General features: G+C 73.8%; 211 protein-coding genes, 8 tRNA genes and 1 riboswitch (1 of these 220 running past the window's edge). Of the genes, 161 read left to right on the plus strand and 58 right to left on the minus strand.

Annotated elements, in window-relative coordinates:
* Positions 1–47: 47 nt before the first annotated feature.
* Positions 48–1,067, minus strand: a complete 1,020-nt coding sequence (locus ACFW6A_RS13890) for a LacI family DNA-binding transcriptional regulator (protein WP_351856429.1) — start codon at positions 1,065–1,067, stop codon at positions 48–50.
* Positions 1,068–1,211: 144 nt separating this feature from the next.
* On the opposite strand from ACFW6A_RS13890, the gene ACFW6A_RS13895 reads away from it, so the two are divergent.
* The 13 genes from ACFW6A_RS13895 (at position 1,212) to ACFW6A_RS13955 (ending at position 15,117) form a co-directional block, all read left to right on the plus strand.
* Positions 1,212–2,483, plus strand: coding sequence for an MFS transporter (locus tag ACFW6A_RS13895; protein WP_386640681.1), 1,272 nt, complete (start codon positions 1,212–1,214; stop codon positions 2,481–2,483).
* A gap of 69 nt (positions 2,484–2,552) precedes the next feature.
* Positions 2,553–3,914, plus strand: a complete 1,362-nt coding sequence (pafA, locus tag ACFW6A_RS13900; protein ID WP_031013984.1) for a Pup--protein ligase — start codon at positions 2,553–2,555, stop codon at positions 3,912–3,914.
* 118 nt (positions 3,915–4,032) lie between these two features.
* Positions 4,033–4,971: an FKBP-type peptidyl-prolyl cis-trans isomerase gene (locus ACFW6A_RS13905; protein WP_351856420.1), complete on the plus strand. Its 939-nt coding sequence runs from the start codon at positions 4,033–4,035 to the stop codon at positions 4,969–4,971.
* A gap of 96 nt (positions 4,972–5,067) precedes the next feature.
* Positions 5,068–5,448, plus strand: coding sequence for an FKBP-type peptidyl-prolyl cis-trans isomerase (locus ACFW6A_RS13910; protein ID WP_351856418.1), 381 nt, complete (start codon positions 5,068–5,070; stop codon positions 5,446–5,448).
* Between the two features lie 128 nt (positions 5,449–5,576).
* Entirely contained in the window at positions 5,577–6,533 is a 957-nt protein-coding gene (locus tag ACFW6A_RS13915; protein WP_351856416.1) for a WYL domain-containing protein, read from the plus strand.
* Between the two features lie 16 nt (positions 6,534–6,549).
* Positions 6,550–7,503 carry a WYL domain-containing protein gene (locus tag ACFW6A_RS13920; protein WP_351856414.1) on the plus strand — a complete coding sequence of 318 codons (954 nt, stop codon included), beginning with the start codon at positions 6,550–6,552 and terminating at the stop codon, positions 7,501–7,503.
* A 157-nt stretch (positions 7,504–7,660) separates the two neighbouring features.
* Positions 7,661–7,906, plus strand: a complete 246-nt coding sequence (locus tag ACFW6A_RS13925; protein WP_374190401.1) for a hypothetical protein — start codon at positions 7,661–7,663, stop codon at positions 7,904–7,906.
* Positions 7,907–7,941: 35 nt separating this feature from the next.
* Positions 7,942–8,139 carry a hypothetical protein gene (locus tag ACFW6A_RS13930; RefSeq protein ID WP_351856412.1) on the plus strand — a complete coding sequence of 66 codons (198 nt, stop codon included), beginning with the start codon at positions 7,942–7,944 and terminating at the stop codon, positions 8,137–8,139.
* 187 nt (positions 8,140–8,326) lie between these two features.
* The gene (gene tatA, locus ACFW6A_RS13935; RefSeq protein WP_351856410.1) at positions 8,327–8,617 is read left to right on the plus strand and encodes a Sec-independent protein translocase subunit TatA; all 291 of its coding nucleotides are present in this window, start codon (positions 8,327–8,329) and stop codon (positions 8,615–8,617) included.
* Positions 8,618–8,747: 130 nt separating this feature from the next.
* The gene (gene tatC, locus ACFW6A_RS13940; protein WP_351856427.1) at positions 8,748–9,659 is read left to right on the plus strand and encodes a twin-arginine translocase subunit TatC; all 912 of its coding nucleotides are present in this window, start codon (positions 8,748–8,750) and stop codon (positions 9,657–9,659) included.
* A gap of 83 nt (positions 9,660–9,742) precedes the next feature.
* Complete coding sequence (locus ACFW6A_RS13945; protein WP_386482564.1) at positions 9,743–10,663, plus strand: diacylglycerol kinase; 921 nt, start codon at positions 9,743–9,745, stop codon at positions 10,661–10,663.
* 44 nt (positions 10,664–10,707) lie between these two features.
* Positions 10,708–13,536, plus strand: coding sequence for a DEAD/DEAH box helicase (locus ACFW6A_RS13950; protein WP_351856406.1), 2,829 nt, complete (start codon positions 10,708–10,710; stop codon positions 13,534–13,536).
* Positions 13,537–13,728: 192 nt separating this feature from the next.
* A complete protein-coding gene (locus ACFW6A_RS13955; RefSeq protein ID WP_351856404.1) occupies positions 13,729–15,117 on the plus strand; it encodes a cytochrome P450 in 1,389 nt (462 codons plus the stop codon).
* A 22-nt stretch (positions 15,118–15,139) separates the two neighbouring features.
* Here the strand turns inward: ACFW6A_RS13955 and ACFW6A_RS13960 are convergent, their stop codons facing one another.
* Both ACFW6A_RS13960 and ACFW6A_RS13965 read right to left on the minus strand, forming a co-directional pair.
* A complete protein-coding gene (locus ACFW6A_RS13960) occupies positions 15,140–16,075 on the minus strand; it encodes an ADP-ribosylglycohydrolase family protein (protein ID WP_386482569.1) in 936 nt (311 codons plus the stop codon).
* Positions 16,076–16,142: 67 nt separating this feature from the next.
* Positions 16,143–17,042, minus strand: a complete 900-nt coding sequence (locus ACFW6A_RS13965) for a hypothetical protein (RefSeq protein ID WP_386640823.1) — start codon at positions 17,040–17,042, stop codon at positions 16,143–16,145.
* A 216-nt stretch (positions 17,043–17,258) separates the two neighbouring features.
* Here ACFW6A_RS13965 and ACFW6A_RS13970 point away from each other — a divergent pair, with 216 nt between their 5' ends.
* The gene (locus ACFW6A_RS13970) at positions 17,259–17,954 is read left to right on the plus strand and encodes a MerR family transcriptional regulator (RefSeq protein ID WP_386487417.1); all 696 of its coding nucleotides are present in this window, start codon (positions 17,259–17,261) and stop codon (positions 17,952–17,954) included.
* 140 nt (positions 17,955–18,094) lie between these two features.
* On the opposite strand, the gene ACFW6A_RS13975 is transcribed toward ACFW6A_RS13970, so the two are convergent.
* Both ACFW6A_RS13975 and ACFW6A_RS13980 read right to left on the minus strand, forming a co-directional pair.
* A complete protein-coding gene (locus tag ACFW6A_RS13975; RefSeq protein WP_386640685.1) occupies positions 18,095–18,943 on the minus strand; it encodes a siderophore-interacting protein in 849 nt (282 codons plus the stop codon).
* A 142-nt stretch (positions 18,944–19,085) separates the two neighbouring features.
* Entirely contained in the window at positions 19,086–20,033 is a 948-nt protein-coding gene (locus ACFW6A_RS13980) for a 5'-3' exonuclease H3TH domain-containing protein (protein WP_386640688.1), read from the minus strand.
* Between the two features lie 294 nt (positions 20,034–20,327).
* Between ACFW6A_RS13980 and ACFW6A_RS13985 the strand changes: the two genes are divergently transcribed.
* From ACFW6A_RS13985 to ACFW6A_RS14000, 4 genes are all read left to right on the plus strand, one after another.
* A complete protein-coding gene (locus tag ACFW6A_RS13985) occupies positions 20,328–21,377 on the plus strand; it encodes a glycine betaine/L-proline ABC transporter ATP-binding protein (RefSeq protein ID WP_386640691.1) in 1,050 nt (349 codons plus the stop codon).
* Complete coding sequence (locus ACFW6A_RS13990; RefSeq protein ID WP_351855898.1) at positions 21,370–23,178, plus strand: ABC transporter permease/substrate binding protein; 1,809 nt, start codon at positions 21,370–21,372, stop codon at positions 23,176–23,178. Before ACFW6A_RS13985 ends, ACFW6A_RS13990 begins: the two co-directional genes overlap by 8 nt.
* Before the next feature lie 188 nt (positions 23,179–23,366).
* Positions 23,367–23,918, plus strand: coding sequence for a cupin domain-containing protein (locus tag ACFW6A_RS13995; protein WP_351855900.1), 552 nt, complete (start codon positions 23,367–23,369; stop codon positions 23,916–23,918).
* 30 nt (positions 23,919–23,948) lie between these two features.
* A complete protein-coding gene (locus ACFW6A_RS14000; protein WP_386481086.1) occupies positions 23,949–24,692 on the plus strand; it encodes a helical backbone metal receptor in 744 nt (247 codons plus the stop codon).
* Here the strand turns inward: ACFW6A_RS14000 and ACFW6A_RS14005 are convergent.
* Positions 24,619–25,779 carry a TDT family transporter gene (locus ACFW6A_RS14005; protein ID WP_351855903.1) on the minus strand — a complete coding sequence of 387 codons (1,161 nt, stop codon included), beginning with the start codon at positions 25,777–25,779 and terminating at the stop codon, positions 24,619–24,621. The genes ACFW6A_RS14000 and ACFW6A_RS14005 overlap by 74 nt on opposite strands.
* A 331-nt stretch (positions 25,780–26,110) precedes the next feature.
* Between ACFW6A_RS14005 and ACFW6A_RS14010 the strand changes: the two genes are divergently transcribed.
* On the plus strand, positions 26,111–27,028 hold the full coding sequence (locus ACFW6A_RS14010; protein ID WP_351855905.1) for a LysR family transcriptional regulator: 918 nt from the start codon (positions 26,111–26,113) through the stop codon (positions 27,026–27,028).
* Positions 27,029–27,061: 33 nt separating this feature from the next.
* Here ACFW6A_RS14010 and ACFW6A_RS14015 read toward each other — a convergent pair whose 3' ends face one another.
* Entirely contained in the window at positions 27,062–28,693 is a 1,632-nt protein-coding gene (locus tag ACFW6A_RS14015; protein ID WP_351855907.1) for an amidohydrolase, read from the minus strand.
* Positions 28,694–29,324: 631 nt separating this feature from the next.
* Positions 29,325–30,104, minus strand: a complete 780-nt coding sequence (locus tag ACFW6A_RS14020; protein ID WP_351855910.1) for a TetR family transcriptional regulator — start codon at positions 30,102–30,104, stop codon at positions 29,325–29,327.
* Positions 30,105–30,171: 67 nt separating this feature from the next.
* On the opposite strand from ACFW6A_RS14020, the gene ACFW6A_RS14025 reads away from it, so the two are divergent.
* Positions 30,172–31,617, plus strand: coding sequence for a purine-cytosine permease family protein (locus ACFW6A_RS14025; RefSeq protein ID WP_386640694.1), 1,446 nt, complete (start codon positions 30,172–30,174; stop codon positions 31,615–31,617).
* 61 nt (positions 31,618–31,678) lie between these two features.
* Here the strand turns inward: ACFW6A_RS14025 and ACFW6A_RS14030 are convergent, their stop codons facing one another.
* Together ACFW6A_RS14030 and ACFW6A_RS14035 are read right to left on the minus strand one after the other, a co-directional pair.
* Positions 31,679–32,377, minus strand: a complete 699-nt coding sequence (locus ACFW6A_RS14030; RefSeq protein ID WP_351855917.1) for a gamma-glutamyl-gamma-aminobutyrate hydrolase family protein — start codon at positions 32,375–32,377, stop codon at positions 31,679–31,681.
* A 77-nt stretch (positions 32,378–32,454) separates the two neighbouring features.
* Positions 32,455–33,189: an FCD domain-containing protein gene (locus ACFW6A_RS14035; RefSeq protein ID WP_351855933.1), complete on the minus strand. Its 735-nt coding sequence runs from the start codon at positions 33,187–33,189 to the stop codon at positions 32,455–32,457.
* 93 nt (positions 33,190–33,282) lie between these two features.
* Between ACFW6A_RS14035 and ACFW6A_RS14040 the strand changes: the two genes are divergently transcribed.
* From ACFW6A_RS14040 to ACFW6A_RS14050, 3 genes are read left to right on the plus strand one after another with little or no spacing between them, the layout of a single operon-like run.
* Positions 33,283–34,647 (plus strand): glutamine synthetase family protein, encoded by a 1,365-nt coding sequence (locus ACFW6A_RS14040; protein WP_386640697.1) that lies wholly within the window; start codon positions 33,283–33,285, stop codon positions 34,645–34,647.
* Positions 34,614–36,026, plus strand: coding sequence for an aldehyde dehydrogenase family protein (locus tag ACFW6A_RS14045; protein ID WP_386481105.1), 1,413 nt, complete (start codon positions 34,614–34,616; stop codon positions 36,024–36,026). The genes ACFW6A_RS14040 and ACFW6A_RS14045 overlap by 34 nt, the downstream gene beginning before the upstream one ends.
* Before the next feature lie 2 nt (positions 36,027–36,028).
* Entirely contained in the window at positions 36,029–36,814 is a 786-nt protein-coding gene (locus ACFW6A_RS14050) for a 3-oxoacyl-ACP reductase (RefSeq protein ID WP_386481098.1), read from the plus strand.
* 3 nt (positions 36,815–36,817) lie between these two features.
* Here ACFW6A_RS14050 and ACFW6A_RS14055 read toward each other — a convergent pair whose 3' ends face one another.
* A complete protein-coding gene (locus ACFW6A_RS14055) occupies positions 36,818–38,020 on the minus strand; it encodes an amino acid deaminase/aldolase (protein WP_386640700.1) in 1,203 nt (400 codons plus the stop codon).
* A gap of 778 nt (positions 38,021–38,798) precedes the next feature.
* On the opposite strand from ACFW6A_RS14055, the gene ACFW6A_RS14060 reads away from it, so the two are divergent.
* From ACFW6A_RS14060 to ACFW6A_RS14070, 3 genes are all read left to right on the plus strand, one after another.
* Entirely contained in the window at positions 38,799–39,752 is a 954-nt protein-coding gene (locus tag ACFW6A_RS14060; protein ID WP_386640703.1) for a hypothetical protein, read from the plus strand.
* The gene (gene mycP / locus ACFW6A_RS14065; RefSeq protein WP_386483011.1) at positions 39,749–40,921 is read left to right on the plus strand and encodes a type VII secretion-associated serine protease mycosin; all 1,173 of its coding nucleotides are present in this window, start codon (positions 39,749–39,751) and stop codon (positions 40,919–40,921) included. Before ACFW6A_RS14060 ends, mycP begins: the two co-directional genes overlap by 4 nt.
* Positions 40,922–41,015: 94 nt before the next feature.
* Positions 41,016–41,750 (plus strand): SseB family protein, encoded by a 735-nt coding sequence (locus tag ACFW6A_RS14070; RefSeq protein WP_351856649.1) that lies wholly within the window; start codon positions 41,016–41,018, stop codon positions 41,748–41,750.
* 30 nt (positions 41,751–41,780) lie between these two features.
* Here ACFW6A_RS14070 and ACFW6A_RS14075 read toward each other — a convergent pair whose 3' ends face one another.
* Positions 41,781–42,170: a DUF1844 domain-containing protein gene (locus tag ACFW6A_RS14075; RefSeq protein WP_351856647.1), complete on the minus strand. Its 390-nt coding sequence runs from the start codon at positions 42,168–42,170 to the stop codon at positions 41,781–41,783.
* A gap of 303 nt (positions 42,171–42,473) precedes the next feature.
* Here ACFW6A_RS14075 and infC point away from each other — a divergent pair, with 303 nt between their 5' ends.
* From infC to ACFW6A_RS14130, 11 genes are all read left to right on the plus strand, one after another.
* On the plus strand, positions 42,474–43,175 hold the full coding sequence (infC, locus tag ACFW6A_RS14080; RefSeq protein WP_351856645.1) for a translation initiation factor IF-3: 702 nt from the start codon (positions 42,474–42,476) through the stop codon (positions 43,173–43,175).
* A 125-nt stretch (positions 43,176–43,300) separates the two neighbouring features.
* Positions 43,301–43,495: a 50S ribosomal protein L35 gene (gene rpmI / locus ACFW6A_RS14085; protein WP_015032399.1), complete on the plus strand. Its 195-nt coding sequence runs from the start codon at positions 43,301–43,303 to the stop codon at positions 43,493–43,495.
* 106 nt (positions 43,496–43,601) lie between these two features.
* Positions 43,602–43,988 (plus strand): 50S ribosomal protein L20, encoded by a 387-nt coding sequence (gene rplT / locus ACFW6A_RS14090; protein ID WP_030493496.1) that lies wholly within the window; start codon positions 43,602–43,604, stop codon positions 43,986–43,988.
* Between the two features lie 150 nt (positions 43,989–44,138).
* On the plus strand, positions 44,139–44,978 hold the full coding sequence (locus tag ACFW6A_RS14095; protein WP_351856643.1) for an RNA methyltransferase: 840 nt from the start codon (positions 44,139–44,141) through the stop codon (positions 44,976–44,978).
* A 135-nt stretch (positions 44,979–45,113) separates the two neighbouring features.
* Positions 45,114–46,247 (plus strand): ATP-binding protein, encoded by a 1,134-nt coding sequence (locus ACFW6A_RS14100; protein WP_351856641.1) that lies wholly within the window; start codon positions 45,114–45,116, stop codon positions 46,245–46,247.
* Between the two features lie 166 nt (positions 46,248–46,413).
* On the plus strand, positions 46,414–47,541 hold the full coding sequence (gene pheS / locus ACFW6A_RS14105; protein WP_351856639.1) for a phenylalanine--tRNA ligase subunit alpha: 1,128 nt from the start codon (positions 46,414–46,416) through the stop codon (positions 47,539–47,541).
* Positions 47,541–50,069 (plus strand): phenylalanine--tRNA ligase subunit beta, encoded by a 2,529-nt coding sequence (gene pheT, locus ACFW6A_RS14110; RefSeq protein ID WP_351856637.1) that lies wholly within the window; start codon positions 47,541–47,543, stop codon positions 50,067–50,069. Before pheS ends, pheT begins: the two co-directional genes overlap by 1 nt.
* A 270-nt stretch (positions 50,070–50,339) precedes the next feature.
* Positions 50,340–51,359: a hypothetical protein gene (locus tag ACFW6A_RS14115; RefSeq protein ID WP_351856634.1), complete on the plus strand. Its 1,020-nt coding sequence runs from the start codon at positions 50,340–50,342 to the stop codon at positions 51,357–51,359.
* Between the two features lie 247 nt (positions 51,360–51,606).
* On the plus strand, positions 51,607–52,692 hold the full coding sequence (locus ACFW6A_RS14120) for a PP2C family protein-serine/threonine phosphatase (protein WP_386640706.1): 1,086 nt from the start codon (positions 51,607–51,609) through the stop codon (positions 52,690–52,692).
* A gap of 284 nt (positions 52,693–52,976) precedes the next feature.
* Positions 52,977–54,317 carry a transcriptional regulator gene (locus ACFW6A_RS14125; RefSeq protein WP_386640709.1) on the plus strand — a complete coding sequence of 447 codons (1,341 nt, stop codon included), beginning with the start codon at positions 52,977–52,979 and terminating at the stop codon, positions 54,315–54,317.
* Positions 54,318–54,379: 62 nt separating this feature from the next.
* Positions 54,380–54,910, plus strand: coding sequence for an NUDIX domain-containing protein (locus ACFW6A_RS14130; RefSeq protein WP_386640712.1), 531 nt, complete (start codon positions 54,380–54,382; stop codon positions 54,908–54,910).
* Positions 54,911–55,021: 111 nt separating this feature from the next.
* Here ACFW6A_RS14130 and ACFW6A_RS14135 read toward each other — a convergent pair whose 3' ends face one another.
* Positions 55,022–55,882 (minus strand): 3-hydroxybutyryl-CoA dehydrogenase, encoded by an 861-nt coding sequence (locus ACFW6A_RS14135; RefSeq protein WP_351848407.1) that lies wholly within the window; start codon positions 55,880–55,882, stop codon positions 55,022–55,024.
* A gap of 198 nt (positions 55,883–56,080) precedes the next feature.
* Here ACFW6A_RS14135 and ACFW6A_RS14140 point away from each other — a divergent pair, with 198 nt between their 5' ends.
* Positions 56,081–57,322 carry a family 10 glycosylhydrolase gene (locus ACFW6A_RS14140; protein ID WP_351848405.1) on the plus strand — a complete coding sequence of 414 codons (1,242 nt, stop codon included), beginning with the start codon at positions 56,081–56,083 and terminating at the stop codon, positions 57,320–57,322.
* Here the strand turns inward: ACFW6A_RS14140 and ACFW6A_RS14145 are convergent.
* Complete coding sequence (locus ACFW6A_RS14145) at positions 57,319–57,516, minus strand: DUF1918 domain-containing protein (RefSeq protein WP_351848403.1); 198 nt, start codon at positions 57,514–57,516, stop codon at positions 57,319–57,321. The two genes, ACFW6A_RS14140 and ACFW6A_RS14145, sit on opposite strands and share 4 nt — an antisense overlap.
* 97 nt (positions 57,517–57,613) lie before the next feature.
* Positions 57,614–58,585, minus strand: a complete 972-nt coding sequence (locus ACFW6A_RS14150) for a DMT family transporter (protein ID WP_386640717.1) — start codon at positions 58,583–58,585, stop codon at positions 57,614–57,616.
* On the opposite strand from ACFW6A_RS14150, the gene ACFW6A_RS14155 reads away from it, so the two are divergent.
* The 4 genes from ACFW6A_RS14155 to ACFW6A_RS14170 all read left to right on the plus strand — a co-directional run bounded on the left by ACFW6A_RS14155 (position 58,584) and on the right by ACFW6A_RS14170 (position 62,440).
* Positions 58,584–60,017 carry a PLP-dependent aminotransferase family protein gene (locus tag ACFW6A_RS14155; protein ID WP_351848397.1) on the plus strand — a complete coding sequence of 478 codons (1,434 nt, stop codon included), beginning with the start codon at positions 58,584–58,586 and terminating at the stop codon, positions 60,015–60,017. The two genes, ACFW6A_RS14150 and ACFW6A_RS14155, sit on opposite strands and share 2 nt — an antisense overlap.
* Positions 60,018–60,120: 103 nt before the next feature.
* On the plus strand, positions 60,121–60,585 hold the full coding sequence (locus ACFW6A_RS14160; RefSeq protein WP_351848394.1) for a GNAT family N-acetyltransferase: 465 nt from the start codon (positions 60,121–60,123) through the stop codon (positions 60,583–60,585).
* Positions 60,586–60,653: 68 nt separating this feature from the next.
* The gene (locus ACFW6A_RS14165; protein ID WP_351848391.1) at positions 60,654–61,232 is read left to right on the plus strand and encodes a histidine phosphatase family protein; all 579 of its coding nucleotides are present in this window, start codon (positions 60,654–60,656) and stop codon (positions 61,230–61,232) included.
* A gap of 47 nt (positions 61,233–61,279) precedes the next feature.
* Positions 61,280–62,440, plus strand: coding sequence for a methyltransferase (locus tag ACFW6A_RS14170; RefSeq protein WP_351848389.1), 1,161 nt, complete (start codon positions 61,280–61,282; stop codon positions 62,438–62,440).
* A gap of 10 nt (positions 62,441–62,450) precedes the next feature.
* On the opposite strand, the gene ACFW6A_RS14175 is transcribed toward ACFW6A_RS14170, so the two are convergent.
* The 4 genes from ACFW6A_RS14175 to ACFW6A_RS14190 all read right to left on the minus strand — a co-directional run bounded on the left by ACFW6A_RS14175 (position 62,451) and on the right by ACFW6A_RS14190 (position 65,964).
* Positions 62,451–63,332, minus strand: a complete 882-nt coding sequence (locus ACFW6A_RS14175) for a sigma factor-like helix-turn-helix DNA-binding protein (RefSeq protein ID WP_386640722.1) — start codon at positions 63,330–63,332, stop codon at positions 62,451–62,453.
* A gap of 128 nt (positions 63,333–63,460) precedes the next feature.
* Complete coding sequence (locus ACFW6A_RS14180; protein ID WP_386640726.1) at positions 63,461–64,774, minus strand: M48 family metallopeptidase; 1,314 nt, start codon at positions 64,772–64,774, stop codon at positions 63,461–63,463.
* Positions 64,775–64,932: 158 nt separating this feature from the next.
* Positions 64,933–65,412, minus strand: a complete 480-nt coding sequence (locus ACFW6A_RS14185; RefSeq protein WP_386481411.1) for a MarR family transcriptional regulator — start codon at positions 65,410–65,412, stop codon at positions 64,933–64,935.
* A 57-nt stretch (positions 65,413–65,469) separates the two neighbouring features.
* Entirely contained in the window at positions 65,470–65,964 is a 495-nt protein-coding gene (locus tag ACFW6A_RS14190) for a MarR family winged helix-turn-helix transcriptional regulator (RefSeq protein WP_386640729.1), read from the minus strand.
* 175 nt (positions 65,965–66,139) lie between these two features.
* Here ACFW6A_RS14190 and argC point away from each other — a divergent pair, with 175 nt between their 5' ends.
* From argC to ACFW6A_RS14215, 5 genes are read left to right on the plus strand one after another with little or no spacing between them, the layout of a single operon-like run.
* Positions 66,140–67,168: an N-acetyl-gamma-glutamyl-phosphate reductase gene (gene argC / locus ACFW6A_RS14195; RefSeq protein WP_386640732.1), complete on the plus strand. Its 1,029-nt coding sequence runs from the start codon at positions 66,140–66,142 to the stop codon at positions 67,166–67,168.
* Positions 67,165–68,331, plus strand: a complete 1,167-nt coding sequence (gene argJ / locus ACFW6A_RS14200; RefSeq protein ID WP_386640735.1) for a bifunctional glutamate N-acetyltransferase/amino-acid acetyltransferase ArgJ — start codon at positions 67,165–67,167, stop codon at positions 68,329–68,331. The genes argC and argJ overlap by 4 nt, the downstream gene beginning before the upstream one ends.
* Positions 68,328–69,233, plus strand: coding sequence for an acetylglutamate kinase (gene argB / locus ACFW6A_RS14205; protein WP_351848367.1), 906 nt, complete (start codon positions 68,328–68,330; stop codon positions 69,231–69,233). The genes argJ and argB overlap by 4 nt, the downstream gene beginning before the upstream one ends.
* The gene (locus ACFW6A_RS14210; RefSeq protein WP_351848364.1) at positions 69,230–70,435 is read left to right on the plus strand and encodes an acetylornithine transaminase; all 1,206 of its coding nucleotides are present in this window, start codon (positions 69,230–69,232) and stop codon (positions 70,433–70,435) included. The genes argB and ACFW6A_RS14210 overlap by 4 nt, the downstream gene beginning before the upstream one ends.
* Before the next feature lie 7 nt (positions 70,436–70,442).
* Positions 70,443–70,979 carry an arginine repressor gene (locus tag ACFW6A_RS14215; RefSeq protein WP_030756161.1) on the plus strand — a complete coding sequence of 179 codons (537 nt, stop codon included), beginning with the start codon at positions 70,443–70,445 and terminating at the stop codon, positions 70,977–70,979.
* Positions 70,980–70,986: 7 nt separating this feature from the next.
* Here ACFW6A_RS14215 and ACFW6A_RS14220 read toward each other — a convergent pair whose 3' ends face one another.
* From ACFW6A_RS14220 to ACFW6A_RS14230, 3 genes are read right to left on the minus strand one after another with little or no spacing between them, the layout of a single operon-like run.
* The gene (locus tag ACFW6A_RS14220; protein WP_351848357.1) at positions 70,987–71,688 is read right to left on the minus strand and encodes a L,D-transpeptidase family protein; all 702 of its coding nucleotides are present in this window, start codon (positions 71,686–71,688) and stop codon (positions 70,987–70,989) included.
* Between the two features lie 38 nt (positions 71,689–71,726).
* Complete coding sequence (locus ACFW6A_RS14225) at positions 71,727–72,332, minus strand: pyridoxamine 5'-phosphate oxidase family protein (protein WP_386640740.1); 606 nt, start codon at positions 72,330–72,332, stop codon at positions 71,727–71,729.
* Between the two features lie 50 nt (positions 72,333–72,382).
* Positions 72,383–73,531 (minus strand): hypothetical protein, encoded by a 1,149-nt coding sequence (locus ACFW6A_RS14230; RefSeq protein WP_386481389.1) that lies wholly within the window; start codon positions 73,529–73,531, stop codon positions 72,383–72,385.
* A gap of 427 nt (positions 73,532–73,958) precedes the next feature.
* Between ACFW6A_RS14230 and argH the strand changes: the two genes are divergently transcribed.
* Positions 73,959–75,389, plus strand: a complete 1,431-nt coding sequence (argH, locus tag ACFW6A_RS14235; protein ID WP_351848349.1) for an argininosuccinate lyase — start codon at positions 73,959–73,961, stop codon at positions 75,387–75,389.
* A 12-nt stretch (positions 75,390–75,401) separates the two neighbouring features.
* Here the strand turns inward: argH and ACFW6A_RS14240 are convergent, their stop codons facing one another.
* A complete protein-coding gene (locus ACFW6A_RS14240; protein WP_351848347.1) occupies positions 75,402–75,911 on the minus strand; it encodes an HAD domain-containing protein in 510 nt (169 codons plus the stop codon).
* An 84-nt stretch (positions 75,912–75,995) separates the two neighbouring features.
* Here ACFW6A_RS14240 and ACFW6A_RS14245 point away from each other — a divergent pair, with 84 nt between their 5' ends.
* Both ACFW6A_RS14245 and ACFW6A_RS14250 read left to right on the plus strand, forming a co-directional pair.
* Positions 75,996–76,547, plus strand: a complete 552-nt coding sequence (locus tag ACFW6A_RS14245; RefSeq protein WP_200428290.1) for a TetR/AcrR family transcriptional regulator — start codon at positions 75,996–75,998, stop codon at positions 76,545–76,547.
* A gap of 44 nt (positions 76,548–76,591) precedes the next feature.
* A complete protein-coding gene (locus ACFW6A_RS14250) occupies positions 76,592–78,103 on the plus strand; it encodes an MFS transporter (protein ID WP_351848417.1) in 1,512 nt (503 codons plus the stop codon).
* Positions 78,104–78,172: 69 nt separating this feature from the next.
* On the opposite strand, the gene ACFW6A_RS14255 is transcribed toward ACFW6A_RS14250, so the two are convergent.
* Complete coding sequence (locus ACFW6A_RS14255) at positions 78,173–78,796, minus strand: lysophospholipid acyltransferase family protein (RefSeq protein WP_386481382.1); 624 nt, start codon at positions 78,794–78,796, stop codon at positions 78,173–78,175.
* A gap of 274 nt (positions 78,797–79,070) precedes the next feature.
* Between ACFW6A_RS14255 and ACFW6A_RS14260 the strand changes: the two genes are divergently transcribed.
* The 3 genes from ACFW6A_RS14260 (at position 79,071) to ACFW6A_RS14270 (ending at position 81,394) form a co-directional block, all read left to right on the plus strand.
* A complete protein-coding gene (locus ACFW6A_RS14260) occupies positions 79,071–80,252 on the plus strand; it encodes a glycerophosphodiester phosphodiesterase (RefSeq protein ID WP_351848342.1) in 1,182 nt (393 codons plus the stop codon).
* A gap of 97 nt (positions 80,253–80,349) precedes the next feature.
* On the plus strand, positions 80,350–80,889 hold the full coding sequence (locus ACFW6A_RS14265; protein WP_351848339.1) for a sigma-70 family RNA polymerase sigma factor: 540 nt from the start codon (positions 80,350–80,352) through the stop codon (positions 80,887–80,889).
* A gap of 25 nt (positions 80,890–80,914) precedes the next feature.
* A complete protein-coding gene (locus tag ACFW6A_RS14270; protein WP_351848337.1) occupies positions 80,915–81,394 on the plus strand; it encodes a GNAT family N-acetyltransferase in 480 nt (159 codons plus the stop codon).
* 10 nt (positions 81,395–81,404) lie between these two features.
* On the opposite strand, the gene ACFW6A_RS14275 is transcribed toward ACFW6A_RS14270, so the two are convergent.
* Positions 81,405–81,833 carry a hypothetical protein gene (locus ACFW6A_RS14275; RefSeq protein ID WP_351848334.1) on the minus strand — a complete coding sequence of 143 codons (429 nt, stop codon included), beginning with the start codon at positions 81,831–81,833 and terminating at the stop codon, positions 81,405–81,407.
* A 2-nt stretch (positions 81,834–81,835) separates the two neighbouring features.
* The gene (locus tag ACFW6A_RS14280; protein WP_351848332.1) at positions 81,836–82,198 is read right to left on the minus strand and encodes a hypothetical protein; all 363 of its coding nucleotides are present in this window, start codon (positions 82,196–82,198) and stop codon (positions 81,836–81,838) included.
* 566 nt (positions 82,199–82,764) lie between these two features.
* Between ACFW6A_RS14280 and ACFW6A_RS14285 the strand changes: the two genes are divergently transcribed.
* The 8 genes from ACFW6A_RS14285 (at position 82,765) to ACFW6A_RS14320 (ending at position 93,769) form a co-directional block, all read left to right on the plus strand.
* Complete coding sequence (locus ACFW6A_RS14285) at positions 82,765–83,835, plus strand: ATP-binding cassette domain-containing protein (protein ID WP_351848329.1); 1,071 nt, start codon at positions 82,765–82,767, stop codon at positions 83,833–83,835.
* Positions 83,832–84,500, plus strand: a complete 669-nt coding sequence (locus ACFW6A_RS14290; protein WP_351848327.1) for a methionine ABC transporter permease — start codon at positions 83,832–83,834, stop codon at positions 84,498–84,500. Before ACFW6A_RS14285 ends, ACFW6A_RS14290 begins: the two co-directional genes overlap by 4 nt.
* A 77-nt stretch (positions 84,501–84,577) precedes the next feature.
* Positions 84,578–85,432 carry a MetQ/NlpA family ABC transporter substrate-binding protein gene (locus ACFW6A_RS14295; RefSeq protein ID WP_351848324.1) on the plus strand — a complete coding sequence of 285 codons (855 nt, stop codon included), beginning with the start codon at positions 84,578–84,580 and terminating at the stop codon, positions 85,430–85,432.
* 126 nt (positions 85,433–85,558) lie between these two features.
* Positions 85,559–86,206: a GNAT family N-acetyltransferase gene (locus tag ACFW6A_RS14300; RefSeq protein ID WP_386483996.1), complete on the plus strand. Its 648-nt coding sequence runs from the start codon at positions 85,559–85,561 to the stop codon at positions 86,204–86,206.
* 72 nt (positions 86,207–86,278) lie between these two features.
* On the plus strand, positions 86,279–87,517 hold the full coding sequence (cbiE, locus tag ACFW6A_RS14305) for a precorrin-6y C5,15-methyltransferase (decarboxylating) subunit CbiE (RefSeq protein ID WP_386640746.1): 1,239 nt from the start codon (positions 86,279–86,281) through the stop codon (positions 87,515–87,517).
* Positions 87,518–87,831: 314 nt separating this feature from the next.
* A complete protein-coding gene (gene cobT, locus ACFW6A_RS14310; RefSeq protein ID WP_386640749.1) occupies positions 87,832–91,413 on the plus strand; it encodes a nicotinate-nucleotide--dimethylbenzimidazole phosphoribosyltransferase in 3,582 nt (1,193 codons plus the stop codon).
* 212 nt (positions 91,414–91,625) lie between these two features.
* A complete protein-coding gene (cobA, locus tag ACFW6A_RS14315) occupies positions 91,626–92,858 on the plus strand; it encodes a uroporphyrinogen-III C-methyltransferase (RefSeq protein ID WP_386640752.1) in 1,233 nt (410 codons plus the stop codon).
* Positions 92,859–92,950: 92 nt separating this feature from the next.
* Positions 92,951–93,769, plus strand: coding sequence for an RNA methyltransferase (locus tag ACFW6A_RS14320; protein WP_351848311.1), 819 nt, complete (start codon positions 92,951–92,953; stop codon positions 93,767–93,769).
* Positions 93,770–93,840: 71 nt separating this feature from the next.
* On the opposite strand, the gene ACFW6A_RS14325 is transcribed toward ACFW6A_RS14320, so the two are convergent.
* Positions 93,841–95,010: a serine/threonine-protein kinase gene (locus tag ACFW6A_RS14325; protein WP_351848309.1), complete on the minus strand. Its 1,170-nt coding sequence runs from the start codon at positions 95,008–95,010 to the stop codon at positions 93,841–93,843.
* A gap of 505 nt (positions 95,011–95,515) precedes the next feature.
* Between ACFW6A_RS14325 and ACFW6A_RS14330 the strand changes: the two genes are divergently transcribed.
* The 3 genes from ACFW6A_RS14330 to ACFW6A_RS14340 all read left to right on the plus strand — a co-directional run bounded on the left by ACFW6A_RS14330 (position 95,516) and on the right by ACFW6A_RS14340 (position 97,139).
* Positions 95,516–95,683 carry a hypothetical protein gene (locus ACFW6A_RS14330; RefSeq protein WP_189949504.1) on the plus strand — a complete coding sequence of 56 codons (168 nt, stop codon included), beginning with the start codon at positions 95,516–95,518 and terminating at the stop codon, positions 95,681–95,683.
* Between the two features lie 175 nt (positions 95,684–95,858).
* A complete protein-coding gene (locus tag ACFW6A_RS14335) occupies positions 95,859–96,818 on the plus strand; it encodes an aminoglycoside phosphotransferase family protein (RefSeq protein ID WP_351848306.1) in 960 nt (319 codons plus the stop codon).
* A gap of 45 nt (positions 96,819–96,863) precedes the next feature.
* Entirely contained in the window at positions 96,864–97,139 is a 276-nt protein-coding gene (locus tag ACFW6A_RS14340) for a zf-TFIIB domain-containing protein (protein ID WP_351848303.1), read from the plus strand.
* A gap of 131 nt (positions 97,140–97,270) precedes the next feature.
* On the opposite strand, the gene ACFW6A_RS14345 is transcribed toward ACFW6A_RS14340, so the two are convergent.
* The 6 genes from ACFW6A_RS14345 to ACFW6A_RS14370 all read right to left on the minus strand — a co-directional run bounded on the left by ACFW6A_RS14345 (position 97,271) and on the right by ACFW6A_RS14370 (position 97,839).
* Positions 97,271–97,342, minus strand: a tRNA-Val gene (locus ACFW6A_RS14345).
* A gap of 27 nt (positions 97,343–97,369) precedes the next feature.
* Positions 97,370–97,444, minus strand: a tRNA-Val gene (locus tag ACFW6A_RS14350).
* A 27-nt stretch (positions 97,445–97,471) separates the two neighbouring features.
* A tRNA-Val gene (locus tag ACFW6A_RS14355) sits at positions 97,472–97,546 on the minus strand.
* A 34-nt stretch (positions 97,547–97,580) separates the two neighbouring features.
* A tRNA-Val gene (locus ACFW6A_RS14360) sits at positions 97,581–97,652 on the minus strand.
* 1 nt (position 97,653) lies between these two features.
* Positions 97,654–97,727 (minus strand) — tRNA-Cys (locus tag ACFW6A_RS14365).
* Between the two features lie 39 nt (positions 97,728–97,766).
* Positions 97,767–97,839: transfer RNA gene (locus ACFW6A_RS14370), tRNA-Gly, on the minus strand.
* A 233-nt stretch (positions 97,840–98,072) separates the two neighbouring features.
* On the opposite strand from ACFW6A_RS14370, the gene ACFW6A_RS14375 reads away from it, so the two are divergent.
* Genes ACFW6A_RS14375 through ACFW6A_RS14385 form a run of 3 tightly spaced genes read left to right on the plus strand, consistent with a single transcriptional unit; the run spans position 98,073 to position 100,865 of the window.
* Positions 98,073–99,155: a chorismate-binding protein gene (locus tag ACFW6A_RS14375; RefSeq protein ID WP_386485336.1), complete on the plus strand. Its 1,083-nt coding sequence runs from the start codon at positions 98,073–98,075 to the stop codon at positions 99,153–99,155.
* Entirely contained in the window at positions 99,152–99,982 is an 831-nt protein-coding gene (locus tag ACFW6A_RS14380; protein ID WP_351848297.1) for an aminodeoxychorismate lyase, read from the plus strand. Before ACFW6A_RS14375 ends, ACFW6A_RS14380 begins: the two co-directional genes overlap by 4 nt.
* A 43-nt stretch (positions 99,983–100,025) precedes the next feature.
* Positions 100,026–100,865, plus strand: coding sequence for a GNAT family N-acetyltransferase (locus ACFW6A_RS14385; RefSeq protein ID WP_351848295.1), 840 nt, complete (start codon positions 100,026–100,028; stop codon positions 100,863–100,865).
* Positions 100,866–100,900: 35 nt separating this feature from the next.
* On the opposite strand, the gene ACFW6A_RS14390 is transcribed toward ACFW6A_RS14385, so the two are convergent.
* Entirely contained in the window at positions 100,901–101,413 is a 513-nt protein-coding gene (locus ACFW6A_RS14390; RefSeq protein WP_351848292.1) for a DsbA family protein, read from the minus strand.
* Positions 101,414–101,604: 191 nt separating this feature from the next.
* On the opposite strand from ACFW6A_RS14390, the gene ACFW6A_RS14395 reads away from it, so the two are divergent.
* Together ACFW6A_RS14395 and ACFW6A_RS14400 are read left to right on the plus strand one after the other, a co-directional pair.
* Positions 101,605–102,030 (plus strand): hypothetical protein, encoded by a 426-nt coding sequence (locus tag ACFW6A_RS14395; RefSeq protein ID WP_351848289.1) that lies wholly within the window; start codon positions 101,605–101,607, stop codon positions 102,028–102,030.
* Between the two features lie 132 nt (positions 102,031–102,162).
* Positions 102,163–102,345, plus strand: a complete 183-nt coding sequence (locus tag ACFW6A_RS14400; protein WP_043228112.1) for a hypothetical protein — start codon at positions 102,163–102,165, stop codon at positions 102,343–102,345.
* A gap of 34 nt (positions 102,346–102,379) precedes the next feature.
* On the opposite strand, the gene ACFW6A_RS14405 is transcribed toward ACFW6A_RS14400, so the two are convergent.
* Both ACFW6A_RS14405 and ACFW6A_RS14410 read right to left on the minus strand, forming a co-directional pair.
* A complete protein-coding gene (locus ACFW6A_RS14405) occupies positions 102,380–102,937 on the minus strand; it encodes a CGNR zinc finger domain-containing protein (protein ID WP_351848286.1) in 558 nt (185 codons plus the stop codon).
* A 192-nt stretch (positions 102,938–103,129) separates the two neighbouring features.
* Positions 103,130–103,543 (minus strand): SsgA family sporulation/cell division regulator, encoded by a 414-nt coding sequence (locus ACFW6A_RS14410; RefSeq protein ID WP_030493555.1) that lies wholly within the window; start codon positions 103,541–103,543, stop codon positions 103,130–103,132.
* Positions 103,544–103,732: 189 nt separating this feature from the next.
* Between ACFW6A_RS14410 and ACFW6A_RS14415 the strand changes: the two genes are divergently transcribed.
* Together ACFW6A_RS14415 and ACFW6A_RS14420 are read left to right on the plus strand one after the other, a co-directional pair.
* Entirely contained in the window at positions 103,733–104,155 is a 423-nt protein-coding gene (locus ACFW6A_RS14415) for a TIGR02611 family protein (RefSeq protein WP_351848284.1), read from the plus strand.
* Between the two features lie 54 nt (positions 104,156–104,209).
* Positions 104,210–104,284 (plus strand) — tRNA-Val (locus ACFW6A_RS14420).
* A 62-nt stretch (positions 104,285–104,346) separates the two neighbouring features.
* Here ACFW6A_RS14420 and ACFW6A_RS14425 read toward each other — a convergent pair.
* Positions 104,347–106,791, minus strand: a complete 2,445-nt coding sequence (locus ACFW6A_RS14425) for an SCO7613 C-terminal domain-containing membrane protein (RefSeq protein ID WP_386640758.1) — start codon at positions 106,789–106,791, stop codon at positions 104,347–104,349.
* A gap of 80 nt (positions 106,792–106,871) precedes the next feature.
* On the opposite strand from ACFW6A_RS14425, the gene ACFW6A_RS14430 reads away from it, so the two are divergent.
* Positions 106,872–107,318 carry an SRPBCC family protein gene (locus tag ACFW6A_RS14430; RefSeq protein WP_351848279.1) on the plus strand — a complete coding sequence of 149 codons (447 nt, stop codon included), beginning with the start codon at positions 106,872–106,874 and terminating at the stop codon, positions 107,316–107,318.
* Positions 107,319–107,363: 45 nt separating this feature from the next.
* A tRNA-Val gene (locus ACFW6A_RS14435) sits at positions 107,364–107,435 on the plus strand.
* A gap of 57 nt (positions 107,436–107,492) precedes the next feature.
* Here the strand turns inward: ACFW6A_RS14435 and ACFW6A_RS14440 are convergent.
* A complete protein-coding gene (locus ACFW6A_RS14440; protein WP_351848276.1) occupies positions 107,493–108,221 on the minus strand; it encodes a 3'-5' exonuclease in 729 nt (242 codons plus the stop codon).
* A gap of 121 nt (positions 108,222–108,342) precedes the next feature.
* Between ACFW6A_RS14440 and ACFW6A_RS14445 the strand changes: the two genes are divergently transcribed.
* From ACFW6A_RS14445 to thrS, 3 genes are all read left to right on the plus strand, one after another.
* A complete protein-coding gene (locus ACFW6A_RS14445; RefSeq protein WP_351848274.1) occupies positions 108,343–108,909 on the plus strand; it encodes a DUF4365 domain-containing protein in 567 nt (188 codons plus the stop codon).
* Positions 108,909–110,210 carry a hypothetical protein gene (locus tag ACFW6A_RS14450; protein WP_386640761.1) on the plus strand — a complete coding sequence of 434 codons (1,302 nt, stop codon included), beginning with the start codon at positions 108,909–108,911 and terminating at the stop codon, positions 110,208–110,210. Before ACFW6A_RS14445 ends, ACFW6A_RS14450 begins: the two co-directional genes overlap by 1 nt.
* Before the next feature lie 111 nt (positions 110,211–110,321).
* Positions 110,322–112,307, plus strand: coding sequence for a threonine--tRNA ligase (gene thrS / locus ACFW6A_RS14455; protein ID WP_351848267.1), 1,986 nt, complete (start codon positions 110,322–110,324; stop codon positions 112,305–112,307).
* A gap of 69 nt (positions 112,308–112,376) precedes the next feature.
* Here thrS and ACFW6A_RS14460 read toward each other — a convergent pair whose 3' ends face one another.
* Complete coding sequence (locus ACFW6A_RS14460) at positions 112,377–113,069, minus strand: potassium channel family protein (RefSeq protein WP_351848264.1); 693 nt, start codon at positions 113,067–113,069, stop codon at positions 112,377–112,379.
* Between the two features lie 65 nt (positions 113,070–113,134).
* Between ACFW6A_RS14460 and ACFW6A_RS14465 the strand changes: the two genes are divergently transcribed.
* On the plus strand, positions 113,135–113,698 hold the full coding sequence (locus ACFW6A_RS14465; RefSeq protein ID WP_386485396.1) for an HIT family protein: 564 nt from the start codon (positions 113,135–113,137) through the stop codon (positions 113,696–113,698).
* A gap of 52 nt (positions 113,699–113,750) precedes the next feature.
* On the opposite strand, the gene ACFW6A_RS14470 is transcribed toward ACFW6A_RS14465, so the two are convergent.
* Positions 113,751–115,409 (minus strand): hypothetical protein, encoded by a 1,659-nt coding sequence (locus ACFW6A_RS14470; protein ID WP_351848258.1) that lies wholly within the window; start codon positions 115,407–115,409, stop codon positions 113,751–113,753.
* 176 nt (positions 115,410–115,585) lie between these two features.
* Positions 115,586–117,793 (minus strand): elongation factor G-like protein EF-G2, encoded by a 2,208-nt coding sequence (locus ACFW6A_RS14475; RefSeq protein WP_351848256.1) that lies wholly within the window; start codon positions 117,791–117,793, stop codon positions 115,586–115,588.
* 264 nt (positions 117,794–118,057) lie between these two features.
* On the opposite strand from ACFW6A_RS14475, the gene pgsA reads away from it, so the two are divergent.
* The 16 genes from pgsA to ACFW6A_RS14555 all read left to right on the plus strand — a co-directional run bounded on the left by pgsA (position 118,058) and on the right by ACFW6A_RS14555 (position 133,898).
* A complete protein-coding gene (gene pgsA, locus ACFW6A_RS14480) occupies positions 118,058–118,723 on the plus strand; it encodes a phosphatidylinositol phosphate synthase (RefSeq protein WP_351848254.1) in 666 nt (221 codons plus the stop codon).
* Entirely contained in the window at positions 118,720–119,625 is a 906-nt protein-coding gene (locus ACFW6A_RS14485; protein WP_386640766.1) for a phosphatidylinositol mannoside acyltransferase, read from the plus strand. Before pgsA ends, ACFW6A_RS14485 begins: the two co-directional genes overlap by 4 nt.
* Positions 119,622–120,776 (plus strand): glycosyltransferase family 4 protein, encoded by a 1,155-nt coding sequence (locus ACFW6A_RS14490; protein WP_351848252.1) that lies wholly within the window; start codon positions 119,622–119,624, stop codon positions 120,774–120,776. Before ACFW6A_RS14485 ends, ACFW6A_RS14490 begins: the two co-directional genes overlap by 4 nt.
* Positions 120,777–120,950: 174 nt before the next feature.
* Positions 120,951–121,586 carry an MBL fold metallo-hydrolase gene (locus ACFW6A_RS14495; RefSeq protein WP_351848249.1) on the plus strand — a complete coding sequence of 212 codons (636 nt, stop codon included), beginning with the start codon at positions 120,951–120,953 and terminating at the stop codon, positions 121,584–121,586.
* A gap of 11 nt (positions 121,587–121,597) precedes the next feature.
* Positions 121,598–122,140, plus strand: a complete 543-nt coding sequence (locus ACFW6A_RS14500) for a hypothetical protein (protein ID WP_043228051.1) — start codon at positions 121,598–121,600, stop codon at positions 122,138–122,140.
* A 135-nt stretch (positions 122,141–122,275) separates the two neighbouring features.
* Positions 122,276–123,184, plus strand: coding sequence for a pyridoxal 5'-phosphate synthase lyase subunit PdxS (gene pdxS / locus ACFW6A_RS14505; RefSeq protein WP_351848245.1), 909 nt, complete (start codon positions 122,276–122,278; stop codon positions 123,182–123,184).
* 6 nt (positions 123,185–123,190) lie between these two features.
* Entirely contained in the window at positions 123,191–123,781 is a 591-nt protein-coding gene (pdxT, locus tag ACFW6A_RS14510) for a pyridoxal 5'-phosphate synthase glutaminase subunit PdxT (RefSeq protein WP_386640769.1), read from the plus strand.
* 63 nt (positions 123,782–123,844) lie between these two features.
* Complete coding sequence (locus tag ACFW6A_RS14515; RefSeq protein WP_351848239.1) at positions 123,845–124,597, plus strand: YebC/PmpR family DNA-binding transcriptional regulator; 753 nt, start codon at positions 123,845–123,847, stop codon at positions 124,595–124,597.
* A 110-nt stretch (positions 124,598–124,707) separates the two neighbouring features.
* Positions 124,708–125,238 carry a crossover junction endodeoxyribonuclease RuvC gene (ruvC, locus tag ACFW6A_RS14520; protein WP_351853707.1) on the plus strand — a complete coding sequence of 177 codons (531 nt, stop codon included), beginning with the start codon at positions 124,708–124,710 and terminating at the stop codon, positions 125,236–125,238.
* Positions 125,235–125,867 carry a Holliday junction branch migration protein RuvA gene (ruvA, locus tag ACFW6A_RS14525; protein WP_351853704.1) on the plus strand — a complete coding sequence of 211 codons (633 nt, stop codon included), beginning with the start codon at positions 125,235–125,237 and terminating at the stop codon, positions 125,865–125,867. Before ruvC ends, ruvA begins: the two co-directional genes overlap by 4 nt.
* 38 nt (positions 125,868–125,905) lie before the next feature.
* On the plus strand, positions 125,906–126,985 hold the full coding sequence (ruvB, locus tag ACFW6A_RS14530) for a Holliday junction branch migration DNA helicase RuvB (protein WP_351853702.1): 1,080 nt from the start codon (positions 125,906–125,908) through the stop codon (positions 126,983–126,985).
* A 202-nt stretch (positions 126,986–127,187) separates the two neighbouring features.
* The gene (yajC, locus tag ACFW6A_RS14535) at positions 127,188–127,628 is read left to right on the plus strand and encodes a preprotein translocase subunit YajC (RefSeq protein ID WP_351853712.1); all 441 of its coding nucleotides are present in this window, start codon (positions 127,188–127,190) and stop codon (positions 127,626–127,628) included.
* Positions 127,629–127,776: 148 nt separating this feature from the next.
* On the plus strand, positions 127,777–129,570 hold the full coding sequence (gene secD, locus ACFW6A_RS14540) for a protein translocase subunit SecD (RefSeq protein WP_351853699.1): 1,794 nt from the start codon (positions 127,777–127,779) through the stop codon (positions 129,568–129,570).
* A gap of 1 nt (position 129,571) precedes the next feature.
* Complete coding sequence (gene secF / locus ACFW6A_RS14545; RefSeq protein WP_351853696.1) at positions 129,572–130,636, plus strand: protein translocase subunit SecF; 1,065 nt, start codon at positions 129,572–129,574, stop codon at positions 130,634–130,636.
* Positions 130,633–131,184 carry an adenine phosphoribosyltransferase gene (locus ACFW6A_RS14550; RefSeq protein WP_351853693.1) on the plus strand — a complete coding sequence of 184 codons (552 nt, stop codon included), beginning with the start codon at positions 130,633–130,635 and terminating at the stop codon, positions 131,182–131,184. Before secF ends, ACFW6A_RS14550 begins: the two co-directional genes overlap by 4 nt.
* A gap of 263 nt (positions 131,185–131,447) precedes the next feature.
* Positions 131,448–133,898 (plus strand): bifunctional (p)ppGpp synthetase/guanosine-3',5'-bis(diphosphate) 3'-pyrophosphohydrolase, encoded by a 2,451-nt coding sequence (locus ACFW6A_RS14555; RefSeq protein ID WP_351853691.1) that lies wholly within the window; start codon positions 131,448–131,450, stop codon positions 133,896–133,898.
* 69 nt (positions 133,899–133,967) lie between these two features.
* Here the strand turns inward: ACFW6A_RS14555 and ACFW6A_RS14560 are convergent, their stop codons facing one another.
* Together ACFW6A_RS14560 and ACFW6A_RS14565 are read right to left on the minus strand one after the other, a co-directional pair.
* On the minus strand, positions 133,968–135,197 hold the full coding sequence (locus tag ACFW6A_RS14560; RefSeq protein WP_351853689.1) for a DUF349 domain-containing protein: 1,230 nt from the start codon (positions 135,195–135,197) through the stop codon (positions 133,968–133,970).
* Positions 135,198–135,424: 227 nt separating this feature from the next.
* Positions 135,425–136,180, minus strand: coding sequence for a peptidylprolyl isomerase (locus ACFW6A_RS14565; protein ID WP_386640773.1), 756 nt, complete (start codon positions 136,178–136,180; stop codon positions 135,425–135,427).
* A gap of 154 nt (positions 136,181–136,334) precedes the next feature.
* Between ACFW6A_RS14565 and ACFW6A_RS14570 the strand changes: the two genes are divergently transcribed.
* The 5 genes from ACFW6A_RS14570 to rpsD all read left to right on the plus strand — a co-directional run bounded on the left by ACFW6A_RS14570 (position 136,335) and on the right by rpsD (position 141,427).
* Positions 136,335–137,042 carry an MBL fold metallo-hydrolase gene (locus ACFW6A_RS14570; protein WP_351853683.1) on the plus strand — a complete coding sequence of 236 codons (708 nt, stop codon included), beginning with the start codon at positions 136,335–136,337 and terminating at the stop codon, positions 137,040–137,042.
* Between the two features lie 11 nt (positions 137,043–137,053).
* A complete protein-coding gene (gene hisS / locus ACFW6A_RS14575; protein ID WP_351853680.1) occupies positions 137,054–138,316 on the plus strand; it encodes a histidine--tRNA ligase in 1,263 nt (420 codons plus the stop codon).
* A gap of 137 nt (positions 138,317–138,453) precedes the next feature.
* Positions 138,454–139,059: a vitamin K epoxide reductase family protein gene (locus ACFW6A_RS14580; protein WP_351853677.1), complete on the plus strand. Its 606-nt coding sequence runs from the start codon at positions 138,454–138,456 to the stop codon at positions 139,057–139,059.
* Positions 139,060–139,105: 46 nt separating this feature from the next.
* Entirely contained in the window at positions 139,106–140,458 is a 1,353-nt protein-coding gene (locus tag ACFW6A_RS14585; protein ID WP_351853675.1) for a replication-associated recombination protein A, read from the plus strand.
* A 354-nt stretch (positions 140,459–140,812) separates the two neighbouring features.
* A complete protein-coding gene (gene rpsD / locus ACFW6A_RS14590; protein WP_030745475.1) occupies positions 140,813–141,427 on the plus strand; it encodes a 30S ribosomal protein S4 in 615 nt (204 codons plus the stop codon).
* 32 nt (positions 141,428–141,459) lie between these two features.
* On the opposite strand, the gene ACFW6A_RS14595 is transcribed toward rpsD, so the two are convergent.
* Positions 141,460–143,619, minus strand: a complete 2,160-nt coding sequence (locus ACFW6A_RS14595; RefSeq protein ID WP_351853671.1) for a regulator — start codon at positions 143,617–143,619, stop codon at positions 141,460–141,462.
* 168 nt (positions 143,620–143,787) lie between these two features.
* On the opposite strand from ACFW6A_RS14595, the gene ACFW6A_RS14600 reads away from it, so the two are divergent.
* From ACFW6A_RS14600 to nusB, 15 genes are all read left to right on the plus strand, one after another.
* The gene (locus ACFW6A_RS14600) at positions 143,788–144,231 is read left to right on the plus strand and encodes a DUF948 domain-containing protein (protein ID WP_351853669.1); all 444 of its coding nucleotides are present in this window, start codon (positions 143,788–143,790) and stop codon (positions 144,229–144,231) included.
* Between the two features lie 5 nt (positions 144,232–144,236).
* Positions 144,237–144,596: a DUF6167 family protein gene (locus ACFW6A_RS14605; RefSeq protein ID WP_386484027.1), complete on the plus strand. Its 360-nt coding sequence runs from the start codon at positions 144,237–144,239 to the stop codon at positions 144,594–144,596.
* Positions 144,596–147,265 (plus strand): alanine--tRNA ligase, encoded by a 2,670-nt coding sequence (gene alaS / locus ACFW6A_RS14610; protein ID WP_351853663.1) that lies wholly within the window; start codon positions 144,596–144,598, stop codon positions 147,263–147,265. The genes ACFW6A_RS14605 and alaS overlap by 1 nt, the downstream gene beginning before the upstream one ends.
* A gap of 2 nt (positions 147,266–147,267) precedes the next feature.
* Complete coding sequence (gene ruvX, locus ACFW6A_RS14615; protein ID WP_351853709.1) at positions 147,268–147,732, plus strand: Holliday junction resolvase RuvX; 465 nt, start codon at positions 147,268–147,270, stop codon at positions 147,730–147,732.
* A gap of 101 nt (positions 147,733–147,833) precedes the next feature.
* A complete protein-coding gene (gene mltG / locus ACFW6A_RS14620; protein ID WP_386640779.1) occupies positions 147,834–149,597 on the plus strand; it encodes an endolytic transglycosylase MltG in 1,764 nt (587 codons plus the stop codon).
* Positions 149,581–150,423, plus strand: coding sequence for a shikimate dehydrogenase (locus tag ACFW6A_RS14625; RefSeq protein ID WP_351853658.1), 843 nt, complete (start codon positions 149,581–149,583; stop codon positions 150,421–150,423). Before mltG ends, ACFW6A_RS14625 begins: the two co-directional genes overlap by 17 nt.
* A 126-nt stretch (positions 150,424–150,549) precedes the next feature.
* Positions 150,550–151,005 carry a serine/threonine protein kinase gene (locus ACFW6A_RS14630; RefSeq protein ID WP_351853656.1) on the plus strand — a complete coding sequence of 152 codons (456 nt, stop codon included), beginning with the start codon at positions 150,550–150,552 and terminating at the stop codon, positions 151,003–151,005.
* A gap of 195 nt (positions 151,006–151,200) precedes the next feature.
* Positions 151,201–152,385 (plus strand): chorismate synthase, encoded by a 1,185-nt coding sequence (gene aroC / locus ACFW6A_RS14635; protein ID WP_351853653.1) that lies wholly within the window; start codon positions 151,201–151,203, stop codon positions 152,383–152,385.
* Positions 152,382–152,900: a shikimate kinase gene (locus tag ACFW6A_RS14640; protein WP_386640783.1), complete on the plus strand. Its 519-nt coding sequence runs from the start codon at positions 152,382–152,384 to the stop codon at positions 152,898–152,900. Before aroC ends, ACFW6A_RS14640 begins: the two co-directional genes overlap by 4 nt.
* Entirely contained in the window at positions 152,897–153,994 is a 1,098-nt protein-coding gene (gene aroB, locus ACFW6A_RS14645) for a 3-dehydroquinate synthase (RefSeq protein ID WP_351853648.1), read from the plus strand. The genes ACFW6A_RS14640 and aroB overlap by 4 nt, the downstream gene beginning before the upstream one ends.
* The gene (aroQ, locus tag ACFW6A_RS14650; RefSeq protein WP_351853645.1) at positions 153,991–154,449 is read left to right on the plus strand and encodes a type II 3-dehydroquinate dehydratase; all 459 of its coding nucleotides are present in this window, start codon (positions 153,991–153,993) and stop codon (positions 154,447–154,449) included. The genes aroB and aroQ overlap by 4 nt, the downstream gene beginning before the upstream one ends.
* 246 nt (positions 154,450–154,695) lie before the next feature.
* Positions 154,696–155,637 (plus strand): AAA family ATPase, encoded by a 942-nt coding sequence (locus ACFW6A_RS14655; RefSeq protein ID WP_386640786.1) that lies wholly within the window; start codon positions 154,696–154,698, stop codon positions 155,635–155,637.
* Positions 155,638–155,705: 68 nt separating this feature from the next.
* Positions 155,706–156,818, plus strand: a complete 1,113-nt coding sequence (locus ACFW6A_RS14660) for a M24 family metallopeptidase (RefSeq protein ID WP_351844239.1) — start codon at positions 155,706–155,708, stop codon at positions 156,816–156,818.
* A gap of 49 nt (positions 156,819–156,867) precedes the next feature.
* Positions 156,868–157,434, plus strand: coding sequence for an elongation factor P (gene efp, locus ACFW6A_RS14665; protein ID WP_189949395.1), 567 nt, complete (start codon positions 156,868–156,870; stop codon positions 157,432–157,434).
* 2 nt (positions 157,435–157,436) lie between these two features.
* On the plus strand, positions 157,437–157,874 hold the full coding sequence (gene nusB, locus ACFW6A_RS14670; protein WP_351844242.1) for a transcription antitermination factor NusB: 438 nt from the start codon (positions 157,437–157,439) through the stop codon (positions 157,872–157,874).
* 184 nt (positions 157,875–158,058) lie between these two features.
* Here the strand turns inward: nusB and bldD are convergent, their stop codons facing one another.
* Positions 158,059–158,559, minus strand: coding sequence for a transcriptional regulator BldD (bldD, locus tag ACFW6A_RS14675; protein WP_015032294.1), 501 nt, complete (start codon positions 158,557–158,559; stop codon positions 158,059–158,061).
* A 257-nt stretch (positions 158,560–158,816) separates the two neighbouring features.
* Between bldD and pyrR the strand changes: the two genes are divergently transcribed.
* From pyrR to ACFW6A_RS14745, 14 genes are all read left to right on the plus strand, one after another.
* A complete protein-coding gene (pyrR, locus tag ACFW6A_RS14680) occupies positions 158,817–159,380 on the plus strand; it encodes a bifunctional pyr operon transcriptional regulator/uracil phosphoribosyltransferase PyrR (RefSeq protein WP_043228090.1) in 564 nt (187 codons plus the stop codon).
* 84 nt (positions 159,381–159,464) lie between these two features.
* Positions 159,465–160,451 (plus strand): aspartate carbamoyltransferase catalytic subunit, encoded by a 987-nt coding sequence (locus ACFW6A_RS14685; protein WP_386483627.1) that lies wholly within the window; start codon positions 159,465–159,467, stop codon positions 160,449–160,451.
* A 2-nt stretch (positions 160,452–160,453) separates the two neighbouring features.
* A complete protein-coding gene (locus ACFW6A_RS14690; RefSeq protein ID WP_386640789.1) occupies positions 160,454–161,740 on the plus strand; it encodes a dihydroorotase in 1,287 nt (428 codons plus the stop codon).
* Entirely contained in the window at positions 161,737–162,309 is a 573-nt protein-coding gene (locus ACFW6A_RS14695; protein ID WP_351844248.1) for a hypothetical protein, read from the plus strand. Before ACFW6A_RS14690 ends, ACFW6A_RS14695 begins: the two co-directional genes overlap by 4 nt.
* Positions 162,306–163,445, plus strand: a complete 1,140-nt coding sequence (gene carA / locus ACFW6A_RS14700) for a glutamine-hydrolyzing carbamoyl-phosphate synthase small subunit (protein WP_351844250.1) — start codon at positions 162,306–162,308, stop codon at positions 163,443–163,445. The genes ACFW6A_RS14695 and carA overlap by 4 nt, the downstream gene beginning before the upstream one ends.
* Complete coding sequence (gene carB, locus ACFW6A_RS14705) at positions 163,438–166,746, plus strand: carbamoyl-phosphate synthase large subunit (RefSeq protein WP_351844252.1); 3,309 nt, start codon at positions 163,438–163,440, stop codon at positions 166,744–166,746. Before carA ends, carB begins: the two co-directional genes overlap by 8 nt.
* 55 nt (positions 166,747–166,801) lie before the next feature.
* Positions 166,802–167,911 (plus strand): quinone-dependent dihydroorotate dehydrogenase, encoded by a 1,110-nt coding sequence (locus ACFW6A_RS14710; protein ID WP_351844254.1) that lies wholly within the window; start codon positions 166,802–166,804, stop codon positions 167,909–167,911.
* Complete coding sequence (gene pyrF / locus ACFW6A_RS14715; protein WP_351844256.1) at positions 167,908–168,744, plus strand: orotidine-5'-phosphate decarboxylase; 837 nt, start codon at positions 167,908–167,910, stop codon at positions 168,742–168,744. Before ACFW6A_RS14710 ends, pyrF begins: the two co-directional genes overlap by 4 nt.
* Positions 168,745–169,052: 308 nt before the next feature.
* Entirely contained in the window at positions 169,053–169,376 is a 324-nt protein-coding gene (locus ACFW6A_RS14720) for an integration host factor (protein WP_030493613.1), read from the plus strand.
* A 73-nt stretch (positions 169,377–169,449) separates the two neighbouring features.
* The gene (gene gmk, locus ACFW6A_RS14725) at positions 169,450–170,013 is read left to right on the plus strand and encodes a guanylate kinase (protein WP_351844258.1); all 564 of its coding nucleotides are present in this window, start codon (positions 169,450–169,452) and stop codon (positions 170,011–170,013) included.
* Positions 170,014–170,041: 28 nt separating this feature from the next.
* Positions 170,042–170,314, plus strand: coding sequence for a DNA-directed RNA polymerase subunit omega (gene rpoZ, locus ACFW6A_RS14730; protein WP_030493615.1), 273 nt, complete (start codon positions 170,042–170,044; stop codon positions 170,312–170,314).
* Between the two features lie 107 nt (positions 170,315–170,421).
* A complete protein-coding gene (gene coaBC, locus ACFW6A_RS14735) occupies positions 170,422–171,636 on the plus strand; it encodes a bifunctional phosphopantothenoylcysteine decarboxylase/phosphopantothenate--cysteine ligase CoaBC (protein ID WP_351844261.1) in 1,215 nt (404 codons plus the stop codon).
* A gap of 251 nt (positions 171,637–171,887) precedes the next feature.
* Positions 171,888–173,096: a methionine adenosyltransferase gene (gene metK / locus ACFW6A_RS14740; RefSeq protein ID WP_189976715.1), complete on the plus strand. Its 1,209-nt coding sequence runs from the start codon at positions 171,888–171,890 to the stop codon at positions 173,094–173,096.
* A gap of 105 nt (positions 173,097–173,201) precedes the next feature.
* Positions 173,202–175,358: a primosomal protein N' gene (locus ACFW6A_RS14745; protein ID WP_386479855.1), complete on the plus strand. Its 2,157-nt coding sequence runs from the start codon at positions 173,202–173,204 to the stop codon at positions 175,356–175,358.
* Between the two features lie 185 nt (positions 175,359–175,543).
* Here ACFW6A_RS14745 and ACFW6A_RS14750 read toward each other — a convergent pair whose 3' ends face one another.
* Positions 175,544–176,062 (minus strand): hypothetical protein, encoded by a 519-nt coding sequence (locus ACFW6A_RS14750; RefSeq protein ID WP_351844266.1) that lies wholly within the window; start codon positions 176,060–176,062, stop codon positions 175,544–175,546.
* A 226-nt stretch (positions 176,063–176,288) separates the two neighbouring features.
* Between ACFW6A_RS14750 and fmt the strand changes: the two genes are divergently transcribed.
* From fmt to ACFW6A_RS14805, 11 genes are all read left to right on the plus strand, one after another.
* Positions 176,289–177,221, plus strand: coding sequence for a methionyl-tRNA formyltransferase (fmt, locus tag ACFW6A_RS14755; RefSeq protein ID WP_351844267.1), 933 nt, complete (start codon positions 176,289–176,291; stop codon positions 177,219–177,221).
* On the plus strand, positions 177,218–177,556 hold the full coding sequence (locus tag ACFW6A_RS14760; protein ID WP_351844269.1) for a hypothetical protein: 339 nt from the start codon (positions 177,218–177,220) through the stop codon (positions 177,554–177,556). Before fmt ends, ACFW6A_RS14760 begins: the two co-directional genes overlap by 4 nt.
* 58 nt (positions 177,557–177,614) lie before the next feature.
* Positions 177,615–179,027, plus strand: a complete 1,413-nt coding sequence (locus tag ACFW6A_RS14765) for a transcription antitermination factor NusB (RefSeq protein WP_351844271.1) — start codon at positions 177,615–177,617, stop codon at positions 179,025–179,027.
* Positions 179,028–179,123: 96 nt separating this feature from the next.
* Positions 179,124–179,807 (plus strand): ribulose-phosphate 3-epimerase, encoded by a 684-nt coding sequence (gene rpe, locus ACFW6A_RS14770; protein WP_386640794.1) that lies wholly within the window; start codon positions 179,124–179,126, stop codon positions 179,805–179,807.
* A 154-nt stretch (positions 179,808–179,961) separates the two neighbouring features.
* Positions 179,962–180,987: a sugar-binding domain-containing protein gene (locus tag ACFW6A_RS14775; RefSeq protein WP_351844420.1), complete on the plus strand. Its 1,026-nt coding sequence runs from the start codon at positions 179,962–179,964 to the stop codon at positions 180,985–180,987.
* A gap of 99 nt (positions 180,988–181,086) precedes the next feature.
* Positions 181,087–181,542: a ribonuclease domain-containing protein gene (locus ACFW6A_RS14780; RefSeq protein WP_351844275.1), complete on the plus strand. Its 456-nt coding sequence runs from the start codon at positions 181,087–181,089 to the stop codon at positions 181,540–181,542.
* Positions 181,529–181,852 carry a barstar family protein gene (locus ACFW6A_RS14785; RefSeq protein WP_386640797.1) on the plus strand — a complete coding sequence of 108 codons (324 nt, stop codon included), beginning with the start codon at positions 181,529–181,531 and terminating at the stop codon, positions 181,850–181,852. The genes ACFW6A_RS14780 and ACFW6A_RS14785 overlap by 14 nt, the downstream gene beginning before the upstream one ends.
* A 174-nt stretch (positions 181,853–182,026) precedes the next feature.
* On the plus strand, positions 182,027–182,725 hold the full coding sequence (locus tag ACFW6A_RS14790; RefSeq protein ID WP_386640800.1) for a DUF998 domain-containing protein: 699 nt from the start codon (positions 182,027–182,029) through the stop codon (positions 182,723–182,725).
* Positions 182,726–182,763: 38 nt separating this feature from the next.
* Positions 182,764–184,047: a sensor histidine kinase gene (locus tag ACFW6A_RS14795; RefSeq protein ID WP_386640803.1), complete on the plus strand. Its 1,284-nt coding sequence runs from the start codon at positions 182,764–182,766 to the stop codon at positions 184,045–184,047.
* 5 nt (positions 184,048–184,052) lie between these two features.
* Entirely contained in the window at positions 184,053–184,748 is a 696-nt protein-coding gene (locus tag ACFW6A_RS14800) for a response regulator transcription factor (protein WP_351844283.1), read from the plus strand.
* A gap of 177 nt (positions 184,749–184,925) precedes the next feature.
* The gene (locus ACFW6A_RS14805) at positions 184,926–186,368 is read left to right on the plus strand and encodes a GuaB1 family IMP dehydrogenase-related protein (protein ID WP_351844285.1); all 1,443 of its coding nucleotides are present in this window, start codon (positions 184,926–184,928) and stop codon (positions 186,366–186,368) included.
* Positions 186,369–186,428: 60 nt separating this feature from the next.
* Here ACFW6A_RS14805 and ACFW6A_RS14810 read toward each other — a convergent pair whose 3' ends face one another.
* On the minus strand, positions 186,429–187,433 hold the full coding sequence (locus ACFW6A_RS14810; protein ID WP_386640806.1) for a GDSL-type esterase/lipase family protein: 1,005 nt from the start codon (positions 187,431–187,433) through the stop codon (positions 186,429–186,431).
* A gap of 357 nt (positions 187,434–187,790) precedes the next feature.
* Between ACFW6A_RS14810 and ACFW6A_RS14815 the strand changes: the two genes are divergently transcribed.
* From ACFW6A_RS14815 to ACFW6A_RS14830, 4 genes are all read left to right on the plus strand, one after another.
* On the plus strand, positions 187,791–189,254 hold the full coding sequence (locus ACFW6A_RS14815) for an amino acid permease (RefSeq protein WP_351844289.1): 1,464 nt from the start codon (positions 187,791–187,793) through the stop codon (positions 189,252–189,254).
* A gap of 10 nt (positions 189,255–189,264) precedes the next feature.
* Positions 189,265–189,720 (plus strand): Lrp/AsnC family transcriptional regulator, encoded by a 456-nt coding sequence (locus ACFW6A_RS14820; RefSeq protein WP_043223665.1) that lies wholly within the window; start codon positions 189,265–189,267, stop codon positions 189,718–189,720.
* A gap of 337 nt (positions 189,721–190,057) precedes the next feature.
* Positions 190,058–190,864 (plus strand): carbon-nitrogen hydrolase family protein, encoded by an 807-nt coding sequence (locus ACFW6A_RS14825; protein ID WP_351844291.1) that lies wholly within the window; start codon positions 190,058–190,060, stop codon positions 190,862–190,864.
* A 60-nt stretch (positions 190,865–190,924) separates the two neighbouring features.
* Complete coding sequence (locus ACFW6A_RS14830; protein ID WP_351844293.1) at positions 190,925–192,625, plus strand: NAD(P)/FAD-dependent oxidoreductase; 1,701 nt, start codon at positions 190,925–190,927, stop codon at positions 192,623–192,625.
* A 13-nt stretch (positions 192,626–192,638) separates the two neighbouring features.
* Here ACFW6A_RS14830 and ACFW6A_RS14835 read toward each other — a convergent pair whose 3' ends face one another.
* The 3 genes from ACFW6A_RS14835 to ACFW6A_RS14845 all read right to left on the minus strand — a co-directional run bounded on the left by ACFW6A_RS14835 (position 192,639) and on the right by ACFW6A_RS14845 (position 196,162).
* Entirely contained in the window at positions 192,639–193,346 is a 708-nt protein-coding gene (locus ACFW6A_RS14835; protein ID WP_351844295.1) for a DUF5995 family protein, read from the minus strand.
* A gap of 73 nt (positions 193,347–193,419) precedes the next feature.
* Positions 193,420–194,826, minus strand: coding sequence for a solute carrier family 23 protein (locus tag ACFW6A_RS14840; RefSeq protein ID WP_351844297.1), 1,407 nt, complete (start codon positions 194,824–194,826; stop codon positions 193,420–193,422).
* A gap of 115 nt (positions 194,827–194,941) precedes the next feature.
* Entirely contained in the window at positions 194,942–196,162 is a 1,221-nt protein-coding gene (locus ACFW6A_RS14845; protein ID WP_351844299.1) for an MFS transporter, read from the minus strand.
* A 128-nt stretch (positions 196,163–196,290) separates the two neighbouring features.
* Between ACFW6A_RS14845 and ACFW6A_RS14850 the strand changes: the two genes are divergently transcribed.
* The gene (locus ACFW6A_RS14850) at positions 196,291–197,415 is read left to right on the plus strand and encodes an ROK family transcriptional regulator (protein WP_386479884.1); all 1,125 of its coding nucleotides are present in this window, start codon (positions 196,291–196,293) and stop codon (positions 197,413–197,415) included.
* A gap of 226 nt (positions 197,416–197,641) precedes the next feature.
* On the opposite strand, the gene ACFW6A_RS14855 is transcribed toward ACFW6A_RS14850, so the two are convergent.
* Positions 197,642–200,011, minus strand: a complete 2,370-nt coding sequence (locus tag ACFW6A_RS14855; RefSeq protein ID WP_351844303.1) for a chitinase C-terminal domain-containing protein — start codon at positions 200,009–200,011, stop codon at positions 197,642–197,644.
* Positions 200,012–200,255: 244 nt separating this feature from the next.
* A riboswitch (FMN riboswitch) is annotated at positions 200,256–200,386 on the plus strand.
* Between the two features lie 174 nt (positions 200,387–200,560).
* Between ACFW6A_RS14855 and ribD the strand changes: the two genes are divergently transcribed.
* The 10 genes from ribD to ACFW6A_RS14905 all read left to right on the plus strand — a co-directional run bounded on the left by ribD (position 200,561) and on the right by ACFW6A_RS14905 (position 209,022).
* Positions 200,561–201,643 carry a bifunctional diaminohydroxyphosphoribosylaminopyrimidine deaminase/5-amino-6-(5-phosphoribosylamino)uracil reductase RibD gene (gene ribD / locus ACFW6A_RS14860; protein WP_351844305.1) on the plus strand — a complete coding sequence of 361 codons (1,083 nt, stop codon included), beginning with the start codon at positions 200,561–200,563 and terminating at the stop codon, positions 201,641–201,643.
* A gap of 2 nt (positions 201,644–201,645) precedes the next feature.
* Positions 201,646–202,254 (plus strand): riboflavin synthase, encoded by a 609-nt coding sequence (locus ACFW6A_RS14865; protein WP_351844307.1) that lies wholly within the window; start codon positions 201,646–201,648, stop codon positions 202,252–202,254.
* Between the two features lie 56 nt (positions 202,255–202,310).
* Entirely contained in the window at positions 202,311–202,886 is a 576-nt protein-coding gene (locus tag ACFW6A_RS14870; RefSeq protein ID WP_351844422.1) for a nicotinamide mononucleotide transporter family protein, read from the plus strand.
* Complete coding sequence (locus ACFW6A_RS14875) at positions 202,883–204,163, plus strand: bifunctional 3,4-dihydroxy-2-butanone-4-phosphate synthase/GTP cyclohydrolase II (RefSeq protein ID WP_351844309.1); 1,281 nt, start codon at positions 202,883–202,885, stop codon at positions 204,161–204,163. Before ACFW6A_RS14870 ends, ACFW6A_RS14875 begins: the two co-directional genes overlap by 4 nt.
* A gap of 31 nt (positions 204,164–204,194) precedes the next feature.
* Positions 204,195–204,680, plus strand: a complete 486-nt coding sequence (gene ribH / locus ACFW6A_RS14880; protein WP_351844311.1) for a 6,7-dimethyl-8-ribityllumazine synthase — start codon at positions 204,195–204,197, stop codon at positions 204,678–204,680.
* A 35-nt stretch (positions 204,681–204,715) separates the two neighbouring features.
* Positions 204,716–204,997, plus strand: coding sequence for a phosphoribosyl-ATP diphosphatase (locus ACFW6A_RS14885; RefSeq protein WP_309049467.1), 282 nt, complete (start codon positions 204,716–204,718; stop codon positions 204,995–204,997).
* A 49-nt stretch (positions 204,998–205,046) separates the two neighbouring features.
* The gene (gene hisG / locus ACFW6A_RS14890) at positions 205,047–205,895 is read left to right on the plus strand and encodes an ATP phosphoribosyltransferase (protein WP_351844314.1); all 849 of its coding nucleotides are present in this window, start codon (positions 205,047–205,049) and stop codon (positions 205,893–205,895) included.
* A gap of 43 nt (positions 205,896–205,938) precedes the next feature.
* On the plus strand, positions 205,939–206,391 hold the full coding sequence (locus ACFW6A_RS14895) for a PH domain-containing protein (protein WP_351844316.1): 453 nt from the start codon (positions 205,939–205,941) through the stop codon (positions 206,389–206,391).
* A gap of 244 nt (positions 206,392–206,635) precedes the next feature.
* Complete coding sequence (locus ACFW6A_RS14900; protein ID WP_386482817.1) at positions 206,636–207,973, plus strand: hemolysin family protein; 1,338 nt, start codon at positions 206,636–206,638, stop codon at positions 207,971–207,973.
* Positions 207,970–209,022, plus strand: a complete 1,053-nt coding sequence (locus ACFW6A_RS14905; RefSeq protein WP_386482820.1) for a hemolysin family protein — start codon at positions 207,970–207,972, stop codon at positions 209,020–209,022. Before ACFW6A_RS14900 ends, ACFW6A_RS14905 begins: the two co-directional genes overlap by 4 nt.
* Before the next feature lie 77 nt (positions 209,023–209,099).
* Here the strand turns inward: ACFW6A_RS14905 and ACFW6A_RS14910 are convergent, their stop codons facing one another.
* Both ACFW6A_RS14910 and ACFW6A_RS14915 read right to left on the minus strand, forming a co-directional pair.
* On the minus strand, positions 209,100–211,019 hold the full coding sequence (locus tag ACFW6A_RS14910; RefSeq protein WP_386482823.1) for an AAA family ATPase: 1,920 nt from the start codon (positions 211,017–211,019) through the stop codon (positions 209,100–209,102).
* Positions 211,020–211,348: 329 nt separating this feature from the next.
* Positions 211,349–211,978: a uridine kinase gene (locus ACFW6A_RS14915; protein ID WP_386640811.1), complete on the minus strand. Its 630-nt coding sequence runs from the start codon at positions 211,976–211,978 to the stop codon at positions 211,349–211,351.
* A 182-nt stretch (positions 211,979–212,160) separates the two neighbouring features.
* Here ACFW6A_RS14915 and ACFW6A_RS14920 point away from each other — a divergent pair, with 182 nt between their 5' ends.
* Both ACFW6A_RS14920 and ACFW6A_RS14925 read left to right on the plus strand, forming a co-directional pair.
* Complete coding sequence (locus tag ACFW6A_RS14920) at positions 212,161–213,537, plus strand: peptidase C39 family protein (RefSeq protein ID WP_386640814.1); 1,377 nt, start codon at positions 212,161–212,163, stop codon at positions 213,535–213,537.
* Positions 213,538–213,612: 75 nt separating this feature from the next.
* Positions 213,613–213,768: an SCO1431 family membrane protein gene (locus ACFW6A_RS14925; protein WP_351844328.1), complete on the plus strand. Its 156-nt coding sequence runs from the start codon at positions 213,613–213,615 to the stop codon at positions 213,766–213,768.
* A 27-nt stretch (positions 213,769–213,795) separates the two neighbouring features.
* Here ACFW6A_RS14925 and ACFW6A_RS14930 read toward each other — a convergent pair whose 3' ends face one another.
* Positions 213,796–213,960 carry a hypothetical protein gene (locus ACFW6A_RS14930; RefSeq protein WP_351844330.1) on the minus strand — a complete coding sequence of 55 codons (165 nt, stop codon included), beginning with the start codon at positions 213,958–213,960 and terminating at the stop codon, positions 213,796–213,798.
* A gap of 675 nt (positions 213,961–214,635) precedes the next feature.
* On the opposite strand from ACFW6A_RS14930, the gene ACFW6A_RS14935 reads away from it, so the two are divergent.
* Both ACFW6A_RS14935 and ACFW6A_RS14940 read left to right on the plus strand, forming a co-directional pair.
* Positions 214,636–215,697, plus strand: a complete 1,062-nt coding sequence (locus tag ACFW6A_RS14935) for a hypothetical protein (protein ID WP_386640826.1) — start codon at positions 214,636–214,638, stop codon at positions 215,695–215,697.
* A 38-nt stretch (positions 215,698–215,735) separates the two neighbouring features.
* A complete protein-coding gene (locus ACFW6A_RS14940; RefSeq protein WP_386482551.1) occupies positions 215,736–216,839 on the plus strand; it encodes a phosphotransferase family protein in 1,104 nt (367 codons plus the stop codon).
* A 6-nt stretch (positions 216,840–216,845) separates the two neighbouring features.
* Here the strand turns inward: ACFW6A_RS14940 and ACFW6A_RS14945 are convergent, their stop codons facing one another.
* Positions 216,846–217,214: a hypothetical protein gene (locus ACFW6A_RS14945; RefSeq protein WP_351844335.1), complete on the minus strand. Its 369-nt coding sequence runs from the start codon at positions 217,212–217,214 to the stop codon at positions 216,846–216,848.
* Between the two features lie 224 nt (positions 217,215–217,438).
* On the opposite strand from ACFW6A_RS14945, the gene ACFW6A_RS14950 reads away from it, so the two are divergent.
* From ACFW6A_RS14950 to fxsA, 4 genes are all read left to right on the plus strand, one after another.
* Positions 217,439–217,879, plus strand: a complete 441-nt coding sequence (locus tag ACFW6A_RS14950; protein WP_351844337.1) for an Lrp/AsnC family transcriptional regulator — start codon at positions 217,439–217,441, stop codon at positions 217,877–217,879.
* Positions 217,880–217,888: 9 nt separating this feature from the next.
* The gene (locus ACFW6A_RS14955; RefSeq protein ID WP_386482544.1) at positions 217,889–219,517 is read left to right on the plus strand and encodes an amidohydrolase; all 1,629 of its coding nucleotides are present in this window, start codon (positions 217,889–217,891) and stop codon (positions 219,515–219,517) included.
* 495 nt (positions 219,518–220,012) lie between these two features.
* Positions 220,013–220,792, plus strand: a complete 780-nt coding sequence (locus ACFW6A_RS14960; protein ID WP_386640829.1) for a polyprenol monophosphomannose synthase — start codon at positions 220,013–220,015, stop codon at positions 220,790–220,792.
* Positions 220,793–220,880: 88 nt separating this feature from the next.
* Positions 220,881–221,477, plus strand: coding sequence for an FxsA family membrane protein (gene fxsA / locus ACFW6A_RS14965; RefSeq protein WP_386482541.1), 597 nt, complete (start codon positions 220,881–220,883; stop codon positions 221,475–221,477).
* A gap of 150 nt (positions 221,478–221,627) precedes the next feature.
* Here the strand turns inward: fxsA and ACFW6A_RS14970 are convergent, their stop codons facing one another.
* The 3 genes from ACFW6A_RS14970 to ACFW6A_RS14980 all read right to left on the minus strand — a co-directional run.
* Positions 221,628–222,002, minus strand: a complete 375-nt coding sequence (locus ACFW6A_RS14970; RefSeq protein ID WP_015032218.1) for an RNA polymerase-binding protein RbpA — start codon at positions 222,000–222,002, stop codon at positions 221,628–221,630.
* A gap of 255 nt (positions 222,003–222,257) precedes the next feature.
* The gene (locus tag ACFW6A_RS14975; protein WP_386640818.1) at positions 222,258–223,640 is read right to left on the minus strand and encodes an MFS transporter; all 1,383 of its coding nucleotides are present in this window, start codon (positions 223,638–223,640) and stop codon (positions 222,258–222,260) included.
* A gap of 50 nt (positions 223,641–223,690) precedes the next feature.
* A protein-coding gene (locus tag ACFW6A_RS14980) for a glycerophosphodiester phosphodiesterase (RefSeq protein WP_351844347.1) crosses the window boundary here: on the minus strand, positions 223,691–224,237 show its 3' portion. 218 nt of this gene lie beyond the right edge of the window; the window shows 547 of its 765 coding nt (coding positions 219–765); its start codon lies off the right edge, out of view; the stop codon is at positions 223,691–223,693.

The following is a 224,237-nucleotide window of genomic DNA, read 5'->3' on the forward strand; positions in this document are numbered from 1 at the left end:
GAGGGGCCCGGTCCTGGTGGACCGGGCCCCTCCGCGCGTTCCGGGGCTCAGAGGGCCGGTGCCGGGCCCGTGGAGCCCCGCGCGACCAGCTCGGCGGGCAGGACGTCGGAGCGGGCCGGTTCGCCCGCCAGGACGGCGAGCAGCGCCTCCATGCCCCGTCGGCCGAACTCCTCGGCGGGCAGCCGGACCGTGGTGAGCTCCGGCTCGACCGCCGTCGCGAGCGCCATGTCGTCGAAGCCGGTGACCGACAGGTCCTCCGGCACCCGCAGGCCGAGCCGCCGGGCCGCCTTGCAGACCCCGGCCGCGAGGATGTCGTCGTCGCAGACCACCGCCGTGGGGCGGGGCCCGGGCGCGGCGAGGGCCGCCCCGGCGGCCTCCCGCGCGGCCGCGACGGTCAGCGGCGACCGCACGGTGCGGACCTCCGCCCCGCGCAGCGCCTCGCCGAGCGCGGCGGCCCGGACGTCGAAGGTCCAGGAGGGGGCCGCGGACGCCAGGTGCAGGAAGCGGCGGTGGCCGAGGGCGAGCAGATGGGCGGTGACGAGCCGCATGCCCTGGGCGACGTCGAGGTTGACGTGGGCGGCCGCGCCGGGTTCCGCCGGGTCGCTGTCGAGCATGACGAGCGGCAGGTCGCCGCCCCGGAAGGCGTCCAGGGCGGCGGTGGCCATCGAGGAGGCCAGCACCCCGTCCAGGGCCGCCTGGGCGGAGGCGAAGGGGTCGCGGGCCGGTCCCACGCCGTCGGGGGAGGGGTAGAGCACGACGCCGAAGCCGTGGTCGGCGGCGACCGCCGCCGCGCCGGTGTACACGTGGGCGAAGAACTCGTTGGTGAGCGCGGGGACGACGAGCAGGGCGGTGCGGGTGCGGCCGAGGCGCAGGTTCCGTGCCGCGAGGTTGGGCCGGTAGCCGAGCTCGCGGGCGGCCTCCCGGACGGTGCCTGCGGTGCGCTCCGAGACCCGGCCGCGCCACTTCCCGCCGAGGACGAGCGAGACGGTGGCCTGCGAGACGCCCGCTGCCCGGGCCACGTCCCTGCTGGTCGGACGGGTGGCACCCAGGGGTTCGGGGGTCTGCACGGGGCCTCCGTGTCGGGCGCTGTGGGTGGGGAACCGGTCGGTCGGGTGGGGCGCGGAGTGGACCCGCGTCACGGCGCCATGGTACGTATGACGACGGAAGTTATACGTAAAACCTCGGCGGGAGCCGACGGAGGGGAGACCCGCATGGCCACCGAGGCCACGGCACACGGCGGCTACCGCGACATCCTGCGGGCACCGCACGCGCTCCGCCTGCTCACCGGCACCCTGGTCGGCCGGCTGCCCAACGGCACCGGCCCCGTCGCCATGACCCTCTTCGTCCGCGACCAGGGCGGGAGCTACACCCTGGCGGGCGGCCTCGTCGCCGCGTACGGCCTCGCCAACGCCGTCGGCCAGCCGCTCCTCGGCCGGGCCGTCGACCTCAAGGGCCAGCCGCGCGTCCAGCTGCCCGCCGCCGTCCTCTCCGCCCTCGGCATGGCCCTCTTCGCCCTCGCCGGCATCGGCACCCTCCCGCTGGCCTACGCCGCCGTCGTGGTCGCCGGGCTCTTCACCCCGCCCCTGGAGGGCGGGCTGCGGGCCCTGTGGCCGAGCGTCCTGGGCCGGGAGGACCGGATCCACCGGGCGTACGCCCTCGACGCGGTCGCCCAGGAGGTCATGTTCACCGTCGGCCCGCTCCTGGTGACCCTCCTCGTCGCCCTGTGGTCGCCCGCCGCCGCCCTCCTGGTCATCAACCTCATCGGCGTCCTCGGAGCCCTCTCCGTGGTCCTCTCCGAGCCCTCCAGGGCCTGGCGCTCCGCGCCCCGCGAGGCCCACTGGCTCGGCGCGCTGCGCTCGCCCGGGCTGCTCGCCCTGCTCGGCTCGTTCTTCTTCGTCGGCCTCGCCCTCGGCTCGATCACGGTGGCCGCCGTCGCCTACGCCGACGACCGCGGCGCCCCGTCCGTCTACGGCTGGCTGATGGCCGCCCTCGGGCTCGGCGCGCTCCTCGGCGGCGTCCTCTACGGCGCCCGGCAGTGGGCCGGCGCGCCCGAGCGGCGGCTGCGCGTGCTGGTGGCCCTCCTCGCGCTCTGCTACCTGCCGCTGACGCTCACCCCCGGCCCGGTCGCCATGGCCGGCCTCTCCGCCCTCGCCGGCGTCTTCCTCGCGCCCGTGCTGGCCTGCGCGTTCATCGTGGTGGACCGGCACGCTCCGGCCGGCACCGTCACCGAGGCCTTCTCCTGGCTGGTCACCACCTTCGGCGTCGGCGCCGCCCTGGGTTCGGCCGCCGCCGGACCCGCCGTCGAACTCGCCGGGACGGTCGCCGGATTCGCCGTGGCCGGCGTCGGCGGCGCGGTCGCCCTCCTGGTGCTGCTCGCCACGGGGCGGGTCCTGAGCGACCCCGACGCGCCCGGGCGCCGGACGCGACACGCCGTGAGCGGGGGCGCTGTCACCGCCCCGCACACCGAAAAGAACGCCCTCTGATCGGAAAATGATCGAAACGGGAACGTCCAACCCGGTTTCAGCACAGGCCGTCAGGCGTAATGTTCAGACATGGACCGCCGCATTTTCGGGCTGGAGAACGAGTACGGCGTCACGTGCACGTTCAGGGGACAGCGCCGACTGTCTCCTGACGAAGTGGCGCGGTACCTCTTCCGCCGAGTCGTGTCATGGGGCCGCAGCAGCAATGTCTTCCTGCGGAACGGCGCCCGCCTGTACCTCGACGTGGGTTCGCATCCGGAATACGCCACACCGGAATGCGACGACGTGATCGAACTCGTCACCCACGACAAGGCAGGCGAGCGCATTCTCGAAGGTCTTCTCGTGGACGCCGAACGCCGCCTGCACGAGGAGGGAATCGCGGGCGACGTCTACCTCTTCAAGAACAACACCGACTCCGCCGGAAACTCCTACGGCTGCCACGAGAACTATCTCGTCGCCCGCCACGGCGAGTTCTCCCGTCTCGCGGACATCCTCATCCCGTTCCTGGTCACCCGTCAGCTGATCTGCGGCGCGGGCAAGGTCCTCCAGACCCCGCGCGGCGCCGTCTACTGCGTCTCCCAGCGCGCCGAGCACATCTGGGAGGGCGTCAGCTCCGCCACCACCCGCTCCCGGCCCATCATCAACACCCGGGACGAGCCGCACGCCGACGCCGAGCGCTACCGCAGGCTCCACGTCATCGTCGGCGACTCCAACATGTCGGAGACGACCATGCTGCTCAAGGTCGGCGCCACCGACCTCGTGCTGCGCATGATCGAGGCCGGCACGGTGATGCGCGACCTGACCCTGGAGAACCCGATCCGGGCCATCCGCGAGGTCAGCCACGACATCACCGGCCAGCGCAAGGTGCGGCTGGCCAGCGGCCGCGAGGCCTCCGCCCTGGAGGTGCAGCGCGAGTACTTCGAGAAGGCGTCCGACTTCGTCGACCGGCGCGGCATCCGCTCCGGCACGGTCGCCCAGGTGCTCGAACTGTGGGGCCGCACGCTCGACGCGATCGAGCAGGAGGAGCTGGACCGCATCCAGACGGAGATCGACTGGGTGATGAAGTACAAGCTCATCGAGCGGTACCGCGCCAAGCACAACATGACCATGTCGAACCCGCGGGTCGCGCAGATAGACCTCGCCTACCACGACATCCACCGCCGCCGCGGGCTGTACTACCTGCTCCAGAAGAACGGGCAGGCGGCACGGATCTGCAACGACGTGAAGATCTTCGAGGGCAAGTCCGTGCCCCCGCAGACCACCCGGGCCCGGCTCCGCGGCGACTTCATCCGCCGCGCCCAGGAGCAGCGCCGGGACTTCACCGTCGACTGGGTGCACCTGAAGCTCAACGACCAGGCGCAGCGCACGGTCCTGTGCAAGGACCCGTTCCGCTCGGTCGACGACCGGGTGGAGAAGCTGATCGCCGGTATGTAGGACGATCACAGGAGCAGGTCGGGGCCCCGCGCGCGGCGCGCGCGGGGCCCTGGACGTCACGGGCGGGTCCCCTAGAGTGTCCGGACCACTACTGTGCCGTCTGAGATCTGAGGAACACGTGCGCCGAATTGCCGGCCTTCTCGTCGTCCCGCTGCTGCTGCTCACGACAGCGGCCTGCGGCAGCGACACCAAGGGCTCCGATAACGCCTCGATGACCAACGGGCTTCCCGCCATCACCGCGGGCGCGAAGTTCGGCGAGAAGCCGACCCTCGCGAAGGGCGAGGGCGACCCGCCGAAGGAGCTCAAGGTCAACGTCATCAGCGAGGGCGACGGCCCGGCGACCAAGGACGGCGACGCCCTCCAGGTCAACTACCTCGGTCAGACCTGGGACTCCACGACCCCCTTCGACAACAGCTTCGACCGGGGCGAGCCGTTCACCCTCACCCTCGGCGCCGGCCAGGTCATCAAGGGCTGGGACCAGGGTCTGAAGGGCCAGAAGGTCGGCAGCCGCGTCGAGATCGGCATCCCGCCGGAGCTCGGCTACGGCGAGCAGGGCTCCCCGCCCAGCATCAAGGGCGGCGCCACCCTGGTCTTCGTCGTCGACATCCTGAAGGCGACCACCGTCCCGAAGTCCGCCGAGGGCACCGTCGTCGCCCAGGAGAACAAGGACCTGCCCAAGGTCGGCACCAACACCGACGGCAAGGCCCCCTCGCTGACCGTGCCGAAGACCGACGCGCCGAAGGCGCTGGTCTCCAACTACGTCATCGAGGGCAAGGGCGAGGCCGTCAAGGGCACCGACACCCTGACCGTCCAGTACCAGGGCGTGCTCTGGAAGGACGGAAAGAAGTTCGACAGCTCCTACGACCGGGGAGCCCCGGCCACCTTCCAGCTCGCCGGCGTCATCCCGGGCTGGACCAAGGGCCTGGAGGGCAAGAAGGTCGGCAGCCGCGTGCTGCTCGTCGTCCCGCCGGCCGACGGCTACGGCGACAAGGCCCAGGGCCCCATCCCGGCCAACTCGACCCTCGTCTTCACCGTGGACATCCTGGCCAAGCAGTAACCGGTCCCCGCGCGCCCCGGCCCGCCGCGCGATAGGTTGGCCGGGTCGCGCGGGCCATCGTCCGCGCGGTTCCACCCGTATGAGGAGCACACTGCAGTGAGCATCGAGAAGCCCGAGGTCGACTTCCCGGGCGGCGAGCCGCCGGCCGACCTGGAGATCAAGGACATCTGGGAGGGCGACGGCGAGGTCGCCGCCGCCGGGGACACGGTCAACGTCCACTACGTCGGTGTCTCCTTCGACTCCGGCGAGGAGTTCGACGCCTCCTGGAACCGCGGCACCCCGCTGGAGTTCCCGCTCGGCGCCGGCATGGTCATCGCCGGCTGGGACCGCGGCGTCCAGGGCATGAAGGTCGGCGGCCGCCGCCAGCTGGTCATCCCCGCGCATCTCGCCTACGGCGACCGCGGCGCCGGCGGCAAGATCGGCCCCGGCGAGACGCTGATCTTCGTCTGCGACCTGGTCTCCGTGAAGAAGGGCTGACCCGCCCCTCGCACCGCACCGAGGGCCCCCGCCTCCCCGGCGGGGGCCCTCGGCTTTTGTCCGGAGACCCCGGGGCGGTACGGTCGGACGTCCGAGAACGGAACCGGGGAAGAGGGTGCAAGGCGTCCATGGCGATTGCCAAGGCCGAGCGGCTCATGAATCTCGCGCTGTGCCTGCTCGGGACGCGCCGCGCCCTCAGCAAGCGGGAACTGCGCGGCTCCATCGAGGCGTACCTGGAGGCCAGCGGTGACGAGGCCTTCAACCGCATGTTCGAGCGGGACAAGGACGACCTCCGCGAGCTCGGCCTGGTCATCGAGACCGTCGAGAACCTCGACGGCGAGACCGGCTACCTCGCCCGCCGCGACTCCAACCGCCTCCCGCCCATCACCCTGGACGCCGAGGAGGCCGCCGCGCTCGGCCTCGCCGCCCGGGTCTGGCAGCAGGCCCGCCTCGCCGGAGCCGCCAGCGGCGCCCTCCAGAAGCTCCGCGCCGCCGGCATGCCCGAGGCCGAGGACACGTACGAGATCCAGCCCAGCGCCCTCGAACCCCGCATCCCGGTCCACGAGACCGCCTTCGAGCCGCTGATGCTGGCCTGCCGCGACCGGCGCCCCGTCTCCTTCGAGTACCGCAAGGCCAACGCCGCCCGCCCCGAGCCCCGCCAGGTCGAGCCCTGGACGCTGGAGTGCTGGCGCGGCCACTGGTACCTGGCCGGCTGGGACCGCGACCGCGGCGCCGAGCGCGTCTTCCGCCTCTCCCGCATCACCGGCAAGGTCCGCTCCCGGGCCGGCGCCTTCACCGCGCCCGTGCCCGACGCCGTCACCGTCCGCGAGACCGTGGAGAGCTGGGCCGGCGAGACCGCCACCCGTACCGCCCGGATCCGGCTGCGGGCCGGCTGCGGCTACCCGCTGCGGGCCCGCGCCACCGAGACGAGCGAGGGCGCCGACGGCTGGGACGAGCTGGAGATCCCGTACGGGCACGGCCTCGACGCCTGGCTCGTCGAGTTCGGCCCCGACGTCGTCGTACTGGAACCGGCCGACCTGCGGGCCGACGTGGTGGAGCGGCTGCGCGCCGTCGCCAAGGGCTGAGGGGGAGACGAACCGCATGGCTGCCAACGCGATCGACCAGACGAGGCGGATGCTCTCCCTCGTCACCTACCTCCGCGAGCGCCCCGGCGCCCACGTCGCCGACGTGGCCCGCGCCTTCGGCATCACCGAGGACGAGCTGATCTCCGACCTGGACGTGCTGCCCATGTGCGGCACCAGCTTCCGGGGCGGCGACCTCCTCGACATCGACACCGACGGCGACCGGATCTGGTGGCACAACCCGGACGACGTCGCCGAGCCGCTCCGGCTCGCCGCCGACGAGGCCACCGCGCTGCTCGTCGCCGCCCGCGCCGTCGCCACCCTGCCGGGGCTCCGCGAGGGTGACCGGGACGCGCTGGTCCGCGCCACCGCCAAGCTGGAGGCCGCCGCCGGCGAGGCCGCCGGTGCCAGCGCCCGCCTCTCGGTCACCTTCGAGTCCGAGGGCGGCGTCTTCGCCGAGGTCGACCGGGCCATCTCCGAGCGCAAGCGGCTCTGGCTGCGCTACTACTCGCCGGCTCGGGACGAGCTCACCGAGCGCGAGGTCGACCCCATCCGCCTCTTCGCCGTCGGCCACACCTACATGGAGGCGTGGTGCCGCCTCTCGGAGGACCGCCGCACCTTCCGGCTGGACCGGGTGGCGGAGATCCGGATCCTGGAGGAGGCCGCCGCGCCGCCGGAGCTGGAGCTGCGCGACCTCTCCGAGGGGCTGGTCCAGCCCTCGGCCGACGACCCCGAGGTGGTGGTCGAGGTCGGTCCCGGCGGCCGCTGGGTCGCCGAGTACTACCCGCACGACCGGGCCGACGAGCTGCCCGACGGCGGGCTGCGGATCACCCTGCGCACCCCGGACCCGGCCTCGCTGAAGCGGCTGGCGCTCCGGCTCGGCAGCGACGGCCGGATCGTCTCCCCGGACGGTCTCGCCGACAGCGCCCGGGCGGCCGCGACCGCCGCGCTCGCCGCGTACGAGGGCGTGTGAGCGGTTCCCGTACGCGGCCGGTGCCACGTTCCGCGGCGGTCACCGGCCACCGGTCGTCGGGGCGGAGGGGGCGGGCGCGGCGGGGAGCGCCGCCGTGGTGGAACGAGTCGTCGAGGCAGAGTCGTCGAGGCAGAGAGAGTTGAGGGAAATGTCCGTCATGTCCGAACTGTCGGCATCGGTGGCCCCGGTCCTCTTCAAGGCCGCCTGCCCCGACTGCCGCTGCCGCTTCGAGCTCGCCGCCGGCGCCCTGCGGCTGGCCATCGGGGCCAGCCGCCGCACCACCTTCTACTCCTTCACCTGCCCCGAGTGCGGCAGCGCCGTCCGCAAGCCCGCCGGCGAACGCATCGTCGAACTCCTCACCGGCGGCGGCGTCCGCACCCTCCGCCTCCACACCACCGCCTGACCGGCCCGCCACGCCCCAAGGGCTAGGCTCGGCACATGTTCTGGCCCATGCTCGCGATCGCCCTCGGCTTCCTCGGCCTCGCCGTCCTCGGCGGCCTCGCCGTCAAGGTCTTCCTGGAGGTCCGGCGCCTCGGCCGCCAAGTGGAAGTCACCACACAGCGGATCCAGCGCGCCGCCGAGGAGCTGGAGACCGCCGCGACCGGACTGGCCCGAACCGGCCGCTCCCTGCCCTGAGTCACGCGTCCCGCGCCGCGTCGAAGCGGCCTGATCAGAGGCCCCCGGACGCAATCGCGAGTACGCACGGGCATTGCCCGACGTTTACTCCTGCGGGTTACGATCGCAGACAGCGCGGTGGCCGGACGCATGTCCGACCGGCCGGGCACGCACCCATGCCGCCTCGGTGAGAAGAGAGACCACAGCCATGTTCCGTCAGATCGGTCCCCTTGAGATCAGCCTCATCCTGCTGGTCGTCGTGCTCCTCTTCGGCGCCAAGAAGCTCCCGGAGATGGCCCGCTCCCTCGGCAAGTCGGCCCGCATCCTGAAGAGCGAGGCCAAGGCCATGAAGGCGGAGGGCCAGGAGACCGCCGCCGCTCCCGCGGAGGCGCCGGCCGATCAGGCCGCCCCCGCCGCCCAGCGCACCATCAAGGCCGCCCCCGGCGACGTCACCGGCGGCCGCCCCGTGACCGAGGCGTCGGACTCCACCCAGCGCTGACCCGGCCCGCGCCGGCCGCTGAACCGTTCGCCCCCGCACGTACGCCGCCCAGCGGCCTGCCCGCACGAGATGAGGACGTGGGTTGCCCAAGTCTGCCCGCATGAAGAAGGAGAAGGATCCCGAGGGGCGGATGCCTCTCGCAGATCACCTCCGTGAGCTGCGCAATCGCCTCGCGAAGGCGATGCTGGCGGTCGTCGTCGCCTCCGTGGTGGCCGCGTTCTTCAGCCAGCAGCTGATGGACCTTCTGTCGTCCCCCGTACCGAAGTGCCCCCCGGGCACGTCCGTGTCCGACAACACGGGCGGACGCTGCGTCATCATCGCCTACCAGACCATGCTCTCCCCGTTCACCTCCACGGTGAAGGTGGTCATGCTGGCCGGTCTCATCGCCTCCAGCCCGGTCTGGCTCTACCAGCTCTGGGCCTTCGTCGCGCCCGGCCTCCACAAGAGCGAGAAGAAGTACACCTACTGGTTCGCCGCCATCGCCGTCCCGCTCTTCGCGGCCGGCGCCTACACGGCGTTCCTCATCATGCCCGTCAGCGTGCGCGTCCTCATCAGCATCACGCCCGACGTCGCCTCGAACTTCCTCTCCCTCGACGACCTCCTGGACTTCACCACCAGGATGGTGCTCGTCTTCGGCCTCGCCTTCGAGCTCCCGCTGCTGCTGATCATGCTCAACCTCACCGGCGTGGTCACCGGCAAGCGGATGGCCGGCTGGTGGCGCGCCATGGTGATGTGCACCTTCGTCTTCGGCGCCGTCGCCACCCCCTCCACCGACCCGGTCGGCATGATCGCCCTCGCCGGACCGATCATCGTCCTGTACTTCCTCGCGGTCGGCTTCTCGATCCTCAACGACAAGCGGAGGGCCCGCTCCAACCCCGACGCCCAGCTCTCCGACGACGAGGCCTCGGTGCTCGACCACACCCCCGAGCCCGTCGGCGCCCTCGACCCCGTCCCCGCCGCCCGCGCCCTGCCCGAGCAGGCCGGCGGCGACACCGACGGAGCCCGCGCCCACCGCGCGGGCGGCTACGACGACATCACCTGACCCCGGCGACCGCCGCACCGGCGGTCACGGCGGCGGGCCGATCTTGTAGGGTCCCCCCAGACTCCGTCCGGGGGGACCCCGCCATGTCCAGCGACATCACGCTCTTCGTCAATCCCACCGCCGGCCGCGGCCGCGGCGCCCACGCCGCCCGGCCCGCCGCGGACGCCCTGCGCGCCGCCGGCCACTCCGTCCGCACCGTCCTCGGCCTCGACGCCGCCGACGCCCTGCGCCGCGCCCGCGAGGCCGTCGCCGACGGCACCGGCGCCCTCGTCGCCGTCGGCGGCGACGGCATGGTCTCCCTCGCCCTCCAGGCCGTCGCCGGCACCACCACCCCGCTCGGCGTCGTCGCCGTCGGCACCGGCAACGACTTCGCCCGCTCCCTCGGCCTGCCGGTCCGGGCCCCGGCCGCCGCAGCCCGCCTCACCGCCGCCCTGCTGCGCGACGGCGCCGCCCGCACCGCCGACCTCGGGCGCGTCGCCACCCCGGCCGGACCCCGCTGGTACGGCACCGTCCTCGCCTCCGGCTTCGACTCCCGCGTCAACGACCGCGGCAACCGGATGCGGCTCCCCGCCGGCCGCTTCAAGTACGACCTCGCGATCCTCGCCGAACTCGCCGCCTTCCGCGCCGTCCCCTACCGGCTCGTCCTCGACGGGCTGACCGTCGAGACCGACGCCACCCTCGTCGCCGTCGGCAACGGCACCTCCTACGGCGGCGGCATGCGGATCTGCGCCGGCGCCCGCACCGACGACGGCCTCCTCGACGTCACCGTCGTCGGCGCCGTCGGCCGCGCCACCCTCCTCAAGGTCTTCCCCCGCGTCTACCGGGGCACCCACCTCGACCACCCCGCCGTCACCACGTACCGCGTCCGCTCGGTCACCCTCGACGCCCCCGCCACCACCGGCTACGCGGACGGCGAGCCGCTCGGACCGCTGCCGCTGACCGCCGAGTGCGTTCCCGGGGCCCTCCGGGTCCTGGCCCCCGCCCCGGAGCCGTCCCCTTCGTAAAGATCGCGTCACTGTCGGAGGGGGCGGGTAGGCTCGAAGACAAGATGACAGAGGACCTCACTCCCGCCGAGGCGTACGCGGCCGCACGCGCGCGCAACGCAGATCAGGCCACCGCGCTGGCCCCCTTCCGAGAGATGTACGAGTTCGGTCTGGACCCCTTCCAGATCGAGGCGTGCCAGGCTCTCGAAGCGGGCAAGGGCGTGCTCGTCGCCGCCCCCACGGGCTCCGGCAAGACCATCGTCGGCGAGTTCGCCGTCCACCTCGCCCTCACCCAGGGCCGCAAGTGCTTCTACACGACGCCCATCAAGGCGCTGTCGAACCAGAAGTACGCCGACCTCGTCAAGCGATACGGCCCCGACAAGGTCGGCCTGCTCACCGGCGACAACAGCGTCAACGGCGACGCCCCGATCGTCGTCATGACCACCGAAGTCCTCCGCAACATGCTCTACGCGGGATCGCAGGCCCTCTCCGGCCTCGGCTACGTGGTCATGGACGAGGTCCACTACCTCTCCGACCGCTTCCGCGGCGCCGTCTGGGAGGAAGTGATCATCCACCTCCCCGAGTCGGTCACCCTGGTCTCCCTCTCCGCCACCGTGTCCAACGCCGAGGAGTTCGGCGACTGGCTCGACACGGTCCGCGGCGACACCGAGGTCATCGTCTCCGAGAGCCGGCCCGTGCCCCTCTGGCAGCACGTCCTCGCCGGCCGCCGGATGTACGACCTCTTCGAGGAGGAGACCGACCACGGCGGCCGCGGCGCCTCCCGCCGCGAGGTCAACCCCGACCTCCTCCGCCTCGCCCGCACCGAGAACCAGCGGACGTACAACCCCCGCGACCGGCGCCGCGGCAAGATGGTCCGCGAGGCCGACCGCGAGCGCGAGCGCCGCCAGCGCTCCCGCATCTGGACCCCCGGCCGCCCCGAGGTCATCGAGCGGCTCGACAACGAGGGCCTCCTCCCCGCCATCACCTTCATCTTCAGCCGCGCCGGCTGCGAGGCCGCCGTCCAGCAGTGCCTCTACGCCGGCCTCCGGCTCAACGACGACGAGGGCCGCCGGCGCGTCCGCGAGATCGTCGAGGCCCGCACCGCCGCCATCCCCGACGAGGACCTCCACGTCCTCGGCTACTACGAGTGGCTGGAGGCGCTGGAGCGCGGCATCGCCGCCCACCACGCCGGCATGCTCCCCACCTTCAAGGAGGTCGTGGAGGAGCTCTTCGTCCGCGGCCTCGTCAAGGCCGTCTTCGCCACCGAGACGCTCGCCCTCGGCATCAACATGCCGGCCCGGTCGGTCGTCCTGGAGAAGCTCGTCAAGTGGAACGGCGAGCAGCACGCCGACATCACCCCCGGCGAGTACACCCAGCTCACCGGACGCGCCGGCCGCCGCGGCATCGACGTCGAGGGCCACGCCGTCGTCCTCTGGCAGCGCGGCCTGGACCCGGACCACCTCGCCGGCCTCGCCGGCACCCGCACCTACCCGCTGCGCTCCAGCTTCCGCCCCTCGTACAACATGGCGGTCAACCTGGTCGAGCAGTTCGGCCGGCACCGCTCCCGCGAACTCCTGGAGACCTCCTTCGCGCAGTTCCAGGCGGACCGCTCCGTCGTGGGCATCTCCCGCCAGGTCCAGCGGAACGAGGAGGGGCTGGCGGGCTACCGCGAGGGCATGACCTGCCACCTCGGGGACTTCGAGGAGTACGCGCTGCTCCGCCGCGACCTCAAGGACCGCGAGACGGAGCTGGCCAAGCAGGGCGCCGCCCAGCGGCGCGCCCAGGCCGCGGCCTCCCTGGAGAAGCTGAAGCCCGGCGACGTCATCCACGTGCCCACCGGCAAGTTCGCCGGACTCGCGCTCGTCCTCGACCCCGGCATCCCGGCCGGCCGCACCAACGGCCACCGCGGCTTCGAGCACCACGACGGGCCCCGGCCCCTCGTCCTCACCGCCGAGCGTCAGGTCAAGCGGCTCGCCTCCATCGACTTCCCCGTCCCGGTGGAGGCCCTGGAGCGCATGCGCATCCCCAAGACCTTCAACCCCCGCTCCCCGCAGTCCCGCCGCGACCTCGCCTCCGCGCTGCGCTCCAAGGCCGGGCACATCAACCCCGAGCGGCAGCGCAGGCAGCGCTCCGGCGCCGCCGACGACCGCGAGATCGCCCGCCTGCGCACGGCCATCCGCGCCCATCCCTGCCACGGCTGCGACGAGCGCGAGGACCACGCCCGCTGGGCCGAGCGCTACCACCGCCTCCAGCGCGACACCAAGCAGCTGGAGCGGCGCATCGAGGGCCGGACGAACACCATCGCCCGCACCTTCGACCGGATCGTCGCGCTCCTCACCGAACTCGACTACCTCCGCGGCGACGACGTCACCGACAACGGCAAGCGGCTCGCCCGGCTCTACGGCGAGCTCGACCTCCTCGCCAGCGAATGCCTCCGCGAGGGCGTCTGGGAGGGGCTCGCCCCCGCCGAACTCGCCGCCTGCGTCTCCGCCCTCGTCTACGAGGCCCGACAGGCCGACGACGCCGTGGCCCCGAAGGTGCCCGGCGGCGCGGCCAAGGCGGCGCTCGCCGAGATGGTCCACATCTGGGGCAGGCTCGACGCCCTGGAGGAGGAGTTCAAGATCAACCAGGCGGAGGGCGTCGGCCAGCGCGAGCCGGACCTCGGCTTCGCCTGGGCCGCCTACCAGTGGGCCTCGGACAAGAGCCTCGACGAGGTGCTGCGCGAGGCCGAGATGCCCGCCGGTGACTTCGTCCGCTGGTGCAAGCAGGTCATCGACGTCCTCGGACAGATCGCCGCCGCGGCGCCGAAGGAGAACAGCACCGTCGCGAAGAACGCGCGCAAGGCCGTGGACGCGCTCCTGCGGGGCGTGGTGGCGTACAGCTCGGTGGGCTGACGTACCGTCAAGTCGATCCGGGAAGGCCCGTGGTGGGGGACACCACGGGCCTTTTCCCTCGAACGTGTCAGACGGTGCGTCGCCCCCGCCGGGTTGTCCACAGGTGGTCGTCCACAGGGGTGGCGCGGTGCCGGAGCCTTCCGCTTGCATGGACTCGCACACAGGGAAAGCGAGTTGGGGGAGGGGACGTCCGTGACCACGCACGCCGGCGCCGAGGCGGGGAGCGCCATCACCATCACCGAGGGGCCGCGCGGAGTGCCGCTCCTCGGCAACCTCCCGGCCTTCGGGAAGGACCCCCTCGCCTTCTTCGAGCGGCTGCGGGAGCGGGGCGACGTCGTCCGCTGGCGCTTCGGCCCCAGCCCCGCCCTCTTCATCGCCCACCCGGAGAACATCGGGGAACTGCTCACCGAGGTCGAGAACACCTTCGACCAGCCCGACCTGGGCATCGCCATCCGCACCCTGCTCGGCAACGGCGTGGTCGTCGCCAAGGGCCGCGACTGGCGCCGCAAGCGCTCCCTGGTCCAGCCGTCCGTCCGCCCCAAGCAGGTCCGCTCCTACGCGGCCACCATGGCCGAGTGCGCCGTCGCCCTGGCCGACAGCTGGTGCGACGGCCGGCGGATCGACATCAAGAAGGAGATGGCGGCCCTCACCCAGCTCATCGCCGTCCGCACCATCTTCGGCGCGGACACGGCGGCCGACGCCGAGGCGATCGGCCGGGCGATGGACGTCGCCCAACAGGAGATCGGCGCGGAGCTCAGCGGCATCGGCGCCCTCCTGCCCGACTGGGTCCCGACGCCTGGACGGGCCCGCATCAAACGGGCCACCGCCGTCATCGACGCCGAGGTGGCCCGCGTCGTCTCCCGCCACCGCGACGGCGGCGAGGACCGCCCCGACCTCCTCAGCCGGCTCCTCACCGCCCGGGACGAGACCGGCGCCCACCTCTCCGACCGCGAGATCCGGGACGAGACGGTCACCCTCTACATCGGCGGCCACGAGACCACCAGCTCCACCCTCGTCTGGGCCTGGTACCTCCTCTCCCGCAACGAGAAGGTCCGCCGGACGCTGACCGAGGAACTCGACCGGGTCCTCGCCGACCACGAGCCCGGCTACGACGACTACGCCTCGCTCACTTACACCCAGGCCGTCGTCAAGGAGACCCTCCGCCTCTACCCGACGATCTGGCTCCTCACCGGCATCGCCAAGGAGGGCGCCACTCTCGGCGGGACGCCCATACCGCCCGGCACCCGCGTCTGGTCCAGCCAGTGGGCCACCCACCGCGACCCGCGCTGGTACGGCGACGCCGACGCCTTCCGCCCCGAGCGCTGGCTCGCCGACGACGAGGCCGGGCCGGCGGAGAAGATCCCCGAATACGCCTGGTACCCCTTCGGCGGCGGCCCCCGCGTCTGCCTCGGCACCCGCTTCGCCCTCGTCGAAGCGGTCCTCGTCCTCGCCGTCCTCGCCCGCCGCTACGACCTGGACGTGGAGCCCGAGGAGATACGCCCCGTCCCGAGCCTCACCCTCCAGCCGGACCGCGAGGTACGGGCGCGGGTGCGGGCGCGCGGGAGCGAGAGCCGGTCATGACGGTGTGACCGCGCCGCCGGAGTCAAGAGGCGGGCACGGAGGTCAGGGCGCGTGCCGGCGCCCGGAGGTCGTCCGCGCGCAAAACCCGGTCGCCGAAGCCGGGGAGGGGGACGTGCAGCGCAGACGTCCAGCGGTCGGGGATGGCCCCCGCGCCGTGGACGGCACCGGCCGGCATGCCGGTGACAGCAGCCACCGTGTCGGTGTCCCCGCCGAGATCGACGGCGGCCGCCAGGGCCTCCTCGAAGGAGGCGGTGGTGCGCAGCGCCCACACCGCGGAGCCGAGGCAGGGCCACACCGCGCCGTTGAACTCCGTGGCGTCCTCAGGTCGCCAGCCCGGGTCCAGCACGGTGGCCCAGCGTTCCCGATGATCAGGGGCCACCTCCGCGAGGGCGTCCGGCAGGGCGGCCAGTGGGTCCTCGCCGAGCAGGGCGACGCGGACCAGCTCGTGCAGGAGCGCCGTGCCCTCCCACGCAGCCCGGTCCCCGTGGGTGAGGGCGGCGAGCCGGCGGCCGGCGTCCATCGTGGCCGCCCGGCCCGCGGTGGCGAAGTGGACGGCGGACGTGGAGGCCCGCATCAGCGAACCGTTGCCGGCGCCTCGTCCCTCCACCTGGAAGTCCAGGGCGGCCGCCATGTCCCACGGGTCGCCGCCCCGCAGCACCCGCTCCGTCAGTAGCCCGATGTCCTTGGGCTCGGCCGCCGCCCAGCGACGGAAGCGGTCGAACACGTCGGGGAGGTCGAGACCGCCCCGTTCGAGCAGCGACTCCCCGACGAGCACCGCCATCTGTGTGTCGTCGGTGGCCTCGCCCGGATCCCAGCCGCCGCCCCCGCACAACTCCCCGCCACCCTCGGGGAATCGGGCGCGGAACGCACCGGGAAGGCCGAACTCGAAGGGTGCGCCCAGGGAGTCGCCGACGGCCGAGCCGAGGACGGCGCCCGTGGCGCGGTCGGGGGAGGTCATGGCGTCAGGGTAGGGGCCGGGGTGGGGCGGGGTGGGGTGGCCAGAGGCAGGCTGCGGTGGTCGCGGGTCAGGGGTGGGTGGGGGAGGGGGCGGAGGGGGAAGGGGAGGGGGAGGGCCCCTTGAGGGAGAGGAAGGTGGCGAGTGCGGTGGTGGTGAGGAGGAGGGCTGCCGTGGTGAGGGTGGCGGTGTCGGGGTGGAGGAGGGGTTGGCCCCGGAGGGCCTGCCAGGTGAGGAGGGCGAAGGCGGCGGCGTAGGCGGACGCGGCGGTGAGGGTCAGGCGGAGGCGGACCCGGGGGTCGGCGAGGCGGGGGAAGCGGGGGGCCAGGGCGGTCAGGGCGAGGAGGAGCAGGGGGAGGAGCTGGAGGGCGTGCATGCCGAAGAAGTGGGCGACGCGCAGGTCGCCGCCGGTGGACGCCCAGCCGGTGACGGGGAGGGAGGGGCCGCCGTCGGGGACGCCGACGCTGTGGGCGCCGACGACGGGCGGGTCGGTGGCGGCCAGTTGGTCGGGGGTGGGCTGGACCATCAGGAAGCCGACGGCGGCGCCCGCGAGGGCGATGAGGGAGGAGAGGCGGACCGCCCAGGCGGTGGCGCGGTCCAGGAAGCGGGCGCGCAGCAGGAGGACGGCGATGGCGAGGGCGCCCAGCCAGAGGACGACCACCGTGAGGCCCATGGCCTGGAAGACGGCGGCGTCGAAAGGAGTCTCCTGGTTGAAGTGGCTCTGCCTGCCGCGGATCACCTGGAGGGTGATCAGCGCCATCTCCAGGGCGCTGGCGGCCGTGACGACGGTGCCGGCCCACCAGCCGAGCCGCCGGCCGCGCGGGAGGAGGCTCAGCATCCAGGCGAGTGAGAGCGCGTAGACGACGAACGAGACCGCGAACTTGAAGGGCTTCGCCCAGATGGGGGCGCCGACGAGGGTCCGGTCGTCCCAGAGGATCCCGCCGGCGCTGATCACCGCGAAGACGGCCATCGCCGCGGCGAACCAGAGGAGGGGCCGGTGCAGACGGCCGCTCGGGGGCGGGGAGGTGGAGTCGGAGGTGGGGCCGGGCGTGGGTGTGCGCGTGGGCATACGGATCCCCCCGTGATTGATATGGATAGTGGCGCTTGCCGCTATCTGATAGTGCCACTATCTATGATGGGGAGGTGTCCGGCAAGGCCGGGAGTGCCAGGGAAAGGTGAACGCGCGGTGCGCATCGGTGAGTTGAGCCGCAGGACCGGGGTCTCGGTGCCCACGATCAAGTTCTACGTGCGGGAGGGACTGCTCCCGGCCGGCCGGCTGACGAGTCCGAACCAGGCCGCGTACGACGAGACGCACGTGCGGCGGCTGCGCCTGATCCGCGCCCTGATGGACGTCGGCGGGCTGTCCGTGGCGGCCGTGGGCGAGGTGATCGCCGCCGTCGACGACCCCGAGAGGCCGGTGCACGCGCTGCTCGGAGAGGCGGCCGAACGCATGGTGCCCCGCTACGGCGGCGAGCCCGCCGGGGGTGACGACGAGGACGGCGAGGAGGGCGGGGGGCTGGTCGAGGCACGCGAGCGGGTCGGCGCGCTGATCCGCGAGCGGGAGTGGCGCTGCTTCCCGGGCAGCCCGGCGGCCGAGGCGCTGGCCGTCGCGCTCGCCGCGCTCGGATCCGTCGGCCACGAGCGGTTCGCCGAGGTCCTCGACGACTACGCGGACGCGGCGGAGCGGGTCGCCCGGGCCGACCTGGAGTACGTGGCGCACCACGTGGCCCGTGAGGAGCTCGTCGAGAGCGTCGCCGTCGGCACGGTGCTCGGTGACGCGCTCTTCTCCGCGCTCCGCCGTCTCGCCCAGATCGACGCCTCGGCCCGCCTCTTCGGCGGCAAGGGGGAGGAAGGGGAGAGGGGGGAGCAGGGGGAGGGGTAGTCGAGGGGCGGACGGGGGGGGGGGGGGGGGGGGGGGGGCGCCCCCCCCCCCCCCCCCACCCCTCCTTGTGCATCTCTGTCGGTCGGTGGTGACTGACAGTCAATTGCCTGTCCCTCGGCTGCCCGTCGGCTGCCCGTCGGTCAGGCGGCCTGCGGGGGCTCCTGCTCCTGCTCGACCTGCTCGTTCCACTCGCGCTTGATCGCGCGCCACGCCTCGTCCGTCTTGCCCAGGCGCCAGTAGCCCGAGATGGACAGGCGCTCCCGCGCCACCTGGCGCTCCACGCGCAGGTGGCGGCGGAGCTCCTTCACGAAGCCCGCCTCGCCGTGGACGAAGGCGTGCACGTCGCCCGCCGGGAAGTCCAGTGCGCGCACGGCCTCGACCAGGGCCTCGCCGGCCGGGCGGCCGGCGCGGTGCAGCCAGGTCACCTCGATGCCCGCCTCGGTCGCGAACTTCTGCTCGTCGGCCGCGTCCTCGACCTCGACGAAGGCGTGCACGAGCGCGCCCGCGGGCAGCCGCTCCAGGGCCACCCCGATCGCCGGCAGCGCGCTCTCGTCGCCGGCGAGGAGGTGCCAGTCCGCCGCCGGGTCCGGGGCGTAGCCGCCGCCGGGGCCGAGGAACCGCACCGTCTCGCCGACCCGGGCGCGGGCCGCCCAGGGGCCGGCCAGGCCCTCGTCGCCGTGGACCACGAAGTCCAGGGTCAGCTCGCGGTGGACCGGGTCCCAGGCGCGCACCGTGTACGTGCGGGTGGTCGGCCACTGCTCGCGCGGGTACTCGGCCCGGATGCGCTCCATGTCGAAGGGCTCGGGGTAGGTCACGCCCTCGGGGGCGAAGAGCAGCTTCACGTAGTGGTCGGTGAACTCGCCGACGGCGAAGCCGTCCAGCCCGGGGCCGCCGAGGACGACCCGCACCATGTGCGGGGTGATCCGCTCGGTGCGCACGACGAGCGCTTCGGTGGCCCTGGGGGCCTTGCGGGCCGGCTGCTCTGCCACGGCGGACTCTCCTGACTGCCTGGGGGTGATGCGATGAGGCACACCAGCGCCTCGGCCTGCCCGGGGCCCGGGCACGGCTGTGGCTTAGGTATGCCTAAGTTAGCATCCCCGGGCGGGGCGCGTCAGTCGGTGCCCGGGGCGGTCACGCCCCGGCGCGGCCGCCCGCGAGCACCGGCAGCAGACGGCCCACCGCCCCGCCGAGGCCCCAGCGGGCCGCCAGCGCGTCCAGCGCCGCCGGGTCGCGGGGGGCGGCCGGGAGCGCCGGGTCGAAGTCGGGGAGCGGTACGTCCCGCGCGACCCGGACCACCGTCGGCGCCACGTCCAGGTAGTCCGCGGCCTCCACGATCCCGCGCCGCTTGGCCGGGGTCAGCCGGGAGGTGGCGTCCCCGGCGGCCGCCCGGACGCCGGCCAGGTCGCCGTACTCGGTGATCAGCTGCGCGGCGGTCTTCTCGCCGATGCCCTTCACGCCGGGCAGGCCGTCGCTGGCGTCGCCGCGGAGGGCGGCGAAGTCGGCGTACTGGCCGGGGCGCACTCCGTACTTCGTACGGATCAGCTCGTCGTCCACGAGGTCGCAGTCGCCGACGCCCTTGCGCGGGTAGAGCACCCGGACCGCCCGCTCGTCGTCGACCAGCTGGAAGAGGTCCCGGTCGCCGGTGACGATGTCCACCGGGCCCTTCGCCCGCTCCGTCAGCGTGCCGATCACGTCGTCCGCCTCGTACCCCGCCGCCCCGATCCGGGCGATGCCGAGCGCCGCGAGGACGTCCTCGATCACCGGCACCTGCGGGGAGAGCGTGTCCGGGATCTCCTCCTCGTCCGGTCCGGTCTCCGTCTCGGCGGCCACCCGGTGCGCCTTGTAGGAGGGGATCAGGTCCACCCGCCACTGCGGCCGCCAGTCGGCGTCCCAGCAGGCCACGAGGTCGTCCGGCCGGTGGTCGTGGACCAGCCTGCCGATGAAGTCGAGCAGTCCGCGCACGGCGTTCACCGGTGTGCCGTCCGGGGCCCGGACCGAGTCCGGCACGCCGAAGTACGCGCGGAAGTAGAGGCTGGCGGTGTCCAGGAGCATCAGGCGTCGCGTCACCCCCCCGATCATGCCGCACCCCACCGACAGCGCCGGGCCCGGCGTCCCCGGCACCTCCCGGAAGCCCGTCGGCGGCGCGGCCGCCGGCGCCCCCGGGAACCCGCCGTCATGCCCTGCCCGTGACCCCCGTCACCTTCGCGTTTGCCCTCGGGGGGCCGGGGCAGGCGCGTGCCCGGAGCGGACCCGGTAAGGGGCCACGAGCAGTGGGCCCCGTACGCGACGGGTGACGCGGGCAGACTCCGCCCCGCTCCAACGGCCCGGCTGCGGGGGTGGCGGGCCGTTTTCCCTGCTACCCGTGAGGTGAATGTGTCCAGGCTCCAGGCCGACCACCTGTTCAAGGTGTTCGCCAGACGCCCCGCCGACGAGACCGCGGCCGTCCGCGCCCTCGTGAACGGCGCCGAACGCGACGACCTGCGCGACGACGGCGTCACCGCCGCCGTCGTCGACGCCTCGTTCGTGGTCGAACCGGGCCAGATCTTCGTGGTCATGGGCCTCTCGGGTTCCGGCAAGTCCACCCTGCTGCGCATGCTCAACGGCCTGCTCGAACCGACCGCGGGCCGCGTGCTCTACGACGGCGACGACCTCACCGCGCTCTCCCCCCGCGCGCTGCGCGAGGTCCGTTCCCGCCGGATCAGCATGGTCTTCCAGCACTTCGCGCTCTTCCCGCACCGCACCGTCCTGGAGAACGCCGGCTACGGCCTGGAGGTCCAGGGCGTCCCGCGCGCCGAGAGCGAGAAGCGCGCCGCCGAGGCGCTGGAGCTGTGCGGCCTGGCCGGCTGGGAGAAGTCCTGGCCGGACGAGCTCTCCGGCGGCATGCAGCAGCGCGTGGGCCTCGCCCGGGCGCTCGCCACCGACGCCGACCTGCTGCTCATGGACGAGTCCTTCAGCGCCCTCGACCCGCTGATCCGCCGCGACATGCAGGACCAGCTCCTGGTGCTCCAGAAGAAGCTGAAGAAGACCATCGTCTTCATCACCCACGACCTCAACGAGGCCATGCGCATCGGCGACCGCGTCGCCGTCATGCGCGGCGGCCGGATCGTGCAGCTCGGCTCGGCCGAGGACATCCTGGTGCGGCCCGCCGACGACTACGTGGCCTCCTTCATCCAGGACGTCGACCGCTCCCGCGTGCTCACCGCCTCCGCCGTGATGACCGCGTCCGACGGCCCCGCCGACCCGGACGCCCCGGTCGCGGGCCCCGACACGCTCCTCGCCGACCTGTGCGCCCTCGCGGCCGCGGGCCCGCACCCGGTGACCGTCCGGGACGCCGGCGGCTCCACCCTCGGAGTCGTACAGAAGGAGAAGCTGCTCGCCGTGATGGGCGGGCTCGCGGCCGAGGAGGTGACCGTCCGTGCCTGAGATTCCCCTCGGTTCCTGGGTCGACGGCTCCGTCGACTGGCTCCAGGAGCGGTTCTCCTGGCTGTTCGACGCCATCAGCACCGGCATCACCGGCCTCTACGACGGCATCGACGCCGTCCTGTCGGCGCCGCAGCCGCTGCTCTTCGCCGGCATCCTCGCCGTGATCGCCTGGTGGCTGCGCGGTCTCGCCGCCGGTGCGCTCTCCTTCGCCGGGCTCGCGCTCGTCGACTCCGTCCGGCTGTGGGACGAGGCGATGGCGACGCTCTCGCTGGTCCTCGTCGCCACCCTCGTCACCCTGGTGATCGCCGTCCCGCTCGGCATCTGGGCGGCCCGGTCGAAGACGGTCAGCGCCGTGCTGCGGCCGGTCCTCGACTTCATGCAGACCATGCCGGCCATGGTCTACCTCATCCCCGGCATCATCTTCTTCGGCGTCGGCGTCGTCCCCGGCATCATCGCCACCATCGTCTTCGCGCTGCCGCCCGGCGTGCGCATGACCGAGCTGGGCATCCGCCAGGTCGACGCCGAACTCGTCGAGGCGGCCGAGGCGTTCGGCACCACGCCGCGCGACACCCTGCTGCGCGTGCAGCTGCCGCTCGCCGTGCCGACGATCATGGCCGGCGTCAACCAGGTCATCATGCTCGGCCTCTCCATGGTCGTCATCGCCGGCATGGTCGGCGGCGGCGGACTCGGCGGCGCCGTGTACAAGGCCATCGGCAACGTCGACATCGGCCTCGGCTTCGAGGCGGGCGTCTCCATCGTCGTCCTCGCCATGTACCTCGACCGGATGACCGGCGCGCTCGGCCGCCAGGTCTCCCCGCTCGGCCGCCGCGCCCTCGCGAAGGCCCGCGCCGCCACCGCCCGCCGCCGCACCGCGCAGCTGTGGGCGCACCGCCCGCAGCCCGTCACCGCGCTCGTCGGCATCGTCGTCCTCGCGCTCGTCGCGGGCGGCTCCGGCTTCCTCGGCGGCTCCGGCGCCACCTCGACCGCCGCCGCCGGCACGGGCGCCGGACACGGCAGGAAGATCAGCATCGGCTACATCCCCTGGGACGAGGGCATCGCCTCCACCTACCTGTGGAAGGAGCTCCTGGAGCGCCGCGGGTACGAGGTGGAGACCAAGCAGCTGGAGGCCGGCGCGCTCTACACCGGCCTGGCCGGCGGGCAGCTCGACTTCCAGACCGACGCCTGGCTGCCCGTCACCCACGCCTCGTACCTGGAGAAGTACGGCAACAAGCTGGAGGACCTCGGCTCCTGGTACGGCCCGACCTCCCTGGAGCTGTCCGTCCCCTCCTACGTGAAGGACGTGAAGTCCCTCGCCGACCTCAAGGGCAAGGGCGACCGCTTCAAGGGCCGGATCGTCGGCATCGAGCCCAGCGCCGGGATGATGGGCATCCTCAAGGACAAGGTCCTGAAGGAGTACGGCCTGGAGGGCGAGTACGAGGTCGTCGACGGCTCCACGCCCGGCATGCTCGCCGAACTGAAGCGCGCGTACGACCGCCGGGAGCCGGTCGTCGTCACCCTCTGGTCGCCGCACTGGGCCTACTCCGCCCACGCCCTGACGAAGCTCGCCGACCCGAAGGGCGTGTGGGGCGAGGGCGACGGCGTCCACACCCTGGCCCGCAAGGGCTTCGGCGAGGACAACCCCGAGGTCAGCGCCTGGCTGAAGGACTTCGAGCTCACCGAGAAGCAGCTCACCGGTCTGGAGGCGGAGATCCAGGAGACCGGCAAGGGCAAGGAGCAGCAGGCCGTCCGGACCTGGCTCGACGCCCAGCCCGGCCTCGCGGAGCGGCTCGCCCCGCAGTGACGCGGACCGCTCACCCGTAGGCAGGGGGCGGTCGCCGGACGTGACCGGCGGCCGCCCCTCTTCCGTGTGTTCCCGGGCTCCTTCCGATCACCTTTCCGCCACGACGCGAAACCCCGGCCCAAAGCTGCGTAAGGTGCAGGTAACCGGCCGGTACGCGACGAGGCAGCCAGCAGAGGGAGGGAGCCGCCATGGACGAGAAGGAAGCACCCCGCGTGGGCGCGGCCGTCAAGAGGCGCCGCCGGGCCCTCCAGCTCACCCTGGCCGTCGTCGCCTCCCGCAGCGGCCTCTCGGTGCCCTTCCTCAGCCAGATCGAGAACGAGCGCGCCCGTCCCAGCCGCCGCTCCCTCGAACTGGTCGCCGAGGCCCTCCAGACCTCCGCCGCCGAACTCCTCGCCGCCGCCGAGGCCGCCCGCACCGTCGACGTCGTCCGCGCCGACGAGGGCACCGCCGCGCTGCCCGACGGGATGCGGCGGCTGGTGCGCGCCCGGCACCAGCTGCACGCCCTGGAGTTCACCGGCGAGCAGGACGCGGGCCGCGAGTTCCAGCACCGCAACGACGAGCTGCTGTACGTCGCCGACGGCGCCGTCGAGGTCGAGACCGAGGGCCGCGCCCACCGGCTCGGCCGGGGCGACACCCTGTACCTCTCCGGCGGCGTCCGGCACCGCTGGCGCGCCACCGAGCCGGGCACCCGGCTCCTGGTCGTCGCCGTCGCCGAGCACGTCGAGGTCGAGGAGGAGTAGGCCGGTGCGCGCGAGCGGAGGAACCGGGCCGTGATCCGGGTGGAGGGCCGGGCCCCGCGCGTGGTCTCCCTGGTGCCCTCCCTCACCGAGGCCGTCGCCGTCACCGCGCCGGGGCTGCTCGTCGGCGTCACCGACTGGTGCGTCCGTCCCGCCGGCCTCGACGCCGCCCGGATCGGCGGCACCAAGAACCCCGACGTGCCCGCCGTCCTCGCGCTGCGCCCCGACCTCGTCCTCGCCAACGAGGAGGAGAACCGCGCCCCCGACCTGGACGCCCTGCGCGCCGGCGGCGCCGAGGTCCTGGTCACCGAGATCCGCACCCTCGACCAGGGCCTCGAGGCCCTCGGCGAGGTCCTCGCCGCCTGCGGGGCGCCCCGCAGGCCGCGCTGGCTGGCGGAGGCGGAAGAGGCCTGGGACGCCGTAGAACCCGTCGGGGACGGCGTCACCGCCGTCGTGCCGATCTGGCGGCGGCCCTGGATGGTGCTCGGCCGGGACACCTTCGCCGGCGACCTGCTCGCCCGCCTCGGCGTCCGCAACCTGTACGCGGACCACGAGGAGCGCTATCCGAAGGTGCCGCTCGCCGAGCTGACCGCGGCCGGCCCGCGCCTGGTGGTCCTCCCGGACGAGCCGTACCGCTTCACGGCGGACGACGGCCCCGAGGCGTTCCCCGGGGCCGCGGCCGCGCTCGTCGACGGGCGGATGCTCACCTGGTACGGGCCGTCGCTGACGCGGGCGCCGCGGGTGCTGGGGCGGGCCCTGCGAGCAGCGCTCCGCTGACCAGACCGCGCACGGTGTGGACCCCGGCCAGCAGCCAGGCCGTGGCCAGGAGGACGTACAGGGCGACGGCCAGCCAGCGGAAGGCGTCGAGTCCGGTGTGCCGGGCGAGCCCCTCGGCGCCGGTGACGCAGGTGCCGACCGGGAAGGTGAAGGCCCACCAGGTCATCGCGAAGCCCATGCCCGCGCGCCGGGCCCGCACCACCATCGCCCCGGCCAGCGCCAGCCACAGCAGCGCGAAGCCCGTGACGGGCACGCCGTACAGGACGGCGAAGGCGGCGAAGCCGTGCGCGTACGGATCGGGCAGCACGCCGGCGGCGGAGTCGGCGAAGACGCCGGCGGCGGTGGTCGACTGGCCGAGCGGGCCCAGGACGAGGAAGAGCGTCGGGGTCAGCGCGAGCGGCAGCGGCCCGGTGACGACCAGCCGGCCGAAGACCAGCGGCAGCATCACCAGGGTGGCCAGCAGGCTGATCCCGAACATCGCGTAGCAGGCGAGGAGGAGGGTCTGCCGGGCCTGTCCCTCCGGCAGGTGGGGGACGAGCAGGGGGCCGAGCGCGGCGGAGACCATGGGCGCGACGACGGGCAGCAGCCAGACCGGGGAGGCGTGCTCGATGCGGTGCCGGACCACCATCAGGTAGGGCACGGCGACGGCCGCCACGAGGCCCACGGCGGTGCCCGCGGCGAACAGGACGGTGTCGAGGGCGACGGCGGCCGGAAGGCCGATCCAGTCCCGGCCGAGCGTCAGCGTGCCGCCGCCGACGGCGAGCAGCGCCATCGACAGACAGCCGTAGAAGGGCGCCATCGCAGGGTCGAGCAGATGGGCCCGGGCCTGGTCGCGGTGGCGGCTCCAGTGCGCGGCCCGGGCCGCGAGCAGGGTCAGCAGCATCGCGAGCGACAGCGCCCAGACGGCGGTGCAGAGGGTGCGGAGACCGGGCACGGCGACGGGCAGCGCGGCGCCCGCCGTGCCGACCACGGAGGTGCCCATCACGGAGGCGTACCAGTTCGGTCCGAGGTGACGGACCGAACGGGAGACGCGGACGCGGGGCGCGGTGGCGCCGAGGAGGGGGCCGGAGGGTGCGAGGCTTGCCATGGCTCCACCGTCGCCCCTGGTCACGGCCCCCACCAGGGATCATGGGGCTATGACGTCATAAGCTGGCCTTATGAGCAGGGAGCGGGACGACAGCGCGGGGGCGGCCGAGCGGGGCAGGGGGGCCGGGGGGACCGGTGAGGTCGGTGGGGCCGGCCGGACCGGGGGGACCGGTGGGGTTGGCAGGACCGGTGGGGCCGGTGGGGCCGGGGGGAGGCGGACGGCCGCGGGGGCGATCGCGGCGGCCGGCGGCGGTGTCACGCGTACGGGAACGGGCTCTGGCGCGGGTGCGGCCTCCGGTACGGGTACGGGTGCGGGTACGGCCTCCGGTTCCGTGACCGCGCACCTTTCGCACCGGGTGCCCGACCTCGGGGCCCTCGAACTGCTCCTCGCCGTCGCCCGGCACGGCAGCCTCGGCGCCGCCGCTCGCGAGGTGGGCATCACCCAGCCCGCGGCCAGCAGCCGGATCCGCTCCATGGAGCGGCAGCTCGGCGTGGCGCTCGTCGACCGCTCGCCGCGCGGCTCCCGGCTCACCGACGCGGGCGCGCTGGTCACCGACTGGGCGCGGCGGATCGTGGAGTCCGCGGAGGCGTTCGACGCGGGGGTGCAGGCGCTGCGCGGCCGGCGGGACTCGCGGCTGCGGGTCGTCGCGTCCATGACGATCGCGGAGTACCTGCTGCCGGGCTGGCTGATCGCGCTGCGCGCGGAGCGGCCGGACACCGCCGTGTCCCTCCAGGCGGGGAATTCGGCGGTGGTCGCGGAACGGCTCCTCGCGGGGGAGGCGGACCTGGGGTTCGTCGAGGGGCTGGCCGTGCCGGACGGGCTCGACGGCACGGTCGTCGCCCACGACCGGCTGGCCGTGGTCGTGGCGCCCGCGCACCCGTGGGCCCGCCGCCGGAAGCCGATCGACCCGGCCGAGCTGGCCGGGACCCCGCTGGTGCTGCGGGAGCACGGCTCGGGCACCCGGCAGGTCCTCGACGCCGCCCTCGCCGGGCACGGCGGGCTCGCCCGGCCGCTGCTCGAACTGGCCTCCACCACCGCGGTGAAGGCGGCGGCGGTCAGCGGCGCGGGCCCGGCGGTGCTCAGCGAACTGGCGATCGCCGAGGAGCTGTCCTCCCGCCGCCTCGTCGCCGTCCCGGTCGCCGGCGCGCACCTCAGCCGCGACCTCCGCGCCGTCTGGCCCACCGGCCACCGCCCCACCGGCCCGGCCCGCGACCTCCTCTCGCTGACCCGTGCCCGTCCGGGCGGCTGAGGGGCCGCCGGGTCCGCGCGCGGCGGAGGGGCCCTACAGCTCCGGCGCCCGGTGGGTGACGCGTCCGTCCACGGCCGTCAGGAGCACAGGGACGTCCGGGAGGTCCGCGGCGGGGGTGGCGAGGGGGTCGGCGGCCAGGACCGTCAGGTCGGCGCGGTGACCGAGGGCGAGGCGGCCGGAGACGCGCTCCTCGCCCGCCGCGTAGGCCGCGCCCGTCGTGAGGCCGCGCAGTGCCTCCAGCGCGGTCAGCGCCTGCTCGGGGCCGTGCGGCGGCTGGGTCAGGTCGCGGGCCGGGCGGCGGTGCACGGCGCCGGCCAGCACGCCCAGCGGCGGGAAGGGGGCGATCGGCCAGTCCGAGCCGAGCACCACGGTGGCCCCGGAGTCCACCAGGTCCCGGCAGCGCCAGGCGCGCCCGGCGCGCTCCTCGCCGAGCCGGCGGGACCAGTTGTCGGTGTGGTCGGCGCGGGTGAAGTCGCAGCAGTGGGTGGGCTGCATGGAGGCGATCACGCCCAGCTCGGCGAAGCGGCGCAGGGTGTCGTCCGGCACGGTCTCGATGTGCTCGACCCGGTGGCGCACCGCCGGGTCGCCGCCGGTCGCCCGCGCCTTCTCGACCGAGTCGAGGACGTGCCGGACCGCCGCGTCGCCGATGGCGTGGGTCGCCGTCGCCACCCCGGCCCGGTGCAGCGCCCCGATGATCTCCGTGTACGCCCCGGGCTCCGGCCAGAACGCGTGGGTGGACTCGCCGTGGCAGTCGGGCCGCTCCAGCCACGCCGTGCCGTTGTCGATCGTGCCGTCCATGAAGAGCTTCACTCCGGCGACCTGCCACAGGGCGCCGCCCCGGCCCTGGAGCGCGATCAGCTCGCGGACGCCGTCCGCGTCCGTGCCGGGCTGGCACCAGGGGGCCACGCGCAGCCGCAGCGGCAGCCGGCCGGCGGCGTCCAGCTCGGCGAAGAGGTCGAGGCTGTCGCCGTTGGCGTCCATGACGTGTCCGCCGGTCAGCCCGGACGCCGCCATGGCGTCGAGGGCCGACGCCAGCCGCTCCAGGCGTTCCGCGCGGGTGGGCTGCGGGGCGACCCGCTCGACCAGCTCGCAGGCGGCGTCCTCCTGGAGCAGCCCGGTGGGGCGTCCGTCGGCGTCGCAGACGATCTCGGCGGAGGCCTGGTCGAAGGTGCGGGGGCCGTCGATCCCGGCGAGTTCGAGGGCGCGGCGGGAGGCGAGCGCGGAGTGCGCGTCGAAGAGCAGCAGGAAGGCGGGCACCCCGTCGAGGACGGCGTCGAAGGGCGCGACGCCGACGGGCTCGTCGCCGAAGACGTTCGGGTCGAGGCCCCACGCGAAGAGCCACTCGCCCCGCCCGAGCCCGCGCACCTCGCGCGCCAGGGCCTCGCGTACGTCCCCGAGGTCTTCGCAGCGGGAGAGGTCGAGGCCGCCGGTCAGCTCGGCCCCGGTCACGGGGTGGACGTGCCCGTCGACGAGGCCGGGCGTGACGACGGCGCCCTTGAGGTCGACGACGGTCGTCGCGGCCCCGGCGAGCGCCCGCACCTCGCGGTCGTCGCCGAGCGCGGTGATCCGCCCCTCCCCGTCCACGGCGAGCGCGCTCGCCGCGAGGAAGCCCCCGGTGGCGGGATCGAGCAGACGTGCGGAGTGGAGGACGAGTCGGCTGGACACGGTGGAACTCCTTGCGGTGGTGGGACGAGAAGGGGGGTGCGGTACGTACCCGGAGCCTGCGACCGGGTACCGGGGGACCGGGTGATCGGGGGACCGGTGCTCCGGTGCTCCGGTGACCGGTTTGGTGGCCGGTGGCCCGGCGGTCGGTGCCCCGGTGGCCGGGTGCTCCGGCGACCGGTTTGGTGCTTCGGCGCCCGACGCTTTGGTGCCCGGCGCCCGGAGCTTTGGTGCCCGGCGCCCGGCGCCCGGAGCTTTGGTGCCCGGTGCCCGGTGCCCGGTGCCCGGTGCCCGGTGCCCGGTGCCCGAGCGGTCCGGCGGCCGGCGGCCGCTGCTTCCGTGCTCCGGCGGCCCCGTGCTCCGGTGGCCCGGGACCGCGCCGTTCGACTGAGAGGGGGGCCGCTCGGCCCGGTGAGCCGCCGGCCCGTCGCCGGACGGCCGCTGTCGGGGCCCGCCGCAATGCTTCCAGGGCCCCGGAGCGCCGGCGGTCACCGGTACCGCTGGCCACCGGCGCCGCCGACGGCCGGCACCCCTCGGCGGTCAGGCGCCGCCGGCCGACCGGCCCTGACGACCGACGACCGGCGCTGGCGACCGTCAGCCATCGGTGGCGACCGTCGGCAGACGGCGGCGGCCGTCAGCCGTCGGCGACCGCCGCCGTGGCCGCCGGCGCCGCCCCGGTCGAGGCCTCCGCCTCCGCCGCAGCCTGTGCCTCCGCCGCCGCGCGCGGCACCGCCGCCTCCGCCGCCTCCGTGGGGGAGAAGTCGAGCGGCAGGGTGCCGGTGGCGCCGGGGGCGTCCAGGGCGCCGTGCGGGAGGTCGAGGGCGCGTTCCGCGGTGCTGAGGGCCAGCCGGGTCACCGCCGGGGGGCGGTCGGTGCGGTCCGAGTTGGCGTGGGCGCCGAGGCCGTCGAGGACCACGAGGATCTGGATGGCCGCCGACCGCGCGTCCTCCGCGCGGAACTCGCCCCGGGCGACGCCGTCGAGGATCAGGGCCTCCAGCCGGTCGTCGGAGGCCAGCTCCATCCGCGTGACCACGTCCCGCAGAGCGGGCCGGTAGCGGCTCAGGTGCCGGGCGTTGATCCAGAGGCGGCTGATGTCGTCGTAGGCGTCGCCTGACGACAGCGCGAAGTACCGGGCCAGGTACTGCGCCGGGGTGCCGTCGGGGCGCTCCCGGGGCAGCAGCGCGTCCAGCTCGCCGAGGGCGGCGGCCGAGAACGCCTCGGCCACCAGGTCCTCGGCCGAGGGGAAGTAGTGGCTGATCAGACCGGGCCTGACCGTCAGCTCCTCGGCGACCCGCCGCAGGGTGACGCACTCCAGTCCCTCGGTGAGGGCGATCCGCGCGGCGGTCGCGACGATCTCCGCCCGCCGGGCCTCGGGTGATTTCCGGATTCGCTTGCGCTGGACGCTTGACGACATACCGGCGATGCTATTGAGTGTGCGACCAATAAGCAACCAGGTGGGCAATCACGCACCGGAGGGCCGCATGGCTTCCACGATCCCCGACCCGCGCCCCGGGACAGAGCGCGAGGGGACACCCCTGCCGGCCGGTGACCGGCCCGTCCGCATCGAGGCCCACGGCATCGACCACATCCCGGACGCCGAGCGCCACGGGCACCCCCGTGAACTCTTCTCCGTCTGGGCGGCGGCGAACGTCAACTACCTCAGCCTCGTCATCGGCGGCGCGCTGGTCCTCATGGGGCTCACCCTGGGGCAGGCGATCGGCGTCATCGTGGTCGGCAACCTCTTCTGGGCGCTCACCGGCGTGCTCGCCACCTCGGGCCCGGCGGCGGGCGCGCCCAGCGAGGTCGTCACCCGCGCCCTCTACGGCGTCCTCGGCAACCGCGTGAACAACGCGGTCGGCGGCTGGCTGGTCTCCGTCTGCTACTTCGCCCTCAACCTGGCCGCCGCCGCGACCGCCGCCTTCGCCCTCGTGGAGAAGGCCGGCATCCCGGCGAACACGGCGGTCAAGGCCCTGGTCGTGGTGGTCATCGCCGCCCTCACGCTGACCATCTCCGTCTACGGCCACGCCCTGATCGTCAAGCTCTACCTGCCGATCACGCTCGCCCTGAGCGCGGCCTTCGCCGTCGTCGCCGTCGCCGTCCTCCGCCACGCCGACCTCGCGTACGCCCCCGCCGAGCCGCTCTCCGGCGTCACGCTGTGGGCCGTGCTGATCGCGGGCACCACGATGATCGCCTCGGGCCCGCTCTCGTACACGACGAGCGCCGACTTCTCCCGCTACCTGCCCCGCGACAGCTCCCCGCGCGCGATCGCCCTGTGGACCGCGCTCGGCGCGTTCGTGCCGAGCGTCGTGGTCTGCTCGCTCGGCGCCCTCGCCGCCACCGCCGTCGACATGACGGACCCGCAGACGGCGCTCCAGGCCATCCTGCCGGGCTGGTTCGTGCCGGTGTTCCTGCTGGCCCTGGTCCTCGGCACCATCGCCATCAACGCCCTCACCGCCTACAGTGCGGGCCTCGCCCTCCAGGCCGTCGGCCTGCGCATCCGCCGCACCGTCAGCGTCCTCTTCGACGGGGCCGTGGCCGTCGCCCTCACCCTGTACGCGCTGCTGGTCTCCAACTTCCTGGACACCGTCAGCAACGCCCTCCAGGTGATCACGGTCCTCACCGGCCCGATGATGTGCGTCTACGCCACCGACATCGTGCTGCGCCGAAACCGCTACGACGCCGCCGCCCTCGCCGACGAGACCCCCGGCAGCCCGTTCTGGTACACCGGCGGCGTCAACCCGGCGGGCGCGGCGGCCCTGTTCGGCGGTCTCGCCGCCGGCGCCCTGTGCGTCGACAGCGTCTACACGGGACCGGTCGCCGCCGCCGTCGGCATGGACCTCTCGCTGCCCGTCGGCATGGCCGTCGCCACCGCCCTCTACGTGGTCCTCGGCCGCCGCGCGGTCGCCGCCACCACCTCCGCCGCCTGACCGCGGCCCCCGAACCGCGGGGCGGCCGGACCGCCCACCCCGGCCGCCCCGCGCACCCCGCTCACCGCCGTACGGCCGCCGCCTCCGCCGCGGCCCGGACCAGCCCCCGGACGACCCGGAAGTCCTCGTCCATCTCGGGGTGCCACTGCACCCCGAGGGCCCAGGCGGGCTCCGCCAGTTCCACCGCCTCCACGGTGCCGTCCTCCGCGTACGCCGAGGCCGCCAGCCCCGCGCCGAGGCGGTCCACGGCCTGGTGGTGGTAGGTCGGCACCTCGGCCCGCTCGGGGACGAGGGAGGCGTAGAGCGTCCCCGGCACCGGCTTCACCGGGTGCCGGCCCATCACCCCCTCCGCCTCCACGTGCCCGTCCAGGTGCTGGACCAGCGTCCCGCCCAGCGCCACGTTGAGCAGCTGCATCCCCCGGCACACGCCGAGCAGCGGGGTGCCGGAGGCGAGGGCCGCCTCGATCAGCGCCAGCTCCCAGGCGTCCCGCTCCCGCGCCGGCGGACCGGTCCGCGGGTCGGGCTCGGCGCCGTAGCGCGCGGGTTCCACGTCCGCCCCGCCCGCCACCACCAGCCCGTCGAGCCGGGCCACCACGGCCGCCGCCGCGTCCGGCCCGTCCGGCGGCAGCATCGCGACCAGACCGCCGCCCTCCCGCACGTACCGCGGGTACCGTGCGGGCAGCAGCGCCGCCGGCATGTCCCACACCCTCCAGCGCGCCCGGTCGAGATAGGTCGTCACGCCGATGAGCGGCTTGGTCACGTGCTGCCTCCTGGAACTCGCGGGACGTGCGCCGACTCTAGGGCCTCGCACACGTCAATGGACCGGTGACATACCTTTCACGCCAGGAAGCCGCGCAGCAGCGCCGCCGTCCCCGCGCAGTGCTCCCGCGCCACCTCGCGGGCCGCGTCCGCGTCCCCGTCCAGGACCGCCTCCACCAGCGCGGTGTGCTGGTGCTGGGAGTGCTCCAGGTTGCGTACGAGCAGCGGGATGCGGTCCAGCAGGTCGTTGACGGTGGCGCGGACCGCCGCGTACTGGGCGGTCAGGCTGGGCGAGCCGGAGAGCTCGGCCAGCGTGAGGTGGAGCAGCGTGTCCCGGCGCCGGTAGCCGGCCGGCGGCGCGTCACGGGTGGCCGCCAGCGCCGCCCGTAGCCGCTCCGCGCCCGCCGCGTCCAGGCCGTGCGCCGCGCACAGCCCGGCCGCGCCCACCTCCAGCACCTCCCGGAAGCGCAGCGCGTCCTCCATGTCGACGGCGGCGATCCGGCGGCGCAGCTCCGCCCCGTCGGGGTCCTGGGGGCGGGGCAGCACGAAGGTCCCGCCGTACCGGCCGCGCCGGCTCTCCACCAGGCCCTGCTCCTGGAGGACCTTCAGGACCTCGCGGAGCGTCACCCGGCTGATCCCCATCCGCTCGGCCAGCTCCCGCTCGGCGGGCAGCCGCTCGCCGTCCGGGACCAGGCCCAGGCGGACCACCTGCAGGATCTGCTCCAGGGCCTCCTCGAAGCCGTTGCCGGCCCGGACCGGGCGCAGCACCGGCGTCAACCGGTCGGCGGGACCGGCCGGTTCACTCGTACGGATCACTTCTCGTCACCCCTGCCCCTGACGCTTCCCAAGCAATGGTCTTCCCCCATACCTTATGACTCCCGGCAGCCGAACGAGGAGAGTCGTCCCGTGGCAGACCGCACACCCCCGCTGACCGTCGAGGAACTGCGCTCCCTCGTGGCGGACGGCGCGATCGACACCGTCGTCCTGGCCTTCCCGGACATGCAGGGCCGGCTCCAGGGGAAGCGCTTCGCCGCCCCCTTCTTCCTGGGCGAGGTCCTCGCCCACGGCACCGAGGGCTGCAACTACCTCCTCGCCGTCGACACCGAGATGAACACCGTCGACGGCTACGCCATGTCCTCCTGGGACCGGGGCTACGGCGACTTCGCCATGCGCCCCGACCTCGCCACCCTGCGCCGCGTCCCCTGGAACGAGGCCACCGCCCTGGTCACCGCCGACCTGACCTGGGCCGACGGCTCGCCCGTCGTCGCCGCCCCGCGCCAGATCCTCCGCCGCCAGCTCGACCGCCTCGCCGACCGCGGCCTCACCGCCCACGTCGGCACCGAGCTGGAGTTCATCGTCTTCAAGGACACCTACGAGCAGGCCTGGGACGCCGGCTACCGGGACCTCACCCCGGCCAACCGGTACAACATCGACTACTCGATCCTCGGCGGCGGCCGCGTCGAGCCCCTGCTGCGCCGCATCCGCAACGAGATGGCCACCGCCGGCCTCACCGTCGAGTCCGCCAAGGGCGAGTGCAACCCCGGCCAGCACGAGATCGCCTTCCGCTACGACGAGGCCCTCGTCACCTGCGACCAGCACGCCGTCTACAAGACCGGCGCCAAGGAGATCGCCGCCCAGGAGGGCGTCTCGCTCACCTTCATGGCCAAGTACAACGAGCGCGAGGGCAACTCCTGCCACATCCACCTCTCCCTCCAGGACGCGGCGGGCACCAACGTCATGGCGGGCGACGACCCGCACGGCATGTCCGCGACCATGCGGCACTTCCTCGCCGGACAGCTCACCGCGCTCCGCGACCTCTCCCTCCTCCACGCCCCCAACATCAACTCCTACAAGCGGTTCCAGCCCGGCTCCTTCGCCCCCACCGCCGTCGCCTGGGGCCACGACAACCGCACCTGCGCCTTCCGGGTCGTCGGCCACGGCCCCTCCACCCGCTTCGAGAACCGCGTGCCCGGCGGGGACGTCAACCCCTATCTCGCCGTCGCCGCCATGATCGCCGCCGGACTGCACGGCATCGAGCACGGCCTCGAACTCCCCCCGCCCTGCACCGGCAACGCCTACGCCGCCGACCACGCCCACGTCCCCACCACCCTGCGCGAGGCCGCCGAACTGTGGGAGACCAGCGAGATCGCCAAGGAGGCCTTCGGCGCCGAGGTCGTCTCCCACTACCGCACCATGGCCCGCGTCGAACTCGCCGCCTTCGACGCGGCGGTCACGGACTGGGAACTGCGCCGCTCCTTCGAACGCCTCTGAGAGGACCGAGCCCCTTGCCCACCGAACTCCGGGTACTGAACCCGGCGACCGAGGAACTCGTCGCCACCGTCCCCGCCGCCACCCCCGCCGACGTCGACGCCGCCGTCGTCCGGGCCGCCGCCGCGCAGCAGGCGTGGGCCGCCGCCGCCCCCGCCGACCGCGCCCGGCTGCTCCGCCGCTTCGCCGCCGTCGTCGACGACCACGCCGAGGAACTCGCCCTCCTGGAGGTCCGCGAGGCCGGGCACACGATCGGCAACGCCCGCTGGGAGGCGGGCAACGTCCGCGACCTCCTCGACTACGCGGCCGGAGGGGTCGAGCGCCTGAACGGCCGCCAGATCCCCGTCCCCGGCGGCCTCGACCTCACGATCCTCGAGCCCCTCGGCGTCGTCGGCGTCATCGCGCCCTGGAACTTCCCGATGCCGATCGCGGCCTGGGCCTTCGCCCCCGCCCTCGCCGCCGGCAACGCCGTGATCCTCAAACCGGCCGAGACCACCCCCCTCACCGCGCTCCGCCTCGCCGAACTCGCCCTGGAGGCCGGGCTCCCCGCCCACCTCCTCCAGGTCCTCCCCGGCGAGGGCCCCGTCGCCGGCAACGCCCTCGTCGAGCACCCCGGCATCGCCAAGATCGTCTTCACCGGCTCCACCCGCACCGGAAAGACGATCATGGCCAGGGCCGCCGGCCAGGTGAAGCGCCTCACCCTCGAACTCGGCGGCAAGAGCCCCAACATCGTCTTCGCCGACGCGGACGTCGAGGCCGCGGCCGCCGCCGCCCCCATGGCCTTCCTCGACAACAGCGGCCAGGACTGCTGCGCCCGCACCCGGATCCTCGTGCAGCGCGGCGCGTACGACCGCTTCCTGGAGCTGCTCGCCCCGGCGATCGAGGAGACCGTCGTCGGCGACCCGCTCGACCCGCGCACCCGGATGGGCCCGCTGATCTCCCGCGCCCAGCTCGACCGGGTCCGCTCCCTCGTCCCCGAGTCCGCCGAGGCCATCCGCGGCAAGGCGCCCGAGGGGCCCGGCTTCTGGTTCCCGCCGACCGTCCTCACCGGCGTCCCCGAGGACGCGCCCTGCGCCGTCGAGGAGATCTTCGGACCCGTCGCCGTCGTCCTCCCCTTCGAGGACGAGGCCGACGCGATCCGGCTCGCCAACGCCACCCCGTACGGACTCTCCGGCTCCATCTGGACCCGCGACGTCGGCCGCGCCCTGCGCGCCTCCCGCGCCGTCCGGGCCGGCAACCTCTCCGTCAACTCCCACTCCAGCGTCCGCTACTGGACCCCCTTCGGCGGCTTCCGCCAGTCCGGCCTCGGCCGCGAACTCGGCCCCGACGCCCTGACCGCCTTCACCGAGACCAAGAACGTCTTCATCAGCACGGAAGGCTGACCATGACCACCGAAGAGATCATCTGCCGCCGACTCGTCGGCCGTACCGCCGTCGTCACCGGCGCCGGCAGCGGCATCGGCCTCGCCACCGCCCGCCGCCTCGCCTCCGAAGGCGCCCACGTCGTCTGCGGCGACATCGACGAGCGGGCGGGCAAGGCGGCCGCCGAGGCCGTCGGCGGCACCTTCGTCCAGGTCGACGTCACCGACCCGGAGGAGGTCGAGAACCTGTTCAGGGTCGCCTTCGAGACCTACGGCTCCGTCGACGTCGCCTTCAACAACGCCGGCATCTCCCCGCCCGACGACGACTCCATCCTGGAGACCGGCCTGGAGGCGTGGAAGCGCGTCCAGGACGTCAACCTCACCTCCGTCTACCTCTGCTGCAAGGCCGCCCTCCCCTACATGCGCCGCCAGGGGAAGGGCTCCATCATCAACACCGCCTCGTTCGTCGCGGTCATGGGCGCGGCGACCAGCCAGATCTCGTACACCGCTTCCAAGGGCGGCGTCCTCGCCATGTCCCGCGAGCTCGGCGTGCAGTTCGCCCGCGAGGGCATCCGGGTCAACGCGCTCTGCCCCGGCCCGGTCAACACCCCGCTCCTCCAGGAGCTGTTCGCCAAGGACCCGGAGCGGGCCGCCCGCCGGCTCGTGCACATCCCGGTCGGCCGGTTCGCCGAGGCGGAGGAGATCGCGGCGGCCGTCGCCTTCCTCGCCAGCGACGACTCCTCGTTCGTCAACGCCGCCGACTTCCTCGTCGACGGCGGCATCTCGGGGGCGTACGTGACCCCGCTGTAGCGGTCAGAGGAAGGTTTGGCCCTCGCCCCGGTAGGTGGGCACCGTGTCCACCACGCGGTCGCCCGCCACCAGGTGCAGCGCCTCGAACCGCTCGCACAGCTCGCCGGCCTTCGCGTGCCGGAACCACACCTTGTCGCCGATCCGCAGGTCGTCGGCCGGCGAGCCCAGCAGCGGGGTCTGCACCTCGCCGGGCCCCTCCTGCGGGTCGTACCGCAGCCCCTCCGGGAGGTACGGGACGGGCAGCCGGTCCCGCCCGGCCGCGCCGGACGCCGGATAGCCGCCGCCGAGCACGGTGACGACCCCGACGCCGGGCCGCCGGACCACGGGCAGCGCGAAGAGCGCCGCCGGCCGCCCGCTGAAGGACGAGTAGCCGTCGAAGAGCCGCGGCACGTAGAGCCCCGAACCGGCGGCGATCTCGGTGACGGCCGCCTCGGCCGCGGTGTGCTGCACGCTGCCGGTGCCGCCGCCGTTCACGAACTCCAGGTCCGGCGCCACCGCCCGTACGGCCCCGACCACCGCCGCCCGCCGCTCGGCCAGCTCCCGGCGGGCCACCGCCTGCATCGCCCGGACCGCCCGGGACCGCAGCGGCCGGCCGGCCACCGCGTCCCCGACCCCCGCCACGTGCCCCTCGTACGCCATCAGCCCGGCCAGCCGGAACCCCGGCCGCCGGACCACCGAGCGGGCCAGCTCGGCCAGCTGCGCGGGCGTCCGCAGCGGAGACCGCCGGGCCCCGATCCGCACCCGGCCGCCCAGCAGCCGCAGCGCGGTGTCCATCTCCAGGCAGACCCGCACCTCCTCGGTGCCGCCGGCGCGGGCCGCGTCGATCAGGTCGAGCTGCGCCACGTCGTCGACCATCACGGTGACGGCGGCGGCGAGCTTCGGGTCCCGCGCCAGCTCCGCGAAGCCCGCCCGGTCGGCGGACGGATAGGCGAGCAGCACGTCCTCGTACCCGGCCCGCGCCAGCCACAGGGACTCGGCGAGCGTGAACGACATGATCCCGGCGAAGCCGTCCCGCGCCAGCACCCGGTCGAGCAGCGCCCGGCACCGCACCGACTTGCTCGCCACCCGGATCGGCTTCCCGCCCGCCCGCCGCACCAGATCGTCCGCGTTGGCGTCGAAGGCCTCCAGGTCGACGACCGCCAGCGGTGCGTCGAGAGCGGCGGTGGCCCGGTCGTACCGGGCCCGGTCGGCGGCACGGGGAGTCATGGCCCGAGCTTGCCAGACCGTCAGGGGAGCCGGTACCCCTCGGTTCCCGCGCGGCGGGGAACAGCCCGTAGAGTGGCGGGCATTGTCGACAGGAGCAGGGGGCGGGATGACCAGCGAAGAGAACCCCCGCACGCCCCGCGACACCGAGACCCTCACCCCTCCCGCGAAGCCCCCCCGAAGCGCCCTCGCCTCCCTCACCACCGACCTCACCCCACCCCGCCCGCCCGCCGGCACGCCCCCCCACCCGCAGCCTGGTACGGCCCAGGCCCCGCGCCCGGAGGCCGGTACGCCTCCGCGTCCCGCCGCCGCCCCGGCCCCGCGCCGGGAGCCTGGTACGGCCCAGGCGCCGGGCCCCGCCTCCGGCACGCCCCCGCGCCCGCAGCCCGGTACGGCCCGGGCCCCGGGCCCCGCGACCGGCGCGCCCTCGCGCCCGGAGACCGGTACGCCTCCGCGTCCCGCCGCCGCCCCGGCCCCGCGCCGGGAACCCGGCACGGCCCAGGCCCCGGGCCCCGCCGCCGGCACGCCCCCGCGCCCGCAGCCCGGTACGGCTCCGGCTCCCCGCTCCGCCGCCGGTACGCCTCCGGGGGCGCCGCGGCCGGCCGGCGCCCCGCCGCGGCCGGCGGCCGTGCCGCCCGCGCCGCGCCCCGCGGGCGATCGGGGCGGGGCGTCCCCGGCGCGCCCCGCGCAGCCGCCTGCGGTCGTTCCTGCCGCACGGCCGGCGGGCACGCCTTCCGGACGGCCCGCGGACGTTCCGCGTCGCCCGGTCGGTGCGGCACCGATGCCCCCTGCGGCGGCCGCCGGTCCGGGGCCGCTGCCGCCGGCCCGGCCGGTGCGGCAGCCGGTCGTCCCCGCCGCCGGGCCGTCCGGCGCCGCGCCGGTCGAGACGACCGCGCGGCTGCGGCCCGTACGGGTGCCGGCGTACGCGCCGCCGGAGACGCCCGTCGAGACGACCACCCGGCTGCGGCCGATACGGGAGCGGCGGCGGGGGAGGACCCTGGCCGTCGGCGCCTGCCTCGTGCTGGGGCTCGGACTGATCGGCGGGGCGCTCGCCGGCGTGTGGCTCGCCGCGTCCGGCGACGGGAAGCCCGCCGAACCGCCTGGCTACGCCGTCGCCAAGGAGCTCTGGCACAACGCGCCCGTCGACACCCTCTTCCCCCGCACCCTCACCGCCCCCCAGGCGGGCCCCGGCCCCTCCGCCCGCACCTGGACCCGCGTGGTCGTCGCCCCGGACGCCCCCTGCGCCCCCGCCTCCGTCGCCCCGAAGCTGCTCGCCGCCCTGCGCCCGCTCGGCTGCGAGCGCGTGCTGCGCGCCACGTACACCGACGCCACCGCCAGCAGCGTCCTCACCGTCGGCCTCGTCTTCACCCGCGCCGACGTCACCGCCCAGCGCGCCCTCGGCGGCCGCGGGCTCGCCACCCGCCTTGGCCAGGACGTCCCGCCCGCGCTCCCCGGTCCCGGCACCGTCGCCGCCGGGTTCGGCCCGGCGCAGCGGGCCGGCTGGTGGGCGGCCGCCCCCACCGACCTGCCCGTCGTCGTCACCGCCGTCTCCGGCTTCGCCGACGGCCGCGCCGTCGACCGGGCCGTCCCCGCCGACCAGGCCGTGAAGAGGGACCGCACCGACGCCGTCGCCCAGTCCGGCCTCGGCCACGAGGCCCTCGGCATCGCCGACCGCCTGGAGAAGCAGCTCCGCACCACCGCCCTGAACGCGGCGAAGGAAGAGGAACAGCGGTGACCCGCCCCCGTACCCGCGCACGCGCCGCCGCCGTCCTGCTCGCCGCCGCCTTCTCCGTCCTCCCGGCCGCCGCGCCCGCCCACGCCGACGCCATCCGCGACCGCCAGTGGGGCCTCGACGCCCTCCGTACGGAAGAGGCGTGGCGCACCACCAAGGGCGAGGGCGTCACCGTCGCCGTCCTCGACACCGGGGTCGACGCCGACCACCCCGACCTCGCCGGCTCCGTCCTGCCCGGCCACGACCTCATCGGCTTCGGCGCCGCCGAGGGCGACGAGACCTGGGCCCGCCACGGCACCGCGATGGCCGGGATCATCGCCGGGCACGGCCACGGCTGGGCCGACGACAGCGGAGTCCTCGGCATCGCCCCCGGCGCCCGCATCCTGCCCGTGCGGGTCATCCTCGAAGGCAAGGACAAGGCCCGCGAGAGGGCCCGCAAGACCCGGGGCACCGCCCTCGCCGAAGGCATCCGCTGGGCCGCCGACCATGGTGCCGACGTCATCAACCTCTCCCTCGGCGACGACTCGAAGTCCGCCCACCCCGACCCCGGAGAGGACGCCGCCGTCCAGTACGCCCTCGGCAAGGGCGTCTCCGTCGTCGCCTCCGCCGGCAACGGCGGCGAGAAGGGCGACCACATCTCCTACCCGGCCGCCTATCCCGGCGTCATCGCCGTCACCGCCGTCGACCGCTACGGCACCCGCGCCTCCTTCTCCACCCGCCGCTGGTACGCCACGGTCAGCGCCCCCGGCGTCGACATCGTCATCGCCGACCCCGACCGCAAGTACTACGAGGGCTGGGGCACCAGCGCCGCCGCCGCGTTCGTCTCCGGAGCCGTCGCCCTCGTCCGCTCCGCCCACCCCGACCTGACCCCCGCCCAGGTCAAGAAGCTCCTCGTCGACACCGCCCGCGACCGGCCGGAGGGCGGCCGCAGCGACGCCAAGGGCTACGGCACGGTCGACCCGGCCGCCGCCATCGAGGCCGGGGCGGCGCTGAAGGCCGGCGACCCGAAGGACGCCACCGCCGGATACCGCGGCCAGTACTTCGGCCCCGGCCCCCTCCCGGCCGCCGAGGAGAGCACCGCCCCCGGGCTCCTCGCCCCCCTCGCCGGCGGCCTCGGCGCCCTCCTCCTGCTGACGGCCGTCGTCCTCCACCGGGCCGGCCGCACCCGCTGAGGGCCCGCCGGCCGCCCCCGCTGAGGGCCCGCCGGCCGCCCCCGCCGGCGGCCCGGCGGCCGGAGCCCCGCACCCGGCCCGTTAGGCTCGGGGCGTGGAGCTCAAGAACATCCCGGACCCCGGTTTCTCCGACGACGACGGCACCGCCGACCCGGCGCTCGCCGCGGCCCTCGCGGCCTGGGCGGAGGACAGGACCGCGCACGGTCCCGTCCTGGAGGCCCTGCGCGGCGCCCGGCTCCTCGTCCCCGTCGTCGCCGTCCTCGGCGAGGTGGAGACCGACCCGGAGACGGGGCTGAAGCGGGAGAAGACCAGCGACATGGCGGTCCCGACGCTGACCGCCGGCGACCGGCGCGGCCTGCCCGCCTTCACCTCGACCGCCTCGCTCGCCCTGTGGGACCCGGCCGCCCGGCCGGTCGCCGTCCCCCTCCGGCAGGCGCTCGCCGCGCTCGTCCACGAGAAGGCCGACACCCTGGTCCTCGACATGGCGGGCCCCGTGCCCTACCAGGTGAGCGGCTCCGCGCTGCTGGCCCTCGCCGAGGGCCGCACCAGCACCGACCCGCTGGACGACCCGGCGGTACGGGACGCGGTCCGCGCCGCGGTCGCCGCAGAGCCCGCCGTCCTCCGCGCCCACCTGGGCCCCGGCACCGCCGACGGCACCCTCGCCCTGGTCCTCGCCGGGGACGCCGACCCGGCGGAGGCCGCCCGGCGCGTGGCCCGCGCCCTGGCCGCCGACGAAACGCTGAGGGCCCGCCTGGTGCGGGGCCTCGACCTGGCGCTCCTGCCGGCCGCGGCCACCCCTCCGGGCGAGCCCTTCTACGTGCGGAACTGACCGGCGCCGAGAGCCGGCCGGTCCCGGGTCTCAGCCGAACACCCGCCCGGTGTACTTCTCGCCCGGCCCCTGGCCCGGCTCGTCCGCGACGAGGGACGCCTCGCGGAAGGCGAGCTGGAGGGACTTCAGGCCGTCCCGCAGCGGGGCCGCGTGGAAGGAGGAGATCTCCGTGGTGCTCGCGTCGAGGAGGCCCGCGAGCGCGTGGATGAGCTTGCGCGCCTCGTCGAGGTCCTTGTGCTCGTCGCCCTCCTCGGTGAGGCCGAGCTTGACCGCGGCGGCGCTCATCAGGTTGACGGCCACCGTCACGATCACCTCGACCGCCGGGACCTCGGCGATGTCGCGGGTCATGGCGTCGAAGTCGGGGTTGTCGCCGGAGGCGTCGGGGGCGGTCGTGGACTCGTTCTGGGGGGTCTCGCTCATGCCCCACACGATAAGCGGGCGCACGGTTCGCGCCGACCGCCGGGTCCTGCTAACCTTGTGTAACGACCGGCCGGACACCTGTGTGCCCGGCCCACAAGTGGAGGCTCCGATCTCCCACCTGACCGCCCTCGCGGGCGGCGGGTCACCGGTCAGGTGGCGCCCATCGTTCCGTACGGACGATGGAGCCGCCCGATGTGCGCCCCGCGGTTGACCGCGACGGTGCTCCGGTTTCTTTGGAGCCCCGTTTGTGTCCCGTCCGGGGCATTTTTTGTGTGCTCGCTCGGTTGGTCACATCGATTTGGATTGACGTGTCCGTCCGCCAAGGCGGTCGCGTGGTGCTACCGAGGAGGATCCATCAGCGCCGAGCCCCGCATCAACGAGCGGATTCGCGTTCCCGAGGTGCGTCTTGTCGGCCCCAGCGGCGAGCAGGTGGGCATCGTCCCCCTTGCCAAGGCCCTGGAGCTCGCGCAGGAGTACGACCTCGATCTTGTCGAGGTCGCGGCGAACGCCCGTCCGCCCGTGTGCAAGCTCATGGACTACGGGAAGTTCAAGTACGAGTCGGCCATGAAGGCCCGTGAGGCGCGCAAGAACCAGGCGCACACGGTCATCAAGGAGATGAAGCTCCGGCCGAAGATCGACCCGCACGACTACGACACCAAGAAGGGCCACGTCGTCCGCTTCCTCAAGCAGGGCGACAAGGTCAAGATCACGATCATGTTCCGTGGTCGTGAGCAGTCCCGGCCCGAGCTTGGTTACCGCCTCCTGCAGCGCCTCGCCGAGGACGTCCAGGAGCTGGGCTTCATCGAGTCCAACCCGAAGCAGGACGGCCGGAACATGATCATGGTTCTGGGTCCGCACAAGAAGAAGACCGAGGCCATGGCCGAGGCGCGCGAGGCCCAGGCCGCGCGCAAGGCGGAGCGCCAGGGCAACGCGCCCGAGGCCGCCGCCGAGGCCGGTGCCGAGGAGGCTTCGGCCGACACGTCGGCCGAGAACGCCGAGGCGTGATCCGACGGGGCCGCCCCCGTGGCGGCCCCGGGGTTCCGCCCGGTACCACCAAACGAAGAATTGACGCTCCCGGTTCTCCGGTGCCCGCACCGGGGGAGCGCCACTGACGAGGAGATAACGGCGCTATGCCGAAGAACAAGACGCACTCCGGTGCCAAGAAGCGCTTCAAGGTCACCGGCTCCGGCAAGATCCTGCGCGAGCGCGCCGGCAAGCGCCACCTGCTCGAGCACAAGTCGTCCAAGCTGACGCGTCGCCTCACCGGCAACGCCGAGATGGCCCCGGGTGACGCCGCCAAGATCAAGAAGATGCTGGGCATCTGACCTTGATCTCCCGCCCTCGGCCGCCGAGGGCATCCGGCCAAGACCGGGACCCATCCGTTTTCCGGGTCGTGTGAACACACCACGGCCCCGCTACAAGGAGTAAGAAGTGGCACGCGTCAAGCGGGCAGTCAACGCCCACAAGAAGCGCCGGGCGATCCTCGAGCAGGCCTCCGGCTACCGCGGTCAGCGTTCGCGCCTGTACCGCAAGGCCAAGGAGCAGGTCACCCACTCGCTGGTCTACAACTACAACGACCGGAAGAAGCGCAAGGGCGACTTCCGTCAGCTGTGGATCCAGCGCATCAACGCCGCTGCCCGTCAGAACGGCATGACGTACAACCGCCTCATCCAGGGTCTGAAGGCCGCCAACATCGAGGTGGACCGCAAGATCCTCGCCGAGCTGGCCGTCAACGACATCAACGCGTTCGCCGCGCTGGTCGAGGTCGCGCAGAAGGCCCTCCCGGCCGACGTCAACGCCCCGAAGGCCGCCGCCTGATCTTCCAGGCCGCAGTGCTTCCGACCGGACCCGCAGGCCCCGCGCCTGCGGGTCCGGCGCGTTGACCGCCCCTCCGCCGCCGCCCGCGGACCCGCAGCCGTGAGCCCGCCGCACCGCCGCGCCCCCGACGAGACAGAGAGCCCCAGGCACATGTCCACCCCCGAGCTGATCTCCCCGCGTTCCCCGCGCGTCGTCGCCGCCCGGCGGCTCGCCAAGCGCAACTTCCGGGGCAAGGACCGCCTCTTCCTCGCCGAGGGCCCCCAGGCCGTCCGCGAGGCCGTCGCGCACCGGGGCCCCGACGGCGCCCCCACCCTCGTCGAGCTCTTCACCACCGTCGAGGCCGCCGAGCGGTACGCGCCCATCGTCGAGGCCGCCCGCGCCGCCGGCGCCCGCGTCCACCACGCCTCCGACGGCGTCCTCGCCGAGGTCTCCCAGACCGTCACCCCGCAGGGCCTCGTCGGCGTCTGCCGCTTCCTCGACTCGCCCTTCGAGGAGATCCTCGCCGCGAAGCCCAGGCTGGTCGCCGTCCTCGCGCACGTCCGCGACCCCGGGAACGCCGGCACCGTGCTGCGCTGCGCCGACGCCGCCGGAGCCGACGCGGTGATCCTCACCGACGCCTCCGTCGACCTCTACAACCCCAAGTCGGTCCGCGCCTCCGTCGGCTCCCTCTTCCACCTCCCCGTCGCCGTCGGCATCCCCGTCGAGCAGGCCGTCGCCGGCCTGCGGGGCGCGGGCGTCCGCATCCTCGCCGCCGACGGCGCCGGCCAGGACGACCTCGACGACGAGCTCGACGCCGGGACCATGGGCGGCCCCACCGCCTGGATCTTCGGCAACGAGGCCTGGGGACTCCCCGAGGAGACCCGCGCCCTCGCCGACGCCGTCGTCCGCGTCCCCATCCACGGCAAGGCCGAGAGCCTCAACCTCGCCACCGCCGCCGCGGTCTGCCTGTACGGCTCCGCCCGCGCCCAGCGCCCCCGCCGGACCCCCTGACGCGCCCCACCGCGGCCACCCACCCGCGCGATCCGGCCACTCGGTGTGCCCTTCCGGCTCCCACCGGTCACCCTCGCCCAGTAGAGTGACGCACTCGGGGGCCCACTGCGCTACACGGAGGGGTGGGAGACGGGAATGACGGCCGGCACGGACAGTCCCGCACGGACCGCGCGACGACACGGCGACGGGACGCGCGCGCCCGAGCCGTGGTCCGGGATCGACCCCGACGACCTGCCCGACGGGCTCGTCATCGCCGACGAGCGGGGCCGCGTCGTCTGCTTCAACGCCGCCGCCAGCCGCATCACCGCCGTCCCCGGGACCGAGGCCCTCGGCCGCCCGCTCGACCAGGCCCTGCCCCTGGAGGACCTCAAGGGGCACCGCTGGTGGAGCCTCACCGACCCGTACGGCGGCCTCGCCACCCGGCGCGGCCAGCCCGAGCGCAACCTGCTGCTGCCCGGCGGCCGCGAGGTCCTCGTCTCCGCCCGGTACGTGCGCGAGCACCCCACCGGCCCCGTCCGCAGGGTCGTCGTCTCGCTGCGCGGCACCGAGGCCCGCCGCCGCTCCGAACGCAGCCACGCCGAACTCATCGCCACCGTCGCCCACGAACTCCGCTCCCCGCTCACCTCCGTCAAGGGCTTCACCGCCACCCTCCTCAGCAAGTGGGAGCGGTTCACCGACGAGCAGAAGCGACTGATGCTGGAGACCGTCGACGCCGACGCCGGCCGCATCAAACGGCTCATCGCCGAACTCCTCGACATCTCCCGGATCGACTCCGGCCGCCTGGAGGTGCGCCGCCAGCCCGTCGACATCACCGCCGCCGTCGGCCGGCACATCCAGGTGCACACCACCGGCGGCCAGCCGCCCGACCGCTTCTTCGTCCGGACCCGGCCCGGACTGCCCGCGCTCTGGGCCGACCCCGACAAGATCGACCAGATCCTCGGCAACCTCCTGGAAAACGCGGTGCGCCACGGCGCCGGAACCGTCACCATCGAGGTGGCGCCCCGCACCGCGGGCGACGACGGCACCGGCGAGGAGGGGACGGAGGTCACCGTGAGCGACGAGGGCCCGGGCATCCCCGAGGAGTCCATGAACCGCGTCTTCACCCGCTTCTGGCGGGGCAGCAAGCGCGGCGGCACCGGACTCGGCCTCTACATCGTCAAGGGCCTCGTCGAGGCCCACGGCGGCACCATCACCGTCGGACGCGGCCCGCGCGGCGGCGCCGAATTCCGATTTATCCTGCCCGTCGGCGCCCCGGCCCATCTCGTCTGACGTCTCACCCACCGAGACCCGACGGGATCGAGAGCCACCGGGGCCCCCACGGGCTCATCAGCGTGTCCCCACCCCGTTAGACTCGACCTTTGGCACGTTTGCGCCCTTGTCGTCTGTCGTCGAACCGGGGTCGCCCCAGCCAAGCCCAACGGAAGCACGGGAAGAAATGTCGGCACCCAATAAGTCGTACGACCCGGTCGAGGTCGAAGCCTTGAAACCGGAAGAGATCGAGCGCATGCGGGACGAGGCGCTCGCCGCCTTCGCCGCCGCCGGCGACCTCGACGCGCTCGCGCACGCCAAGACCGCGCACACCGGCGGCACCTCGCCGCTCGCCCTCGCCAACCGCGAGATCGGCGCGCTGCCCCCGCAGGCCAAGGCCGCGGCCGGCAAGCTCGTCGGCCAGGCCCGCGGCGTCGTCTCCAAGGCGCTCGCCGCCCGCCAGGCCGAGCTGGAGGACGAGCGCGACGCGCGCGTCCTCGTCGAGGAGGCCGTCGACGTCACCCTGCCGTACGACCGCGTCCCGGCCGGCGCCCGCCACCCGCTGACCACGCTGATGGAGCGCGTCGCCGACGTCTTCGTCTCCATGGGCTACGAGGTCGCCGAGGGCCCCGAGGTCGAGGCCGAGTGGTTCAACTTCGACGCCCTGAACTTCGTGCCGGACCACCCGGCGCGGCAGATGCAGGACACCTTCTTCGTCCAGGGCCCGGAAGGCACCACGGGCGACGAGTCCGGCGTCGTCCTGCGCACCCACACCTCGCCGGTCCAGGCCCGCACCCTCATCGACCGGGAGCCCCCGGTCTACGTGGTGTGCCCCGGCCGCGTCTACCGCACCGACGAGCTCGATGCCACGCACACCCCGGTCTTCCACCAGATCGAGCTGCTCGCCGTCGACGAGGGCCTCACCATGGCCGACCTCAAGGGCACCCTCGACCACATGGTCCAGGCGCTCTTCGGCGCGGACATGAAGACCCGGCTCCGCCCGAACTTCTTCCCGTTCACCGAGCCGTCCGCCGAGATGGACATGCTCTGCTACGTCTGCCGCGGCGAGTCCGTCGGCAACCCGGACCGCCCCTGCCGCACCTGCGGCAGCGAGGGCTGGATCGAGCTCGGCGGCTGCGGCATGGTCAACCCGAAGGTGCTCGTCGCCTGCGGCGTGGACCCGGAGAAGTACAGCGGCTTCGCCTTCGGCTTCGGCATCGAGCGGATGCTGATGTTCCGGCACAACGTGGAAGACATGCGAGACATGGTCGAGGGTGACGTCCGGTTCACCCGGCCGTTCGGGATGGAGATCTGATGCGGGTCCCGCTTTCTTGGCTGCGGGAGTACGTCGACCTGCCGGCGACGGAGACCGGCCGCGACGTCCAGGCCAAGCTCATCACCGCCGGCCTCGAGGTCGAGACCGTCGAGCGGCTCGGCGCCGGCCTCACCGGCCCGCTGGTGGTCGGCAAGGTCCTCACCATCGAGGAGCTGACGGAGTTCAAGAAGCCCATCCGCTTCTGCACCGTCGACGTCGGCCGGGCCAACGGCACCGGCGAGCCCCAGGAGATCATCTGCGGCGCCCGGAACTTCGCCGTCGGCGACAAGGTCGTCGTGGCCCTGCCCGGCGCCGTCCTCCCCGGTGACTTCCGGATCGCCGAGCGCAAGACCTACGGCAAGGTCTCGCGCGGCATGATCTGCTCCAGCGAGGAGCTGGGCATGGGCGAGGACCCGAACCACGGGATCATCATCCTGCCGCCGGAGCACGAGGTCGGCATCGACGCCATCGCCCTCCTGGAGCTGTACGACGAGGTCCTCGACATCGCCGTCACCCCGGACCGCGGCTACTGCCTCTCGATGCGCGGAGTGGCCCGCGAGGCCGCCATCGCGTACGGGCTGCCGCTGCGCGACCCGGCGCTCCTCGACGTGCCCGCGCCGAACTCGTACGGCTACCCCGTCCAGGTCGCCGACCCGGTCGGCTGCGACCGCTTCACGGCCCGCACGGTCGTCGGCCTCGCCCCCGAGGCCCGGTCGCCGATCTGGCTCCAGCGCCGCCTCCAGAAGGCGGGCATGCGCCCGATCTCGCTCGCCGTCGACATCACCAACTACGTGATGCTGGAGCTGGGTCAGCCGCTGCACGCCTACGACCGCACCCGGATCGACGGCCCCATCGGCGTCCGCCGCGCCGAGGCCGGCGAGAAGATCACCACCCTCGACGGCACGGTCCGCGTCCTCGACCCCGCCGACCTGGTCATCACCGACAACCGCGGCCCCATCGGCATCGCGGGCGTCATGGGCGGCGCCGACACCGAGATCGCCGACCCGGTCACCGACGCCGAGACCGGCGCCGTCACCGGCTCCAGCGAGGTCGTCATCGAGGCCGCGCACTTCGACGCGATCTCGATCGCCCGCACGGCCCGCCGCCACAAGCTGTCCTCCGAGGCGTCCAAGCGCTTCGAGCGCGGCGTCGACCCGCAGGCCGCGGCGGCCGCCGCGCAGCGCTGCGTCGACCTGCTCGTGCTGCTCGCGGGCGGCACCGCCGAGGCCGGCGTCACCGAGATCGCCGCCCCGTCCGCGCCCCGCACGATCACCATGCCGGCGAACCACCCCGACAAGGTCGCGGGCGTGGCGTACGGCCGCGAGACCGTCGTCCGCCGCCTCCAGGAGGTCGGCTGCGACGTCTACGGCCAGGACGAGCTCGTCGTCACCGTGCCCTCGTGGCGCCCCGACCTGAACGAGCCCAACGACCTCGCCGAGGAGGTCATCCGGCTGGAGGGCTACGAGAACCTGCCCTCGACGCTGCCGAAGCCCCCGGCCGGCCGCGGCCTCACCGAGCGCCAGCGCGTTCACCGCCGGGTCGGCCGCGCGCTGGCCGGCGCCGGCTACGTCGAGGCGCTGAACTACCCCTTCATGGGGCAGCAGGTCCTCGACCAGCTCGGCCTCGACGCGGACGACGCCCGCCGGGAGGTCGTCACCCTCGTCAACCCGCTCTCCGACGAGGAGCCCGCGCTCCGCACCACGCTGCTCCCCGGCCTGCTCGCCGCGCTGCGCCGCAACGACAGCCGCGGCAGCCACGACCTGGCCCTCTTCGAGACCGGCCTGGTCTTCCGCCCGGAGGGCGAGCCGAAGGTCGCGGTCCGCCTCCCGGTGGACCGCCGTCCCACCGACGAGGAGATCGCCGGCGTCAACGCCGCGCTGCCCGCGCAGCCGCGCCGCGCCGCCGTCGTCCTCGCCGGCGCCCGCGAGCAGTCCGGCTGGTGGGGCAAGGGCCGCCCGGCCGACTGGGCCGACGCGATCGAGGCCGCCCGCACCATCGCCGCCGAGGCCGGTGCGGAGCTGCTGATCGAGGCCGACCAGCACGCCCCGTGGCACCCGGGCCGCTGCGCCGCGTTCCACGTCGTGGTCGACGGGGTCAAGACCCTCGCCGGCCACGGCGGCGAGCTCCACCCGCGCGTCGTCAAGGCGCTGGGCCTGCCGGCCCGCTCCTGCGCGATGGAGCTGGACCTGGACGTCCTGGAGAAGGCGAGCGAGGGACCGGTCAAGGCCCCGCGCATCTCCGCCTTCCCGGTCGCCACCCAGGACGTCGCCCTGGTCGTCGACCAGGCCGTCCCGTCCGCCGAGGTCGAGCGGTACCTGGCCGAGGGCGCGGGCGAACTCCTGGAGTCCATCCGCCTGTTCGACGTCTACACCGGCGACCAGGTCGGCGAGGGCAAGAAGTCCCTGGCGTACGCGCTGAAGTTCCGCGCCGAGGACCGCACCCTCACCGTGGACGAGGCCACCGCCGCCCGCGACGCCGCGGTCGCCCTGGCCACCGAGCACACGGGCGCCGCCCTCCGCGGCGCCTGACGCCACGGCAGCACCCCCAGAGGGCCGCCCCGGGACACCACTCCCGCGGCGGCCCTCCGCCGTTCCCGTCCTGGCGCAGGTGACGTTGTTCGGCCTCACCCGCTCGTTTCTGTTTCGGGTGGCGTCCTATCACCCGGCGCCTGCGCCACGGGAGTACGGGCCGTGCGGACGGAGCGGCCCGCGGGAACGTGATTCCGTCCCGACCCGGATATGACAGCATCGACGGTCCCCACGTGGGTGACGTGGGGGAACAGGGGAGGATGAGGCGAAGTGACACACGTTGCGATCCAGCCGTCCTATGGGAACGCTGTGGCCCGACGGCACTGGAAGGACACCTTGGCCCAAGAGGTTTCCTTCGGGGCCTCTCCGCATGCGGACGCGCTGACGGAGGACCAGCTGGAGTGGCTGCTCAAGGTACACCCGTCAGGGCGAGCCCGGTTCTGGGGCGCGACGTCGGCCCAGGACCGCAACATGTCCCTTCTCGGGACCGGTGACGTGGTGCTCTTCACCGGACAGAACCACGTCCGTGGCGTCGGTGAGGTCGGAGCCACGTTCAGGAACGCGGACTTCGCCGACACGATGTGGTCGAAGGATCCCACGAAGGGCAGCTGGCTCAATGTGTACAGCCTGCTCGCGTTCCAGCCGACCCTCATCCCCTACAAGGAGATCTGGGACCTTCCCAGCTTCAACGCCGGTGACTCCTTCATGGGACTTCGGGTGCTGAGGGGGGAGCGGGCGGATGAGGTCTTGGACGGTCTGGGAATCCGGACCTCCACGGAGAGCCGACGCAAGATCGAACGGGACATCGAGGTGGCGCGGCTCATCTCCGAGGGAGCCAAGGTCGTCGAGGTGGAGGGCGTGCACACGGAGAGGACCGCGTACCGTCGGTCCGAGAGGGAGATAGTGGTCCATCGGGCCGAGGCGCTTCTGGTCACGGAGTACAGGGAGACTCTGTCCGGCCTGGACGTGCGGAGGCTTCGCACACCGTCCGGCATCACTGATCTCCATGTGGCCGGTAAGGACGGCTGTGAGGTCATCGAGGCCAAGAGCGACAGCGGCCACGGTCACGTCCGCTTGGCCCTGGGACAGCTCCTCGATTACGCCCCCCACAGCCCTGAACGCGTCGAGCGGCTCACCGGACTGTTTCCCGATCGCCCGGCAGATGCCGATGTCGCCTTGCTCCACCGCTACGGCATCGATGTCCTCTACCGCGTGGAGCTCCACCATTTCGAGCGGCTCGAGGCACCAGGAGACGCCAGGAACCACATGAGGCAGGCGTGGTCGCGCTGATCGGGACCGGGACCGGACCGACTCAGGGGGGGTTGTAGGCCGTACGGGAGCGCGACCGTCGGGACCCTGTGCCCGTGGCGTGCCCCTGGCGTGGGGCGGCGTGGTGGGGGTGCTCACTCCTTCGGGTGAGATCGCCGGGGGGTGTTCCCCCGTGGTCCGTACGGTCGGCAGAATCGACGCGGCCACAGGGGCGGGCCTGTGTGCCGCAGGGCCTTCGGGCGCTGTCGGGGCTCGGGAAGGGCCGTACATGATCCGTACCAGCCGTAGCGGCCGCGGCCGTACGAGGACCGCCCTCGGGACCCGGCTCCGCGGGTCCGCCCCGCTCGCCCTGCCGGTCGGCTGGGGCGCGGTGGCGGTGGCGTGGAAGTTCGGCTGTCCGCTGGCCCGTCAGCCGGGGCTGCCGATGCGGATCGCGACCAGCATCGTCTTCCTGACCGTCGGCACCGGTCTCGTCCTCGGGGCGCGGCGGCGGCTGCGGCGCGAGCTGGTCCGGGTGCGGGCCGTGGCCGAGGCGGCCCAGCGGGTGCTGCTGCGCCCGCCGCCCGCCCGGCTCGACGGACTCGCTCTGGCAGCGGGGCAGTTGTCGGCCACCCGCGGCGCCTCGGTCGGCGGCGACCTGTACGAGGCGGTGGCGACGCCGTACGGCGTGCGGATCGTCATCGGGGACGTGCGGGGCCACGGCCTCGCCGCGCTGGGCGCCGTCGTCGCGGTGCTGGGGAGCTTCCGGGAGGCCGCGCACGACGAGGCGGAACTCGGCGGGGTGCTGCGGAGGCTGGAGCGGGCGCTCCAGCGGCACCTGCGGGAGCGGGCGCGCGACGAGCACCCGGCGCGCGGCGGGGACGCGCCCGAGCATCCGGTGGCCGAGGAGTTCGTGACGCTGCTGCTCCTGGAGGTCCGCGCCGACGGGCGGCTCGCCGTCCTCGACTGCGGCCATCCCGCCCCGTACCGGCTGGGGGCGCGGACGGAGCGGCTGCCCGTCGGCGAGCCGCTGCCGCCGCTCGGCGTGCTGCCGCTGCCGGCCGTGCTCGCCCCGGACACCGGAGCCCGGCTGCTGCCCGGCGAGACGCTGGTCCTGCACACGGACGGGGCGGAGGAGGCGCGCGACCGCCGCGGCCGGTTCTTCGGCCTGGAGGCGGCGCTCGCCCGCGGTGCCGGCGGGGCGCCCGAAGCGGTCGTCCGGCAGGTGCACGAGGCGCTGCTGCGGCACACCGGCGGCCGGCTCGACGACGACGTCGCGCTCCTCGTCGTCCGCAACGACCGCGTCCGCGTGCCGGCGCAGCCCGCCGAACCCGGGCTGCGCCGTCCCCGGCCCGCTCCCTCCACCCACTGCTGAGCGGAGGGTCCGGGGGTACGGGCGCCGCCCGCCCCGCCACGGAGTGTCGGGCAGATCGGCGGGGCGGGCGGCGCGGACCGGGCGGCCGCACTGTACGAGGGGGAGCCGGCGGCCCGGTCGTTCCTCGCCGGCCGGCGAGGAGGAGCCCAGTCAAGCGGTACGGCTCCGCCGGCGGCAGCGCGCGCGGACCGGAAGAACGGGTACTTCATTCACACCCCGTGCGAAATCGCACCGGGCGAATTCGGCCACCGCTACGCTGAGTTCACCGAGCGACCGGAGGGGCCATGCAGCCCAACACCCTGCTCGACGCCCTCCTGGACGAGGCGGGCGTCTCGCACGCCGGGCTCGCCGACCGTGTGAACCGGGCCGGACGGGCCAGGGGACTTGCCCTGCGTTACGAACACACCGCCGTGGCGCGGTGGCTGAAGGGCCAGCGGCCGCGCGGCCAGGTGCCCGACCTGATCTGCGAGGTGCTCGCGGCCCGGCTGCGCAGGCCCGTCACCCTCGACGACATCGGGCTCGGGGTGCCCGGCGGCGGGCCGCCCGCGCCCGGCGGCCCGCTCTCCGGATTCGTCGACCGGGCCACCGCGCTGTGGCGTTCGGACGAGCAGCAGCGCCCGTACCTGGTGAGCGCGCCCGCGGTGACCGGCACGCCCGCGGTGATCCCGGTGTGGGAGTGGGAGAACCCGCCGGAGGACACCGACGTCTCCCGGTCCGGTCTGACCCGGGTGGAGCCCGCCGACATCGCCCTGCTCAGCGCGGCCCGCACGCACTACGAGCAGATGTACCGCAAGGCCGGCGGCATCGCGACCCGCGCCCGGATCGTCGGCTTCCTCACCACCGAGGCCGCGCCCCGGCTGCGCGGCTCCTACAGCGACGCCCTGGGCCGCTCCCTGCACCGGGCCACCGGCGGTCTGGTGGCGGTGGCCGGTATCTGCGCCTACGACGCCGACGCGCACGGGCTCGCGCAGCGCTACTTCCAGCAGGCGCTGCGGCTGGCGAAGGCCAGCGGGGACCGGGCGTTCGGCGCCTACGTGATCGCGCTGATGGTCAACCAGTCGCTGCTGCTGGGGGAGTTCCGGCAGGCCGTGGCCTTCGCGGAGGCGGCGCTGCGGGCGGCGGACGGGACCATCACCCCGGCGCTGGCGGCGGACCTGACGGCGATGCAGGCGAAGGCGTACGCCCGGCTCGGCGACGGGGCGGCGGCGCTCGACTGCATCCTGCGGGCCGAGCGAGCGGCGGAGCGGATCGCGCCGGCGGCGGAGCCGGCCGAGACCGGCTACGTCCAGCCCGGGCTCGTCAACGTACAGGTCGCGGAGGCCCTCCTCAGTCTGGGTGATCTCGCGGGGGCGTACGAGCACGCGGCGCGGGCGGCCGGGGCGCCCTCGCACGACCGGGGCCGGGTGCACCGGCTGGCGCTGCTCTGCCAGGTCGAACTGCGGCAGGGCAAGGCGGACTCGGCGGCGCGCACGGCGGTGGAGATGACCGAGCGGGCGCGCGGGATGGAGTCGCGGCGGCTGCGGGACCGGCTGCTCCAGGCCCGGGAGCACCTGCTGGCCAGTGACGCGGGGGACGCGCGGGAGGCGGCGGCGCTGATCGACGGGGCGCTGCGCGTTCCGCTCTGACCGTTCAACTGCTGCGATATTGCCACCGAACACGCACCTACCAGTCGGAAGGTGGCAAGAACGTGCAGTGGACGAAAGTAAGTGAGCGTTCCGTCTATGAGAACCGTTGGTTCCGGGTGAACCTCGCGGACGTCGAACTTCCGGACGGCCGCCACCTCGACCACTATCTGATCAGGCTCCGCCCCGTCGCCGTCGCGACCGTCGTCAACGACGCCGACGAGGTCCTGATGCTCTGGCGCCACCGCTTCATCACGGACAGCTGGGGCTGGGAGCTGGCCGCCGGCGTCGTCGAGGACGGCGAGGCCCCCGAGGCCGCCGCCGCCCGCGAGATGGAGGAGGAGACCGGCTGGCGGCCGGGGCCGCTGCGCCACCTCCTCACCGTCGAGCCCTCGAACGGGCTCAGCGACGCCCGGCACTACCTCTACTGGGCCGACCGGGCCACCTGGACCGGTCCGCCGGTCGACGGCTTCGAGTCCTCGCGGCGGGCGTGGGTGCCGCTGAAGGAGGTCCCGGAGCTGATCGCCCGGGGCGAGGTCCCGGCGGCCAACATGGCGGCCGGCCTGCTGATGCTCCACCACCTGCGGCTCGGCTGACCGCCGCCGGAAAGACGGAACGGCCCGTACCTGTGCGGGGGTACGAGCCGTTCCTGCCGCGGAGAGCGACATTCGGGGGACGCCCGGGGGCGTCGGGGGGACGCCGGGGCGTCAGGAGTACACGTAGAAGCCGGAGCCCGTCTTGCGGCCGAGGCGGCCCGCGTCGACCATCCGCTGGAGCAGCGGGGGAGCGGCGTACAGGGGCTCCTTGAACTCGGAGTACATCGAGTCGGCGATGGAGACGATCGTGTCGAGGCCGATGAGGTCCGCGAGCTTCAGCGGGCCCATCGGGTGGGCGCAGCCGTACTCCATGCCGTTGTCGATGTCCTCGCGGCTCGCGATGCCGGACTCGAACATCCGGATCGCGGAGAGCAGGTACGGCACGAGCAGGGCGTTCACCACGAAGCCCGAGCGGTCCTGGGCGCGGATCGCGTGCTTGCCGAGCACCTTCTCGGCGAAGGCCTGCGCCCGGCTGATCGTGCCCTCGGAGGTGGTGAGGGCCGGGATCAGCTCGACGAGCTTCTGCACCGGGGCCGGGTTGAAGAAGTGGATGCCGATGACGTGGTCGGGGCGGGAGGTCGCCACGGCCAGCTTCACCAGCGGGATGGAGGAGGTGTTCGAGGCCAGGATGGCGTCGGGCCGGGTCAGGACCTGGTCGAGCACCTGGAAGATCTCGGTCTTGACCTGCTCGTTCTCGACGACCGCCTCGATGACGAGGTCGCGGTCGGCGAACTCGCCCAGGTCGGTCGTGAAGGTCAGGTTCGCGAGCGCCGCGTCCCGCTCCTCCTCGCTGATCTTGCCGCGTTCGGCGGCCTTGGTCAGCGAGTTCAGCAGCCGGGTGCGGCCGATCTCCAGCGCCTCGCCGGTGGTCTCGGCGACCTTCACCTGCAGACCGCTCCGGGCACACACCTCTGCGATGCCCGCGCCCATCTGGCCGCAGCCCACCACTCCGACGCGCTCAATGTCGGCCATGGAGTCCGTCACCTCGTGCCTTTCGCTCTTCTCTGGCGGCGGGCCCCCGTGTGATTCCGGTTCGCACGCCTCGACCCCATGACGTTACTCCGATTCGCGCGATGATCGATCGGCCGGAGCGGGCATGCTGTCCCCGGGGGTTGTGACGTATCCGACAGCTGAGGGGTACAAGTGCGGCCTATCGGGAGAAGAGGGTTTGTGACGACCGCAACGGGAGCGGCATTCGCCGTCGCGGGGGCGGGTGCTCCGGGCGCCGCCGCGGAGCGCCGCCCGCACCCGGAGCGGGCCGCGCCGAAGGGCGGCTTCCGGGGCATGTGGGTGGCGACCGTCGCCAACCGCGACTGGCCGTCCCGCGCGGGCCTGTCCGCCGCCGAGCAGCGGGCCGAGCTCCTGGCCCACCTGGACCGGGCGGTGGCGCGGCGGCTCAACGCGGTCGTCCTCCAGGTGCGTCCCACCGCCGACGCCCTGTGGCCCTCGCCGTACGAGCCCTGGGCGCAGTGCCTCACCGGCACGCAGGGCCGCGACCCGGGCTGGGACCCGCTGGGCACGGCGGTGGAGGAGGCCCACGCGCGGGGCCTGGAGCTGCACGCGTGGTTCAACCCCTACCGGGTGGCGAACCACACGGACCCCGGCCGGCTCGCCGCGTCCCACCCCGCCCGGCTGCACCCCGACTGGACCGTGCCGTACGGCGGGAAGCTGTACTACGACCCCGGACTGCCCGAGGTCCGGCGCTTCGTCCAGGACGCCATGCTGGACGCGGTGCGCCGCTACGACCTCGACGCGGTGCACTGGGACGACTACTTCTACCCCTACCCGGTGGCGGGGCAGGCCTTCGCGGACGACGCCTCCTACGCCGCGCACGGCGCGGACTTCCCCGACCGCGCGGACTGGCGGCGGCACAACACCGACCTGCTGGTCTCCGAGATGTCCGCGCGCCTCGCGGAGGTCAGGCCGGGGACGGCCTTCGGCGTCAGCCCCTTCGGGGTGTGGCGGAACAAGGCCGACGACCCCGCCGGCTCGGACACCCGCGCCGGCGTCGCCACCTACGACGACCTGTACGCCGACACCCGCAAGTGGATCGGGGAGGGCTGGATCGACCACGTGGTGCCGCAGCTGTACTGGCACGTCGGCCACCCCGCCACCGACTACGCCACCCTCCTCGACTGGTGGGACGGGGCGGTGCGCGGGACGGGCGTCGGGCTCTACATCGGCGAGGCGCTGTACAAGGCGGGCGACCCGGGCCAGCCCGAGGCGTGGCAGGACCCGAAGGAGCTGTCACGGCACCTCGCGCTGGCCGCCGAGCGGCCGGGCGTCGGCGGGCACTGCTACTTCGCGGCGAAGGAGGTCGCGGAGGACCGCAACGGCGCGCTCGCCGCCGTCGTGGCCGACCACTACCCGTCCCGGGCCCGCGCGCCGCGGGCCCGGCGCGGCGCTCCCTAGCCCCGCTGTCCGCGGTGGCGGACGACGGTGTCGGGGCCGGGCGACATCAGCGCCTCGTGACCGTCGTCGTCGAACCTCACCTTGTACGGGGGAGTGCCGTTCTCCCCCAGCACCTGAAGGACCTGGGCCGTGCGGTCGTGCTGACCCACGGTCCGGCCGTGCACCAAGAGCTTGTCGCCCACACTCGCCTGCATCGGGACCTCCTCGCGCGCGTAGGGCCTCTGCCTGCCATTGTGACCCCGGTCACGGGCGCCCGTCGCGCCGGCCGGCCCCCGCCGGCGGCCCCGCGCGTCAGCTCTTCACGCGCTGGGTCACCGCGATGCAGACCAGCACGCCGACCGCCGCCACCGGCGCGGCCAGCGGCAGGGACTCGCCGAGCAGGAAGACCGACCAGAAGAGCGTGAGGAGCGGCTGGGCGAGCTGGAGCTGGCTGGCGCGCGGGATGCCGATCGCGGCCATGCCGCGGTACCAGACGTACAGGCCGAAGAAGGTGGAGCCGGCGGCCACCCAGACCAGGCCGACGACGCCGTGGGCGGTGAGGTGCACGGGTTCGAGGGCGAGCGCCACCGCGGAGGCCGGGGCCATGAGCGGCAGGCAGAACACCAGCGCCCAGCCGATCACCTGCCAGCCCGGCATCAGCCGGGCGAGCCGGCCCCCCTCGGTGTAGCCCGCCGCGCACACCAGGAGCGCGCCGAAGAGGTAGAGGTCGCCCGAGGAGAGCGTGCCGCCGCTCTGCTGGACGGTGAAGGCGAGGACGACGGCGGCGCCGGCGACGGCCGCGCCCCAGAAGGCGCGCGACGGGCGGCGGCCGGTCCGCACGGCGGCGAAGGCGGCCGTGGTGAGCGGCAGCAGGCCCACCACGACGGCGGCGTGCGAGGTCGTGGAGGTCCGGAGGGCGAGCGTGGTCAGCAGCGGGAAGCCCACCACCACCCCGCCCGCGACCACGGCGAGCCCGGCCAGGTGGCGCCGCTCGGGCAGCGGCACGCGGCCCCCGAGCAGGAAGGCCCCGGCGATCAGGGCGGCGAGCGTGGAGCGGACGGCCACCAGCGACCAGGGGCCGAAGCTCTCCAGGCCCCACACCGTCGACGGGAAGGTCAGCGAGAAGGAGACCACGCCGAGCAGGGCCAGCAGGGTGCCCCGGGCGCCGGGGGAGGCGGTGGCGGCCGTCCCGGGGCCCCGTACGGGCTCCGGCGCGGAAGCGCTTCCGGCCGTCGTGCCGACCGCTATCGTCATCGGGGCAGTAGCGCTATTCTGTGCTCTCATGCATGAGCGTAGCAGTGTGGCCGAGCTGGCGAAATCCCTGAAAGCGGAACTCGACCGCTACTCACCCGGTGGAAAGCTGCCGTCGAGCCGGACCCTCGTCGAGCGCTACCGCGTCTCCCCGGTGACCGTCACCCGCGCCCTCGCCCAGCTCGCCGCCGAGGGCCTCGTCGTCACCCGCCCCGGCGCCGGCGCCTTCCGCGCCGAGGCCCCCGCCCCCGCCGCCGCGGGCGACACCTCCTGGCAGGAACTCGCCCTCAGCGCCGACGCCGCCACCGAGCTCGTCCCCCGCGCCGTCGACGCCTCCGGCGTCCTCGTCACCCTCGCCGCGCCCCCGCCGGGCGTCGTCGAGTTCAACGGCGGCTACCTCCACCCCTCCCTCCAGCCCGAGCGGGCCCTGTCCGCCGCCCTCGCCCGGGCCGGCCGCCGCCCCGGCGCCTGGGGCCGGCCGCCGACCGACGGCCTCACCGAACTCCGCGAGTGGTTCGCCCGCGAGATCGGCGGCGGCGTCACCGGCGCCGAGGTCCTCATCACCGCCGGCGGGCAGTCCGCCCTCACCACCGCCCTGCGCGCGCTGGGCACGCCCGGCACCCCGGTGCTCGTCGAGTCGCCGACCTACCCCGGCATGCTGGCCGTCGCCCGCGCCGCCGGACTGCGCCCGGTGCCCGTCCCCGCCGACGCCGACGGCATCCGCCCCGACCTCCTCGAAGCCGCCTTCCGCGCCACCGGCGCCCGCGTCCTCGTCTGCCAGCCGCTCTTCCAGAACCCCACCGGCGCCCTCCTCCCGCCGGACCGCCGCCGCGAGGTCGTCCGCATCGCCCGGGCCGCCGGCGCCTTCGTCGTCGAGGACGACTTCGCCCGCCGGCTCGTCCACGAGGACGCCGGACCGCTGCCGGCGCCGCTCGCCGCCGACGACCCCGACGGCGTTGTCGTCCACGTCTGCTCGCTCACCAAGATCACCTCGGCGAGCCTCCGCGTCGGCGCCCTCGCCGCCCGCGGGCCCGTCCTCGAACGCCTCCGGGCCATCCAGGTCGTCGACAGCTTCTTCGTCCCCCGCCCCCTCCAGGAGGCCGCCCTCGAACTCGTCGGCGCCCCGGCCTGGTCCCGGCACCTGCGGACCGTCTCCCAGGAGCTGAAGGCCCGCCGCGACACCCTCACCGCCGCCGTCGCCCTCCGGCTCCCCGAACTCGCCCTGCCCCACGTCCCCTCCGGCGGCTACCACCTCTGGCTCCGCCTCCCCGACGCCCTCCCCGAGTCCGCCCTCCTCGCCGCCGCCCTCCGCGCCGGAGTCACCGCCGCCCCCGGCCGGCCGTACTTCTGCGCCGAACCGCCCGCCGGCCACATCCGGCTGAGTTTCGCGGGTGTGGCCGGGCCCACGGAGATCGCCGAGGGGGTCCGCAGGCTCCGCACGGCCATGGACGAACTCCTTCCGTGACGCCGCGGGGCCCGGCGGGGGTGGTGGCCGCGCGGGCGGCCGCCACCCCCGCCGGGCGGAAAATCCCTCGGACACATGCCGGGGCCCCTGGCATCCTGCGCCCATGTCCGAGACCCCCGCGCCTGCGCCCGCCCCCGCCCCCGCCGTCCCCCACGAGACGTACGAGATCTCGTCCGACCCGGCCCGCCTCGACGCCGCCCGCGTCCACCACTGGCTCTCCACCGACTCCTACTGGGCGGGCGGCCGACCTCGGGAGAAGCAGGACCGGGCCATCGAGGGCTCGCTCAACTTCGGCGCCTACCACCGCGAGACCGGCGAGATGGCCGGCTACGCGCGCGTGGTCACCGACTACGCCACCTTCGCCTGGCTCTGCGACGTCTACGTCGACCGGCCGGCCCGCGGCAACGGTCTCGGCACCGCCCTCGCCGCCGCCGTCCGCGACCACCTGGAGCCGTACGGGCTCCGCCGGATCATGCTCGCCACCGCCGACGCCCACGGCGTCTACGAGAAGGTCGGATTCACGCCACTGCAGAATCCGGACAAGTGGATGGCTCTCGGGCAGCAGTGAACGGGGGCCTCCCGGTCCCCCCTCCGCACCCCTTGACCCGGAACCCCACCGGCCTCACGATCGCGGCCATGGGTCTTCGGGTCACGCTGGTCGCGGCGGCGCGCAGTTCCTCCCTGCTCGCCGAACGCTTCGACGACGACCGGCCGCTCGACGAGGCCGGATGGTACGAGGTGCAGCAGGCCGCGCCCGCGCTCCTCCCGCTCGGGGCGGCCGAACTCCGCTACTGCTCCCCGACGCGGCGCAGCCGCGCCACCGGCACCGCCCTCGGCTACGCCCCGCTCGCGCAGCCCGCCCTGCGCGACTGCGACATGGGCCGCTGGCGCGGACTCACCCTCGCCGAGGTCGCCGCCCTCGAACCGGCCGCCGTCGACGCCTGGCTCGCCGACGCCCGCTCCGCCCCGCACGGCGGCGAACCCCTCCTCGCCTTCATCTCCCGCATCGGCGGCTGGCTCGACACCCGCCCCGCCGACGACGTCAGCGTGGTCGCCGTCGCCGAGCCCTCCGTCGTCCGCGCCGCCCTCGTCTACGCCCTCCGGGCCGCCCCCGCCACCTACTGGAGCGTCGACGTCCGCCCCCTGTCGACCGTCACCCTGACCGGCCGCCCCGGAGCCTGGCACCTCCACCTGGACGCCCCGGCGCTGCGCTGACGGGCAGGGGCGGGCCGACGGGCGGAGCGGCTAGCCTGGGGGGCACGATGAACCGTTTGACCACGCCATGGGGCGACGTCACGCTCACCCGCCACCCCGAGGACCCGCGCGATCCGCTGCGCGCCTGGGACGCGGCCGACGAGTACCTCCTGAACCACCTGGCCGAGACCGGGACCGACCTCTCCGGCACCGTCGCCGTCCTCGGCGACCGCTGGGGCGCCCTCGTCACCGCGCTGACGGCCGCCGGCGCCGGGGACCCCGTCCAGATCTCCGACTCGTACCTCGGCCGCGAGGCCACCCGGACCAACCTCGCCCGGGCCGGCGCCGCCCCCGGAGCCGTCCGGCTCCTCACCACCCAGGACCCGCCGCCCGAGCGGATCGACGTCCTCCTCGTCCGCGTCCCCAAGAGCCTCGCGCTCCTGGAGGACCAGCTGCACCGGCTCGCCCCCGCCGTCCACGAGGGCACGGTGATCGTCGGCACCGGCATGGTCAAGGAGATCCACACCTCCACCCTGACCCTGTTCGAGCGGATCCTGGGCCCGACCCGCACCTCGCTCGCGGTGAAGAAGGCCCGGCTGATCCACACCGTCCCCGACCCGGCCGCCGCGCCCGGGCCGAACCCGTGGCCGTACCGCTACGCCCTGCCCGCCGACACCCCCGCGCCCGGCCTCGCCGGCCGCACGGTCGCCAACCAGGCGGGCGTCTTCTGCGCCGACCGCCTCGACATCGGCACCCGCTTCCTCCTCGGCCACCTGCCGCACGGCCTCGGCCACGCCCGCGTCGCCGACCTCGGCTGCGGCAACGGCGTCGTCGGCCTCGCCGTCGCCCTCGCCGAGCCCGACGCCGAACTGCTCTTCACGGACGAGTCGTACCAGGCGGTCGCCTCCGCCGAGGAGAACTTCCACACCCACGCGGGGGAGGACCGGAAGGCGGAGTTCACGGTCGCCGACGGGCTCGCGGGCGTTCCCGACGGCACCCTCGACCTCGTCCTCAACAACCCGCCCTTCCACAGCCACCAGGCCACCACCGACCGCACCGCCCGCCGGATGTTCTCCGACGCGCGCCGGGCGCTGGCGCCCGGCGGCGAACTGTGGGTCGTGGGCAACCGCCACCTCGGCTACCACGTCACCCTCCGCCGTGTCTTCGGCAACAGCGAACTGGTCGCGAGCGACCCGAAGTTCGTGGTGCTGCGCGCGGTCCGGCGCTGACGCCCGCGCCTCAGACCTCGGGAAAGACCAGGTCCAGGGCCCGGAGGCGCTCCTCGCCGGTCGTGACGTCGACGCCGGCGATCCGGTCCCGGCGGAAGGCGAACGCCAGCGCCGCGACGGGCCGTCCGGCCTCGGACGCCACCACGCCGACCGCTCCGTCCACCAGCACGGGCCGGACCAGCGCGCCCGGCCGCACCAGGGCCGCCGCCGCGGCCGCCACGGCGGCGGCCCCGTGCACCGGCCCCCGCTCCCCGTACGCGACCGCCTCCGGATCGAGGAGTACGGCGAGGGCGGCGGCGTCACGCGCGCGTGCGGCGGCCAGGAAGGCGTCCACCAGCGTCCGCCGCCGGGGGACCGCGTCACGGGGCGCGCCGCCGCCCCGCAGCCGCTCCCGCGTCCACCGGGCGCGCCGGGCGGCCTCGGCGGCGGAGCCGCCCATGACCCGGGCGGTCTCCCCGGGCGGCAGCCCGAAGACGTCGTGGAGGAGGTACGCGAGCCGCGTGCGGGGCTCCAGCCGGTCGAGCACGGCGAGGAACCCCAGCAGCACGCTCCCGTCCAGCCCCTCCGCGACGGTCCCCGCCCCCTCCGTGACCGTCCCCGCTCCTTCCGCGACCGTTCCCGTCGCCCCTCCGGCCTCCCCGCGCGCGTGTCCGGCGTCCGCCCCCGCCTTCCCGCCGCCGTCCAGGCACGCGCGGGCGACCAGGGCCGTCAGCCAGAGCCGTACCACCGCCGGCGAGTCCGAGCCGAGTCCGGCCCGGACCCGGTCGAGGACGTCCCGCGCCTCCCGCTCCGCCCCGGCGCCCAGCAGCCGCAGGGCCACCCCCCCCCGCAGCCGCTCCTCGTCGGCGTCGAACCGCGCGCCCAGCGCGGTCACCACAGCGTCGTCCCCCATGGGGCCTCACTTCCCGTCGGGTGCCTCCACCGGATTGACGGGCCGGCCCCGACCGTTGTGACGCCGCCCCGACGGGGCACCCGGCCGCTCGACCGTCCGGCAGCCGGGCAGCCCGCCAGCCCGGCCGCTCAGCCGTTGAGCAGGCGCCGGGCGAGCGTCCGGCGCGCGGCGGCGAACTCCGCGTCGACGCGCGCGGCCCGTTCGGGGTCCAGCACGATCCGGGGCTCGTGCGGGGTGCCGGCGGTCAGCAGCCGGCGCCGCAGGTGCGTGGGAGGGTGGGTGCTGTCGACGCTGTGCCCGCGCAGCTCGGCGACCCGGCGCAGCCGCTCGTACTCGGTCGCCGGGACGGCGGCGGCCTGGGCGGCGAGCCGCCGCCACAGCCCCTCGGCGGGGTCCCCGGAGCGGTCGCCGCCCCGCCGGGTGCGGGCCGCGACGGCCTCCCGGCGCAGCACGCCGTCCAGGGTGCCGGCGCAGAGCAGGCGGTCCATCAGCGTGGCCGCCGCCTCGGAACCGCCGGCCCGGGCGGCGGCCTCGTCGGCCAGGTACTCGGCACGCTGCGAGCCCCGCAGGGTGAGGTGGTCCAGCAGGCCCGCGACCCCGTCGACGGCCGCCCGGGGCAGCGCCGTGGCGAGGTTCATCAGGTCGTCGAGGAGGGACGCGGACTCCTGCGGGGCCAGCGTGTAGGACCAGGTGTCGAGCGACTGGAAGGCGGTGGAGACGACGAGGCCGTGCCGGGTGTCGCCGTGGGCGTAGTGCCCGAACTCGTGGCCGAGGAGGGCGATCCGCTCCTGCGGGGCGAGCACCTCCCAGAGGCCGAGGCCCACGGTGAGGACGCGCCGCTGCCGCACCCCGTAGGTGCGGACGGAGGCGTTGACGTCGGTGTCGACGACGACGGCCTCGACGCCCGTGGTGCCGACCGTCGCCGCGACCTCGTCGAGGAGGCCGAAGAGCTCCGGCGCGTCGGGGCGCCGCAGGACGGGCCGGTCGGCGGTGGCCTTCCGGAGGCTGCCGAAGCGGGGGCGGAGCACCACGGCGAGGAGGATCGGGACCGCCCCGAGCAGGGGGACGAGGCCCCTGCCGGCGACGACCATCGCGAGGCCGGCCGCCAGGAGGGCGACGGTGAGCCCGTGCACGGCCAGGGCGAGGCAGCCGGCGAGCCGGGCGGAGCGGCCGCGCCCGGAGCGGGCGGAGTGCCCGTCGGCCCCGCCGGTCGCGGTGAGGTCGGCGAAGAGCTGTTCTCCGTACCGGCGGGCGAGCCGCCGCCGGACCCGCTCGATCCGGCCGCGCGGCTCCTCCTCCGCGTCGGCGCCGGGATCGGTGTTCCAGCCGCAGCCGGCGCACCAGGCGACGTGGAGGCCGCCGCCGACGAGGGCGGCTCCGCAGTCGCGGCAGGCGGGGCGGTCGGCGTCGGCCGGCCGCCCCGCGTCGATGGTCTCGGTCAAGGTGGTACCCCCCCCACCGGGGGCGCCGCCGACGGTGTACGCCCCCCTTGTTCCTCACGGTGTCGCCGCCCGGTGTTCCGTCGTCTGCGCAGGCGGCGGACGCACTTTAGGGCATGTGGGGGCAGGGGGTACCCGCCGGTTCCGGTGAGCCGGGGGCCTCAGCTCCCGGGGGCCGCTCCGGTCAGTGCCGCGAGCTCCCGGTCGGCGCGTTCCGCGACGAGGGCGAGGACGCGGCCGGCGGCGGCCAGGTCGTCGGCGGGGATGCCGCCCCAGACGCGGGCGGAGAGCGGGGCGATCTCGGCGGTGGCGGTGGCGAGGAGGGCGCGGCCCGCGTCGGTGGGGAGCAGCCGGGGGCCGTCCGCGAGGAGCAGGTCCTTCGCGCGTAGCGCGTCGAGGGCGGCGCGTGCCTCGGCCGGGGAGGTCTTGAGGGCGGCGCGGATCCGGGCGACGAGCTCGTCCCCGGTCAGCGGTTCCCCGGCCGTCGCCGCCGTGCGCAGGGCCAGCTGCTGCACGAAGGTGACGCCGTGCCGGGCCAGGACGTGCTCCAGGACGCCGCGGGCCGCGTAGTGGGCGAGGCCGAGCATGCGGGCGTCGGCGGGCGCGGCGGTGGCGGCCGTGGCGGTGTCGGTGGTGGTCATGGTGTTGCCCCCTGAGTGCTCGTGTCGGTGGTCTCGGGACCGGAAGGGTCGGAGGGATCAGGAAGGGTCGGAGGGATCAGAAGGATCAGAAGGGTGGGAAGGAACGAGCGGTACGTCGAGCAGGGTCGTCAGCTCCTCGGTGAAGGCGCGCGTGCGCGCCGCGTCCAGCCCGCCCAGCGGCTCCAGCAGCTGCTGGAGCAGGTCCTGCACCACGTCGACGGCCCGCCGGGTGACGGCCAGCCCCTCCTCCGTGAGGGCGAGCCGCACGGCGCGCGGGTCGCGCGGGTCGCGGGCGCGCTCGATCAGGCCGGCCGCCTCCAGCGAGCGGGCCAGCTTCGAGACGTACAGCGCCTCCATGCCGGTGTGGTCGGCGAGCTGCCGCTGACTGGGCCGCTCGCCGGTGCGCCGCATCCCGTGCAGCGAGGCGACCAGCGAGTACTGCGCGTGGGTGAGGCCCAGCGGGGCCACCGCGCGGTCGACCGCGACCCGCCACTTGTTGGCGAGCCGCCACACCAGAAAGCCGGGCGTGGGACCCGGAGAACCCTTGCTCATGACAGATACCGTACATGGCTACTATGTATATGGCTACTAAATTTCGCGAGGACCGGGCGAGGGTGCCGGCTGCGCCCGCCGCCCCCTCCCGCACCCCGAGGACAGGGTCCCGCACGCCTCGTTGCATAAAACTACGGCGCCACGTATAGTCATGCCATCCATGAGGAGGGTTTCGATGACGGTACGAGCAGCAGTCGCGGGCGCGAGCGGATACGCGGGCGGGGAACTCCTGCGCCTGCTCCTCGCCCACCCCCAGGTCGAGATCGGCACCCTGACCGGCCACTCCAACGCCGGACAGCGGCTCGGCGGCCTCCAGCCGCACCTGCTGCCGCTCGCCGACCGCGTCCTCGCGCCCACCACCGCCGAGGAGCTCGCCGGCCACGACGTCGTCTTCCTCGCCCTGCCGCACGGCCAGTCCGCCGTCGTCGCCGAACAGCTCGGCGACGACGTCCTCGTCGTCGACATGGGCGCCGACTTCCGGCTGAAGGACCCGGCCGACTGGGAGACGTACTACGGCTCCCCGCACGCCGGCACCTGGCCCTACGGCCTTCCCGAACTGCCGGGCGCCCGCGCCGCGCTCGAGGGGTCCAAGCGCATCGCGGTGCCCGGTTGCTACCCCACCGCCGTCTCGCTCGCCCTCTTCCCGGCGTACGCCGGCGGGCTCGCCGAGCCGGAGGCCGTGATCGTCGCCGCCTCCGGCACCTCCGGCGCCGGCAAGGCCCTCAAGCCGCACCTCCTCGGCAGCGAGGTGATGGGCAACATGACCCCGTACGGCGTCGGCGGCGGCCACCGGCACACCCCCGAGATGATCCAGAACCTCTCCGGCCCGGCCGGCGAGCGCGTCACCGTCTCCTTCACGCCGACCCTGGCCCCGATGCCCCGCGGCATCCTCGCCACCTGCACCGCCGCCGCGAAGCCGGGCACGACCGCCGAGGCCGTCCGCGTCGCCTACGAGAAGGCGTACGCGGACGAGCCGTTCGTCCACCTCCTCCCCGAGGGGCAGTGGCCCGCCACGGCGTCCGTCCACGGTTCCAACGCCGTTCACGTCCAGGTCGCGTACGACGCGAACGCGCACCGGATCATCGCGATCAGCGCCATCGACAACCTCACCAAGGGCACCGCCGGCGGCGCGGTGCAGAGCATGAACATCGCCCTCGGTCTTCCCGAGGACACCGGACTCTCCACGATTGGAGTCGCTCCATGAGCGTCACCGCAGCGCAGGGATTCACGGCGGCGGGCATCGCCGCCGGGATCAAGTCGAACGGCAACCCGGACCTGGCCCTCGTGGTCAACACCGGGCCGCGCCGCGCCGCCGCGGGAGTCTTCACGTCCAACCGCGTCAAGGCCGCCCCCGTCGTCTGGTCCCAGCAGGTTCTCGCCGACGGCGAGCTGACCGCGGTCGTCCTCAACTCCGGCGGCGCCAACGCCTGCACCGGGCCGCAGGGCTTCCAGGACACCCACGCCACCGCCGAGAAGGTCGCCGAGGTCCTCAGCGGGCAGGGCGCCGAGGTCGGCGCCGGCGAGGTCGCCGTCGCCTCCACCGGCCTCATCGGCGTCCTCCTCCCGATGGACAAGCTCCTCCTGGGCGTAGAGAAGGCCGCCGCCGAACTCTCCGCGCACGGCGGCGAGAAGGCCGCCATCGCCATCAAGACCACCGACACCGTCCACAAGACGGCCGTGGCCACGCGCGACGGCTGGACGGTCGGCGGCATGGCCAAGGGCGCGGGCATGCTCGCCCCCGGCCTCGCCACCATGCTCGTCGTCCTCACCACCGACGCCGACGTCGACGCCGAGGGCCTCGACGCCGCCCTGCGCACCGCGACCCGGCTCACCTTCGACCGGGTCGACTCCGACGGCTGCATGTCCACCAACGACACCGTCCTCCTGCTGGCCTCCGGCGCCTCCGGCACCACCCCCGCCCAGGACGACTTCGCCGAGGCCGTCCGGGAGGTCTGCGCCGACCTCGCCCGCCAGCTCATCGGCGACGCCGAGGGCGCCAGCAAGGACATCCGCATCGAGGTGATCAACGCGGCCACCGAGGACGACGCCGTCGAGGTCGGCCGCTCCATCGCCCGCAACAACCTCCTCAAGTGCGCCATCCACGGCGAGGACCCCAACTGGGGCCGCGTCCTCTCCGCCATCGGCACCACCTCCGCCGCCTTCGAGCCCGACGAGCTGAACGTCGCCATCAACGGCGTCTGGGTCTGCAAGAACGGCTCCGTCGGCGAGGACCGGGACCTGGTCGACATGCGCTACCGGGAGGTCGTCGTCACCGCCGACCTCGCCGCCGGCTCCGAGTCCGCCGTGATCTGGGCCAACGACCTGACCGCCGACTACGTCCACGAGAACAGCGCGTACTCGTCATGACCAACGCCACGCGGAAGCACACCGCCCTCCCGAAGGCCCAGACCTTGATCGAGGCCCTGCCCTGGCTCACCCGCCACCACGGCAAGACCGTCGTCATCAAGTTCGGCGGCAACGCCATGATCGACGAGGAGCTGAAGGCCGCCTTCGCCCAGGACGTCGTCTTCCTGCGCCACGCCGGCCTCAAGCCGGTCGTCGTGCACGGCGGCGGCCCCCAGATCAGCGCCGCCCTCGACCGGCACGGCATCGTCAGCGAGTTCAAGGCCGGCCTGCGGGTCACCACCGAGGACGCCATGGACGTCGTGCGGATGGTGCTCGCCGGCCAGGTCCAGCGCGAGCTCGTCGGCCTGCTCAACCAGCACGGCCCGCTCGCCGTCGGCCTCACCGGCGAGGACGCCCACACCATCACCGCCGTCAAGCACCGGCCGGAGATCGACGGCGAACGCGTCGACATCGGCCGGGTCGGCGAGATCACCGCCATCGACACCGGCGCCATCCAGGCGCTCCTGGAGGACGGCCGCATCCCGGTCGTCTCCTCCATCGCCCGCTCCCAGGACGACGGACATGTCTACAACGTCAATGCTGATACGGCGGCTGCGGCACTCGCTGCGGCGCTGGGCGCCGAGACCCTGATGGTCCTCACCGACGTCGAGGGCCTCTACGAGGACTGGCCGAACAGCGACGAGGTCATCAGCCGGCTCACCGCGAGCCAGCTGGAGAAGCTGCTGCCCGAGCTGTCCAGCGGCATGGTGCCCAAGATGGAGGGCTGCCTGCACGCCGTGCGCAACGGCGTCACTACCGCCCGCGTGATCGACGGGCGCGTCCAGCACTCGATCCTGCTGGAGATCTTCACCGACGAGGGCATCGGCACGATGGTCGTGCCGGACGGACAGGGGGCGTCATGAGCAACACCGAACTGACCGAGCGGTGGCAGGGCTCGCTCATGGACAACTACGGCACCCCGCGCCTGCCCCTCGTCCGCGGCGAGGGCGCCAAGGTCTGGGACGCCGACGGCACGGAGTACCTGGACTTCGTCGGCGGCATCGCCGTCAACGCCCTCGGCCACGCCCACCCGGCCGTCGTCGAGGCCGTCACCCACCAGATCCAGAGCCTCGGTCACGTCTCCAACCTCTTCGTCGCCGAACCGCCCGTCGCCCTCGCCGAGCGCCTCCTGGCGCTCTTCGACCGCCCCGGCAAGGTCTTCTTCTGCAACTCCGGCGCCGAGGCCAACGAGGCCGCGTTCAAGATCGGCCGGCTCACCGGACGCACCCACATGGTCGCCACCGAAGGCGGCTTCCACGGCCGCACCATGGGCTCGCTCGCCCTCACCGGCCAGCCCGGCAAGCAGACCCCGTTCCTGCCGCTGCCCGGCGACGTCACCCACGTCCCCTACGGTGACGCCGAGGCGCTGCGCGCCGCCGTCACCGAGGAGACGGCCCTCGTGATCATCGAGCCGATCCAGGGCGAGAACGGCGTCGTCGTCCCGCCGGCCGGCTATCTGAAGGCGGCCCGCGAGATCACCCGCGCCACCGGCACCCTCCTCGTCCTCGACGAGGTCCAGACCGGCATCGGCCGCTGCGGCCACTGGTTCGAGCACCAGGCCCACGAGGGCGTCGACCCCGACGTCGTCACCCTCGCCAAGGGCCTCGGCGGCGGCCTGCCGCTTGGCGCCACCGTCGCCTTCGGCGAAGCGGCCGAGCTCTTCGCCCCCGGCCACCACGGCACCACCTTCGGCGGCAACCCGGTCGCCTGCGCCGCCGGCCTCGCCGTCCTGGACACCCTCGCCGCCGACGCGGCCCTCGACCACGTCAAGGCCGTCGGCGAGCGGCTGCGCTCCGGAATCGAGGGCCTCGGCCACCCGCTGGTCTCCCATGTCCGTGGCGCGGGCCTCCTGCTGGGTATCGTGCTCACCGAGCCCCTCGCGCCCCAGGTGCAGCAGGCGGCTCAGGACGCCGGCCTCCTGGTGAACGCGCCCGCCCCCGACGTCGTACGGATCATGCCCCCGCTGGTCCTCACCGACGCCGAGGCGGACGCCTTCCTCCGGGCCCTGCCGGCCGTCCTGGAGAAGGCGCACGAGGCGAACGGGCAAGGACGAACCGGAGAATGAGGCGACGATGACCGACGCGCAGGGGAACGAGCACGGAGGGCCGTCGGTCCCGCAGACCCGCACCGCACGCCACCGCAGGATCGTCGACATCCTCAACCGGCAGCCGGTGCGGTCGCAGAGCCAGCTCGCCAAGCTCCTCGCGGACGACGGGCTGAGCGTCACCCAGGCGACGCTCTCCCGCGACCTCGACGAGCTCGGCGCGGTGAAGATCCGCAACACCGGCGGCGAGCTGATCTACGCGGTCCCCAGCGAGGGCGGCTTCCGCACCCCGCAGGCACCCCTCGGCGAGTCCGCCAAGGAGGAGCGCATGCGCCGCCTCTCCGGCGAACTCCTCATCTCCGCCGAGGCGTCGGCCAACCTGGTGGTGCTGCGGACCCCGCCGGGCGCCGCCCAGTTCCTCGCGTCCGCCATCGACCAGGCCGAACTCCACGCCATCCTCGGCACCATCGCGGGCGACGACACCCTCCTGCTCATCTCCCGCGACCCCACCGGCGGCCAGGCCCTCGCCGACCACCTGCTGCGCCTGGCGCAGAAGGGGAACTGAAGCCCGGTCAGTAGCGCAGGATCGCCGTCGGCCCCCGCCGGGTGCCGACGGCGATGTGCGGACGGCGGGCGGGATCGGCCCAGGCGAGGATCGCCCGCATCGCGTCGGCGGCCACCGACACGCAACCGGCCGTCGCGCCCTTCCCGTTCACGTGCAGGAAGATCCCGGCGCCGCGCATCCGCACCGGGCGGGCGTAGTTGAAGCCGATGACGAGCGCGTGGGCGTACTGCGTCCCGTAGGCGACGAGGTGCTCGGCCTCCCCCGGGCGGCAGTCCGCCGGGAGCTTCTCCACCCACCGGTTGTAGGAGCGCGAGTCGTTGTCCTGGCACCACCAGGAGTCCTCGGTGGCCCGTACGTAGCGGTAGCGGGTGCCGGCGGGCGCGGCCCGGATCCCGAAGGCGTACGGCAGGTCGTACAGGCCGGTCGGCGTGGTGTGCGTGCCCTGCCGCCGGGTGGCCCCCTCGGCCAGCCCCTTCGCGCCGAACCGGGCCGGAGCGGAGCCCGCGCGCACCCACCGCCCGCCCCGCCGGTCCCACCAGGTGACGGTCCCGGTGGTGGCGGAGGCGTCGGCGGCCACGGCGGTGATCAGCTGGGAGCCGCCGCCGGTGTCCGCCATCCGGGCGGGCAGCGGCGCCACCGGAGCGGCGGGGACGGCCGGGGCGGAGGCCAGCGAGAGCAGTGCCGCGCCGAGCGCGAGGAGGGTACGCATGGCCGCGACGCTAGGCCGCCCGCGCACCCCCTGCCACGCTACTGGCCCGAGTGGGGGAGCGGCGGGAGCGGCAGCGGCAGGGCGGGCAGCCCGTCGAGGCTGGTGGCGATGTGGTCCTTGCCCTCGCAGTAGGCGTTGAACTCCTCGTCCGTCTTGCGGTTGAAGTAGTCCGCGTGCAGCGACCGCTCCTCCCGGTACTCCATCACCGGGACCGCGAAGCCGCAGGAGTCGCTGACCCGCTCGGCGTTGACCAGGATGATCGCCCGGGCGCTGATCTGGTCCTTGACGGCCTCCTCGGGGAAGCGGGCGAAGAGGTCGGGCCAGCGCGGGTCGTCGCGCAGCACGGCCTCGCCGATGCCGTGCACCCGCACCACGGTCGGCGGGCCGGAGAAGGAGGTCCACATGAGGGTGATCCGCCCGTTGCCGGGCTCGCGGAGATGGGCGATGGTCTCGGCGCTGCTGCCCCCGAAGTCGACGTAGGCGAGGGTCAGTTCGTCGATGACGACGAGGGTGCCCTTCCGGCCCTTGGGGGAGAGGTTGACGTGCCCGTCGCCGGACAGGGGCGCGGTGGCGGTGAAGTAGACGGGCTGGGCCTCGATGAAGGCACGCAGCCGCCCGTCGATACGCTCGTACGTTTTTCCCATGGGGTCATTCTCCGCCGCCCGGGGCCCGCCCCGCCCCGCCGTCTCACGGCTCAGACCGACCAGGGGCGCAGGGCGCGCCGCGCCTCCCGCACGACGGCGGGCTCGGGGTCGTCGAGCAGCGCCTTCATCCGCGCCGGCTCCACGGCGTCGAGCAGCCGCAGCCCGGCGACCGCCGACGCCCGCACCGGCCCTTCCGGATGCCCCGTCAACTCCCGCAGCAGCGGCGCGTCCGCGCTCCGGGTGCCGCACTCCCCGAGCCCCAGCGGCGCCCGCGCCGGCGGGTCCGGAGCCGCGCACGCCGCGCGGTACAGGGCCACCGGGTCGCCCCCGCCCTGCCGCACCACCCAGCGGGCGCACGCGCGCGTGCGCCCCGACCGGTCGTGGAGGTACGGCTCCGCCTCCGCGTGCCGCCCGGCCCCGCGCAGCGCGGTCACCCCGGCCGCCCGTACCCGCCCGAAGCGGGAGCCCAGGAGGACGGGTGCGGTCGCGTCCGGCTCACCGGCGGCCACCGCCGCCGAGGCGGCCCGCTCCTGCACCAGGGGGTCGTGGTCCCCGGCCGCCACCAGGGCCAGCCCGAGCCCGTCGTAGAGCTTCCGGTCGAGGGCGACGCCGAGCGCGGCCCGCCGGGTGGCGGCGTCGCGGCAGCCGAGCAGCAGCGCGGTCACGCGTGCGGGCGGCCCGTCCCGCAGCAGTCCGTCCAGCAGCTCCACCGCGTCGCCGCCCCGCAGCCGCCCGCCGAGCCGCAGGATCACCGGCGCGGTGACGGCGAGGGTCTCGTGCGAGGCGGCGGGCAGTGCCTCCCGCAGCAGCGCCAGGGCACGCGCGCGTACGGGGCGCACCCAGTCCGCGGCGCGGACCGCGACCAGGGGCAGCACCTCCGGCCGGCCCGCGGCGTACGGCAGCGCCGCCTGCCGGATCCGCCCGTCGGGGTCGCACAGCGCGAGCGCGAGCCGCGCCTCGGCGGGCTCCTCCCGCATCCGGTCGGCGGCCCGGTCCCACGCGCCCCGCCACCCGGGCCCGTGGACCCCGGTGAGCCATCCGTGCGAGGGCGCGGGGGCGCCGTGCCGGACCGCCTGCCGCACGTCCTCGTCCAGATCGGCCCAAGCCTTCGGCCGCGTCACGTCGAGCACCCGGCGCAGGGGAAGCCCCCGCCCCAGCCGCCGTACCGCCGCCTGCCGCGATTCCGTCCCGTGTGCCATGCGGGGAGGCTAGACGCCGTCCGCCTGCCGTCGCTCCCGGTTTTCCCGGTCCCCCGCGGGTCCGCCGACCGCCGGGGGAGCGACGGCGGCCGGGCCGCCCGTGTCCAGGGCCGCCGCCCGGACCCGGTGGCCGGTGGGGCGGTACGGGGTCCCGTGGAAGGCGCCGGAGTGGTGCGCCCTCCAGTGCTCCGCCCGCCCGGCGCCCCCCGCCGTGGCCGTGTCCTTGCCGTGCGGAAGGCGTTCTCCCCGGCGGAGGCGGTGCGTGGGGCCCGGCGGCCGTTCGCCCGTCAGGCGGCGGGCCCTCTCCCCGGCCCTGCCGCCCCGGCCCGGGGTTTCCCGGCGGGGACCCTTGATTGACGAATCATGCGGAGTTCTGCATACTCATGCATCAAGGGTTTCGAATGATCGAGGCGAGGAGCAACCAGAAGTGAGCAGCAACAACGGTGACGTCCGGCTCTGGGGCGGGCGCTTCGCCGACGGTCCGGCCGAGGCCCTCGCGAAGCTCTCCGCCTCCGTGCACTTCGACTGGCGTCTCGCGCCCTACGACATCGCCGGCTCCCGCGCCCACGCGCGCGTGCTCCACAAGGCCGGGCTGCTCACCGAGGACGAGCTGACCCGCATGCTGGCCGGGCTCGACCGGCTGGAGGCGGACGTCGCCGACGGCTCCTTCGTCGGCACCATCGCCGACGAGGACGTCCACACCGCCCTGGAGCGGGGCCTCCTGGAGCGGCTCGGCGCCGAGCTGGGCGGCAAGCTGCGGGCCGGCCGGTCCCGCAACGACCAGGTCGCCACCCTCTTCCGGATGTACCTCCGCGACCACGCCCGGATCATCGGCGGACTGATCGCCGACCTCCAGGACGCGCTCGTCGGCCTCGCCGAGGCCCACCCGGACGTCGCCATGCCCGGCCGGACCCACCTCCAGCACGCCCAGCCGGTGCTCTTCGCCCACCACGTGCTCGCCCACGCCCAGGCGCTCTCCCGGGACGCCGAGCGGCTGCGCCAGTGGGACACCCGCACGGCGGTCTCCCCGTACGGCTCCGGCGCCCTCGCCGGCTCCTCCCTCGGGCTCGACCCGGAGGCGGTCGCCAAGGACCTCGGCTTCGAGCGCGGCTCGGCCGGCAACTCGATCGACGGCACGGCCTCCCGCGACTTCGTCGCCGAGTTCGCCTTCATCACCGCGATGATCGGCGTCAACCTCTCGCGGATCGCCGAGGAGATCATCATCTGGAACACGAAGGAGTTCTCCTTCGTGACCCTCCACGACGCCTTCTCCACCGGCTCGTCGATCATGCCGCAGAAGAAGAACCCGGACATCGCGGAGCTGGCCCGGGGCAAGTCCGGCCGCCTCATCGGCAACCTGTCCGGCCTGATGGCCACCCTCAAGGCCCTGCCGCTCGCCTACAATCGCGACCTCCAGGAGGACAAGGAGCCGGTCTTCGACTCCTGCGACCAGCTGGAGGTCCTGCTCCCCGCCTTCACCGGCATGATGGCCACGCTCACCGTCAACCGCGAGCGCATGGAGGAACTGGCCCCGGCCGGCTTCTCCCTCGCCACCGACATCGCCGAGTGGCTGGTCAAGCAGGGCGTGCCGTTCCGCGTGGCCCACGAGGTCGCCGGCGAGTGCGTCAAGGTCGCCGAGTCCGAGGGCAAGGAGCTGGACGAGCTGACGGACGAGCAGTTCGCCAAGATCTCCGAGCACCTCACCCCCGAGGTCCGCACGGTCCTCAACGTCCCCGGCGCCCTCGCCTCCCGCGACGGCCGCGGCGGCACCGCCCCCTCCGCCGTCGCCGTCCAGCTCGTCGAGGTCAAGGCGGACCTGGTGATCCAGCACGCCTGGGCGGACGCCAAGAAGAAGTAGCCCCCCAGCGGGTCACAGCGCCGCCGCCCAGTCCGCGAGCCTGTCGAAATCCGGCCGGAGCAGTCCCAGCCGGGGGTCGACGTGCAGCAGCAGGGCGGCGGTGCGGTGTCTCCGCTCCACGTACGCGTGGTCGTGCGGCGTGATGTCGTCGTCCACCCACGCGAACGGCCGCCCCCGCGCGTACTCCAGGACGTACCGGGTCTTCCAGAACGTCCCGTGCGGGGCGGCCCCGTGCATGATCGGCCAGTCGATGAACGGCAGCTCGGGCAGGCCCAGGTGGGGCCCGATCCATTCGTTGGCCTCGCCCTTCCACGTCGTCGCCCACACCAGCTCGTACGCCTCCGCCAGCGCGAGCAGCTCCGCCCCGTGCCCCGGGTTCAGCCACACCCGCAGCGGCTTGGTCTCGGTCCAGCCGGACGGCCGCATCCGATGGGTCGTGTACCCCTCCGGCCGGCGCTCGCGCTGCGCCGCGTAGGGATTGAGCGGTCCGTCCACATCGACCAGCAGCAGCGGTTTCGTCATGCGCACAGCATTCCGCCAGACCCCCGGCGAGGCATCGGAATTTCGCTTGAGACAATAATGTCTCACTTGGTGTATGGTCGTCTCATGTCAGTCGACCGCACCCAGGTGCTCCGCACCGCCGCCGCCCTGCTCTCCCGCAAGGCGACCGCCACCATGGACGAGGTCGCCCGGGCCGCCGGCATCGGGCGGGCCACCCTGCACCGGCACTTCGCCGGGCGGGACGCCCTCGTGCGGGCGCTGGAGCAGATGTGCATCGAGGAGGCGGAGGCCGCGCTCGACGCGGCCCGGATCGAGGAGGGGCCGGCCGACGAGGCCGTCCGGCGGCTCGTCGCCGCCTCCGAACCCGCCGCCCCGCTGCTCGCCTTCCTCGTCACCGAGAACCAGCTGTTCGAGGGCGACGGACAGAACGAGGGCTGGGCCCGCCTCGACGCCCGCCTCGTTGCGCTCTTCCGGCGCGGCCAGGAGGAGGGCACCTTCCGGATCGACCTGAGCCCCGCCTGGCTGTGCGAGGCCTTCTACGGGCTGATCGGCTCGGGAGCCTGGGCCGTCGCCGACGGGCGGGTCGCCGCCAACGACTTTTCGTACATGATCGCCGAGCTGCTGCTCGGCGGAGCGCGCAGGAGCGTGGAGAAGTGACCACCGAAACCGTCCGCCACGGCACGGGCAGCGGAGAGAGCCATATCGAGGGCGGGCGCCGTCCCGGCCGGTGGCTCGCCCTCTCCGCGCTCGTCCTGGCCGTGCTGCTCGTGGCCGTGGACGCCACCGTGCTCGGCCTGGCGACCCCCTTCCTCTCCGAGGACCTCAAGCCCTCCGGCACCCAGCTGCTCTGGATCGGCGACGTCTACTCCTTCGTCATCGCCGGCCTGCTGGTCTCCATGGGCAGCCTCGGCGACCGCATCGGCCGCAAGAGGCTGCTCCTCGTCGGCGCCGCCGCCTTCGGCGCCGTCTCGGTCCTGAACGCCTACGCGACCAGCCCCGAGATGATGATCGCCGCCCGCGCCCTGCTCGGCGTCGCCGGCGCGACCCTGATGCCGTCCACCCTGGCCCTCATCCGGAACCTCTTCCACGACCCGCGCGAGCGCAGCCTCGCCATCGGCATCTGGGGCGCCATGGCCTCGGCCGGCGCCGCCGTCGGCCCGGTCGTCGGCGGCTTCCTCCTGGAGCACTTCTGGTGGGGCTCGGTCTTCCTCATCAACCTGCCCGTCATGGCCGTCCTGGTCGTCATCGGCGCCAAGCTGATCCCCGAGTCGAAGAACCCGGACCCGGGCCCCTGGGACCTGCCCAGCGTCGCCCTCTCCCTCGTCGGCATGATCGGCGTCGTCTACGCGGTCAAGGAGCTGGCCTCGCACGGCCCCACCCTCGACGTGGCCGTCGCCGCGCTCGCCGGCGCCGGCGGCCTCACCTGGTTCGTCCGCCGCCAGCTCACCCTGCCGGCCCCGCTCCTGGACATGCGCCTCTTCCGCAACCGCGGCTTCTCCGGCGCCGTCCTCGCCGACCTGCTGACCATCCTCGGCCTCGCCGGCCTGGTGTTCTTCCTGTCCCAGTTCTTCCAGCTGGTCCAGGGCCGCTCCCCGCTGGAGGCCGGCCTCGCCGAACTCCCGGCCGCCATCGGCTCCGTGACGGCCGGTCTGCTCGCCGGCCGGGTCGCCCGCCGGTACTCGGTGCGCTCGGTCGTCGCCGGCGGCCTCGCCGCCATCGGCCTCGCCCTCGCGGTCCTCACCGCCATCGGGCAGACCACCGGCTACCCGCTCCTCGGCGCCAGCCTCCTCGTCGTCGGCGTCGGCGCGGGCCTCGCCTTCACGGTCACCGCCGACGTGATCCTCTCCAGCGTCCCCAAGGACCAGGCCGGATCCGCGTCCGCCGTCTCCGAGACCGCGTACGAGCTCGGCGCCGCCCTCGGCATCGCCGTCCTCGGCTCCATCGTGACCGGCGTCTACCGCGGCTTCACCACCCCGGCCGGCATCCCGTCGGACGTCGCCGCGGCCGCCCACGACTCGCTCGGCGGCGCCGTCGAGGCGTCCTCGGCCCTCGACCCGGCCCGGGCGGGTCAGCTGGTCTCGGCCGCCCAGGAGGCGTTCGTCGACGGCCTGCGGATCGCCGCCGGCGCGGGCGCGGCCGTCCTCCTGGCCACCGCCGTGGCCGCCTGGTTCCTCCTCGGGGACCAGAAGCTCGCGGACGGCGTCGAGCACTGACGCACCCGCCGTACGCGCGAGGGCGCCCCCGGAAAGCTCCGGGGGCGCCCTCGCGCGTACGGCCGACCGCTACGCGGCCTCCTTCGCCTTCGTGGCGTACATGTCCACGTACTCCTGGCCCGACAGCCGCATGACCTCAGCCATCACCGAGTCCGTCACCGCCCGCAGGACGTACCGGTCGCGGTCCATGCCCTCGTAGCGGGAGAACTCCAGCGGCTCGCCGAAGCGGACCGTCACCTGCACCGGACGGGGGAAGCCCGCACCCGTCGGCTGCGCCTTGTCCGTGCCGATCACCGCGAACGGCACCACCGGCGCGCCGGTCATCAGCGTCAGCCGGGCCACGCCCGTACGGCCCCGGTAGAGCCGGCCGTCGGGGGACCGGGTGCCCTCCGGATAGATCGAGAAGATCTTCCCCTCCTCGAGGACCCGGCGGCCCGTCATCAGCGCCGCCACGCCGCCGCGGCCGCCGTCCCGGTCCACCGGGATCATGCCGACGCTGGTGAAGAACCACGCCATCAGCCGGCCCTTGAAGCCCTTGCCCGTCACGTACTCGTCCTTGCCGATGAAGAAGACCTGGCGCTCCAGGCAGATCGGCATGATCATCGAGTCGATGAAGGTGAGGTGGTTGCCCGCGAGGATCACCGGCCCGGTCCCGGGGACGTTCTCGGCGCCCTCGACACGGGGGCGGAACATCAGACGCAGGATCGGACCGAGGGTGGCCTTGACGATCGCGTGACGGGACAACGGTTCCTCCGGTGTCGGGCGGGCGGCTCCGGGGAGCCGACGGTGCAGCACGGGACGATACTCGCGGGTCACCGCCGTGCGCACATCGGGTTCACCGAACGGATACACGGTGTTGACGCGTGTTTCCGCCATGTTCGGCCCAGGTCCGCCGCCCGTAGGGGAGCACTGCCTACCGTCGGGTCCACCCACCGCCAGGTGCGGGACATCACACAGGAGGACCTCCATGACCCAGGGCGCACCCCGGACCCCCGGCCGCCGCACGGTACTCGGCGCGGCGGGCGCCGCAGCGTTCGGCGTCTCCGCCGCCCTCGCCGCCGGCGCGGGCACCGCCCAGGCCGCCGGAACCGGCCGCCCCCACGGGCCGGGCGACGGCCACGGGCGCGGCTACCGCTCGCTCCCCGTCCCGACCGTCATCGCCCACCGCGGCGCCAGCGGCTACCGGCCCGAGCACACCCTCGGCTCCTACCGGCACGCCCTGGACCTCGGCGCCCACGTCATCGAGCAGGACCTCGTCCCCACCAAGGACGGGCACCTGGTCTGCCGCCACGAGAACGACATCACCGGCACCACCGACGTCGCCGACCACCCCGAGTTCGCCTCCCGCAGGACCACCAAGTCGGTCGACGGCGTCTCGTACACCGGCTGGTTCACCGAGGACTTCACCCTCGCCGAGCTGAAGACCCTGCGCGCCAAGGAGCGGATCCCCGGCACCCGCCAGGAGAACACCCTCTACGACGGACGCTGGACCGTCCCCACCTTCGAGGAGGTGCTGCGCTGGGCCGACGAGGAGGGCCGCCGCCGGGGCCGCGAGATCTGGCTCCACGTCGAGACCAAGCACCCCTCGTACTTCCGCTCGATCGGCCTCGGCCTGGAGGAGCGCCTGGCGCGGCTGCTCCGCCGTCACGGCCGCCACCGCGCGGACTCCCCGGTCTTCCTCCAGTCCTTCGAGCCCAGCAGCATCCAGCGCCTGGCGAAACTGGTCGACTCCCCGCTCGTGGTCCTGCTCTCCGGAGCCTCCACCCGCCCCTGGGACTTCACCGAGGCCGGCGACCCGCGCACCGTCGCCGACCTCGTCACCCCCGCCGGACTGCGCTGGATCGCCTCGTACGCCCAGGGCATCGGCCCCACCCTCGACCTGGTCGTCCCCAAGGACGCCACGGGCCGGCTCGGCGCCCCCACCACCCTGGTGCGGGACGCGCACGCGCAGGGCCTGATCCTGCACCCGTACACCCACCGCAACGAGAACGCCTTCCTGCCGGCCGACTTCCGCCGCGGCACCGACCCGGCCGCCTACGGCGACGCCTTCGGCGCGCTGGAGCGGTACTTCGCGACGGGCATCGACGGCGTCTTCTCCGACAACCCGGACACCGCCCTGCTGGCCGCCGAGGACTTCCGCGCCCGCTGACCCGGGCCGCCCGCCGCCCGGTCGGAGCCGTACGCCGACCGGGTGGTTCCCCGCCCGCGCCGCAACCGCGCCCCCGCGCCGCCGCATCGTGGCGGTCATGACCTCCCCGGAAACCCTCCTCGCCACCCTCACCCCGCTGCTCGCCGCCGAGTCGCGGGCCGAGGCCGCGGCCGCCGGCGTCGAGCCCGGCGACCTCGAACAGGCCGTCTGGCTGCGGCTCCTGGAACGCCTCAGCGCCGACGACGCCCCCGAGCGCCCCGCCGACTGGCTGCGCCGCGCCGTCCGTGCCGAGGCCCGCAGGGCCCGCCGCACCAGCGGCCGGGAGCGGCCGTACCACGACGGGGAGACCCGGCCCGAGGCGTACGGCTCCGGTCCCGAGGGCTCCGCCCTCACCGCCGAACGCCGCCGCACCCTGCGCGCCGCCGTCACCCGGACGCCCGGCCGCTGCCCCCGCCTCCTCGGCGCGATGCTCGACCCCGCCGACCCCACCTACCGCGAAATCGCAGGAACGTTGGGTATCTCACAAGGCAGTCTGGGGCCGATGCGTTCCCGTTGCCTGGGATGCCTGCGCAGAATGCTCGCGGCAGAGGTTCCCGCCCCCGGCCGACGGGGAAGGGTGCGGGGTACCGATCGGTGACCAGATGAGCGGGAGGCATGCACACATGGGCCTGAGTGTGACCATCTCGGCGGCGGCCGCGCACGACGCGGAGCAGATCCTGAAGCTTCAGTACCTCTGCTACCAGACCGAGGCCGAGCTGTACGGCGACTGGTCCATCGAGCCGCTCACCCAGCCGCTCGACGCCGTCCGCGCCGAGCTGGCCGAGGGCCACTGCCTGGTGGCCCGGCTCGGCGACGAGGTCGTCGCCTCCGTGCGCGCCCGCACCGACGAGGACGGCACCGTGCACATCGCCAAGCTCATCGTCCACCCCCGCATGCGCCGCCACGGCATCGGCGGCCGGCTCCTCGACGCCATCGAGCGGCACTTCGCCGAGGCGGACACCGTGCCCAAGCGCTTCCAGCTCTTCACCGGCCACCGCAGCGAGGGCAACCTCCGCCTCTACCGCGCCAGGGGCTACGCCCAGGTCGGCTCCCGCGAGGTCGGCCCCCGGCTCACCCTCGTCACCCTGGAGAAGGCGGCCTGACGGCCCTCCCTCAGGCGGTGCGCGACCGGCGCAGCCACCAGATGCCGCTCAGCGGCAGCAGCACCGGGATGAAGACGTAGCCGTAGCCGAACTCCGACCACACCGTGGAGTCGGGGAAGGCGGACGGCTCGACCAGCGTCCACGTCCCCACGACCAGCACGCCCGCGAGCTCGGCGGCGCAGCACACCAGCGCCGCCCTGCGGGCCGTCTCGCCGCCCCGCACCAGCGTGTACGTGATGAACACGTAGACGACCGCCGCCACCGCGGAGAGGGTGTACGCCAGCGGGGCCTCGTCGAACTTGGCGCTGATCTCGTACACCGAGCGCGAGGCCGCGCCCACCGACATCACGCCGTACAGCCACACGAGCAGCATGCCCGGGCCCGTGACCAGCCGGGTCCGGGTCCGCGCCGGCTCCGCCGTCTCCTTCGTGTCCGCCATGCTCAGCCCACCGTCCAGATGTCGAAGAGACGCACTTCCAGCACGGCGAGCACGACCGCGCCCGCCGCCACCGTCGCCGAACCCCAGCGGGTGCGCTCGGCCAGCGACATGAAGCCGGCGATCGGCACCGCGCACAGCGCGCCGAGCAGGTAGGCGACGAAGATGGTCGTCCCCTCCTCGGCCTTCTCGCCGCGGACCAGCTGCACGATGCCGACGACCAGCTGGGCCAGGACCAGGAAGGTCACCACGGCCATGCCGATGAAGTGCCAGTCCTTGGTCGGCTGGTCCCGGAAGGCGGCGAAGCCGCACCAGGCGGCGAGGGCGAGCGCGGCCACCGAGACCGCGACCGTGAGGGCGTCAAGCATGCGCCCGAGGGTATTACGGCCCGAATGACCCGATGCCCTCGGCCCCGCCCCGGGGCCCGCCGCCGGTCCCGCGCGGTCCGCCGGGGCGGCCGTGGCCTTGGCCACATTCGCCGCCGCCCGCCCTTCCTTCCGTACCGCCCCGGAGCCCCCTTCACCGCAGGCCGCACGGGACGCGGGCGCTCCCGGCACCGTCCGCATGGCGTCTCAGCGCCGTCCGGAATGCGGACACCCCGCTTCCGTTCGCGACTGCGCATGCTTTACTTGCAGCCATGACCACGACGAGCAGCCGCATCCTTGCGACCGAGGCGAACACGACGCCCGGTGCTCGTTGTATGTGTCGAATGTGCGCCTTCTGAGGGCCCCCGCCTGAGCCTCGCGCCCCGAAGCGAGACCCCGACGGCCAGCCGCTCCGACCGCCCCACCGGCGCCGGACCGTGCCTGCCCCGCGCACCCCGCCCCTCCGGCCGACCGCCGAAGCGGCTTCCGTGCGCCTGACTGTCCGATTGACGAATGCCCCGTGCACGGCGGACCCACGCGTCGCGCACTCGACAGTGACGGAAACCCCTGTGATCACCACTTCGGGCCTGACCAAGGTCTACGAGTCACGCGGCCGCCAGGTCACCGCCCTGGACGGCGTCGACCTCCACGTCCGCGAGGGCGAGGTCTTCGGCGTGATCGGCCAGAGCGGCGCCGGCAAGTCCTCCCTGATCCGCTGCGTCAACCTCCTGGAGCGCCCCACCTCCGGCACCGTGACCGTCGACGGCGTCGACCTCACCGCCCTCGCCGGCAAGGGACGCCGGGCCGGCAAGGACCTCCGCCGCGCCCGCAGCAGCATCGGCATGGTCTTCCAGCACTTCAACCTGCTGTCCTCCCGCACCGTCAAGGACAACATCGAGCTCCCGCTGGAGATCCTCGGCGTGTCCGGCGCCGAGCGCTCCCGCCGCGCCCTCGAACTCCTCGACCTCGTCGGCCTCGCCGACAAGGCCAAGAACTACCCCGGCCAGCTCTCCGGCGGCCAGAAGCAGCGCGTCGGCATCGCCCGCGCCCTCGCCGGCGAGCCCAAGGTCCTCCTCTCCGACGAGGCCACCAGCGCCCTCGACCCGGAGACCACCCGCTCGATCCTCCAGCTCCTGCGCGACCTCAACCGGCAGCTCGGCCTCACCGTCCTGCTCATCACGCACGAGATGGACGTCGTCAAGACCGTCTGCGACTCCGCCGCCCTCATGCAGAAGGGCCGGATCGTCGAGTCCGGCACGGTGAGCGAACTCCTCGCCACCCCCGGCTCCCAGCTGGCCGCCGAGCTGTTCCCGGTCAGCGGCCACGCCACCGCCGCCGACCGCACCGTCGTCGACGTCACCTTCCACGGCGAGGCCGCCACCCAGCCGGTCGTCTCACAGCTCGCCCGCACGTACAACATCGACATCTCCATCCTCGGAGCCGCGATGGACACCGTCGGCGGGAAGCAGATCGGCCGCATGCGGATCGAGCTGCCCGGACGGTACGAGGAGAACGTCGTCCCGATCGGCTTCCTGCGCGAGCGGGGCCTCCAGGTCGAACCCGTCGAAGACCCGCGGGACGGGGCCGCCGCCGCGGTCCCCGCCCAGCAGCACGTGCTCGTGAAGGAGAGTGCCAAGTGACCTGGGAAGAGATGCGCCCCCTGCTCGAACAGGGCACGGTCGACACCCTCTACATGGTCCTGTGGGCCACCGTCGTCACCATCGCCGCCGGCCTCCCGCTCGGCATCCTCCTCGTCCTCACCGACAAGGGCGGACTGCTCCAGAACCGGCCCCTCAACAAGGTCGTCGGTGCGATCGTGAACATCGGCCGTTCGCTGCCGTTCATCATCCTGCTGATCGCCCTGATCCCCTTCACGACCTTCGTCGTCGGCACCTTCATCGGCCCGACCGCGATGATCGTGCCGCTCGCCATCGGCGCCATCCCCTTCTTCGCGCGCCTCGTCGAGACCGCGATCCGCGAGGTCGACCACGGCCTCGTCGAAGCCGTCCAGTCCATGGGCGGCGGCATCCCCACCATCGTCCGCAAGGTGCTGCTCCCGCAGGCCCTGCCCTCGCTGGTCGCCGCCGTCACCACCACCGTCATCGTGCTCATCGGCTACTCCGCGATGGCCGGCGCGGTCGGCGGCGAAGGCCTCGGCTCCAAGGCCGTCACCTACGGATACCAGCGCTTCGACACCACCTTCATGCTCGTCACCGTCGTCGTCCTGGTCGTCATCGTCACGATCGTCCAGCTCATCGGCGACGGGGCCGTGCGGCTCCTCGCCCGCCGCGGCCGCACCGCCTGACGGCCCCCAGACCCCACCCCACGAGCCCGGACTTGTTGTCCAGGCGTCCACCGCTCCACCGGAAAGAGGCACTCTTCGTGCGTAAGAACATCAAGCTCGCCGCCGGCTTCGCGTCCGTCACCGCCCTCGCCCTCGGCCTCACCGCCTGCGGCACCTCCTCGGACCCGGCCTCCGCCAAGGACGGGGCCGGCTCCGCCGACAAGCCGCTCGTCGTCGCCGCGTCCCCGACGCCGCACGCCGACATCCTGAAGTTCGTCCAGGACAACCTGGCCGCCAAGGAGGGCCTCAAGCTGGAGGTCAAGGAGTTCACGGACTACGTCCTGCCGAACACCGCCACCCAGAACGGCCAGGTCGACGCCAACTTCTTCCAGCACAAGCCGTACCTGGACGACTTCAACGCGAAGAACAAGACCACCATCGTCCCCGTGGTCAACGTCCACCTGGAGCCGCTCGGCCTCTACTCCAAGTCCGTGAAGTCCCTCAAGGACATCAAGGCCGGACAGACGGTCGCCGTCCCCAACGACACCACCAACGAGGGCCGGGCGCTCCACCTCCTCGCCGACAACGGCCTCATCACCCTCAAGGACGGTGTCGGCACCGACGCCAAGCTCTCCGACATCACCGACAAGAAGGGCCTGGAGTTCAAGGAGCTGGAGGCCGCCACCGTGCCCCGCGCCCTGAACGACGTCGACGCCGCCGTCATCAACGGCAACTACGCGATCGAGGCCGACCTTTCGCCGGCGAAGGACGCCCTGGTCCTGGAGAAGGGCGAGGGCAACCCCTACGCCAACCTCCTCGCCGTCAAGAAGGGCAACGAGAAGGACCCCCGGGTGGAGAAGCTCGCCAAGCTCCTCAACTCGCCCGAGGTGAAGAAGTACATCGAGGACACCTACAAGGGCTCCGTCATCCCCGCCTTCGGCGCCGTCAACTGACGCCTCCGGCACCCTCCTCGACCGCAAGGCCCCGCCCGCCCCGTCCGGCGCGCGGGGCCTTGTGCCGCCCCGCGCATGCGCGTCGGCCGCGCCATGTTGCATGCTGTGCCCTCACGGTCTTCACGTATGGAGCTGCGCATGACTACCACCTTCCCGGACGTCTCCATCAACACGGAGCGACTGGTGCTGCGCCCGTACGAAGAGGCCGACGTCCCCGCCTTCGTCGAGATGATGAACGACGAACTCGTCACCGCCTGGACCTCGGTGCCGCACCCCTACACCCGCGCCCACGCCGAGGACTGGGTCCGCAGAATCGCTCCCGCGGAGCGCACCGAGGGCCGCGGCATCGTCTTCGCCGTCACCGAGTTCCTGACCCAGCGTCTGGTCGGCACCGTCCACCTCCACTCCACCGACTGGCGCGTCCGTGCCACCGAGGTCGCCTACGTCACCGCCCCCTGGGCCCGCGGCGAGGGCTACGCCACCGAGTCCGTCCTCGCCACCGCCCAGTGGCTCTTCCGCGACCGCGGCTTCGAACGGCTCCAGCTGCGCACCGCCGCCGACAACACCGCCTCCCAGCAGGTCGCCCAGAAGATCGGCTGCATCAGCGAGGGCGTCCTGCGGGGCGCCTGGATAGCGCGCAGCCTCACCGAGGGCGGCGAGTGGACCGACATCCGCACCGACCTCATCCTCTGGGGCCTGCTCCCCGAGGACCTCGACGGCGTCGCCGACCAGATGGCCGAGGCCGGATACTCCTCCTACACCGACTGGAGCTGAGCCCTCCGGGGGCGACCCGGGGTACGCTCGACACGCCCCCGACCTGCGACGACAGCACAGGAGACAGACGCGATGGCCGACCGGGTCACGGTGATCGGCTGGGACGGCTCACCCCTCACCGCGGCGGCCCGGTCCGCGCTCTCGGCCGCCACCCTGGTGGCCGGCGCCGCCCACCACCTGGCGCTCCCCGAAGTGCCCCCCGGCGCCGAGCGCGTCCGCCTCGGCAGCGTCGGCCTCGCCGCCCGCCGGATCGCCGGCCACCGCGGCACCGCCGTCGTCCTCGCCGACGGCGACCCCGGCTTCTTCGGCGTCGTCCGGACCCTGCGCGCCCCCGAGCACGGCCTGGAGGTCGAGGTCGTCCCCGCCGTCTCCTCGGTCGCCGCCGCCTTCGCCCGGGCCGGCATGCCCTGGGACGACGCCCACGTCGTCGTCGCCCACGAGAAGACCCTGCGTCGCGCCGTCAACGTCTGCCGCGCCCACCCCAAGGTCGCCGTCCTCACCTCACCGGGCGCGGGCCCCGCCGAACTCGCCCTCCTCCTCGACGGAGTCCACCGCACCTTCGTCGTCTGCGAGCAGCTCGGCACCTCCCGCGAACAGGTCTCCGTCCTCACCTCCGACAAGGCCGCCGACCACACCTGGCGCGACCCCAACGTCGTCCTCGTCATCGGCGGCGCCGGCGGCACCGGAGCCTCCGCCGCCCCCTGGCTGATGGGCCATCACCCGGCCGCCGGAGCCGTACGGGGCTGGGCCGGGCGGTCCGGAGAGCCCGGGTCCGGGGAGTCCGGGTCCGGGGAGCGCCCCGGCATCGGCCACGATCCCACCCTGCGCGCCGTCCAGCTCGCCCGCCTCGGCCCCCGCCCCGGCGACCTCGTCTGGGACGTCGGCAGCGCCGACGGGACCTTCGCCGTCGAGGCCGCCCGCTTCGGCGCCGCCGTCATCGCCGTCGACGCGGACCCCGCCGCCCGCGCCCGCACCGAGGCCGCCGCCCGCCGCCACGGCGTCCTCCTCCAGACCGTCACCGGCCGCGCCCCGCACGTCCTGGAGAGCCTGCCCGAGCCCGACGTCGTACGGATCGGGGCCGGCGGCGTCCCCGTCGTCACCGCCTGCGCCGACCGCCGGCCCGAACGGATCGCCACCCACGCCACCACCCGCGACGAGGCCGAGGCGATCGGCACCGCCCTCACCGCCGGCGGCTACGCCGTCGAGACCCTCCTCCTGCAGACCGTCGGCCTCGATCCCGCCGACTGGACCGAGCGCGAGCGCTCCGTCGTCTTCCTGCTCACGGGCCGCCGGACCAGCGGCGCCCCCTGACCCCGGCCGGGCGCCGGGGCAGGTAGGCTGGCCGATTGTTGTACCGCGCGGGGATGTTCGGCAGGTTGTTCGTCAATGTCCCGAATCGATGACCGTCTTGACCCGTTCTCGGTGGTCACCGGCGTGCGGGACACCGGGGGGACCGCGCGACGTGGCGCAGTCCACAGCGCACCGTGGCGGATCCGCCTGCCACGATGGCCGCGGGCCGCGACAATGCATGGGTGTCGGCGCGCCTCCGTGCCGCGCGGCGCACGCGCTCGTTCTCGTTGACGGGCGCAGCTCTGAACGAACACAACGATGGGCGAGGGGTACGCATGACGGACACCGGCCAGGTCCCGGGCGAGGGACTGCCGGAGAACGCAGGCATGGTCGAGCAGCCGGGCATCCCCGCTCCGGGCGCGTACACCTACCTGGACCCCTCCGGCCCCGTCCCCGGGCAGCTCCCCGAGGACGACGACATGCTGCTGATGCCGGGCGCCCAGGGCGCCTGGAGCGAGCAGGCCCCGGGCGCCGTGCCCGCCCCGCCGGTCGCCGTCCCCGCCCCGCCCGCGGTCCCGCCGCAGGGCGGCCCCGAGGGCGCCGTGCCGCAGGCGGCCCCGGTGGGCGACCCGCTCACCGACCCGCTGCCGGACCCGCTCACCGGGCCCCTGCCCGACGGCCTCGTCCTCGCCGACCGGCTTACCGCCCCGGCCACCCCGGCGCACGGCGTCCCGCTGCCCGGCGCCACCCCGCCGCAGGGCGTGCCGCTCGCCCCGCAGCCGCCGCTCGGCACCCCGGCGCACGGCGTCCACCTCGCCCCGGCCGTCCCGCAGGAGCCCGTCGCCACCGCCCACGGCTACGAGCCCGGCATCCTCGACACCGGCGCCCACGAGGCCGCGGGCCGCGACTCCGGCTCCGTCGACCTCGGCGGGGTCCGCGCGGCGCCGGCCGCGCCGCAGGCCGCCCCCTCGCGCCGCCCGCTCCACATGGGCCCGCCCGTGCCCGAGACGGGCGGGGTCGTGCGCTCGCTCGCCGACCGGGGCCCGGCCGCGCCGGCGCCCGTCGCCCCGCAGGCCCCGGCGCCCGCCCCCGAGCACCTGGTGGCCACGGGCCCCGCGCCCGTGCCCGTACGCAACCCGGGGCCGCCCACCACCGGGCCCGAGTACTTCGACATCGCGCAGGACCAGCAGACGGCCCCGCAGGGCGCCGAGCCGTGGGCCGCGCAGCCGCAGGAGCCCCTGGCGCCCGCCGAGGCCCCCGCAGAAACGGTCGTCCCGCAGAGCGGGCAGTTCGTGCAGGTCGAGGGCTCCGTCCCGACCGCCGCGCAGCCCGCCCCGACCCCGCCGGCCGGCACCGAGATCGTCGAGCCCGAGACCGCGCCCGAGGCCCTCGTCCCCGCCCCGCGCGAGGGCGAGCCCGCCGTGACGGCCGCCCGGGACGCCGGGCAGCCGCCCGCCGAGCCGGTCGCCCCCGAGGCGGAGGCCACCACCTCCGCCGAGGAACCCGCGGCGGAGCAGCCCGCCGAGACCCCGGAGCTCCCGGAGACGGAGACGCCGGAGACGGAGACGCCGCAGGCCGGGGCTCCGCAGGCGGAGGCCTCCGTCGCCGAGGCCCCGGCCGCCGAGACCCCCGTCGCGGAGGCCCCGGAGCAGCCCGCCGAGGAGCCCGCCGCCCAGGAGCCCGCCGCCGAGACGCCGACCGTCGAGGCCCCGGAGACCCCCGCGCCCGCCGACGTACCGGCGCAGCCCGCGCCTGAGGACACCCCGGCCGAGGAAGCCCCTGCCGCCGAGCAGCCCGCGGAGCCCGAGGCCGCCGCCGTCGAGCCCCCGGCCGAGCCCGCCGCCGCCGAGGCGCCCGCCGTGGCGGAGGCCCCCGTCGAGCCCGCCGCCGAAGCCGGACCGGAACCGGAAGCGGAAGCGGCCGTGGAGCCCGCCGCCGAAGCCCTCGCGGAGACCGTCGTGGAGGCCGGCGCCGCGCCCGAGCCCGTCGCGCCCGAGACCGCCCCGGCCGAGGCCGAGCCCGTCGCCGCTCCGGCCCCCGCCGAGGCGTTCGCCGACGCCGCCGAGGTGCCCGCCGAGGCCCCCGTCGTGGCCGTGGCCGAGGAGATCCCCGTCGTGGCCGTGGCCGAGGAGGTCCCCGTCGTCGCGGAGGACGCCGCCGAGGCCGAGGAGGAGGCCGAGCCCCGCCCGGCGGCCCCCGGCTACGCCGACGCCGAGCGCGAGGCGGTGCTGCGGGTGATGCGCGAGCGCCGCGACATCCGCAACGGCTTCCGCTCCGACCCGATCCCGCACGAGGTGCTGCTCCGCGTCCTGGAGGCCGCCCACACGGCCCCCAGCGTCGGCCACTCGCAGCCCTGGGACTTCGTCGTCATCCGCTCCGCCGAGACCCGCCAGAGCATGCACGAGCTGGCCCAGCGACAGCGCGAGGCGTACGCCAAGTCGCTGCCGAAGGCCCGGGCGAAGCAGTTCAAGGAACTGAAGATCGAGGCCATCCTCGACACCCCGGTCAACATCGTGGTGACCGCCGACCCCACCCGGGGCGGCCGGCACACCCTCGGCCGCTACACGCAGCCGCAGATGGCCCCCTACTCCTCGGCCCTCGCCGTCGAGAACCTCTGGCTCGCCGCCCGCGCCGAGGGCCTCGGCGTCGGCTGGGTCAGCTTCTTCGACGAGCGCGAGATGGTCCGCGCCCTCGGCCTGCCCGAGCACCTGGAGGTCGTCGCGTACCTCTGCGTCGGCTACGTCGACGAGTTCCCCGACGAGCCCGAGCTGATGCAGGCCGGCTGGGCCAAGCGCCGCCCGCTCTCCTGGGTCGTCCACGAGGAGACGTACGGCCGCCGCGCCCTGCCCGGCGAGGAGCCGCACGACCTGCTCCAGGAGACCGTCGCCTCCATCCGCCCGCTCGACGCCAAGGCGCTCGGCGAGGCGTGGGAACGGCAGAAGCGGATGACCAAGCCGGCCGGCGCGCTCGGCATGCTGGAGATCATCTCCGCGCAGCTCTGCGGCCTCTCCCGGGCCTGCCCGCCGCCGATCCCGGAGCCCGCCGCCGTCGCGATCTTCGCCGGCGACCACGGCGTGCACGCCCAGGGCGTCACCCCCTGGCCGCAGGAGGTCACCGGCCAGATGGTGGCCAACTTCCTCGGCGGCGGAGCGGTCTGCAACGCCTTCGCCAACCAGGTCGGCGCCGAGGTCTGCGTCATCGACGTGGGCGTCGCCACCGAGCTGCCCGCCACCCCCGGCCTGCTGCCCCGCAAGGTCCGCGCCGGCACGGGCGACTTCACCACCGGTCTCGCGATGACCCGCGAGGAGACCGTGGCGGCGGTCGAGGTCGGCATCGAGACCGCCCGCGACCTGGTCGCGGCCGGGAACAAGGCGCTCCTCACCGGTGAGATGGGCATCGCGAACACCACCGCGTCCGCCGCGCTCATCTCCGTCTTCACCGGCGTCGACCCGGCCGAGGTCACCGGCCGCGGCACCGGCATCAACGACGAGACCCACGCCCGCAAGGTCGACGTGGTCCGCCGCGCCCTCGACCTGCACAAGCCGGACCCGCAGGACCCGATCGGCGTTCTGTCGCAGATCGGCGGCCTGGAGCACGCGGCCCTCGTCGGCTTCATCCTGGGCGCCGCCTCGCTGCGCACCCCGGTGATCCTCGACGGCGTCTCCACCGGCGCGGCCGCCCTGGTCGCCCGCGCCATCGCCCCCGAGTCGCTGGCCGCCTGCGTCGCGGGCCACCGCAGCGCCGAGCCCGGCCACGTCGCCGCGCTCAACAAGCTGGGCCTGCGCCCGCTGGTCGACCTGGACCTGGCCCTCGGCGAGGGCACCGGCGCCCTGCTGGCCCTCCCGCTGGTGCAGAGCGCGGCCCGCGCGATGCACGAGGTCGCGACCTTCGACTCCGCGGGCGTCACGGAGAAGTAGTCCGTACGGCCCCGGTGCCGCCGCTCCCCGAGGGCGGCGGCACCGGGGCCGCGCCATGCCCGCGCGCCCTCCCCGGCCCCCAGGGACGAGGGTCACAGGGTGCCCACGCCGGGTCACCGATATCGTGGTGCCCGGGCCGAACCCCCGCCCACCAGCCGCTTCACCGCCGCAGCGGCCCCCAGAGCCAGCCCCGCCCGAGGAGCCGCCCGCACATGGCCCAGCACGCCGAGCACCCCGCCTACCCCGTCGGCCTCCGCCTCGCCGGCCGGCGCGTCGTCGTCCTCGGCGGCGGCACGGTCGCCCAGCGCCGCCTGCCCGCCCTCATCGCCGCCGGCGCCGACATCACCCTGATCTCCCCCTCCGCCACCCCCTCCGTGGAGGCCATGGCCGAGACCGGGGAACTCACCTGGGTCCGCCGCCGCTACGAGGACGGCGACCTGGCCGACGCCTGGTACGCCCTCGTCGCCACCACCGACCCGGCCGCCAACGCCGCCGCCTCCGCCGAGGCCGAGCGCGCCCGCGTCTGGTGCGTCCGCTCCGACGACGCCGAGGCCGCCACCGCCTGGACCCCGGCCACCGGCCGCGGCGACGGCGTCACCGTCGCCGTCCTCACCGGCCACGACCCGCGCCGCTCGGCCGCCGTCCGGGACGCGATCCTGGAGGGCCTGCGCGACGGCTCCCTCGCCGCCCCCGCGCAGCGCGCCCGCACCCCCTTCGTCGCCCTCGTCGGCGGCGGCCCCGGCGACCCCGACCTCATCACGGTCCGCGGCCGCCGGCTGCTCGCCGAGGCCGACGTCGTCATCGCCGACCGGCTCGGCCCCCGCGACCTCCTGGACGAGCTGCCGCCGCACGTCGAGGTGATCGACGCGGCGAAGATCCCGTACGGCCGCTTCATGGCCCAGGAGGCCATCAACAACGCGCTGATCGAGCACGCCAAGGCCGGGAAGTCCGTCGTCCGCCTCAAGGGCGGCGACCCCTTCGTCTTCGGCCGGGGCATGGAGGAGGCGCAGGCGCTCGCCGCCGAGGGCATCGCCTGCACCGTCGTGCCCGGCATCTCCAGCTCCATATCGGTCCCCGGCGCCGCCGGCATCCCGGTCACCCACCGGGGCGTCGCCCACGAGTTCACCGTGGTCAGCGGCCACGTCGGCCCCGACGACCCGCGCTCGCTCGTCGACTGGGCCTCGCTCGCCAAGCTCACCGGCACCCTGGTGATCCTCATGGGCGTCGACAAGATAGGGAAGATCGCCGAGGCGCTCGTCGCCCACGGCAAGGCCCCCGACACCCCCCTCGCCCTGGTCCAGGAGGGCACCACCGCGGCCCAGCGCCGGGTGGACGCCACCCTCGCCACCGTCGCCGACGTGGTGAAGGCCGAGGAGGTCCGCCCGCCGGCCGTCATCGTCATCGGCCCGGTCGTCGGGGAGGGCCCCGACAAGCTCACCCGCTGACGCCCCGCACCCCCCCCGCGCGCCGGGACGGGAGGCCATCGCCGACCGTCCCGCGCATTGGCACCACACCCCGGACAAGGCAGTATCACCCCGTGGCCGAACTCATCACGATCACCGACCCCGACGACCCCCGCCTCCACGACTACACCGGCCTGACCGACGTCGAGCTGCGCCGCCGGCGCGAACCCGCCGAGGGCCTGTTCATCGCGGAGGGCGAGAAGGTCATCCGCCGCGCCCGCCAGGCCGGTTACGAGATGCGGTCGATGCTGCTCTCCGCCAAGTGGGTCGACGTCATGCGCGACGTCATCGACGAGGTCCCCGCCCCGGTGTACGCGATCCAGCCCGACCTCGCCGAACGCGTCACCGGCTACCACGTGCACCGCGGCGCCCTCGCCTCGATGCAGCGCAAGCCGCTCCCCGAGGCGGCCGAACTCCTCGCCGGAGCCCGCCGGGTGGCGGTCATGGAGTCGGTCAACGACCACACCAACATCGGCGCCATCTTCCGCAGCGCCGCCGCCCTCGGCATGGACGCCGTCCTGCTCTCCCCGGACTGCGCCGACCCGCTCTACCGCCGCTCGGTGAAGGTCTCCATGGGCGCCGTCTTCTCCGTCCCGTACGCCCGCCTGGACACCTGGCCGCGGGGTCTCGAAGCGGTCCGGGAGGCGGGCTTCAAGCTCCTCGCCCTCACCCCGGCCGAGAAGGCCACCTCCATGGACGAGGCCGCCCCGCACCGGCTGGACCGGGTCGCCCTGATGCTCGGCGCGGAGGGCGACGGCCTCTCCACCCAGGCGCTGCGCGCGGCCGACGAGTGGGTGCGCATCCCGATGGCCCACGGCGTCGACTCGCTCAACGTGGGCGCGGCCGCGGCCGTCGCCTTCTACGCCGTCACGGCCGGCCGCCCCGAGGCGTAGGCCCCCCTCCCGGCCACCGGAAACGCCCCCGGCGCCTTCGCGTGCCGGGGGCGTTCCGCGTGGGCGCGGGGTCAGCCCTGGAGGGCCTGGGCGGCGGCGATGCCCAGCGCCACCAGCAGGGTCACCACCACGAAGACGACGAGCCGCTGGCGCAGCAGCCGGGGGTTGGCCGGGCGGCGCCCGGTGGACGTCGAGCGGGCCCCCGGACGGGTTCCGGGCCGCGACTGGGGGTTGCGGGAGCCGCCGGTACGGGCGGGCGCCGAGGGGCGCGAGGACGGCCCGGCGCCGCGCCCCCTGGCCGCCGCGCGCTCCGGCTCGCGGCCCGGCGCGTCCCGCTCCGTGTACCGCTCGGTCGGCCGCAGCGTGCCGCGCTCCTCCATCCGCTCGCGGGGGGCCGGCGGCCGGGCGGACGGCAGCCCCTGCGCCTCGCGGGCCGCGATCTCCTTGAGCCGCATCGACAGCTGGAGGGTGCTGGGCCGGTCCTCCGGGTCCTTCGCCAGGCAGGCCCGGATCAGCGGCGCCAGCGCGTCCGGCACGCCCTGGAGCTGCGCCTCCTCGTGCACCACGCGGTAGAGCATGACCTCGGAACTGCCGTGTCCGAAGGGGGAGTCGCCCATCGAGGCGTACGCGAGGGTGGCGCCGAGCGAGAAGACGTCCGTCGCCGGGGTGACGGCGGCGCCCCGCACCTGCTCGGGCGCGAGGAAGCCGGGGGAGCCGACCGCGGTGCCGACGTGGGTGAGGGTGCTGGCGCCGGTGGCCCAGGCGATCCCGAAGTCGATGATGCGGGGGCCCTTGGGGGAGAGCAGGATGTTCGACGGCTTCAGGTCCCGGTGCACGACCCCGGCCTCGTGGACGGCGACCAGTCCCTCGGAGAGCGCGGCACCGATCGACGCCACGTCGGCGGCGCGCAGCGGACCCTCCTCGGCGACGCGGTCGTGCAGCGAGGGGCCGGGCACGTACTGGGTGGCGAACCAGGGCCGTTCGGCGTCCAGGTCGGCGGCGACCAGCCGGGCGGTGCAGCCGCCCCGGATCCGCCGGGCCGCCGACACCTCGCGGGCGAACCGCGACCGGAACTCCTGGTCCTCGGCCAGGTCGGGCCGGATCACCTTCAGCGCCACCCGCTGGCCGCGGCGGTCGGAGCCGAGGTACACGACCCCCATCCCTCCGGCGCCCAGCCTGCGGTGGAGCCGGAACGCCCCGACGATCCGCGGGTCCTCGCGCCGGAGCCGCATCATCGCCATGTCCGTCCCCTCGTCCGTTCGACGTGGCACAGCTTACGTAGTGCCGCCCCCACGTGCTCATAGGCCGCGCCCTCCCCCCGGCATCGATTGTCAGTGCTGAGAGGGACGGCGAGCCGTGCCGCACCGACTCTCCCCGCCAACACCCCTTGTCGTCCAGAGGACTTGACAGGGGAGCCGGGCACCTCCCGCCGTCCCGCGCCCGCCGCCGGGCCCCTCCCGCGCGCCCCGGCCCGTCCCGCCCCCCGCCGCGGGTGACCCATGTCACGCCGGGGCGCGTCCCCTCCGGGAAGACCCCCAGGCGCGCGCCCCCGTCTCCACCCAGGGGAGTACGCCGGGAGGAGCGGCGTCATCCTCCCGTAGGCCCGCAAGCCGGTACGCGGGCATGACGCCCCGGGCGCACCCGCTCCCTAGTGTGGAGTCATGCGGTGGGCGCGGCTCTCGTCCCCCGAGGAACACGCGCCCACCGCACCGGATCGGGAACACCGAGAAGCGACAGGAGAGGACCATGGCCCACACGGCACACCGGCCGACCCCCCGCCCCGCGGGACGCCGTCACCCCCTGGTGGCCACCGCCATGGTCCTCCCCCTCGCGGCCCTGCTCGTCGTCGTCTTCGGCGGCTGGGAAGCGGTGGTCACACAGGCGTCGTCCGTGGGCGTGATGCTGGGGCGCTGAGCGGCGCCCCGGACCCGGGAGAGCGGCCCGGGTCGGGGACATCGGCCGACAGCCCCGTGGGGACGGGGGTGCGGCGGACGACAGCGCAGGGGCCGGTCGGCCGGGGAGCCGACCGGCCCCTCCGCGCGCCCGCACCCGGTGTCGCCCTCCGCCCCGCGCCGCGTACGCTCGCCGGATGGACCTCGCGCAGACCACCGGTGACGTGTTGGGGGCGCTCGCCCTGACGGCCCGCCGGGCCGTGCACGGCGAGGGGGCCTGCGGGTGCGGGCCGGAGACCGTCCGGGTCCTCGCGGACCAGGAGGACGGGGCCGTCGTGCGGCACGGCGGGCTCGTCGCCAAGGCGCACGCGCCCGGGACCGACGACGGCCCGCACGCGGCCCGTCTCGCCCTCGCCGGCCGGCCGGAACTCGACGGGATCCTCCTCCCCCCGGTCCCCGGACAGCGCCCCGGCCGGGTCGCCGGACGGCCGGTGACGCTCTGGCCGTACGGGCCGCCGGTCGACCCGGGCGACCCGGACGCCGCCCCCTGGGAGGAGGCGGCCCGGCTGCTCGCCCGGCTCCACCGCACCCCGCCCCCGGCGGGCCCCCCGCTGCCCGTGACGCGCGCCCCCGCGAAGGCGGCCCTCGCCGTGGAGCGGATGCTCCGTACCGCGCCGGACCACCCGGCAGCGGCCACCGTCCTCGCGGCCTGGCGCACCGTCGGCGGGGCCCGCTCCGGCGAGGGGGCCGGCGGCACGCGCGCGTACCTGTGCCACGGCGACTTCCATCTCGGCCAGCTCGTCCGGGACTTCCGCGGCGCGTGGCGGCTCATCGACGTCGACGACGCCGGACTCGGCGACCCCGCCTGGGACCTGGCCCGCCCCGCCGCCTGGTTCGCCGCCGGGCTGCTCCCGGCGGACGTGTGGGCGCGCTTCCTCGGCGCGTACCAGGAGGAGGGCGGCCCGGCCGCCGGCGCCGACCCCTGGGTCCGTCTGGACCTGCCCGCCCGGGCCCTGACCGTACAGACCGCGGCCCTCGCGCTCGCCAAGTCCACCGCGGAGGGGCGCGAGGTGGACGAGGTCGAGGCAGTGATGATCGACACCTGCGCCCGGATCGCGCTTTCCCGAACCGGCTCCGCCTCCGCCGCGTCCTCTTAAGCTGAACCCAGTATTCGAACGGCAAGCAGGGGAGTTGAGCCGAGCATGCAGTGTCCCAAGTGCCACGCGGCGATGCACACGTACAACCGCAACGGCGTCCAGATCGAGCAGTGCAGCGGCTGCCGCGGGATCTTCCTGGACTACGGCGAGCTGGAGGCCCTGACCCGCCTGGAGTCCCAGTGGCAGGCCCCGCCCGCCCCGCCGGCCGCCTACCCGGCCCAGCCCGCTCCCGCCGCGCCCGCCTGGGGCGCCCCGCACGGCGGCCACCACGGCGGTCACTACCGGCAGCGCGGCTTCGGCCGGATGCTCTTCTCCTCCTGAGCCCTTCCGGCCGGGCCCGCCGTGCGCGGACCCGGCCGGGGTGCGCGGGCCCGGCCGGAGTGCGCGCCGGTCCGTCCGGCACGACGACGAAGCCCCCGTCCGCAGGTGCGGGCGGGGGCTTCCTCTTCCTGTGCGCGATACTGGGATTGAACCAGTGACCTCTTCCGTGTCAGGGAAGCGCTCTCCCGCTGAGCTAATCGCGCGGGTCGCACCCGAGGGCGCGGGGGATGTGGTGCGCGATACTGGGATTGAACCAGTGACCTCTTCCGTGTCAGGGAAGCGCTCTCCCGCTGAGCTAATCGCGCGGGTCGCACCCGAAGGTGCGGGGGATGTGGTGCGCGATACTGGGATTGAACCAGTGACCTCTTCCGTGTCAGGGAAGCGCTCTCCCGCTGAGCTAATCGCGCGGGGGATCCGGGGATCCGGGACCCGAAGGTCCAGTGGACGATACTGGGATTGAACCAGTGACCTCTTCCGTGTCAGGGAAGCGCTCTCCCGCTGAGCTAATCGTCCTTGGAGGTGGAGACGGGATTTGAACCCGTGTAGACGGCTTTGCAGGCCGTTGCCTCGCCTCTCGGCCACTCCACCAGGAGTGAATACGGGGGTTCGGGAAGATCCCCCACATCGAGCGGACGACGAGATTCGAACTCGCGACCCTCACCTTGGCAAGGTGATGCTCTACCAACTGAGCCACGTCCGCTTGTCGGTTCCGGCCCGCTTGCGCGTCCCGGCGACGTGTTGAACTCTAGCGGATTCCGGGGCCAGTACAAAAACGCGTTTCCGCAGCGTGCTGACCTGCGCGCCCTTCGCCGCGCCCGGCGCGGGCTCCCGGAGGGTTCGAACGGTGTTCACCCGCCGTGTCCCCGGGGTCGCGGGGAGCCCCCGTCGCCCGCGCGCCCCGTGGCCCGGGACGACCCGACCTAGACTCGTTGCGTGTACGACCTTGCTCCCCTGGCCCGCTTCGGCGGCCTCGTCGCGACCGACCTCCGGGACGTCACCCATGATCCCGGGGCACTGGACTCCACCGGCTTCTGGGCCGTCTGCGCCGACTTCGAGGGCCGGCTCACCTGCGCCCGTTTCGGAGACGTCCGCAAGGCGCCGGTGCCCCCCGCCGTCCCCGGCGCGTGGGCCGGCCCACGCCCCGGCGACTGGACGTCGTCGCTCGACCGCGCCGCGTACACCGCCGGCGTGCGGAAGATACGCGAGCACATCGCGCGCGGCGAGGTCTACCAGGCGAACCTCTGCCGGGTGATGAGCGCGCCGCTGCCCGATCCGGCCGCGGCCGACGTGGACGCCCTCACCGCGCTGCTCGCGGCCGGCAACCCCGCCCCGTACGCAGGCACGATCCGGCTGCCCGCGCACGGCGTGGAGATCGCCACCGCCTCGCCCGAGCTGTACCTCCGGCGCGAGGGCGACCGGGTCTCCTCCGGCCCCATCAAGGGGACCGGCCGGACCGCCGCCGACCTGCTGCCCAAGGACCACGCCGAGAACGTGATGATCGTGGACCTGGTCCGCAACGACCTCGGCCGCGTCTGCGAGACCGGCTCCGTCGCCGTGCCCGCCCTGTGCGAGCTGGAGGAGCACCCCGGCCTCGTCCACCTCGTCTCCACCGTCAGCGGGGTGCTGCGCGAGGACGAGGGCTGGCCCGGGCTGCTCGCCGCCACCTTCCCGCCCGGCTCCGTCACCGGCGCCCCCAAGTCCAGCGCCCTGCGGATCATCGAGGCCCTGGAGACCGTGCCGCGGGGCCCCTACTGCGGGGGCGTCGGCTGGGTGGACGCCGACAGCGGCCACGGCGAGCTGGCCGTCGGCATCCGCACCTTCTGGATCGACCGCGCGCAGGGCGTCCTGCGCTTCGGCACCGGCGCCGGGATCACCTGGGGCTCCGACCCCGAGCGGGAGTGGGAGGAGACCGAGCTGAAGGCCGCCCGCCTGGTCGCGATAGCGTCGGGCGCCTACGAGTCGGGCGCCCCGGACAGCGACGTCGCGGGGGCGAGCGGAAAGGCCATCTCTCGATGAAGATCTGGGTCAACGGCGGGCTGCACGACGAGGAGACCGCCAGGGTCTCCGTCCTGGACCACGGACTGACCGTCGGCGACGGTGTCTTCGAGACCGTCAAGGCCGAGCGCGGTGAAACGTTTGCCCTCACCCTCCACCTGGAGCGGCTGACCCGGTCCGCCCGCGGCCTCGGCCTGCCCGACCCCGACCTCGACGAGGTCCGCAGGGCCTGCGCCGCCGTCCTGGAGGCCAACCCGCTGGAGCTCGGCCGGCTCCGCATCACGTACACCGGCGGCCTCTCCCCGCTCGGCTCGGAGCGCGGCGACGCCGGCCCCGGCCTGGTCGTCGCCGTCGGCGGGACCTCCCGCCGCCCCGACACCACCGCCGTGGTCACCGTCCCCTGGACCCGCAACGAGCGCGGCGCCCTGACGGGCCTGAAGACCACCTCGTACGCGGAGAACGTCGTCGCCCTCGCCCGGGCGAAGGAGGCCGGCGCCACCGAGGCCCTCTTCGGCAACACCGCCGGCCGGCTCTGCGAGGGCACCGGCTCCAACGTCTTCGTCGTGCTCGACGGCCGGATCCACACCCCGCCCGTCTCCTCCGGCTGCCTTGCCGGCATCACCCGCGCGCTGGCCGCCGAGTGGACCGGCGCCGTCGAGACCGACCTGCCGATCGACGTCCTGGAGACCGCGGAGGAGGTCTTCCTCACCTCCACCCTGCGGGACGTCCAGGCCGTCCACCGCGTCGACGGGCGCGAACTTCCCGGCGCCCCCGGCCCGGTCACCGCCAAGGCCATGCGGATCTTCGAGGAGCGGGCCGCCGCCGACCGGGACCCCGTGCTCGGCTGAATCCGGATGACGGGGGACCCCCCGGATGGGTAGAACACCCCTGATGACCACCACCCTGCGGCCGACCGAGCCGCTTCAGCACTCCGCCGACGGCGGCCGTTCGCGCACCTACGACATCTGCGTGAACAGCCGCCGGGTCGGCTCCGTCCGCGTCGCCACCGATCCGAACTTCGGAGCCGCGGCGGGACTGGTCGAACGGCTCCGGGTCGACGAGCCGGACCGCGGCCGGGGCCGGGGCACGGTGGCCGCCCTCGCCGCCGAGGAGGTGCTGCGCGGCTGGGGCTGCGCGGACGTGTCGATATCGGTGCCCGCCGGAGCGGCCGCCGCACTCGCCCTGGCCCGCGCCCTCGGCTACGCCGAGCGCAGCCGGAACATGCTCAAGGAACTCACCGGCCCGGCGCCCGTGCCGCCGCCCGGCGTCGAGGTGCGGCCCATGACCGAGGAGGAGTTCACGGTCTGGGAGGCCGCGGCCAGGGAGGCCTTCGCGCGGAGCTGGACCGACCGGGGCGTCCCCGAGGACCAGGCCCGCGCCAAGGCGGAGGCCAGCCACCGCGAGCTGCTGCCCCGGGGGCTCGCCAGCCCCGGCACGGCGATCCACGTCGCCGTCGCCGGCGGACGGGTCGTCGGCCACGTCTGGACCGGCGTGCGGGAGCTGGAGCCGGGCGTGAGCGCCGGGTACGTGTACGACGTCGAGGTCGTCGCGGAGCAGCGCGGCAAGGGCTACGGCCGGGCGCTGATGCTGCTCGCCGAGCGCGTGGTGCGGGAGGCCGGGGAGACCCTGCTCGGACTGCACGTCTTCGCGGGCAACACCCCGGCGATCCGGCTGTACGAGTCGCTCGGCTACCGGACCACCCACGTCAACAGCTCCAAGCCGCTGCTCTGAGGGCCCGGTGCCGGGCTTCCCGGACGGGACGGAGGTCAGCCGGCCAGCAGGCGGTCGGCGATCTCCTCGATCCGGGCGCGCAGGCCCTCCTGGCTCTTGCCGCCGTCGAGGCGCTCCCCGCCGATGAGGTAGGTCGGGGTGCCGGTGACCTTGAGGGCCTGGCCCTCGGCCTGGTCGGCGTCGACCGTGAGCAGGTGACGGCCGTCGATCAGCGCGGTGTCGAACTCCTCGGCGTCCAGGCCGAGTCCGGCCGCGACCTCCAGGAGCACCGGCTCGCCCCGCTCGGCGAGGTCGGCGGTCCGGGCCAGCAGGGCCTCGGCGTAGGCCCAGCCCCGTCCCTGGTCGAACGCCTCCTCGGCGGCCTGGGCGGCGGCGTAGGCGTGCTTGTTCTTGGCGAGCGGGAAGTGGCGCAGCCGTACGTCGAGCCGGTCGCCGTACCGCGCGCGCAGCGCGTGGAGGTCGTCGAGGGCCTGGAAGCAGTCCGGGCACTGGAGGTCGAACCACGCCTCCAGGACGACCGGGGAGGGTGCGGTGGTGGAATCACTCATGACCGGCAGTCTTCCAGTCCCGCCGCCCGGGACCCCCATCGGCACCGTACGGGGCCCGACCGGGACCTGAGGAGGAGATCCCGTCCGGGACGACCCGGAGATCTCCCTGAGACGGCGCCGTGGGCGTGGCCCCCGGCGCCGGTGCCGGTGCAGGATGGAAGGGACGCGCCACCCGGGAACTGGAGGATCGCATGCTCGCCGAGACCATCTGCTCCGCGTTGTCCGCGGCGGGGCTGGGCATCGCCGCGATCACGGCGTACCGGAAGAAGTACCTCTCCGCGGCCCGGGTCGCCGGCTGGTCGCTGGTGCCGCTGGGCCTGGTGATGACCGGGGCCGTCGAATGGGCCTTCGACACCGTCTTCAGCCCGGTGGCCTGGGCCGGCTTCGGCGTGCTCGGGGCCGCCTGGCTGCTGTTGCTGACGACCCGGGGCGTCGAGCGGCGCAGGGGCGGCCGGAAGGCGGCCGGCGGGGGAGCGGAGCCCGCGGCGGTCGCGCCCGGTGCCCCGGCCCCGGCCCGGGACGCCCTGGCCCGGCCCGCGGCGGGCAGACCGGCGCGCGGTGGGGACGCCGAGGACTTCAGCGACATCGAGGCGATTCTGAAGAAGCACGGAATCTGACCGCTTCTGGCCGTTGCCTGCCGGGCCTCGACCGGGCTCTGATCCGGAGATCCACGGGAAGGGATGAACCGCCCCGCGCGGGGGCGGTTTCCGGTCTTTCCGGGGCGCGCGGTGCGCGATCATCCCCCCGAGATGCTGGAAACCTCGCGGGAACCCGCCCCCGCCTCCGCCGAGTCCGCCCCCGCCGCCGACCCCCCGCTCGACGAGCCGAGGGGCTGTCTCTTCGCGCTGTCGCAGCCACCGCTGATGATCTTCCTGGCGGTGATCGGGGCGCTCCTCCTGATGGCGGCCCTGCACGACCTCTACGTGCTGTGAGGCGCGCTCCGGCCGGTGGTGCCCGGCGGCGGGATCAGCCGCCGGCCTCCTTGCGGCGGGCCCGGTAGGCGGCCACGTGGAGCCGGTTGCCGCAGGTGCGGCTGTCGCAGTAGCGGCGGGAGCGGTTGCGGGAGAGGTCGACGAAGGCGCGGCCGCAGTCCGGCGCCTCGCACCGGCGCAGCCGCTCGCGCTCGCCCGAGACGACGATGAAGGCGAGTGCCATCCCGCAGTCGGCGGCCAGGTGGTCGGCGACCGAGGCGCCCGGCGCGAAGTAGTGCACGTGCCAGTCGTAGCCGTCGTGGTCGGTGAGCTGCGGGGTGGTGCCCGCGGCGGCCACCAGCTGGTTGATCAGCGGGGCCGCGATCCGCGCGTCGGGGGCGGAGAAGACGGCGGCGAAGCGGTCGCGCACCTCGCGGACGGCCCGCAGGTCCCCGGCGTCCAGTTCGCCCACGTCGCTGATCCGGTGCTCGCGCACGAAGACGCCCAGCGCGTCGAGGTCCGCGAGCGTGTCCTCACGGTCGCCCTGCGCGGCGGTGTTCATCAGATCGACGACGGTGTCGAGGGCGATCCGGGTGTCGTGGGGGATGAGCACGCTTCGCTCCCTGGCCGGCCGCGGGCGGGCGCCCGCGGATGGGAGACGACTCTAGCGCGCCCCGGAAAAGCGCGACGGCGCCCTTCACCACGCCGGCTGCGTGGTGAGGAGCGCCTGAGGTCGAGCGGTCGTGGCTGCCCGCGCGGCGCCGTCGCCCCGAGTCGGACGGCGCCGTGCGGTCTGTGGCCTGGCTCAGCTGTCGGCCAGGATGTGGGACAGCTCGGTATCGAGGTCGAAGTGCCGGTGCTCGGTGCCCGGTGGCACCGCGGCGTCGGTCCGCTTGAGGAACGACTCCAGGGCCCGCGCCGGGGCCTCGAGCAGGGCCTCGCCCTCGGGCGAGCTCAACGCGATGCAGACGACTCCCTGGCCGTGACTACGGGAAGGCCAGACCCGGACGTCGCCCGTGCCGGTGGGCCGGTGCAGCCCCTCGGCGAGAAGGTCGCGGGCGAAGACCCACTCGACCGTCTCCTCGGCTCCGGTGTGGAAGGTGGCGTGCACGGCGTACGGATCCGCCGTGTCATACCGCAGGCCCGCGGGTACAGGCAGTGAGGACTCGCTCGACACAACGAGGCGCAGGTGCAGCTCGCAGCTCACCACGGTGTTCATAAGCGCCAGGGCCTTTCGCTCAGTGTGCGCTCGGGGATTCGCACGTCGGCGAAATCGACATGCCACCTCCGGTGCCGTTGTAAACCCCTCTGTCGGTTTTGTGATCGTTCAGGTAGCTCGGACGGCGGTATGTAACTTTGGGTAATACCGCCATACCGGTGGGGCTGGTGAGTCGGGTAAATTGGCCCCATGAATGCGGAGAGTGACGAGCGCACCCCTGAGCCCCAGCCCGCCGAGCAGGCCGAACTGGGATCCCGCGCCCCGGAGTTCATCAAGGCCCGCCGGGGCCTGCACCTGAGCTGGCAGGTCGGCGTCTTCATCGTCGGACTCGCCGTGATCGTGGCGGGCATCCTGATGCTCGTCTTTCCCGGGCCCGGCTGGCTCGTCATCTTCGCCGGCATGGCGATCTGGGCGACCGAGTTCGTCTGGGCGCAGATCGTGCTCCGCTGGACCAAGCGCAAGGTCACCGAGGCCGCCCAGCGCGCCCTCGACCCCAAGGTCCGGCGTCGCAACATCACCCTCACCGTCATCGGCCTGGTGATCATCGCCGCCCTGCTCGGCTGGTACCTCTGGAAGTTCGGCATCGTCATGCCCTGGAAGATCGACGAATGACCCGGGGATGGTTCGGAAGCCCCGCTGACATGCGGTAATGTTTGCGGTGCGCCGGGGCGATTAGCTCAGCGGGAGAGCACTTCGTTCACACCGAAGGGGTCACTGGTTCGATCCCAGTATCGCCCACCACCCGGCCCGAGGGCCCGGAGACGACCACTGTCTCCGGGCCCTCGGCACGTTCCGGCCCCGGCTCACCGCATCCGGGCCAGCCGCTCGCGCAGCATCCGCGCCTCGCACAGCCGCCGCTCGTACGTCGCCCCCACGGCGAGCAGCAGCAGGCCCGCCGCCGCCGGCGGCAGCCAGCGCGGCAGCGCGCCGACCAGCTGCACCACGTACGGCGCCAGCTCGTGCGCCCCCACCAGGACCAGTGCCGTCCCGCCGAGCACCAGCGGCGCCTGGAGCCGGAACCGTGCCCCGAGCAGCGTCACCGCCAGTGCCCCCGCCCCCAGCAGCAGGGGTCGCACCCAGTCCGGGTCCGACCACACCGCCGCCAGGCCCGGCACCAGCGTCACCGCGAGCCCCGGGCCGTACGCGGCCCAGGACGAGGCCTCCGGATCCCGGCGCCGCCGCAGGAGGCCCACCACCAGCGCCGGCACCGTCACCGGCAGCGTGTACGCCTCCGGGACCGACACGCCCCAGACCGCCAGCCGCACCCAGGCCGCGGCCAGGAACAGCGCTCCCGCCGTCCACGAGGCCGGCCGGCGCCGCTCCGGCCGCAGCGCCGTCGCCGCCGCGACCACCCCGCCCAGCGCCAGCGCCAGGGCGAGCACCGCAGGCCGCGGCACCGTGAGCGCCACCCCCAGGGCGCCGACCGCCACTCCGGTCGGCTCCGCCGCGACCGACCGGACCCGGACCGCCAGGGCCGCCGTGCCCGCCGGCACGAGCAGCAGCACCAGCCCCGCCGCGGCCGCGGACAGCCCGGCCGCCGCGGCCCCGGCCCCCGCCAGGCCCGCCGCCGCGAGCACCGCCGCACCCGCCGCCGTCTCGCGGACCGCCCCGGCGCCGAGCACGGCCGCCGCCGTGAACAGCGCCAGCAGCACGCCCAGCACCACGAAGGTCGCCGCCCGCACGTCCAGCGCCAGGAGCAGCGCCGAACCCGCCGAGGCCAGTCCCGCCGCCAGACCGGTCCACCCCAGCAGCGCACCCGGCGCCGGCGGAGCCGCCGGCACGGCGGCCCCCGCCGTCCAGGACGCGCCCCAGGCGCCCTCCGGGCGCTCCGGCACCGACCCGGGCGCGGGCTCCGGCTCGGGCTCCGGCAGGCCACGGGCCGCCGCGCCGGGCCGCACCGCGAGCCCGAGCGCCGCGGCCGTCGCCACCAGCCGGACGGCGAGCCCCGCCGCGTACGACAGCTCCAGGGCGACCGGCAGCGCCGTCAGCAGCGCCCACCCGAGCGCCACCGCGCCCCACCGGCCCCAGACCCCTCCCGCCGTCGCCGCGGCGACGGCGCCGAGCAGCAGCACCAGGACCGCCGTCGCCGGATGGTCCGCGAGCACCGGCGCGGCGTGCCTCCCCGACCAGAGCCCCGCGCTCCGGTCCGCAGGCCCCAGCACGCCCGCCAGGACCGGCGGCAGCGCCCACAGCACGCCGACCGCCGCGACCCCGCCCCCGGCGAGCCCGAACCCGGCCCGCACGGCCCCCGGGATCCACCCCGCGCGGACCGGACGCCACAGTGACGCCAGGGCCAGCCCGCAGACCGCGTACACCGGCACCGTCCACTCCGGGGGCAGCGCGGCCCGCGGCGGTCCGCCCACGGCCGCCACCGCCGCCAGACCGGCCACCACCGCGAGCGCCGAGGCCGCCGGCCGGACCGCCCGGGCCGCGTACAGGCACAGCGCGGCGCAGCCGAGCAGCAGCGGCGCACCCGTCCACGGACTCGTCAGCGAGAGCCAGGTGCCGACGGGCAGCGCCCAGGCCGCCAGGACGCCCGCCGACGCCCCCGCCGCGATCCGCGCCTCCGCCCGCACCGGGCGGCCGAGCAGCAGCACGTCCGCCGCCGCCGTCAGCACCGCCGCCCACGCCACGGCCGCCGGACCGCCGCCCGCCGCCAGCACGCCCAGCGGCAGCGGGAGCTGCGCCGCGGCCACCGCCGCGGGGAACGGCAGCCGCAGCCGCCGCAGCAGCCCGCCGTACCCGGCCCACAGGCCCGCCAGGACCGCCGAGGCGACCGCCGCGTAGCCGAGCCCGTCCGTCCCCGGCAGCGCCACCCGGTGCAGGGCGTACGCGTCGAGGACCGTCAGGACCAGACCCAGCGCCCCCACCGCCTCCGCCGTCGACGCCAGCCCCCGGCGCAGCAGCACCGCCGGCGCCGCCAGCGCGGCCGAGGTCACCGCGAGCAGCACCGCCGAGCGCCCCGCGATGCCCATCGAGCCCCAGCTCACCAGCGTGAACGCGAGCGCGGCGATGGCCAGCAGGGTCCCGCCCAGGGTCAGCAGCACGTTCTGCGCGCCGCGCGGCGAGGTCTCCGCCGGGGTCACGGCCCCCGGGAACGGCGGGGCGGCGGGCCGGGCGGGCGGCGCGTACAGCACGCCCAGCAGCCAGGCCCGCCGGGCCAGCAGCTCGGCACGGCGCGCGTCGAGCCGGGCCAGTTCGGCGTCGACGCGCCGCAGCTCCTCGACGGGGGGCGGGTTCGTGTCCATGCCCGGAGTGTCGCGCCGCGCCCCCGCACGGGGAATGCGCGCTGCTACTCAGATCCGGCCCGAGTACCCACACTGGACCCATGGACTGGTGCCGGTACCGCTTCCGCAGCGTCTGGCGGCTCGCCGCCCCGCCCGACCGGGTCTACGCCGTCCTCGCCCGCGCCGAGGACTACCCCCTCTGGTGGCCCCAGGTCCGCGCCGTCGTCCCCCGCGACGACACCAGCGGCACCGCCCGCTTCCGCTCCCTGCTCCCGTACGACATCGAGGTCACCGTCCGCGCCCTGCGCCACGACCCGGCGGCCGGCGTCCTGGAGGTCCGGCTCGACGGCGACCTGGAGGGCCGGGTCCGCTGGACCCTCACCGCCGACGGCGCCGGCACCCGCGCCCTGTACGAGCAGGAGGTGGAGGTCAGGGCCCGGCCGCTGCGCCTCCTCGCCGTCCCCGGCCGCCCCTTCTTCCGCGCCAACCACGCGCTGATGATGCGCGGCGGGAGACGGGGACTCGCCGCCCACCTGCGCTCCGAATGAATTTGGAGCCCGGCCCGGAAGCCCTGTATGGTTCAACCCGTTCCCGGGCGATTAGCTCAGCGGGAGAGCACTTCGTTCACACCGAAGGGGTCACTGGTTCGATCCCAGTATCGCCCACCGGGAGAGGCCGGTCCGTCATCGCGACGGACCGGCCTCGGCCTTTTCCGGCCCTCCTCACGCCGCCTTGCGCAGCTCCGCGCGGAGCGGCCACGCCGGATCCACCAGCTCCGGCGTCCCCTGCCGGGTGAACCACGCCTGGAGGCCCCGCGCCTGCGCCGCGTGCCACACCGCCTGGAGGGTGTGCAGCTCCGCCGGCGACAGCCGCTCCAGTCGGGACGCGAACCGCCGCCCCACCGCGCGCACCACCTCCAGCGCCGCCGTGGCGTCCGCCGCCGCGTCGTGCGCCCCCGCCAGCTCCACCTCGTAGTGCGCGCACAGGTCGGTCAGCGTCCTGCGGCCCTTGCGGTACCGGTCCAGGTGCTTGTCCAGGACTCGCGGGTCGAGCACGCACAGCGAGGTGTGCTCCAGGTACCGGCCCAGCGTCGACGCCCGATGGCGCCTCAGCTCCCGGTCCAGGATGGTGAGGTCGAACGGCGCGTTCATCACCACCAGCGGCCGGCCGGCCGCGTTCTGCTCCGCCAGGGCGCGCCCCAGCTCCTCCATGACGGGCGACGGCCACCGGCCGTTCCGCTGGAGGTGATCGTCCGTCAGCCCGTGCACCGCCGTGGCCCCTTCCGGCACCGGTATGCCCGGGTTGACCAGCCAGCGGCTCACCCGGGGCCGCGCCCCGGCCGCGTCCTGGACGACGAGCGCGGCGGACACGATCCGGTCCTGCTCGACGTCCACTCCGGTGGTCTCCGTGTCGAAAGCGGCCAGGGGCCCTTCGTACCAGTTCGTCGTCATACCCGAACTCCTCGCACCCGCGCGGCAGATGGCCAACCCCCTGCCCCGAAGCGGTGATACCCGGACTGTTTGCGCCGTACGCGGACCGGTCACAACACAGGGGACGGGGAAGGACGTTCACATGGCGCTCGCCCAGCCCGAGTCGGGAGGGCTGCCGCCCCAGCGGGCGGCCCCGGCACGCGGCTCACTCGCCACCACCGCCTGCATGGAGACCCTCCAGGTGGGATACCTGCACGCCGTCGCCGCCGCGGCGGGCTGCTCGCTCGGGCAGCCCTTCCCGGACAACGGCGTCGACTGGCACGTGAGCCACGGCTCGCCCGGACACACCGTCGACGACGAGGTCACCATCAAGGTGCAGCTCAAGTGCACCTACCAGCTGTCGGCCCGACCCACGGGGAGCACCTTCCCCTTCACCCTCGACAACGACCACCTGGTGAAACTGGCCCGGACCCCCGTGGCGGTGCACAAGATCCTGGTCGTGATGATCGTTCCGAGAGACCCGGAGGACTGGCTGAGGGCGAGCCACGACCGGCTCGACCTGCGGCACTGCTGCTACTGGATGAACCTGGCCGGGCACCCGGTCACCGGACGCCGCCGGACCACCGTGCGCGTCCCCACGGCACGGATCTTCGACGACCGGGCGCTCTGCGAGATCATGACCCGGGTCGGCCGGGGAGGGAGACCCTGATGCACCGACCGATCGACGAACCCGGACCCGGGGCGGGGGACGGGGCCGGGCGCGGTCCCGTCCCGCCGCCCCACCGCCCCCACCCGGTGCCCCCCGCCGACACCGGCGGCTGGGCGGCGCCGGGCGACGGCGTGCCCGACCCCGGCCGGGTCGACCCGCGCGTCCTCGGCGCCCTCCTCGCCCGGCACGGCTGGCAGCGCCGGGGCGGGGCCGCCGGCCGCTACGGCCGCTGGACACCGCCCGGGAGCGGACCGGGGAGCGGCGGCACCAGCCTCCTCGTCCCCGACACCCTCGCCTTCCCCGACTGCGAGGACCTGATCGGCGAGGCCCTCACCGCCCTCGCCCGCAGCGCCACGCCCTCCGCCCGCGAGGTCCTCACCGGCCTCGCCGTGCCCAGTGACGAGGTCCGCTGGTGGCGCGAGGTGCCCCCGGGCCCGGCCGGCACCGTGCCCTGGCCCGTACAGGAACAGCTGCGCTCCGCCGCCCGCAAGATCCTCCTCGCCGGCGCCCTCGCCGTGCGCGGACGGGCCGGCTACCACGGCTCCCGGCATCGGGCCGCCGCCCGGGCCGCCCTCGAACCCGTCGTCGTCGGCACCGACCCCGGCGGCCGCGCCCTCACCGCCTTCCTGCCCGTCCCGCCCGGCCGCCCCGTCGCCGTGCGGCTGTACCACGCCCTGCACGCCGCCCGCGAGGCCGTCGACTACCAGCGCGCCACCGGCGGCATGGAGGCCTTCGACTCCGCCGTCGGGGCCGGTGTGAGCCGTGAGCTCACCGAGGCGCTCATCGCCCTCGTCCGGGGGACCGAAGGCGCCCGCGTCGCCCTCGCGTGGGCGCCCGCCGCCGGCGTCCCCGAAGGCTGCGCGGCCCGGCCCGAGCCCGTCGAGTTCTCGCCCGGTGACCTGCCCGCGCTGCGCGAGGCGAGCGCCCGCTACCTCACGGACGAGCCCTCCGTGCCGGTGCGCCTCACCGGTGCCGTCGTCCGGATGCGCCGCTCCGGGCCGCGCGGCGAGGGCCGGGTCAGGCTCCGGGTCCTCGGCGGCGCGGACGTCGGCCACGTCCGGGTCACCCTGGACGAGGAGGCGTACCGCACCGCGGGCCACGCCCATCTCGTCGGTCTTCCCATCCGGGTCGTCGGCCGGCTGGAGAGCCGCGGCGGCTTCCGCCGCCTCACCGGCGCCTCCGGCGTGGTCGCGGTGCAGGTGGACGAGGCGGAGCGGGACCGGCTGATGAAGTCCCTCCAGGGGAGCGACGGGGAAGCGGACTTCTTCGAGGAGGCGTGCGGGCCGGAGGAGGAGCGGTGAGCGGGGCGCGGCCGGGCCCGTAAGATCGAGGGGACGCGGCACCTCGTCTCTGCCGCGCCCCGCCGGCGCCGGCACCTCGTGTCTGCCAGCGCCCCGATGCATGGAGTACCCGTGTCCGAAGTCCGTGTGACCGTCCAGACCGCCTCGGGACCAGAGGAGAGGACGGTGAGCGCGGGCACCACGGCCGGCGCCCTGTTCGCCGACGACCGCACCGTCATCGCCGCCCGCGTCGCGGGCGAGCTCAAGGACCTCTCGTACGAGCTCGCCGAGGGCGACCTCGTCGAGGGCGTCGAGATCTCCTCCCCGGACGGCCTCGACATCCTGCGCCACTCCACCGCGCACGTGATGGCGCAGGCCGTGCAGGAGCTCTTCCCCGAGGCCAAGCTGGGCATCGGCCCGCCGGTCCGTGACGGCTTCTACTACGACTTCGACGTCGAGAAGCCGTTCACGCCCGAGGACCTCAAGGCCATCGAGAAGAAGATGCAGGAGATCCAGAAGCGGGGGCAGAGGTTCGCCCGCCGCGTGGTCTCCGACGAGGACGCCCGCGAGGAGCTCGCCGACGAGCCGTACAAGCTGGAGCTCATCGGCATCAAGGGCTCCGCGGCCGTGGAGGACGGCACCGACGGCGCGAACGTCGAGGTGGGCGGCGGCGAGCTGACCATCTACGACAACCTCGACGCCAAGACCGGCGAGCTGTGCTGGAAGGACCTCTGCCGCGGTCCCCACCTGCCCACCACCCGGAACATCCCGGCGTTCAAGCTGATGCGCAACGCGGCCGCCTACTGGCGCGGCAGCGAGAAGAACCCGATGCTCCAGCGCATCTACGGCACCGCCTGGCCGTCGAAGGACGAGCTGAAGGCCCACCTCGACTTCCTCGCCGAGGCCGAGAAGCGCGACCACCGCAAGCTGGGCAACGAGCTCGACCTCTTCTCCATCCCGGACGAGATCGGCTCCGGCCTCGCCGTCTTCCACCCCAAGGGCGGCATCATCCGCCGGGTCATGGAGGACTACTCGCGCAAGCGGCACGAGGAGGAGGGCTACGAGTTCGTCTACTCGCCGCACGCCACCAAGGGCAAGCTGTTCGAGAAGTCGGGCCACCTGGACTGGTACGCCGAGGGCATGTACCCGCCCATGCAGCTCGACGAGGGCGTGGACTACTACCTCAAGCCCATGAACTGCCCGATGCACAACCTGATCTTCGACGCGCGCGGCCGCAGCTACCGCGAGCTGCCGCTGCGCCTGTTCGAGTTCGGCACCGTGTACCGGTACGAGAAGTCGGGCGTCGTGCACGGCCTGACCCGGGCCCGCGGCTTCACCCAGGACGACGCGCACATCTACTGCACCCGCGAGCAGATGGCGGAGGAGCTCGACAAGACCCTCACCTTCGTCCTGAACCTGCTCCGCGACTACGGTCTGACCGACTTCTACCTGGAGCTGTCGACCAAGGACCCGGAGAAGTTCGTCGGCTCCGACGAGGTGTGGGAGGAGGCCACCGCCGTCCTCCAGCAGGTCGCCGAGAAGCAGGGCCTGCCGCTCACCCCCGACCCGGGCGGCGCCGCCTTCTACGGCCCGAAGATCTCGGTGCAGGCGCGGGACGCCATCGGCCGCACCTGGCAGATGTCGACCGTCCAGCTCGACTTCAACCTGCCGGAGCGCTTCGACCTGGAGTACACCGCCCCGGACGGCACCAAGCAGCGCCCGGTCATGATCCACCGCGCGCTCTTCGGCTCGATCGAGCGGTTCTTCGCGGTGCTCCTGGAGCACTACGCGGGCGCCATGCCGCCGTGGCTGGCCCCGGTCCAGGCGACCGGCATCCCGATCGGCGACGCGCACGTCGGCTACCTTCAGGAGTTCGCCGCCAAGGCGAAGAAGCAGGGCCTGCGGGTGGAGGTCGACTCCTCCTCGGACCGGATGCAGAAGAAGATCCGCAACGCGCAGAAGCAGAAGGTCCCCTTCATGATCATCGCGGGTGACGAGGACATGGCCGCCGGCGCCGTCTCCTTCCGCTACCGCGACGGTTCGCAGGAGAACGGCATCCCCGCCGACGAGGCCATCGCCAAGATCGCCAAGATCGTCGAGGAGCGCGTCCAGGTCTGACGGCCGCGCGCGCCGGAAGGCCCCCGGGAATTCCCGGGGGCCTTCCCCGTTCCCCGCGCTCCCCGGCGCCTACGCTCCCGGCGCCGGCGGCCCTCCGTTCCCCGGCTTCTCGTCCTCGCGGGTGAACGCCTGGATCAGCCAGGACGAGAACGAACCCGTCACCGCGCCCAGCAGGGCCAGACCGCAGGCCATCAGGCCGACCGCGACCACCCGGCCGATCGGGGTCACCGGGCTCACGTCGCCGTAGCCGACCGTCGCCAGCGTGGAGCAGGCCCACCAGACCGAGTCGCCGAAGGTGAGGATCGTGGCCCCGGGAGCGTCGGCCTCGTGGTGGTAGACGGTGAGGGCGGCGGTGAAGCCGAGCAGGGAGACCGAGAGCCCGGAGTAGACCATCACGCGGGCGTAGAGGCTGAGCCGCGGCTGGCCCCGGCGGCGCTGGACCCGGTCGTAGAGGGCCACCATCCGGACCGGTCGCAGCAGCGGCAGCAGCAGGACGACCGTGTCGAGGAGGTGGGTGTGGACGAAGCGGAGGGGGTGCTGGCCGCTGAGCCGGAGCCGTACCGCGTAGTCGGCCACGAAGACCGCCCAGGCCGCCGCGATGACCCCCATGCACAGGTCGACGCCGAGCTGCGGGAGGTGGTCCCGGGCGAGGACCCGGACCGCGTATCCCGCGAGGAAGGCGGCGGAGGCCACGGCCAGCGGCAGCTCCATGCGGCGGTCCCAGCGTTCCTGACGGGGCGGTTTCGGGGGCCTTTCGCTCATCGGAACAGGATCACCCGGGGCGGCTTCCCTCGCCCCGCCGACACGTTCCGAACGGGCGACGCAATATGCTGCACAGCATGACGACTGAGCCGGAACAGCAGATCGGAGTGGGGGCGCCGGACGCGTTCCAGCGCCTGTGGACGCCTCACCGGATGGCCTACATCCAGGGGGAGAACAAGCCGACCGGACCGGGGGCCGACGACGGCTGTCCGTTCTGCTCGATCCCGGCGAAGTCCGACGAGGACGGCCTGGTCATCGCCCGCGGCGGGAGCGTGTACGCGGTCCTCAACCTGTACCCGTACAACGGCGGGCACCTGATGGTCGTCCCGTACCGGCACGTCGCCGACTACACGGACCTGGACGCGGCGGAGACGGCCGAGCTGGCCGACTTCACCAAGCGGGCGATGGTCGCGCTGCGGGCGGCCTCGGGCGCCCACGGCTTCAACATCGGCATGAACCAGGGCGCCGTCGCGGGCGCCGGGATCGCCGCGCACCTGCACCAGCACGTGGTGCCGCGCTGGGGCGGGGACACCAACTTCATGCCGGTCGTCGGCCACACCAAGGTGCTGCCGCAGCTCCTGGCCGACACCCGGAAGATGCTGGCCGACGCCTGGCCGGCCACGGTCTGAGCCGTCTCCCCTCCGTACGGCCCCGGGGCGCGCGCCCCGGGGCCGTACGGCGTCAGGCGTCGTAGACGTCGGCCTTCTTCGGGCCGGGCTCCTGCACGGACCCGCCGAGGACGAGGGAGCGGTTGGTGAAGCGCTCGGTGTCGACGTTGTGCTCGTCGAGGAAGCGGATCGTCGCGGTGTGGACGGCGCGCAGCACCGGCGTGGCCATGCGGATGGCGTCGTCGGCCATGAAGCGGTTCTTCCAGAGCGGTCCGGCCCACACGTGCCGCAGGCCGAAGGGCTCGGGCAGGGTCATCTTGCCGCCGAGGAAGTCCAGGACCGGCGGGTACCAGGTGAGCGGGGCGCGGACGGCGAGCCGGACGATGTCGTCGGCGAGGAGCAGCGGCTGCGCGATCTCCTTGGTCTCCCAGAAGCGGACGGACTTGGAGACCTCCTTGGTCTTCGCCTTGGGCTTGGTGGTGAAGAGGCCGTGGACGGGGCCCAGGGCGTGGCCGGTGACCTCGATGCGCAGGGTGTGGTGGAGCGAGGTGACGGTGACCATCATGGTCAGCACCACGTTCCCGTCCCAGAGGGTGAACTGGACGCCCAGGTAGTGGCGGTTGCCGGCGCCGAACTGCTGCTCGTTGCAGATCCGCTGTATCTCGTGCGGCTTCACCTGGTAGTGGACGATGTTGTCGCCCTCGGGGCGGCTGACCTCGTCGGCCCCCTCGCCGACGGGGGAGACGATCCAGTGCTTCACGGTCGGCTTGGGGAAGCCGGTCTTGAGCGAGCCGCGCTCCAGGAGGGTGAGCTGGTCGTGGATCTTGCGGACCAGGTCCCAGGCGCGGAAGTCGTGCATCTCCTGGCCGGCCACCGGGACCAGCTCCTCGGCCAGCGTCCAGCTGCCCCAGCGGGTGCCGAGGCCGAGGATGCCCTTGGGGCCGGCGTAGAAGACCACGTTGGACTGCTGCTCGGCGGAGAGCTTCTCCAGGTTGAGCCGCAGCTCCTCCGCGGACTTCTCGCCCGGGTCGGTGGGGACCGACTTCGGGACGTGGGCGCCGACTCCGCCGCCGCTGAGCAGGCCGGTCCAGCGCTCGCGGAGGTCCACCGCGGTCTTGAGGCAGATCCGGCCCGCGAGGTACCAGCCGACGACCGGGGCGATCATCATCGCCCGCAGGTAGTTGGTCAGCAGGCTGTCGAAGGGGAGCTTGAGGAGGATGAGGACGACGACGATGCCGAACGCCCAGAGCAGGACGGTGCCGAGGGCGCTGGAGCGCTTGTTCTCCGAGCCGGCGGCGATGCGGCGCAGGTGGACGAGACCGAGCCAGAGCAGCAGGCCGGGGAGGAAGAGCACGCCGCAGAAGAAGGTGACCAGGGTGAGCTTGACGTCGCGCTGCCGGCGGATGTGGGTGGCGGCCAGGCAGTGTTCGACGATCGGCTGGGGCTCGGCGCCGAAGGACTGGATGAGGGCCTTGCGGCCGCCGCCGAGCATGCGGACCTGCACGGCGCGGGAGAAGGCCTCGCCGAGGTCGGGGCGGAAGAGCTTCTCCCACTTCCCCTTCTTGACCCCGGTCTTGTAGTGCTCGTTGTCCGCCTCCTGGATGGTCTCCAGGGGGCTGTCCCGGTACGCGGCCGAGGCCAGCGCGTTCGTCGCCCCGGTCAGGCCGCTGCCGCCCTGGAGGGGGATCTGTGCCCCCGGTCCGAAACCGTCGATCGCCACTTCCGCCCCCATCACCGCGAGTACCCGTGCGGGCCGTTCCCGACTGCCGTGCCCGGCGACACCTGCCGCACGCGGCACCACAGCGTAACCGGGCGGCATGGTATGCGTCACCGGCTGTGGACAACCGCGGCCGGAACGCGTCCGCCCGGTTCCGGCCGGGCGGACGCGAACCGCTGTCCGTGCGTCAACTATGAGCGTTTTCCGGCCTGTTCGCGGAGGCGTTCGGCGAGCTGAGGGGGCATCGGCTCGTGCCGGGCGTAGCTGCGGTCGAAGCGGCCCGTGCCGTGCGAGACGGACCGCAGGTCGATCGCGTACCGCCCGATCTCGATCTCCGGGACCTCGGCCCTGACGACCGTCCGGCCCGGGCCCGCCTGGTCGGTGCCGACGACCCGGCCGCGCCGCCCCGACAGGTCGCTCATCACCGCGCCCACGTACTCGTCGGGGACGAGCACCCGCACCTCCGCGACCGGCTCCAGGAGGTGGACCGGCACCTCGGCCGCCGCCTCGCGCAGCGCGAGCGCCCCGGCCGTCTGGAAGGCGGCGTCCGAGGAGTCCACCGAGTGGGCCTTGCCGTCCCTGAGGGTGACCCGGACGTCGACCAGCGGGTGCCCGGCGGCGACGCCCCGCGCGGCCTGGGCCCGTACGCCCTTCTCGACGGAGCCGATGAAGGGGCGGGGGACCGCGCCGCCGACCACCTTGTCGACGAACTCGATGCCGCTGCCCGGCGGCAGCGGTTCGACGTCGATCTCGCAGATCGCGAACTGCCCGTGCCCGCCGGACTGCTTGACGTGCCGGCCGCGGCCGGAGGCGGCGGCGCCGAAGGTCTCGCGCAGCGGCACCCGGTACGGGACGGCGTCGACGCGAACCCCGTAGCGGCCGCGCAGCCGCTCCAGGACGACGTCCTGGTGGGCCTCGCCCAGGCACCACAGCACGACCTGGCCGGTGTCCTGGTTCTGTTCGAGGCGGAGGGTCGGGTCCTCGGCGACGACCTTGGCCAGGCCCTGCGAGAGGCGGTCCTCGTCCGCCTTGGAGTGCGCCTCGACGGCGAGCGGCAGCAGCGGCTCGGGCATGGTCCAGGGCGCGATCAGGAGCGGGTCGTCCTTGGCGGAGAGGGTGTCGCCGGTCTCGGCGCGCCCGAGCCGGGCCACGCAGGCGAGGTCCCCGGCGACGCAGTGCGGCACCGGCCGCTGCTGCCTGCCGAAGGGGGAGGTGAGGGCGCCGACCCGCTCGTCGGCGTCGTGGTCCTCGTGGCCCCGGTCGGCCAGGCCGTGTCCGGAGACGTGCACGGTCTCGTCGGGGCGCAGGGTGCCGGAGAAGACCCGGACGAGGGAGATCCGCCCCTGGTAGGGGTCGGCGGCGGTCTTGACCACTTCGGCGACCAGCGGCCCGTCGGGGTCGCAGGCCAGCGGCGGCCGGGGCTCGCCCGAGGGGGTGGTGACGGCGGGCGGCTCGTGCTCCAGCGGGGAGGGGAAGCCGCGGGTGATCAGCTCCAGCAGCTCGACCGTGCCGAGGCCCTGCCCGCCGCCCTCGGCGGCGGGGGCGGCGGCGAGCACGGGGTGGAGGGCGCCCCGGGCGACCGCCTTCTCCAGGTCGCCGACGAGGGTGCCGGGGTCGATCTCCTCGCCGCCCAGATAGCGGTCCATGAGGGTCTCGTCCTCGCTCTCCGCGATGATCCCCTCGATGAGCCGGGCCCGCGCCGCGGCGATCGTCTCCCGCTCGGCGCCGTCGGGCTCCCGCTCGACGCGCTCGCCCGTGGAGTAGTCGTGGACCCGCTCCGAGAGGAGGCCGATCAGACCGGTCGCGGGGGCGTGCCCGTCGGCGCCCTCGGGGCCGTGCACCGGCAGGTGGAGGGGGAGCACGGCGTCGGGGTCGTCGTGGCCGAAGAGCCCGGCGCAGACCCCGGTCAGCTCGTCGAAGCCGGTGCGGGCGGTGTCGAGGTGGGTGACGACGATGGCGCGGGGCATGCCGACGGCCGCGCACTCCTCCCAGACCATCCGGGTGGAGGCGGCGACCGCGTCGGCCTCCTGTGCGGCCGAGACGACGAAGAGGGCCGCGTCCGCGGCGCGCAGACCGGCCCTCAGCTCTCCGACGAAGTCGGCGTACCCGGGGGTGTCGAGCAGATTGACCTTGAAGCCGTCCCAGCCGACCGGGACGAGGGAGAGCTGGACGGAGCGGTGCTGGCGGTGCTCGATCTCGTCGTAGTCGGAGACGGTCGCCCCGTCCTCGACCCTGCCGGGCCGGCCCAGCGCCCCGGCGGTCTGCGCGAGCGCCTCGACGAGCGTCGTCTTGCCCGCTCCGCTGTGGCCGACCAGCACCACGTTCCGTATCTCCGAGGGCCGGTCGGCCGTCGGTGCCCTGCCGGCGGCTCCGGCGGGGGTGTGCGCCTTGTCGCCCATGGTGTCCTCCCGGCTGTGCGGCGGTGAGGGGTGAGCGGGCGCGGGGGAGCGGCATCGCGGTGCGGCTCCTGCGGTGCCCGCGGCGTGCTCCTTCGAGCTTTGCACCGACGCCGGGACGCGTCCATCCGTCGTACCCCGGTGGGCCCCCGGGGTTACGACGACGCGGCGGGGCGGGTGCGCTCCCGTGCCGCGCCACGGGCGTGGCTACGATGGGTGAGCCGGTGGTCATGGGACCGCGCGGCCCGCCGAAACCTCGGGAAGGCCATGCTGAACAAGTACGCGCGTGCGTTTTTTACGCGTGTCCTCACACCGTTCGCCGCGTTTCTGCTCCGCCGGGGCGTCAGCCCCGACGCCGTGACGCTGATCGGCACGGCGGGAGTGGTCGCCGGAGCGCTGGTCTTCTTCCCCAGGGGCGAGTTCTTCTGGGGCACGATCGTGATCACGCTCTTCGTCTTCTCCGACCTCGTCGACGGCAACATGGCCCGGCAGGCCGGGATCTCCAGCCGCTGGGGCGCCTTCCTCGACTCGACCCTCGACCGGGTCGCCGACGGGGCGATCTTCGGCGGCTTCGCGCTCTGGTACGCGGGCAAGGGCGACGACAACGTGCTCTGCGCGGTGGCGATCTTCTGCCTGGCAAGCGGCCAGGTCGTCTCGTACACCAAGGCGCGTGGTGAATCGATTGGCCTGCCGGTCGCGGTCAACGGCCTGATCGAGCGGGCCGAGCGGCTGGTGATCTCGCTGGTCGCCGCCGGCCTCGCCGGACTGCACGCCTTCGGCGTGCCGGGGATCGACGTGCTGCTGCCCGTCGCCCTCTGGATCGTGGCCGTCGGTTCGGCCGTGACCCTGGGGCAGCGGGTCGTGACGGTGCGCAGGGAATCGGCCGAGGCGGACGCCGCCGCGGCCGCCGGGGGGAGCGGGGCGGCCACGTGAGCACGCTGAAGGACAAGGCGGCCGACGGCCTGTACGGGCTCGGCTGGGCCGCCGTCAAGAAGCTCCCGGAGCCGGTGGCCAAGGCCCTCGGACGGAAGATCGCCGACACCGCGTGGAAGCGCCGCGGCAAGGGCGTCCTGCGACTGGAGGCCAACCTCGCGCGCGTGGTGCCCGACGCCACGCCCGAGCGGCTCGCCGAACTGTCGAAGGCCGGCATGCGCTCGTACATGCGCTACTGGATGGAGTCCTTCCGGCTCCCGACCTGGAGCGCCGAGCGGGCCGCGAACAGCTTCGCGCTCAAGGGCGCGCACCACCTCAAGGACGGCCTCGCCTCCGGCCGGGGCGTCGTCCTCGCCCTGCCCCACATGGGCAACTGGGACCTGGCCGGAGTGTGGGTCACCCGCGCGCTCGGCGTGCCCTTCACCACCGTCGCCGAGCGGCTCAAGCCCGAGTCCCTCTACGACCGCTTCGTCGCCTACCGCGAGTCCCTCGGCATGGAGGTGCTGCCGCACACCGGCGGCGCCGCCTTCGGCACCCTCGCCCGGCGGCTGCGCGCCGGCGGGCTCGTCTGCCTGGTCGCCGACCGGGACCTGTCCGCCTCCGGCGTCGAGGTCTCCTTCTTCGGCGAGGCCGCCCGGATGCCCGCGGGACCGGCCATGCTCGCCCTCCAGACCGACGCGATCCTGCTGCCGGTGACCCTCTGGTACGACGACTCCGACGTCATGCGCGGAGAGGTGCACGCGCCCGTGGACGTACCCGGGTCAGGCACCCGGGCCGAAAAGGCGTCCCTCATGACACAGGCTCTCGCCGACACCTTCGCCGGGGCCATCGCGGACCACCCCGAGGACTGGCACATGCTCCAGCGCCTCTGGCTGGCCGACCTGGAGGAGCGCACACCGTGAGGATCGGAATCGTCTGCCCGTACTCCTGGGACGTACCGGGCGGCGTCCAGTTCCACATCCGCGACCTCGCGGAGCACCTGATCCGGCTCGGGCACGAGGTCTCCGTCCTCGCCCCCGCCGACGACGACACCCCGCTGCCGCCGTACGTGGTCTCCGCCGGCCGGGCCGTGCCCGTCTCGTACAACGGCTCGGTGGCACGGCTCAGCTTCGGCTTCCTGTCCGCCGCGCGGGTGCGCCGCTGGCTGCACGACGGCACCTTCGACGTCGTCCACATCCACGAGCCGACCTCGCCCTCGCTGGGGCTGCTCACCTGCTGGGCGGCGCAGGGCCCGATCGTGGCCACCTTCCACACCTCGAACCCGCGCTCGCGGGCGATGCTCGCCGCCTACCCGATCCTCCAGCCGGCGCTGGAGAAGATCAGCGCCCGGATCGCCGTCAGCGAGTACGCGCGCCGGACCCTGGTGGAGCACCTCGGCGGCGACGCCGTCGTCATCCCCAACGGCGTCGACGTCGACTTCTTCGCCCGCGCGGAGCCGAAGGCGGAGTGGCAGGGGCACACGCTGGGCTTCATCGGGCGGATCGACGAGCCCCGCAAGGGCCTGCCGGTCCTGATGAAGGCCCTGCCCCGGATCCTCACCGAACGCCCGGACACCCGGCTCCTGGTCGCCGGGCGCGGCGACGAGGAGGAGGCGGTGGCCTCGCTGCCGGCCGAGATGCGCTCCCGGGTGGAGTTCCTCGGCATGGTCAGCGACGAGGACAAGGCGCGGCTGCTGCGCAGCGTCGACGTGTACGTGGCGCCCAACACGGGCGGCGAGTCCTTCGGCATCATCCTGGTCGAGGCGCTGTCGGCCGGAGCGCCGGTCCTCGCCGCCGACCTGGACGCCTTCGCGCAGGTCCTCGACCAGGGCGCGGCGGGCGAGCTCTTCGCCAACGAGGACGCGGACGCGCTGGCCGACGCGGCGATCCGGCTGCTCGGCGACGACGTCCGCCGCGCCGAGCTGAGCGCGCGCGGCTCCGCCCACGTGCGGCGCTTCGACTGGTCCACGGTCGGCGCGGACATCCTGGCCGTGTACGAGACGGTCACGGACGGGGCGGCTGCGGTGGACACGGACGAGAAGGCGGGCGGCCTCCGGGCCAGGCTGGGCCTGTAGGCCGGTGTGAGCCGCGCCCGGGCTTTCCGGGCCCGGACCCGTGCCCCGTGCGACGGCTCCGTACCGGTGCGGGCGCGGGCGCGCGGGAGTTCTCCGCAGGGGGCGCGGGTCCCGCCGGTTCCGCCCCGAGCGGAACGCACGCCCGCAGCGGGGCGCGGGGCGCACCCTGGGCGCATGATCAGTGTTCAGCGGCTCGACCTGGGCAGCTTCACCCGGCCCGCCGACGAGTGGGGCGGGCCCCACGCGCGCGTGGAGCCCTCGCTCGCGTACCTCGTCCGGCACCCCGGCGGCACGCTGCTCTTCGACACCGGCATGGGCGAGGGCTCGCCCGAGACCGACGCGCACTACCGGATCGTCCGCCGGCCGCTCGCCGTCCCGCCCGCCGAGGTGGACGCGATCGTCAACTGCCACCTGCACTTCGACCACATCGGCGGCAACCAGCGCTTCCCCGGCACCCCCGCCCTGGTCCAGCGCGCCGAACTCGCCACCGCGCGGGCGGGCGCGTACACCATCGACAGCCTGCTGCCCGGCGTCGCCTGGACGGAGATCGACGGCGAGCACGAGATCGCCCCGGGGATCCGGATCGTGCCGACGCCCGGCCACGTCGACGGGCACCAGTCGCTCCTGCTCGACCACGGCGACCGGCTGACGCTCCTCGCGGGGCAGGCGTACGACACGGCGGGCGACTTCGGGACGCCGTACCGGCCCTGGCTCGGCCGGCTCGCCGAGCTGGCGGACGGGCGGCCGGTGCGCGTCCTGTTCGCCCACGACCGCGACCTTTGGGAAGGTGCGCGGCTGCCGCCCGGGTAGCCTGTGCGCCCGTGACCGAAACCCTGATCTGGACCGTCGTCGCGCTGATCTTCATCGGCGTCTACCTGAGCTGGACCGCCGGACGGCTCGACCGGCTGCACACCCGCATCGACGCGGCGCGCGCCGCGCTCGACGCCCAGCTGCTGCGGCGGGCCTCGGTCACCCAGGAACTGGCCACCTCCGGCGTCCTCGACCCGGCCGCCTCGATCGTCCTGTACGAGGCCGCGCACGCCGCCCGGCAGGCCGAGGAGGACCACCGGGAGGTCGCGGAGAGCGAGCTGAGCCAGGCCCTGCGCGCGGTCTTCGGCGAGCCCGAGCAGGTGGAACTCGTACGGGAGGCGCCCGGCGGCGAGGAGGCCGCGGGGGAGCTGGCCGCCGCGGTCCGCCGCGTCCCGATGGCCCGCCGCTTCCACAACGACGCCGTCCGCGCCGCCCGGGCCCTGCGCCGCCACCGCAAGGTCCGCTGGTTCCGCCTCGCGGGCCACGCGCCCTTCCCTATGGCCTTCGAAATGGACGACGAACCGCCCGTCGCCCTGGCAGATCGTCCGTCGTGATCCACTCCGGCCTCGGATTCGCGCGAAAAGGATCCACCGCCTGCACATTGGCCCTTGCTGTGGACCGCTCGCGGATTGTTTCCTCGCTCTAGTCGTCAACGTCCCGTTGAACCCGTTGTCACGAGTGAGGTTCCCGTGTCCAGCTCCACCACCCCCCAGTCCCCCGAGACCGGCACTGCGCGCGTCAAGCGCGGCATGGCCGAGCAGCTCAAGGGCGGCGTGATCATGGACGTGGTCAACGCCGAGCAGGCGAAGATCGCCGAGGACGCCGGCGCCGTCGCCGTCATGGCCCTGGAGCGGGTCCCCGCGGACATCCGCAAGGACGGCGGCGTGGCCCGCATGTCCGACCCGAACATGATCGAGGAGATCATCGGCGCGGTCTCCATCCCGGTGATGGCCAAGTCCCGCATCGGCCACTTCGTCGAGGCCCAGGTCCTCCAGTCCCTCGGCGTCGACTACATCGACGAGTCCGAGGTCCTGACCCCGGCCGACGAGATCAACCACTCCGACAAGTGGGCCTTCACCACCCCCTTCGTCTGTGGCGCCACCAACCTGGGCGAGGCCCTGCGCCGCATCGCCGAGGGCGCGGCCATGATCCGCTCCAAGGGCGAGGCCGGCACCGGCAACGTCGTCGAGGCCGTCCGCCACCTGCGCCAGATCAAGAACGAGATCGCCAAGCTGCGCGGCTTCGACAACAACGAGCTCTTCGCCGCCGCCAAGGAGCTGCGCGCCCCGTACGAGCTCGTCAAGGAGGTCGCCGAGCTCGGCAAGCTCCCCGTGGTCCTCTTCTCCGCCGGTGGCGTCGCCACCCCGGCCGACGCCGCGCTGATGCGCCAGCTCGGCGCCGAGGGCGTCTTCGTCGGCTCCGGCATCTTCAAGTCGGGCGACCCGGCCAAGCGCGCCGCCGCCATCGTGAAGGCCACCACCTTCTACGACGACCCGAAGGTCATCGCGGACGCCTCCCGCAACCTGGGCGAGGCCATGGTCGGCATCAACTGCGACACCCTCCCCGAGTCCGAGCGCTACGCCAACCGGGGCTGGTAAGCACCGATGAGCAGCACCCCCGTGATCGGAGTCCTGGCCCTCCAGGGCGACGTACGGGAGCACCTGATCGCCCTGGCCGCGGCGGACGCCGTGGCCAGGCCGGTCCGGCGCCCCGAAGAACTCGCCGAGGTCGACGGCCTGGTCCTCCCCGGCGGCGAGTCCACCACCATCTCCAAGCTGGCCGTCCTCTTCGGCCTCATGGAGCCGATCCGCGAGCGGATCGCCGCGGGCCTGCCCGTGTACGGCACCTGCGCCGGCCTGATCATGCTCGCCGACAAGATCCTCGACCCGCGCTCGGGCCAGGAGACCTTCGGCGGCATCGACATGATCGTCCGCCGCAACGCCTTCGGGCGGCAGAACGAGTCCTTCGAGGCCGGAGTCACCGTCACCGGAATAGACACCCCCGTCGAGGGCGTCTTCATCCGTGCGCCGTGGGTGGAGTCCGTCGGCGCCGGGGTCGAGGTGCTCGCCGAGCACGACGGCCACATCGTCGCAGTCCGGCAGGGCAGGGTCCTCGCGACCTCCTTCCACCCCGAGCTGACCGGCGACCACCGCGTCCACGAGCTCTTCGTGGACATGGTGCGCGAGGAACGGTGACGTGATCCCGGTAGGATCGCTGGGGTTCGTTCAAGAAGTGGGTTACGCGAAGGAGACAGGCAGATGTCCGGCCACTCTAAATGGGCTACGACGAAGCACAAGAAGGCCGTGATCGACGCCAAGCGCGGCAAGCTCTTCGCGAAGCTGATCAAGAACATCGAGGTCGCCGCCCGTACCGGCGGCGCCGACCCCGAGGGCAACCCGACCCTCTTCGACGCCATCCAGAAGGCGAAGAAGCAGTCGGTTCCCAACAAGAACATCGACTCCGCGGTCAAGCGCGGCGGCGGCCTGGAGGCCGGCGGCGTCGACTACGCCACGATCATGTACGAGGGCTACGGTCCGAACGGCGTCGCGGTGCTCATCGAGTGCCTCACCGACAACCGCAACCGCGCCGCCTCCGACGTCCGCGTCGCCATGACCCGCAACGGCGGTTCGATGGCCGACCCGGGCTCCGTCTCGTACCTGTTCAACCGCAAGGGCGTCGTCGTGCTCCCCAAGGGCGAGCTGACCGAGGACGACGTCCTGGAGTCGGTGCTGGAGGCCGGCGCCGAGGAGGTCAACGACCTCGGCGAGTCCTTCGAGATCATCAGCGAGGCCACCGACCTGGTCGCGGTCCGCACCGCGCTCCAGGAGGCCGGCATCGACTACGACTCGGCCGAGTCCAGCTTCGTCCCGACCATGCAGGTCGAGCTCGACGAGGAGGGCGCGCGCAAGATGTTCAAGCTGATCGACGCGCTGGAGGACAGCGACGACGTGCAGAACGTCTTCGCCAACTTCGACGTCAGCGACGAGGTCATGGAGAAGGTCGACGCCTGAGTCCGGCCTTCCGCGCAGCGGGCCGACGGGGGACACACCCCCGTCGGCCCGCTGCGTTGTCAGTGGCAGCCGATAGCCTGCACGAATAGCTGATCGAACGGAGGGACGGCGTGCGCGTACTGGGGGTGGACCCGGGACTCACCCGGTGCGGCGTCGGCGTCGTCGAGGGCGTCGCCGGACGGCCGCTCACCATGCTCGGGGTCGGCGTGGTCCGCACCCCGGCCGACGCCGACATCGGCCTGCGCCTCGTCGGCATCGAGCGCGGCATCGAGGAGTGGCTCGACCGCTTCCAGCCCGAACTGGTCGCCGTGGAGCGGGTGTTCAGCCAGCACAACGTACGGACGGTGATGGGCACCGCCCAGGCCAGCGCCGTCGCCATGCTCTGCGCCTCCCGGCGCGGCATCCCCGTCGCCCTGCACACCCCCAGCGAGGTCAAGGCCGCCGTCACCGGCTCGGGCCGCGCCGACAAGGCCCAGGTCGGCGCCATGGTCACCCGGCTGCTGAGGCTCTCCGCCCCGCCCAAGCCGGCCGACGCGGCCGACGCCCTCGCCCTCGCCATCTGCCACATCTGGCGCGCCCCCGCCCAGAACCGCCTCCAGCAGGCCGTCGCCCTGCACGCCTCGAAAGGCCGCACGTCATGATCGCCTTCGTCAGCGGCCCGGTGGCCGCCCTCGCCCCCACGACCGCCGTCGTCGAGGTCGGCGGGGTCGGCATGGCCGTCCAGTGCACGCCGAACACCCTCGCCGGCCTCCGCGTCGGCGAGCACGCCCGGCTCGCCACCTCCCTCGTCGTCCGCGAGGACTCCCTCACCCTGTACGGCTTCGCGGACGACGACGAGCGCCAGGTCTTCGAGCTGCTCCAGACCGCCAGCGGCGTCGGACCCCGGCTCGCCCAGGCCATGCTCGGCGTGCACAGCCCCGACGCGCTCCGCCTCGCCGTCTCCACCGGCGACGAGAAGGCCCTCACCGCCGTCCCCGGCATCGGCAAGAAGGGCGCCCAGAAGCTGCTCCTGGAACTGAAGGACAAGCTCGGCCAGCCGCTCGGCAGCAGCGGCCTCGTCGGCCAGCAGCGCGCCGTCGCCGCGGGACCCGCCCCCTGGACCGAGCAGCTCGCCGCCGCCCTCGTCGGCCTCGGCTACGCGAGCCGCGAGGCCGAGGAGGCCGTCGCCGCCGTCGCCCCGCAGGCCGAGGCCGCGCTCGCCGAGACCGGCTCCGCCCCCGTGCCCCAGCTGCTGCGCGCCGCCCTGCAGACGCTCAACCGCGCCCGCTGACCGCCCGCAGCCCCTCCCGTACGAAGGAAGACACCACCGTGAACTGGGACGACGAGACGGCATCCGCCCACGAGGAGCGGATCGTCGGCGCCGCCGCCGAAGGCGACGACCAGGCCGTCGAGGCCGCCCTGCGCCCCAAGGACCTCGGCGAGTTCATCGGCCAGGAGAAGGTCCGCCAGCAGCTCGACCTCGTCCTCAAGGCCGCCCGCCAGCGCGGCGCCACCGCCGACCACGTGCTGCTCTCCGGTGCCCCCGGCCTCGGCAAGACCACCCTGTCGATGATCATCGCCGCGGAGATGAACGCGCCGATCAGGATCACCTCCGGCCCCGCCATCCAGCACGCCGGAGACCTCGCCGCGATCCTCTCCTCCCTCCAGGAGGGCGAGATCCTCTTCCTCGACGAGATCCACCGCATGTCCCGGCCCGCCGAGGAGATGCTCTACATGGCGATGGAGGACTTCCGCGTCGACGTCATCGTCGGCAAGGGCCCCGGCGCCACCGCCATCCCCCTGGACCTGCCGCCCTTCACCCTGGTCGGCGCCACCACCCGGGCCGGTCTGCTGCCGCCCCCGCTGCGCGACCGTTTCGGCTTCACCGCCCACATGGAGTTCTACGAGCCGCACGAGCTGGAGCGGGTCGTCACCCGCTCCGCCGGCCTCCTCGACGTCGAGATCGACACCGACGGCGCCGCCGAGATCGCCGGCCGCTCCCGCGGCACGCCCCGCATCGCCAACCGGCTGCTGCGCCGCGTCCGCGACTACGCCCAGGTGCGGGCCGACGGGGTGATCACCCGCGAGATCGCCGGTGCCGCCCTCGGCGTGTACGAGGTGGACGGCCGCGGCCTCGACCGCCTCGACCGGGCGGTCCTCGAAGCGCTCCTCAAGCTCTTCGGCGGCGGACCGGTCGGCCTCTCCACCCTCGCCGTCGCCGTGGGGGAGGAGCGCGAGACCGTCGAGGAGGTCGCCGAGCCCTTCCTCGTACGGGAGGGACTGCTCGCCCGCACCCCCCGCGGACGGGTCGCCACCCCCGCCGCGTGGACCCACCTCGGACTGGTCCCGCCGCAGGCAGCGGGCCCGGCGGGGGCGGGATCGGGACAACAGGGGCTCTTCGGCGCCTGAGGCCGCTGTGACGGGTGGGTGACGGCGCGGAGTCTCGCCCGACCAGGAACCACGGTGCCATGCTGGGCGTTGTTCCATCGATGCGGACTCGCCTAGACTCCGCCGATGCCGCCCTTTCCGGTCGGCGTGCCCACCCCCGAAGACCAGGCCGCGGGTTCTCCGTGACCGTGCGAAGGATTTCCGTCCCGTGAATAACATCGGCATGCTCCTCCCCTTCATCGTGCTCATCGGGGCGATGTTCCTGATGACCCGCTCTGCCAAGAAGAAGCAGGCACAGGCGGCGGAGATGCGCAACCAGATGCAGCCCGGCACCGGCGTACGCACGATCGGGGGAATGTACGCCACCGTGAAGGAGATCCAGGACGAGACCGTCCTGCTGGAGGTCGCGCCCGGCGTCCACGCCGTCTACGCGAAGAACGCCATCGGCGCGGTCCTCGACGACGCCGAGTACAACCGGATCGTCCACGGCGACACCGAGGACGACGGTGCCACCGACTCCGACGCGGTCGTCCCGGACGACGCCTCCTCGCTCACCGACTCCGCCGACGAGGCCCCCAAGGCCGACCTGACGAAGAAGGCGGACGCGGCCGAGGCCGAGGCCGAGAAGGACGGCAAGACCGACGGCGAGACCGAGGCGAAGTAAGACTCGCCCCCGGCACACCGCGGCCACGCCCACCGGCGGGCCGCGGCCGGGAACGGTCCGACGTCTGCGGGGGATGGTCCCCACACACACTTCGTGGCCTCCGCGCGCCCACCCGGCGCCGGACGGTTTGGACAGGGAGAAACGACAGGTGGCAGCACCGAAGAAGGGCCGAGGGCCGGCGGGGGGACAGAGCCGGCCTGGGCGCGCCCTGGCTTTCATTCTGATCGCCATGGTCGCGCTCACCGGCGGGATGTTCTGGTCGGGGCACACCACCCCGCGCCTCGGCATCGACCTCGCCGGCGGCACGTCGATCACGCTCAAGGCCAAGGCTGAGCCCGGCCAGGAGTCCGCGGTCAACGAGACCAACATGAACACGGCCGTGGGCATCATCGAGCGCCGCGTCAACGGTCTCGGCGTCTCCGAGGCCGAGGTCCAGACGCAGGGCCGCGAGAACATCATCGTCAACATCCCCAAGGGGACGAACGAGAAGCAGGCCCGCGAGCAGGTCGGCACCACCGCCCAGCTCTACTTCCGGCCCGTGCTCACCGTCGCGGCCGCCTCGCCCGAGGCCGCGCCGTCGGCGACCCCCTCGGGTTCGGCGACCCCCTCGGGCTCGGCGAAGCCGAAGCCCTCCACGTCCGCCTCGGTGGGCGAGAAGAAGTCGGCCACCCCGACCGCCACCGCCTCCACCCAGGGCCGCGCCCTCTCCGAGGCCCTCAAGGCCCCGAACGCCACCGGGACGCCCACCCCCACCGGCAGCGCCTCCGGCACGCCGAAGGCGAGCACCACCCCGAAGGCGAGCGGCACCCCGCAGGCGACCCCCTCCGCGGACGCCGCCACCGCCGCCCTCCAGCAGAAGTTCGCCACGCTGAACTGCCTGGACCCGAAGGAGCGCGCCGCCGTCGGCCAGGGCGTCAAGCCGTCCGAGCCCACCGTGGCCTGCGGCGAGGACGCCCCCGGCGTGTGGTCGAAGTACCTGCTCGGCCCCGCCGAGGTCGAGGGCCGTGACGTCGACGACGCCAAGGGCGTCCTCGACCAGCAGCGCGGCATGTGGATCGTGACCATGGACTTCACGGACGCCGGTTCGAAGAAGTTCCAGGCGATCACCAGCAAGCTCTCCCAGCAGGCCGACCCGCAGAACCGCTTCGCGATCGTCCTCGACGGGAACGTCGTCTCCGCCCCCTCGGTCCGCCAGACGCTGAGCGCCAGCGCGGAGATCTCGGGCAACTTCAACCAGCAGTCCGCCCAGGACCTCGGCAACATCCTGTCCTACGGCGCGCTCCCGCTGACCTTCGACACCCAGAGCGTCGACACCGTCACCGCCGCCCTCGGCGGCGAGCAGCTGGAGGCCGGACTGATCGCCGGCGCCATCGGTCTCGCGCTGGTCGTCATCTACCTGGTGGTCTACTACCGCGGCCTGTCGTTCATCGCGATCCTCAGCCTCGGCGTCTCCGCCCTGCTCACCTACGTGATCATGGCCCTGCTCGGCCCGGCCATCGGCTTCGCGCTGAACCTGCCGGCCGTCTGCGGCGCCATCGTCGCCATCGGCATCACGGCCGACTCGTTCATCGTGTACTTCGAGCGCATCCGCGACGAGATCCGCGAGGGCCGCACCCTGCGTCCGGCCGTCGAGCGTGCCTGGCCGCGGGCCCGCCGCACCATCCTGGTCTCCGACTTCGTGTCGTTCCTCGCCGCCGCGGTGCTCTTCATCGTCACCGTCGGCAAGGTCCAGGGCTTCGCGTTCACCCTCGGCCTGACCACCCTGCTCGACGTCGTCGTGGTCTTCCTCTTCACCAAGCCGGTGATGACGCTGCTCGCCCGCACGAAGTTCTTCGGCAACGGCCACAAGCTGTCCGGCCTGGACCCGAAGAGCCTCGGCGCCAAGCCGCCGCTGCGCCGCACCCGCCGTGCCACCGCCCCCGTCGACCCGAAGGAGGCGTGAGATGTCGAAGCTCGGAGATCTCGGCGCCCGGCTCCACCGCGGTGAGGTCGGCTACGACTTCATCGGCAACCGCAAGATCTGGTACGGCCTGTCCGTCCTGATCACCATCACGGCGATCGTCGCCCTGGCCGTCCGCGGCCTCAACATGGGCATCGAGTTCCAGGGCGGCGCCGTCTTCACCACCCCGAAGACGGACGTCTCCGTCAGCCAGGCCACGGAGTACGCCGAGGAGGCCTCCGGCCACGACGCGATCGTCCAGCAGCTCGGCAACGGCTCCCTGCGCATCCAGGTCGGCGGCCTCGACACCGAGCAGTCCGACCAGGTCCGCACCGAGCTGGCCAAGGACCTGAACGTCCCCGAGGACAAGATCGCCGCCGAGCTGGTCGGCCCCAGCTGGGGCGAGCAGATCGCCAACAAGGCCTGGACCGGCCTCGGCGTCTTCATGATCCTCGTGGTGATCTACCTGGCCATCGCCTTCGAGTGGAGAATGGCGGTCGCGGCGCTGATCGCGCTGATCCACGACCTCACCATCACGGTCGGCATCTACTCGCTGGTCGGCTTCGAGGTCACGGTCGGCACGGTCATCGGTCTGCTGACCATCCTCGGCTACTCGCTGTACGACACCGTCGTCGTCTTCGACTCCCTCAAGGAGCAGACGAAGGACATCACGAAGCAGACCCGCTTCACCTACAGCGAGATGGCCAACCGCTCCATCAACGGCACCCTGGTCCGCTCCATCAACACCACGGTCGTGGCCCTGCTGCCGGTCGCCGGTCTGCTCTTCATCGGCGGCGGCGTCCTCGGCGCCGGCATGCTGAACGACATCTCGCTGTCGCTCTTCGTGGGTCTGGCCGCCGGCGCCTACTCCTCGATCTTCATCGCCACCCCGCTCGTCGCCGACCTCAAGGAGCGCGAGCCGGCGATGAAGGCCCTCAGGAAGCGGATCCAGGCCAAGCGCGCCTCCGCCGCCGCCGGCGGCGAGGACGGCCTGGACGAGGGCCCGGAGGCCGCGGTCGTCGGCCCGCGCGCCGCCCGCCGGGGCCGCGCCGAGGGGCGCCGCGGATGACCGCCGGGGCCCAGGACGTGACCGGCCTGCTGCTCAGCCGGATCCGTGACGTCCCCGACTACCCGAAGCCGGGCGTGCTGTTCAAGGACATCACGCCGCTGCTCGCGGACCCGGAGGCGTTCACGGCCCTCACGGACGCCCTCGCGGCCCTCTGCGCCGCGCAGGGCGCCACGAAGATCGTCGGCCTGGAGGCCCGGGGCTTCATCCTGGCCGCGCCGGTCGCCGTCCGCGCGGGCCTGGGCTTCATCCCGGTCCGCAAGGCCGGCAAGCTGCCCGGGGCCACGCTCCGGCAGGCGTACGAGCTGGAGTACGGCACCGCCGAGATCGAGGTGCACGCCGAGGACCTGGCCGTGGGCGACCGCGTCATGGTCATCGACGACGTCCTCGCCACCGGCGGCACCGCCGAGGCCTCCCTCGAACTGATCCGCCGCGCGGGCGCCGAGGTCGCGGGCGTCGCGGTCCTCATGGAGCTCGGCTTCCTCCCGGGCCGCGCCCGGCTGGAGCCCGCCCTCGCCGGCGCTCCGCTCACCGCGCTCATCACCGTCTGAGCGTCCGCACCGCACCGCCGGAAGAGGTTCGCCGACTCCGGCCGGGGGCGCCCCGGGAATGCCCGGGGCGCCCCTCGCGTTTGCCCCGGTACGCCCCCGCTCCGGGCGGTGCCCGCCGCGCGGCCGGCCTCCCGGGCCCCGTCCGTCACCCGGGCCCGTGAGCACGGGGAGTCGTGGCTCGATACGATGGGCTCTCCGGGCCTGACCGGGGGACCCGGAACCTCCCCCAGACCCCGTCCGGGGGGACCCCAGAGGAGCGCTCTTTGCCAGACGAGGCCCAGTCACTCTCCGCCGCGCAGCCCGACCCCCAGGCCGACCAGGCCGCGCAGGGTACCGGCACGCCCCAGGACAAGCCCGCGGAGACCAGGCCGAAGCCTGCTGCGCCCGCTCCCGCACCGGCCCCCGCGCCCGCCCGCTCCGGTGGCTCCTCGAACCGGGTGCGCGCCCGCCTCGCCCGGCTCGGCGTGCAGCGTTCGTCGCCGTACAACCCGGTCCTCGAACCCCTGCTGCGGATCGTCCGCTCCAACGACCCCAAGATCGAAACGGCGACTTTGCGTCAGATCGAGCGGGCCTACCAGGTGGCGGAGCGCTGGCACCGCGGCCAGAAGCGCAAGAGCGGCGACCCGTACATCACCCACCCGCTCGCCGTCACCACCATCCTCGCCGAGCTCGGCATGGACCCGGCGACGCTGATGGCCGGCCTCCTGCACGACACGGTCGAGGACACCGAGTACGGCCTGGAGGACCTGCGCCGCGACTTCGGCGACCAGGTGACGCTCCTCGTCGACGGCGTCACCAAGCTCGACAAGGTCCGCTTCGGCGAGGCCGCGCAGGCCGAGACCGTCCGCAAGATGGTCGTCGCCATGGCCAAGGACCCCAGGGTCCTCGTCATCAAGCTCGCCGACCGTCTGCACAACATGCGCACCATGCGCTACCTCAAGCGGGAGAAGCAGGAGAAGAAGGCCCGCGAGACGCTGGAGATCTACGCCCCGCTGGCGCACCGGCTGGGCATGAACACCATCAAGTGGGAGCTGGAGGACCTCGCCTTCGCGATCCTCTACCCCAAGATGTACGACGAGATCGTCCGGCTCGTCGCCGAGCGCGCCCCCAAGCGGGACGAGTACCTCGCCATAGTGACCGACGAGGTCCAGACCGACCTGCGCGCCGCCCGCATCAAGGCGACCGTCACCGGCCGCCCCAAGCACTACTACAGCGTCTACCAGAAGATGATCGTCCGCGGCCGTGACTTCGCGGAGATCTACGACCTGGTCGGCATCCGCGTCCTCGTGGACACCGTCCGCGACTGCTACGCGGCCCTCGGCACCGTCCACGCGCGATGGAACCCGGTCCCCGGCCGGTTCAAGGACTACATCGCGATGCCGAAGTTCAACATGTACCAGTCGCTGCACACGACGGTCATCGGCCCCAACGGCAAGCCGGTCGAGCTGCAGATCCGCACCTTCGACATGCACCGCCGCGCCGAGTACGGCATCGCCGCGCACTGGAAGTACAAGCAGGAGGCCGTCGCCGGCGCCTCCAAGGTCCGCACCGACGTGCCCAAGGGCGGCGGCAAGGACGACCACCTCAACGACATGGCGTGGCTGCGCCAGCTGCTCGACTGGCAGAAGGAGACCGAGGACCCGGGCGAGTTCCTGGAGTCCCTCCGCTTCGACCTCTCCCGCAACGAGGTCTTCGTCTTCACGCCCAAGGGCGACGTCATCGCGCTGCCCGCCGGCGCGACCCCGGTCGACTTCTCCTACGCCGTCCACACCGAGGTCGGCCACCGCACGATAGGGGCGCGGGTGAACGGGCGGCTCGTGCCGCTCGAATCCACCCTCGACAACGGCGACCTGGTGGAGGTCTTCACCTCCAAGGCGGCCGGCGCCGGGCCCTCCCGCGACTGGCTCGGCTTCGTCAAGTCCCCGCGCGCCCGCAACAAGATCCGCGCCTGGTTCTCCAAGGAGCGCCGGGACGAGGCCATCGAGCAGGGCAAGGACGCCATCGCGCGCGCCATGCGCAAGCAGAACCTGCCGATCCAGCGGATCCTCACCGGCGACTCCCTCGTCACCCTCGCCCACGAGCTGCGCTACACCGACATCTCCTCGCTGTACGCGGCGATCGGCGAGGGCCACGTCACCGCCCAGTCCATCGTGCAGAAGCTGGTGCAGGCGCTCGGCGGCGAGGAGGCCGCCACCGAGGACATCGAGGAGGCCGCCCCGCCGGCCCGGGGCCGTTCCAAGCGCCGTTCCAACGCCGACCCCGGCGTCGTCGTCAAGGGCGTCGAGGACGTCTGGGTCAAGCTGGCCCGCTGCTGCACCCCGGTGCCCGGCGACCCGATCATCGGCTTCGTCACCCGCGGCAGCGGCGTCTCCGTCCACCGCAGCGACTGCGTCAACGTCGACTCCCTCTCCCGGGAGCCGGAGCGGATCCTGGAGGTCGAGTGGGCCCCGACCCAGTCCTCGGTCTTCCTGGTCGCCATCCAGGTCGAGGCGCTGGACCGCTCCCGGCTTCTCTCGGACGTCACCCGGGTCCTCTCGGACCAGCACGTCAACATCCTCTCGGCGGCCGTCCAGACCTCCCGCGACCGGGTGGCCACCTCCCGCTTCACCTTCGAGATGGGCGACCCCAAGCACCTGGGCCACGTCCTCAAGGCGGTCCGGGGCGTGGAGGGCGTGTACGACGTCTACCGCGTGACCAGCGCCCGCAGGCCCTGACCGCGCGGGCACGAGGAAGGGCCCCCGGCATCCGCCGGGGGCCCTTCCCGCGTCCGTACGCGGCCGGCGTCAGCCGCCGAACTCCTGCAGGCCCTTGAGGGCCTGGTCGAGGAGGGCCTGGCGGCCCTCCAGCTCCTGGGAGAGCTTGTCGGCCTTGGCGTCGTTGCCGGCGGCGCGGGCCGCGTCGATCTGCTTGCGCAGCTTCTCGACCGCGTCCTGGAGCTGGCCGGTCAGACCCGCGGCACGCGCGCGCGCCTCCGGGTTGGTCCGGCGCCACTCGGCCTCCTCGGCCTCCTGGATCGCCCGCTCCACCGCGTGCATCCGGCCCTCGACCTTCGGCCGGGCGTCGCGCGGCACGTGGCCGATGGCCTCCCAGCGCTCGTTGAGGGCCCGGAAGGCGGCGCGGGCGGCCTTCAGGTCCGTCACCGGCAGCAGCTTCTCGGCCTCGCCGGCGAGCTCCTCCTTGGCCGCGAGGTTCTCGGTCTGCTCCGCGTCCCGCTCGGCGAAGACCTCGGAACGGGCCGCGAAGAAGACGTCCTGGGCGCCGCGGAAGCGGTTCCACAGCTCGTCCTCGTGCTCGCGCTGCGCCCGGCCGGCGGCCTTCCAGTCGGCCATCAGCTCGCGGTAGCGGGCCGCGGTCGCGCCCCAGTCGGTCGAGTTCTGCAGCGCCTCGGCCTCGGCGACCAGACGCTCCTTGGCCTTCCGGGCGTCCTCGCGCTGCGCGTCGAGCTGGGCGAAGTGGGCCTTGCGGCGCTTGGAGAAGGCCGAGCGGGCGTGCGAGAAGCGGTGCCACAGCTCGTCGTCGGACTTCCGGTCGAGCCGGGGCAGGCCCTTCCAGGTGTCCACGAGCGCCCGCAGCCGCTCGCCCGCGGACCGCCACTGCTCGCTCTGCGCCAGCTCCTCCGCCTCGGTGACCAGGGCCTCCTTGGCCGAGCGCGCCTCGTCGGCCTGCTTGGCCTTCTGCGCCTTGCGCTCCTCGCGGCGCGAGTCCACCGTCTCCACGAGCTTGTCCAGGCGGGCGGAGAGCGCGGCCAGGTCGCCGACGGCGTGGTGCTCGTCGACCTGGTGCCGGATGTGCTCGATCGCCGTCTGGGCGTCCTTCGCCGAGAGGTCGGTGGTCTTCACCCGCTTTTCGAGGAGGCCGATCTCGACAACCAGGCCCTCGTACTTGCGCTCGAAGTAGGCCAGCGCCTCCTCGGGAGTGCCCGCCTGCCAGGATCCGACGACCTTCTCACCCTCGGCCGTCCGCACGTACACGGTGCCCGTCTCGTCGACACGGCCCCACGGGTCGCTGCTCACAGCGCCTCCTCACCATGATGCCCTCGTCGGGTGGTGACCCCCGGGCATCGTCCACAGTTCCTGGGCGGGCCTCGCCCGCCTTCCGCGGCGCGGCCGACGGATCGGACCGCACCGCACAACGCCAATCTAGGCGAACGGCGGCCCGGCTGTCCGCACTCAGCGCGACCGAAATTCCACGGTCACGTGCGTGCGGACCTCCGGGCCGCCGTCCCGCGGAGCGCCCCGCCTCACTTCGCGGTGACGGTCGCCCGCTCGATCGTGACCGGCTTCTTCGGGGCGCCGTCGCCCTGCCCGCCCTCGGCCCCGGCGGCGCCGACCTTCTGCACCGCGGCCAGACCGGCCGCGTCGATCGTGCCGAAGGGGGTGTACTGCGGCGGCAGCTTCGAGTCCTTGTAGACGAGGAAGAACTGCGAGCCGCCGGTGCCCGGCTGCCCGGTGTTGGCCATGGCGACCGTGCCGGCCTTGTACGTGACCTTGCCGTCGGCGCCCGCCTTGCCCAGGGCGTCGAGGTTCTCGTCCGGGATGGTGTAGCCGGGGCCGCCCATGCCGGTGCCCTCCGGGTCGCCGCACTGGAGCACGAAGATCCCGGCGGTGGTGAGCCGGTGGCACTTCGTGCCGTCGAAGTACTTCTTGTCGGCGAGGTGCTTGAAGGAGTTCACCGTGCGCGGGGTCTTCGCCGCGTCCATGGTGACGGTGATGTCGCCCTCGTTGGTCTTCAGGGCCATGGCGTACGTGCCCTTGGCCTCGATGCCCATCTTCGGCTCGCCGGAGGCCGTCTCCTCCGCCGTGGTGTTCTTGCCGTCGTCGCCGAGGAACTGCACGGAGGCGTACACCGCCCCGCCCGCGGCGAGCACCACCGCGAGGGAGGCCGCGATCACGGTGTTGCGGCGCTTCGCCCTGCGCTGCGCCTCCGCCCGTCGCTGCTGCTGGCGTGCGTACTTGTCCCTGGCGAGCTGCCGCCGCCGCTGATCGCTGGTGACCACCGGGTCCGCTCCTTGTCGGTCGTGTGTTCCTGTCCTGGCCGGATGTGCCCGTACCGTATACGGGTTGGCTGTGGAATACGCAGCGCCGGTAGGCTCTGATCTGCTGCATTCCGCAGGACCGCAGCCATCTGCCGGACGACACCGAAGGACGATCGTGCTGATTGCCGGGTTCCCCGCCGGGGCCTGGGGCACCAACTGTTACGTGGTAGCCCCCGCCGCGGGCGAGGAGTGCGTCATCATCGACCCGGGCCACCAGGCCGCCCAGGGAGTCGAGGAGACGCTCAGGAAGCATCGGCTCAAGCCCGTCGCGGTGGTCCTCACCCATGGCCACATCGACCACGTCGCCTCCGTCGTCCCGGTCTGCGGCGCCCATGACGTACCCGCGTGGATCCACCCCGCCGACCGGTACATGATGAGCGACCCGGAGAAGGCCCTCGGCCGCTCCATCGGGATGCCGCTCATGGGCGAGCTGACCGTGGGCGAGCCGGACGCCGTGCACGAGCTCACCGACGGCGCCGCGCTGAAGCTCGCCGGCATGGACTTCTCCGTCGCGCACGCGCCCGGTCATACCAAGGGGTCGGTGACCTTCCGGACGCCGGAGACCTCGGAGGTCCCCTCCGTGTTCTTCTCCGGCGACCTGCTGTTCGCCGGCTCCATCGGACGCACCGACCTGCCCGGCGGTGACATGGACGAGATGCTCGCGTCGCTGACCCGCGTGGTCCTGCCGCTCGACAACTCGACCGTCGTCCTGTCCGGCCACGGTCCCCAGACGACCATCGGCCAGGAGCGCGCCACCAACCCGTATCTGCGGCAGGTGGCCTCCGGCCTCGGGAGCACGGACGCTCCCCGACGAGGAATGTGACGAGAACCTCCGTGAGCACCTTTCAGGCCCCCAAGGGCACGTACGACCTGATCCCCCCGCGCTCCGCCGTCTTCCTGGCGGTCCGGGAGGCCATCTCCGCCCAGGCGAGGAACGCCGGCTACGGCTACGTCGAGACCCCCGGCTTCGAGGACGTGAACCTCTTCGCCCGCGGCGTCGGCGAGTCCACCGACATCGTCACCAAGGAGATGTACACCCTCACCACGAAGGGCGGCGACCAGCTCGCCCTGCGCCCCGAGGGCACCGCCTCCGTGCTGCGCGCGGCCCTCCAGGCCAACCTGCACAAGCAGGGCAACCTGCCGGTCAAGCTCTGGTACTCCGGCTCGTACTACCGCTACGAGCGGGCCCAGGCCGGCCGCTACCGCCACTTCTCGCAGGTCGGCGCCGAGGCGATCGGCGCCGAGGACCCGGCGCTGGACGCCGAGCTGATCATCCTCGCCGACCAGGCGTACCGCTCCCTCGGCCTGCGCCGGTACCGCATCCTGCTGAACTCGCTGGGCGACAAGGAGTGCCGCCCCGTCTACCGCGAGGCCCTGCAGGCCTTCCTGCGCGGCCTCGACCTCGACGAGGAGACCCTGCGCCGCGCCGAGATCAACCCGCTGCGGGTCCTCGACGACAAGCGGGCCGACGTGCAGAAGCAGCTCGTCGACGCGCCGCTGCTCCGCGACTACCTGTGCGACGCCTGCAAGGCGTACCACGAGCAGGTCCGCGAGCTGATCACCGCCGCCGGCGTCGTCTTCGAGGACGACCCGAAGCTGGTCCGCGGCCTCGACTACTACACCCGGACCACCTTCGAGTTCGTCCACGACGGCCTCGGCTCCCAGTCCGCCGTCGGCGGCGGCGGCCGCTACGACGGCCTGTCCGAGATGATCGGCGGCCCCTCGCTGCCCTCCGTCGGCTGGGCGCTCGGCGTCGACCGGACCGTCCTCGCCCTGGAGGCGGAGGGCGTCGAGCTGGACCTGCCCGCCGCCACCAGCGTCTTCGCGGTGGCCCTCGGCGAGGAGGCGCGCCGCGTCCTCTTCGGCAAGGTCACCGAGCTGCGCCGGGCCGGGATCGCCGCCGACTTCTCCTTCGGCGGCAAGGGCCTCAAGGGCTCGATGAAGGACGCCAACCGCTCCGGCGCGCGCCTCGCGCTCGTCGCGGGCGAGCGCGACCTCGCCGAGGGCGTCGTCCAGCTCAAGGACATGGAGTCCGGCGAGCAGCGCGCGGTCGCCCTGGACGAGGTCCTGGACGCCGTCCGGGCCCGGCTCGCCTGACGGCCGCAGCGAGGGCGAGGGCCCGGTCCGCCCCGTGCGGCCGGGCCCTTCCTTATGCCCCGCGAACGGCCGAGGGCGTACGCCTTGTTGCAGAATGGCCGGGGTCGCCCGACCCGCGAGCGAGGGAAAAGGACAGCATGACGAAAGCCGACACGGAGCCGACGGGGACCATCGGCGCGAGCAGGGGCCTCGCCTGGCTCCTGGTGATCACCGGAGCGGCCGGTCTGCTCGCCGCCTGGGTCATCACCCTCGACAAGATCAAGCTCCTGGAGGACCCGAACTTCGTCCCCGGGTGCAGCCTCAACCCCATCGTGTCCTGCGGGAACATCATGAAGAGCGAGCAGGCCTCGGTCTTCGGCTTCCCCAACCCGATGCTCGGCCTCGTCACCTACGCCATGGTGATCGCCATCGGCGTCGCGCTCCTCGCCGGCGCCCGCTACCGCCGCTGGTACTGGCTCGGCCTCAACGCCGGCACCCTCTTCGGCGTCGGCTTCTGCACCTGGCTGATGCAGCAGTCCCTCTACGAGATCAACTCGCTCTGCCTGTGGTGCTGCCTCGCCTGGGTCGCCACCATCGTCATGTTCTGGTACGTGACCTCGCACAACGTCCGGCACGGCGTCGTCCCGGCCCCGCCCGTCCTGCGGACCTTCTTCGCCGAGTTCACCTGGGTCCTGCCCGTCCTGCACATCGGGATCATCGGCATGCTGATCCTGACCCGCTGGTGGGACTTCTGGACGAGCTGACCGGCCGGGCCCGGTCTGTCGGTGGCGTGACCTAGGCTTCGTGGACGTGGAGCCCGACCTCTTTACCGCAGCCGCAGAAGAACGCCAGGAGAAGGATCCGGCCGGCAGCCCGCTGGCGGTCCGGATGCGCCCCCGCACCCTCGACGAGGTGGTGGGCCAGCGGCACCTGCTCAAGCCCGGCTCGCCCCTGCGGCGGCTCGTGGGGGAGGGCGGCGGCGGTCCCGCCGGGCCCTCCTCGGTGATCCTCTGGGGTCCGCCCGGCATCGGCAAGACCACCCTGGCGTACGTGGTCTCCAAGGCCACCAACAAGCGCTTCGTCGAGCTCTCCGCGATCACCGCCGGCGTCAAGGAGGTCCGGGCCGTCATCGACGGCGCCCGCCGCGCCTCCGGCGGCTACGGCAAGGAGACCGTCCTCTTCCTCGACGAGATCCACCGCTTCTCCAAGGCCCAGCAGGACTCCCTCCTCCCCGCCGTCGAGAACCGCTGGGTCACCCTCATCGCCGCCACCACCGAGAACCCCTACTTCTCGGTGATCTCCCCGCTCCTCTCCCGCTCGCTGCTCCTCACCCTGGAGTCGCTCACCGACGAGGACCTCAGCGGCCTCATGGACCGGGCCGTCACCGAGGAGCGCGGGCTCGGCGGCGCCGTCGGGCTCCCCGACGACGCCCGCGCCCACCTGCTGCGGATCGCCGGCGGCGACGCCCGCCGCGCCCTCACCGCCCTGGAGGCCGCCGCCGGCGGCGCCCTCGCCAAGGGCGAGCGGGAGATCACCCTCCAGACCGTCGAGGAGACGGTCGACCGCGCCGCCGTGACGTACGACCGGGACGGCGACCAGCACTACGACGTCGCCAGCGCCCTCATCAAGTCCATCCGCGGCTCCGACGTCGACGCGGCCCTGCACTACCTCGCCCGCATGATCGAGGCGGGGGAGGACCCCCGCTTCATCGCCCGCCGGCTGATGATCTCCGCCAGCGAGGACATCGGCCTCGCCGACCCGCAGGCCCTGCCGCTCGCCGTCGCCGCCGCCCAGGCCGTCGCCATGATCGGCTTCCCCGAGGCCGCCCTCACCCTCAGCCACGCCACCATCGCCCTCGCCCTGGCCCCCAAGTCCAACGCGGCGACCAACGCGATCTTCGCCGCCCGCGAGGACGTCAGGAACGGCCTCGCCGGCCCCGTCCCGGCCCACCTGCGCGACGGCCACTACAAGGGCGCCGCCAAGCTCGGCCACGCCCAGGGGTACGTCTACCCGCACGACGTGCCCGGCGCGATCGCCGCCCAGCAGTACGCCCCCGACGCCCTGCACGGCCGGCGCTACTACGAGCCCACCCGCTACGGCGCCGAGGCCCGCTACGCCGACGTGGTGGAGAAGGTCCGCGAGCGGCTCAAGGGCGACGGCTGAGCGGGCCGGCCCCCGGGACGGCGGCGCTCCGGGGAGCCGGTACACTGGTCGGGATCGCTGCGTCCCGTGTCCGGCTCCGGCCGGCGCCACCAGAGCGGGACGATCAGCAGGAGACCCGGCCTCCGGGCAGGGTTTCCAGGAGCGTCGCGCACCTTCGAAGGTGTCGCGTGCCACCCACCACCCCCCGGGTTCCCGGGACCGGCGGTGGGTCGTTCGCGTGCTGCACGTACGTGCCCAGACCGGGAAGCGGCTGCCCGACGGGTCCCTCGCGGACCCGATGGGTTTTCCCGGCTGCGGATGCGACCTCCCTAACCACTGGTGAAGCCGTATTCGTTCAGACAGAGAGGTTGGTTCATGGCGAACCAGGCCCGCCCCAAGGTCAAGAAGTCGCGTGCCCTCGGCATCGCGCTGACGCCGAAGGCCGTCAAGTACTTCGAGGCCCGTCCCTACCCGCCGGGCGAGCACGGCCGCGGCCGCAAGCAGAACTCGGACTACAAGGTCCGTCTGCTCGAGAAGCAGCGTCTGCGTGCCCAGTACGACATCAGCGAGCGCCAGATGGCGCGCGCCTACGACCGCGCCAAGAAGGCCGAGGGCAAGACGGGCGAGGCGCTGGTCGTCGAGCTCGAGCGCCGTCTCGACGCCCTGGTCCTGCGTTCGGGCATCGCCCGCACCATCTACCAGGCCCGCCAGATGGTCGTCCACGGCCACATCCAGGTCAACGGTGGCAAGGTCGACAAGCCGTCCTTCCGCGTCCGTCCCGACGACGTCGTGATGGTCCGCGAGAAGTCCCGCGCGAAGACCCTCTTCCAGGTCGCCCGCGAGGGTGGCTTCGCCCCCGACGGCGAGACCCCGCGCTACCTCCAGGTCAACCTGAAGGCCCTGGCCTTCCGCCTGGACCGCGAGCCGAACCGCAAGGAGATCCCGGTCATCTGCGACGAGCAGCTGGTCGTCGAGTACTACGCCCGCTGATCCGGCGGTCGTAGTAGTCACCCACGCGGTGTTCAGCCCGCCGCTTCCCCGCCCTTTCCGGTGGGGGAGCCGGCGGGCTTCCGCGTTCCCGGCACCACCGGCCGGCGCGCGGTACGGAACGGCCGCGGCGCCGCGGCACCCGGCCGGTCCGCCCCGGCCGCCCCCGGACGGTCCGCCACCGCCCGCTCCGCCGTCTCGTCCAGCGACAGGGCCCGCCCGAGCCGGAACGCCTCCTCGTACCCCTCCGCCCCCAGCTCCTCCACCGCCCGCCCCGCGCACAGCGCCCGCGGGCCGTCGAAGGAACCCGACCCGAAGAGCTGGATCCCCACCGCGTCCCACACCGACAGCGCCGCCCCCTGGAGCACCGCCGCCTCCGCCGCGTCGCCCTGGTCCACCGTGACCAGCGCCAGCAGCTCCACGGCCAGCACCAGCCCCACCAGGTCGCGGAAGAGGTGGTTGATCGTGACGCACTCCACCAGCAGCTCCCGCGCCTCCGGCAGCGCGCCCCGGGTCCACGCCGAGTACCCGAGCACGTAGAGCGCGTAGGCCCGCGACCACCGCTCCCCGCGCTCCTCGCAGACCTCCCGCACCTCCCGGCAGATCGCCGTCGCGCCCTCCAGGTCGCCCCGGAAGGCCCGCGCCATCGCCAGCTCCACCTGGCCCATCAGCACGTTGCTGTTCAGCTCGCCCAGCTCGCCGTACGCGTCCAGGGCCCGGCCCAGCAGCTCCTCGGCGCGCGGGAAGTCGTCCGAGAGCAGCGCCAGACAGCCCAGCCGGTGCGTCGCGTACGCCTCCGCCAGCCGGTTCCGCGAGGCCCGGGCCCGCTCCCGGCAGCTGTGCAGCGCCGCCACCGCCGCCGTCGGGTCGCCCTGGAGGACCGCCACGTAGCCCAGCACCCAGAGCGCCTTCAGCCGCGCCTCCTCGTGCCCCGACTCCAGCGCCAGCGCCCGGTCCAGCCAGTGCCGCCCCTCCGAGAGCCGGCCGCACCCCACCCACGCGAACCAGAGCGTCCCGGCCAGGTGCTGGGCCAGGTGCGCGTCGTCCGGCAGCTCCAGACAGAGGTCGAGGGCCGCCCGCAGGTTCGGGAGCGCCGCGGCCGTCCGGGCCGCCACCTCCGCCTGCCGGGGACTGAACCACTCCAGCTCGCACCAGGTGGCCAGGCCCATGTACCAGTCCCGGTGCCGCCGCCGCATCCGCTCGGTGTCCCCGAGCGCCGCCAGCCACTCGGCCCCGTACGCCGCCACCGTGTCCAGCATCCGGTAGCCCGGGCCCGCCGCCGTGTCCTCGCGGGTCACCAGCGACTGGGCCAGCAGACCGCCCAGCAGGTCGAGGACCGCCTCCTGCGGCAGGTCGGGGCCCCCGCACACGTACTCCACGGCCTCCAGGTCGAAGGGGCCGGCGAAGACCGAGAGCCGCGCCCACAGCAGTCGCTCCCGGGGCGTGCACAGCTCGTGGCTCCAGCCGATCGCGGTGCGCAGCGTCCGGTGGCGGGGCGGGACGCCGCGCCCGCCGTCGCCGAGCAGCCGGAAGCGGTCGTCCAGCCGGGCCAGGAGCTGCTCCACCGACAGCAGCGGCAGCCGCCCGGCGGCCAGTTCGAGCGCGAGCGGGATCCCGTCGAGCCGCCGGCACAGCTCCCGTACCGCCTCGTCCCGGGGGAGGGCGGGCGCGCCGGCCCGGGCCGCCCGCTCGGCGAGCAGCGCGAGCGCGTCCGGCTCGTCCATCGGGGCCAGCGCCAGCACGGCCTCGCCCGGCAGCCGCAGCGGCAGACGGCCGGCGGCCAGCACGGTCAGCCCCGGGGCCGCCGCGAGCAGCGCGTGGACGAGCGGGGCGGCCGCCTCCACCAGGTGCTCGAAGCCGTCGAGGACGAGCAGCAGCCTGCGGTCGGCGAGGTGCTCCACCAGCACCTCGCGGGGGGCGCGGAGCGTGTGGTCGGTCAGGCCGAGGGCCTCCACGAGGGCGTGCTCGATCAGACCGGGATCGCGCAGCGGCGCCAGCTCCGCGAGCCGGACCCCCTCGCCGTAGCGTTTCTGCACCGCCGCCGCGACCCTGAGGGCCAGCCGGGTCTTGCCCACCCCGCCCACGCCGAGGACCGTGACGAGACGGGACTCGCCCAGGAGCGCGGCCAGTTCGGCCTGCTCGCCGGCCCGTCCCACGAACCGGTTGGGCTCCGCCGGGAGATTGCTGCGTCGCATGGGACACGGAGCGTACTCATCCGCGCGCGCTCCGTACAATCTGATCGCGCAACTCCCGCCCCGCGGGCGGTAATGCGGTGCGGCGTCCCGGCCCCGGCGCGATAGGCTCGGGGAACGACTTTTCGCAGGACCCCAACGAACGATGACGACAGCAGAGAGCGGTGCTCAGTGACCGGTGGAGAGGTTGCCGGGATCCTGGTGGCCGTGTTCTGGGCGATCCTCGTCTCCTTCCTCGCCGTGGTGCTGGCGAGGCTGGCGCAGACGCTCAGGGCGACCACCCGGCTCGTGGCGGAGGTGACCGAGCAGGCCGTGCCCCTGCTCGCCGACGCGTCGGCGACCGTCCGCTCGGCCCAGACCCAGCTGGACCGGGTGGACGCCATCGCGTCCGACGTCCAGGAGGTCACCGCCAACGCCTCCGCGCTCTCGACGACCGTCGCCTCCACCTTCGGCGGCCCGCTCGTCAAGGTCGCCGCGTTCGGCTACGGGGTCCGCAGGGCGCTGGGCGGTCGCGGCCGGGACCGCGAGGAGGTGCCGCCCGCCACCGGGCGACGTACTGTGATCGTCGGCCGTACCGTGCCCCTGGCACGGCGCCGGAAGCAGAAGGGCCGATAGCCGCGATGTTCCGCCGCACGTTCTGGTTCACGGCCGGCGCAGCCGCCGGCGTCTGGGCCACCACCAAGGTCAACCGCAAGATCCAGCAGCTGACCCCCGAGAGCCTCGCGGCGCAGGCCGCGAACAAGGCGATCGACGCCGGCCACCGGCTCAAGGACTTCGCCCTCGACGTGAGGGCGGGCATGGCCCGGCGGGAGGCGGAGCTGGGCGAGGCGCTCGGCCTCGACGCACCGCCCCCCGGCGACCGGGAACTCCCGGAGCCCCGCGGCCGGGCCGCCCTCGGCCCCGCCCCGCACAAGACCACGACCACGTTCTCGGCGCGCCCGGCGCGCACGATCTCGTACAACCGGAATGAGGACCACTGATGGAGTCGGCTGAAATCCGCCGCCGCTGGCTGAGCTTCTTCGAGGAGCGCGGGCACACCGTCGTCCCTTCGGCGTCGCTCATCGCGGACGACCCGACTCTGCTGCTCGTCCCCGCCGGCATGGTGCCCTTCAAGCCCTACTTCCTGGGCGAGGTCAAGCCGCCCTTCACGCGCGCCTCCAGCGTGCAGAAGTGCGTGCGCACGCCGGACATCGAGGAGGTCGGCAAGACCACCCGGCACGGCACCTTCTTCCAGATGTGCGGCAACTTCTCCTTCGGCGACTACTTCAAGGAAGGCGCCATCAAGCTCGCCTGGGAGCTGCTGACCACCCCGGTGGAGCACGGCGGCTACGGGCTGGAGCCGGAGAAGCTCTGGATCACCGTCTACCTGGAGGACGACGAGGCCGAGCGCATCTGGCGCGACGTCGTCGGCGTCCCGGCCGAGCGCATCCAGCGCCTCGGCAAGAAGGACAACTACTGGTCGATGGGCGTTCCCGGCCCCTGCGGCCCCTGCTCCGAGATCAACTACGACCGCGGCCCCGAGTTCGGCGTCGAGGGCGGCCCGGCCGTCAACGACGAGCGGTACGTGGAGATCTGGAACCTCGTCTTCATGCAGTACGAGCGCGGCGAGGGCTCCGGCAAGGAGGACTTCCCGATCCTCGGCGAGCTGCCGTCGAAGAACATCGACACGGGCCTCGGCCTGGAGCGCCTGGCGATGATCCTCCAGGGCGTCCAGAACATGTACGAGACGGACACCCTCAAGGTCGTCATCGACAAGGCCACCGAGCTGACCGGCGTCGCCTACGGCAAGGCCCACGACAGCGACGTCTCGCTGCGCGTGGTCGCCGACCACATGCGCACCTCCGTCATGCTCATCGGCGACGGCGTCACCCCGGGCAACGAGGGCCGCGGCTACGTGCTCCGCCGCATCATGCGCCGCGCCGTCCGCAACATGCGCCTGCTCGGCGCCACCGGCCCGGTCGTCGGCGAGCTCGTCGACACGGTCATCAGGACCATGGGCGAGCAGTACCCGGAGCTGGAGACCGACCGCAAGCGCATCGAGACGGTCGCCCTCGCCGAGGAGGCCGCGTTCCTCAAGGCCCTCAAGGGCGGCACCAACATCCTCGACACCGCCGTCACCGAGACCAAGGCCGCCGGCGGCACGGTCCTCGCCGGCGAGAAGGCCTTCCTGCTCCACGACACCTGGGGCTTCCCGATCGACCTCACCCTGGAGATGGCCGCCGAGCAGGGCCTCTCCGTGGACGAGGACGGCTTCCGCCGCCTGATGAAGGAGCAGCGGGACCGCGCCAAGGCCGACGCCAAGGCCAAGAAGACCGGCCACGCCGACGTCTCCGCCTACCGCGAGATCGCCGACACCTCCGGCGCCACCCAGTTCACCGGCTACACCAACACCGAGGGCGAGTCCACGGTCGTCGGCCTGCTGGTGAACGGCGTCCCGTCGCCGGCCGCCTCCGAGGGCGACGAGGTCGAGGTCGTCCTCGACCGCACCCCCTTCTACGCCGAGGGCGGCGGCCAGATCGCCGACCAGGGCCGCATCCGGCTGCACTCCGGCGCCGTGATCGAGGTCCGCGACGTGCAGCAGCCCGTCCCCGGCGTCTCGGTGCACAAGGGTTCGGTGCAGGTCGGCGAGGTGACCGTGGGCTCCACCGCCTATGCCACCATCGACGTGCGCCGCCGGCAGGCCATCGCCCGCGCCCACTCGGCCACCCACCTCACCCACCAGGCGCTGCGCGACGCCCTCGGCCCGACGGCCGCCCAGGCCGGTTCCGAGAACCAGCCCGGCCGCTTCCGCTTCGACTTCGGTTCGCCGAACGCCGTCCCCGGCACGGTCCTGATGGACGTCGAGCAGAAGATCAACGAGGTCCTCTCGCGCGAGCTGGAGGTCCACGCCGAGGTCATGCCGATCAACGAGGCCAAGCGCCAGGGCGCCATCGCCGAGTTCGGCGAGAAGTACGGCGAGCAGGTCCGCGTCGTCACCATCGGCGACTTCTCCAAGGAGCTGTGCGGCGGCACGCACGTCGGCAACACCGCCCAGCTGGGCCTGGTGAAGCTGCTGGGCGAGTCCTCCATCGGTTCCGGCGTGCGCCGCATCGAGGCCCTGGTCGGCGTCGACGCGTACAACTTCCTCGCCAAGGAGCACACGGTCGTCGCCCAGCTCCAGGAGCTGGTCAAGGGCCGCTCGGAGGAGCTGCCGGAGAAGATCGCCACCATGCTCGGCAAGCTGAAGGACGCCGAGAAGGAGATCGAGAAGTTCCGCGCGGAGAAGGTCCTCCAGGCCGCCGCCGGTCTGGTCGACTCCGCCAAGGACATCCGCGGCCTCGCCCTCGTCACCGGCCAGGTGCCGGACGGCACCGGCGCCGACGACCTGCGCAAGCTGGTCCTCGACGTGCGCGGCCGCATCCCGTCCGACCGCCCGGCCGTCGTGGCCCTGTTCACCACGGCCAACGGCAAGCCGCTGACGGTCATCGCCACCAACGAGGCCGCCCGCGAGCGCGGCCTCAAGGCCGGCGAGCTGGTCCGCACGGCCGCCAAGACCCTCGGCGGCGGTGGCGGCGGCAAGCCGGACGTCGCCCAGGGCGGCGGCCAGAACCCGGAGGCCGTCGGCGAGGCCATCGCCGCCGTGGAGCGCCTCGTGGTGGAGACGGCGTGACGATGCGCCGCGGCCGCCGCATCGCGGTCGACGTCGGGGACGCCCGGATCGGGGTCGCCTCGTGCGACCCCGACGGGGTCCTCGCCACGCCGGTGGAGACCGTGCCGGGGCGTGACGTCCCGGCCGCCCACCGGCGGCTCCGCCAGATCGTGGCGGAGTACGAGCCGATCGAGGTCGTCGTGGGCCTGCCCCGCTCGCTCAGCGGGCGGGAGGGCCCGGCCGCCGCCAAGGTCCGGGCCTTCGCGAAGGAGATGGCGAAGGGCATCGCCCCGGTGCCGGTCCGACTGGTCGACGAGCGGATGACCACCGTGACGGCGACGCAGGGCCTGCGGGCCTCCGGCGTGAAGTCCAAGAAGGGCCGTGCCGTCATCGACCAGGCCGCCGCGGTGATCATCCTTCAGAACGCTCTTGAGTCCGAACGGGTATCAGGTAATCCGCCCGGCGAGGGCGTCGAAGCGATCATCTGATCGCGATACGGTAACGTTCCGCGCGATGTGGCGGTGTTCGAACAGCTGCCGCACTACGTAGAGGCGGATCGTCCGGAAGCCTCGCGGCTGTTTGGGGATCGATGACTGAGTATGGCCGGGGCCAGGGCTCCGAACCGTGGCACCCCACGGACCCCCTCTACGGGGACCAGGGGTGGGAAGGTCAGCAGCAGTACCAGCAGCCGCAGCAGGCGGCGCCGTACCCGCAGGGCGGTCAGGCCTACCAGGACCCGTACCAGCAGCAGGGCTACGGGCCCGACCCGTACCAGCAGCAGGCCGCGTACCAGCAGCAGTATCCCCAGCAGGGGTACGCCGACCCGCAGCAGGCGCAGGCGTACGGGCAGACCGGCTGGGACCAGGGCCCCCAGGGGCACCCGGGCCAGGGATACGACACGCCCGGGCAGTCCGGACAGCTGTACGACGGTGCCTACGACGGCAACTGGGAGACCGGCCAGGCCGCCATGGCCTACAACGCGCCGCCCGCCGATCCGTACGGCGGCCAGCAGCCCGACCTCTACGGCACGCCCGAGGCCTATCCGCCGCCGCAGCCCCCCGGCCGCCGGCAACAGCCCCCGGAGCCGGTCGTCGACTGGGCGCCGGAACCCGAGCCGGAGCCCGTACGCCCCGAGCCGGAGCCCGAGGAGTCGCACCCCTTCTTCACGGGCGACGACGACGAGGACGGCTACGAGGACGACGAGCCCGCCTCCCGCCGGGGCCGGGGCGGTCGCGGCGACGACCGCGACCGCGAGCGCCGCGGCAAGGAGAAGAAACGCAAGGGCAAGAACGGCGTGGCCTGCCTCGTCGTCGCCGCCGTCCTCGTCGGCGGTGTCGGCGGCATCGGCTACTTCGGCTACCAGTTCTGGCAGGGCAAGTTCGGCGAGGACCCCGACTTCGTGGGCACCGGCAGCGGCGAGGTCCAGGTCGAGATCCCCAAGGGCGCGTTCGGCAACGAGATCGGCAACATCCTCAAACAGGCCGGCGTCGTGAAGAGCGTCGACGCCTTCGTGGCGGCGCAGCAGAAGAACGCCAAGGGCAACTCGATCCAGGCCGGCGCCTACACCCTCAAGAAGGAGATGTCGGCGGAGAGCGCGGTCGCGCTGATGCTGGACCCGGCGAGCCAGGCCAACCTGATCATCCCCGAGGGCAAGCGCAACGCCTGGGTGTACGAGCAGATCGACACCCGCCTCAACCTCCCGCCCGGCAGCACGAAGGAGATCGCCTTCAAGCAGGCCGACTCCCTGGGCCTGCCGGACTGGGCGAAGAACCACGAGAACGTCAAGGACCCCCTGGAGGGCTTCCTCTTCCCGGCGAGCTACCCGGTCGCGAAGGGCGGCAAGCCCGAGGACGCCCTGAAGAAGATGGTCAGCCGGGCGAACGCGGAGTACACGAAGCTCGACCTGGCGGGACAGGCGAAGAAGCACGGCGTAGAGAACGCCTGGGAACTGCTCACCGTCGCGAGCCTCGTGCAGGCGGAGGGCAAGACCCACGACGACTTCCGCAAGATGGCGGAGGTCATCTACAACCGCCTCCAGCCGGACAACACGCAGACGAACGGGCTGTTGCAGTTCGACTCGGCCCTCAACTACCTGAAGGGCCAGTCCGAGATCAAGATCTCGGAGAAGGAGGCGAACACCAACAAGGACCCCTACAACACGTACACGAACGTGGGACTGCCGCCCGGCCCGATCGGCAACCCGGGCAACGAGGCGCTGGCCGCCATGCTCGATCCGACGAAGGACGGCTGGATGTACTTCGTCGCCACGGACGGCATGAACAAGACCGAGTTCTCCAAGACACTGACCGAGCACGAAAAGCTCAAGGAAAAGTTCAATGCCAACACGAACTAGCGGGACGGGCCGCCGCGCCGCCGTCCTCGGTTCGCCGATCGCCCACTCGCTCTCCCCGGTCCTGCACCGGGCCGCGTACGCGGAGCTGGGTCTGGACGACTGGTCCTACGAGCGCTTCGAGATCGACGAGGCGGCCCTGCCGGGCTTCGTCGCGGAGCTCGACCGCTCGTGGGCGGGCCTGTCGCTGACCATGCCGCTCAAGCGGGCGATCATCCCGCTGCTCGACGAGGTCAGCGAGACGGCGGCCTCCGTGGAGGCGGTGAACACGGTGGTCCTCCGCGAGGACGGCCGCCGGATCGGCGACAACACCGACATCCCCGGCATGATCGCGGCCCTGCGCGAGCGGGGCGTCGAGAAGACGGAGTCCGCGGCGATCCTCGGCGCGGGCGCCACCGCCTCCTCCGCGCTCGCCGCGCTGGCCCGCGTCTGCGCGGGCCCGGTCACCGCGTACGTCCGCAGCCAAGCCCGGGCGGCGGAAATGCGCGGCTGGGGCGAGCGCCTCGGCGTGGACGTCCGTACGGCCGCCTGGGACGACGCGGCGGAGGCGTTCGCCGCGCCGCTGGTGATCGCCACGACCCCGGCCGGTACGACCGACACACTGGCCGCGGCCGTCCCCGACCGTCCCGGCACCCTCTTCGACGTCCTCTACGACCCCTGGCCCACCGCCCTCGCGGCCGCCTGGTCCGGCCGGGGCGGCGAGATCGTCGGCGGCCTCGACCTCCTGGTCCACCAGGCGGTCCTCCAGGTCGAACAGATGACGGGCGTCCCCCGGGCCCCCCTGGCTGCCATGCGCGCCGCCGGCGAGGCAGCCCTCGCCGCACGCTGACCTCGCTTACGCGAGCGGTCATTTCTGGTCGTCACCGTGACCAATTTCTTATCGGTGGCGGTGACGAGTGATCGCTAGGTTCCCCCTGATCGCACGGCCTCAGGCGCCGTGCTCCAGGGAGGAACAGTGCGCAGGTCCATATCCCGCGGTCTGGCGGCGCTCGCCGTCGCCTTCGGCACCGTGCTCGCGACGGGTGGCACCGCCAACGCGGCCATCTCCGACGGCGCGGCGGTCTCGGCCTGCGGGTCGAGCTACTACGTGCAGCGCAAGGCGACCATCGGATGGGGGCAGACGGTGACGGTCTTCCTCCTCTACAGCGCGTCCACGAAGAAGAACTGCGTCGTGACGATGAAGCACCCGGACATGGGCGTCGTCTACGGCTACCCGACAGAGCTCAGCGCCGGCATCCAGGCCGAAGGCGGCAGCTGGATCATCGATCGTGACGAGTACAAGTACTACGCGGGCCCTGTCTATCTCTACGCTCCGGGCAAGTGCGTTCGCTTCTCCGCCTACTACGAGGAGTCCGGTGCGGGAGGCACCCACGACATCAACTACACCAGCCCCTGGGGCAACTGCGGCTGATCTCCGCGCCGCCCGGACACGCGGGGCCGCCCGTGCGACGCGCGGGCGGCCGGGCGGCCCCGCTCCCGTGCCCGTCCGCAGACCGGACAGGTGCCGGATCCACGCCCCGGACGTGGGAGGATCGAGGGTGGCGGGTCAGGGCCGCGCGCCCGGTCCTGCCGTCGCAGTGCCCAGGCGCGAGCATGAGGAGCATCGTTGAGCAGGTTGCGTTGGCTGACCGCTGGGGAATCCCACGGACCCGCGCTGGTCGCGACGCTGGAGGGTCTTCCCGCCGGCGTCCCGGTCACCACTGAGCTGGTGGCGGACCACCTCGCGCGGCGGCGCCTCGGCTATGGGCGCGGCGCCCGGATGAAGTTCGAGCAGGACGAGGTCACCTTCCTCGGCGGCGTCCGGCACGGGCTGTCGCTGGGTTCGCCGATCGCCGTGATGGTCGGGAACACCGAGTGGCCCAAGTGGGAGAAGGTCATGTCGGCCGACCCGGTCGACCCCTCGGAGCTCAAGGAGACCGGCCGCAACGCGCCGCTGACCCGGCCCCGGCCCGGTCACGCCGACCTCGCCGGCATGCAGAAGTACGGCTTCGACGAGGCCCGGCCGATCCTGGAGCGCGCCAGCGCCCGGGAGACCGCCGCCCGCGTCGCCCTCGGCGCCGTCGCCCGGTCCTTCCTCAAGGAGGCCGCCGGCATCGAGATCGTCAGCCACGTGGTCGAGCTGGCCTCGGCCAAGGCGCCGTACGGCGTGTACCCGGTCCCCGCCGACGTCGAGAAGCTCGACGCCGACCCGGTCCGCTGCCTCGACGCCGACGCGTCGAAGGCGATGGTCGCCGAGATCGACCAGGCCCACAAGGACGGCGACACCCTCGGCGGCGTCGTCGAGGTCCTCGCCTACGGCGTGCCCGTCGGCCTCGGTTCGCACGTCCACTGGGACCGCCGCCTCGACGCCCGGCTCGCCGCCGCGCTCATGGGCATCCAGGCCATCAAGGGCGTCGAGGTCGGCGACGGCTTCGACCTCGCCCGGGTGCCCGGCTCCCAGGCCCACGACGAGATCGTGAGGACCGACGAGGGCATCAAGCGCACCTCCGGCCGCTCCGGCGGCACCGAGGGCGGTCTCACCACCGGCGAACTGCTGCGCGTCCGCGCCGCCATGAAGCCGATCGCGACCGTCCCGCGCGCGCTCGCCACCGTCGACGTCGCCACCGGCGAGGCCGCCGCGGCCCACCACCAGCGCTCCGACGTCTGCGCCGTCCCGGCCGCCGGCATCGTCGCCGAGGCCATGGTCGCCCTCGTCCTCGCCGACGCCGTCCTGGAGAAGTTCGGCGGCGACTCGGTCCCCGAGACCCGCCGCAACGTCCAGGGCTACGTCGACAACCTGCGCATCCGGTGACCGGCGGCCCCCTGGTCGTCCTCGTCGGCCCGATGGGCTCCGGCAAGTCCACGGTGGGCGCGCTCCTGGCCGAACGGCTCGGCGCGCCCTACCGGGACACCGACGCCGACATCGTCGCCGTCGAGGGCCGCGAGATCTCCGACATCTTCGTCGAGGACGGGGAGGAGCGCTTCCGCGCCCTGGAGAAGGCCGCCGTGGCGAAGGCCCTCGCCGAGCACGAGGGCGTCCTCGCCCTCGGCGGCGGCGCGGTCCTCGACGCCGGCACCCGCGCCCTGCTGGCCGGGCGGCCCGTCGCGTACCTCTCGATGGACGTCGAGGAGGCCGTGCGGCGGGTCGGGCTCGGCGCGGCCCGGCCGCTGCTCGCGGTCAACCCGCGCCGCCAGTGGCGGGAGCTGATGGACGCCCGCCGTCCCCTGTACGAAGAAGTCGCGCGCGTCGTGGTCGCCACCGACGCCCGCACCCCCGAAGAGGTCGCCGCGGCGGTCCTCGACGCACTGGAGCTGAAGGACGCATGAGCACGGACCAGGAAGTGACCCGCATCCACGTCGGCGGCAGCGCGGGCACGGATCCGTACGAGGTGCTGGTCGGCCGGCAGCTGCTCGGCGAACTGCCCGCCCTCATCGGCGACAAGGCCAAGCGGGTCGCGGTCATCCACCCCGAGGCGCTCGCCGAGACCGGTGAGGCGCTCCGCGAGGACCTCGCGGAGCAGGGGTACGAGGCCGTCGCCATCCAGGTGCCCAACGCGGAGGAGGCGAAGACCGCCGAGGTCGCCGCCTACTGCTGGAAGGCCCTCGGCCAGACCGGCTTCACCCGCACCGACGTCATTGTCGGCGTCGGCGGCGGCGCCACCACCGACCTGGCCGGCTTCGTCGCCGCGACCTGGCTGCGCGGCGTCCGCTGGGTCGCCGTGCCCACCACCGTCCTCGGCATGGTCGACGCGGCCGTCGGCGGCAAGACCGGCATCAACACCGCCGAGGGCAAGAACCTCGTCGGCGCCTTCCACCCGCCGGCCGGCGTCCTGTGCGACCTCGCCGCGCTGGACTCGCTGCCGGTGCACGACTTCGTCAGCGGCCTCGCCGAGATCATCAAGACCGGCTTCATCGCCGACCCGGTGATCCTCGACCTCATCGAGGAGGACCCGCAGGCCGCCCGGACGCCCGAAGGCCCGCACACCGCCGAGCTGATCGTCCGCTCGATCCGGGTGAAGGCCGACGTGGTCTCCGGCGACCTCAAGGAGTCCGGCCGCCGCGAGATCCTGAACTACGGCCACACCCTCGCGCACGCCATCGAGAAGAACGAGCGGTACAAGTGGCGCCACGGCGCCGCCGTCTCCGTCGGCATGGTCTTCGCCGCCGAGCTGGCCCGCCTCGCCGGCCGCCTCGACGACGCCACCGCCGACCGGCACCGCGCCGTCCTGGAGTCCGTCGGCCTGCCGCTCACCTACCGCGGCGACCAGTGGCCCAAGCTCCTGGAGACGATGAAGGTGGACAAGAAGTCCCGCGGCGACCTGCTGCGCTTCATCGTCCTCGACGGGCTCGCCAAGCCGTCCGTCCTGGAGGGCCCCGACCCGGCCGTCCTCGTCGCCGCCTACGGGGAGCTCTCCGCGTGAGCGGGGCGCGCCGCGTGCTGGTCCTGAACGGGCCGAACCTCGGCCGGCTCGGCTCGCGCGAGCCCGACGTCTACGGCGCCACCTCCTACCAGGGGCTCGTCGAGTCCTGCCGGGAGCTGGGCACCGAGCTCGGCTTCGACGTCGAGGTCCGCGAGACCAACGACGAGGGCGAGATGATCCGCTGGCTCCACGAGGCGGCCGACGGGCGGGTGCCGGTGGTGCTCAACCCGGGCGCCTTCACCCACTACTCGTACGGGATGCGGGACGCGGCGGCGCAGCGCACCGCCCCGCTGATCGAGGTGCACATCTCGAACCCGTACACCCGCGAGGAGTTCCGGCACACCTCGGTGGTGGCCGCCGTGGCGACCGGCACGATCGCCGGCTTCGGCATCGGCTCCTACCGGCTCGCGCTGCGCGCGCTCGCCGAGGAGGTCGCCGCCGACGGCAGGGGCTGAACGGGCGTACGCGGAACCAGGGGCGGCTGCCGGCACGGCGGCCGCCCCTCCGCGGATGCCCGCGACGACCCGCGGGGCGGCGTCCTCGGGGACGGGCACTTTCGACAGGGTCCCGCCCGTTCCCCGAGCGGGGGGACGGGGCGGTAACGTTTTGGCATCCCCGGGCGACCGCAGCGGGGGCCGACGGCGGCACCGGACCGGCCGCCCTCACCGACCTACGAGGCCGACGAGACGGAGTGGCACCGGATGCAGCACGCAGTGGGGGGACCGCTGCCCTCGCCCGAGCAGCCGGGCCGGGAGCCCGGCCCGGCCCCGGCGGGCGGGCACGGCCCCGTGCCCCCGCCCCCGCCCCCGCCCCCGCAGGCGGCGCCCTACCCGGGACCGCCGTCCGGCACGCCCGGGAGTCGGCTGGGGGTGCACCCCGCCGTCCAGCCCGGGCCGCCCCCGGCGCCCGGCGGAGCCGGCTGGGGCGCCGCCCCCGGAGCCGTACCGCCGCACGCGGGCGGCGGCGCGCCCGGACACGGCGGTGCGGCCCCGGCCGCCCCGCACGCCCCCGGCTCCCCGCACGCCACCGGGGCGGTGCCGCTGCTGCCTCCGGTGCCGGTGGTGGAGCACCGGCCGGGCACCGGGGCCGCCACCCTCGCCGTGCTGCTCATCGGGCCCGCCGGCGCGGGCAAGACGACGGTCGCCCGGCACTGGGCGCGCCGCCGGCCCGTCCCCACCGCCCACATCAGCCTCGACGACGTGCGGGAATGGGTGTGCTCCGGCTTCGCCGACCCCCAGTCGGGGTGGAACGAGCACTCCGAGGCGCAGTACCGGCTCGCCCGCCGCACCTGCGGCTTCGCCGCCCGCAACTTCCTCGCCAACGGCATCTCCTGCATCCTCGACGACGCCGTCTTCCCCGACCGTCCCGTCGTCGGCCTCGGCGGCTGGAAGCGGCACGTCGGCCCCGGCCTGCTGCCGGTGGTCCTGCTGCCCGGCCTGGAGGTCGTCCTGGAGCGCAACGCCCAGCGCGCCGGCAACCGCCGCCTCTCCGACGAGGAGGTCGCCGCGATCCACGGCCGGATGGCGGGCTGGTACGGCTCCGGGCTCCCGATCATCGACAACTCCGCGCTCGACGTGGAGTCCACCGCCCGGCTCATCGACGAGGCACTGGCCCGCGCGATAGCCGCGCCGCCCGGCGGCTGACCGGGCGGCCCTCCCCGGTCGGACCCCGCCGACAGGCCGGGGCGGGGCCCGGCTCGTAGGCTCGGAACATGTCACAGGTGTATGCGGACCGCCGGGTCAGACTGCGCGACCGGGTCGCGGCAGCGGGCAGCGCGGCGGCCCTGGTGTCCCGCCCCGCCAACGTCCGTTACCTCGCGGGCGGCGCCCCGCCGGGCGCCGTGCTGCTCGTCGGCCCCGACCCCGGCGCGGACCTGCTGATCCGTCCGCCCGCGACCGAGGGCGAGCCCCTCGACGGGCGGCTCGACGAACTGCTCCGGCAGCAGCAACTCCCGCTCGGCGGCGGGGATCCGGCCGTCGCCGCGGCCGAACTGGCCCGCCGCTCCGGCGCCGACGGACTCGCCGTCGAGGAGCACGACCTCACGGTGGCCCGCCACCGCAGCCTCGGCGCCGCCGCGCCCGGACTCCGCCTCGCCGACCTCGCCTGCGCCGTCGAACAGCTCCGGGTGGTCAAGGACGAGGACGAGATCGCCTGTCTGCGGATCGCCGCCGAGATCGCCGACCAGGCCCTCGGGGAACTCCTGGAGTCCATCCTCGTCGGCCGCACCGAGCGCCACCTCGCGCTCGAACTGGAGCGGCGGCTGGTCGACCACGGCGCCGACGGGGCCGCCTTCCCCACCTCCGTCGCCACCGGGCCGCACTCCGGCCGGCGCGGCCACCGGCCCACCGACCGCAGGGTCGAGGAGGGCGACTTCCTCTCCGTCTGTCTCGGCGCGGACTACCGCGGCTACCGTTGCGAGATCGGCCGGACCTTCGTCATCGGCACCGCGCCCGCCGACTGGCAGATCGACCTCTACGACCTCGTCTTCGCCGCCCAGAAGGCCGGCCGGGAGTCCCTGGTGCCCGGCGCCGGGTACCGTGACGTGGACCGCGCGGCCCGCCACATCCTCGACGCCGCGGGCCACGCGGAGACCGCCGTTCCCCTCACCGGACACGGGGTGGGGCTCGAAATCGACGAGGACCCGCAGTTGTCCCCCTCGGCCATGGGTAAACTGGACGCTTGTGTGCCGGTCACCGTCGAACCGGGGGTCCACCTCCCGGGCCGGGGCGGGGTCCGGATCGATGACACGCTCGTCGTGCGCCAGGAGGCGGACGGCGGACCCGAGCTACTCACCATCACGACCAAGGAGCTGCTCGCGCTGTGAGGCGCGCAGGCCCCCTCGGTCCCACGTCAGTCCAGGAGATTCCGCAACCGTGGCTTCCACGAACGACCTCAAGAACGGCATGGTGCTCAAGCTCGAAGGCGGCCAGCTCTGGTCCGTCGTCGAGTTCCAGCACGTCAAGCCCGGCAAGGGCCCGGCCTTCGTGCGCACCAAGCTCAAGAACGTGCTGTCCGGCAAGGTCGTCGACAAGACCTTCAACGCCGGCGTGAAGGTGGAGACCGCGAACGTCGACAAGCGCGACATGCAGTTCTCCTACATGGACGGCGACTACTTCGTCTTCATGGACCTGGACACCTACGACCAGCTCCACATCGACCGCAAGGTCGTCGGCGACGCCGCCAACTTCCTCATCGAGGGCTTCACCGCGCTCGTCGCGCAGAACGAGGGCCAGGTCCTCTACGTCGAGCTGCCGGCCGCCGTCGAGCTGGTCATCGCCGAGACCGAGCCGGGCGTCCAGGGCGACCGCTCCACCGGTGGCACCAAGCCCGCCAAGCTGGAGACCGGCCACGAGATCCAGGTCCCGCTCTTCATCACCACCGGTGAGAAGGTCAAGGTCGACACCCGCACCAGCGACTACCTCGGCCGGGTGAACAGCTAACCGTGGCCGCCCGGAGCAAGGCCCGCAGGCGGGCCTTCCAGATCCTGTTCGAGGCCGACCAGCGCGGCACTTCCGTGCAGGAGGTCCTCGCGGACCAGATCCGGCTCCACCGTGCCGACGCGCAGCAGCCGCCGGTCGGTGACTTCACGATGCAGCTGGTCGAGGGGTACGCCCAGTACGTGGCCCGGATCGACGAGCTCATCGCCACCTACGCGGTGGACTGGGACCTCGACCGGATGCCGGCCGCCGACCGGAACATCGTGCGCCTCGGCGCGTACGAGGTCATCTGGGAGGACGGCACCCCGGACGCGGTGGCGATCGACGAGGCGGTGCAGCTCGCCAAGGAGTTCTCCACGGACGACTCCCCGGCCTTCGTCAACGGCCTCCTCGGGCGCTTCAAGGACCTGAAGCCCCGACTGCGCCGGGATGTGGACGCCTAGTCCCGTACGGCCCTGCGAAGGGGCCCGCGGCACCCCCGGTGCGGCGGGCCCCTTCGCGTTCCCCCGTCCGAGTGAGGGCGGCGGGCGGAGGGGCGGGAGGGGTACGAAAAGCGCCGGGCCCGTGGCGTCGGATGACGTCCACGGGCCCGGCGGCACGTTTCTGCACTGGGGGGTGGCGGGGAGGTCAGTTCTCCTCGTGGGCCACCGCGCGGCGCGCGTCCGCGTCGAGCACGCCCCAGCTGATCAGCTGCTCGGTCAGGACCGAGGGGGACTGGTCGTAGATGACGGCCAGGGTGCGCAGGTCGTCCTGGCGGATCGACAGCACCTTGCCGTTGTAGTCGCCGCGCTGCGACTGGATCGTCGCCGCGTAGCGCTGGAGCGGGCCGGCCTTCTCCTGCGGGACGTGGGCCAGGCGCTCCAGGTCCAGGACCAGCTTCGGCGGGGGCTCGGCGGCGCCGCCGGGGGTCGTACCGGGCAGCAGCTCCTGCACCGGCACGCCGTAGAAGTCCGCCAGCTCGGCCAGGCGCTGCACGGTCACGGCGCGGTCGCCGCGCTCGTACGAACCGACCACCACGGCCTTCCAGCGGCCCTGGGACTTCTCCTCCACCCCGTGGAGGGACAGGCCCTGCTGGGTGCGGATGGCGCGGAGTTTGGCCCCGAGCTGCTTTGCGTATTCGCTGGACATAACGCTCCCGGACGCTGTGACGACATGCGGCTGCGCCGCGCGGCTGGTAACTCACTGTGAGGTTACGCAGCGTTACTCTTTCCCGTCAAGCCGAAAGGAACGCGCCACCCCCTCCCGGGGGACGGTCCGCCGCAGGTCGGAGCGGGGGAGGGGTGACCCCCGGAAAGCACGTGCGAGCGTCCCTGCTAAAGTGGACGCCGTACATCCGACGTCCTTTAAGGTCCGTCCCGTGAGGCGGAGAAGGAGGTCCTTTTCCCATGGACACGCACGCACACGTCGATGAGGCGCGGCCCGTTCTCGAGGCCCCCGACATCGCCCGGGTCCTGACCCGGATCGCCCACGAGATCGTCGAACGCGCCAAGGGCGCCGACGACGTGGTCCTCCTCGGCATTCCCACCCGCGGCGTCTACCTCGCCCGCCGGCTGGCCGAGAAGCTCGAATCGATCACCGGCGCCAAGGTCCCGGTCGGTTCCCTCGACATCACCATGTACCGCGACGACCTCCGGATGAAGCCGGCGCGCGCCATCGGCCGCACCGAGATCCCCGGCGAGGGCGTCGACGGCCGCCTCGTCGTCCTCGTCGACGACGTCCTCTTCTCGGGCCGCACCATCCGCGCCGCCCTCGACGCCCTCGGCGACATCGGCCGCCCCCGCGCGGTCCAGCTCGCCGTCCTCGTCGACCGCGGCCACCGCGAGCTCCCGATCCGCGCCGACTACGTCGGCAAGAACCTCCCCACGTCGCTGCGGGAGACCGTCAAGGTCCAGCTCGCCGAGGAGGACGGTCGCGACACCGTGCTGCTCGGCGGCAAGTCCGCCTCCTAGCCGGACCGGCCACCCCGCGGGACCCCGGCACCTCCGGGTGCCCCCGCACGCCCTGATGCCTCCCCACCCCGGAGAGAAACCCCGATGATGCGTCACCTCATCTCGGCCGCCGACCTCACCCGCGACGACGCCGTCCTGATCCTCGACACCGCCGAGGAGATGGCCCGGGTGGCCGACCGGCCCATCAAGAAGCTGCCGACCCTCCGCGGCCGGACCATCTGCAACCTCTTCTTCGAGGACTCCACCCGGACCCGGATCTCCTTCGAGGCCGCCGAGAAGCGCCTCTCCGCCGACGTCATCAACTTCGCGGCCAAGGGCTCCAGCGTCTCCAAGGGCGAGTCGCTGAAGGACACCGCGCAGACCCTGGAGGCGATGGGCGTCGACGCCGTCGTCATCCGGCACGGCGCCTCCGGAGCCCCCTTCCGCCTGGCCACCTCCGGCTGGATCGACGCCCCGGTCATCAACGCGGGCGACGGCACCCACCAGCACCCCACCCAGGCCCTCCTGGACGCCTTCACCATGCGCCGCCGCCTCGTCGGCCGCGACGCCGGGCTCGGCAGGGACCTCGAGGGCAAGCGGATCACGCTCGTCGGCGACGTCCTGCACAGCCGGGTCGCCCGCTCCAACGTCGACCTGCTGCACACCCTCGGCGCCGAGGTGACCCTGGTGGCCCCGCCCACCCTCGTCCCCGTCGGCGTCGAGACCTGGCCCTGCGAGGTCAGCTACGACCTCGACGGCGTGCTGCCGAAGTCGGACGCGGTGATGATGCTGCGTGTGCAGCGCGAGCGGATGAACGCCGCCTTCTTCCCGACCGAGCGCGAGTACTCGCGCCGGTACGGGCTCGACGGCGAGCGGATGGCCAAGATGCCCGAGCACGCCATCGTCATGCACCCCGGCCCCATGGTCCGCGGCATGGAGATCACCGCCGAGGTCGCCGACTCCGACCGCTGCACGGTCGTCGAGCAGGTCGCCAACGGCGTCTCCGTCCGGATGGCCGTCCTCTACCTGCTGCTCGGCGGCTCCGAGCCCGCCGCCGCCCCCGCCACCACCCGTACCGAGGAGAGCAAGTAAAGATGAGCAAGATCCTTATCCGTGGTGCGAAGGTGCTGGGCGGCGAGCCGCAGGACGTCCTCGTCGGCGGCGAGACCATCGCCCAGGTCGGCACCGGCCTGTCCGCCGAGGGCGCGACCGTGATCGAGGCCGAGGGGCGGATCCTCCTCCCCGGCCTCGTCGACCTCCACACCCACCTGCGCGAGCCCGGCCGCGAGGACTCCGAGACCGTCCTCACCGGCACCCGCGCCGCCGCCTCCGGCGGCTACACCGCCGTCTTCGCCATGGCCAACACCCACCCCGTCGCCGACACCGCCGGCGTCGTCGAGCAGGTCTACCGGCTCGGCAAGGAGGCCGGCTACTGCGACGTGCAGCCCATCGGCGCCGTCACCGTCGGCCTGGAGGGCAAGAAGCTCGCCGAGCTCGGCGCCATGCACGACTCCGCCGCCGGCGTCACCGTCTTCTCCGACGACGGCAAGTGCGTCGACGACGCCGTGATCATGCGCCGCGCCCTGGAGTACGTGAAGGCCTTCGGCGGCGTCGTCGCCCAGCACGCCCAGGAGCCCCGCCTCACCGAGGGCGCCCAGATGAACGAGGGCGTCGTCTCCGCCGAGCTGGGCCTCGGCGGCTGGCCGGCCGTCGCCGAGGAGTCGATCATCGCCCGCGACGTCCTCCTCGCCGAGCACGTCGGCTCCCGCGTCCACATCTGCCACCTCTCCACCGCCGGCTCCGTCGAGATCGTCCGCTGGGCCAAGTCCCGCGGCATCGACGTCACCGCCGAGGTCACCCCGCACCACCTCCTCCTCACGGACGAGCTGGTCCGCACCTACGACCCGGTCTACAAGGTCAACCCGCCGCTGCGCACCGAGCGCGACGTGCTGGCCCTGCGCGAGGCCCTCGCCGACGGCACGATCGACATCGTCGCCACCGACCACGCCCCGCACCCGCACGAGGACAAGGACTGCGAGTGGGCCGCCGCCGCCATGGGCATGGTCGGCCTGGAGACCGCGCTCTCCGTCGTCCAGCAGACGATGGTGGAGACCGGCCTGATCGACTGGGCGGGCGTCGCCGACCGGATGTCCTTCGCCCCGGCCCGCATCGGCCGCGCCACCGGCCACGGACGACCCGTCTCGGCTGGTGAGCCCGCCAACCTGGTCCTGGTCGATCCGGCTTACCGTGGGACCGTGGACCCCGCGGACTTCGCCTCCCGCAGCCGCAACACCCCCTACGAGGGCCGTGAGCTGCCGGGTCGCGTCACCCACACCTTCCTGCGGGGCCGGGCAACGGTCATGGACGGGAAGTTGGCGTGACACACACCCTCGCAAGCGCGGCCCTCGCCGCGGAGCAGAAGTCGGCCGAGGTGACCGACTGGGCCGGCCGCATCGGCTGGGTCGTCGGACTCCTGCTCTTCGTCGCCTTCGTCTACTGGCTGATGCGCCAGGGATGGAAGTGGCGCGGCAGCCTCCAGTCGGACCTCCCCGCCCTCCCCGAGGTGCCGGAGGCGCCCGGTGAGGCCAAGCTGACGATGGAGGGCCGCTACCACGGCTCCACCACCGCCGGGCAGTGGCTCGACCGGATCGTCGCCCACGGCCTCGGCACCCGCAGCCGGGCCGGGCTCACGCTCACCGACACCGGGATCTCCGTCGTCCGCCCCGGGGCGAACGACTTCCTGATCCCCGCCGCCGCCCTGCGCGAGGCCCGCCTCGACAAGGGCATCGCCGGCAAGGTCCTCGCCGAGGGCGGGCTCCTGGTCGTCACCTGGGAGCACGGCGGCACCCTCCTCGACTCCGGCTTCCGCTCCGACCGGGCCGCCGAGCACACCACCTGGGTCGAGACCCTCAACTCCATGATCAACACGACGGAAGGCATCGCACGATGACGACCTCCACAAGGGGAGCCCAGGCTCCCGCCGTACTCGTCCTGGAGGACGGCCGCACCTTCCGCGGCCGCGCCTACGGGGCCGTGGGGGAGACCTTCGGCGAGGCCGTGTTCTCCACCGGCATGACCGGCTACCAGGAGACCCTGACCGACCCCTCGTACGACCGCCAGATCGTGGTCGCCACCGCCCCCCAGATCGGCAACACCGGCTGGAACGACGAGGACGACGAGTCGAGCCGCATCTGGGTCTCCGGTTACGTGGTCCGCGACCCCGCCCGCATCCCGTCGAACTGGCGCGCCACGCGCAGCCTCGACGACGAGCTGGCCGCCCAGGGCGTCGTCGGCATCTCCGGCATCGACACCCGCGCCCTCACCCGCCACCTGCGCGAGCGCGGCTCCATGCGCGCCGGCGTCTTCTCCGGCGAGGCCCTCGCCCCCGAGGCCGAGCTGCTCGCCCGCGTGCAGGCGCAGCCCCGGATGAAGGGCGCCAGCCTCTACGAGGAGGTCGCCACCAAGGAGCCGTACGTCGTCCCCGCGATCGGCGACAAGAAGTTCACCGTCGCCGCGATCGACCTCGGCATCAAGGGCATGACCCCGCGCCGGATGGCCGAGCGCGGCATCGAGGTCCACGTGCTGCCCGCCACCGCGAGCGTCGAGGACGTGTACGCGGTGAACCCGGACGGCGTCTTCTTCTCCAACGGCCCGGGCGACCCGGCCACCGCCGACGGCCCGGTCGCGCTCATGACCGCCGTCCTGGAGCGCAGGACCCCGCTCTTCGGCATCTGCTTCGGCAACCAGATCCTCGGCCGCGCGCTCGGCTTCGGCACCTACAAGCTGAAGTACGGCCACCGGGGCATCAACCAGCCCGTCCAGGACCGCACGACCGGCAAGGTCGAGGTCACCGCGCACAACCACGGCTTCGCCGTCGACGCGCCCCTCGACCAGGTCTCCGAGACCCCCTTCGGCCGCGCCGAGGTCTCCCACGTCTGCCTGAACGACAACGTGGTGGAGGGCCTCCGGCTGCTCGACCAGCCCGGCTTCTCCGTCCAGTACCACCCCGAGGCGGCCGCGGGCCCGCACGACGCCGCGTACCTCTTCGACCGCTTCGTGACCCTCATGGAGGCCGAGCGTGCCTAAGCGCACCGACATCCAGTCCGTCCTGGTCATCGGCTCCGGCCCGATCGTCATCGGCCAGGCCGCCGAGTTCGACTACTCCGGCACCCAGGCCTGCCGCATCCTCAAGGCCGAGGGCCTGCGGGTCATCCTGGTCAACTCCAACCCGGCCACGATCATGACCGACCCGGAGATCGCCGACGCCACCTACGTCGAGCCGATCACCCCCGAGTTCGTCGAGAAGATCATCGCCAAGGAGCGCCCCGACGCCCTCCTGCCCACCCTCGGCGGCCAGACCGCGCTCAACACCGCGATCTCCATGCACGAGCAGGGCGTCCTGGAGAAGTACGGCGTCGAGCTCATCGGCGCCAACGTCGAGGCCATCCACAAGGGCGAGGACCGCGACCTCTTCAAGGGCGTCGTCGAGGCCGTCAAGGCCAAGATCGGCTACGGCGAGTCCGCCCGCTCGGTCATCTGCCACTCCATGGACGACGTCCTCAAGGGCGTCGAGACGCTCGGCGGCTACCCCGTCGTCGTCCGCCCCTCCTTCACCATGGGCGGCGCCGGCTCCGGCTTCGCCCACGACGAGGAGGAGCTGCGCCGCATCGCCGGCCAGGGCCTCACGCTCTCCCCGACCACCGAGGTGCTCCTGGAGGAGTCCATCCTCGGCTGGAAGGAGTACGAGCTGGAGCTGATGCGCGACAAGCACGACAACGTCGTGGTCGTCTGCTCCATCGAGAACTTCGACCCGATGGGCGTCCACACCGGCGACTCCATCACCGTCGCCCCGGCGATGACCCTCACCGACCGCGAGTACCAGCGCCTGCGCGACATCGGCATCGCGATCATCCGCGAGGTCGGCGTCGACACCGGCGGCTGCAACATCCAGTTCGCGGTCAACCCCGACGACGGCCGGATCATCGTCATCGAGATGAACCCCCGCGTCTCCCGCTCCTCGGCCCTCGCCTCCAAGGCCACCGGCTTCCCGATCGCCAAGATCGCGGCCCGGCTCGCCGTCGGCTACACGCTGGACGAGATCCCGAACGACATCACGGAGAAGACCCCGGCGTCCTTCGAGCCCACGCTCGACTACGTCGTCGTCAAGGCCCCCCGCTTCGCCTTCGAGAAGTTCCCCTCGGCCGACTCCACGCTGACCACGACCATGAAGTCGGTCGGCGAGGCCATGGCCATCGGCCGGAACTTCCCCGAGGCCCTCCAGAAGGCCCTGCGCTCCCTGGAGAAGAAGGGCTCCCAGTTCGCCTTCACCGGCGAGCCCGGCGACAAGGCCGAGCTGCTGCGCGAGGCGGTCCGCCCCACCGACGGCCGCATCAACACCGTCATGCAGGCGATCCGCGCCGGCGCCACCCCCCAGGAGGTCTTCGACGCCACGAAGATCGACCCGTGGTTCGTCGACCAGCTCTTCCTGATCAAGGAGCTCGCCGACGAGCTCGCCGGTGCCGAGAAGCTGGAGCCCGCGCTCCTCGCCGAGGCCAAGCGCCACGGCTTCTCCGACGCCCAGATCGCCGAGATCCGCGGCCTGCGCGAGGACGTCGTCCGCGAGGTCCGGCACGCCCTCGGCGTCCGCCCGGTCTACAAGACGGTCGACACCTGCGCCGCCGAGTTCGCCGCCAAGACGCCGTACTTCTACTCCTCCTACGACGAGGAGACCGAGGTCGCGCCGCGCGAGAAGCCCGCCGTGATCATCCTCGGCTCCGGCCCGAACCGCATCGGCCAGGGCATCGAGTTCGACTACTCCTGCGTCCACGCCTCCTTCGCCCTGAGCGACGCCGGCTACGAGACCGTGATGGTCAACTGCAACCCGGAGACCGTCTCCACCGACTACGACACCTCCGACCGGCTCTACTTCGAGCCGCTCACCCTGGAGGACGTCCTGGAGATCGTCCACGCCGAGTCCCTCGCGGGCCCGATCGCCGGCGTGGTCGTCCAGCTCGGCGGCCAGACCCCGCTCGGCCTCTCCCAGGCCCTCAAGGACAACGGCGTGCCGGTCGTCGGCACCTCCCCGGAGGCCATCCACGCCGCCGAGGACCGCGGCGCCTTCGGCCGCGTCCTGGAGGAGGCCGGCCTGCCGGCCCCCAAGCACGGCACCGCCACCACCTTCGCCGGCGCCAAGGAGATCGCGGACGAGATCGGCTACCCGGTCCTGGTCCGCCCCTCGTACGTGCTCGGCGGCCGCGGCATGGAGATCGTCTACGACGAGGCGCGCCTGGAGGCGTACATCGCCGAGTCCACCGAGATCAGCCCCACCCGGCCGGTCCTGGTCGACCGCTTCCTCGACGACGCCATCGAGATCGACGTCGACGCCCTCTACGACGGCACCGAGCTCTACCTCGGCGGCGTCATGGAGCACATCGAGGAGGCCGGCATCCACTCCGGTGACTCGGCCTGCGCCCTGCCCCCGATCACCCTGGGCGGCTTCGACATCAAGCGCCTGCGCGCCTCCACCGAGGCGATCGCCAAGGGCGTCGGCGTCCGCGGCCTGATCAACATCCAGTTCGCCATGGCCGGCGACATCCTCTACGTCCTGGAGGCCAACCCGCGCGCCTCCCGGACCGTGCCCTTCACCTCGAAGGCCACCGCCGTCCCGCTCGCGAAGGCCGCCGCCCGCATCTCGCTGGGCGCGACCATCGCCGAGCTGCGCGCCGAGGGCCTGCTGCCGAAGACCGGCGACGGCGGCACCCTGCCGCTCGACGCGCCGATCTCCGTCAAGGAGGCCGTGATGCCGTGGTCGCGCTTCCGCGACGTGCACGGCCGCGGCGTGGACACCGTCCTCGGCCCGGAGATGCGCTCCACCGGCGAGGTCATGGGCATCGACGCCGTCTTCGGCACCGCCTACGCCAAGTCGCAGGCCGGCGCCTACGGCCCGCTGCCCACCAAGGGCCGCGCCTTCATCTCGGTCGCCAACCGCGACAAGCGCTCGATGATCTTCCCGGCGCGCGAGCTGGTCGCCCACGGCTTCGAGCTGCTCGCCACCTCCGGCACCGCCGAGGTCCTCAAGCGCAACGGCATCAACGCCACCGTCGTGCGCAAGCTCAGCGAGGGCGAGGGGCCGAACGGCGAGAAGACGATCGTCCAGCTGATCCACGACGGCCAGGTCGACCTGATCGTCAACACCCCGTACGGCACCGGCGGCCGCCTCGACGGCTACGAGATCCGTACGGCGGCGGTGTCCCGCGGCGTCCCGTGCCTCACCACGGTGCAGGCGCTCGCCGCGGCCGTGCAGGGCATCGACGCCCTCAACCACGGAGACGTCGGCGTCCGTTCCCTCCAGGAACACGCCGAACACCTGACCGCGGCCCGCGACTAGCAGCCACCGAGGGGGACACCGGAAACGGTGTCCCCCTCTTCATGAGGACACCACCATGTACAAGCTCTTCTTCCAGCTCGTCTTCAAGCGCATGGACCCCGAGAAGGCCCACTACCTGGCCTTCCGCTGGATCCGGCTCGCGGCCCGCACCCCCGTCCTGCGCACCTTCGTCGCCGCCGTCCTCGCGCCCCGGTACAAGGAGCTGCGCACCGAGGCCCTGGGCCTGCGGATGCACGGTCCCTTCGGCCTCGCCGCCGGCTTCGACAAGAACGCCGTCGCCATCGACGGCATGGCCATGCTCGGCTTCGACCACGTCGAGATCGGCACGGTCACCGGCGAGGCCCAGCCCGGCAACCCCAGGAAGCGGCTCTTCCGCCTCGTCCCCGACCGGGCGCTGATCAACCGCATGGGCTTCAACAACGAGGGCTCCGCCGCCGTCGCCGCCCGCCTCCGGGCGCGCGTGCCGGTCTTCAGGACCGTCGTCGGCGTCAACATCGGCAAGACCAAGGTCGTCGAGGAGGCCGACGCGGCCGCCGACTACGTGAAGTCCACCGAGCGGCTCGCCGCCCACGCCGACTACCTCGTCGTGAACGTCTCCTCCCCGAACACCCCCGGCCTGCGCAACCTCCAGGCCACCGAGTCGCTGCGCCCGCTGCTCACCGCCGTCCGCGAGGCCGCCGACCGCACGGTCACCGACCGCCGCGTCCCGCTCCTGGTGAAGATCGCCCCCGACCTCGCCGACGAGGACGTGGACGCCGTCGCCGACCTCGCCGTCGAGCTCGGCCTGGACGGCGTCATCGCCACCAACACCACCATCGCCCGCGAGGGCCTCGGCCTGCGCTCCGCCCCGGCCCTCGTCCAGGAGACCGGCGGCCTCTCCGGCGCCCCGCTCAAGGAGCGCTCCCTGGAGGTCCTGCGCCGCCTGTACGCGCGCGTGGGCGACCGGATCGTCCTCGTGGGCGTCGGCGGCGTCGAGAACGCCGAGGACGCCTGGCAGCGGATCCTGGCCGGCGCCACCCTGGTCCAGGGCTACAGCGCCTTCATCTACGAGGGCCCGTTCTACGCCCGCGCGATCCACAAGGGCCTCGCCGCGCGCCTCGCGGCCTCCCCGTACGCCACCCTCGCCGAGGCCGTCGGCGCCGACCACCGAAAGGCCGTGAAGTGACCCCCTCCTTCGGCACCCGCCTGCGCTCCGCCATGGACGGGCGTGGCCCGCTCTGCGTCGGCATCGACCCGCACGCCTCCCTGCTCGGCTCCTGGGGCCTCGCGGACGACGTCGCGGGCCTGGAGCGCTTCACGTACACCGTGGTCGAGGCGCTGGCGGACACCGTCGCCGTCTTCAAGCCGCAGGCCGCCTTCTTCGAGCGCTTCGGCTCGCGCGGCATCGCCGTCCTGGAGCGCGCCACCGCCGACCTGCGGGCCGCCGGCGGCCTGGTCGTCATGGACGCCAAGCGCGGCGACATCGGCTCCACCATGGCCGCCTACGCGGAGACCTTCCTGCGCAAGGACTCCCCGCTCTTCTCCGACGCCCTCACGGTCTCCCCGTACCTCGGCTACGGCTCCCTGAAGCCGGCCGTGGACCTGGCCCGGGAGTCCGGGGCCGGCCTCTTCGTCCTCGCGCTGACCTCCAACCCCGAGGGCGCCGAAGTCCAGCGCGCCGTCCGCGGGGACGGCCGGACGATCGGCGCGACCATGCTCGCCCACCTCGCCGAGGAGAACGCGGGGGAGACGCCCATGGGCTCCTTCGGCGCGGTCGTCGGCGCCACCCTCGGCGACCTCTCCTCCTTCGACCTCGACATCAACGGCCCGCTGCTCGCCCCGGGCATCGGCGCCCAGGGCGCGACCCCGGCCGACCTCCCGGCCGTCTTCGGGGACGCGGTCCGCAACGTGGTCCCGAACGTGAGCCGGGGCGTCCTGAGGGCCGGACCGGACGCGTCCGCCCTGCGGGACGCGGCGACGCGCTACGCGGACGAGATCCGGGCGGCCGTCGCCGGCTGACCGGCGCGCGCCGCCGTCCGGTCATCCCCGCAGGTGGGAGCGGACGGCGGTGCCGGACCGCGTGTCGTCGGGGCACTTGACGAAATCTTGGCAGAAATCCGGGTCGATATGCCGGAAAAGTCCTGGTCGGTCGAGGCTGACCAGGACTTTTCCGCTGTTCTCGCTGACTGGAGCGGCCATGGCCGCTAGTCTCCGGGGCAGAGCGGACGTCCGACGGTCACGTCGTCGGGCGTTGCTCCACTGGTGTGGGTCGACCAGGTCCCTCACCGGTCCGTATCCGACAGATCGACATCCGAGGTGACGTAGGCGTGGCTCTTCCGCCCCTTACCCCTGAACAGCGCGCAGCCGCGCTCGAAAAGGCCGCCGCGGCTCGCCGGGAGCGGGCCGAGGTCAAGAATCGACTCAAGCACTCCGGCGCCTCCCTCCACGAGGTCATCAAGCAGGGCCAGGAGAACGACGTCATCGGCAAGATGAAGGTCTCCGCCCTCCTTGAGTCCCTGCCCGGCGTCGGCAAGGTCCGCGCCAAGCAGATCATGGAGCGGCTCGGCATCTCCGAGAGCCGCCGTGTCCGAGGTCTCGGCTCCAACCAGATCGCCTCCCTGGAGCGCGAGTTCGGCGGCGCGGGCGCCTGACCCGTCGCCCCGACCGGTGCCCGATCCGGGACATGCGTCCCTGGCACCCCGGCGATACTGGAATAATCGCTGCATGGCAGCAGAGGTACGTCCGCGGCTGACCGTGCTCTCCGGCCCCTCAGGGGTCGGCAAGAGCACGGTCGTCGCCCATATGCGCAAGGTCCACCCCGAGGTCTGGCTCTCGGTGTCGGCCACGACACGAAAGCCCCGCCCCGGCGAGAAGCACGGCGTCCAGTACTTCTTCGTCTCCGACGACGAGTTCGACAAGCTGATCGCCAACGGTGAACTCCTCGAATGGGCCGAGTTCGCGGGCAACCGCTACGGCACCCCCCGCAGCGCGGTCGTCGACCGCCTGGAGAAGGGCGAGCCCGTGCTCCTGGAGATCGAACTCCAGGGCGCGCGCCAGGTGAAGGAGTCCATGGCCGACTCCCGGCTGGTCTTCCTGGCCCCGCCGAGCTGGGAGGAGCTGGTCCGCCGGCTCACCGGCCGCGGCACCGAGTCGCCGGAGGTCATCGAGCGCCGCCTGGAGGCGGCCAAGACCGAACTCGCCGCCGAGTCGGAGTTCGACACCACGCTCGTCAACACCTCCGTCGAGGACGTCGCGCGCGAGCTGCTAACGTTGATGCACGTAGTCTGATCTTTTATCCATCTTCGGAAGGTAGAGCGTGTCCTCTTCCATCACCGCGCCCGAGGGCATCATCAACCCGCCGATCGACGAGCTGCTCGAGGCCACTGACTCGAAGTACAGCCTCGTGATCTACGCGGCCAAGCGCGCGCGTCAGATCAACGCGTACTACTCGCAGCTCGGTGAGGGCCTGCTGGAGTACGTCGGTCCCCTCGTCGACACCCACGTCCACGAGAAGCCGCTCTCGATCGCCCTGCGCGAGATCAACGCGGGTCTGCTGACCTCCGAGGCCGTCGAGGGCCCCGTTCAGTAAGAGCGTTGCGTTCGTCACTCCAGGCCCGGCGGTTCTCCGCCGGGCCTGTGGTGTCTCATGGAGTCGTCCGTCATCCGAGAGCGCGTACCGCGTGGGGAGAGGCAGCCGTGACCAAGCCGAAGGTCGTTCTGGGCGTGAGCGGCGGCATCGCCGCCTACAAGGCGTGCGAGCTGCTGCGCCGGCTCACCGAGTCGGGGCACGACGTCCGCGTCGTCCCCACCGACTCCGCCCTCCACTTCGTCGGCGCCGCCACCTGGTCCGCGCTCTCCGGGAACCCCGTCTCCACCGAGGTCTGGGAGACCGTCCACGAGGTGCCGCACGTCCGCATCGGCCAGGGCGCCGACCTCGTCGTCGTCGCCCCCGCCACCGCCGACCTGCTCGCCAAGGCCGCCCACGGCCTCGCCGACGACCTCCTGACGAACACGCTGCTCACCGCGCGCTGTCCGGTCGTCTTCGCCCCCGCCATGCACACCGAGATGTGGGAGCACCCGGCCACCCAGGAGAACGTGGCGACGCTCCGCCGCCGCGGCGCCGTGGTCGTCGAGCCCGCCGTCGGCCGCCTCACCGGCGTCGACACCGGCAAGGGCCGGCTCCCCGACCCGGGCGAGATCTTCGAGGTCTGCCGCCGGATCCTGGCCCGCGGCGTCACCGCGCCCGACCTCGCCGGCCGTCACGTCGTGGTGAGCGCCGGCGGCACCCGCGAGCCGCTCGACCCGGTCCGCTACCTGGGCAACCGCTCCTCCGGCAAGCAGGGCTACGCGCTCGCGAAGGCCGCCGCGGCCCGCGGCGCCCGGGTGACCCTCGTCGAGGCCAACACCGGCCTGCCCGACCCGGCCGGCGTCGACGTCGTGCACACCGGCACCGCCGTCCAGCTCCGCGAGGCCGTCCTCAAGGCCGCCGCCGACGCCGACGCGGTGGTGATGGCCGCCGCCGTCGCCGACTTCCGCCCGGCCGCGTACGCCACCGGCAAGATCAAGAAGACGGACGACGGGGGAGCGCCCACCGTCGAGCTGGTCCGCAACCCCGACATCCTCGCCGAACTCTCCGCCGACCGGGCCCTGCCCGGGCAGGTCGTCGTGGGCTTCGCCGCCGAGACCGACGACGTGCTCGCCAACGGCCGCGCCAAGCTCGCCCGCAAGGGCTGCGACCTCCTCGTCGTCAACGAGGTCGGCGAGCGCAAGACCTTCGGCTCGGAGGAGAACGAGGCCGTGGTCCTCGCCGCCGACGGCACCGAGACCCCGGTCCCGTACGGTCCGAAGGAAGCCCTCGCCGAGACCGTGTGGGACCTGGTCCTGCCCCGCCTGCGGGAGCGCGCGGTCTGAGCCGGGGCCGGGCGGAGGCCGGGGGCCGGCGGCGCGCGAAACGCCGGGGCGAGGGTGATCCGCGTCCCGCCGCCGCCCCTGCCCACCCCTTGCGGGAGCCGGTCCGACCCCAGTACGGGCATTCGTCAGGCGAGACACCTGGTCCAAGGTCCGACCTGGCCCGATAGACTGTCCGTGGAACGTCGCGGGGCGCAGCCCCCTGCCGGTCCGCGAAGAGATAGCCAGCAGCCGCTGCAACCCCAGGGAGCGTTGTGTCCCGTCGTCTGTTCACCTCGGAGTCCGTCACCGAGGGACACCCCGACAAGATCGCTGACCAGATCAGCGACACCATCCTCGACGCGCTGCTGCGCGAGGACCCCACCTCGCGCGTCGCCGTCGAGACGCTGATCACCACCGGCCTCGTGCACGTCGCCGGTGAGGTGACCACCAAGGCGTGGGCGGACATCCCGACCCTCGTCCGGAACAAGATCCTCGAGATCGGCTACGACTCCTCGAAGAAGGGCTTCGACGGCGCCTCCTGCGGCGTGTCGGTGTCCATCGGATCCCAGTCCCCGGACATCGCCCAGGGCGTGGACACCGCGTACGAGAAGCGGGTCGAGGGCGACGAGGACGAGCTCGACAAGCAGGGCGCCGGCGACCAGGGCCTGATGTTCGGCTACGCGTCGGACGAGACCCCCGAGCTGATGCCGCTGCCGATCCACCTCGCGCACCGGCTCTCCCGCCGCCTCACCGAGGTCCGCAAGAACGGGACCATCCCGTACCTGCGCCCCGACGGCAAGACCCAGGTCACCATCGAGTACGACGGCGACAAGGCCGTCCGCCTCGACACGGTCGTCGTCTCCTCGCAGCACGCCTCGGACATCGACCTCGACTCGCTGCTCGCGCCCGACATCCGCGAGTTCGTCGTCGAGCACGTCCTCAAGGAGCTCGTCGAGGACGGCATCAAGCTCGACACCGAGGGCTACCGCCTGCTGGTCAACCCGACCGGACGCTTCGAGATCGGCGGCCCGATGGGCGACGCCGGCCTCACCGGCCGCAAGATCATCATCGACACGTACGGCGGCATGGCCCGCCACGGCGGCGGCGCCTTCTCCGGCAAGGACCCGTCCAAGGTCGACCGCTCGGCCGCCTACGCCATGCGCTGGGTCGCCAAGAACGTGGTCGCCGCGGGCCTCGCCTCCCGCTGCGAGGTCCAGGTCGCGTACGCGATCGGCAAGGCCGAGCCCGTCGGCCTCTTCGTCGAGACCTTCGGCACCAACGCCGTCGAGACCGAGAAGATCGAGAACGCCATCGGCGAGGTCTTCGACCTCCGCCCGGCCGCGATCATCCGCGACCTCGACCTGCTCCGCCCGATCTACTCCCAGACCGCCGCCTACGGCCACTTCGGCCGGGAGCTGCCGGACTTCACCTGGGAGCGCACCGACCGCGTCGACGCCCTCAAGAAGGCCGCCGGCCTGTAAGCGGCAGCACGGCCACGGAAGCCCGGCGTCCCCCAGGGGACGCCGGGCTTCCGCCGTCCGCGCCCCGTCCGCCCGCTGTCCGAGCCGTCTGGTAGGTATGGGGCTGTGAGCAGCGAGAAGGGGTACGGGGAGAGCCGCGGGAGCGGGGAGGGCGGCGAGGGGCCCGAGCAGCTCGCGCTCATCCGGGAGACCGTGCGCAAGGCGAAGGTGCCGAAGGCCAAGCCGCGGACCTGGCGGGGCGCCGCGCTCGCCAAGGAACTGCCCGTCGCCCGGGTGGTGGTGAACAAGGGCGCGCTCCACCTCGACCAGTTCTTCGACTACGCCGTGCCCGAGGAGCTCGACGCCGTCGCCCGGCCCGGCGTGCGGGTGCGGGTCCGCTTCGGCGCCGGGTCCGGGCAGGTGCGGGGCGGGCGCCGGGAGGGCGGCCGGCTCATCGACGGCTTCCTGGTGGAGCGCCGCGCCGCCTCCGACTACTCCGGGCCGCTGGCCGCCCTCGCCGATGTCGTCTCGCCCGAGCCCGTGCTCGGACCCGAGCTGCTGGCCCTGGCCCGGGCCGTCGCCGACCGGTACGCGGGCAGCCTCGCCGACGTGCTCCAGCTCGCCGTGCCGCCGCGCAGCGCCGCCGCCGAGCGCCGGACCTCGCCCGCGCCGCTGCCCCCGCCCCCGCCCCCCGGCCCCGGCACCTGGAGCCGCTACGAGCAGGGGCCCGCCTTCCTGGAGGCACTGGCGCGCGGCGGGGCACCCCGGGCGGTGTGGACGGCGCTGCCGGGGCCGCACTGGGCCGAGGAGATCGCGCGCGCCGTCGCCGCCACCCTCTCCTCCGGGCGCGGCGCGCTCGTCGTCGTCCCCGACGGGCGGGCCGTCGGCCGGGTCGACGCGGCGCTGACCGCCGTGCTGGGCGAGGGCCGGCACGCGGTGCTCACCGCGGAGGCCGGGCCCGAGAAGCGGTACGGGCAGTGGCTCGCCGTCCGGCGCGGCTCCGTCCGGGCCGTCGTCGGCACCCGCGCCGCGATGTTCGCGCCCGTCAGGGACCTGGGCCTGACCGTCGTCTGGGACGACGGCGACGGCAGCCACAGCGACCCGCACGCCCCCCAGCCGCACGCCCGCGAGGTGCTGCTGCTGCGCGCCGCCCACGACCGGTGCGCCTTCCTCCTCGGCGCCGTCGGCTGCACCGTGGAGGCCGCGCAGCTCGTCGAGTCCGGCTGGGCCCGGCCGCTCGCCGCGAGCCGCGAGCAGGTCCGCGGGGCCGCGCCCCTGGTCCGTACCGTCGGCGACGACCTCCTCGCCCGGGACGGGGCCGCACGGGCCGCGCGGCTGCCCTCGCTCGCCTGGGAGACCCTCAGGGACGGACTGCGCTCCGGCCCGGTCCTGATCCAGGTGCCCCGGCGCGGGTACGTGCCCCGGCTCGCCTGCCAGCAGTGCCGGACGCCCGCCCGCTGCCGGCACTGCGCCGGACCGCTGGAGGCCCCCGACCAGCGCGAGCTGCACTGCGGCTGGTGCGGGCGCGAGGCCCCCGACTGGCACTGCGAGGCGTGCGGCTCCCCCCGGCTGCGCGCCCAGGTGGTCGGCGCCCGCCGGACCGCCGAGGAGCTGGGCCGGGCCTTCCCCGCCGTGCCGGTGCGGACCTCCGGCCGCGACCACGTCCTGGACCGGGTCCCGGACCGCCCCGCCCTCGTCGTCTCCACCCCCGGCGCCGAACCGGTCGCCGACGGCGGCTACGCGGCGGCGCTGCTGCTCGACGGCTGGGCCCTGCTGGGCCGTCCCGACCTGCGGGCGGGCGAGGAGGCGCTGCGCCGCTGGATGGACGCGGCCTCGCTGGTCCGGGGTCAGGCCGAGGGCGGCACGGTCGTGGTGGTCGCCGAGCCGACGCTGCGGCCCGTGCAGGCCCTCGTCCGCTGGGACCCGGTCGGGCACGCCCAGCGGGAGCTGGCCGAGCGGGCCGAACTGGGCTTCCCGCCGGTCTCCCGGATGGCCGCGGTGAGCGGGCCGCCCGAAGCGGTGGAGACCTTCCTCGCGGGCGCCGCGCTGCCCGTGGACGCGGAGGTCCTCGGCCCGGTGCCGCTCCCGGTGGTCCGCCCCGGGGCCGCCCGCAGGCCCGGCGACCCGCCGCCCGGGGAGGAGTGGGAGCGCGCCCTGGTGCGGGTTCCGCCCGGCAGCGGAGCGGCCCTCGCCCAGGCCCTCAAGCACGCCCGCGCGAGCCGTCAGGCCCGCGGCGCCGGGGAACCGGTCCGGATCAGGGTGGACCCGCCGGACATCGGCTGACCCCGCCCCGCCCCGCTCCACCCCCCACCCCGCCCCGCCCTGCTCCCCCACCCCGCCCCACCCTGCTCCCCCCACCCTGCTCCCCCCACCCCGCCCCGCGTCCCTCCCGGCCCCGGGCCCGGACACGACGACGGCCGCCGCCCCCTTCGGACAGGGGGTGGCGGCCGGTCGTCGGCTCCGCGCCGTCAGCCGTTGCGCGAGCTGGGGAAGGCGGGGGAGCGGGGCTCCTCGCGGAGGGTGGCGCTGCCCGAGGTGGGCTGGGGCGGCATGGAGCGGGCGGCCGGCACCGACGGGACGGGGCGGGGGGCGCCCGGCTCGACGCCGTGCTGCTCCGGCTCCACCGAGGGCTGCTGGGGCGCGCGGCGGGCACCGTAGCGGCGGTGGACGGCCTGCTTGGTGACGCCGAGGGCGGAACCGACCGCGTCCCAGGAGAAGCCGAGGGAGCGGTCGAACTCGACGGCGGCGGTCACCAGGGTCTCGACGCTGTCGCGGAGCTCCTGGGCGAGCCGTACGGTGGGGGCGGGCGCGCGGCCGTAGACGACGAAGCCCGTCGACGGGCCGGAGCGGCGGGGGCGGTAGACATTGCCCAGCTGGGCCGTGAGCGTGCGCAGTGCGTCCACCTGCCGCCGGACCCGCTCGATGTCCCGCACCAACAGGTGCAGACTCGCCCGGGCTTGGGCGTCGTGGGTTGCGTGGTCGGCCATGGAAGAGCCTCTCGAACCGGCGATGGTAGGGCGGGCCGCGGGTGGGGACGGCGGCCCGATTCGGTCAATCTCTCTTGACCAACGCGCCACCGGGAGTTGGGTCACGCTGCGGGGGCGTACACGCATATGCGCGGGGCGCTCGCCGCCGCGTACGCCCCCTCCGTCACTCCCGCCTAGACTGGTGCGTCGCCCGCAACGCCCCCGGACAGACAGGCAGTCGCCACCCATGAAGCTCGTCTTCGCAGGCACCCCCGAGGTCGCCGTCCCCGCCCTGGACGCCCTGCTGGCCTCCGGCCGCCACGAGGTCGCCGCCGTCGTCACCCGCCCGGACGCGCCCGCGGGCCGGGGCCGGCGCATGGTCGCCAGTCCGGTCGCGCAGCGCGCCGAGGAGGAGGGCATCGAGATCCTGCGGCCCGCCCATCCGCGCGACGAGGACTTCCTGGCCCGGCTCCGCGAGATCGCCCCGGACTGCTGCCCGGTCGTCGCCTACGGCGCGCTGCTGCCGCAGAAGGCCCTCGACATCCCGGCGCACGGCTGGGTCAACCTGCACTTCTCCCTCCTCCCGGCCTGGCGCGGCGCGGCGCCCGTGCAGCACGCGGTGATGGCGGGCGACGAGGTGACCGGCGCCAGCACCTTCCAGATCGAGAAGGGCCTCGACTCCGGTCCGGTCTACGGCGTGATCACCGAGGAGATCCGCCCCACCGACACCAGCGGCGACCTGCTCACCCGGCTGGCCTTCGCCGGCGCTGGGCTGCTCTCGGCCACCATGGACGGCATCGAGGACGGCACCCTCAAGGCCGTCCCGCAGCCCGCCGACGGCATCACCCTGGCCCCGAAGATCGAGGTCGAGGACGCCCACGTCGACTTCGCCGCCCCGGCCCTGCGGGTCGACCGCGTCGTCCGCGGCTGCACCCCCGCCCCCGGCGCCTGGACCCTCTTCCGCGGCGAGCGCCTCAAGCTCGTCCACGTGGCCCCCGTCCCCGACCGCACCGACCTCGCCCCCGGCGAGCTGGCGGCCGGCAAGAACAACGTGTACGCGGGCACCGGCTCGTACGCCGTCGAGCTCCTCTGGGTCCAGCCCCAGGGCAAGAAGCCGATGAAGGCAGCCGACTGGGCCCGCGGCGTCCGCATCGCCCCCGGGGAGCGGCTGGGCGCGTGACGCCGCTGCCGCTCCCCGAAGGTCCCTGGGACGACTGGGAGATCCGCCGCTTCGACGGCAGCCGGCTCACCCTGGCCGCCGGGGCGGACCTCACGTACCACCACGGCCTCGAGGTGGAGCTGACGGACGTGCTCTACCTCCGGTGCCCGACGGCCTTCATGGACCCGGTCTTCCGCGAGCCCACGGCGGCGGAGCGGGCCGAGGTCGTCCGGAGCACCGGCGCGGAGCCGCCCGTGCTCCTCGCCTTCGAGGCGGACGGCGGCGGCACCGCGCCCGTCCGCTGCCTGATCGCGGCCGAGGCATGGGCCGTGCGCCAGGGGCGTTTTCCCCGGTAGGGGGCGGCGGACGTAGGCTGGGAGGGTTCGACCCTCTCTATCCCCACGCGGAGCACCTTTGAGCGAGCAGGCACGTCGCCGTCCCCCCAAGCCCCACCGCCGGCCCAAGAAGGATCCCGTGCGGATGCTCGCCTTCGAGGTGCTCCGGGCGGTCGACGAGCGGGACGCGTACGCCAACCTGGTGCTGCCTCCGCTGCTGCGCAAGGCACGGGAGAAGGAGGGCTTCGAGGCGCGGGACGCGGCGCTCGCGACCGAGCTGGTCTACGGGACGCTGCGGCGCCAGGGCACGTACGACGCGATCATCGCGGCCTGCGTCGACCGGCCGCTGCGCGAGGTCGACCCGCCGGTGCTCGACGTGCTGTCGCTCGGCGCGCACCAGCTGCTCGGGACGCGGATCCCGCCGCACGCCGCCGTCTCCGCCACCGTCGAGCTGGCCCGCGCGGTGCTGGGCGAGGGCCGCGCCAAGTTCGTCAACGCTGTGCTGCGGAAGATCACGCGGCAGGACCTCGACGCCTGGCTGGCCGAGGTCGCCCCGCCGTACGAGAAGGACGCCGAGGACCACCTCGCCGTCGTGCACTCCCACCCCCGCTGGGTGGTCTCCGCGCTCTGGGACGCGCTCGGCGGCGGCCGCGCCGGCATCGAGGCCCTCCTGGCGGCCGACAACGAGCGGCCCGAGGTCACCCTCGTCGCCCGGCCCGGCCGGTCCACCGTCGAGGAGCTGGCCGGGGCCGCCGAGACCGAGCCCGGCCGCTGGTCGCCCTACGCCCTGCGGCTCACCGACGGCGGCGAGCCCGGCGCCGTCGAGGCCGTGCGGGACGGCCGGGCCGGCGTCCAGGACGAGGGCAGCCAGCTCGTCGCGATCGCCCTGGCGAACGCGCCGCTGGAGGGCCCCGACACCCGCTGGCTCGACGGCTGCGCCGGCCCCGGCGGCAAGGCCGCCCTGCTCGGCGCGCTGGCCGCCGAGCGCGGCGCCGCCCTGCTCGCCTCCGAGAAGCAGCCGCACCGCGCCCGGCTCGTGGAGCGCGCGCTGGCCGGCAACCCCGGCCCGTACCAGGTCATCGCCGCCGACGGCACCCGCCCGCCGTGGCGCGAGGGCTCCTTCGACCGCGTCCTGGTCGACGTGCCCTGCTCCGGCCTCGGCGCCCTGCGCCGCCGCCCCGAGGCCCGCTGGCGCCGCCGCCCCGAGGACCTCGACGGCTTCGGCCCGCTCCAGCGCGGCCTGCTCACCGAGGCGCTGAAGGCGGTCCGGGTCGGCGGGGTCGTCGGGTACGCGACCTGCTCGCCGCACCTCGCCGAGACCCGGGTCGTCGTGGACGACGTCCTGAAGCGGCTCGGCGGCGCGGAGCTGGTCGACGCCCGGCCGTTCTTCCCCGGCGTGGACCACCTCGGGGACGGTCCGGACGTCCAGCTGTGGCCGCATCTGCACGGTACGGACGCCATGTACCTGGCGCTGATCCGACGGACGGCCTGACGGTTTCCACTGGTCCGTACCAGTACGTCCGGCCCGGGAACGGCCCCGGGCCGGCTCGCGGCGAAGAAGTCGCCGAGAACGTGGCAGGCTTGGCACATGGCGCAGATCAATCCCAGCATCCTCTCCGCAGACTTCGCCCGCCTCGCGGACGAGGCCCAGGCCGTCGACGGGGCCGACTGGCTGCACGTCGACGTCATGGACAACCACTTCGTGCCCAACCTGACGCTGGGCGTGCCGATCGTCGAGTCGCTCAGCCGGGCGACCGGCACCCCCCTCGACTGCCACCTGATGATCGAGGACCCGGACCGCTGGGCCCCGCAGTACGTGGAGGCGGGCGCGGGCTCGGTCACCTTCCACGTCGAGGCGGCCGCCGCGCCGGTCCGGCTCGCCCGGGAGATCCGCGCCAAGGGCGCGCGGGCCTCCATGGCGCTCAAGCCGGCCACCCCCATCGAGCCCTTCGAGGACCTGCTCCCCGAACTCGACATGCTGCTGATCATGACCGTGGAGCCCGGCTTCGGCGGCCAGGCCTTCCTCGACATCATGCTGCCCAAGATCCGCCGCACCCGTGAGCTGATCTCCAAGCACGGCCTGGACCTGTGGCTCCAGGTCGACGGCGGCGTCTCCGAGTCGACCATCGAGCGCTGCGCCGAGGCGGGCGCCGACGTCTTCGTGGCCGGTTCGGCGGTCTACGGCGCGGCCGACCCGGCCGCCGCGGTGGCCGCGCTGCGCGCCAGGGCGGACGCCGCCACGGCGGGTGCCGCCTGGGCGTGTGGCCACTGAGCCTCCGGCCGGTGAACGCGGTCCGACGGGCCGCCGACAGGACTGATCAAGGCCCGCCGTTTCTGACAGGATGAACAGCGGGTCCAGAGTGTGAACGAACGCGGGTCGTGGACAGCGGTGCGCGTACAGCAGTGAGGAGATCGCGGTGGCGGGAATGTCGGCGGGACGGTCGGCCCTGCGGATGGGCCCCGCGGAGCTGGTGCAGGCGGCTGCCATGGCGCGCCGCTTCTACCTGGAGGGGAAGTCCAAGATCCAGATCGCCGAGGAGTTCGGCGTCAGCCGCTTCAAGGTGGCCCGGGTCCTGGAGACCGCTCTGGAAAGGGATCTCGTACGCATCGAGATCCGCGTGCCGGCCGAGCTGGACGCCGAACGCTCCGACGCGCTGCGCGCCCGCTACGGGCTCCGCCACGCCGTCGTCGTTGAGTCCCCGGCGGAGGACGACGAGTCGCCCGACCCGGAGAACCTGGGCGAGGTCGCGGCCGACCTCCTCGGCGAGCTGGTCACCGAGGGCGACGTGCTCGGCCTGGCCTGGGGCCGCTCGACCATCCACATGGCGGCCGCCCTCGACCGGCTGCCCCCCTGCACGGTGGTCCAGCTCACCGGCGTGTACGACGCGGGCACCGCCGAGCGCGGCTCGGTCGAGGCGGTCCGGCGCGCCGCCCAGGTCTCCGGCGGCGAGGCCCACCCCATCTACGCCCCCATGCTGCTGCCCGACCCGGCCACCGCCGCCGCGCTGCGCAGCCAGACCGGCATCGCCCGGGCCTTCGAGTACTTCGACAAGGTCACCGTCGCCTGCGTCTCCATCGGCTCCTGGGAGCCGGGCATCTCCACCGTCCACGACATGCTCTCCGAGGAGGAGCGCGCCCACTACGCCTCCCTGGGCGTGGCCGCCGAGATGTCCGCGCACCTCTTCGACGCCGAGGGCCGCCGGGTCGGCCGCGACCTCGGCGAGCGGTGCATCACCGTCGAGGCGGACCGGCTGCGCCGGATCCCCGAGGTCGTCGCCATCGCGGGCGGCCAGCGCAAGGCGGCGGCGATCGGCGCGGTGCTCCGCTCCGGCCTCGTCACCAGCCTGGTCACCGACCGCTCGGCCGCCGACCACCTGCTCAGCGAGTTCAGCCCGGGCCCCCGGCCAGCCCTCGACCGCAAGGACCCCGACACGGGCACCGACGGACGCTGACACCACCCCGGGGCGCCCGCCGTGCACGCGGCGGGCGCCCTTCGCCTGCCCGGGCGCGCCCCCGGGGCGGCGGCGGGCGGACGGTGACAGCATCGGGGCATGATCGCTCGCTGCCTCCGGCTGGGGCTCGCCGTCCTGGCCGGGCTGTCCCTGCTCCTCACCGGCTGCTCCGCCGGGACGGCCACGCCCACCGCCACCGCGGCCCCCTCCCGTACCCCCGCGACGGCCGACCGCACGCCCTCCGCCGCCGTCTCGCGCGCCTCCGGCCTGCCCACCGTGGAGGCGGCGGAGCTGCCGCCCGAGGCGCGCCGGACCCTCGCGCTGATCCGGGCCGGCGGCCCCTTCCCGTACGCCAAGGACGGCAGCGTCTTCTCCAACTTCGAGCGGATCCTGCCGCCGAGGAAGCGCGGCTACTACCACGAGTACACCGTCCGCACCCCCGGCGAACGCGACCGCGGGGCCCGCCGGATCGTCACCGGCGGCGAGGGGGAGCGGTACTACACCGACGACCACTACGAGAGCTTCCGGGAGGTGGTCGGCGATGCGGCTGGATGACGCCGTCGTCCTCGATCTGTACGGCGTGACCGACAAGGAGGGCTTCATGGACCGCTGCGCCGCCGTGCTCGGCCTGCCGGACTGGTTCGGCCGCAACTGGGACGCCCTCGCCGACGTCCTCGGCGAACTGCCCCGGCCCGTCGCCGTCGTCGTCACCCACTGGCAGGGGTACGCCCGCCGCGCCCCGCGCGACTGGGCGACCGCCCAGGAGGTCTTCGCCGCCGCCGTCGAGGACTCCCCGGGGCGCCTGTCGGTGCTGCTCTCCCTCGGCGACGGGCGCCGGGAGGGCCCGCAGGACGGCGGCGGCTGAGGGGCGGCGCGTACTCCCGGGGGAGTACGGGGTGCGCCCGGGGAGCAGGCGCGGGTGTCGGCGGACGGAGGACGCCCGCGGGGGCGCCCCTTCCTAGCGTGGAGGGCACCGGGCGGGCAGGCCGCCCGGCGCCGCTCCGGCGGCTCCCGCTCCCGCCCCGCCAGGAGGCCCGCCATGCGCACCCTTTCCCCCAACCCCCCGTCCCCCGCGCCCTCGTCCCCCTCCTCCGGCGGCACGGACCGCCGGGCCCGGCTCGGCTCCCGGACCGTCCTGGCCGCGACCGGCACCGCCGCGGCGGCGATCGCCGCCGCCGACCTGCTCACCCCGGAGTACAGCCCGGTCACCGAGGTGATCAGCCGGTACGTGAACGGCCCCGCGGGCTGGATGGTCACCACGGCGCTGTGCCTGATCGCCGGTGCCTCCGGCCTCCTCGTGGCCCTGCTGCGGCGGGCCGGGGCGCCCCGGGCCGGCCGCTGGGCGGCCGGGGCGTGGGCCGCGGGCGTCGCGGTGGCCGCGGTGTTCCCCGCCGACCCGCCGGGCCGCTGGAGCAGGCCCTCCACCTCGGACCTCGTGCACGGCACGGCCGCCACCCCCGCCTTCCTGGCCCTTCCGGTGGCCGCGCTGCTGCTGCACCGGTGGCTGGCCCGCCGGTGGACGCGCGGCGCCGTCGCGCTGCGCGCGGTGCTCGGCGCCTCGCTCGCCTCGACGGTCCTGCTGCTGGTCTGCCTGGTGGACGTGATGGACGGGCCCTCGCTGGGGACCGCGACCGTGCCGACGCTGGTCGGACTGGTCGAGCGGATCGCCGTCGCCGCCGCCCTGGCCTGGGTCGCGCTGGCCGCCGTCGCCGCCTCGCGTCCGGCGGTGCGCGCATGACCGCCGTGCGCCTGGGGGCAGTTGTGCACAATGGCCCGGTGATCGAAGAGCGCACCGGCGCGGACCGGAACCGAACGGGGCCCGCCGGGGGCCCGGCCGTGACCCGGGCCGCGCGGGCCGCGGCGGCCGCGGTGACGGCGGTGGCCGTCGTCACCGCCGAGGCCCTGGCGGGCGACGGGCCGCTGCTCACCGGCGCCGCGCCGTACGCCCTCGGGCTCGCCGCCCTGGTGCTGGCCGCCGGCCGGTGGCCGCGCGCCGCCCTGCTCCTGAGCGTCCAGACCGTCATCGCCTTCCGCGCCTCCGGGCTGTCGGACGTGGGCTGGCTCTGGCCCGCCACCGCCGCGTACGTCCTGGTCGCGGCCGGGGACCGGCCCGCCGGGGGAGCGGTGCGCCACCGCTTCGACGCCCTGGTGCGGCGGGTGCCGGACGGGCCCGCCCTCGCCGTCGGCGTCGGGGTCTTCCAGGTCGTCTTCGCCGCCGACTGGGAGCTGTTCGTCGCCGGGATGAGCGGCCGGGCCGTCGTCGCCGAACTGGGCGCGGAGACCCTCTGGCTGGCCCTGGCCCTCGCCGCGGCCACCGCCTGGCGCAACGGGCGCAACTGGCGCAGGGAGGAGGCGGCCGGGCGCGAGCGGGCCGCGCGCGAGCGGGAGGCGGAGGCCCGGCGGCGGGCGGAGGCGGAGCGGCTGCAGATCGCCCGGGAGCTCCACGACGTGGTCGCGCACACCCTGACCGTCGTGGGCGTGCAGCTGCGGGTGGCGGTCGAGGCGCTGGAGGACGATCCGGAGGAGGCGCGGGCCGCGCTCACGACCGCGCAGGAGGTCCGGGCCACCGCCGTCGCCGACCTGCGCTCCCTCGTCGGCGTCCTGCGGGAGCCCGGACGGGACGCGGCGGGCGGCGGGGGCGCGGTCCCGGCCCCGGAGCGCGGTCTCGACGGCGTCTGCGCACTGGTGGAGCGCGTCAGGGCCGCCGGTCTCGACGCGGACGTCGAGACCGCGGGCGACCCCGCCGGGGTGCCCGCGCCGGTCGCGCTCGCCGTCTACCGGATCGTGCAGGAGTCGCTGACCAACGCGGTGCGCCACTCCGGCGGCACCCGGGTCGACGTCCGGCTGCGGTACGACGCAGGGGCGGTCCGCGTGGAGATCGCCGACGACGGGCCGGCGAAGCCCGGCGGCCGTCCGGCGGGCGCGGGCGAGGGCGAGGGGGGCGGCCACGGGGTGGCCGGGATGCGCGAGCGGGTCTCCGTCCTGGGCGGCGAGTTCGCCGTCGGACCGGGGGAGCGCGGCGGATACGCCGTCCGGGCCGTGATTCCTGTGCCAAGCTGACGATCATGACGATCTCGGTTCTGCTCGCCGACGACCAGTCCCTCGTCCGGGCGGGCTTCCGCAGCCTGCTCCGGCGGACGCGCGACATCGAGGTGGTGGGCGAGGCGGCCGACGGCGACGAGGCGCTGCGCGCCGTCCGGGCCCTGCGGCCCGACGTCGTCCTCATGGACATCCGCATGCCGGGGACGGACGGGCTGACCGCGACCGAAGCCCTCACCGGGGACCCGGAGCTCGCCGGGACCAGGGTGATCGTGCTGACGACCTTCGAGACCGACGAGTACGTCTTCGCCGCGCTGCGGGCGGGCGCCAGCGGCTTCCTCACCAAGGAGATCGAGCCGGACGACCTGCGCCAGGCGATCCGCGCGGTCGCCGCCGGCGACGCCCTGCTCTCCCCGAGCGCGACCCGCCGGGTCGTCGAGGAGTTCGCCCACCGGCCGCTCGCCGCCACCGTGGCCCCGGACCGGCTCGCCGCGCTCACCGCCCGCGAACGCGAGGTGGTGGCGCTCGTCGCGGCCGGGCTCTCCAACGACCAGGTCGCCGCCCGGCTGGTGATATCGCCGCTCACGGCCAAGACCCACGTCACCCGGGCGATCACCAAGCTCGGCGTGCGCGACCGCGTCCAGCTCGTGGTGCTGGCCTACGAGACCGGGCTGATCCGGCCGGGCCACACGGCGGCCGAGCCGGCGGTGGACGGCGGCTGAGCGCTCACCCGGGGCCCCCGGCCGAAAACTCTTGTGCGATCCTCCGAAGCCTCTGCCGTGAGGCTCGGAGGATTCGCCCGGGACTGGTATGCGTACCGGCGTGGGACAATGAACTACGTGCTTTTTCCCCTGGCTGAAATGCCTAGGGGCCGATCCGAACGACTGGGATGTCAGCACGTGCGTTTCCTCAATGACGTCAAGCCGCCGTACGACCTCACGTACGACGATGTGTTCATGGTGCCGAGCCGCTCGGCCGTCGGCTCCCGCCAGGCCGTGGACCTCTCCGCGCCGGACGGCACCGGCACGACGATCCCCCTGGTCGTCGCCAACATGACCGCGATCGCCGGCCGCCGCATGGCCGAGACGGTGGCCCGCCGGGGCGGCCTCGTCGTCATCCCCCAGGACATCCCGATCGAGGTCGTCACCGAGGTCATCTCCTGGGTCAAGGGCCGCCACCTGGTCCTCGACACCCCCATCGTGCTGGAGCCGCACCAGACCGTCGCCGACGCCCTCGCGCTGCTGCCCAAGCGGGCGCACGAGGCCGGCGTGGTCGTCGACGAGCACCGCCGCCCCGTCGGCGTCGTCACCGACGCGGACCTCACCGGCGTCGACCGCTTCACCCAGCTCTCCGAGGTCATGTCGAAGGACCTCCTCCTGCTGGACGCGGACATCGACCCCCGCGAGGCCTTCAACACCCTCGACGGCGCCAACCGCCGCTACGCCCCCGCCGTGGACGCGGACGGCAGGCTGGCCGGCATCCTCACCCGCAAGGGCGCCCTGCGCGCCACCCTGTACACCCCGGCCGTGGACGCGGACGGCAAGCTGCGGATCGCCGCCGCCGTCGGCATCAACGGCGACGTGGCCGGCAAGGCCAAGCTGCTCCTCGACGCGGGCGTCGACACCCTCGTCATCGACACCGCCCACGGGCACCAGGAGTCGATGATCTCCGCCATCCGGACCGTCCGCGCGCTCGACCCGAAGGTCCCGATCGTCGCGGGCAACATCGTCGCCGCCGAGGGCGTCAAGGACCTCATCGAGGCCGGCGCCGACATCATCAAGGTCGGCGTGGGCCCCGGCGCCATGTGCACCACCCGCATGATGACCGGCGTCGGCCGCCCGCAGTTCTCGGCCGTCCTGGAGTGCGCCGCCGAGGCGAAGAAGTACGGCAAGCACGTCTGGGCCGACGGCGGCGTCCGCCACCCGCGCGACGTCGCCATGGCGCTCGCCGCCGGCGCGTCCAACGTGATGATCGGCTCCTGGTTCGCCGGGACGTACGAGTCCCCCGGCGACCTCCAGACGGACGCGCAGGGCCGCGCCTACAAGGAGTCCTTCGGCATGGCGTCCGCCCGCGCGGTGCGCAACCGGACCTCCGACGAGTCCTCCTACGACCGTGCCCGCAAGGCGCTCTTCGAGGAGGGCATCTCGACCTCGCGGATGTTCCTCGACCCGGCCCGCCCGGGCGTCGAGGACCTGATCGACTCGATCATCGCCGGTGTCCGCTCCTCCTGCACCTACGCCGGTGCGGGCTCGCTCGCCGAGTTCGAGGAGAAGGCCGTCGTGGGCATCCAGTCCGCCGCCGGCTACGCCGAGGGCAAGCCGCTGCACGCCAGCTGGAGCTGACCCTCCTCCGGCAGTACGCCGAAGGCCCCCGGGAGCACCGCTCCCGGGGGCCTTCGGCCTTCACCGGCCCGGGAGCGGGAGGACGCCCGCGGTGCGCAGCGCGGCCGCCACCGACCGCGCCATGCGGGCGTGCCCCTCGTCGTTCGGGTGGAGCCCGTCGGCCAGGTGCTCCGGCCCGAGGAGGGGCCGCCCCGGCAGCAGCAGGAGCCGGTCGTCGCCCCGCGCCGCCAGCTCCCGCCCCGCCCGCTCCATGGCCCGCCGCAGCTCCGTCAGCGTCGCCCCCAGGGCGTTGCGGGTGTGCTCGGCCGCCGGGCGCAGCACGGGGGAGACCAGGAGCAGCGGGGTGCGCGGGTGGCCCCGGCGGATCAGCCGCACGTAGGCCAGGACCGTGGCGTGCAGCCACTCGGGCGTGGCGGGCGCCCGGTCCCAGCAGTTGGTGCCGAACGCCAGGGTGATCAGCTCGCCGGGCAGCCGGGACAGCTGCTCCGCCAGCGGCAGCTCGCCGCGCGCCCCGCCCGCGTACCCCAGGTTCACCGGGTCGAGCCCCAGCGCCCGCCCCGCCGCCGCCGGCCAGGAGTGGGCCGGCCGGGTGGACCACCAGCCCTCGGTGATGGAGTCGCCGTGGACCAGCCAGCGCGGCCGGGGGGCCGCGGGGGCCAGGTCCCCGCCGACGGCCCGCACGCCGCGCACGACGGGCGCCTGGGCCTCCGGCAGGTGGACGGTGAACTCCCCGCCGCCCGGCGGGAGCCGGAGTCGCACCGTGGCCTCCTCCGCGGGCTCCGCGAAGACCTCCGTGACGCACCGGTCGTCCTGCCAGAGCGCGAACACGTGCCGCAGTGCCCGCAGTTCGTCCCCGGCCGCCGGGACGGCCGCCCGGTAGCGCAGCTCCACCGCCGAAGTGCCGGGCCGCGCGCGGAACTCCACCCGCACCCCGATCGGCAGCGCGGCCCGCTCCGCGGTGTCCCAGGGCAGCCGCTCCAGGTCGGCGGGGTCCGCGCGGACCGGCCGGTCGCCGTCCCACCAGGCCGTGCCGCGCAGAAAGGGTTCGGGCTCCAGCCAGCTCACACGGCACCTCCGGTCGGCCGGGTGCAGGGTGGTCCACGCGGACCGAGGAGTCAAGGTCCGCGCACCGCCTCCGGCCCCTGCCCCGGCGGGTACCCGTCCTGTACCCGGATGTGTCGATTCATGCAGGGGAGCGCAATGTTTCCCCGTCCGGGCCGGAAGCGCGCAATGATCATCCGCCATTGCGCAACAACACTGCATTACGGATGCGAATCGGAAGGGCTTAGGCTCATCCCTCGTACCAGGAGTGGCGGGGACCGCCTGCTCGGCGGACTTCCTGCCCCCGTGGGCTGCCTCGGCATGCCCGCGTGTCCGCCGCGGACCCCGCCGACCGACAGGCAGCGATAAGGAGCCTCCGCAGTGCTGGACCACGGCGCAGCCCCACCGGTCGAGGACACGACCGCCCGCAAGACCACCGTCCTGACCGCCCTCACCCGCCGCAAGCCGGTGGAACGCCTGGTCGCGGAGGGTGGACAGGGCGAGGGCGGCACTCTCCGCCGCTCGCTCTCCATGTGGCAGCTGACCATGATCAGCATCGGCGCCACCCTCGGCACCGGCATCTTCGTCGTCCTCGGCGACGCCGTCCCCAAGGCCGGCCCGGCCGTCACCCTGGCCTTCGTGATCGCGGGCCTCACGGCGCTCTTCTCGGCCCTCTCGTACGCCGAGCTGGCCGGCTCCATACCGGTGGCCGGCTCCTCCTACTCGTACGCGTACGCAACGATGGGCGAACTCGTCGCCTGGGTCTGCGGCTGGTGCCTGGTCCTGGAGTACGGCGTCTCGGTCGCCGCCGTGGCCGTCGGCTGGGGCGAGTACCTCAACGAGCTGCTCGACGGCACGATCGGCGTCACCATCCCCGCGCTGCTCTCCTCCGCCCCCGGCGAGGGCGGCGTGATCAACCTGCCCGGCCTGATCGTCGTGCTCCTCGCCATGGTGTTCCTGCTCGGCGGCGCCCGCGAGTCCGCCCTGGTCAACACGATCATGGTCTTCGTGAAGATCGCCGCCCTGGTGCTCTTCTGCGCCATCGGCTTCGTCGGCTTCAAGTCCGGCAACTACGCGGACTTCATGCCGCTCGGCATGGCGGGCGTCAGCGCCGCCGGCGCCAGCCTCTTCTTCTCGTACATCGGCTTCGACGCCGCCTCCACCGCCGGCGAGGAGGCCAAGGACCCCAAGCGCGACCTGCCCCGCGCGATCATGCTCTCCCTGCTGATCGTCACGGTCCTCTACGTCCTCGTCGCGGCCGTCGCCGTCGGCGCCTGGAACTGGAAGGAGTTCGAGGGTTCCGAGGCCACCCTCGCGGCGATCATGAACGACGTCAGCGGCCAGACCTTCTGGGGCACCCTGCTCGCCCTCGGTGCCGTCATCTCCATCGCCAGCGTCGTCCTGACCGTGCTCTACGGCCAGACCCGGGTGCTCTTCGCGATGTCCCGCGACGGCCTGGTGCCGCGCGTCTTCTCCAAGGTCAGCGGCAAGACCGGCACCCCGCGCGTGAACACGGTCATCGTCTCCCTCTTCTGCGCCGCCCTCGCCTCGGTCATCCCGCTCGGCAAGCTCGTCGACGCGACCAGCATCGGCACCCTCTTCGCCTTCGCGCTGGTCAACATCGCCGTCATCGTGCTCCGCTACACCCGCCCCGACATGCCGCGCACCTTCAGGGTGGCGCTCGGGCCGGTCTTCCCGGTGCTCGGCTTCGGCTTCTGCGTCTACAACATGTTCAGCCTGGACACCGTGACCTGGGTCGTCTTCGGTTGCTGGATGGCGGCCGGGCTCGTGTTCTACTTCCTGTACGGCATGCGCCGCTCCCGACTGGCATCCGAACAGAAGTGATCCACCCGTAGTGCGACTCAACGACCTCGACGAACGCATCGTCCACGCCCTCGCGGAGGACGCCCGCCGCAGCTACGCCGACATCGGCTCGCTCGTCGGTCTCTCCGCCCCCGCCGTGAAGCGACGCGTGGACCGGCTCCGGGCCGAGGGCGCCATCACCGGCTTCACCGTACGGGTGGACCCGGCGGCGCTCGGCTGGGAGACGGAGGGGTTCGTCGAGATCTTCTGCCGCCACAACACCTCGCCGGACGACATCCGGCGGGGCCTGGAGCGGTACCCGGAGGTGGTGTCCGCGTCGACCGTCACCGGTGACGCGGACGCCGTCGTCCAGGTCTTCGCCTCCGACATGCGCCACTTCGAGCGCGTCCTGGAGCGGATCGCGGGCGAGCCCTTCGTGGAGCGCACCAAGTCCGTCCTGGTGCTCTCGCCGCTGCTGCGGCGCTTCTCCTCCGGCTCGCCCGCCTGACGCGCCACCGCCCCACGCCCCGCCGGTCCACGGCGGCACCCGGCCGTCCCCGCCGCCCCGTACGACCCGGTCGTACGGGGCGGCGGCGTCGTACGGCGGCACTCCGCGACCGGCGGTGCGCGGAAGGGCCGACCGGGGCCGCGCCGCCGGTCGCGGAGCGCGCACGGCCCTCGCCCGGGCGCCGCGCAACGAATCGCCGCTCGGGTCGTCCTTCGCGCAACGGTTCGACGGTCGGTCCGCAACGGTCCCGTCTTGTCCCGGCCGAGCCCGGAACCGTACCGTTTTGGACGTCTCCCGCAGACATCCCTCCCTCCCCTCCGCCCCCACGAGGACCAGCATGCCCACGGTGCGCACCGCCCTGCTCCAGAGCTCCGGCCGGCTCGGCGACGTGACCGCCAACCTGCGGATCCTCGACGAGGCCGCCGGCCGCGCCGCCTCCGCCGGGGCGGACGTGCTGCTCGCCCCCGAGCTCTTCCTCACCGGCTACGCCATCGGCGCCGACATCGCCCGCCTGGCCGAGCCGGCCGACGGGCCCTCCGCCCGCGCGGTCGCGGAGATCGCCGCCCGCCACGGCCTGGCCGTCGGCTACGGCTACCCGGAGCGGGACACCGGGCGGCACGGCGTGATCTACAACGCCGCCGCGCTCTTCGGCGCCGACGGCGCCCCGCTCGCGCACTACCGCAAGACCCACCTCTTCGGCGACTTCGAGCTGAAGTGGTTCACCCCCGGCGACGAGCCCCTCGTCCAGGCCCGCATCGGCGACCTGACCGTCGGCCTGATGATCTGCTACGACGTCGAGTTCCCCGAGAACGTCCGCGCGCAGGCGCTGGCCGGCACGGACCTCCTCCTCGTGCCGACCGCCCTCATGCACCCCGCCGAGATCGTCCCGCTGTCCGTGGTCCCGGTGCGCGCCTTCGAGAGCCAGATGTACATCGCGTACGCCAATCGCGCCGGCGCCGAGGGCGACTTCGAGTTCGTCGGCCTCTCGGTGCTCGCCGGCCCCGACGGCACCGCCCGCGCCCGGGCGGGCCGGGGCGAGGACCTGGTCCTCGGCGACGTCGACCCCGAGGCCCTGGCGGCCTCCCGCGCGGAGAACCCGTACCTCCGCGACCGCAGGCCGGGCCTGTACGGCTCCCTCGTCTGAGCAGCCCCGCCCGCCCCCTCCACCTCCCGCCCCACCCCCCGTGCAAGGAGTCCGCACCCCATGACGTCCACCGTGCCCAACGCCGTCGAGCACGCCGACGAGCAGCAGCCGCCGATCACCATGTTCGGCCCGGACTTCCCGTACGCCTACGACGACTTCCTGGCCCACCCGGCCGGCCTGGGCCAGATACCCGCGACCGAGCACGGCGCCGAGGTCGCGGTCGTCGGCGGCGGCCTGTCGGGCATCATCGCCGCGTACGAGCTGATGAAGATGGGCCTCAAGCCCGTCGTCTACGAGGCGGACCAGATCGGCGGACGGCTGCGCACGGTCGGCTTCGAGGGCCCGGAGACCGAGGGGCTGACGGCGGAGATGGGCGCGATGCGCTTCCCGCCCTCCTCCACCGCGCTCCAGCACTACATCGACCTGGTCGGCCTGGAGACCACGCCGTTCCCGAACCCGCTGGCCGAGGCCACCCCCTCGACCGTCGTCGACCTCAAGGGCGAGTCGCACTACGCCGAGACCGTCGACGACCTGCCGCAGGTCTACCGCGACGTCGCCGCCGCGTGGAACAGGTGCCTGGACGAGGGCGCCGACTTCTCCGACATGAACCGAGCGATGCGCGAGCGGGACGTCCCGCGCATCCGCGAGATCTGGGCGAAGCTCGTCGAGAAGCTCGACAACCAGACCTTCTACGGCTTCCTCTGCGAGTCCGAGGCCTTCAAGTCCTTCCGGCACCGCGAGATCTTCGGCCAGGTCGGCTTCGGCACCGGCGGCTGGGACACCGACTTCCCCAACTCCATCCTGGAGATCCTCCGGGTCGTCTACACCGAGGCCGACGACCACCACCGCGGCATCGTCGGCGGCTCGCAGCAGCTGCCGCTGCGCCTGTGGGAGCGCGAGCCGGAGAAGATCGTCCACTGGGCGCAGGGCACCTCGCTGGCCTCGCTGCACGAGGGCGGGCAGCCCAAGCCGGCCGTCACCCGGCTGAACCGCACGGCGGGCAACCGGATCACCGTCACCGACGCCTCCGGCGACATCCGCACCTACCAGGCGGCGATCTTCACCGCCCAGTCCTGGATGCTGCTCTCCAAGATCGCCTGCGACGACTCGCTCTTCCCGATCGACCACTGGACGGCGATCGAGCGCACCCACTACATGGAGTCCTCGAAGCTCTTCGTCCCCGTCGACCGGCCGTTCTGGCTGGACAAGGACGAGGAGACCGGGCGTGACGTCATGTCGATGACGCTCACCGACCGGATGACCCGCGGCACGTACCTCCTGGACGACGGCCCGGACAAGCCGGCCGTCATCTGCCTCTCGTACACGTGGTGCGACGACAGTCTGAAGTGGCTGCCGCTCTCCGCGAACGAGCGGATGGAGGTCATGCTGAAGTCGCTCGGCGAGATCTACCCCAAGGTCGACATTCGGAAGCACATCATCGGCAACCCGGTGACGGTCTCCTGGGAGAACGAGCCCTACTTCATGGGCGCTTTCAAGGCCAACCTGCCGGGCCACTACCGCTACCAGCGACGCCTGTTCACCCACTTCATGCAGGACCGCCTGCCCGAGGACAAGCGCGGCATCTTCCTCGCCGGCGACGACATCTCGTGGACGGCCGGCTGGGCCGAGGGCGCGGTGCAGACGGCGCTCAACGCGGTGTGGGGCGTGATGCACCACTTCGGCGGCGCGACCGACGGCACCAACCCGGGCCCGGGCGACGTCTACGACGAGATCGCCCCGGTCGAGCTGCCGGAGGACTGAGTCCGCACGGCGGTCAGGGCCTGGCCAGGGGCGTGAGCAGCATCCGCCCCACCAGGCCCACCGAGCGGTCGAGCCGCTCGGTGAACTCGCCCGCGATCCCGGGCAGCGCCCGCAGCTGCCACAGCGAGCGGGCGGCGAGCCAGGCCCCGTCGCGGGCCCGGTCCAGGCTCCAGCAGCCGAGCAGGTGCGTGAGCGGGTCCGCGATCTCCAGGAGGTCCGGGCCCGGCACCAGTTCCTCGCGGATCCGCTCCTCCAGGAGGACGAGGACCTCCCCGACCCGGTCGAACTCGTCCTCCAGGTCCGCCGGCGCGCACTCCAGGGTGGCGCAGGCGTCGACGACGGCGAGCGCCAGGTCGTGCCCGATGTGGGCGTTGATCCCGGCGAGCGCGAACTGCAGCGGGGTCACGCCGGGGTGGCGGCGGTAGTGGAAGAGGGGCCGCCAGCAGGCCGGCCCGGGCCGGCCCGCCGCGTGGGCGTCCACGGCGGCGAGGTAGCGCTCGGCGAAGCGCACGTCCAGGGTGGCCGCCGCCCGCCGGTCCTCGAAGGCGCCGGCCTCGATCGCGTGGCCGATCTCCTCGGTGACGGTGAGGTACACCCGGTTGAAGACGGCGACCCCGTCGGCCGGGTGCCAGCCCGCCCGCAGGGACCGCATCCGGTCCACCACGGGGTCGACCGCCACGAACTGCCCGATCCGCTCTTCCGCCCACTGGGTCTGCGCCATGGGGGCAGACTCCCAGCCGCCGGGCCCGGGAGGGAGCCTCCCGGGCCCGGCTTCGCCGGAACGGGCGAATACCTCAGCTCTTCGCCGTGTCGCCGGAGCCGTTCTCGTACGAGCTGGTGCCGGAGTCCAGCAGCGGCTCCTGCTCCGTCGGCGCGGCCTTCAGGTGGGCCGGGGCGAAGGCCCGCAGCACGTGGTAGCCGGTGATGACGACGATCGTGCCGAGCGCGATGCCGCCCAGCTCGAAGGTGTCGGTGAAGGTCAGCTTCACGCCGCCGACGCCGATGATGATGCCGGCGGCGGCCGGGACCAGGTTGAGCGGGTTGCGCAGGTCGACCTTGGCGTTGACCCAGATCTGGGCGCCGAGGAGGCCGATCATGCCGTAGAGGATGACGGTGATGCCGCCGAGGACCCCGCCCGGGATGGCGGCGACGACCGCGCCGAACTTGGGGCAGAGGCCGAAGAGGAGCGCGAAGCCGGCGGCGGCCCAGTAGGCGGCCGTGGAGTAGACCCGGGTGGCGGCCATGACGCCGATGTTCTCGGAGTACGTGGTGTTTGGCGGGCCGCCGACGGCGGTGGACAGCATGGAGGCGGCGCCGTCGGCGGCGATCGCGGTGCCCAGCTTGTCGTCGAGGTCGTCGCCGGTCATCTCGCCGACGGCCTTGACGTGGCCGGCGTTCTCGGCGATCAGGGCGATGACGACGGGGAGGGCGACCAGGATCGCGGACCACTCGAAGCTGGGGCCGTGGAAGGAGGGCAGGCCGATCCAGTCGGCCCGGCCGACGGCGGAGAGGTCGAGCCGCCAGTGGTCGGTGACCTGGCCGGACGGCGACATCGAGTGGATCTTCCCGAAGACCAGGTCGAGGACCCAGGAGAGCGCGTAGCCGAAGACCAGGCCGAGGAAGATCGCGATCCGGGACCAGAAGCCGCGCAGACAGACCACGGCGAGGCCGGTGAAGAGCATCACCAGGAGCGCCGTCCACTGGTCCTGCGGCCAGTACGTGGAGGCGGTGACCGGCGCCAGGTTGAAGCCGATCAGCATGACGACGGCGCCGGTGACCACCGGCGGCATCGCCGCGTGGATGATCCGGGCGCCGAACCTCCGCACCGCGAGGCCGGCGAGGAAGAGCACCGCGCCGACCACGAGGACGGCGCCGGTCACGGTCGCGCTGCTGCCGCCGGAGGCACGGATCGCGGCGGCGACGCCCACGAAGGAGAGCGAGCAGCCGAGGTACGAGGGGACCGTGCCGCGCGTCGCGAGGAGGAAGATGACGGTGGCGATGCCGGACATCATGATCGCGAGGTTCGGGTCGAGGCCCATCAGCACCGGGGCGACGAAACTCGCCCCGAACATCGCCACCACGTGCTGGGCGCCGAGACCGGCGGTGCGGGGCCAGGACAGCCGCTCGTCGGGGCGGACGACGGCCCCGGGGGCGGGCGTTCTCCCGTCCCCGTGCAGGGTCCAGCGCACGCCGAGTTTCATGAGGTCGCTCCCGTTCTCCGGTTCCGGCGGCCGCGTCGGGGCCGCAGAAGATCAGCCACATGGTATGCGCCGGGACCGGCCGGGGGCGGGGGCGCCGGCACGCCCCCGCGCGGGCTCAGCCGACCGGGCCCGCGCTCTTCGCCGAGTCCGTCCCCGCCGGTGCGGCCGTGGTGGCCCGCGGGGCGGTCCGCAGCACGCCCGCGCCGAGCACCAGGCCGAAGGCGAGGGCCGTGACCAGGCCGAACGAGAAGACCAGCGAGGTGGCGTCGGCGATCCCGCCGATCGCGGACGGGGCGATGAGCCCCGAGGTGTACGTGATGGTGGCGACGCCCGCGATGGCCTGGCTCGGGTTCGGTCCGCTGCGCGCGGCGGCGGCGAAGGCGAGCGGGACGACGACCGCGACCCCGAGGCCCACCAGTCCGAATCCGGCCATCGCCGTGGCCGCGTTCGGGGCGACGACGACCAGCACGCCGCCGAGGGTGGCGGCCGCGCCCCCGACCCGTACCGTGCGGACCGCGCCGAAGCGGTCCACGACCCGGTCGCCGACCAGCCGGGCCACGGCCATGGTCAGCGCGAAGGCGGTGGTGGAGGCGGCGGCGAGGCCGGCCGAGCCGCCCAGCTCGTCGCGGAGGTAGACCGCCGACCAGTCGAGGCTGGCGCCCTCGGCGAAGACCGCGCAGAAGCCGATCGCGCCGATCACCAGGGCGGACTTCGGGGGCAGCGCGAAGCGCGGCGGGGCCTCTTCCTCCTCGGCGGGCGCCGGGTCGAGGACGCCCTGGCAGAAGACGAGGCCGAGGACGGTGAGGACGAGCGCGGCGATCAGGTGGTGGAGCCGGGCGTCGCCGCCGAGGTGGGCGGCGACGGTGCCGGCCGCCGAGCCGAGCAGCGCGCCCACGCTCCACATGCCGTGCAGTCCGGACATGATGGAGCGGCCGAGCCGGTTCTCGGTCTCGACGCCGAGCGCGTTCATCGCCACGTCGGACATGCCGGCCGTGGCGCCGTAGACGAAGAGCGCCGCGCACAGGCCCCAGACGTTCGGCGCGAGCGAGGGCAGGGTGAGCGCGAGCGTCCACAGCGCGAGCAGTCCGCGCAGCGCGGCGCGGGCGCCGAGGCGGTGGCTGATCCGGCCGGCCAGCGGCATCGCGAGCGAGGCGCCGAGGGCGGGGAAGGCGAGCGCGAGGCCGAGCTGGCCGGCGCTCACCCCGGCGTGCTCCTGGATCCAGGGGATCCGGGTCGCGAAGCTGCCGGTCACGGCGCCGTGGACGCAGAAGACGGCGGCGACGGCGAAGCGGGCCCGCCGGAGTCGTTCGGAGCTGAGGACGGTCTCCGCCGCCATGGGTCCTCCCCTGGGGTTCGGTAGGTGGATTTCGTGTCCGATGACGGCCCGTAAACTATCAGGAACCCTGCCTGATAAATAGTGGCGCGGAGAGACGACGGCGGGGAAGCGTCTGAGAGGATCACCGCATGGCCGCATCCCCGAGCACCGCCCGGGCCATCAACGACCGGCTCGCCCTGCGCCTGCTCCAGGACGAGGGCCCGTTGACGGCAGCCCAGCTCAAGACCCTCACCGGGCTCTCCCGGCCCACCGTCGCCGACCTCGTCGAGCGGCTCAGCGGCTCGGGCCTCGTGCACGTCGTCGGCGAGGCCGGGGCCGAGCGCCGCGGCCCCAACGCCAAGCTGTACGGCCTGGTCGCCGACCGCGCCCACCTCGCCGCGCTCGACGTCCGCACCCGCTCGGTCACCGTCACCGTCACCGACCTGCTCGGCACCCCGCTCGCCGAGGCCGCCGCCCCGGTCGGCGAGGACGCCGGGACCGGACCCGCCGTCGAGAAGGCCGTCGCCCTCCTGGAGCGCACCGCCCGGGAGGCCGGCGTCGAGCGGCTGCACTCCGTGGCCGTCGGCGCCCCCGGCCTCATCGACCCCGCCACCGGGGAGCTGCGCGACTCCACCGGCCTGCCCGCCTGGCACCGCCGGCTCGTCGCCGTCCTCCAGGAGCGGCTCCCCGCCCACGTGCTGGTCGAGAACGAGACCAACCTCGCCGCCGTCGCCGAGCTGCGCGAGGGCGCGGCCCTGGGCCGCGAGGACTTCGTCCTGCTCTGGCTCGGCCAGGGCGTGGGCGCCGCCGTGGTCCTCGGCGGACGGCTGCGCCGGGGCGCCTCGGGCGGCGCCGGCGAGATCGGCTTCCTGCCCGTGCCCGGCACCTCCGGACTGCCCTCGGCCACCGGCTGCGACGGCGGCTTCCACGAGCTGGCGTGCGTCGCCGCCGTCGAGGCCCTCGCCGCCGGGCACGGCCTCGACCCGGCGGACGCCCTCGCCTCCGGGCACGCCCCCTTCCTCGACGCCCTCGCCCGCCGGCTCGCGGTCGGCGCGGCGGCGGTCGCGGCCGTCCTCGACCCGGGCTGCGTGGTCCTCGCCGGCGAGACCGGCCACCGGGGCGGCCCGGAGCTGGCCGCCCGCGTCGAGGCCGAGCTCGCCGCGCTCTCCCCGCTGCGCACCGAGGTCCGCGCCACCACCCTGGGCGACGCGGCGGTGCTGCGCGGGGCGCTGCTGCGGGCCCGGGACGCGGCGCAGGAGGCGCTCTTCCCGTAAGGGCCCCACCGGGGGCGGACGCGCTCGCCCCGCCCCCGGGAACACGACCGCCCGCGCTGGGAACGCGACCGCCCCCCCGGAAACCGGGCCGCCCCCCCCCGGAAACCCGGCCGCCCCCCGGGAACGCGACCGCGCCGCGCCCCGGACAGGGGGGCGCGGCGCGGAAGGGGCGGCCCGGCGGCGGCCAAGGGCCGTGAGACCGCCGCCGGGGGTTCTCGGGAGGGGATCAGCAGGCGCCGAGGTCCTGCCAGACGCCCCAGTCACCGGTGGTGCCGGGCGCCTCGTTCTGCGTCCACCACTTGGCCTTCCACTTGTGGCCGTTGTGGGAGACCTCGTTGCCCGCGTTGTAGACCTGGCCGGCCACGTACGCCGGAGCGGTGCAGCCCGTGGGCGGCGTCGTCGGCGGGGTGGTCGGGGGAGTGGTCGGCGGGGTCGTCGGAGGCGTGGTGGGCGGGGTGGTCGGCGGCGTGGTGCCGGTGCCCGGCTCCACGGTCGTCGTGCCGCGCGCCAGGTCGCCGGCGAGGGCGTACGTGGTGCCGTTGATGTTCACCGTCCAGTTGGAGGGGGTGGACACCGGCAGGTAGTAGTTGAAGGACAGCTCGACCGTCGCGCCCGGGGCCAGGGTCTGCCAGGCCGGGAGCTTCAGCGAGACCCGGTGGAAGTCGCCCTTCAGGCCGCCCACGTTGGAGCCCGTGTGGTCGCTGCTGACGACCTTGGTGCCGAAGCCGGACTGGTCGGAGGCGTTGGCCGGGGCCGAGGTGCCGTAGTCGAACTGGAACTCCGTGCCGCCGGGCAGCGTGGTGTTCGTCCGGTTGGTGATCTTCACCTTGGGGGTGATCGGGTAGTTCGAGTCGCCCAGCTTGAACTCGGTGAAGGCGGTCTCGATGTTCACGGCCTGGGTCGGCAGCGCCTTGTTCGACTTCTTGGCGCCGTAGGGGGTGGCGGCCTTGAACTTGTCGTACATCAGCGAGGTGAGCGTGGAGCCCATCTCGTACTGGCCCTTGGCGGCGTTCCAGGCGTAGTCGCCCGCCATCTCCCAGACCATGGTGCCGCCGATGCCGCGGTCGACCACGTAGTCGGCCTTGGCGCCCACGGACTGCTCGTCCTCGGTGGAGAGGAAGACCTTCTTCTCGGCGTTCCACAGCCACGGCGCGACCAGGGTCGAGTCGTACTTGCGGGCGTAGGTGCCGGTCAGCGTGGTGTTGGCGGGGAAGCCGTACTTCGTGACGTAGTCGCCGACGATCCCCTTCTCCAGGTTCTTGGCGTGCCACATCGGGTTGGAGCCGGCGGGCGACTCCTTGCCCGCGGTGTCCTTGTCGTGCCACAGGTTGTCGATGCCGACGGCACCGTCACCGCACTTGGTCAGACCGGCGCCGGCCGGGCAGGTGGCCGCGGTGGCCTTGCCCCAGAGGCCGTCGGTGCCGCCCTGCACGTTCTTGTGGCCGCGGGTGTAGTAGGGCAGGCCGATGTTGATGCGGCCGGCCGGCATGGAGCCGCGGAAGTAGTGGTAGGCCCAGTCGGTGTTGAGGTAGCCGATGTTGCCGTACTGGGAGGAGCCGTAGACGTTGGCGGCGGCGAGCTCGCCGTCCTTGCCGTCGTCGAAGAGCGAGGCGTTGGGGCCGACGTACTCGTTCCAGGCGCCGTGCAGGTCGTACGACATGATGTTGACGTAGTCCAGGTACTTCTGGACCTGGAAGGTCTCCATGCCGCGCAGCAGGTAGCCGGAGGACGGGGCGGCGACGGTCAGCAGGTAGTGCTTGCCGTCGGCGGCGCCGGCCCTGTCCAGCTTCTCGCGCAGGGACTTCATGAGGGCCGCGTAGCCCTGGACCAGGCCGGCGCGGCGCGCGTTGGCGAGGGTCCAGTCGAGCGGGTTGCCCGCGTCCTTCATGGTCGTCGGGTACTCGTAGTCGATGTCGACGCCGTTGAAGCCGTACTTCCGGATGAAGTCGACCGCCGAGGTGGCGAAGGTGTCGATGCCGGCCTGGTTGACCGAGCCGTCGGCGTTGGTCGCCATCGAGTAGAAGCCGCCGGAGTTCACCCGGTCGCCGTTGTCGGCGAAGTAGCCGCCGGTCTCGGCCCAGCCGCCGACCGAGATCAGCGTCTTCACGTCCGGGTGCTGCTTCTTGAACTTGTTCAGCAGGTTGAAGTGGCCCTTGTAGGGGAGGGCCGGGTCCATCTCGGCGCCCGCCACGCCGGGCCAGGTCATGCCGGTGGCGGCGTTGTCCGGGCCGTCCGTGCCGACCGAGAGCTTGTTGTCGCCGCCGATGTGGCCGAAGGCGTAGTTGATGTGGGTGATCTTGTCCCACGGGATGTTGTTGGCGAGGTACGCGGGCTCGCCGTTCTTGCCGGTGCGCCAGCCCGTGAAGTAGCCGATGACGCGGCGCTGGTGGTCGGCGCCCATCTTCTCGCGGCCCTCGGTGTCGTAGACCGAGCAGTAGGGGACGTCGACGCCGGGCGTCTTGTACAGGCCGTCGGGGCGACAGCTCTCGTTGTCGGCGGCGTACGAGACGCCGCCGGCGAGCGAGCTGAGCAGCAGGCCGGCGACGGCGGCACCGGACGCGAGCAGCGACGCTCTCTTGGTCGTGGGGGACAGCACGATCTGGTCCTCCTTGGGGAGGTGGAGAAACACGCAACGAACAAGGGGGTGGTACGTGTTGGGCCCGTGGCGTGCGCACACCGCCGGGCCGTTCCTCGGAGGTGACACGGACATTAAGAGGACTAGACCAGTGCGTCAATAGGTCTGGACCAACGGAGAATTCCGTGGGATCGTGTGAGTCATCGCACAGGGAGCGCGTGCATGCCCGTTGACACGGCGTGGCACACTGGCCCTGTATCAGCAGCAGCGCACTCCGGGGTCGGTGTAATTCCGAACCGGCGGTATAGTCCGCGACCCGTCCGCAAGCCAGCGGCCGGTTGACCAGGTGAGATTCCTGGACCGACGGTGAAAGTCCGGATGGGAGGCAGTGCGCGGCGGGCGACCCCCGACAGGGGCGTGCCGGCCGTACGTCCGCTGGTCGCCGCGATCCGTCGTCGGCGCACCCGTGGATCTCCGGCCCACCGGCACCCCCTCGCGCGGCGGCGTACCCGCTCTTCTGTCGTCACCGACAGGCCCCGGAGTCCGTGCCCGAAGAGGCAGGAGGACCCGGTGGACCGGCAGGCCGACATCACCGCCATGCGACGCGCCGTGGAGCTCGCCGCCCGCGGACTCGGCGCCACCAGCCCCAACCCCGTCGTCGGCTGCGTCGTCACCGACGCCTCCGGCCACGTCGTCGGCGAGGGCTGGCACCAGCGCGCCGGAGGCCCCCACGCCGAGGTCCACGCCCTGCGCGCGGCCGGCGTCCTCGCCCGCGGCGGCACCGCCTACGTCACCCTCGAACCCTGCAACCACACGGGCCGCACCGGCCCCTGCGCCCAGGCCCTGATCGAGGCCGGCGTCGCCCGCGTCGCGTACGCCGTCGCCGACCCGAACCCGCGGGCCACGGGCGGCGCCGACACCCTGCGCGCGGCCGGCGTCACGGTGGAGCGGGGCCTCCTGGAGGACGAGGCCGAGGCCGGCAACCTCGCCTGGCTCACCTCCGTCCGCGCCGGCCGCCCCTTCGTCCGCTGGAAGTACGCCGCCACCCTCGACGGCCGGATCGCCGCCGCCGACGGCACCTCCCGCTGGATCAGCTCCCCCGCGTCCCGCGCCGACGTCCACCGGCTGCGCGCCGAGGCCGACGCCGTCGTCGTCGGCTCCGGCACCGCCCGCGCCGACGACCCCCACCTGGCCGTCCGCGGCGTCGAGGGCGCCGTCCAGCCCCTGCGGGTCGTCGTCGACACCGAGGCGGACGCCGTGAAGCCCGGCGCCCGCGTCCTCGACGACGCGGCCCCCACCCTGATCGCCGTCGCCGAGGACGCGACGACCGCGCTCCCCGACGTCCTGCGGCTCCCCAGGGCCGCGGCCGGCGGCCTCTCCGTCCCCGCCCTCCTGGACGCCCTGCACGCGCGCGGCGTCCGCTCCGTCCTCCTCGAAGGCGGCCCCACCCTCGCGGGCTCCTTCCTCGCCGCGGGCGCCGTCGACCAGGTCGTCGGCTACCTCGCCCCGGTCCTCCTCGGCGCGGGCCCGAACGCCCTCGCCGACGCCGGAATCACCACCCTCGCCGACGCGTTGCGGCTCGACGTCACCGAGACCGCGCGCATCGGATCCGACCTTCGCATCACCGCCGTCCCCACCCCCCAGGGAGCCTGACCGTGTTCACCGGAATCGTCGAAGAGCTGGGCGAGGTCGTCGCCGTCGAGCAGCTGCCGGACGCCTCGCGCTTCCGCCTCCGAGGCCCCCTGGTCACCGAGGGCGCCCGCCACGGCGACTCGATCGCCGTCAACGGCGTCTGCCTGACCGTGGTCGAGACCGCCGACGGCGAGTTCACCGCCGACGTCATGGCCGAAACCCTCAAGCGGTCCTCCCTCGGCGCCCTGGAGCCCGGCTCCCGGGTCAACCTGGAGCGGCCCATGGCCGTCGGCGGCCGCCTCGGCGGCCACATCGTCCAGGGCCACGTGGACGGCACCGGCACGATCCTGGAGCGGACCCCCTCCGAGCACTGGGAGCTGGTCAGGGTCGGCCTCCCGGCCCCCCTCGCCCGCTACGTCGTCGAGAAGGGCTCCGTCACCGTCGACGGCGTCAGCCTCACCGTGGTCGAGGTCGGCGACGACTGGTTCACCATCAGCCTCATCCCCACCACGCTCGCCCTGACCACCCTGGGCCACAAGGGCCCCGGCGCCCCGGTCAACCTCGAAGTGGACGTCATCGCCAAGTACGTCGAGCGGCTGCTCGGCCCGAACGCAGGGGAGAACGTCAAGTGAACCGGCTCAACTCCGAGGCGTTCACCCTCTTCGGCCAGCACATCATCTGGTCGGACATGATCGGCAACACCATCGGCCTGATAGCCCTGGCCCTCGGCTGGCGCCGCTCCATCCTCACCTGGCCCGCCCAGCTCCTCTCCGGCCTGATCCTGGTCGGCGCCTACGCCTCCGCGGACCTCGCCGGCGGCGTCGGCAAGCAGCTCCTCGTCATCGGCGTCGCCGCCTGGGGCTGGTGGCAGTGGAACCGCGGCCGGCAGCAGGCCCAGGACGGCTCCATCGCCGTCCGCTTCGCCACCTGGAAGGAGCGCGGCCTGCTCGCGGGCGGCGCCGTCCTCGGCACCCTCGCCGTCGGCGGCCTCTTCACCCTCTTCCCGTCGCTCTCCTGGAGCCCGTGGGCCGACGCGTACATCTTCGTCGGCACCCTCGTCGCGATGGTCGCCCAGGCCCGCGGCCTGGTCGAGTTCTGGTTCGCCTGGCTCCTCGTCGACCTCGTCGGCGTCCCGCTCGCCTTCAGCAGCGACCTCGCCTTCTCCGGCCTCGTCTACGTCGTCTACTTCGCCCTCGTCCTGTGGGGCATGCGCGACTGGTGGCTCCGGTCCCGCACCCCCGTCCTGGAAGGAGCCCCCGCATGAGCAGCGCCCCGTCCGTCTGGGACACCGAGGACCTCTCCCTCGACCCCGTCGAGCAGGCGATCCGCGACATCGCCGCCGGCCGCCCGATCGTGGTCGTCGACGACGAGGACCGCGAGAACGAGGGCGACCTCGTCATCGCCGCCGAGAAGGCCACCCCCGAGGTCGTCGCCTTCATGATGAGCGAGTGCCGCGGCCTGATCTGCGCCCCCATGGAGCATCAGGAGCTGGAGCGCCTCCACCTCCCGCAGATGGTCGAGCACAACACCGAGTCCATGCGGACCGCCTTCACGGTCTCCGTCGACGCCGGCCCCGAGCACGGCGTCACCACCGGCATCTCCGCCGCCGACCGCGCCACCACCCTCCGGATGCTCGCGAGCGGCCGCCACGAGCCCTCCGACTTCGTCCGCCCCGGCCACGTCTTCCCGCTGCGCGCCCGCGAGGGCGGCGTCCTCGCCCGCCCCGGGCACACCGAGGCGGCCGTCGACCTCGCCCGCCTCGCGGGCCTGCGGCCGGCCGGCGCGATCGTCGAGATCGCCGGCGAGGACGGCGTGATGCTCCGCCTGCCGGAGCTGATCCCCTTCGCCCGCAAGCACGGCCTGACGATCATCTCCATCGAGGACCTGATCGCCTACCGCCGCTCCGCCGAGCCGACCGTCCGCCGCGAGGCCGAGGTCCACCTCCCCACCGCCCACGGCGACTTCACCGCCTACGGCTACCGCTCCACCGTCGACGGCGTCGAGCACGTCGCCCTCGTCCACGGGGAGATCGGCGACGGCCGGGACGTGCTCGTCCGGGTCCACTCCGAGTGCCTCACCGGCGACGTCTTCCACTCGCTGCGCTGCGACTGCGGCCCCCAGCTCCAGGCCTCCATGGACCGCATCCAGGAGGCTGGCCGCGGCGTCGTCGTCTACCTCCGCGGCCACGAGGGGCGCGGCATCGGGCTGCTCTCCAAGCTGCGCGCGTACGAACTCCAGGAGCGCGGCCGCGACACCCTCGACGCCAACCTGGAACTCGGCCTGCCCGCCGACGCCCGCGACTACGCGGCCGGCGCGCGGATCCTCGCCGACCTCGGCGTCCGCAGCCTCCGCCTGATGACCAACAACCCCGACAAGATCGACGCCCTCACCCGCCACGGCCTCGCCGTCGAGGGCCGCGAGCCGATGCCCGTCACGGCCGGCGAGCACAACCTCCGCTACCTGCGCACCAAGCGGGACCGGATGGGCCACGACCTGCCCTGGCTGGACGGCTCCCCGGCCCCCACCTGCGGCAACCAGTAACCACGTACGTACGAAACCGGCTAGGAGAGACATGAGCGGCAAGGGCGCACCCGTCCTCAGCGTGAAGAACTGCGGCGACCTCCGGGTCGCGGTCATCGCGGCGCAGTGGCACGAGAAGATCATGGACGGTCTCGTGGACGGCGCCCTGCGCGCCCTGTCCGAACTCGGCATCGACGAACCCACCCTGCTCCGCGTCCCCGGCAGCTTCGAACTCCCGGTCGTGGCGAAGGTCCTGGCCGGCCGCGGCTACGATGCCATCGTGGCGCTCGGTGTCGTCATCCGCGGCGGAACGCCGCACTTCGAGTACGTGTGCCAGGGCGTCACCCACGGCCTCACCCAGGTCTCGATCGACACCGGCGTACCCGTCGGGTTCGGCGTCCTCACCGTCGACGACGAGGAGCAGGCGCTCGACCGCGCCGGCCTCGAGGGCTCCCGCGAGGACAAGGGCCACGAGGCCGTCACCGCCGCCGTCGCCACCGCCACCACGCTGCGCACGGTCAGCGAACCCTGGCGCTGAGCGCGCGTCCCCCACCCCGTACTCTTAGGAGCATCATGGCGAATGAAACCCGCAAGAGCTTCGAAGAGCTCTTCGCCGAACTCAAGCTCAAGGCCGAGACCGGCGACCCGGCCACCTCCCGCACCGCGGAACTGGTGGACAAGGGCGTCCATGCCATCGGCAAGAAGGTCGTCGAGGAGGCCGCGGAGGTCTGGATGGCCGCCGAGTACGAGGGCAAGGAGGCGGCCGCCGAGGAGATCTCGCAGCTGCTGTACCACGTCCAGGTGATGATGGTCGCCCGCGGGATCTCCCTCGACGACGTCTACGCCCACCTCTGAGCACGCCCCCGCCGTTTCCCACCACTCCCAGGCAAAGGAAGCCCACCCCATGCTGCGCATCGCCGTTCCGAACAAGGGTTCCCTCTCCGGACCTGCGTCGGCCATGCTCCATGAGGCCGGCTACCGCCAGCGCAAGGAGTCCAAGGAACTGGTGGTCATCGACCCCGACAACGAGGTCGAGTTCTTCTACCTGCGGCCGAAGGACATCGCCATCTACGTGGCGTCCGGGAAGCTGGACATCGGCATCACCGGCCGTGACCTGCTCCTCGACTCCGGCGCCAGCGCCGAGGAGATCCTGGCGCTGAACTTCGGCCGCTCCACCTTCCGCTACGCCACCCGCCCGGGCACCGCGAACGGCCCCGAGGACTTCGGCGGGATGACGATCGCCACCTCCTACGAGGGCATCGTCGCCAAGCACCTCGCCGACCAGGGCATCGACGCCTCCGTCGTGCACCTCGACGGCGCCGTCGAGACCGCGATCCAGCTGGGCGTCGCCCAGGTCATCGCCGACGTCGTCGAGACCGGCACCAGCCTGCGCAACGCCGGCCTGGAGGTGATCGGCGAGCCGATCCTGAAGTCCGAGGCGATCGTCGTCCGCCGCCACGGCGCCGAGACCGACCACCCGCAGGTCCAGCAGTTCCTGCGGCGCCTCCAGGGCGTCCTCGTCGCCCGCAGCTACGTGATGATGGACTACGACTGCCGCGCCGAGCACCTGGAGCAGGCCGTCGCCCTCACCCCGGGCCTGGAGTCGCCGACCGTCTCCCCGCTGCACAACGAGGGCTGGGTCGCCGTCCGCGCGATGGTCCCCGCCAAGGAGGCGCAGCGGATCATGGACGACCTGTACGAGATCGGCGCCCGCGCGATCCTCACCACCGCGATCCACGCCTGCCGCCTCTGACGGCGCCCGGCCCCCGTACCACCCACGGCACCGAGGAACCCCGATGTCCGAGTCGCCCACGCCCGCCCTCCCGGTCACCTTCCGGCCGGGCCGCACCCGCGCCGTCCTGCTGACCGTGGGCCTCGCCATGTTCGCGGCGATCACCGCGGTGGCGCTGATGCTGGAGCGGCTCGGCCCGGGGGAGCGGGTCAGCTTCGTCTTCACCGCCGCGCTCTTCCTCGCGGTGCTGGTGATGCTCAGCCGCCCGAAGGTCGTCGCCGACAGCGAGGGCGTCACGGTCGTCAACATCACCCGCACCCGGCGCCTCGCCTGGGCGGAGATCCTCCGCGTCAACCTGCGTCCCGGCGACCCGTGGGTCTTCCTCGACCTCAGCGACGGCACCAGCCTGCCGGCCCTCGGCATCCAGCCGGGCATCGCCAAGGAGTCCGCCATCAGGGACGCCCGCGCCCTGCGGGCCCTCGCGGACAGCCGCGGCACCGGGGCCGAGACGGCCTGACACCCCGACGCGGGCTCGGGGACGACCCGGGTCCGTCCCCCATCCGGGGCGTCCCCCCTGCCGCGCGGGGCCCGGGCGTGACTACTCTTGAGGCGGTGGTGCCGGGCGCACCACCGCCTCGCGCGTACGGGCCGCCGCCGGCGGTCGGCGAGGCCACCCTTCGACCCGAGGAGTGACTCCCTCCGGCAATGGACGGATCGTCCGGTAGTACCTGCGCCGCCCCCTCTCCCCACGAGGCGGCGGCATGATCGTCTCCCTGCTGCTCCTGCTGGCAGCCTTCCTCCTGATCCTCGCCAACGGCTTCTTCGTCGCCGCCGAGTTCGGTCTCGTGACCGTCGAGCGCGCGGAGGCCGAGCGGGCCGCGGCCGCCGGTGACCGGCGCGCCCGCACCGTCGTCTCGGCGCTGCGCGAGCTGTCCTTCCAGCTCTCCGGCACCCAGCTCGGCATCACCCTCACCTCGCTGATCGTCGGCATGCTCGCCGAGCCCGCGCTCGCCGGCCTGCTGCGCACCCCGCTGACCGCCACCGGGCTCCCGCCGGGCGCCGTCTCCGGCGTCGCCGTGGTGATCGGCATGCTGCTCGCCTCGGCCGTGCAGATGGTCGTCGGCGAGCTGGTCCCCAAGAACTGGGCGGTCTCCCGGCCGCTCCAGGTCGCCCGCTTCGTCGCCGCCCCGCAGCGCCGCTTCTCCGCCGCCTTCCGGCCGGTGATCGCCCTGCTCAACCGGGTGGCCAACGGACTGGTACGCGCCCTGGGCGTCGAGCCCACCGAGGAGCTGGACTCGGTCCGCACCCCCGGCGAGCTGGAATCCCTCGCCCGGCACTCGGCCCGGGCCGGCGCCCTCGAACAGGACACCGCCGACCTCTTCGTACGGACCCTGTCCCTGGCCGGCCTCACCGCCGAGCAGGTCATGACCCCGCGCGTGAAGGTCAGCGCCCTCCAGTGGGACGCCACCGCGGCCGACGTCCTCAACCTCACCCGGGCCACCGGCCTCTCGCGCTTCCCCGTCTACCGGGACCGCATCGACGAGGTCGTGGGCATGGTCCACCTCAAGGACGCGCTCGCCGTCGCCCCCGACGCCCGCCCGCGGACCTCCGTCGGGCGGATCGCCGTCCCGCCGCTCCTGGTCCCCGAGTCGCTGCCCGTCCAGGCCCTCCTGGAGCGGCTGCGCCGCGAGCAGCCGATCGCCGTCGTCGTCGACGAGTACGGCGGCACGGCCGGCGTGGTCACCCTGGAGGACATCGTCGAGGAGCTGGTCGGCGAGGTCCGCGACGAGCACGACACCGCCGCCGACGCCCGCCCCGAGCTGGCCGCCGCGCCCGCCGAGGACGGCCGTCCGGCCTGGGAGGCCGACGGCTCCTGCCGGGTCCACACGCTGCGCCGGATAGGCCTCGACGTGCCCGACGGCCCGTACGAGACCGTCGCCGGGCTCGTCGCCGACCTCCTCGGCCGGATCCCGGCCCCCGGCGACCGGGCCGAACTGCCCGGCTGGCGGCTCTCGGTCCGCCGGGTCGACCGCTTCCGGGCCGAGCGGGTCCGGATCGTGCGCACCGCCCCGGTGCCGATGGCGGAGGCGGCCCGATGAGCACCCTGCAACTCCTCCTCGCCCTCCTCCTCGTCCTGGCCAACGGCTTCTTCGTCGGCGCCGAGTTCGCGCTCGTCTCCGTCCGCCGCAGCCAGATCGAGCCGCTCGGCGGGACCCGCGCCACGCAGGTGCTGTACGGCCTGGAGAACCTGCCGCGGATGATGGCCGCCGCCCAGTTCGGCATCACCGTCTGCTCGCTCACCCTCGGCGCGGTCGCCGAACCGACCGTCGCCCACCTCCTCGAACCGGCCTTCCACGCCGTCGGCGTGCCGGCCGGTCTCATCCACCCGCTCGGCTACGTGATCGCCCTGGCCGTGGTCGTCTTCCTCCACCTCGTCATCGGCGAGATGGTCCCGAAGAACCTGGCGATGGCGGCGCCCGAGCGGACCGCGCTCTGGCTCGCCCCCGCCCTGGTCGGCTTCGCCCGGCTCTGCCGGCCCGTGACGGCCGCCCTGGGCGCCTGCTCGGCCCTGGTCCTGCGCGCCTTCAAGGTCGAGCCCAAGGACGAGGTGGAGGCGGTCTTCACCAGCGCCCAGCTCGGCCGGCTCGTCGAGGACGCCGGCCAGGCCGGACTCCTCGACCCGGCCGAGCAGGAGCGCCTGGAGGACGCCCTGGAGCTGGGCAGCCGCCCGGTCACCGACGTCCTCATCCCGGCCGCCGCGCTGGTCACCGTCCCCCCGTCGGCCACCCCGCGCGAGATCGAGGAGCTGACCGTCCGGACGGGCTACTCCCGCTTCCCGGTCCGCGCCGAGGGCCGTCAGGCCGTCTTCCTCGGCTTCGTGCACGTCAAGGACGTGCTGGACCTGGAGGAGCGGGAGCGGGGGGTGCCGCAGCAGCTGTGGCGCCCGATGGCGACGCTCCGTGCGGAACTGCCGCTGGACGACGCCCTCACCGTGATGCGGCGGGCGGCGACCCACCTCGCGCAGGTCGCCGACGCCTCCGGCCGGATCCTCGGCCTGGTCGCCCTGGAGGACGTCCTGGAGACGCTGGTGGGCGAGGTCCGCGACCCCGCCCACCGACTGGACCCCGCGCCGGCCCCGGTGGCCTAGGGCCTGCCCGGCCCTTCCCGTCGGGTCCGGCCCGCCCGGCCCGTTCCGACGCCCGTGGTCGGACAGGCCCCGGCGGGTCAGAACGGCGGTTCCTGCTGGGGGCCGCGGTCCGCCGGACCGCGGCCCGACAGCACCTCGCCGTACGCCTGCATGAGGTCCCCGAGCCGCAGGGTGGCCAGGTCCTCGCGGGTCAGCGTGCCGGGACAGCCGGAGAGCCGCAGGTCCCGGTAGGCGCAGGACTTCTCGTACAGGGTGCGCAGGAAGCGGCCGTTGCCCAGCTCGTCGATCCAGCCCTGCTCGACCACGTGGCCGCTGATCGAGCGCAGCTCGTCCAGGGCCTCCTCGTCCCAGCCGTCCCCGTTCGCCGCTGCCAGCACCTCGCCGATCGCGGTCAGTTCGAGCGGCCGGTAGGACGGGAAGTCGACCCGGGTGGTGAAGCGGGAGGAGAGCCCGGGGTTGGCGGCGAGCAGCCGGTCCATGCCCTCCGGGTAGCCGGCCAGGATGACGACGAGGTGGTCCCGGTTGTCCTCGGCCCGCTTCAGCAGCACCTGGAGGGCCTCGTCGCCGTAGGCGTCGCCCTTGCTGTAACCGGAGTTGGAGAGGGCGTACGCCTCGTCGACGAAGAGCACCCCGCCGACCGCCGAGTCGATCAGCTCGTTCGCCTTCACCGCCGTCTGGCCGAGGAACTCGCCGACGAGGTCGGCCCGTTGGGCCTCCACCAGGTGGTCGCCGCCGAGCAGGCCGAGCGCGTAGAAGACCCGTCCCAGGATCCGGGCCACGGTCGTCTTGCCGGTGCCAGACGGCCCGGAGAAGACGAAGTGACGCTTCGGCGGCTGCACCGGCAGGCCCTGCCCGGCCCGCAGCCGGGCCATCTCCAGCTGCGCCGAGAGCGCCTTGACCTGTCGCTTCACCGGTTCGAGCCCGACCATGCCCTCCAGCTCGGCGAGGGCCTCCGCGAGCAGCACCGGGTCCGTCGGCCCGGCGGGGAAGCGCGGCGGCCCGGGCTGCGCGGGAACCGGTGAGCTGTGCCGTACGACCTCCGGGGGCGCGGCCGGCGCGCCGGGCGGCACCGGGTCGGGGGAGCGGCGCAGCCCGTCGCCTCCGGGGGCGGCGGGCTCCGCCTCGGGCCCGGTGGCGGTGTCCGTGCCGTCCGCTCCGGGGCCGGTGCCCAGCGTGCCGAGGGCGACGGCGGCGAGCCCGGCCTGCTCGTCCATGCCGTCGAGCCCGTCGAAGCCGTCGTACTCGGCGATGGCGGCGAGCCGGGCGGCGGTGTCCATGAACGCGGGGTCGACGCGGTGCACCGCGCGGTAGAGGGGGAGGGCGGCGGCGCTGCGGCCGGTGCCCTCGTGGGCGCGGGCGAGCCAGTAGCGCAGTTCCTTGCGCTGGGGCTGCTCGCTGCGGCAGCGCATCAGGGCGGCCGACAGCAGCGGCTCGGCCTGCCCGTACATCTCCAGGCGCACCCGGGCCATGCCGCCGAAGAGGCCGGCCTCGATGCCGAGCAGCGGGTCGTCGACGAGCGGTTCGGTGTGCCGGACGAGCTGTTCCCAGTCCTTGACCAGGTAGGAGCGGCAGGCGTGCAGGAAGCGGACCTGGGGGTCGGTGTCGACCGGCGGCAGTTCGGCGAGGGCCCGGTCCAGCTCCGGCACGTGCCGTCCGTCGAGCCAGTGGGAGGCGTGCGCGAGCAGCAGGTCGCGCGGGCTTTCGAGCACCGGCTGCACCCACCAGCCCAGCCAGTACCAGGAGTTGAGGGTGCGGCGGTGGCGGGCGCGCTGTTCGCCGAAGCGCTCGCGGTTGCGGTACATGCGGAGCAGCGCGGTGGTGGTGTCCACCCGGAGCGCGTGCAGCCCCAGCCAGCCGTCCGCCATGCCGGGATCGATCCGCACCGCGGCCCGGAACTCCTCCTCGGCCTGCGGATAGGCGCCCATCGTGTAGGCGTCCACTCCGCGCAGCCAGGCGAGTTCGGCGGGGGCCTGCGCGCCCTGCGTGCCGATGTCCATCGGGTCCCCCACAACCGTCGGCGTATGGACGGGATTTGACCGCACCTGGGGGCATCGTACCTGCGCAGGGGTGGTGCGCTTAAGGAGAAGCGCAAGATCCGGAAGCGGTGACCCTGGGTGAGCGCAGGAGGTCGGGGAGGGCCCGGAAGGGGCCGGAGAGGCGCCGGGGAGGGGCGCGGAGGGCAGAACGAAGCCCCCGATCACGGGGGAACAACCGGGGGCTTCGTGTCCGCGGCGGCTGTCGAAAGCCGCACATTGAGAACGTAAGACCTGTAAGCCCCCGGGGTCAAGCGCCCTCGGGGCACTTGCGGAAGCGGAATTCCGGGGACTCAGTCCACCGCCATCACGCCGTCACGGTGGGTGATGATCTGGTCCGGGCCCGCCGTCACAGCGGGCCCGGGAAGCCAGTCGTACCCCTCGCCCCGCTCCCGTACCAGGGTGTCGGCGAAGGGCCGCGACGGGTCCTCGGCGAAATGGCGAGTCTCCGCCACCACCCAGCCGTCCCAGAACTCCGCCTGCTCCGGCCCGTCCCGGTGCCGGCCCCGCTCCCAGGAGGCCGCGGCCGGCCGCTCCATCCACAGCAGCCACGCGAGGTGCGGCCGCAGCTCCCGCCGCCCGGACCCCACCCCCTCCACCAGCACCACGGGTGCCGGGGGCAGCGTGCGGGCGGGACCGAAGCGCCGCAGGCTCCAGTCGTACGGCCGGTAGCGGGCGGTCTCGCCGCGCCCCAGCGGATCCAGGACCCCGGCGCGCAGCCGGCCGGTCCAGGCGAAGAGCTCCTCGTGGGTGGCGAGGTCGTCGAGCCGCAGGACGGGCGCGCCGCCGAGCGCGGCGGCGAGCCGGCGGGCGAGCGTGGACTTCCCGGAGCCGGCGTGGCCGTCGACGGCGACCAGCCGGACCGGTCCGAGCGAGGGCGGCAGCCGGCGCAGCGCGCGGGCGGCGCGGTCGAGGTCGTCCATGCGGCCCAGGGTAGGTGAGCGCCGCCCGCGCAGGTCAGCGAGGTGCCGCCGTCAGTGGTCTCTACCCATGACGGTGGCGGCGACGCGGCCCGAAGTGCTGGCGGAGGCCGGGCGGAGCCGGGATAGTGGGCCCGCGCCGCCCCGCCCGATCGCCGTTCCGTCCTCGACTGGGGGTCCTCGCCATGCCCGGATCAGCCTCACGCCGGACCGTCCTCGCCGCAGCGCTCGCGGCCGCCGCGGGCACGGCCGCGGCCGGAGCCCCACCGGCCGCGGCGGCCGGACCGCTCACGCCGGCCGGCCCGGGGGCGGACGCCGCCCTCCGGGCCCCGGCGACCGTCGCCAACCGCTTCTGGTCCACCTTCACCGACTGGCGGACGGGGGACGCCGAAGGCACCCGGGCCGTCGCCGGGCACCGCCCCGGCCTGGTCCTGGACGTCCCCCTGGGCCGCACCGACTACACCGACCCGCACACCGGCCTGACCTCCACCTGGGAGTACGCCCGCTGGACCTCGCCCGCGCACGCCCCCGAGGTGCCGGCCACCGAGGTGATCGCGTCCTGGAACGCCCGCACCCCGGCCGGCACCTGGCTCCAGGTCGAGCTGTCCGGCACGTACTCCGACGGCACCGCCACCCCGTGGTTCGTGATGGGCCGCTGGGCCTCCGGCGACACCGACATCAAGCGCACCTCGGTCGACGACCAGACCGACGGGCGGAGCAGCGTCTGGACCGACACCTTCGCGGTCGACGACCCGGCGAGCGGCCTCCGCCTCGCCTCGTACCGCCTCCGGCTCACCCTCCACCGCCGCCCCGGCACCACCCTCACCCCCACGGTCTGGCGGGTCGGCGCGATGGCCTCGGACGTCCCGGACCGCTTCACCGTCCCGGCCTCCGCGCCCGGCCTCGCCCGCGAGCTGGCCGTCCCGCGCTACTCGCAGAACACCCACGTCGGCCAGTACCCCGAGTACGACAACGGCGGCGAGGCGTGGTGCAGCCCGACCTCCTCGCAGATGATCGTCGAGTACTGGGGCCGGGGCCCGTCCCCGGCCGACCTGGCCTGGGTGAATCCCGACTTCGCGGACCCGCAGGTCTGCCACGCGGCCCGCTTCACCTACGACTTCCAGTACGCCGGCTGCGGCAACTGGCCCTTCAACGCCGCCTACGCCTCCGCCTACCCGGACCTCAACGCCGTCGTCACCCGCCTCCGCTCCCTCACCGACCTGGAGACCCTGATCCGGGCGGGCATCCCGGCCATCACGTCCCAGTCCTTCCGCAAGGAGGAGCTGACCGGCGCCGGCTACGGCACCTCCGGCCACCTGATGACGGTGATCGGCTTCACCGCCGACGGCGACGTGATCGCCAACGACCCCGCCTCCCCGACCAACGAAGCCGTCCGCCGGGTCTACCGCAGGCGCGAGTGGGAGAACATCTGGCTGCGGACCAAGCGGTACAACGCGAGCGGGAAAGTGGTGTCCGGCACAGGAGGGGTCTGCTACCTGTACTTCCCCGACCGGCCGACTCCCGCGCAGCGCAAGGCGCTTCAGGCCGTCGGGGTGCTCTGAGCGGTCCCGGTGCCGGCGGGGGGTGTGAGCGACGTCTCTGGTCCGGGGGCGCCCGGGTGCCTCATGGTGGTGGCCATGAGCGCCACCACCACCCCCGCCGGCCGTCTGTTCGCGCGCACCCGCACGGGCGGTCCCGAGGACGACCGGGGCCCCGAGCTCCTGGAGCACGTCCTCGGCTGGACCCTCGTCGTCCTGCTCGCCGTCCTGGTCACCCGTGCGGGCCTGATGTGACCCGCCGGCCGGCCGTCACGCGTCGGCCTACCGGACCAGGACCCCGCTGACCCGGACGGTCCGGTCGGCCCAGACCGGGCCCGCGGCGAGCCGCGTCCACTCCGCGTCCCGGCGCCCGGGCAGGGTGCGTCCCTGGCTGGCCCAGAGCGAGTACAGCGCCTGGTAGATCGGCGGGTCCGGATGGACCTGCACGGGAGCGGGCGCGGGAAGCGGCGCGGACGCCTGTACGGGTACCGGCGCGGACGTCTGCGCGGGCGCCGGGGCCGTGCTCGGCGCGGGCACGACGGGCGCGGATTCGGGGAGCGGGGCGGGCGGGGGAGTCCGCTCCGGAGCCGGCACCGGAGCCGGGGCCTGCGCGGGAAGCGGTGCCGGGGCCGGAGCCGGCCCCGGTGCGGCGCCGTCGGGGGCGGGGCCGGGTGGGCCCGGCGCCTCCGGGATCAAGTGAAGAACCGATTCTTCACCGCTCGGTTCGGTCTGCCGATGCCGACCGACTCCGCTGGGTGTGGAGTACAGCGTGGTCATGCCCGGACCAACGCGTCCCGGGCCGCCGGGTCACCCCCGGGCGGATTCGGGCGCCAGTTCGCCCCCTACTCATCCCTTATCTGTTCCTTATCCGCCCTTCTTCCGCCGCCCTTCCGTCCGCCTCCGCCCCTCCTTCGCCCCCGCCCCGCCCTGCCCCTCTCCCGCCACCCCTCGCGGCTGCCCCGCCACCCCTAGCAGCCGCCCCTCCGTCCCGCGCACGCCTCTGGTCCTCGCCGTGACACCTGACGTACCGTCAGATCCCTCTCGACGACCAGGAGGTCAGCCGTGGACGACGACCGGCCCGTCGCGCTCGACGAATACCCCGTGCACCAGGCCCCGCTCTCGATGAAGCACCACGTCAGCGGCGACCGGAACGCCTACGACCGCTGCATCTTCCACGTCTTCGACCACGCCGGGCGCGCCCTGCTCATCGCCGGGCTGGGCGTCTACCCCAACACCGGGGTGATCGACGCCTACGCGACCCTGCGCACCGGCGACCGGCTGCACGCCGTCCGCGCCTCCGACGCGCTCGGCGACGACCGGATGCGCCTGGAGGTCGGCCCGCTGCGCATCACCGTCGACGAACCGCTGCGCCGCTTCACCCTGAGCTGCGCCGCCGACCCGGCCGACCCCGACGGGCTCTCCTTCGACCTCGCCTGGACCGGGGACTTCCCCGCCCTCTGGGAACCGCACCACCTCCAGCGCACCGGCGGCCGGCTCACCCTCGAAGGCCGCCGCTTCGTCCAGGCAGGCCGCTGCACGGGGACGATCACCGCCGGCGGCGAGCGGTTCGAGGTCACGGCGGGGGAGTGGACCGGGACCAGGGACCGCAGCTGGGGAGTCCGCCCGATCCCCGGCGAGGAGCCCGGCCGTGCCGCCGAGGCGCGCCCCGAGGGCTTCCACTGGCTCTGGATCCCCATGCGCTTCGACGACCGCTTCGTGATGGTCGTCGCGCAGGAGGACGCCGACGGCTACCGCACCCTCAACCAGGCCCAGCTCGTCCGCGACGGCCGCCGGGACGTCCAGCTCGGCTGGCCCCGCACCGAGATCGCCTACCGGCCCGGCACCCGCCACCCCGAGAGCGCCGTCGTCCACCTCACCGACCCCACCGGCAACCCCCTGGAGATCGGCGTCGAGATCCTCGCCTCCTCCCCGCTCGCCGTCGGCGCGGGCTACCCGCCCGCCGGCGACTGGCAGCACGGCACCTGGCAGGGCCGCGACTGGACCGACCGGCGCGTCTACGACCTCTCCGACCCCGCCGCCCACCCCCTCGCCGGCTACGGCGTCACCGACCACTCCGCCCGCTTCACTCTCGACGGGCGCACCGGTCACGGCATCTTCGAGCACGGTTCCTTCGGCCGCCACGACCCCAGCGGCTTCGCCGACTTCACCTCCACGGCCCGCTGAACCGTCCGCCCCGCCGAGCCGCCCCCGAGGAGACCCGCATGGCCACGGCACCCCGTCCCCGCACCACCACCCGCGACCCCGAGGAGCTGGCCGCCCGGCTCACCGCCTGGCTCGACCGCAGGCTTCCCGGCGCCACCGTCTCCGGCCTCGCCGTCCCCGGCTCCAACGGCATGTCCAGCGAGACGCTGCTCTTCGACCTGGAGCACCCGGACGCCCCCGTCCGCGGCTGCGCCCTGCGGCTGGCCGCCGACCCCGCCGCGTACACCGTCTTCCCCGTCTACGACATGGCCCGCCAGCACCGGGTGATGGCCCTGGTCGCCGAGCACACCGACGTGCCCGTCCCGCGCGTGCTCTGGCTGGAGGAGGACCCCGGACCGCTCGGCGCGCCCTTCTTCGTGATGGCCCGCGCCGAGGGGCGCGTCCCGCCGGACGTCATGCCCTACACGTACGAGGGGAACTGGCTGCACGACGCCACCGACGCCCAACGCGCCGCGCTGGAGGCGGAGTCGGTGGCGGTCCTGGCGCGGCTGCACGACCGGTTCCCGGCGAAGGAGGCCGAGTTCCTTCTCCCCGAGGGCGAGGGGAGCCCGCTCCGCCGCCACGTCGACGCCCAACGCGCCTACTACGCCTGGGTGGTGGGGGGGCTCGCGCCCTCGCCGCTCATCGAGGCCGCCTTCGCGCGGCTGGAGGAGCTGTGGCCGGACGACGAGGGGCCGGCCGTGCTCTGCTGGGGCGACGCCCGCATCGGGAACATCGTCTACGACGGCTTCGCCCCCGCGGCCGTCCTCGACTGGGAGATGGCGGCCTGCGCGCCCCGCGAGGTCGACCTCGGCTGGACCGTCTACCTGCACCGCTTCTTCCAGGACCTGACCGTGAGCTTCGGTCAGCCGGGCCTGCCCGGCTTCCTGCGCCGCGGGGCGGTCGAGCGGCGGTACGCCGAACTGACCGGGCACGTCCCGCGCGCGATGGAGTTCCACACCCTGTACGCGGCACTGCGGCACGCGATCGTCATGCTGAGGATCGCGTACCGCCAGGCGTACTTCGGCGAGGTCGAGGTCCCCGCGGACCCCGACCGGCTCATCCTGCACCACGCCACCCTGGCGGCGATGGTGCGCGGAAGCTACTGGACCGGCGAGGAGTAGCCCCGCTCAGGCCGCGCGGCGCAGCTGCGCCGCGCGGATGGGCCGCGAGCCCGGGCCGCCGATGTGCGAGAAGGGCTGCTTCCGCCAGTCGAGGCCCTGGGGGAGCGTCAGGAGCAGCGCGGTGTCCTGCTCCTGGACCCCGACGCCCTCGTCGGCGGAGACCGCCTCGTCCGCGGACCGGCCGGTGCCGGCACAGACCGTGAGCGTGAAGGGGTTCCACGGCGACGGGCACAGCGCGTGCTCGGGCAGCGCGTCCTCGTCCGCCAGCAGGGCGATCGGCTGATCGCACTCCGGGCAGACGACCCGGAACATCTCAAAGGTGTCGTACGCGTCGAACTCGTCGGACGTGTCGACGGAATCAACGGGCTCCTGCATGGAGAATCTCCCCCTCGGACCGGTCGGCCGGTACTGTGCGGCCGAACCACAGCAAGCCCTTCCCATACGAGACTCCGCATAACCGTGAGCGGAGTTCCGATGCCCGGCCCAAACATGTGGCGTTCGTCACATGCCTGTCGCAGGTGCCCCGTGATCGCCCATAGCGACCCATACGACCCTCTCCCGGCTGGGCCCGGGACCCTTCGGCGCAATAGGGTCGGCGCATGGAGGAGCTGGATCGTCAGATCGTGGAGTTGCTCGTCAAGGACGGGCGCATGAGCTACACCGACCTGGGCAAGGCCACGGGCCTGTCCACGTCGGCCGTGCATCAGCGCGTCCGCCGGCTGGAGCAGCGCGGTGTCATCCGCGGCTATGCCGCCGTCGTCGACCCCGAGGCGGTGGGCCTGCCGCTGACCGCTTTCATCTCGGTCAAACCCTTCGACCCCAGCGCCCCCGACGACACCCCCGACCGGCTCGCCGACATCCCCGAGATCGAGGCCTGCCACAGCGTCGCGGGCGACGAGAACTACATCCTCAAGGTCCGGGTCGCCACCCCCCTGGAGCTGGAGCACCTGCTCAGCCGCATCCGCTCCCAGGCGCACGTCGCCAGCCGCACCACCGTCGTCCTGTCCACCCCGTACGAAGCCAGGCCGCCGCGCATTTAGCCTGGTCGCATGAGCGACACCCTGAACTCCGGCGAACACCGCACCGTGCTCCTGCGCGGTGGAGAAGTCCACAGCCCCGCCGACCCCTTCGCCACCGCCATGGTGGTGGAGCGCGGCCACATCGCCTGGGTGGGCGAGGAGGGCGCCGCCGACGCCTTCGCCTCCGGCGTGGACGAGGTGATCGACCTGGAGGGCGCGCTCGTCACCCCGGCCTTCGTGGACGCCCACGTCCACACCACCGCCACCGGCTTCGCGCTCACCGGGCTCGACCTCTCCTCCGCCGCCTCGCTCGCCGAGGCGGCGGAGCTGATCCGCGCCCACGCCGCCGCCCGCCCCGGGGACCGCATCCTCATCGGGCACGGCTGGGACGCCTCCCGCTGGCCCGAGCGGCGCCCGCTCACGCGCGAGGAGCTGGACGGCCTCACCGGAGGCCGCCCGCTCTACCTCACGCGGATCGACGTCCACTCGGCCGTCGTCACCACCGCGCTGCTCGACCTCGTCCCGGGCGTACGGGACCTCGACGGCTTCCACGACGGCCGCGCCCCGCTCACCGGCGACGCCCACCACGCCGTGCGGGCCGCCGCCTTCGCCGCCGTCTCCCCGGCCCAGCGCACCGAGGCCCAGCGCGCCGCCCGCGCCCACGCCGCCTCCCTCGGCATCGGCACCCTCCACGAGTGCGGCGGGCCGCGGATCTCCTCCGAGGACGACTTCACCGGCCTGCTGGACCTGGCCCGCAGCGAGGCCGGCCCCCGCGTGGCCGGCTACTGGGCCGACCTCGACGTCGAGCGGGCCCGCGCGCTCGGCGCCCTCGGCGCGGCCGGCGACCTCTTCGCCGACGGCTCCCTCGGCTCGCACACCGCCTGCCTCCACGAGCCGTACGCGGACTCCGCCGGCCACTCCGGCTCCGCCCACCTCGACGCCGCGACCATCGCCGCCCACGTCGTCGCCTGCACCGAGGCGGGCCTCCAGGCCGGCTTCCACGCCATCGGCGACGCCGCCGTCACCGCCGTCGTGGAGGGCGTGCGGGCCGCCTCGGAGAAGCTCGGCCTCGCCCGGATCCGGGCCGCCCGGCACCGCGTCGAGCACGCCGAGATGCTCACCCCCGAGACGATCGCCGCCTTCGCCGAGCTGGGCCTCACCGCCTCCGTCCAGCCCGCCTTCGACGCCCTGTGGGGCGGCGAGGACGGCATGTACGCCGAGCGCCTCGGCGCCGAGCGGGCCCGCACCCTCAACCCGTACGCGGCGCTGCTGCGGGCCGGCGTGCCGCTCGCCTTCGGCTCGGACGGCCCGGTCACCCCGCTCGACCCGTGGGGGACCGTCCGCGCCGCCGCCTTCCACCGCACCCCCGAGCACCGGGTCTCGGTCCGCGCCGCCTTCACCGCCCACACCCGCGGCGGCTGGCGCGCGGTCGGACGGGACGACGCCGGCACCCTGGTGCCCGGCGCCCCCGCCGACTACGCGGTCTGGCGGACCGGTGACCTGGTCGTCCAGGCGCCCGACGACCGGGTGGCCCGCTGGTCCACCGACCCGCGCTCCGGAACGCCCGGTCTGCCCGATCTGTCCCCGGGGGTCGAGCTCCCCGTCTGCCTGCGGACCGTGGTGTACGGACAGACGGTTTTCGTACGACCGAACGAGTGATGTGCGGTTGACGACCCCCCGGATGTACGCACCACGGGTTCCTCCCGGACCTGCGGCTCTTCCCGCCCGGCCTGCGGCTTCTCGGGAACCCCGCAGGTCAAACGGGTGTTGACAGCCGACCGCCATGGCCCGGTAGGTTCTCCCGCGTCCACCACAGGACGTCCGACCGGACCACGCCTCCTCGCCGGCGCCGACCGCCGCCCGCGCCTCGGCCGCGAGGGAAGGCCTTCCCGGCGGAAGGTGCGACCCGGGTGGGGCCCGGACGTTCAGTAGACAACGGCCTCGTGCCGATCCGCAGCCGGCGGGTCCCGGGTCGGACCGAAGGACGTCGGGCCCCGCACCGCACCCCGTCCTGCCCGTCGTGCCGCACGTCCCGCCCCCGCCGTGCCGCCCGCCTCCGCGATCACGTCGCCGGTCTCACACCACCCATGCCACAGGGATACTCCAGGGACCTCGCTAAGGTGGGGGTCCATGTCAGAATCCGAAGGGGCAGTAGTGAACGACGGTGGCCAGAGGCGTTACGGCCCGCTCGGCGACGTGCTGGTGATCATTCCGACCTACAACGAGGCGGAGAACATCAGGCCGATCGTCTCGCGCGTACGGGAGGCGGTGCCGGAGGCCCACGTGCTGGTCGCCGACGACAACAGCCCGGACGGCACGGGCAAGTTCGCCGACGAGATCGCCGCCGACGACGACCACGTCCACGTCCTGCACCGCAAGGGCAAGGAAGGGCTGGGCGCCGCCTACCTCGCGGGCTTCCGCTGGGGCATGGAGAACGGCTACGGGGTCCTCGTCGAGATGGACGCCGACGGCTCCCACCAGCCCGAGGAGCTGCCCCGGCTGCTCACCGCGCTCAAGGGCGCCGACCTCGTCCTCGGCTCCCGCTGGGTGCCCGGCGGCCGGATCGTGAACTGGCCGAAGTCCCGCGAGTTCATCTCGCGCGGCGGCAGCCTGTACTCCCGCCTCATGCTCGACGTCCCCATCCGCGACGTCACCGGCGGCTACCGCGCCTTCCGCAAGGAGACCCTCCAGGGACTCGGCCTGGAGGACGTCGCCTCGGCCGGCTACTGCTTCCAGGTCGACCTCGCCCGCCGCGCCGTCGCCTCCGGCTTCCACGTCGTCGAGGTCCCCATCACCTTCGTCGAGCGCGAGATCGGCGACTCCAAGATGAGCCGGAACATCGTCGTCGAGGCGCTCTGGCGGGTCACCGGCTGGGGCGTGACCGCCCGCGCCGAGAAGCTCTCCAAGGCCCTGGGTGGCCGCAAGGGCGCCTGATCCCGCCCGCCCGGCCCCCGGCGTTCCGCCTCCGGGGGCCGATCCTTCCTTTACGGCGTTCCTGCGGCGGCCCAGGCACACTGGGGGCATGACGACAGGCGCACCGCCCCCTCTCGCCCCGAAGCGCTCCCGGGCGCGCACCTTCCTCCCGCTGGGCCTCGCCGTCTGGCTGGTCCTGGAGATCTGGCTGCTCACGGTCGTGGCGGACGCGGCCGGCGGGCTGACGGTCCTGCTCCTCCTGGTCGGCGGCGCCGTGCTCGGCGCGACGGTGATCAAGCGGGCCGGCCGCCGGGCCTTCGCCAACCTCACCTCCACCTTCCAGCAGGCCCAGGCCGCCGCGCAGGGCGGCACGGTCCCGGACGCGGCCGACCGCAGGGGCGCCGGGGACCGCAACGGCTTCCTGATGCTCGGCGGGCTGCTCCTGATGATCCCCGGTCTGATCTCGGACGCCGCGGGCCTGCTGCTCCTCGTGCCCCCGGTCCGCACGGCCCTCGGGCGCGCCGCGGAGAAGTCGGTCGAGCGCCGGATGGCCGCCGCGCCTCCCGGAAGCCTCCAGGACGCCTTCCAGCAGGCCCGCATCCACCGCCCGGACGGGAAGGTGGTCCAGGGCGAGGTCATCCGCGACGACGCCCCCCAGGGCCCGTACGGCCCCTCCGGCGGACAGCGCCCGCCCCTGACCCCCTGACCCGGCGGCGTACGCGCAGGCCCGTGGCGGGAACGCCGGCCCGCGCACCCGGACCTTCGGCCGGCGCGCGGCCGGTACGGGAGAACGCCGAGGGGCCCGGTACACGGATCGTGTACCGGGCCCCTCGGCGTTGCTCTGCCGGGCCGTCCGTCAGGCGGACTTGCGGCTGTCGCGCGGATGCACCGCGATGTTCATGGCGCCGGAGCGCAGGACGGCCAGCCTTTCGGCGAGGACCTCCTCCAGCTCCTCACGGGTACGCCGCTCCATGAGCATGTCCCAGTGCGTACGCGCCGGCTTGCCCTTCTTCTCCTCGGGTCCGTCGCCGTCCACCAGGAGTGCCTGGATTCCGCAGACCTTGCATTCCCACTCCGGCGGGATCTCCGCCTCCACCGAGAAGGGCATCTCAAAACGATGGCCCTTCTCGCATGCGTACTCCACGGCCTGGCGCGGGGCCAGATCGATGCCGCGGTCGGTCTCGTAGCTGGTCACCACGAGGCGCGTGCCGCGAAGAGCTCGCTCACTCATGAATCGTGCCTCCCGGGCTTGTCGCCCACAGGACAGGTGTCGCTGTCGTCGTCATCCGGTCAACGTCCGGTCGGCGAGAAAGATTCCCGTTCCGGGTAATGCGTCGCCCGTCGTGCCGCCCCTTGTTGTACCCACCAGTGACCGATTTGTCACATCTGGCGGCAGATGTGACACGGCGTCTTCACCAAAGCAGCACGCAGTAACGGTCCGCCCGGCAGGCCAAACGCGTACACTACCGGCCTTTCACTTCCGCGTCTAAATTCGTTCGGGCACGACATTCCCCGCCTTCCTCACCGCCTCCCGCACGGGTACCCGCGCCAGCAGCGCGAAACCGGCCACGAAGAAGATCACGAGGGAGATGATGGCAGCTCGGTAGCTGTCCGTCAGCTGATACACGAGCCCGAACACCAGCGGCCCCAGCCAGCTCAGCCCGCGGTCGCTCAGCTCGTACGCCGAGAAGTACTCCGCCTCCTTGCCCTCCGGCACCAGGTGCGAGAACAGCGAGCGGGACAGCGCCTGGGTCCCGCCCATCACCAGTCCGATGGCCGCCGCCAGGCAGTAGAAGAAGAGCGGGGCCCCGGCCGGCAGCAGGTAACCGGCCAGGAGGATGCCCGTCCACACGACGAGCGAGCCGAGGATCGTCCGCTTGGCGCCGTACGTCCGGGCGAACCGGGCCATCAGGAGGGCGCCCGCCACGGCCAGCACCTGCACCAGCAGCACCGCCGTGATGAGCGTGGTCTCCTCCAGGCCCAGCTCCTTCTTGCCGAAGATCGCCGCCTGCGAGATCACCGTCTGCACCCCGTCGTTGTAGACGAGGTAGGCCAGCAGGAAGGCCAGCGTCAGCGGGTGCCGGCGCATGTCCCGGAGGGTCGACCGCAGCTGCCGCCAGCCCGCGCCCACCGCGCCGCCGCCCGCCGGCCGGTCCGCGCCGGCGGCCGCGGAGGGCAGCCGCCGGTCGCGCAGCCGCCGCAGCGGGATCAGCGCGAAGGCGCCCCACCACAGACCCGCCGAGGCCAGGCAGATCCGGACCGCCTCCCCCTTCTCCAGGCCGAAGGACGCGTGGGCGGAGTACAGGACGAGGTTGAGCACCAGGACGAGGGCGCCCGAGGCGTAGCCGAAGGCCCAGCCCCGCGAGGAGACCCGGTCCCGTTCGTCCGGGCCGGAGATCTGCGGCAGGTAGGCGTTGTAGAGCATCATCGCGACCGCGAAGGAGGCGTTCGCCACGATCAGCAGGAAGGCGCCCAGCAGGTAGCGGCTGCCCTCCAGGAAGAACATCCCCGTCGTCGCGGCCGCCCCCAGGTACGCCGCCGCCGCGAGCAGCGGCTTCTTGCGGCCCCTGCGGTCCGCCGCCGCGCTCACCAGCGGCATCGCCACGATGGCCACCACCAGCGAGAGGGACACGGTGTAGGAGAAGAGCGAGCCCGGTGCCACGGGGATGCCGAGCGGGTACAGCGTCCCGTCCTCGCCGCCGGCGGCCGTCTCGGCCACCTCGGTGAGGTACGGCCCCAGGAACACGGTCACGACGCTGGTCGAGTAGACCGAGCAGGCGAAGTCGTAGAAGTACCAGCCGCGCTGCTCCCGTCTGCGCTCGGCCGGATCGGTGATGGGCCCCTCAGGACCGGTCGTCTCGGCGGTCACGGCCGCACGCCCCCCTCGCTCGTCCCCGTCGCCCGGCTGCCCGCCCGGCCTCAGGCCCACGCCCCGCGGGCGGTGAGGACCTCGCGCAGCGTCTCCAGATGATCGGTCATGATGCCATCCACCCCCAGGTCGAGGAGAGACTCCATGCGCCCCGGATCGTTCACGGTCCACACGTGCACCTGGAGCCCGCGCGCGTGCGCCGCCCGGACGAAGCGGCGGTCCACCACGCGGATCCCGCCCTGCGTCTCCGGGACCTGCGCCGCCACCGCGCCGGCCCGCAGCGGGGCGGGGAGCCCGAGCGAGCGCATCCGCAGCGCCGCGACCCCGCTCACGCCGTACGAGGTGGCCAGCCGGGGGCCGGCGAGCCGCTGCGCCCGCGCCACCCGGGCCTCCGTGAAGGAGCTGACCAGGACCCGGTCCCAGGCGCCGGTGCGGGAGATCAGGTCCACCAGCGGGGCGAGCGCCGACTCGGTCTTGAGGTCCACGTTCCAGCGGGCCTCGGGGAACTCCTGGAGCAGGTCCTCGAAGAGCGGCAGCGGCTCCTTGCCGGCCACCCGGGCCTCCCGCACCGCCGCCCACGGCAGGTCGCGGATGCGG

The sequence above is a fragment of the Streptomyces sp. NPDC058758 genome (genome assembly GCF_042746075.1).
In the GTDB taxonomy this organism is placed as follows: Bacteria; Actinomycetota; Actinomycetes; order Streptomycetales; family Streptomycetaceae; genus Streptomyces.

What these genes read in the sequence shown, in the direction of transcription:
- ACFW6A_RS14870 (WP_351844422.1), top strand. Translation starts at nt 202,311, where the DNA reads ATGATCGGCAACACCATCGGCCTGATAGCCCTGGCCCTCGGCTGGCGC.
- ACFW6A_RS14945 (WP_351844335.1), bottom strand. Translation starts at nt 217,214, where the DNA reads ATGCAGGAGCCCGTTGATTCCGTCGACACGTCCGACGAGTTCGACGCG.
- ACFW6A_RS14950 (WP_351844337.1), top strand. Translation starts at nt 217,439, where the DNA reads ATGGAGGAGCTGGATCGTCAGATCGTGGAGTTGCTCGTCAAGGACGGG.
- ACFW6A_RS14900 (WP_386482817.1), top strand. Translation starts at nt 206,636, where the DNA reads ATGATCGTCTCCCTGCTGCTCCTGCTGGCAGCCTTCCTCCTGATCCTC.
- ACFW6A_RS14415 (WP_351848284.1), top strand. Translation starts at nt 103,733, where the DNA reads ATGAATGCGGAGAGTGACGAGCGCACCCCTGAGCCCCAGCCCGCCGAG.
- ACFW6A_RS14265 (WP_351848339.1), top strand. Translation starts at nt 80,350, where the DNA reads ATGACCTCCCCGGAAACCCTCCTCGCCACCCTCACCCCGCTGCTCGCC.
- fmt (WP_351844267.1), top strand. Translation starts at nt 176,289, where the DNA reads ATGAAGCTCGTCTTCGCAGGCACCCCCGAGGTCGCCGTCCCCGCCCTG.
- ACFW6A_RS14025 (WP_386640694.1), top strand. Translation starts at nt 30,172, where the DNA reads ATGGCTTCCACGATCCCCGACCCGCGCCCCGGGACAGAGCGCGAGGGG.
- tatC (WP_351856427.1), top strand. Translation starts at nt 8,748, where the DNA reads ATGCCTCTCGCAGATCACCTCCGTGAGCTGCGCAATCGCCTCGCGAAG.
- ACFW6A_RS14885 (WP_309049467.1), top strand. Translation starts at nt 204,716, where the DNA reads ATGGCGAATGAAACCCGCAAGAGCTTCGAAGAGCTCTTCGCCGAACTC.
- ACFW6A_RS14625 (WP_351853658.1), top strand. Translation starts at nt 149,581, where the DNA reads ATGCCAACACGAACTAGCGGGACGGGCCGCCGCGCCGCCGTCCTCGGT.
- ACFW6A_RS14210 (WP_351848364.1), top strand. Translation starts at nt 69,230, where the DNA reads ATGAGCAACACCGAACTGACCGAGCGGTGGCAGGGCTCGCTCATGGAC.
- ACFW6A_RS14150 (WP_386640717.1), bottom strand. Translation starts at nt 58,585, where the DNA reads ATGAGAGCACAGAATAGCGCTACTGCCCCGATGACGATAGCGGTCGGC.
- ACFW6A_RS14380 (WP_351848297.1), top strand. Translation starts at nt 99,152, where the DNA reads ATGAAGATCTGGGTCAACGGCGGGCTGCACGACGAGGAGACCGCCAGG.
- ACFW6A_RS13995 (WP_351855900.1), top strand. Translation starts at nt 23,367, where the DNA reads ATGGACGAGAAGGAAGCACCCCGCGTGGGCGCGGCCGTCAAGAGGCGC.
- ACFW6A_RS14230 (WP_386481389.1), bottom strand. Translation starts at nt 73,531, where the DNA reads ATGGCACACGGGACGGAATCGCGGCAGGCGGCGGTACGGCGGCTGGGG.
- tatA (WP_351856410.1), top strand. Translation starts at nt 8,327, where the DNA reads ATGTTCCGTCAGATCGGTCCCCTTGAGATCAGCCTCATCCTGCTGGTC.
- ACFW6A_RS14830 (WP_351844293.1), top strand. Translation starts at nt 190,925, where the DNA reads ATGACGTCCACCGTGCCCAACGCCGTCGAGCACGCCGACGAGCAGCAG.
- ACFW6A_RS14655 (WP_386640786.1), top strand. Translation starts at nt 154,696, where the DNA reads ATGCAGCACGCAGTGGGGGGACCGCTGCCCTCGCCCGAGCAGCCGGGC.
- ACFW6A_RS14905 (WP_386482820.1), top strand. Translation starts at nt 207,970, where the DNA reads ATGAGCACCCTGCAACTCCTCCTCGCCCTCCTCCTCGTCCTGGCCAAC.
- ACFW6A_RS14190 (WP_386640729.1), bottom strand. Translation starts at nt 65,964, where the DNA reads ATGAGCAAGGGTTCTCCGGGTCCCACGCCCGGCTTTCTGGTGTGGCGG.
- ACFW6A_RS14245 (WP_200428290.1), top strand. Translation starts at nt 75,996, where the DNA reads ATGTCAGTCGACCGCACCCAGGTGCTCCGCACCGCCGCCGCCCTGCTC.
- ACFW6A_RS13930 (WP_351856412.1), top strand. Translation starts at nt 7,942, where the DNA reads ATGTTCTGGCCCATGCTCGCGATCGCCCTCGGCTTCCTCGGCCTCGCC.
- ACFW6A_RS14775 (WP_351844420.1), top strand. Translation starts at nt 179,962, where the DNA reads ATGTCGGCGGGACGGTCGGCCCTGCGGATGGGCCCCGCGGAGCTGGTG.
- ACFW6A_RS13915 (WP_351856416.1), top strand. Translation starts at nt 5,577, where the DNA reads ATGGCGATTGCCAAGGCCGAGCGGCTCATGAATCTCGCGCTGTGCCTG.
- pafA (WP_031013984.1), top strand. Translation starts at nt 2,553, where the DNA reads ATGGACCGCCGCATTTTCGGGCTGGAGAACGAGTACGGCGTCACGTGC.
- ACFW6A_RS14325 (WP_351848309.1), bottom strand. Translation starts at nt 95,010, where the DNA reads ATGGCGATGATGCGGCTCCGGCGCGAGGACCCGCGGATCGTCGGGGCG.
- ACFW6A_RS14135 (WP_351848407.1), bottom strand. Translation starts at nt 55,882, where the DNA reads ATGGCCGACATTGAGCGCGTCGGAGTGGTGGGCTGCGGCCAGATGGGC.
- ACFW6A_RS14710 (WP_351844254.1), top strand. Translation starts at nt 166,802, where the DNA reads ATGTACAAGCTCTTCTTCCAGCTCGTCTTCAAGCGCATGGACCCCGAG.
- ACFW6A_RS14910 (WP_386482823.1), bottom strand. Translation starts at nt 211,019, where the DNA reads ATGGACATCGGCACGCAGGGCGCGCAGGCCCCCGCCGAACTCGCCTGG.
- ACFW6A_RS14790 (WP_386640800.1), top strand. Translation starts at nt 182,027, where the DNA reads ATGCGCACCCTTTCCCCCAACCCCCCGTCCCCCGCGCCCTCGTCCCCC.
- pdxT (WP_386640769.1), top strand. Translation starts at nt 123,191, where the DNA reads ATGAGCAGCACCCCCGTGATCGGAGTCCTGGCCCTCCAGGGCGACGTA.
- ACFW6A_RS13950 (WP_351856406.1), top strand. Translation starts at nt 10,708, where the DNA reads ATGACAGAGGACCTCACTCCCGCCGAGGCGTACGCGGCCGCACGCGCG.
- ACFW6A_RS14095 (WP_351856643.1), top strand. Translation starts at nt 44,139, where the DNA reads ATGTCCACCCCCGAGCTGATCTCCCCGCGTTCCCCGCGCGTCGTCGCC.
- rpsD (WP_030745475.1), top strand. Translation starts at nt 140,813, where the DNA reads ATGGCGAACCAGGCCCGCCCCAAGGTCAAGAAGTCGCGTGCCCTCGGC.
- ACFW6A_RS14120 (WP_386640706.1), top strand. Translation starts at nt 51,607, where the DNA reads ATGATCCGTACCAGCCGTAGCGGCCGCGGCCGTACGAGGACCGCCCTC.
- ACFW6A_RS14685 (WP_386483627.1), top strand. Translation starts at nt 159,465, where the DNA reads ATGATGCGTCACCTCATCTCGGCCGCCGACCTCACCCGCGACGACGCC.
- secF (WP_351853696.1), top strand. Translation starts at nt 129,572, where the DNA reads ATGTCGAAGCTCGGAGATCTCGGCGCCCGGCTCCACCGCGGTGAGGTC.
- ACFW6A_RS14165 (WP_351848391.1), top strand. Translation starts at nt 60,654, where the DNA reads ATGGGTCTTCGGGTCACGCTGGTCGCGGCGGCGCGCAGTTCCTCCCTG.
- cobT (WP_386640749.1), top strand. Translation starts at nt 87,832, where the DNA reads ATGACGGACACCGGCCAGGTCCCGGGCGAGGGACTGCCGGAGAACGCA.
- ACFW6A_RS14895 (WP_351844316.1), top strand. Translation starts at nt 205,939, where the DNA reads ATGTCCGAGTCGCCCACGCCCGCCCTCCCGGTCACCTTCCGGCCGGGC.
- ACFW6A_RS14445 (WP_351848274.1), top strand. Translation starts at nt 108,343, where the DNA reads ATGGCGCTCGCCCAGCCCGAGTCGGGAGGGCTGCCGCCCCAGCGGGCG.
- ACFW6A_RS13925 (WP_374190401.1), top strand. Translation starts at nt 7,661, where the DNA reads ATGTCCGAACTGTCGGCATCGGTGGCCCCGGTCCTCTTCAAGGCCGCC.
- yajC (WP_351853712.1), top strand. Translation starts at nt 127,188, where the DNA reads ATGCTCCTCCCCTTCATCGTGCTCATCGGGGCGATGTTCCTGATGACC.
- ACFW6A_RS14160 (WP_351848394.1), top strand. Translation starts at nt 60,121, where the DNA reads ATGTCCGAGACCCCCGCGCCTGCGCCCGCCCCCGCCCCCGCCGTCCCC.
- ACFW6A_RS14005 (WP_351855903.1), bottom strand. Translation starts at nt 25,779, where the DNA reads ATGGCAAGCCTCGCACCCTCCGGCCCCCTCCTCGGCGCCACCGCGCCC.
- pgsA (WP_351848254.1), top strand. Translation starts at nt 118,058, where the DNA reads ATGCTGAACAAGTACGCGCGTGCGTTTTTTACGCGTGTCCTCACACCG.
- ACFW6A_RS14020 (WP_351855910.1), bottom strand. Translation starts at nt 30,104, where the DNA reads ATGTCGTCAAGCGTCCAGCGCAAGCGAATCCGGAAATCACCCGAGGCC.
- ACFW6A_RS14170 (WP_351848389.1), top strand. Translation starts at nt 61,280, where the DNA reads ATGAACCGTTTGACCACGCCATGGGGCGACGTCACGCTCACCCGCCAC.
- ACFW6A_RS14125 (WP_386640709.1), top strand. Translation starts at nt 52,977, where the DNA reads ATGCAGCCCAACACCCTGCTCGACGCCCTCCTGGACGAGGCGGGCGTC.
- carA (WP_351844250.1), top strand. Translation starts at nt 162,306, where the DNA reads ATGACGACCTCCACAAGGGGAGCCCAGGCTCCCGCCGTACTCGTCCTG.
- ACFW6A_RS14460 (WP_351848264.1), bottom strand. Translation starts at nt 113,069, where the DNA reads ATGAGCGAAAGGCCCCCGAAACCGCCCCGTCAGGAACGCTGGGACCGC.
- ACFW6A_RS14835 (WP_351844295.1), bottom strand. Translation starts at nt 193,346, where the DNA reads ATGGCGCAGACCCAGTGGGCGGAAGAGCGGATCGGGCAGTTCGTGGCG.
- ACFW6A_RS14955 (WP_386482544.1), top strand. Translation starts at nt 217,889, where the DNA reads ATGAGCGACACCCTGAACTCCGGCGAACACCGCACCGTGCTCCTGCGC.
- ACFW6A_RS14335 (WP_351848306.1), top strand. Translation starts at nt 95,859, where the DNA reads ATGGACCTCGCGCAGACCACCGGTGACGTGTTGGGGGCGCTCGCCCTG.
- ACFW6A_RS14440 (WP_351848276.1), bottom strand. Translation starts at nt 108,221, where the DNA reads ATGACGACGAACTGGTACGAAGGGCCCCTGGCCGCTTTCGACACGGAG.
- ACFW6A_RS14330 (WP_189949504.1), top strand. Translation starts at nt 95,516, where the DNA reads ATGGCCCACACGGCACACCGGCCGACCCCCCGCCCCGCGGGACGCCGT.
- ACFW6A_RS14240 (WP_351848347.1), bottom strand. Translation starts at nt 75,911, where the DNA reads ATGACGAAACCGCTGCTGCTGGTCGATGTGGACGGACCGCTCAATCCC.
- cobA (WP_386640752.1), top strand. Translation starts at nt 91,626, where the DNA reads ATGGCCCAGCACGCCGAGCACCCCGCCTACCCCGTCGGCCTCCGCCTC.
- ACFW6A_RS14470 (WP_351848258.1), bottom strand. Translation starts at nt 115,409, where the DNA reads ATGGGGGCGGAAGTGGCGATCGACGGTTTCGGACCGGGGGCACAGATC.
- ACFW6A_RS14395 (WP_351848289.1), top strand. Translation starts at nt 101,605, where the DNA reads ATGCTCGCCGAGACCATCTGCTCCGCGTTGTCCGCGGCGGGGCTGGGC.
- pyrR (WP_043228090.1), top strand. Translation starts at nt 158,817, where the DNA reads ATGGACACGCACGCACACGTCGATGAGGCGCGGCCCGTTCTCGAGGCC.
- ACFW6A_RS14220 (WP_351848357.1), bottom strand. Translation starts at nt 71,688, where the DNA reads ATGCGTACCCTCCTCGCGCTCGGCGCGGCACTGCTCTCGCTGGCCTCC.
- ACFW6A_RS14605 (WP_386484027.1), top strand. Translation starts at nt 144,237, where the DNA reads ATGTTCCGCCGCACGTTCTGGTTCACGGCCGGCGCAGCCGCCGGCGTC.
- ACFW6A_RS14390 (WP_351848292.1), bottom strand. Translation starts at nt 101,413, where the DNA reads ATGAGTGATTCCACCACCGCACCCTCCCCGGTCGTCCTGGAGGCGTGG.
- ACFW6A_RS14660 (WP_351844239.1), top strand. Translation starts at nt 155,706, where the DNA reads ATGTCACAGGTGTATGCGGACCGCCGGGTCAGACTGCGCGACCGGGTC.
- ACFW6A_RS14450 (WP_386640761.1), top strand. Translation starts at nt 108,909, where the DNA reads ATGCACCGACCGATCGACGAACCCGGACCCGGGGCGGGGGACGGGGCC.
- ACFW6A_RS14825 (WP_351844291.1), top strand. Translation starts at nt 190,058, where the DNA reads ATGCCCACGGTGCGCACCGCCCTGCTCCAGAGCTCCGGCCGGCTCGGC.
- ACFW6A_RS14430 (WP_351848279.1), top strand. Translation starts at nt 106,872, where the DNA reads ATGGACTGGTGCCGGTACCGCTTCCGCAGCGTCTGGCGGCTCGCCGCC.
- rpmI (WP_015032399.1), top strand. Translation starts at nt 43,301, where the DNA reads ATGCCGAAGAACAAGACGCACTCCGGTGCCAAGAAGCGCTTCAAGGTC.
- alaS (WP_351853663.1), top strand. Translation starts at nt 144,596, where the DNA reads ATGGAGTCGGCTGAAATCCGCCGCCGCTGGCTGAGCTTCTTCGAGGAG.
- ACFW6A_RS14550 (WP_351853693.1), top strand. Translation starts at nt 130,633, where the DNA reads ATGACCGCCGGGGCCCAGGACGTGACCGGCCTGCTGCTCAGCCGGATC.
- cbiE (WP_386640746.1), top strand. Translation starts at nt 86,279, where the DNA reads ATGGCCGACCGGGTCACGGTGATCGGCTGGGACGGCTCACCCCTCACC.
- mltG (WP_386640779.1), top strand. Translation starts at nt 147,834, where the DNA reads ATGACTGAGTATGGCCGGGGCCAGGGCTCCGAACCGTGGCACCCCACG.
- ACFW6A_RS14580 (WP_351853677.1), top strand. Translation starts at nt 138,454, where the DNA reads ATGACGAAAGCCGACACGGAGCCGACGGGGACCATCGGCGCGAGCAGG.
- ACFW6A_RS14750 (WP_351844266.1), bottom strand. Translation starts at nt 176,062, where the DNA reads ATGGCCGACCACGCAACCCACGACGCCCAAGCCCGGGCGAGTCTGCAC.
- ACFW6A_RS13965 (WP_386640823.1), bottom strand. Translation starts at nt 17,042, where the DNA reads ATGGCCGTCTTCGCGGTGATCAGCGCCGGCGGGATCCTCTGGGACGAC.
- ACFW6A_RS14595 (WP_351853671.1), bottom strand. Translation starts at nt 143,619, where the DNA reads ATGCGACGCAGCAATCTCCCGGCGGAGCCCAACCGGTTCGTGGGACGG.
- ACFW6A_RS14690 (WP_386640789.1), top strand. Translation starts at nt 160,454, where the DNA reads ATGAGCAAGATCCTTATCCGTGGTGCGAAGGTGCTGGGCGGCGAGCCG.
- ACFW6A_RS13980 (WP_386640688.1), bottom strand. Translation starts at nt 20,033, where the DNA reads ATGATCGGGGGGGTGACGCGACGCCTGATGCTCCTGGACACCGCCAGC.
- ACFW6A_RS14270 (WP_351848337.1), top strand. Translation starts at nt 80,915, where the DNA reads ATGGGCCTGAGTGTGACCATCTCGGCGGCGGCCGCGCACGACGCGGAG.
- ACFW6A_RS14475 (WP_351848256.1), bottom strand. Translation starts at nt 117,793, where the DNA reads ATGGGCGACAAGGCGCACACCCCCGCCGGAGCCGCCGGCAGGGCACCG.
- ACFW6A_RS14260 (WP_351848342.1), top strand. Translation starts at nt 79,071, where the DNA reads ATGACCCAGGGCGCACCCCGGACCCCCGGCCGCCGCACGGTACTCGGC.
- ACFW6A_RS14920 (WP_386640814.1), top strand. Translation starts at nt 212,161, where the DNA reads ATGCCCGGATCAGCCTCACGCCGGACCGTCCTCGCCGCAGCGCTCGCG.
- ACFW6A_RS14940 (WP_386482551.1), top strand. Translation starts at nt 215,736, where the DNA reads ATGGCCACGGCACCCCGTCCCCGCACCACCACCCGCGACCCCGAGGAG.
- ACFW6A_RS14400 (WP_043228112.1), top strand. Translation starts at nt 102,163, where the DNA reads ATGCTGGAAACCTCGCGGGAACCCGCCCCCGCCTCCGCCGAGTCCGCC.
- ACFW6A_RS14850 (WP_386479884.1), top strand. Translation starts at nt 196,291, where the DNA reads ATGGCCGCATCCCCGAGCACCGCCCGGGCCATCAACGACCGGCTCGCC.
- argC (WP_386640732.1), top strand. Translation starts at nt 66,140, where the DNA reads ATGACGGTACGAGCAGCAGTCGCGGGCGCGAGCGGATACGCGGGCGGG.
- ACFW6A_RS13895 (WP_386640681.1), top strand. Translation starts at nt 1,212, where the DNA reads ATGGCCACCGAGGCCACGGCACACGGCGGCTACCGCGACATCCTGCGG.
- ACFW6A_RS13945 (WP_386482564.1), top strand. Translation starts at nt 9,743, where the DNA reads ATGTCCAGCGACATCACGCTCTTCGTCAATCCCACCGCCGGCCGCGGC.
- ACFW6A_RS14875 (WP_351844309.1), top strand. Translation starts at nt 202,883, where the DNA reads ATGAGCAGCGCCCCGTCCGTCTGGGACACCGAGGACCTCTCCCTCGAC.
- pheS (WP_351856639.1), top strand. Translation starts at nt 46,414, where the DNA reads ATGTCGGCACCCAATAAGTCGTACGACCCGGTCGAGGTCGAAGCCTTG.
- ACFW6A_RS14970 (WP_015032218.1), bottom strand. Translation starts at nt 222,002, where the DNA reads ATGAGTGAGCGAGCTCTTCGCGGCACGCGCCTCGTGGTGACCAGCTAC.
- ACFW6A_RS14425 (WP_386640758.1), bottom strand. Translation starts at nt 106,791, where the DNA reads ATGGACACGAACCCGCCCCCCGTCGAGGAGCTGCGGCGCGTCGACGCC.
- ACFW6A_RS14385 (WP_351848295.1), top strand. Translation starts at nt 100,026, where the DNA reads ATGACCACCACCCTGCGGCCGACCGAGCCGCTTCAGCACTCCGCCGAC.
- ACFW6A_RS14145 (WP_351848403.1), bottom strand. Translation starts at nt 57,516, where the DNA reads ATGCAGGCGAGTGTGGGCGACAAGCTCTTGGTGCACGGCCGGACCGTG.
- argJ (WP_386640735.1), top strand. Translation starts at nt 67,165, where the DNA reads ATGAGCGTCACCGCAGCGCAGGGATTCACGGCGGCGGGCATCGCCGCC.
- ACFW6A_RS14050 (WP_386481098.1), top strand. Translation starts at nt 36,029, where the DNA reads ATGACCACCGAAGAGATCATCTGCCGCCGACTCGTCGGCCGTACCGCC.
- ACFW6A_RS14340 (WP_351848303.1), top strand. Translation starts at nt 96,864, where the DNA reads ATGCAGTGTCCCAAGTGCCACGCGGCGATGCACACGTACAACCGCAAC.
- ACFW6A_RS14185 (WP_386481411.1), bottom strand. Translation starts at nt 65,412, where the DNA reads ATGACCACCACCGACACCGCCACGGCCGCCACCGCCGCGCCCGCCGAC.
- ruvA (WP_351853704.1), top strand. Translation starts at nt 125,235, where the DNA reads ATGATCGCCTTCGTCAGCGGCCCGGTGGCCGCCCTCGCCCCCACGACC.
- ACFW6A_RS14215 (WP_030756161.1), top strand. Translation starts at nt 70,443, where the DNA reads ATGACCGACGCGCAGGGGAACGAGCACGGAGGGCCGTCGGTCCCGCAG.
- ACFW6A_RS14175 (WP_386640722.1), bottom strand. Translation starts at nt 63,332, where the DNA reads ATGGGGGACGACGCTGTGGTGACCGCGCTGGGCGCGCGGTTCGACGCC.
- ACFW6A_RS14155 (WP_351848397.1), top strand. Translation starts at nt 58,584, where the DNA reads ATGCATGAGCGTAGCAGTGTGGCCGAGCTGGCGAAATCCCTGAAAGCG.
- ACFW6A_RS14280 (WP_351848332.1), bottom strand. Translation starts at nt 82,198, where the DNA reads ATGCTTGACGCCCTCACGGTCGCGGTCTCGGTGGCCGCGCTCGCCCTC.
- ACFW6A_RS14495 (WP_351848249.1), top strand. Translation starts at nt 120,951, where the DNA reads ATGATCAGTGTTCAGCGGCTCGACCTGGGCAGCTTCACCCGGCCCGCC.
- ACFW6A_RS14255 (WP_386481382.1), bottom strand. Translation starts at nt 78,796, where the DNA reads ATGTTCCGCCCCCGTGTCGAGGGCGCCGAGAACGTCCCCGGGACCGGG.
- ACFW6A_RS14845 (WP_351844299.1), bottom strand. Translation starts at nt 196,162, where the DNA reads ATGGCGGCGGAGACCGTCCTCAGCTCCGAACGACTCCGGCGGGCCCGC.
- ACFW6A_RS14465 (WP_386485396.1), top strand. Translation starts at nt 113,135, where the DNA reads ATGCTGCACAGCATGACGACTGAGCCGGAACAGCAGATCGGAGTGGGG.
- ACFW6A_RS14780 (WP_351844275.1), top strand. Translation starts at nt 181,087, where the DNA reads ATGATCGCTCGCTGCCTCCGGCTGGGGCTCGCCGTCCTGGCCGGGCTG.
- pheT (WP_351856637.1), top strand. Translation starts at nt 47,541, where the DNA reads ATGCGGGTCCCGCTTTCTTGGCTGCGGGAGTACGTCGACCTGCCGGCG.
- ACFW6A_RS13920 (WP_351856414.1), top strand. Translation starts at nt 6,550, where the DNA reads ATGGCTGCCAACGCGATCGACCAGACGAGGCGGATGCTCTCCCTCGTC.
- aroB (WP_351853648.1), top strand. Translation starts at nt 152,897, where the DNA reads ATGAGCACGGACCAGGAAGTGACCCGCATCCACGTCGGCGGCAGCGCG.
- ACFW6A_RS14410 (WP_030493555.1), bottom strand. Translation starts at nt 103,543, where the DNA reads ATGAACACCGTGGTGAGCTGCGAGCTGCACCTGCGCCTCGTTGTGTCG.
- rpe (WP_386640794.1), top strand. Translation starts at nt 179,124, where the DNA reads ATGGCGCAGATCAATCCCAGCATCCTCTCCGCAGACTTCGCCCGCCTC.
- ACFW6A_RS14935 (WP_386640826.1), top strand. Translation starts at nt 214,636, where the DNA reads ATGAAGCACCACGTCAGCGGCGACCGGAACGCCTACGACCGCTGCATC.
- gmk (WP_351844258.1), top strand. Translation starts at nt 169,450, where the DNA reads ATGGCAGCAGAGGTACGTCCGCGGCTGACCGTGCTCTCCGGCCCCTCA.
- ACFW6A_RS14055 (WP_386640700.1), bottom strand. Translation starts at nt 38,020, where the DNA reads ATGACTCCCCGTGCCGCCGACCGGGCCCGGTACGACCGGGCCACCGCC.
- argB (WP_351848367.1), top strand. Translation starts at nt 68,328, where the DNA reads ATGACCAACGCCACGCGGAAGCACACCGCCCTCCCGAAGGCCCAGACC.
- hisG (WP_351844314.1), top strand. Translation starts at nt 205,047, where the DNA reads ATGCTGCGCATCGCCGTTCCGAACAAGGGTTCCCTCTCCGGACCTGCG.
- ACFW6A_RS14800 (WP_351844283.1), top strand. Translation starts at nt 184,053, where the DNA reads ATGACGATCTCGGTTCTGCTCGCCGACGACCAGTCCCTCGTCCGGGCG.
- ribH (WP_351844311.1), top strand. Translation starts at nt 204,195, where the DNA reads ATGAGCGGCAAGGGCGCACCCGTCCTCAGCGTGAAGAACTGCGGCGAC.
- ACFW6A_RS14785 (WP_386640797.1), top strand. Translation starts at nt 181,529, where the DNA reads ATGCGGCTGGATGACGCCGTCGTCCTCGATCTGTACGGCGTGACCGAC.
- ACFW6A_RS14840 (WP_351844297.1), bottom strand. Translation starts at nt 194,826, where the DNA reads ATGAAACTCGGCGTGCGCTGGACCCTGCACGGGGACGGGAGAACGCCC.
- ACFW6A_RS14100 (WP_351856641.1), top strand. Translation starts at nt 45,114, where the DNA reads ATGACGGCCGGCACGGACAGTCCCGCACGGACCGCGCGACGACACGGC.
- ACFW6A_RS14515 (WP_351848239.1), top strand. Translation starts at nt 123,845, where the DNA reads ATGTCCGGCCACTCTAAATGGGCTACGACGAAGCACAAGAAGGCCGTG.
- ACFW6A_RS14300 (WP_386483996.1), top strand. Translation starts at nt 85,559, where the DNA reads ATGGAGCTGCGCATGACTACCACCTTCCCGGACGTCTCCATCAACACG.
- fxsA (WP_386482541.1), top strand. Translation starts at nt 220,881, where the DNA reads ATGACGACAGGCGCACCGCCCCCTCTCGCCCCGAAGCGCTCCCGGGCG.
- ACFW6A_RS13960 (WP_386482569.1), bottom strand. Translation starts at nt 16,075, where the DNA reads ATGACCTCCCCCGACCGCGCCACGGGCGCCGTCCTCGGCTCGGCCGTC.
- ACFW6A_RS14925 (WP_351844328.1), top strand. Translation starts at nt 213,613, where the DNA reads ATGAGCGCCACCACCACCCCCGCCGGCCGTCTGTTCGCGCGCACCCGC.
- ACFW6A_RS14075 (WP_351856647.1), bottom strand. Translation starts at nt 42,170, where the DNA reads ATGAGCGAGACCCCCCAGAACGAGTCCACGACCGCCCCCGACGCCTCC.
- ACFW6A_RS14225 (WP_386640740.1), bottom strand. Translation starts at nt 72,332, where the DNA reads ATGGGAAAAACGTACGAGCGTATCGACGGGCGGCTGCGTGCCTTCATC.
- ruvX (WP_351853709.1), top strand. Translation starts at nt 147,268, where the DNA reads ATGCGCCGCGGCCGCCGCATCGCGGTCGACGTCGGGGACGCCCGGATC.
- ACFW6A_RS14915 (WP_386640811.1), bottom strand. Translation starts at nt 211,978, where the DNA reads ATGGACGACCTCGACCGCGCCGCCCGCGCGCTGCGCCGGCTGCCGCCC.
- ACFW6A_RS14060 (WP_386640703.1), top strand. Translation starts at nt 38,799, where the DNA reads ATGCCCCCTGCGGCGGCCGCCGGTCCGGGGCCGCTGCCGCCGGCCCGG.
- bldD (WP_015032294.1), bottom strand. Translation starts at nt 158,559, where the DNA reads ATGTCCAGCGAATACGCAAAGCAGCTCGGGGCCAAACTCCGCGCCATC.
- ACFW6A_RS14275 (WP_351848334.1), bottom strand. Translation starts at nt 81,833, where the DNA reads ATGGCGGACACGAAGGAGACGGCGGAGCCGGCGCGGACCCGGACCCGG.